Genomic DNA, 220,793 nt, shown 5'->3' on the forward strand with positions numbered 1-220,793 from the left:
TTCAACCCGAAGATGTACGGGCCGGACCTCTGGAACGCGTTCAAGGAGGTCAAGACGGCGTTCGACCCCGACTGGCTGATGCACCCGGGCAACGTCGTCTACCGGGACGGCTCCGACGACGTCGGCCCGGACTCCGAGCGTGGGGTCGGCGCGGACATGCGCGAGAACCTCCGGTACGGCGCGGACTACCAGTCCATCGAGCCCCAGACGACGATGGACTTCTCCGACGAGGGCGGGTTCTCCCACCTCGTCGAGCTCTGTAACGGCTGTGGCACCTGCCGGCAGACCCAGTCGGACGTGATGTGCCCCACGTACCGGGCGTCGAAGGAGGAGATACAGACGACCCGGGGCCGGGCGAACATGCTCCGGGCGGCGATCTCCGGGGAGCTACCGCCCGAGGAGATCCACTCCGAGCGGTTCCAGGACGAGGTGCTCGACCTCTGCGTGGGCTGCAAGGGCTGTATGAGCGACTGTCCCACCGGCGTCGACCTCGCCAAGCTGAAGGCGGAGGTGAAACACCAGCATCACGAGCGCGACGGGAGCGGCCTCCGCGAGAAGGTGTTCGCCGACATCGACCGGCTCTCCGCGCTCGGGTCGGCGCTCGCGCCCGTCTCGAACTGGGCGTCGAAGGTCCCCGGCGCGCGTGACCTGATGGAGGAGGTGCTCGGTATCGCCGCCGAGCGCGAGCTCCCGGAGTTCCGGCGCGAGTCCCTGGTCGACTGGTTCGAGGCCCGCGAGCCCGGCGTGAGCTTCACCGAGGCCGACCGGAAGGTGCTGCTGTTCCCCGACACCTACACCAACTACAACCTCCCGGATGCGGGCAAAGCGGCGGTGCGCGTGCTGGAGGCCGCGGGCGTCCACGTCGCCATCCCGGAGGGGACCGCCCCCAGCGGCCGACCGGCCTACTCGAAGGGCTTTCTCGACAAGGCGAAGACGCGTGCACGGCAGAACGTCGAGACGCTCGCCCCGCGGGTCGAGGAGGGGTGGGACGTCGTCTTCGTCGAGCCCTCCGACGCGGTGATGTTCCAGGACGAGTACCGCGACCTCCTCTCGGGGCCCGACGTCGAGGCGGTGAGCGACGCCGCCTACGGCGTCTGTGAGTACCTCGACGTCCACCGGATCGACGGCTCCATCGACTTCCGCGACCCCGGCGAGGCGCTCGCGTACCACGGCCACTGCAACCAGAAGGCGACGAACAAGGACCACCACGCGGTGGGGGTGCTCCGGCGGGCGGGCTACGAGGTGGACCCGCTCGACTCGACCTGCTGTGGGATGGCCGGGAGCTTCGGCTACGAGGCCGAACACTACGAGCTCTCGAAGTCGATCGGGCGCATCCTCTTCGGGAAGGTTGACGCGAGCCCCGCGGGGCAGGTGACCGCCCCCGGTGCCTCCTGTCGCTCCCAGCTGGGCGACCGGGACGAGCGCAGCGAGACCCCGCCGCACCCGATCGAGATGATCGCCGACGCGCTCGCCGACTGATAGGGATCATCGTAGTCGTTCATAGATTTCCCGCCGAGAATCACGCCCCACGATCCACGTCGAACGGTCGAATCCTCCGGCTGGCTACGATGATCCCTATGACAGTCCACCCGACGTCCAACCACCCTCGATGGGATCCCGGAGCGGGTTCGAGACGACTGTCAGCTACGGGCGGCTCTCGCGTGAAATACGCACGACTGCGGACTCCCGTGCCTCTCGGGACACTGTATATATAAGTTGATACTACTTCGCGTGCGCGTGCGGGGGGTTTAAGTACGATCCCGGCTTAATCCGGGTAGAATCAGATGTCTCAGGAGAGTGATTACAATGCTGGCTCTATCCGGACGCTGGAGGGGCTGGAGGCGGTCCGGAAGCGTCCGGCGATGTACATCGGGTCGACGGACGCCCGGGGTCTCCACCATCTCGTCTACGAGGTCGTCGACAACGCCATCGACGAGGCCCTCGCGGGCCACTGCGACACCATCGAGGTGACCATCCACGAGGACGACTCGGTGAGCGTCTCCGACGACGGCCGCGGCATCCCGGTCGACACCCACGAGAGCGGGAACCGGCCGGCCGTGGATGTCATCATGACCGTCCTCCACGCCGGCGGGAAGTTCGACAACAAATCCTACCAGGTGTCCGGGGGGCTCCACGGGGTGGGCGTGAGCGTTGTGAACGCACTGAGCCACTGGCTCGAGGTCGAGATCAAGCGCGACGGGGCGGTCTGGACCGAGCGGTTCGACCACGGCGAGCCGGAGGGGCTCGAACGGGTCCGCGAGATGGACCCCGACGAGGAGACGGGGACGACCATCCGTTTCTGGCCGAACACCGACATCTTCGAGACGGTCGACTTCGCCTACTCCACGCTCGAGTCGCGGCTGCGCGAGCTCGCATTCCTCAACCCGGGCGTCGCCATCCACGTCACCGACGAGCGGACCGGCGAGACCAACGAGTTCTCCTTCGACGGCGGCATCCGCGAGTTCGTCCGCTACCTCAACGAGACGAAGACGGCCCTCCACCCCGACGTGGTCTACTTCGACGACGAACAGCCCGTCGAGACCGAGGAGGGCGACGCCGGGATCGTCCAGGTCGAGGTGGCGATGCAGGCCACGCAGGGCGTCCAGGGCTCGATTCACGCGTTCGCCAACAACATCAACACCCGCGAGGGCGGCACCCACATGACCGGGTTCAAGACCGCCCTCACCCGGGTCGTCAACGACTACGCCACCTCCCACGGCCTGCTGCGCGACATCGACGGGACGCTCAAGGGCGAGGACATCCGCGAGGGGCTCACCGCGGTCCTCTCGATCAAGCACCCCGACCCGCAGTTCGAGGGCCAGACCAAGACGAAACTGGGCAACAGCGAGGTTCGCGGGATGGTCGAGTCCGCCGTCCACGAGCACCTCTCGACGTACCTGGAGGAGAACCCCTCGACGGCCGAGGCGCTGGTGTCGAAGGCCGTCGAGGCCGCCAAGGCGCGGATGGCCGCGAAGAAGGCCGAGGAGCTGACGCGCCGGAAGTCCGCGCTCGAATCGACGTCGCTCCCCGGGAAGCTCGCGGACTGTCAGACCCGCGACCCCTCCGAGGCCGAGCTGTTCATCGTCGAGGGCGACTCCGCCGGCGGGAGCGCGAAGCAGGCCCGCAATCCGGAGTTCCAGGCGATCCTCCCGCTGTTCGGGAAGGTCCTGAACGCGGAGAAACACCGGCTCGATCGGGTGCTCGAGAACGAGAAGATACGGAACCTCATCACCGCCGTCGGGACGGGCATCGGCGAGGAGTTCGACATCGAGAACGCGCGCTATCACAAGATCATCCTGATGACCGACGCCGACGTCGACGGCGCGCACATCCGGACGCTCTATCTTACCTTCCTCTACCGGCACATGCCCGAGCTGGTCGAGAACGGCTACGTCTACGCGGCCCAGCCGCCCCTCTACCGGATTCGATACAAGGGGGAGACGTACGACGCCATGACCGAGGCCGACCGCGAGCGCATCGTCGAGGAGGTCTGTGACGGCAATCCGGATCAGGTCCAGCGGTTCAAGGGGCTCGGCGAGATGAACCCCGAACAGCTCTGGGAGACGACGATGAACCCGGAGAACCGCATCCTCAAGCGCATGGGTATCGAGGACGCGGCGGCGGCCGACCGGATGTTCTCGGTGCTGATGGGCGACGCCGTCGGCCCGCGAAAGCAGTTCATCAAGGAGCACTCCGAGGACGCCGAGTGGGTGGACATCTGAGGATGGATCGAGCGACGACAGCCACGGCCGCGGGGCACGGAGCGACTCGACCAGGCGGAGAACGAGGGCGACAGCATGAGTTCTGACACGCCGGACGTCGGTAGGGAAACGGGGCGCATCGAGACCGTCCGCATCGAGGACGAGATGGAGCAGTCGTACATCGACTACGCGATGTCGGTCATCGTGGGTCGGGCCCTGCCGGACGCCCGTGACGGCCTGAAACCCGTCCAGCGCCGCCTGCTCTACGCGATGCACGACATGGGGGTCACCTCGAACGCGGGCCACCGGAAGTCCTCGAACATCGTCGGCGAGACGATGGGTAACTACCACCCCCACGGCGACAGCTCGATCTACGACGCGCTCGCCCGGATGGCCCAGGACTTCTCCCTGCGCTACCCGCTCGTCGACGGCCAGGGGAACTTCGGGAGTGTCGACGGCGACCCGCCCGCCGCCATGCGGTACACGGAGGCGCGGATGGCCCCCATCGCCGAGGAGCTGCTCGCGGACATAGGGAAGGACACCGTCGACTTCACGTCGAACTACGACGACCGGCTGACCGAACCCGACGTCCTGCCCGCGGCGGTCCCGAACCTCCTCCTCAACGGGGCGTCGGGCATCGCCGTCGGGATGTCGACGAACATCCCGCCGCACAACCTGAACGAGGTAATCGACGCGGCCATCCACGTCATCGACGAGCCCGGCTGCTCGGTCCGGGACCTCATCGACGGCCCGGACGGCGAGGGTCCCGTGAAGGGGCCGGACTTCCCGACCGGTGCGAAGATCGTCGGCCGCGAGGGGCTCTACGAGGCCTACACCTCCGGGCGGGGGAAGATGCGGGTGCGTGCGGACTTCGACGTCGAGGAGCGCGACTCGGGGAGCGACCGCATAATCGTCCACGAACTCCCCTACCAGGAGAACAAGGCCAGGCGGATCGAACGCATCGCCGACGACGTCAACGACGGGCGGATCGAGGGTATCTCGGACATCCGCGACGAGTCCGACCGCGACGGCGTCCGGGTCGTGATCGACCTCAAGCGCGGCGCGAACGCCGACGTCGTGCGCAACCAGCTGCTCGAACACCACCTCGAGACGACGTTCTCGGTCATCTCGCTCGCGCTGGTCGACGGCCAGCCGCAGGTGCTCGACCTCAAGGAGCTCGTAGAGGAGTACGTCGACCACCGACGAGAGGTCGTTCGCCGGCGCACGGAGTTCGACCTCGGCGAGGCCGAGGATCGCGCGCACATCCTCGAGGGTCGGCTGAAGGCCCTCGAGAACGTCGAGCGGGTGGTCGAACTCATCCGCGAGAGCGAGGACCGCGACGCGGCGAAGGCGGGTCTCGAAGCGGAGTTCGACCTCTCTACGACCCAGTCCGAGCACATCGTCAGGATGCAGCTCGGCTCGCTCACCTCGATGGAGGCCGCCGAGGTGGAGGCGGAGTACGAGGAGGTGGGCGAGGAGATCGAACGCCTCGAAGCGATCCTTGCGAGCGCCGAGCGGCTCGACGGCGTCATCAAGGAGGAACTCCGCGAGATCCGGGAGGAGTACAGCGACGACCGCCGGACGAGCATCGTCGAGGACCACGGCTCGGTCACCCGCGAGGACCTCATCCCCGAGGAGGACGTCGTCGTGGTCGTCACCGAGGACGACTACGTGAAGCGAATGCCGCTCTCGCAGTTCGAGGCCCAGCACCGCGGCGGGAAGGGGATCATCGGCGTCCGCCCGAAGGAGGGCGACCGGGTCTCGACGGCGTTCCAGGCGTCCACTCACGATTACCTGCTCTGTTTCACCGACGCCGGGCAGGTCTACCGACTGAAGGTCTACGAGATACCGGAGATGGGGAGAACTGCCAGGGGAACGTCGGCGGTGAACGTGCTCGACCTCGACGGGGGCGAGGAGATCACGGCGGTCGTCAACTGCGGCGAGATCGAGGGCGATCACTACCTCGCGATGGCCACGCGGAACGGCTACGTCAAGCGGACGGCGGTCGACGCCTTCGAGAACATCCACTCGGGCGGCATCCGGGCGGTGACGCTGGAGGAGGGCGACGCGCTCGTCGACGTCGAACTCACCGACGGGGGGACGGACATCGTCATCGGTACGCGCCGGGGGATGACCATCCGGTTCGACGAGTCGGAGGCCCGTGCGATGGGCCGAACCGCGAGGGGCGTCAACGGCATCAAACTCCAGGGTGACGACCAGGTGGCGGGACTCGTCGCCACCCGTCCCTCCGACGACCGCGATCTCCTCACCGTGACGCGTAACGGGTTCGGCAAGCGCACGCCGCTGGAGAAGTACCGCAAGCAGTCCCGGTATGGGAAGGGTCTGATCGACATCAAGACCGACGAGCGCAACGGCGAGGTGTGTGCCATCAACGCCGTCGACGAGGGCGACGGGCTCATCATCATGAGCGAGTCCGGCCAGATCATGCGCACGGACGTCTCGGAGGTCTCCGAGGTGGGTCGGAACACGAAGGGCGTGGTGATCATGCGGCTCGACGAGGACTGGGTGGCGAGCGTCGACGTCGTCCCGGCCGAGGCCAACGAGTCGTCGTAGGGCGTCGCCACAAGTGTTGGAAATAGTATAGTAATCGGGAAGCGTGCTGCATACAGGACGCGTCCCGGGCGCGACACGCACCCTGTCACGCTGAGGGAATACGAGTCGTACCCTCGGGGCGATCATCGCCACTGCATCGCGTAGCCGTCGATCAGTCCGGGTTTTCGCTGTCGTCTATCAGGGACGAGACGATGAGTCGCCTGATCCCACGCCGAAGGAGACCACTGGCCGCGGGCTGAGAGATATCCAGATCGGCGGCGACCTCACCGAGAGTCGCGTTCCGCGGTTCTTCGAAATACCCCCTCTCGAATGCGACGAGGAGTGCCTCCCGTTGACTATCGGTCAACCCCGCGTCCGTCTTCCCCAGACTGGCGTACTCGTTCACGCGCAGTAGATCGATATCGATGTCGTTCTGTCGTGCGTAGTCCCAGAGACGGACCAGATCCGTTCGCTCGGGGGCCCACACTGTCAGGATCCAGGCGCTCCCGTCGTTCTCCATGTCGAGGATGACACCGTTCGCGGCCGAGATCACCGGTGTGAGGATCTTCGCTTCGTCCGTGTACTCGAAGCTGTAGATCGCCTTCCCGTCTCCGGTCTCGACGACTCGTTCGAACTCGCCGATGGTACCGTCGTTCCGTAGTCCGTCCTCGAACCGGAGGAGGTCGGACGACTCCACGTGGTAGAAGAACTTCCCCGAAGTCGGGTCGGTCCCCGCCTCCGACACCGACTTGACTTTCGAACTCCGGTCGTACGTGACCGCCCCCGTGAGCACTATGTCGGGGTGCTCGACTCGGATCACCGCTTTGATATCGGTCATTGTCCTGCCAGGGTCCGCAGTTTCGGTGTATCGAACCTCACGACCGAGCGTCTTCGAGACACCCGATGAGGACTCGTATCGTGATGTTCGCTGAGTCGTAGCGGTGGCCGTGTAGTGACTTAATGGGGCCGGTTGATCGTGATTACCGGATACGAGGAAACTGTTCGATTTTCACGTCCCGTACGTGTCGGTCGGAGAGGGAGATCCGACCGAAGCGTAACACGATCCCCCCGAGACGACGGTTTCAACGCATCCGTCCGGAGCTATCCCGACGTCTCGACCTGATGCTTGAACAGCGCCGCCCAGACGCTCTCGAACCGGCTTGCGAGGAACGACGAGGGATTTCCGGCGGGGAGATAGAACTTCGATTCGGTAGCTCTGACTCGGTCGTCGGCCTGGTGTCGCTGTGCCATACGGACGAGTAGAGGGTCCGTATCCACATCGGTCTATAGCTTATTCGTATAACGCTCTTATATCGGGTCCGAAGATTCCACGCAGTCCTGATCCTCCTCCGCACGTCGTTCGGTGGGAGCGGTGAGAACGACGAGGGGGCGAGTAAAGAGACGACTATCGTAACAGGGGACCCTGCGAGATATCTCCGATGTGCGTCCATCCTCGTTCCGAGTCAGTGTACCGCTATCCCCGACTCTCGGTTCTCGTATGTATCCGCCCAACGGCCACCGTATCACTGGCCCACAGAGCGGCGATCGACTGCTGAACGCACCCGCTGTACGCAGCAAGCCGATCACATCGGTCTTCGAGCACCAAACGGGGCCAGTAGCACGGGTTCGGGTGTTCGGAGTCCGTCACTCGCACCGACGCGGGAGGCCGGGTCGCGGGGATCGCGCTGTCCTATCGCGCCTGACCGGGGTCGACCGGTCTCGGCTCGGCGGGCCGATCCGGCTCGTCGAGCCTGGAGGCGATGAACAGCACCGGGAGCAACAGGACCGCCCCGAGGAGGAACGGTGCTCGATAGCCGAACAGCGAGTAGAGTCCACCCATGACGACGGGACCGAACGTTCGGGCGAGGCTCCCCGCGCCCTGGGTGAGCCCGAAGGCGCTCCCCTGTCGGTCGCTCGCGGTGGTCGTCGAGACGAGCGCCGTCAGCGAGACGTTCAGGACGCCGTTGCCGACCGGGATGACGGCGAGGACGAGCAGGAGCGCGAGGAGGTTCCCGTCGAGGAACCCGACGACCCCGGTGAGGTCGGGGAGGCCCCCGGCGAGCAGCGGCGTCGCCGGCAGTCCGACCAGTCCGACCGTGAGGACGGCGGCACCGGCCGGCGCCAGCCGTCGGGAGCTGTATCGTGCGGTCAGCGGTCCGATGAACACCCCCTGGACGAGCACCGAGAGGACGCCGATGTAGGTGAGCAGCAGGGCGCTCTGGCTGGCGGTGTAGCCGAAGACGTCGGCGACGAAGGGGATGAACATGATCGTCACGCCCGAGAACGCGAAGGAGGTGACGAAGAAGGCCGTCAGCAGGGGCCGGAGCGCGGCCGAGCGGGCAGCCTCCAGCAGCAGCCCGACCTGCGAGGGGCGGTCGGTCCCCGCGGGTCCCGCCCCCTCGTCGGATGCGACCGGGCGGGACTCGGGCAGGAAGGCGAGGGCGACGACGGCTCCCACGAGGCTCATCGCGGCGGCGGCGAAGCTCGGGAGCGAGAACCGATCGACGGGCACCGGGGCGGGGAGGGCCGCGTCGACGGCGACGACCGTCGCGTCGAACGACAGTACGGCACCGATGCCCGGGCCGAAGATGAACCCCATCCCGAACGCCGCCCCGAGCAGTCCCAGTGCGCTCGCCCGCTCCTCCTCGGGCGTGATGTCCGCGACGTAGGCCTGCGCGGCCGAGAGGTTCCCGCCCATCGCGCCGGCGAGCGACCGGGCGAGAAACAGGGTCCACAGCGCGTCGGCCAGCCCGAACAGGGTCCACGCGACGACGCCACCGCCGAGGGAGAGGACGATGATCGGCCGGCGGCCGTAGCGGTCCGAGAGGGATCCGAGCAACGGTGCTGCGAGGAACTGCATTGCGGAGTAGGACGCCGCCAGCAGGCCGATGACGAACTCGTTCCCACCGGGGAACGACCGCGTGTAGAACGGGAGGATGGGGACGATGATGCCGAACCCCAGGAGGTCGAGGAAGACGACGCCGAAGACGATGGCGAGCGCGCGGCGTGAGCCCTCCATACGACCCCAGGGTGGGGGAAGCCTAACTCTCCATCGCTCCCGGTCGGGGCTGGGGGGTTCGCGGTGGGAGGAGGGGTCGACGGGGCAGGCGTTGCCGCTACATACTTGGTCATCCCCTCCGAGCGTGGGTTCACGATGGCAGACAGCGACCGGTCCGAGGGGCTGCCCTCGGGCGACGACGGGGACTTCGGCGGGTTCGGGGGCCGACACGTCCCCGAGCCGCTGCACGAACCACTGGAGGGGCTCGCCGAGGCGTTCGATACGATCGCGAGGACCGAGGAGTTCCGCGAGGAGTTCGAGTCGATACTGCGGGACTACGCCGGGCGGCCGACGCCGCTCTACCACGCCGAGAACCTCTCGGAGCGGTGGGGCTCGGAGATCTACCTCAAACGGGAGGACCTGCTCCACGGCGGGGCACACAAGATCAACAACTGCGTCGGGCAGGCGCTGCTGGCGAAGAAGGCCGGGAAGACGCGGCTCATCGCCGAGACCGGCGCGGGCCAGCACGGCACGGCGACGGCGATGGTCGGCGCGCTGTTCGACCTCGACACGGAGATCTACATGGGCGAGAAGGACGTCGCCCGCCAGAAGATGAACGTGTTCCGGATGCGACTGATGGGCGCGGAGGTGAACGAGGTCACCCGCGGCGGTGCCGGACTCGCGGACGCCGTCGACGCTGCGCTGGAGGACTTCGCCGAGAACGTCGATGACACCCACTACCTCGTCGGGTCGGTCGTCGGGCCCGACCCGTTCCCGCGGATGGTTCGGGAGTTCCACTCGGTCATCGGCCGGGAGGCCCGCGAGCAGTTCGAGGAGCGGACGGGCGGACTGCCGGACGCCGCCGTCGCCTGTGTAGGCGGCGGCTCGAACGCCATCGGCCTGTTCCACGCCTTCCGGGACGACCCCGTCGAGTTCTTCGGCGGGGAGGGCGGCGGCCACGGCGCGGACTCGAAGCAGCACGCCGCACCCCTCGCGAAGGGCAACGAGGAGGTCATCCACGGGATGAAGACCCGGGTGATCGACGACGACGTCGAGGTCCACAGCGTCTCCGCGGGGCTGGACTACCCCGGCGTCGGTCCGGAGCACGCGATGTTCCGCGAACTCGGCCGGGCCGAGTACCGCGACATCACCGACGACGAGGCGCTCTCGGCCTTCCGCGAACTCTCAGAGGCCGAGGGGATCATCCCGGCGCTCGAATCGGCCCACGGCGTCGCGCTCGCCAGGCAGCTGGCCGAGGAGGGCGAGCACGGGACGATACTCGTCAACCTCTCGGGACGGGGCGACAAGGACATGGAGACGGCGGCGGAGATGTTCGACCTCGGGTAGACGGAAGCCGGAGAGCCGAATCGAGTGACGGTCGTCGGCCCTAGCCGGATGGGTGTGAGTCGTTTCCGCGGCGACGTCAGGAGGTTCCACCGTTATCCCAGTCCCGGGTGCGCCGAAATCGAGATCCGAACTCGGACTGCGATTTATTGATATGACATAACCTTACAACGTATGGGGGAGCTCCGTAAGGAGGGCGTGACGGGAACAGTCACGAAATACGAAGAGGAACGCGGATACGGGTTCGTATCCACGTTAGACGTCAAGGATGCCAGCACTACCGACGTGTTCTTCCACATCTCCGACGTGGACGCGAGCAGCGTAGAGGTGGGATGGAGGTTCCAGTTCGACGTGTTCTCCAGCCGCAAGGGATTCCGGGCCGGGAACATCAACGTTCTCAGCGAGGGATCCGAGGAGGAGGCGTCCGAGGAGGTCGACGAGCGATTCTGGAGAGCCCGCAACTCGGAGTACGACGACTCGAAGAGTGGAGTGCGACCGGAACGCAAGAAACGGAAGGAAGGAGACGGGAAAGCAGAGCCCAGATCCCCTTTCAACGACAGTGTCGTAGGGAGCAGGAACGACCTGCTGTGACCGTAGCCGGGGACTAGCGGTTTCCGGCAACGTGCAGTCGTGACCTCGAAACGGGCGCGGTTTCCGACGCCGGCCACGAGTCGAACGGATCGACATCGGTTACTGCTCGACTGGATCGCACCTTTCGTCCCGCACGAGTCGTTTCGGGTAGGAGGATCCGGGATCGCTCCTCCGCGTACTCCGAGCCCTCCGATCTATCGCTCCGATCGGACGTAGAGCCATTGTGGGCTGCCGGTCGAAAGACGCGGTGCGCCCTTCGCTTGGATCCGGTGATTTGGAATGTATTCCATTACGTGTACGACGGTTCGCGCGGACCGCTCAGTCCTCGAACTCCCGCTCCGCGGGGTGGACGTACCGCCCCTCGCCCTCGCGCCGGCGGTCGAATTCCTCCTTCGAGAGGCCGAGCCCCTCCGCCAGTCGCGCCTCGACCTCCTCCGGGTCGTCGGCCTGCGAGCCGACCTCGCGTGCGAGGTAGAACAGCGGCGCGAGCACCACGAGGAGCGGGACGGCCATGACGGCGAGGACGAGCGTCCCGCTCGCGTCGCTGGCGAGGAGCCAGACGGCGACGACGAACAGCGCCGCCGCACCGGCGAGCGTCGCCGCGACGCCGACACGACCGACGGACAGGTCCCGCTCTCCCATGTCACCGTACAGGACCCGGACGGACAAAGGCACGTCGACCGTGCCGTCGAAATCGGCTTGTGTCGAGCGGTCACCCTCCGTGTATGGGACGGCTCCGACGGTGGTCAGATGACTGAACAAGGGGGATGGGAGGCGAACCGGGGCTCGGACGGCTGGAACGGCCGCCCACAGCTATCCCGCGTGTTACGGACCGTCGCGCTCGCCGGTCGGTACGGTCGCCTCCACCGGCTCGCGGTCGACCGGCTGTTCGCGGACGACGGCGACCGGGTTCTCGATCTGGGCTGTGGGTCAGGACTGAACACGAAGGCGCTCGCGGGAGCCGTCGGTCGCGAGGGTCGCGTCGTCGGCGTCGACCCCAGGGTGCGGGCGGTCCACGAGGCCCGCGAGGAGGCGGCGAGGGTCGGTGGGTCGTGTTCGGTGATCCGCGGTGCCTCCGGGCCGCTCCCCTTCCCCGACGGTGCTTTCGACCGTGCGTTCAGCACGCTGGGGGTACGTGCGGTCCCCGACGTCCGATCGGCCGTCACCGAGGTGGCGCGGGTGGTACGGCCCGGGGGACGGTTCGTCGTCCTCCACGCCCGTCCGTTCCCGACGCTCCCGCTCGCGTTCCTGGGTCCGCTCGTGAGCCCCGGCTCGGTGGAGTCGTCCGAGCGCGATCCCGCCCGCGACGTCCCGACGTTCCTGGAAAGGTGGTTCGACACCGTCCACGTCGAACGGGTGGGCGGGTCGGCGTTCGTCGCGACCGCCGAGCTGTCGGGGTAGTCGGATCAGGCGAGGATCCGCTTGCCGAGCGCGCTGGCGACGAGCTCGACCGCCAGCTCCGCGGTCCGGTTGTGCTGGTCGAGGATGGGGTTTACCTCGACGACCTCCATCGACCGTATCCGCTCTATGTGGTCGCCGACGCGCTCCATCGCGGCGTGGGCCTCCCGGTAGGTCGTCCCCCCACGGACGGGCGTTCCGACCCCTGGTGCCTCGTCGGGATCGAGGAAGTCCATGTCGAGGCTGACGTGGACGCCGTCGGTCCCGTCGGTGGCGACGTCGAACGCCGCCTCCGCGACCTCGGGGAGTCCCCGGTCGTCGATGTCGCTCATCGTGAACGCGGTCACGTCGGAGTCCAGCAAGGCGAGCCGCTCGTCGTCGTCGAGGCTCCGGAGGCCGACCACCGCCACGTTCGCGGGGTCGACGCGGGGGGCGACCGCCCACCCCTCGTCGGTGAACTCGCCCACGCCGAGCGTCGCGGCGAGGGACATCCCGTGGACGTTGCCCGAGGGGGTCGTCACGGGGGTGTTGTAGTCGCCGTGGGCGTCGAACCAGACGACGCCCAGGTCGGCGTCCGCGGCGGCTCCCCGTACCGTGCCGATGGCGATGGAGTGATCCCCGCCGAGGACCAGCGGGAACGCCCCGGACGAGACGGTCTCACCCACCTCGTCGGCGAGGCGGTTGCAGACGTCACGGGTCTCGGCGAGGTACTTCGCGTCGCCGTCGAAGTAGTCGGGCGAGATGGGCTCCACGGTCTCCGGCTGGGGGACGGTCAGGTCGCCCCCGTCGACGCAGTCGTGACCGATAGCCTCCACCTCCGACGCCAGGCCGGCGTACCGTATCGCGGAGGGGCCCATGTCGACGCCGCGTCGGTCAGCCCCGAGGTCCATCGGGACGCCGATGAGTCGGACGCGCATGGACCTCACTCGTCGGGCGGGCGGCTTAGTGGACACGGTCCGCGTTCCGTTCGAGGTCGGTACAGGACGGCAGCCCCAAGAGGGTGGATCCGAAACCCCCCGCCATGCGACTCGTCCGCCTCCTCGTCCCGTCGGACGGCCTCGATACGGTCACCGGTGTTCTCGACGAGGAGGGTGTCGACTACGTGGTGACCGAGGAACGAAGCCGCGAGGGGGCCGAGATCGTGGAGTTCCCGATCCCGGTCGGCGCGGTCGAGTCGATCCTCGACGCGCTCCGCGACGCGGGGGTCGACGACGGGACGTACACCGTCATCACGAGGGGCGAGACGGCGAACACCGAGGGTTTCGACGAACTCGAGGAGCGATACGTCGAGGGCGACGAGTCGGACGACAGCGTCGCCCACGAGGAGGTGCGTGCGAAGGCGCAGTCGCTACTCCCCGACCGGCGGAGCTACTACGTGATGACGGTCCTGAGCGCCATCGTCGCCACCGCGGGGCTGCTGCTCGACTCCCCGGCGGTCGTCATCGGGGCGATGGCCATCTCTCCCCAGGTCGGCGCGGCGATAACGGGATCGGTCGGGACGGTCGTCGACGACCGGGAGATGGTGGGAAGCGGTCTCCTGTCGCTGGTGCTCGGGCTCCTGGTCGCCGTCCTCACCGCGACGGCCATGGGGTGGCTGCTGCAGGCCGGCGGGTTCTTCCCGCCGGCGCTGGCCGTCCGGACCGTCGAACAGATCGGATCCCGGGTTTCGCCGGGCGTCCTCTCGTTGCTCCTCGGGCTGTGTGCGGGGTCGGCCGCCGGGTTCGGCGTGGCGACCGATCTCCCGCTCTCGCTGGTCGGTGTGGCCATCGCAGCGGCCGTCGTCCCCGCTGCGGCGGCCGTCGGTATCGGTATCGTCTGGGCGCTCCCGACCGTCGCGCTCGGTGCCGCGACGCTGCTCGTGGTCAACACCATCTCGATCGTCCTCTCCGCCACCGCGACCCTGTGGTATCTCGGGTATCGGCCGGACGACTGGACGCCGGGGGCACTCCGCGCCAACCTCGAACGTCGATCGACGACGATCATCGTGCTCACCGTCGTCGCGCTGCTCGTGTTCTTCGCGCTCCCGTCGGTCGCGATGGTCCAGCACGTCCGGCTCGAGAACTCGGCCAACGGAGCCGTCCAGGACACCCTCGAACAGGAGGAGTACGAGGAACTGATGCTCCGATCGGTCCAGGCGGAGTTCACCGGGCTGGGACTGCTGGGCGGTCCCCGTCAGATCGACGTCGTGGTGAGTCGCCCCGTCGACAGGGGCTACCCGGACCTGGCCGCGGACATCGGTCGGAGCCTGGAGGAACGGACCGGCACGGACGTGGCCGTCTCCGTCGAGTTCGCGGAACGGACCGAGTTCCCCTCCGGGTCGGGAACGGCGAGCTAGCGGTACTGCGCGCAGACCTGGTCGAGCCCCTCGTCGAAGGATATCTCGGGGTCCCAGCCAGTCGCCGCCCGCATCTTCGAGGGGTCGGCCATCGTGTCGTGGACGTAGTTCTTCATCGGGTTCTCGACGTACTCGGGCTCGATGTCGGTCCCGAGGCGGTCGTTCAGCTCCTCGACGAGTTCGTTCAGCGAGTAGGACTCGCCGGTCCCGAGGTTGTAGATGCCGTCGAGTTCGTGGTCGGCGGCGAGTTCGAGCCCGCGGACGATGTCGTCGACGTGGGTGAAGTCCCTGGTCTGTGTCCCGTCGCCGAAGATCACCGGTGCCTCCCCGTCGGCGAGTTCGTCGGCGAACTGCGCGATGAGGTTCGCGAACTCCCCCTTGTGTTCCTCGGCCCCGCCGTACCCCTGGTAGACCGAGAAGAAGCGCATCCCCGCCATCGACATGTCGTGGAAGTCGGAGTAGTACTCGCCGTACTGCTCGCGTGCGAGCTTCGACGCCTCGTACCCCGTCGCCGCGTGGACGGGCATGTCCTCCGGGCAGGGCTCGGTCTGCGACCCGTAGATCGAGGAGGTCGAGGCGTAGACGACGGTGTCACAGCCGTGTTCGCGGACCTGTTCGACCGTGTTGACGAACCCCTCGACGTTGACGCGGACGCCGCGCTGGGGGTTCTCCTCGTGCATGTTCCGCGAGGAGAGCGCCGCGATGTGGAACAGAACGTCCACGTCCGCGGGGAGGTCGTCGTCGAGGACGGATCCGTCGACGAACTCGACGTCGTCGTGCAGGTTCTCGGGGGTCCCCAGGTAGAGGTCGTCGAGTGCGACGACCTCGTTCTCGTCGGCGAGGTGGTTGGCGAGGTTCGAACCGATGAACCCCGCGCCACCCGTAACGAGTACGCGTTCGTTCTTCATACCGGGTAGACCCCCGGCGGCGGACAAAGACGTGTCGGTCCTTCGGCAGACGACACCGATATGGTCGGTTCTCGGTTCCCTCGACTCACCGGCGGCTTTATCAGAGTCACTATCCAACGGTTTCTCATGTCGTCGATCGAGCTCACACCCAGTCAGAGATCCATTCTGCAGGAGCTGGTAAACCTGTTCAGACAGTCCGAGTCGGCGGTGAAGGGCGAGGACATCGCCGAGCGGGTCGACCGGAACCCCGGGACCATCCGGAACCAGATGCAGTCCCTGAAGGCCCTCCAGCTGGTCGAGGGGGTACCCGGCCCGAAGGGGGGGTACAAACCGACCGCGGCGGCGTACGACGCCCTGGAGATCCAGGACATGGACCAGGCGGCGGACGTCCCGCTCGAACACGACGGCGAACCCATCGAGGGTGCGAACGTCCAGGAGATTCACCTGACCAGCGTCCACCACCCGGAGCTCTGCCGGGCGGAGATCCGCCTCCAGGGGTCGATCGCCGACTTCCACGAGGGCGACGAGATCACGGTCGGCCCGACGCCCCTCTCGAAGCTCGTCATCCGCGGGACCCTCGAGGGGAAGGACGACACGAACAACACGCTCATCCTCACCATCGACTCCATGCGCGCCCCCGCCGAGGGGGATACGCCCGAGAAGTAGGCACGAAGCGCTGACGCGGACGGCTACACGCTCGGCTACCCGAGCGGAGGTAGCGCACCTGGCACTACCTCCGGCTCGGCGTCGATGGACGGGCCCTTCCCGCGTCCCCTCCACGTGGGATGGTACCGAACGTTCGATACCGCGACGTTTGCCGGTTTCGCGCGGGCGATTCAACAGCTTTGTATCCGGTGACATCGCAGTTCCGGTCATGACTGAGGACGTCGTCGTACTCGGGTCCGGCTACGCCGGCACGGGGACGATACTGAGCCTCGAAGAGCGGCTCGATGGGGAGGCGGACCTGACGTGGGTGTCCGACGTCGACCACCACCTCGTCCTGCACGAGGCCCACCGAATCATCCGCGACCCGTCGATCCGCGACCGTATCCGGTTTCCCGTCTCCGAGATCAAGTCACCCGGAACCCGGTTCGTCCAGGGGTCCGTCGAGGACGTCGACGTCGAGGGACGGACCGTCCACCTCGCGGACGGCTCGACGGTCGAGTACGACTACCTGGTCGTCGGGTTCGGCTCGCGGACGGCGTTCTTCGGCATCGAGGGGCTCGAGGAGCACTCGCTGACGCTCAAGGGTCTCGACGACGCCATGGGGGTCCACGACGCGGTCAAGGACGCCGCCAAGGAGGCGACCCGGGACGACCCCGCACAGGTCGTCGTCGGCGGGGCGGGTCTCTCGGGCATCCAGTCGTCCGGCGAGATCGCCGCGTTCCGCGACCGCCACCGCGCCCCGATCGACATCCACCTCGTCGAGGGTCTCGACAACGTCTTCCCGAACAACGACCCCGTCGTCCAGGCCAAGCTCCGCAAGCTCCTCGAGGCCCGGGACGTGAACATCATGACCGGGGAGTTCATCGGCGAGGTCGACGAGGAGACGGTGTACATCGGCGAGGAGACCGAACTCGACTACGACGTGTTGCTCTGGACGGGGGGGATCACCGGCCAGGAGCCGGCGAGCAAGTTCGAGGTCGAGCAGGACGAGCGGAGTCACCGCATCGACAGCGCGAGTACGTTCCGGACGAGCGACGAGCGGGTGTTCGCACTCGGTGACGCCGCGCTCGTCGAGCAGGAGCAGGACGACGCCGTCGCCCCGCCGACCGCACAGGCCGCCTGGCAGGCCGCGGAGATCGCCGGTGAGAACGTCGCCCGGGCCATCCGGGGCCAGCCCATGAGGGAGTGGATCCACGAGGACAAGGGGACGCTCATCTCGGTCGGCGACGAGGCGGTCGCGCACGACGTCGTCGGGTTCCGGAACGTCATGGAGACGTTCGGGGGGCCGGTCGCGGAGGCGCTGAAGAAGGGTGTCGCCGCCCGCTGGATAAAGACCGTCGCCGGCCCCGTCGCCGCGGCCCGCGCGTACCCCGACATGTGAGTCCGTGGCACGATTCCGTCGACGCCCCGGCTTCCGGGCCGGATCGTGCGTCCGTTACTTATACACGATCGTCCACTATTACGGAGATCATCGAACTCTCCGCGTTCTTTTCCCGCATATCGGTTCCGTTCATGTGGTGGGGGAGTGGTTTGACGAACGAACGTGAACGATTCAGCCATCAGGTCTTTACGTCTCGACGGCCTATTCACGGACAATGAACGATATCGAGGAGTCCGGTTTCGCCGGGGGTGGTCGACGGAAGGCCGAGCTGGTGTGTCCGACGTGCGGGCGGACGGCCCCGCTCGGCGAATGGGCCGTCACCGAGCGCGATGCCGAGGACCGGAGCGAACTGGCGTACGAGTGCCCCGAGTGTTCGACGGTCGTCGTCACCCAGCCGAGGTTCGAGCGGTCCGAACGCGCCCATCCCGCCTGATACGGACTGTTGTACCGATTTATCGGGTGGCTCGGGGGGGTCGGACACCAGCGGTAAAGGACTACGACAGTTCGTACGAGACGGTACCGTCCTCCACGTCGTCTCAACGCGGACGATCGACGGGGACGACGAGTGGCGACGTTTCCCGATAACCGGCCGCCGGGTGGTTCACGGAGCCGCGGAGCGGTCGGTCCCCACGGACCCGGCGTGCGGATCAGTACGTGACGACGCCACGGTCGGTGACGACCTCGTCGATGAGGCGGGTCGGCGTGGCGTCGTAGGCGGGGTTGTAGACGTCGAACCCCTCCGCGGGTTCGCGCATCACCTCGGTCGGCGAGCGGAACTCGTTCTCGAACTGGAAGCCGCCCTCGTCGATGACCTTCGAGGACGCCCCGAGGACGGTGACGGGAACGTCTAGCTGGCTCGCCGTCGCACAGAGGGGGAACGTCCCGATGCGGTTGTAGTAGGCCTCGCCGACGATACAGCTCATGCCGAGGACGACCCGGTCGCACTCGCGCAGGTAGTGCCCGCAGGCGGCGTCGGTGAGCAGTCGTGTCTCGACGCCCTCGAACCCGGCGAGGCTCCGGGCCAGCTTCCGGCCGAGGTAGCGCGGCCGGGCCTCGGTCACGTACACCTCGAACTCCGCTCCGTCGTCGAGAGCGGCCTCCATCGCCCCCAGGACCGTCGAGGAGTAGTCGTGAGTCAGCACCGTCGCGCCGTCCTCGAAGACGTCGGCGGCGTTCTCGGCCGCGAGCCGCTTGCCGTTCTCGACCCGCTCGACGACCCGGTCGATGGCCGTGGCGAGACGGTCCTTGGCCTCGCCGACGGAGTTCACGTCCTCCTCGCGCACCGTCTCCACCAGCTCGGTCTGTGTCGTGAACAGCGTCGCGTGGGAGGGCTGTGCCCGGCGGAGGGCGCTCGAGTTGCGCTCCAGCGACAGGGTGAACTCCTCGACGGTGACGAACTCGCGGTCGAGCAGCTCGCGGAGCGCCTCGGCGGCCTTCACGGCGACGACGGAGGAGCTGTGTGTCTGTAGCTCTTTGATCTCCTCGACCGTCTCGTCTATCATGTCCGGGGATCCGACGGGCGTGGGCAAAGAGCTTCCCCCCTCTACGCGGGCGGACACCGGATGCCGCCACCGGGGTCGTTTAATCCGGCGGGCACCTACCGCGAACATGGTCACGGTCAGGTACATCTGTCCGCGGTGCGATGCGGTAGTCGAACTCGATCGGGACGCGTATCTCGCGGACAAGTCCGTCACGCCCGACCCTCTCGACGGCTGGGAGTACGCCCCCGCCTACGAGGTCTTCGAGGACGCCGACGGGGTCGAGCTGGTCTGTGGCGCGAGCGAGACGTGCGGAGAGGGCTGTGGCCGCCCCTTCTACCTCTCGTTCGTCCGGTTCGAGGGTGGGGAGGAGGTCAAACCCCACACCGGACTCGCCGAGCCGCCGCGGTTCGAGTTCCTCGACTGACGAGAACGAACGTCCGGGCGGGACCGGCGCGTTCGGGCGCGTTCGACCAGTCGTATCGGAACCGGAACCCAAGTTATAAGAGCGTCACTGCTTAGAGCCAAAGCGTGCCCCACTGTCAGAACTGTGAATCGTACGTGACCGAATCGTACGTCCGCGTCTTCGCGCCCGAAGGAATGGACACCGTCCGGGTCTGTCCCCACTGCGAGGACAAGCTCCGCGACGGTGCGGACGTCCGCGAGGCACGCGCACCCCGCCAGCAGTAGCGAACTCAGACCTACCCACCTCCTTCTACGATCCGGTCGATCCCTCGGCGGCTATCCGGGGGAACGGTTCCCGATTGGATCGGCCTCGGCCCAGGGCTTCACCCCTTGACGTTACAGACGGGGAAGGTCCGTGCGACCCTGTCCCCGATTCCAAGCGCGTCGCTCACCCTGACCACCTCGTCGACGTCCTTGTAGACGCCGGGGGCCTCCTCGGCGATGGTCGCCCCGGACTGGGCCTTCACGTACACTTTCTGGGTCTCGCGAAGGTCGTCCTGGACGTCCCCGCCCCAGAATTCCCGCTTCGCCTGCGTGCGGCTCATCAGCCGGCCGGCACCGTGGGCGGTCGAGCCGAACGTCTCCGCCATGGAGTGCTCGCCGCCGCGGAGCACGTACGACCCCGCGCCCATCGACCCGGGAATAATGATCGGCTGGCCGACGTCGCGGTACGCCTTCGGGACCTCGGGGTTCCCTGCCGGGAACGCCCGCGTCGCGCCCTTCCGGTGGACGAACAGTTCCCGTTCCTCGTCGCCGACGTCGTGGACCTCGCGCTTGGCGATATTGTGCGCGACGTCGTAGAGCAGCTCCATCCCCATGTCCCGCCAGTCGCGGTCGAACACGTCGGCGAACACCTCGCGGGTGCGGTGCATGACGAGCTGGCGGTTGACCCACGCGAAGTTGATGGCCGCACACATCGCCCCGTAGTACTCCTCGGCGAGGGGTGACCCGGCGGGCGCGGCCGCGAGTTCGCGGTCCGGGAGCTGTGAGAGCAGGCCCTTGTGGGTCTGCTCGATCTCGCGCAGGAAGTCGGTACACACCTGGTGGCCGAGCCCCCGCGAGCCACAGTGGACGAGGACGACGATCTGGTCCTCCTCCAGGCCGTACGCGTCGCCGACGTCGTCGAGGAAGACGTCGGTGACCCGCTGGACCTCGAGGAAGTGGTTGCCCGATCCCAGCGAGCCGATCTGGCTGCGACCGCGGTCCTTGGCCTTCTGGGACACTGCACCCGGATCGGCGTCCGGTCGGTACCCCTCGTCCTCGCAGTGGGCGAGGTCGTCCTCGGTCGCGTACCCCTCCTCGAGCGCCCAGTCCATCCCGCGTGCGAGGACCGACTCGACCGTGTCGCGGTCGCCCTCGACGACGCCACCGCCGCCGAGGCCCGAGGGAACCGCCTCGAACAGCGCGTCGACGAGCTCCTCCTCGTGGCCCTGGACGTCGTCGTAGGTGAGGTTCGTCCGCATCATCCGCACCCCACAGTTGATGTCGTAGCCGACCGCTCCCGGCGAGATACAGCCGTCCTCGGCGTCGATGCCAGCGACCCCGCCGACGGGGAACCCGTAGCCCTGGTGGCCGTCGGGCATGCAGAGGGCGTACTTCCGAATGCCGGGCATGTGCGTGGTGTTCCGCAGCTGCTGGAGCGTCCGGTCCTGTTTGATCTCCTCGAGCAGTCGCTCGCTGGCGAGCACCCGCGCCGGGACCCGCATCTCCCCCTCCTGTGGGATCTCCCAGACGTGCTCGCGTACCCGTTCGAGGGTCACGTCGCCGGCGTCGAACGTGTCGGTCATAGTTTGGAGTGACCGGTCGGCGGGGGAATAGCTTTCGACGCCGGGCGCGGACGGCAGTGTCCCGACTCGCCGGGCGATGCGCCCGCCGGCTGATCCCGAGGGTACGCCCGGCACCCCACGACTGAACCGACCGGTCGTACACAGCCCCGCGAGCCGCTTCTACCCCGATCCGTTCGCCGCGCCCGACACGGGCGGTTCGGTGGTGACGAGTTCCAGGCCGGTGACGGCTTCGAGCGCGAACAGGCCGCCGAAGGCGTAGCCGAACACCACGATCCCCGGGACGGCGACGACGAGCGCGGCCCGGGGGAGCGAGACGTCGTGGACGACGCTCATCCCCGCGACCAGGAGGACGAACCCGTAGGCCGCACAGGCCACCCGGACCCCCGGAACCGGGATACCGGCGAGCGCACACGGCGCGGTGGCGTAGGCCAGCACCTGGACCGTCTCGCTCACGCCCGCCCGATCCCGCACCGCGATCATCAGGAGTATCGTCTGGAGCGCGGCGGTGAGGTGGAGCGTCGCGGGCGCGACGATCAGCCCCGCGGCGGCGAGGACGAGGAGCGCGGAGACGTAGCGTCGGCCGCCGAACACGGGGGCCGAGGCGGGGTCGAGCGCGAACCGCGACCCGAGGTAGACGAGCGTGACGGCCACGGCGAAGACGAGACCGGGTGCCTGGTCGCCGGGGGCGACCCCGTTCTCGAAGAACCGCCGGGGACGGACGAGGACCTCGACCCACGCCCGGGCGAGACCGCGCGGCCCGCGATCGCGGCCCCCCGTCGGGTTCTCGACCCAGGTAGTCACTGCCGGGAGTAGGCTCCGTAGCGGTTTGACCGTTCCGGGACGGCGTGGGCCGCGCCGTGCAGCGCGGGTCGAGGAGCGAGTGTAGGGGAGCGAGAGATCAGTCCCGACGGACGGTGTGGCAGTGCCGACAGCGCGCCTCGTAGGACTCCTCGGCCCCGACCATGATCGTGGGGTCGTCGTAGTGTGCGGGGTCACCTTCGATGAGCCGCTGATTGCGGGTCGCGGGTTCGCCACAGAGGGTACAGATGGCCCGAAGTTTGTCGACGTACTCCGCGGTGGCGATGAGCGCGGGGAGGGGGTCGAACGGCTCGCCCCGGAACGTCTGGTCGGTTCCCGAGACGACCACCCGTCGACCGTCGTCCGCGAGTTCGTCACACGCCTCGCGGAGGGCCGCGGAGAAGAAGTTCGCCTCGTCGACGGCGACGACGCTCTCGCCGTTCAGCGCCTCGCGCATCCCCGGTAGCGGGTCCTCGGTGTCGACGACGCCGGCCTCGATGCGCCGGCCGACGTGGCTCCCGATGGCCGCCGTCCCGAACCTGTCGTCGACGTTCGGGGTGAACGCCGCGACCTCCTGGCCGGCGATCTCGGCCCGCCGGAGCCGCCTGAGTAGCTCCTCGGTCTTCCCGGAGAACATACACCCCGTGATCACCTCGACCCAGCCGCTGTTCGTGATGGCGTGCACGAGGGGGTCCGATTCGGGCACCGTTCTTGAATGCGAGCCACGGAGCGAAAGTGAAACGGCAGGAGGGAACGCCGGTCCCGGGACGGGCTCTCGGTTCCTCCGGTATCAGCAGTCGACCCGATCAGTCGTCCGCGCCCACGTTCTCGCAGGCCTCGACCGTCATCGGGTCGGGTTCGATCTTGCCGTACTGGACCAGGCGCACGCCCAGCGTGTCGACCCGTTCCGCCATCGTCTCGTCGACCAGTTCGCCCCCTTCGAACCGCGAGGAGACGTTCGGGAGCGCGGCCTGATGGGGGAGCACCCAGGCGTTGAGCGACCGGCAGACCGACCGGAGGTGTTCGAGCGCCGTGGTGGGGAACGACCCGCCGGCGACCGCGAGCAGACCGACGGTGGTGTGTTCGAACTCGTCGAAGCCGCAGTAGTCGAGCGCGTTCTTCAGCGGCGCGGAGTACGAGCCGTGATAGACGGGAGTGGCGAGCAGGACGGCGTCGGCCTCGCGTACCCGCCGGGCGAGTTCGTCGGCGTCGCCCGCCCCGCCGGCGTCACCGTCGTACACCGGCAGATCGAGACTCCGGAGGTCGATCAGATCGGTCGTCGCCCCCCGCGACTCGGCTGCGTCGAGTACCCGACGCGACGCCAGTCGCGTGTAACTCACCTCCCGGAGGCTCCCCGGGATGGCCACGACGTGGGTGTTCATACCCGCAGTAGAGCGTCCAGGGATAAAGACGGGGGAGTTTCGTTCGCGGCACGGCACCCGATGACAGGCCGACCCAACCGGGCCCGACGACCGGTCCCGACCGCGCTAATGGAACCGCCACGGTGGTCACGCCTCTCGCAGTCGCCTCGTCGGGACGGATCGTTACCGCTCCGTCCCCTCCCGTACCAAAATACTTACTACCGTCATATTCCCATCTGCTCTCGGATGCTAGAACGGCTCCGGAAGGGGTTCTCAGACCCGGTAGCGGCGTTTCACCTGCTGATCGAGAAAGCGGAGGACTACCGGATCGAACGGAGTCCGGACGTGATCGAGGGCTACGCCGGGGGCGGGGCGAGTCCGAGGGGACGGGCCCTCGTGTTCTACCTCACGGAGCCGTTCTACTACTTCGAGTTCTCCCCGAGGTTCCGCGTTCACCAGAACAGGTGGCAGGCCATCGAACTCGCCGACCGCGTGTCCGACCTGGGGTACACGGTCGATATCTTCCCCCTGGGGCACGACCCTCCGCCGCGCCTGGAGGAGTACGACCTGCTCTTCGGACGAGGTGACAACTACCACAGAGCCGCGGAGGACTGCGACTGCACCAGGATATACTACGGGACGGGCCAGTCGATGCCGACGCTGCGGGAGAAGGAGACGGAGCGACTGCGGAACCTCGAAGAGCGGCGCGGGATCAGGCTCCCGCCGGAGCGCTCGCGCGAACACCGCGGCACCCCCGGGTCCTACGAGAACGTCATCGTCGTCGGCGACGAGCGGACCGCACGGACCTACCACGACCTCGCGGGTGATACCTCCTCTATCCACCCGATTCGACTCTCCTACGACCCGAACTTCTCACCCGAGATACGGGGGAAGGACTTCGACGAGGCGCGACGGTCGTTCGTCTGGTTCGGCGGATCGGGGCTGGTCCTGAAGGGGCTCGACCTGGCGCTCGAAGCGTTCGAGGGGCTGGAGGGCGTCGACCTGTACGTCTGTGGCCCGGTGGCGAACAACGAGGAGTTCGCCGAACACTACCACGATCTACTGTACGAAACCGACAACATCCACACGATGGACTGGGTAGAGGTGGGTTCCCGGGAGTTCACCCGGATAACGTCCGAAGCGGGGTATCTGCTGTACCCGTCCGCGAGCGACGGCTTTCCCTCGGGGTCGATCGCGGCCTGTATGCACGCCGGGCTCGTCCCCGTCCTCTCCTCCGAGATCGTACACGATACCGGCGGGTGGGGGTTCATGCTCGACGACGTCAGCGTCCCGGGGATACGCTCGCAGGTGCGTCGCTGTGCCGAAACGGATCCCGGGCGGCTAGAGGAGATGACACGGGCGACCGTCGAGAAGGCCCGGTCGGACTTCACGAGGCGGGCCTACAGCGCCGACCTGGAGGATGCCCTGCGACGGATCGTGTGCGACTGAGCCCCCGACGAGCGTCCAGGGGCCGGCGGTGTCGCCCGTTGCCGGCTCGACGTCGCCACCGCCCGGCCGGGCAGCACGGCCTCCCGTTCACCGCCGGAGTCGGGCCACGCTGGTCCCGTCGGACTCCTCGAACTCGACGAGCCCGTCGTCAGAGAGATCGGAGAGGAGACCACGCAGCCAGCCCTCGCCGTGCTCGCCGCCGTAGTCCACCCGGACCCGGGGGCCCAGTTCCTCGAGGGGAAGTTCGTCGTACTCCCGAAGCACGGAGACGACGCGACCGCGCATCTGCCGGCGCGAGCCCTCGAACTTCGGCTGTGTCGGTACGTCCGGCGCGGTGAAGTCGCCCGTCTCGTAGGCACGACACCACGTCCGCCAGGGACACGGGGCCTCGTCACACCGGGGAGCGGTCCCGCAGACCACGCCACCGAGTTCCATCACCGCGTTGTTCCAGGTACGAGAAGCGCCCTCGGGCATCAGTTCGTTCGCGACCCGTTCGAACGCCGCGTCGTCGTCGGGGACGTCGAACGCGCGGTGGAGCACCCGCTTGACGTTCGTGTCGACTACCGCGTCGCCGGCGTCGAACGCGAACGAGGCGACGGCGTTCGCCGTGTACGGGCCGACCCCCATCAGATCCTGGAGCCCCTCGGGGGTCCGCGGGAACTCCCCGTCGTGTTCCGTGAGGACCTGTCCGGCGGCCTCGTGGAGGTACTTCGCGCGGTTGTTGTACCCGAGCGAGTGGTCGGTCCAGAACCCCACCACCTCCGAGCGGTCGGCCGCGGCCAGCGCCTCGACGGTCGGCCACCGGTCGAGGAACTCCCGCCAGGGCTCGACCACGCGGTCGAGCTGAGTCTGCTGGCTCATCACTTCCGAGACGAGTATCGGATAGGGGTCGGTCGTCTCGCGCCACGGGTAGTCCCGGTGGTCGGCCTCGTACCACGAGACGAGCGCCTCGCGGACCGCGGCCGGATCCACGGGGAGGTACTCGTCGTCGGCCGACTCGCCCCCGTCTGTCATCGCTCGCGGTTCGCCCGCCCGGGGTTTGGGTGTGGCGGTCCCGGTCGCCCCGACGGATCGAGCGAGCGCCCCGAGCTTCAGACGGCGAACTCGACGAGTTCCGTGCGGTACACCTCACCTTCGTAGTCGAGGAACCACGTGTGATAGTGAGGTGTCTCCGACTCAGGTATCGACTCCAGCCGGTCGACGACCGCCCGCTCGGCACCCTCGGGTTCACACAGCTGGATGCCGTCCTCGCCGGCGTCGATGGCGCGCGAGAACACCTCCCGCTCGGATTCGGGGACCTCGCCGAGATCGACGACGAACGCCTCCCGGACGTGGGCGAGGTACGCCTCGCGGTCGTCGGCGAGTTCCTCGGCGGTGTAGCGGTAGGTCACCCGTTCGACTCGTTCGGTTCCCTCGACGCGCACCTCGACGGCTCCGTCGTCGTAGCGGACCCAGGTCGATCCCCCGCTCAGGAGTACGGACTCCGACTCCGAAGCGTCGGGATAGACGACCGGGCGACCGCTGATGGTGAACGCCTCGGCCTCCGCGAGGCGTCGCTCGTCGTTCGGGAGGAGCGAACGGAGCGCCACCCGGTCGGGTTCGGGGAGGTCCTCGAAGGGAACGACGGTCGCCCCCGACGGCGGGTCCCGTTCCCGGTCGTACTCGGCGGAGAGGACGTGCGCCTCGACTTCCACCCGATCGGCCGTTCCGCGTGCGATCCGATAGTAGCCCCCCTCGTACTCGACCCGGTCGCCGTCCCGGACCGGCGCGGCGTGGACGGTCGTGTAGCGGGATTCGTCCCGCTCCACAGCGGCCGAGACGATCTCCCGCCAGGCGTCCGGGCGGTCCCGCGACGGGTCGGTGAGCGTCTCCTCGAGGAACTCCTCGTCCGTCGCGGGCGTCATCGCCAGTTCGAACCCGAAGCTACAGTCGCTGCTCCCCGCGCCGGCACAGCCGGCGAGGAGGGCACAGCCGGTCACGCCGCTCGCGAGTAGCGACCGTCTGGAGAGGGTGGAGGGCGCGTCGGTCACGGCGGACGATCGCACGACCGGGGACAAGTGTCTTCTGTGGACTGTACGGCAGGAAACGCGCGAACCGAGCGCGTTCGGGAGAACCCGTGGGGGTTTTCCGCCGGAGCGCCCTCCGGAACCGCATGAGCCTCGAGGACCTATCGGACGACGTACAGACCGCCTACGCCGATCTGGGCGAGGAACTCGACGTCCCGCTCGACGCCGAGACGCGGAACGAGCTCGCGATGCTCCACGCGGCGATGGGGACCGACGCGGACGAGCTCGTCCGCCGGGCGGTCCACGTCCTGTTCCGGTCGACGGTCGACAGCGCCGACCTCGACTTCCACCTCCGGTCGGGCTACGACGTCACCTACGACGAGTACCTCTCGGGGATGACCTACGACGAGATGACCGGTGGGGACGTCTCCGGCCCCGCGCGCGACGACAACGACCGCCGGTACAACTTCTGATACGGTCGGTCGTAACGATTTACCGGTGCTCGCCCGGGCGGGGTCGGTGATCCCCGGTAAGGGACTACAACCGACCGTATGAGAGCCCGACGGGGGCCGTGGTTCGTACTCACTTTCGCGTCCGGAACTCGACTTTTCGAACCGTCTCGCTCTCGCGGCCCTACTCGGTCGCCGCCCTGCTCCGATCGGGTGCCCGCGAGGCGGATTCGTCCCCACGGACGATCGCGTACCCGCCGGCGATGAACAGGAGGCCCCACACCAGGAACGCGACGTCCCAGAGGAGCACCGGACCGGGACCGGCCGGCCAGACGTGGTGGACGCCGAGGATCTGGTGATCGACGAGCCCCTCGACGAAGTTGAACAGCCCCCATCCGATGATCGTCGCCCCCACCAGCGCCCGCCGGGACTTCGGAACCGAGGGGTCGTCCCACGTGCCCCAGAGCAGGGCGATCCCGACGATCGTGAAGGCGTACGTCGCGACGTGGAAGAACCCGTCCGCCAGCACGTTCAGCTCCAGGCTGGCCACGGTGGTCGGCTCGACGTAGCCGGAGACCATGTGGTGCCACTGGAGGACCTGGTGCAGGACGATCCCGTCGAAGAACCCGCCGATCCCCAGGCCGAGGACGACTCCGGCCCTGACGAGCGGTTTGACCCGCCTCGGAAGCCCCAGCCACGTCGCCTCCGGTTCGTTCATACGATGACTACCGAGTAGAAAGAAAAAAGCGGCCTGCTTGCGCTGGCTCGTCGGGTGTTCGTCTTGCTCTGGGCGCGGGGGAAGGCCGGTCGCCGCATCGCGGGTCCCGTCGGGGAACCGGGGACGGTACGGGAACGCGCCAGCGGCCCGATCCGGCCGGCCGGCGACACGGGCCCTCGCTCTCGCCTCGTCCCGAGACCGCGCCGAGGGAGCGCCGTCTCAATCCAGCCGTTCGGCGTAAGCGAAGTCCGCGTCCGTCGCTTCCGGTCGCTCCCCGTCCAGCACGATCCGCCAGCCGTGGAGGGCTTCCGGATCGTTCAGCGCGTTCGTGAGCGTCGTCCGCACGTCGAGCACGTCGACGCCGTAGTAGTCACGGGGGACGCCGTGGAGGTACTGGAGGGCGGTCTCGAACAGCGAGCGCATCCCGACGTCGTCCTCGAAGTCGAAGTGCTTGTACGCGCCCGCGGCGACCTGCACCATCCCGTGGAGGAACTTGCTCTCCACGTTACCCCGACCGTAGTTGTACCACTCGTCCTCGAAGCAGTCGTGGGACTCGTGGTACTCCCCGGAATTGTATAGCCGTATGCCGTGGACCGTCGCCCGCCGGAGGGTGTCGTGCTCCCAGCGGCCCGCGTCGGGGAGCCACCCCGTCGGCTCGCCCCGCTCCGGTCCCGGGACCGACGGGTCGCTGGTGTGCTCGTCCATACGCGCCACAGGTCCTTCTCGGGGGAGAATCCATCGGTGCCGCCTTGGCGAACTCTACCGGTCGAGGTTCCGGGCGATGTCGCTCAGCTCACCCACCTTCCCGGCCCGGCCCTGGATATCCTCGGGATCGAGGTGGGTGGAGAGTCCCGTCTTCCGGACGTGTTCGCGGAGGGTCTCCAGGGCGCGGTCCTCGACCGTGACGCTCCGCAGGTAGTCGGCGAGCGCGCGGAGTTCGGCCTCGCTCGCCTCGCGGCCGCCGTCGGCACCGCCGACGTTCCAGGCGGTGTCGCGGGCGTCGTTGCCCTCCGGGAGCGTCGCGCCGCCGGCGAGCACGAGCGCCCGGGCGGTCACCCACGGCACGAGATCGGCGTTCCCGTACCCGAGGTCGCGCAGGAGGGTCTCCGCGCGATCCGAGAGGTCGAACCGACGGCGGGACCAGCCGACGGCGGCGTCGAGTTTCAGTTCGTCGCCGTCGAGCACGAGGTTCGGCGGAGTGGCCATGGCTATCGGTGGTTCCGAACGGCCGAGTCTCCTTCGATACGCGATCGAACCGGAGCGTTGAACCCGCTGCGGTGACCCACTCACGGGTGCGTGCGAGGGTAGCCAAGCCTGGAAACGGCGGCGGACTCAAGATCCGCTCCTGTAGAGGTCCAGGGGTTCAAATCCCCTCCCTCGCATGAGTGGGCGGCGTCTCACGCGTCGCCCGCGAATGCGCGAGGGGATTTCGGGCCAGGGAGCAGGTCGCCTGCGACCGTGGTTCAAATCCCCTCCCTCGCACTCGGGCACCGGCTCCGCCGGAGCCCGCGTGCCGGAAGACCCGCCCGGAGCGGTCTTCCCTCGCAAGACTCCTCGCCGACTACGCCCCGGCAGTCCCGACTCGCTCGACCGCGACGACCTCGCCGACGGTCTCCCAGCCCTCGTCGGTCTCCCGGCCGGCGACGAGCGGGTCGTCCGTGCCGTCGGAGACGAGCCGGTACGTCCACCCCTCCTCGTCGACGCCCTCGCCCTGGAACGCCTCCTGGAAGAACTCGGCCATCCGGACCTCGATCTCGACGGTCGCCCCGTCGTCGAACGTCAGCCGAACGGGGTCCGGCGCGATGTTGTGGATGCGCTTGGCCTCGGTGTTCACGCGGTCGGCGAGGGGACCGGGCGGGAAAAACCACTCGGCGGGAACCGGTGTCCATTTGCCGGCGGCCCCCGCGCTACGCCCATGAGCGAGGACGTCGACGAGCGAGCGGAGACCGTGCTCCGGGCCGCCCGTGCGGGCGCGTCGGTCGCCGAGTCGCGGTTCCGCGGGGACCTCGACGTCGAGCGGAAGGGCGGCAAGACGGACGTGGTCACCGCGGCCGACCGCGAGGCACAGCGGGCGGTCATCGACGTCGTCCGGGAGGCGTACCCGGCCGACGCGGTCGTCGGCGAGGAGGAGGACGCGCTGAAGGCGGTCCCGGACGAGGGGGCGACGTGGATCGTCGACCCCATCGACGGGACGAACAACTACGTTCGCGGGACGCGGATCTGGACGACCAGCGTCGCGGCGGTCCTCGACGGCGAGCCGGTGGCGGCGGCGAACGTCGCGCCGGCACTCGGGGACACGTACACCGCGGACGGTGAGGGCCCAAGACGGAACGACGAGCCGCTCTCGGTCTCGACGGGGGGCGATCCGGAGGCCTGCACCGTCTGCCCGACGTTCTGGTGGGCGTTCGACCGCCGCGACGAGTACGCCGCGGCGTGCCGGGAGGCCGTCGAGCGGTTCGGCGACATCCGGCGGATCGGCTCGGCACAGCTCTGCCTCTCGATGGTCGCGGCCGGCGAACTCGACGGGGCGTTCACGAACCTCCACACCAACCCCTGGGACACCGTCGCCGGCGTCCACATGGTCCGGGAGGCCGGCGGGGCGGTCACCGACCTCCACGGGGAGCGGTGGCGACACGACAGCGAGGGGATCGTCGCCTCGAACGGCCGCGTCCACGACGAACTCCTCGCCGCGACCCGGGGGATCGGCGGGGACTGAGTTCCAGTGAAGGCCGGACGAGACGTCCGCGAGTGAGGTGACGACCGACCGCCGGTGTCACATTCGGCAAGCCTAAACCGTCCGGGTCCCAAGGTCGCGTATGAGCACCGAGACGACGCCCGACGCCGTGGAGTCGGAGGACGCCGAGGCCGCCGCCCGCGCGACGGAGCTCGCCGCCGACCTCGGCGACGCCATCGCCGACCTCCCGTCCCACGAGCGGTTCGCGGAGGCGAAGGCGGCCGTCGAGTCCGACGAGGACGCCCAGGAGCGCATCCGCGAGTTCGAGGGGCTCCGCGAGGAGTTCATGCTCGCCCGGCAGACCGGCGACGCGACCAACGAGGACCTCCGGCGGCTCCAGGAGGCCCAGCAGGAGCTCCACGACATCCCCGTGATGGCCGAGTTCCTCCAGGCCCGCTCGGAGCTCGAACTCCAGCTCCAGGAGCTCAACGAGACCATCAGCGCCCCGCTCTCGGTCGACTTCGGCGAGAAGGCCGGCGGCTGCTGTCAGGACTGACGCGACCCGTTCTCGACCGCTCTCCGGACCGACGAGACGGGATTCTCTCGCCCCGAGAGGACGACTCCGAGCAGCAGCAGGTAGGTGAGGAGCCCCCAGCAGACCGCCGCCACCGCGCGTTCCTCGCGCTGTCGAGCCAGCGTACGCCCGACGGCGACCGTCCCGCCCAGACTCGCTACCCGAACCAGCGGTCGCTCCCAGAGGTCGCGGGTCCGCTCGGGATCACGGAGCATGAGCGCCTCGACCACGATCGCCCCGACGACACCCGGGAGCAATGCCGCAGGGTCGAGGAGCGTGTCGATCCGATCCCGGCGACGGAGCACGTCCAGCATCGCCGCGAGCGCCAGCAGCGCGAGCGAGCCATCTCGAAATAGCCCACGTGTCCGATCGTCCATGCCCTCGGTCCGTCCCGACGAACCGAGAAGCCACCGCCGTTCCGGCTTCGGGCGATTCGGAGGCGAGCCGAGAACGGCCCGAGAGTGTACGCCGGGACCGGTGGCGGGTCGAGGGATGGAAACGCTTAGCCCGCTCCCGCGAGCACGGGGGCACATGAGCGACCATGCGAGCGAACGCGGGGTACACTCGGACTGGGGGGACTGGCTCCCCCGGGCGGTGAGCGAGGCCGACCCCGAGGGCGTCGCGATCTGGTATCTCGGCTGTAACGGGTTCGTCCTGAAGGCCGACGACGGAACGACCGTGTTCGTCGACCCGTACCTCGGAACCGGCGACCCACCGCGGACGGTCCGGATGATTCCGGTGCCGTTCGACCCGGCGGACGTCGAGTCGTGCGACGCCGTCCTCGCGACCCACGAGCACACCGACCACGTCCACGGCCCCTCGCAGGCCCCGATCCTGGCGAACACCGGCGCGCCGTTCGTCGCCCCGGACGACTCCGTCGCGGTCGCGCGCGAGGAGGAGGCCTGGACCGACGAGTGGGACGTCGACGACGACCAGCTACAGGTGATTGCCGAGGGTGACACCATCGAGATTGGGTCGTTCACCGTCCACGTCGAGGGGGCGAACGACCCCGACGCGACGCACCCGGTTTCGTACGTGTTCGAGCACGAGGCGGGGACGTTCTTCCACGGCGGGGACTCCCGGCCCGGCGAGCCGTTCGAGGAGGTCGGCGAACGCTACGAGATCGACCTGGGCGTGCTCGCGTTCGGGAGCACGGGGATGCTCCCCGACAAGGGGACCGGTGAGCGGACGTTCACGCGGTGGTACTCCGGCGAGAACATGGTCGCCGAGGCGGCGAACCAGGTGAAGATGGACCGACTGCTCCCCTCCCACTGGGACATGTGGAAGGGGATGACGGCGAACCCCCACGCGGTACGCGATCACGTCCGGTCGTTCGACTACCCCGAGCGGGTCGAGGTCGTCGAGACCGGCGACCGTATCGACCTCTGAGCCGGCTACGAGGGCACAGACACAGGAATCCGGGCCATCGCATACATTTATACGCCGATAGCGGCATCGAGAGGATATGAGTAGCGCCGACCCCGAGGAGGTCAGCGTCGAGATACGGCGGGAGGGCGTCTCCGTGGAGAAGTCGTTCGAACCCGACGATTTCCCGGTGCCGGCCATCGCGTTCGTGATCAGGTCCGAGCGTGACGTCCCCGTCGACGTGGCGCTCGTCGACACCGTCCCCGACGACATCCAGGCCGAAGACATCGGCTTTCACCCGAAGTACGGCGCCGAGCACTGGCGCAACGAGGGCGAGGAGCTCATCTTCGAGCGCACGTTCGAGCCGGGCGAGGAGTACACGACCGTCTACGGCCTCCGTGCGCGGGACACCGAGGACATCGGGCGGTTCCTGGGCGAGCCCGAGGCCGAGGTCGACCCGCCGAAGGACTCCAGCGAGGTCGTCCGTGACGTCATCAACGAGGATTCCGGGGGATCCGACCCCGGTGCGTCCGCCGACGACCTCGAGGCGGCCATCGCCGCCGCCGACGTGAACGAACCGACGTCACCGTCGGAGCCCCGGCCGGAAGACCAGCCCGCGGAGCCGAGCGAACCGGCGTCCGTCCCCTCCGAATCGGTCGCCGCCGCGCTCGCCGAGAGCATCCGCTCGGGACGGGTGTCGGACGCCGACCTCGAGGTGCTCCGGGACGCCCTGGGCGGCGAGGTGGAGTCCTCGAACAGCGTCGAGGTGCGTATCGACCACCTGCAGAGCGAGATAGCCGACCTGAAGGCGTACTCCGACGCGCTCGAGGGGTTCATCGACGAGAACGGCGAGGCCCGGACGCTGGTACGGGAGCTCCAGGAGACGGTCGAAGGGGTCCGGGCCGACGTGGAGCGGGTCGAGACCGAGGTCGAATCCGTCTCCGGGGAGGTCTCGGCGGCGACCGAGCGGGTCGGCGAACTCGACGAGGACGTCTCGCGGATCGACGGGGAGGTCGGCGAGGTCCGGACCGACGTCGAGGACGTCGAGTCCTCGCTGGCCTCCGTCGAGGAGCGCGTCGAGGGGATCGACGAGGAGACCACCTCGCTCCGCGAGGAGATCGAGGACATCCACGGCGAGGTCGACGGTGTCAGGGACGAGATCCCCGAGGGCCGCATCGAGGAGCTCGACGACCGGATGGACGAACTCCAGGACGAACTCGAGGAACTCGCCGAGATGCGCAAGCGGATGGCCTCCGTCTTCGGCGGTATGGGCGGGGGGGAGCCGACCGCCGCCGAGGACCAGGAGGAGGACGAAGGGACCGACGACGCGGACGGGGAGTAACCACCGAAGGTCGACCGGAATCGGACGGGTTTTACCGCTCGTGGTCGATCACCGGGTAATGAGTACGGTATCGGTCGCCGTCCCGAGGAAGGGCCGACCGCTCGAAGCGGTCCTCGAGCGGGTCGCGTCCCGCGGTGGCGATCCGGACCTCGCCGACGAGATCATCTCGACGCTGCGGTACGAGAAGGCCGTGACGAAGGGGCGACAGCAGCCCGAGGGGTCGGTCTACGGTCGCCTCGAATCGTACAGCGACACCGACGGCGGTCCGGAGTACACCCTCCTCCGGGACGACCGCGAGGGGTTCCCCCGACGGATCGTCTTCGACGCCTGCACGTTCACTATCGAGGGACACGAGGTGCGGCTGGTCGGCCGGGAGGAGCCGTTCCGGGCGCTCCGGAAACACGAGTTCGCGCTCGGGTTCGACAGCGCCGACCTCGTCCTCGAGGAGGTGGTCGGGCTACGGCCCGATCCGCTGGGGTCGCTGGCCGACGTCAACGAGCGGATCGACCCGCGGGACACGGACGTACGGGTGGTCGGCGGCCTCGGCGACACCGTCCACCACACCCTCCTCGCGACCCCGGAGGTCGCCGACGGGTCGCTGGACCGGTCGTTCGTCGGGAGCTACGAGGGGCCGTTCTGCATCTCGCCTCGATACGAGCGGCTCGTCGAGGCGGTCCTCGGGACGGACGCGCTCGACGGGATCTCGTTCACCTACCCCCGATCCGACCACGCCGAGGAGGAGGCGGCCATCGCCGAGGCCGGGCTCGGGGCGTACCTGACGGTCACCGGGGGGACGGCCCGCGATCACGGGCTCGTCGTCGGCGAGCGGCTGTTCCCGAGCGAGACCGTCCTGCTGGAGAACGCGGGCGAGATGGACGACGACACCGGGACGATCGCGGACGTGCTGGTCGAGAGCGTCGAGACGGCCATCGCGCCGAGCGCGTAGGAACGGGCGGCAACCCCCCGTGGCCCACCGTGCCGTCGTGTACCGACCCGTGATTGGTCACCGCCGAGTCACGCTATCCGAGCGTTCGTGTCGTCGCGCAACGAGCCGTCGGCGACGGATATCGACCCGGTGAGACTCGACAGTACCGGAGCGGACCGCTCACGATCGAGGAGGGCGCTGGCCCGTCGGCGGAACAGGGATCGGACGACCGGATTAATAACTCGGCTGGGAAGTGATGGTAAAATAGGCTATAAGATACGGGCCGGTTAGTAGGGTAGTTTAACAATCCGCGGCCGCTAGCAGCCGGTAATGAGTTCACCTGATTCGGACCCCCGCGATCGGGACCCGGGATCCGCGGGCAGTGAGCGTGATCGGGAGCATCGCGCTCCCGACCGCCACGAGGGTCCCGACTCGGGGGGCGGCGACAGCGTCGCTCGCCTCTCCGTCCCCGGGATGGACTGTGCCTCCTGCGCGGGCAAGGTCGAGAACGCCCTGAGCGGGGTCGGGGGCCTTTCCGGCTACGAGACACACCCCACGACCGGGCGCGCGGTGGTGACCTACGACCCCGACGTCGCGACCCCGGCGGACATCGTCGACGCTATCGAGGGTGCCGGTTACGACGTGACCGGGGTCGAGACCGACGGCGAGGACCACGACGAAGGGAGTGGGCACGACCACGGGGGTACGAACGAGAGCATCTGGCGGAGTTCGCGGGCGATCGCGACGGCGATCGCCGGCGGCGTCCTCCTCGTCGGCCTGCTGTTCGAGTTCCTCCTGACCGGCGTGAATACACGGGTCGCGAGCCTCGTCGGCGAACCGCTGTTCGTCGCCGACGTGCTCTTTATCGTCGCCGTGGGCGTCGGCGGACGGGCCATCTTCCGGAACGGCTACTACTCGCTACGCAACCGCAGCCTCGACATCGACTTCCTGATGAGCGTCGCGATCGTGGGCGCGCTGCTCGCGAGCCTCGCGTTCGGCGAGGCGCTCTACTTCGAGGCCGCGACGCTCGCGGTCCTGTTCAGCGTGGCCGAGCTGCTCGAACGCGCCTCGATGGATCGTGCGCGGGACTCGCTCCGGGAGCTGATGGACCTCTCGCCCGACGAGGCGACCGTCAGACGCGACGGTAACGAGGAGACCGTCCCGGTCGACGAGGTCGAGGTCGGCGACGTCGTCGTGGTCAGACCGGGGGAGAAGATCCCGATGGACGGCGAGGTGGTGGACGGCGAGAGCGCGGTCAACCAGGCCCCGATCACCGGCGAGAGCGTCCCCGTGGACAAGACCGCCGGCGACGAGGTGTACGCCGGTACGATCAACGAGGGCGGCTACCTCGAACTGCAGGTCACCGCGGAGGCGTCGGACAACACCCTCTCACGGATCGTCGAGATGGTCGAGGACGCCCAGTCCAACCGGACGGAGCGAGAGCAGTTCGTCGAGCGCTTCGCCGCCTACTACACCCCCGTCGTCGTCGGCTTCGCGATCCTGGTCACCGTCGGCAGCCCCTACCTCCTCGACACGACGTGGGCCACGGCCGTCGTCTACGGGCTGACGCTGCTCGTGCTCGCGTGTCCGTGTGCGTTCGTCATCTCGACGCCCGTCTCGGTCGTCTCGGGGCTCACCAGCGCGGCCAGGAACGGCGTGCTGATCAAGGGCGGCAACCACCTCGAAGCGATGGGGACGGTCGACGTCGTCGCGTTCGACAAGACGGGCACGCTGACGAAGGGCGAACTCACCGTCACCGACGTCGTCCCCCTGAACGGCAACGACGAGGCGGACGTGCTTCGGTGCGCCAGCGGGCTCGAACGGCGCAGCGAGCATCCCATCGGCGAGGCGATCGTCGCGAGAGCCGACACCGCCGGCGTCGCCGAACGCGACGTCGACGAGTTCGAGAGCATCACGGGGAAGGGCGTCCGTGCCGACCTCGACGGAACCGAACACTTCGCGGGGAAGCCGGGGCTGTTCGAGGAGCTCGGGTTCGATCTCTCGCACGTCCACGCGACCACCGACGGCGGGGTCGTCACGCGGACCGCGAGCCGTCTCTGCGAGCGCAACAACTGCCTCGACCTCCTCGCGGACACGGTTCCGGAACTCCAGGCTGAGGGGAAGACCGTCGTACTCGTCGGCACCGACGAGGAACTCGAGGGGGTGATCGCCGTCGCCGACGAGGTGCGCCCCGACGCGAGACGCACGGTCGAACGCCTGAAATCGCTCGGCGTGAAGCGGACGGTGATGCTGACCGGCGACAACGAGCGGACGGCCGGCGCGATCGCCGAGGCGGTCGGCGTCGACGACTACCGGGCCGAGCTACTCCCCGATCAGAAGGTAGCGGCCATCGAGGAGCTGGTCGAGGAGTACGACGGAGTAGCGATGGTGGGTGACGGGATCAACGACGCCCCCGCGCTCGCGACATCGACGGTCGGCGTCGCGATGGGGGCCGCCGGGACGGACACGGCGCTCGAAACCGCCGACATCGCGCTGATGGGCGACGACCTCTCGCGGCTCCCCTACCTCTACGAACTCGCGGACGACGCCAACCGCGTCATCCGACAGAACATCGCGGCGAGCCTCGTCGTCAAGGCCGGCCTCGCGGTCGCGGTCCCCTTCGGATACGTCCCGATCTGGGCGGCGGTGCTCGTGGGTGACGCCGGGATGACCATCGGTGTCACCGGTAACGCGATGCGGCTCTCCCGGGTCACGCCCGAGTCGACCGACGCCGGCGACGCTTCCGAGGTGCGGGCCGAAGCGAGTGGCTGATCCGATCGACGGGAGAGAGGACGGCCCCGGCTGGATTCTTCGGAGCAGGAACGGTCGAGAACGAATCCCGTACGGCCGCTCGGCGGCTCGCCGGATGGATCGCCCGGACGTCGACTGTCTCGTTTTCGGGAGAGACGCACCGGGTTCTCCTCTTTCCGACACCGTGCGTCAGACGTGACGTCCGGGGACTGGCTGATCTACCGACGGGGCTCGAACGCTCCCAGGCAGCGGCGCGTGACAGCGTGCTCGGCTGGTACAGCGAGGGCGGGGAAACGCACCTCGCTCGTCCAGCCTTTGGCCTCGTCACAGGCGACGTCGAACTACGGTGCGGCGGAGCTGGCGGCCGAGTTGGGCAACAGCTACTACCGACTCAGCGACCCGTGCCGCGGTCTCGGAGGCCGAACGGACCGCATCCGGGGTCGTGCGGTTCCGGGATATCGAACGAAGCGCGGAGCAAACCGAGGCATCACGGCCCAGCGAGCTTCCCTCTCGGTGTTCTTGCGGACATCCCCTACCGATTCGAGTTCGCGCACGCGTCCACGTTCCCCCGCTGACGACTCAGAAGTTGAGACCGGCTCTCTCAATGCATACGGTCTGAGCGACACAGTAGTTACCTCAACTCACTATCATCTGTCAATATCGGGTGTTCTGCATGAACTGGAATGAATTTGTGCCTAACCTGTGGCCGATTTCGGCAATCGACTAAGTCAGTTCCCCGGTCAGTACGATCTGTATGTCATCGGGCATCTCTCGGAAAGCGTTTCTTCGCGCAAGTGGAGTCGCACTTGCTGCGACTATCGCAGGGTGCAATAGCATAACTGACAACAGCGGACCGAACACCGATACACAGACTTCTCCTGAGGCCTCTCCGCAATCCGAACAACAGAATGACGACTCTCCGACGTTCGGTAATTTCTACGTCGGCAACGCAGGCACAAGCAGTAGTACGGTCATCGACGGACGTGCTGAAGTCGTATATACACGGCCCGATACGGCCACCGACAAGTCACCCGTTGTAATGGTGCCCGGCCTTGGGTTGTCACCGTACATTTACCGGACGACACCTGACGGTCGACGCGGCTGGGTGGAGTACTTTGCCGAAGCTGGACATCCAGTGTATGTATTCAACCCGCCTCGAAACGTCGATTCAGGTGGCTTAGACACTGCTGCCCTCCAGAAATCTGACTCTGCGTCACTCTCTCGATGGTCTATTGATCGAGCATGGCCGACGTGGGGGTTCGGACCTGAAGTCGGTGACCCATACGAGGACGTTCGATACCCGGTCGAGTCGGTCGACCAACTCGTTGCGTCATTCCCCGCATACGTTAGCACTGGTGGCGGAGGTGGCGGTAGGCAAGGTGGAAGCCAGACCGGCAGAGGTGGCGGCAACCAGAACTCCACATCTGCGGATTCCACTGAGACAGCAGCTGGCACCCAGACTGGGTCGACTACCGGAGGTGGCGGTGGGACTCGGTTCGCATCACCTCAGGAAACTGCCGCTCTAGAGGCGCTTCTCAACCGTGTTGGTCCGGCAGTGCTGCTCGTTCACTCAGCGGGCGGTAGTTCCGGATTCACGGTTGCACAAACCGTGCCGGACCTCGTTGAACGGATCGTCGTAGTTGAGCCGGTCGGTGCGCCGACTGATCCGCAAACTGTGGCGGAGATGGGTGGTGATGCACCGTTTATGGGTGTGTATGGCGATTATGTCGACGAGCGTGGACAGACTGGTCGCAAGGAAGCGACCCAGACAACTGCAGAACTCGCAGGAGAGACGAGTCCCGCATCGACGCTGCTTAGCCTTCCGGACGAAGGGATATCCGGAAATACACATCTCATGATGCAAGACGACAATAACGGTGAAATCGCTGATCGAATAATCTCTTGGATTAGTGACTAATTCGAGGCCGTAGTATCGTTCGGACCGAGACAGAATGTATTTGCACCGACCAAATGAATACTCGATAGATGCGGCAGTTGCTCTGGTGGCTCATTGGTGGGTCTCGTGGAGGCCGCAATCGGCTTCGTATCCTCCGCGCAGTCAACGACCAGCCACGAAACACCAATCAATTGTCGAATGACCTAGATTTGAACTACAAAACAGTGCAACACCACCTCGAAGTCCTCGAAGAGAGCAATATCGTGACCACGGAGGGCGACAATTACGGGCAGATGTACTTCCTCACAGACCGAATGATGAACAACCTCGACATCATGGAAGACGTGGCGGAACAGGCCGGAGTTGATGATGATTCGTAACTGGATCAAGAGTCCACTTGGAACGACAGTAGCGAGTGCGACCGCTGCGAGTGGTATCGCACTCTTAGTCGCACTCTTCACATCAGTTCCGTCCCATGGCCCTCCGTCGAGGGCGCTGTCCTCCCAGGTTGAACTGCTCATTCGGATGGAGGTTTTCTTTACAACCCTGAACCTCGTATTACTGGTGGCACTCGCAGCCATCTACGTGCAGCTTTATCGCGATCTTCCGAACAAGTACACAGCAAGCCTGCTTGTGTTAAGCCTCGCGCTGCTCCTATACGCGGGTACGTCAAATCCAGTAGTACACAATGTCTTCGGCTTCCGCCCTCGCCCAAATATCGGCGCGTTCGTGTTTCTCCCGGACTTCTTCATCGGACTTGCCATCCTGGTTCTTCTCTATCAGAGCCAGACCTGAGTTCGCATCAATTTTTCAGATCTCTGAGAAGGAGTTCATAGACTGATTTCGTTCACCGATTAGACGGACTCTTTAGCCTCTCCAGCTATCTCCTGATGTGGGTGTGACGCGTGAGTCACGCCGGACTGTCTTCCGTCGAATTGCTCGCCAACCGACTATCGAGTGCCAGTCTATATTTCAAGCCCGCTGTATGACCGCGCTTCACTTGCCGGATTAGAGTCATATATTGGTGCCGTCGCAGGAGCCTGGTTCAATCACGTCCACCACGAGTCAGTTGAGAAGTTCGTTTGCTCACTCCCGCTAGCGTATTTTCAGTTCAACGTACACGACTGCTACGTGGGACCCGCTCGCTACGAGATTGACACACTATTTCGATTATTCGTCCTGAAGGAACTCCACGGGTGGGAGCACGAGACCGCACTCTGGGAGTACCTCGAAAGCCATCCCGAACTCTGTGAGTGTCTTGGGCTGGGTACCGTTCCCGACCAATCGACACTCTGGCGCAGTTGGCACACGCGCTTCACGAATACTCTTCGGGAGACGGTCCAGAAAGCGGCTCGAACGATTCTCATCAAAGCTCAGACGCCGACGTCACCGTCCCGCGCGAACCGGAGCAGATCCTCCCAGCTCGTGGCGATGACGTGGACGACTCGGCTCCAGACAACCGAGCCATTCTGGACAACGCCGATAGAGTCACCGAGCACGCCAGCCGTGTCGTCTTTCCCGCGTTCTCACTCGGTCGGGGTGAGGGCTGTGAGATACACGAGAATGCTTTCTGGGGATTACAGACGTATCTCGGACTGCGCGAGCGGCTGGCTGCGAACGAAGGTGCTCGCAGTTTCGTCCACGAGACGACACGGGAGTGGACACCACTCGGACACGCTCATCGCGACTACATTCGTGATCTTCCTATCGAGCAGATTCGAGCGATGTACCGACAGGCGATCCGACGACTCATTGATGAGGCCACAGAGACGGAGGAATTCTTCCGCGCAGGCATCGTCGCTATCGACATTACCGAGGCCGATCCCTTCACCGGCGACCGCACCGGCCACAAGGATGAGATCATCGGGAGGAAGGAGAAGACCGACGAGTACGCCTACCATTGGACGGCCGTCCAGTTAGTCGGCAATGCCGTTCCGCTCGTGCTTGATGCACGACCGGTTCGACGAGGAGAGTCACGCAAGGAAATCGTTGAAGACCTGTCGATTCGGCTGAAGAGCTCGTCCACGTCGATAATGTCCTGATGGATCGAGAGTTCGATAGCCAGCACGTCCTGGAGATGATCAGCCAGCGCGGACTCTCATACGTCGTCCCGAAACGGATGCAGACGAGTGAGAAAGCGCAGGTCAAGCGGTTACTCCAGCGGGACCAAGACCGGTATGAGACCGACCGGAAGCTCCACCTCGACAAGAACGAGTGGTAGGAGACGACGCTGATCTACCGGCGGAAAGAGGACTCCGAGCACGACGATCATCGGCAGTACTCGGTGTTCATGACGAATCGAGGGAGTGGCCACCTCACGGAGTACGGCTATCGCTGGGAGATCGAGAGTGGGTACAGGTCGATCAAACGGTTCATGGCTGCGACGACGTCGAAGGATTTCGGGCTTCGCTTCTTCTACTTCGCGTTCGCGTGTCTGCTGTACTCGATCTGGCGGGCTGTCGATCTCCTCGTGCAGGTCGAGTTGACCGGCGAGTATGAGCACTCACCGGTGATTACAGCGGACAACACGCTGACGCTGCTGAAGAAGGAAACTGGAATCGGGTAGGGAACTCTGTTCGGGTTAGCGTGCCGTCTGAGTGGCCACGCTGCTGGAAGTCTCGAAAAGTTGTCCATATAGTTGGGTGTGTGACAAGAATGGGCGCTTGGAGAGCCATCTGGGGCAGTTTCCGCTGACCGAATCGGTCAAATTCACGCATCACAATCCCGCTAAACCCGATGTAGTCTCAACTTCCAGACGACTGTTTCGATATAGCAGTATGTGGTTTACGAGTTCTGACAGCGACGGGTAGTGTGGACGATAATATTATAAAAATATCATTTAGTTACGGTTCTCGGAGGGAGTAGATGTTGGTCTCGTAGACTCGACGGACCCGGTCGCCCCAGTTGTGGGTGTAGGTGTCGATGACGTCGCTGGCGACGTCGCCGCGGAGGTACTTCACGATGCCGCGGTCGCCGGTCCGGTCCCGGAGGTGGGTGGTGAAGAAGTGCCGGAAGTAGTGGGGGGTGACGTTCTCCTCCGCGTCCCCTCCCGAGCGGTGCCAGCCCCGGCGCTCGGCGTGGTCGGCGACGACCGAGCGGACCATCTTCGGGGTGACACGCTCACCCCACCGGTCTCGCGTCGAGAGGAACAGCGGTTCCGCGGGCGAGCGAGTGTCCGGTCGGATAGCGAGCCAGCCCTTGAGCGTCTTGCGGAGCTCCTCGTCGACCGGGACGACCGTGTCGCGCTTTCGCTTGTTCGAGGCCGAGCGCTCCTCGCCGTTGTACGTCGTCCCGCGGGAGGGATCGCCGGAGACGAAGAGACTGTCGGGGCGACCGTCGAGGTGTGCACGCGGGGCGACGTCGTACGCGGCGTCGATCTCGTCGTCGTCGAGGTGGAGGTCCCGAAGGTCGAGGTTACAGAGCTCGCCGACGCGCATCCCGGTCTTGAGCAGCGTGACGACGAGCGCGCGGTCGAGTGGATGGCGGATCCCGGCGACGAACGTACGCATCGTCGGGACGTCGATGTCACGCCGGGCGGGGTCGGTGTCGATCGACTCGTCCATCTCCTCCATCACGAGCGTCATCGGGTTGGTGTCGAAGACGTCGACCTGGAGCATGTAGGCGTAGAATCTGTGGAGATAAGAGGCGTACGTGGCGACGGTACTCGGGGCGTGGTCACCTCTGAGGGAGTGGACCCACGCCATGCAGTCCCGTTGCCCGGCGTTCCGGAGCGCGACCCCGCGGCGATCACGGAGGAACCGCTCACACCGACGGAGCACGCGCTCGTAGGCGTCGCGCGTCCGCCGGGTCTTCCCGTGATAGGTGATGTCCTCGAGGAAGTATCTCACGGGGTCCTCGGGAGTCGCCACGTCGTCGACCCTGTCCTCAGTGGCCATCGTCCACCACGTAACCGCCGGTACGCCCGCTGTGTTTCAGCCGGTTCGCCGACTGCAGCTCGTCGAGCACGCTCTCGAGACGGTCCTCGAAGTCACCGACCAGCCCCTCGACGAGGTCGTCCCACTCCAGGGGCCCCTCCCGTTCGACGAGTTCGTAGACACGATCCTCGAGCGCCCCTTTCCCGGCCTCTCTCCCCGGGGTCACGTCCCGATCACCGCCCTCCAGAGGGTTACTCGATTCGACACCGGGTTCGCCTCCGAGGTCGAAACCCCGACGACCTGCCTGGACCATCGTCCTGACGAATTCGCTCTGGCTCATTCCCCTGTCCTCCGCCGCTTCGCGCCAGCGCTCGCGCTGCCACGCGGGGACGTACGTCCTGACGGTGACCCGTTCGTCGTCGGCCATACCCGGGACTCGACGGGCCGATACTTCAAACTGTGTCAGACAGGACGATAAAGGCCCTTATCGTCCCAGATGCGGATGCCATTCCGGGCCCGAAGGTGTGATTATCGTCATAAGTAGTCCTACAGATCGGGCTAGTACTCTATGTTGGACGATAATCATTGGGCCGGTTTGCTGTCGACCCGTGACGACGAGCGGGTTCCGTGTCCTCGGAATCGAGTGGCGAGACAGCTCGGGCGGCAGGCTTATCTTTCTACACCTGATTCCGAGATTAGGTGTCGCGATGTCACGAGAGTCCCTCGATTACGACGAGTTGGCCGGGGTCTACCGCACGCGCCACGACTTCGACGGCGACACGAATCTGAGCGAGACGGTCGCGTCGGCCGTCGCCGCGCTCGAACCAGACCTCTCGGACGCCCGACCGCTCTCTGACTGTGTCGACCCGGACGCCCTCGACGCGCTGCTCGTGCCACACGACGGCTGTCCTCGGGAGGGGGCGACCGTCACCTTCCAGCTGGCCGGATACCACGTCACCGTCGCCTGTGATGGCGAGGTCGTCGTCTACCCGCCGCTGGAAGAACCAGACGGCACGAACAGAGGCTGACGCGAGTTCCGAAGACGCCCGCAGCGACCGTCTGACACCGCCGGCGTATCGGCTACGGACAGCCGCATTCGACCGTGAGTCGACTCTCGATCGGTCCCCGGTGCGATTCACGATCCGGATGAGGGCGGCAGTCCGCGGGCCACTGGCGCTACCCCGGGACGAAGGCACACTCTGCTGTGAGTGTCCGTACGGGCCGTTGGGTGGGGTAGTGCGGAGGAACACGGGGCTCTATCGCGCGCGGAGGTGGCGTACACGCTCGATACCCAGGTTCGTGATGGAGATATACGGTGAGGGGCGGCCATCGAAACGGGGCGGGGACTCGGCCACACTGCCGACTGTCGAACCCGGATCGTCGGTGACTGATCGATCGGCAGGCCGACTGCGACCGTCCACGAGTAGACCACTCGTCGTCGAGCGGGAGCACGGTAGCATCGCGATCCGGGCACTCCTGGCCGTCTCTCGGACAGTCGTCGTCGTGTTCGACCCCGGAATCGTCGACCCGATGGAACCGCTCTCGCGATCGCTCGGCCTCGTGAGCAGGTAATGCTACGTCAGGGGCGGCCGGCTTCGCTCCGGGGCGGACGTCGCGGGGGTTCGACTCGGAGGCCCGGCTCCGCCTCCATCGCCCCCTCCTCGGCGAGCGTGTCCAGATACGAGGGCCGGGACGCGCATCCCCACCGTGGATCCGGTACGGGGATAGAGAACACAGGTCGCTCCGCAGGACTCCTGGCCCGTCTCCCGGAATATCGAACTACCGGTACCGACGGCGTACCGCGAACGGGCCGATAGAATGGACGCCCGACCTCTCGGGGGTGGCGTCGACACCTCTGGGGTGTCCCTCCACCCTCTCGAGGGACAGCCTGGACCAATAAATGACTGATTTTCTATATTTATTCCCCACAGGAGGTAGTCCTTTGGCGAACGCATAAACCGTATATTGCTATATCGATACTGGGGCCCGGGCGGGGGACCGAGGTGCCGTCGGCAGGGTCGAATCCCGGCCCGGGAGTCACAGATGGACAGGGATCCCATCACTCGCCGGGGAGGCTCGAACGTCAAGCTCCCACCCGTCGCTCACTAGACGAGTCGCTGTACGACCGGGCCGGATGGTCGGCCGGCTGTCGAGACGGTCGTCGCGAGTATCTCACTCTCTCCCGATCCACTCGCTGTCGACGCCGTCGCCCGGCTATCTCCTGATCGACCCGAGCACTGCCTCCGTGTAGACGCCTAGATCGGGCCCCGACGTCTCCCGGGTCACGACCTCGGCGAACGCGGATCGGTCGAGTTCGTCGATGTCCGGGTAGTCGATCTCCACGAGGTTCCCCGTCGGGTCGCGCAGGTACATCTGTGCGGTGCCGTTGAAGTCGAAGACCTGTGGCGGTGCCGACTCGACGCCGATGGCGGCGAAGGCCTCGCGGTCTTCGGCCCGCCGATACACGGCCTCGAAGTCGTCGACGTGGATGCCGAAGTGGGCGAACCGGATCGCCTCGACCTCGTGGGCGGGATCGTTCCACAGGTGGAGCTGGTGGTCGCCGACGCGCAGGATCTGGAAGCCGATGTTCGCCTCGGCGTCGAAGTCCCGCTGTCTCCCGAACTCGGGCGTCGGAACCCGTCGACAGCCGACGACGTCCTCGTAGAACGCGGTGGACTCCTCGACGTCGGCGGCGACGATACTCACGTGGGTGAGTCGGGGATCCCGATCGGGCTGGGTCGTCATGACACGCCCCGCTTCCGAACGGGGGGAGAAATAGGTTACCCGGCACGGGGAAATACTCATTGGAGACCGACCGGATAGCCCGCCCGAATGTCCGACTGGTTAGAGAACGAGGTGGCGGTAGTCACCGGTGGGTCGAGCGGGAACGGCCGGTCGATCGCGCTGACGCTGGCGGAGTACGGGGCGGACGTCGTGGTCGTCGACCTGCAGGCCGAGCCCCGGGAAGGAGGGACGCCCACACACGAGCGGATCCGGGCCGATCACGGGCGGGACGCGACGTTCGTCGAGTGTGACGTCTCGAGCGTCAGCGAGATACGCGAGGCGGTCGACGCGGCCGACGAGTTCGGCGGCGTGACCGTGATGGTCAACAACGCCGGGATCACCCACAGCGACGACTTCCTGGAGGCGACCGAGGCGGAGTACGACCGGCTGATGGACGTCAACGTCAAGGGGGTGTTCTTCGGCGCGCAGGCCGCCGCGCGGCGAATGGTCGAGGCGGAACGGTCCGGCTCGATCGTCAACGTCTCCAGTATCGCGGGGCTGGTCGCGCGAGGCGACGGGGTCCGCTACAGCGCGTCGAAGGGGGCCGTCCGACTGATGACCTACGCGCAGGCCGGGTCGCTCGGGCCACGAGGGATCAGGGTGAACGCGGTCCACCCCGGACTGGTGGAGACGAGCATGACCAGGGACGACCTCGAAGTGTTCCGATCCGACTCTGCCGAGCGGTTCAGACGTGAAACCCCGCTCCGACAGATCTGCCAGCCACAGGACGTCGCCAACGCGGTGCTCTACCTCGCCAGCCCGCTCGCCTCGTTCGTCAACGGCGAGTCGCTCACGGTCGACGGTGGCGTCACTAACACGATGGGCGGCTGGGAGGACGGGTAGCTCGACGGCTGTGGGTCGTGGACCGTCGGGAAGTCCCCGGGACGGCTCAGTCGACCATGGCTCGGGCTTCGTCCGCGATGTCCTCGACGCCCGGGTCCAGTTCCTCCTTCAGCGCGGGCGAGTACGGAACCGGGGTGTCGGGGACGGCCAGTCGGGCAGCCGCGTCGAGCGCCCCCGGGCGGCTCTCCGCCACCCGGGCGATCAGTTCGCCGGACACCCCGTAGGACCGGTAGTCCTCGTCCACGACGAGGAGCCGGTTCGTTCGCTCGACCGACTCGAACAGCCGGTCGGTGTCGAGGGGCACCAGCGAGCGCAGGTCGAGTACCTCCACGTCGATCCCCTCCTCGTCCAGGCGATCGGCCGCCTCGAGCGCCCTGTGGGCGTGGAGTCCGAGCGTCGCGATCGTCACGTCCTCGCCCTCGCGTCTGATCTCCGCCTCGCCGATCGGGACCTCGTACGCCTCGTCTGGAGCGGGCTCGGCGAGGCCGTCGGCGAAGTCGGTCATGCCGAGCATGAGCTGCTTGTGGGCCATGAAGACGACCGGGTCGTCGTCGCGGACGGCGCTGTGCATCAGCCCCCTGGCGTCGTGTGGCGAACTGGGAACGACCACCTTCAGGCCGGGGAAGTGCGCGAACGTCCCGTAGAGGGACTGGCCGTGCGTCGGGTCCTGGTAGGGCGTCATCCCGACGGCCGTCATCAGGACCAGGGGGACGTCGAACGCCCCGTCGCTCATGTAGGAGACCTTCGCCATCTCGTTGTAGATCTGGTCCATCGCCACGCCGGCGAAGTCGACGTACATCAGTTCGACGACCGGCCGGAAGCCGGCCATCGCGGCACCGACGCCGGCACCGATGAACCCAGTCTCGCTGATCGGCGTGTCCATCACCCGGTCGCTCCCGAACTCCTCGAACAGTCCCTCGGTGGTGTCGAACACGCCGCCGAACTCGCCGACGTCCTCGCCCATCACGAAGACGTCCTCCGACCGACGCATCTCGTCTCGGAGGGCCGCCACGACGGCCGGACTCATCCTCGCTTGGGGTTCGTCGGCCATCCTCACATCCCCTCGTCGACGCCCGCGGAGAAGACGTCGCGCGTCGCCAGTTCACGGTCGGGAAACGGCTGATCGAGGCCGTACTGGATCGCCTCGTCGACACGCTCCTCGACGGTGTCCCGTATCGCCTCGATCCGTTCCCCGGCGACCCCTCGTTCCCGGACCGCCTCCTCGATCTTGGGCATGCAGTCGTTCGCCCGCATCTCCTCCCGTTCGGTCTCCCGACGGTAGTTCTCGGGATCGGCGAAGAAGTGACCCATCATCCGGTAGGTCCGTATCTCGAGCAGCGTCGGCCCCTCCCCCGCGCGTGCCCTGCCGATCGCCTCCCCGGCCTCCCCGTGGATCGTGAGCACGTCGTTGTCCTCGATGCGTCTCCCGGGCATGTCCTGTCCGATCGCGCGCTTCGAGTTGTCCTCGACCGCCGTGACGCGTCGCTTGGGCGTGCTGATCCCCCACTCGTTGTCCTCGATGACGAACACGATCGGGAGGTCGTGGACGCTCGCGAAGTTCAGACACTCGTAGAACGCCCCCTGGTTCGCCGCGCCGTCGCCGAGGTAGCCGACGACGACGTTGTCGGTCCCGCGTTTCTTCTGGGCGAGTGCGACGCCGACCGCCGACGGCAGCTGCTGGGCGACGATCGCCCCCGAGACGAAGTTCGTCTCCTCGTCGAAGAGGTGCTGCTCGCCGGCCTTCCCGTTGCACGTCCCCCCCTCCTTGCCGAGCTGTTCGGCGACGAGCGCCTTCATGTCGACGCCCTTCGCGATCGCCACGTGCGCGCTGCGGTGATACGTGAACACCCAGTCCTCGTCCCGGAGGTGGTGACAGACCCCGACGGCGGGTGCCTCCTGGCCCATGCTCCCGTGGATCCCGTCCGGGATAGCGGCACCCTCCTCGTACCGCTCCTGTACCCGCTCGTTGTAGTAGCGGATCGCGTACATCCGCCGATAGACGTCCGTGATCGTCTCGTCCGCGGTCATCACGTCCGCCCGCAGGCGGAGGTGGGTGGTAAAACTATCCCCGGAGGTACTGTGTCCCTCGCTGGTGTTCGGGGATACGAACTGCGTCTCGGACGATCGCGAGCGGACGGCGTACAGTGGGCGTTTCCGTCCCGATTCGAGGCACTGGGTCAGGCCCCATCGCCCGACAGTTGGGACGGTGGAATCTCCCACGCACGCCTCGGACACCGGGAAGTCCCCCGCAGGTAGATATTTAGCCCTCCCCTCGCGAGGCTACGAGCGATGCCGCCAATAGATTCGGTCTCGATCGTCGGCGCGGGTGACATGGGCCACGGGTTCGCGGCGCAGTTCGCCCGCGAGGGAAAGGACGTGACGCTGATCGACCACCGCCAGTCGAACCTCGACGAGGCGGCCGCGAACATCATGGAGGTCGCCGAGTTCCTCAACGAGGAGGGGCTCGCCGACCTCGATCCGGACGGAGTCGTCGATGAGGTCGACTTCACGCTCGATCGGGACGCGGGAGTGGCCGACGCCGACCTCGTCCTGGAGACGGTGACCGAGGACCTCTCCGTGAAACACGAGGTGTTCTCGGGGGTCGCCGAGGCGGCTCCCGACGACGCCGTCCTCGCCTCGAACACCTCGGGCATCCCCATCACGGACATCGCCGAGGGCGTCCCCGAGGCCGAAGACCGCATCGCCGGCTGTCACTGGTGGTTCCCGCCGTACCTGCTCCCGACGGTCGAGGTCGTCCGCGGCGAGGCGACGAGTGACGAGACGTTCGAGCGCCTCGCCGCGTTCGTCGAGAGCGTCGATCGCGAGCCGATCCGCGTCGAGAAGGACGTTCCCGGGTTCGTCTGGAACCGTCTTCAACTGGCGGTGTTCCGCGAGGCGCTCCACCTCCTCGAACGCGAGGTCGCCTCGGCCGAGGACATCAACCGCGCCATCCGGGACGGGTGGGCGATCCGGTCGGCCGCCATCGGGCCGTTCGAGACCATGGACATCGCGGGACTCGATCTCGTCAGGACCGTCGCCGAGGAGCTCAACCCGCATCTCTGTAACGCCGACGAGCCGAACCCGCTCCTCGAGGAGAACCTCTCGGCGGGGCGGAGCGGGATCCACGACGGCGCTGGGATCTTCGAGTACGACGAGGAGCCGAGCGAGATCGTCCGACACCGCGATACGACCGTCGCCGCCATCCGGCGGGCGCTCGGCGAGTAGTCGGAGCTACAGCGTCTCCTCCTGCAGCCGGCGCAGGTGGTAGACGAACGAGTCGGCGTCGAGTTCGACGTCGTCGTAGGTTACCACCTCGTCGGTCGCGACCGAGCCGACCACCTCCGCCCCGTCGAGCAGTTCGAGCGGGACGTGGTTCTCGGCCTCCGCGTCGTCGGCCGACTCGATACGGCCGTAGACCGTGTAGCCGCCGCCCCCGTCGATCTCGTCGCCGGGTTCGAGGTCCCGCTTTGCGGCCCCGACCACCTCGGCGACGTGGCTGTCGGCCACGCCCGTCGGCTCGTTCCTGATCGCGGCGCTGGCGACGCTCACACCCGTCTCGATCCCCGGGAGGTGGTACGGCCGGTAGAAGACCTGGTACTTCCCGTCGCTCGCGGTGTAGAGGCCGCTCCCACTGTACTGCTCGAAGTACTCCTGCACCCGCTCGGTGGGCGTGCTCGTCACGACGAACACGCCGAAGCCGACGTCGAACCCGACCTCCGATCCGTCGCGATCGAGCGAACTCACGGTGTCGACGACGCCCGTGTTCCGGAGGATCCCCCCGTCGCTCTCCGGTCGGAGCACCTCGGGGATCTCGGGTATCTCAGCGGGAGGGAGGTGCATTCCGGGGACGTCCGGTTCGAGCCCGGTCGCGTTGGCGACCGCACACATCTCGACGGCCACCTTCGTTCCGTCGTAGAAGGAGTTGTACATCCGGGGGTTGAGCCCGTGCTCGGCGACGAACTCCTCGTCGAAGCCGATCCGATCCCAGACGTCGTCGGGCGTCCCGTGGGCGTTCTCCTCGAGGTACGGGTTCCCCTTGCCCGCGGCTACCACGTCGAGGCCCACCGTCTCCGCCCAGTCGTAGAGCTCGCAGATCACGGAGGGCTGGTCGCCGTAGGCCATCGAGTAGGTCACCCCGCGGTTCTCCGCGAGGTGGGCGAGGATCGGTCCCACCACCGTATCGGCCTCGACGGTGACCATCACGACGTGTTTCCCCTCCGTGATCGCGGTGTAGCCGTGGCGAGCGCCCGCCTCGGGGATGCCGGTCGCCTCGACGACCACCTCGACGTCGGCCCGACAGCACTCCATCCCGTCGGCCACGACCGCCCGTTCGCCGTCCTTCACGGTGTCGTCCGCGGCGTCCGGTCCGTCGACGACGCTGATCTCCTCGTCGGGGACGCCGGCCCCGCGAAGCGTGTTCACTGCTTTCCCCGTGTCGATGTCCGCGACGACGGCGGTCGTCATGCCGTCGACACGTTCAAGCTGGTCGATGAGGTTCGTCCCGAAGAGGCCCGAGCCGATGACGCCGACGCGAACGGGGTCGTCCCGTGACTGCAGTTGCGAGGGGATGTTGAGCATGGTGTCGCTCCGGACCAACCAGCGACCCCGACATAAATCTACGTGCGGCTGGTCACGTGTCCCTGGTCGCCCGGTGCGGGGGTCGTGACCACCTCCACTCCCTTGGGTGGCCCCCCGGATCGCGGATCACGTTCCCCGACCGGCCCTCCCGATAACAGATGTACGCCTGTTATCCATCTCCGCGACCGGTCCGGTCGCGCTCGCGAGTGTCCCCCACGGTGGCGCTATCGATCACCCGCCCCCTCCCCTCGACACTCACACCCGCCGCGTTCGAGGAGTTCGGTCACCGGGTACTGGGACCCACACGCCTGACACAGTATCCGGAGGTCGAGAACCACCTCGATCGGGCCGACGGCGATCCGTCCGGTGTCACGTAGCTTCCCGATGCGGTCCTCGACCACCGACCGCGTCCGTCCCAGCAGTCGCTGGATGCTCCGGCGGTCCTTCTCGACCTTCTCGGTGTCCGAGTGGCGCTCGTACTCGGCACCGCGCCACTCCCGCAGGTAGGTCCGGACCGCCTGGTAGGTGACGAAGTTCCGCTCCAGTTCCTCCACGTCGATCCCGGCCCGTTCGAGCCGGCTCCGCGTGTCCATCCGCACGCCCGTACTGACGCCGTCAGCGGTCAGGTTCTCGTAGGTCGTCCCGACGTCGCTCGGGGGAGCGCTCGCGCCGGCGTCGAACAGCGTGCGTTCGAGCAGCCGTTCGTTGAGGAGGTCGGCGAGCTCCCGGAGACTCATCCGATCGTCGTCGGCCGTCCAGCGGGCCTCCATCTCCGCACCGAACCCCTCCAGGTCGTACTCCTCGAGGAGCCGTGCGACCTTGCTGTCCGGTCGGTCCGCCGTCCGCTCTCCCATACACCGTCCCCCGTCGATCGGGTGATAAGCGTGACGTTCAGACGTCCGTCACCCGGTCGTACGTCGCGTCGAGCGCCCGGGCGTCCTCGGGGAGGAGCGCGACGACGAGGTAGTCGGCGTACCCGGCGAAGTAGTCGACGAGCGCCGCGATCCGGTCCGAGTCGATGGCTTCGAGCGAGTCGAGCAGCACGAACGGGACCGACTCGTGGAGGTCGTGGACGAGGTAGCCGGCGAGGGCGAAGACCAGCCCGGTCACCTCGCGTTCGGATTCGCTGAGGTGCTCGACGGTGTCCTCGTAGGCCGTGCCGCCCTCGGTCGTGCGGACGACGTGGAGCTCGAAGGCCGACCGCTCGACCGTCCCTCGTCCCTCCTCGACCTCCCGTTCGACGCGTTCGATCCAGACGCGCGCGAGGTTCCCGTAGTCGAGGACCTCGAGGACGGCGTCCATGTGCTCGTTGAACGCCTCGACCGCCTCCGCCTCCAGCCGCTCGATCCTCGTCCGTTCGTCGGCCAGCTCGTCGGCCACGTCCGCTCGCTCCTCGCGGAGCGCCTCGGTACGCTCGATCCGCTCCTCCACCGCCTCGATCTCGGTCGTCACCGTCCCGAGCTCGGATTCGAGACGGTCGATCTCGAACTCGAGCTGGTTGGCCTCCCGGTGGAGCGAGAGGACGTCCTCGGCCTCCTCCGCGTCCAGGTCGTCGACCGCGTCCTCCAGCCGTTCGACCGCGTCGGTCAGCTCGTCACGCCGGTCCTCTAGCGAGTCGATCCGTCCCTCGCGGCGGTCGATCTCGTCGTCTACCCCCTCGAGTTCGTCCTCGATCTCCTCGCGGCGCTCCCGCTTTCGCGTCGCCTCGCGCTGGTCGGCCTTCAGCTCGTCGAGCGCCGACTTGACCTCGTCGAGCTCGTCGAGTCTCCGGCGGCGGAGCTCGCCGAGCCGGTCGACGGTGTCCTCGATCTGCTCCCGACCGACCGCCGACCCGCAGGTCCAGCAGACGACCGACTCGGTGCCGCCCTCGATCAGCCGGTCCGTAACCGCGTCGTCGGGGCGTCCGAGCAGCTCGTGGCCGCCCTCCTCGAGCCGTTCCTCGTTGTACTGGACGAGGCTCTGCAGCTCCGATATCTCCCCGTTCAGCGACCGACGCCGTTCGCGGAGCCGGTCGAGCTCGCCCTCGCGGTGCCCCTCGTCCTCCGTCGGCGTCTCGGGGAGGTCGTCGAGCTCCGCCTCGTACTCGGTACGCTCGCGTTCGAGGGTGGCGACGGTCTCCCGCTGTCTCTCGATCTCCCGGCGCGTCGACTCCAGCTCCGACCGGGTCGAACGGAGTTCGTCGAGCCGCTCTTCGAGCTCGTCCCGCTCCGTCCGGCTCCGTTCGACGTCACGGCTGCTCGCGTCGATCTCGGCCTCCTTCGCGGCCAGCTTCTCCCGCTTCTCCTCGATCTCCCGCCGGAGGTCGCGCCGTCGTTCCTCGAGACCCGGGAGGTCGCGCTGTCGCGACTCGATGGCGTCGATCTCGTCGCCGATCTCGGCTTTCCGATCCTCCAGCCGCTCGATCTCGCGCTCGATCGCGTCCGTGTCGACCGGGCGCATGATGACCTCGTGGAGGTCACCGCCCAGGGCGACCGACCGGCGCGCCTCGTTCGACTCCAGGAGGAAACAGAAGAGATCGGCCCGCTCCGGGTCGTCGAGGTACCCCTCGCCGCTGGAACACACCGAGTCCCCGATCCGGACGAGTTCGCGCTCGTATGTCCGGTCACCCAGTTCCATCCGGACGGACCCCTCCTCGGCGTCGCCCTTGAGCGTGGCCCGGTCACTACCCATCGCCGCCATCGTCGCCTGGAGGAACGAGGTCCGGTTCGTCGCGTTCTCCCCCGTCAGGAGCGTCACGCCGGGGGAGACGGTGACCTCCGACTCGTCGATACCGCCGACGTTCCGCACCCGGAAGTGGGCGGGTTCGGGACACTGTCTCGGCGCGGCCATCGTATCGCGGAGTTCCCCCGATCGGTATTAAAGCGTGGTGACCGCCGCCGTCGGGCGGGATCGACCTACGGTCCGGGTATCACTCGACGGGTCCGCGAGGACGCGTTCGACACGCCTCGTCGCCGGGGAGGTGGCACGGTAAACGACTAACGTGCGGGCACGTTCGACGTTCCCTCGGTCGTCCGCTCCGCCCCCGAACTACTCCTCGGTCTCCCGTTCGGCCCGAACCGTGAGGACGGGGACGTCGGCGGTCCGCACGACTCGCTCGGTGACGCTCCCGAGCAGCCACCTGTTCAGTCCGCGCCGGCCGTGGGTCCCCATGACGATCATATCTGCCCCCTGGTCGTCGGCGTAGTCGATGATGGACCGGTGGATGGATCCGGATTCCCTGATCGCCCCGACGAACGGGATCCCGGCATCGTCCGCCCGCCCTTCGATCCGTTCGAGCGTCCGTTCGCCCTCCTCGCGCAGGGCGTCGAACAGCGGACCCGGATCGATAGCACTCCCGTCGAAGTCACCGTACGGGTAGGTGGTGTCGACGACGTAGAGGGCGTGGAGCGTCGCGTCGTAGCTGTCCGCGAGATCGAGTGCGTTGTCGAGCGCGTCGAACGACGGGTCGCTACCGTCCGTGGGGAAGAGGATCGTCTCGTACATGGTCCGAGATGTATCCCCGGTGGGTAATCAGTCTTCGTCCGCTGGGGGGTACGGATCGCACTTGGCCGGGTGGGCTCGTTCGACGAGAGCGACAGTACTCGGTACGACCCGCTCGTCCCGGGACGAGGGGGAGGTGTCGACGCCAGCAGCCGACCCGGTGCCGGGTTCGAGGGGGTTGGGCCGGTCGTCGGGCCAGTTCAGGTCGGTTCGGTTCAGTCGGCCACCGCGCCGGCGGCGTCGAGGCGTGGTCCGGCGTGTTCGACCGTCACCGGATCGAACTGGGTGAGCCACTCCTCGTCGCCGCGCTCGAACGCCGCGAGCGCGCTCTCGACCGTGTGGGTCCGGTCCCCGTCGGTGCACGGGAACACCGCCCGCAGGTCGTCGGCGTCGTAGAGCGCGAGCGCGACGACGGGGAAGACGACGACCTCCTCGACGTCGTCCATCCCGATGAAGCTCCGTGTGCGCTGCTGGAAGCCGGGTTCGAGCGAGAACTCGTTCGCCTCGGCCCACGCTTCGAACTCCTCGTAGGCCTCCATGGCCTCCGAGCGCCAGTCCTCGGTCCGGGTATGACAGCGGTGCCAGGTCCCGGCGACCATCGACTCGCCGAGGACGCCGTTGGCCTCCAGTCGGTTCGCCCGGCCCACCACCTCCCGAGCGCCGAGGCCGCGGTGTGTGTCCCCGCGGAGGTACAGTTCTGCGCGGAGGCCGGTGTCGGTCTCCGTCGAGCGGTCGGTGTGTGTCGCGTGATCGGGTTTCGCCGGTCGTTCGGTCATGGTGTCGTGTGGGGTGTCGGTCGTCGTTCGGGTGCCGGTTCTCGCGTCGGGGCTCAGTCCGCTCCCTGCGGGGGTACGAACCCGCACGGCTCGCAGCTGCTGTAGACGAACGAGAGTTCGCGACCGCATCCGGGGCAACTCCAACTCATTTCGATCGGTTCTGGACCGTCATCTACCATAAGTTCCCCCATTACAGAGAGAATATTGCACAATCGACCTTATACGGATATAATGTGGTGCAGCGGGTGGAGCACGGACGGGGGTCGTGACGATCATCCATCGGGGAGAACCCCGCGACGGACGGGTCCGACGGAGGTCGATGCGACCTCCCCTACTCCCGGAGGGTCTCGTCGAGGAACCGCAGCGTCTTCGACCAGGCATCGCGTGTCGCGTTCGGCCGGAAACTCTCGCCGCTCGGATTGGCGAAGGCGTGGGGAGCGCCCTCGTAGACGTACACCTCGCGCTCGATCCCGAGCTCCCCCAGGGTCCGGTCGAACTCGCGGACGGACTCGACGCCGACGACCTGGTCCTCCGAGCCGAAGATACCCAGTACCGGGGCGTCGATCGCCCGAAGGGTCTCCGCGTCGGTCGTGAGCGTCCCGTAGTAGATGATCGTCGCGTTCAGATCGGCGTCACTCAGGCTCAGCTGGAGGCTCTGCCCGCCGCCGAAGCACCACCCGAGGCTCGCAACCTGGTTCGTCGTGTAGGACATTGACCGGAGCCCCGAGACGGCCCGGCTCATCTTCGCTACGGCCTCCTCGGGGTTGGCCCGGACCTGCCCGGATAGCTCGGCCGCCCGCGAGGAGTTCGTCGCGACCGCCCCGCCGTAGAGGTCGACGGCGAAGACGACGTAGCCGTGCCCGGCGAGGATCTCGGCCATGTGCTCGATGTTCTCGTTGAGGCCCCACCACTCGTGGATCACGACCACGGCGGGGTAGGTCCCGTCGTCGGCCGGGCGTGCGAGATATCCCGGCGTGCCGTCGACGGTCGTCCGGTCGGCCGTGATCGCCGTGAGGTTCTCCGCGCCGAAGATCGCCGCGTTCCCCCCGGAGACCGCCACCTCGCAGGTGCCGTCCTTCTCTATCGCCCCGGGCTGACAGCCCGTGTGTGGCGTGCCCTCGTAGGAGCCGGCCGTACCGGGTTCGGGTGTCGGCGTCGTGGTCGGAGTCGGCGTCGCCGTCGTGGTAGAGGTCCCGGTCGGGGTCGACTGATCGCCCCCCGACGGCTGTGTCCCCGAGCATCCACCGAGAAGCACCAGTGTGGCGACGACGACCGTCGCGAGCGTTCTCCTCATTTCCCTCACGTGGCGGGTAGAATGAATAACCCTGTGGAAGCGGGCAAAGCAGGCATCGGTCGTACGGTGTCGAAGGAGTCACTCGTCGGGGGTTCGCTCGCCCGCGAACGGCAGCGACGGTGACCTTCCTGCGGGAGGGCGCGACGTCACCAGCGCCCGCCTCGTCGTCGAGTGGACGGGGTCCTCGACCGACCGAGCGCCGGCGCTCGGTGTGTCCCGTTCCGTGCGGTCCCCACGCCCGGATCTATTGGCGTCGTGGGAGGTTCCCATCGAGGGCCGCGACGACGGCTTCGAGGTCCTCGATGTCCGTCCGGTCGCACCGGTGGGACGGCCGCCACCGGGCGACGGACCGGACGACGAGCGTGTCGTCGGTGAGTTCGTACCCGTCGAACGCCGACCACGGACGGAACCGTCGCTGGAGCGGATGCTCGACCACGAGCCCGGCCTCCGTCGCCCGGAACCCCCGCGGGTTCAGCAGGTTCATGAGCGGCGCGCCGACGAGGAGGAAGTAGTACGCCCCCCAGCCCCACTCGTGGTCGAAGACGAAGATCGCGACGAGTCCGACTCCGATCAGCGCGAACGACGCGACGACCGCACCGCGAGCGACCCGCCGCCACCGCCGCGGCCACCGTGCCTCCCACTCGACCGTCTCGACGGTCCCCGCGACGGCGGCGGCGGCGTGTCGAGTCCGGCTCATCGCCACCAGAACGAGTCCACAGCACATTCCGCCGCCGGTCGCGATCACCGCCAGCGGAACCAGTATTCGGGGCGGTTCGAACCCCAGTGATCCAGCCCAGAACACGCCGATCAGCCAGCCGAAGGGAAGCGCGACGAGGAGCCACGCGGCGTCGTGTCGGCCGAGACCGACCGCGAGTCCGGGTGTGCGGAGGACGGCCCACCCGACGAGACCGGCCACGCCCGCCACGATCCCCAGAAAGCCGACGTAGAGCCCGGCGGCGTCCGCGACGGCGCGCGCGAGCGTGGCGACGGCCGCCGGGACTACCAGCGCCGCGACGTAGAGACCCGCTCCTCGCCAGCGTCGTCTCGCTCGGGATCTCGCTCCTGCTCATCGTCCTGGTGCCGTTCTTCCAGGGCGGGATCGTCGGCATGGCCGACGAGGCGCTGGAGGGGAAGACCTCGCTCGGTAGCTTCGTCCGGGAGGGTCGCTCGAACTACGTGTCGTTCCTGGTGGTGTACCTCGTGATCCTGGCCCTCAACTTCGCGGTCGGCATCTTCGGGTTCTTCGTGCTGGTCTTCGGCGGGCTGGCCCTGTTCGCCGGCGGGGCCGGCGGGACCGGTGGTGGTCCGGGGATCGCCGTCCTCGCCGTCGTCGGTCTGGTCGTCGGGCTCTTCGTGCTCGCGTACCTCGTGTTCGCCCTCTTCGTCCAGTTCTACGGGCAGGCGATCGTCGTCGACGACCTCGGGGCCGTCGAGGGGATCAAGCGGAGCGTCTCGGTCGTTCGCACCCACTTCGTGAGCACCCTCGGCTACTCGGTACTCGTGGGGGTGATCAGTCTCCTGGCCGGCGGCGTCTTCGCGCTCGCGACGGCCCTCGTCTCCACACAGTCCGCCACGTCGCCGGCACACGTCCCGATCCCCCACCTCTCGCCGGCCGCCGCCGTCGGCGTGGGCCTCGCCGTCCTCGCCCTCGGAACCCTGTTCGGCGGGTTCTTCGGGGTGTACTCGGTCGCGTTCTACCGCGAGATCGCTCCGCCGGTCGACGGCTCCGCGTAAGTTCCCGACCAGTCACCCGGGGCACCGCTCGGGATCACGATACGAGGTCGACCATCGAGCTCGGATCCTGGGACGCACTCACCGACTACTCCGACCGTCGCGATCGAGCCGGGTCGAGGAGGACACGATCAGATTTCGGGGTCGGTCCCGAGTTCGTCGGCGACGACCGTCAGGACGCGCTCGAACCGGTCGTGGACTTCGGTCGCGATCGAGTCGAGCGCCTCGTTGTCGGCAATGCCGACCAGCTCCCGCGGATCGACCGCGCTCACGACGACTTCCCCGTCGTCGGTCTCGTAGACGACGACGTTACACGGGAGGAGCGTGCCGAGCCCGGGCTCCTCGGTCAGCCCCTCGTGCGCCAGCGCCGGGTTACACGCGCCCAGGATGCGGTACTGGCGGAACTCGCGGTCGAGCTTCTCCTCGAACGTCGCCCGCACGTCGATATCACAGAGGACCCCGAACCCCTCGTCGCCGAGGGCGTCCACCGTCGTCTCGACGGCACGGTCGAACTCCGCGTCCACGGTTTCTTGCATAGTATATCCCATATTTCACACTACTACCTCGTCCGATATAACGATACAGGTTCGAAATCGGGGATTCCGACGGCGGAACAGGTCGCGAGATCCGGTGAGAGGGCGGGGATTAGCGCAGCCAACCGAGCAGCTCGTAGTCGTGGTCGGGGGTGTAGCGCCTGAACAGCAGGCTGTTGGTGAGGACCGACACGCTGGAGAACGCCATCGCGCCGGCCGCGAGCACGGGCTGGAGCAGCCCGAGGGAGGCGAGGGGGATCATCGCCGTGTTGTACCCTAGCGCCCAGACGAGATTCTGCTTGATCTTCTGGAGGGTCGCCTCCGAGATGCGGATGGCCTTCACCACGTCGAGCGGGTCGTCGCGCATCAGCGTCACGTCGGCGGCCTCGATGGCCACGTCGGTCCCCGAACCGATCGCACAGCCGACGTAGGCGACGGCGAGCGCGGGCGCGTCGTTGACCCCATCGCCGACCATCATCGCTCTGCGACCCTCGTCCTGGATGGCCTCGACCGCGTCGGACTTGTCCTCGGGGAGCACTCCCGCACGGACGTTCCCCGGGTCGATGCCGACCCGCTCGGCGACCGCGCGGGCGGTCCGCTCGTTGTCGCCGGTGATCATCATCACGTCGATGCCCCGCTCGCGTAGCTCCGCGACGGCCGCCTCCGCGCTCTCCTTGACCGTGTCGGCGTCGGCCACGACGCCGAGGAGTTCGCCCTCGCCGTCGGACCGCACGCGTGCGACGAGCATCGCCGTCTTGCCCTCGCGTTCGAGCCGCTCCATCTCCTCCTCAGCGGGCGACGGGTCGATGCCGCTCTCGCGCAGGAGCTTCCGGTTGCCGACCAGCACCGTCTCGCCGTCGACGGTCGCCCGGACGCCGTGTCCGGGGACGTTCTCGAAGTCGGTGGCGTCACCGGGATCGAGGCCGCGCGCCTCGGCACCCTCGACGATGGCCCGGGCGAGCGGGTGTTCGCTACCGCTCTCGGCTGCGGCCGCCAGCCGGAGCACCTCGTCCTCGTCGACGCGCTCGTGGGCGGCCATCCGCCCGCCGTCCGCGGCAGTCTCACCGCCGTCGACGGCCGCTCGCTTCTCGGCGTCGACCACGACCACGTCGGTCAGCTCCATCTCGCCCCTCGTGAGCGTCCCGGTCTTGTCGAAGACGACCGTGTCGACGTCCTTCGCGCGCTCGAGGACGTCACCGCCCTTGAACAGCACGCCGTTCTGCGCGCCGATCGTCGTCCCGACCATCGTGGCCGCGGGCGTCGCCAGCCCGAGCGCACAGGGACAGGCGATGAGCACCGCCGAGGCGAAGACGACGACGGCGAACTCGAAGATCGAGACGGTCCCGCCGGCGACCGCGGGACCGCCCGCGACGAGCCCCCACAGCGGGAGCCACTCGACGACCCCGGCGAGCGCCCCGGGGAAGAGGTACCAGACGACGCCCCAGAGCAGGGCGTTGGCGATGACCGCGGGGACGAAGTAGGCACTGATACGGTCGGCGAGGTTCTGGATGTCGGGCTGGCGCGACTGGGCCTCCTTCACCGTCCGGACGATCTGCTGGAGCGCCGTGTCGGAGCCGACCTTCGTCGCCTCGACCACGAGGACGCCGTTCTCGTTGATCGTCGAGCCCACTACCTCGTCGCCCTCGGCCTTCTCGACCGGCACCGACTCGCCGGTGACCATCGACTCGTCGACCGCACTCTGACCGTCGACCACCACGCCGTCGGTGGGGATCCGCTCGCCGGGCCGGACCTTCATCCGGTCGCCGACCTCGACGTCCTCGAGGGGGACCTCCTCCTCGTTCCCCTCATCGTCGAGGACCGTGGCCGTCTCGGCCTCCATCTCCAGTAGCTTCCTGAGGGCCTCGCCGGCCTGCCCCTTCGAGCGGGCCTCGAGGTAGTTCCCGAGCGTGATGAACACGAGGATGAGCGCCGCGGTGTCGAAGTAGACCCCACCGGCGATCAGCCCCGAGAGCACCGCCACCGAGTAGACGTACGCGGTGGTGGACCCCAGGGCGATCAGCACGTCCATGTTGGCCCGCCCGTTCTTCACGAGCGCCTTGTAGGAGTTCCTGTAGAACGGCCAGCCCAGTACCAGTTGGACGGGCGTCGCCAGCAGGAACTCGACCCAGCCGAACTCCACTCCCAGAACCGTCTCGGGGAGGACGCCGCCGCCGAGGAGGAGCTTCTCGACGAGGAAGAACAGCAGGGGTGCGGCGAGCGTCGCGCCGAACAGCGTCAGCCGGCGCTGGCGACGGATCTCGGCCTGCCGGGCGGCCTCGCGGGCGTCACCGCCCGGTCCCTCCTCCTCGTCGGCCTCCTCGCGGACGGGCGAGTAGCCGGCGCCCTCGATGGCGTCGTAGAGGTCGGAACGGCCCACCTCGCCCGGTGCGTAGGTGATCTGTGCCTCGTCGGTGGCGTAGTTCACGTCCGCCCGCACGACGCCCGGCACGTCTTCGAGCGCGCCCTGCACCGTCTCCGAGCAGTTGGCACACGTCATGTCGGTGATCCCGATGGTCACCGACTCCGTGACCGGCGTGTAGCCGGCGTCCTCGACGGCCTCGTAGATCCGGGCCAGCGACACCTCCCGAGGATCGTACTCGACGGTCCCCTCGTCGGTGGCGTAGTTCACGTTCACCTCCGAGACGCCGTCGAGGGAGCCGACGGCCTCGGAGATGGTCTGCGAGCAGTTCGCACAGCTCATCCCCTGGATGTCGATGTGGACGCGGTGCTGACTCATTACCAGTACGTACGTCCCCACCGTTCAACCCACTTGCTCTTTCGAACGTTCGCCACTATTGGGTGGATACTTTCGTATCGAAATCCACCTCGGGCCTGGAACCGGTACCGAAGGTGCCACCGCCTGTCCGAGCGGGCGGACCGTGACACGAGCCGAACGGGCGCGGAGAGCGGACGTGGGCGTTCGGGAATCGATCGGGGCCGCCGGCGAGATCCGGCGGCGAACGTCCCGTACCGACCGGTGTGAGGGCCGAGCCCGGCGTGTCCGCCTGGACGGTCTGCTGCCCCGGGCGAGGCCGACCCTCGGACGCCACCTTTCGGATCCGAACCGTCCGCGGGGCCTCACACCGGGTTCGAAGCGACAACCCCGAAAAGCGTGGCTGACGTAGGTGAACCGCATGACGACGACCACGATCAGTGTAGAGGGGATGAGCTGTGAACACTGCGAGCGGACCGTCGGCGAGGCGCTCCGGGGTGTCGACGGCGTCACCGACGCGAGCGTCGATCGGGAAGCCGGGCGGGCGAGCGTCGAGGGGGACGCCGAGCCCGACGAACTCGTCCGGGCCGTCGAGGACGCCGGCTACACGGCGCACGCCTGAGCGCGAGCGCGGTCGGGTCGTCCACTGGCCGACGGATCTCGGGATCGCGGGCGGCGGTACGGCGTCGTCGGGGGCTGACCTGACGGCTCGATTAGCAGAGAGGGAGACGACGACGCCAGGAGTGCCGACGGGACCACCGGGGAGCGTGAGCCGAACGCTACGCCAGGAACCCGGCGGTTCCCTGGAACGCCAGGTAGAGCGAGAAGACGGTGATGAGCGTCGCGATCACCATCTCCGCGTAGAGCACGACCCGACCCCACCGGTACCAGCCGTCCGGTTCCACGTCGGCCCCGTGCCCGTATCCGTCCGCCCCCATCAGTCGTCACCTCCGGCGGGGGTCGAGTCGGCACCGAGCCAGCCCTCCCGCGAGCCGATCCCGTGAGCGGCGAGGTCCTCCTCGTATCGCATCGCCCACAGGAAAAAGGCCGTCAGCGGGAGGAAGATCCCGATGGCGACGGCGGCGTACCCGAGGTGGATGTTCGGAAGCGAGCCGTAGATCAGCGGGTAGACGATCCCGCCGGCCGTCGGCCTGGTCGTAGACGCCGACGTGGTCGTGGGGACCACGTTCCGCGGGGCGGCCGGCGTTGTAGGTGTACTCGCCGCGGAAGTCCGTCCCGGCGGCGTGTAGCTCGAACTCCGTCCGCTCGTCGAGCGCCTCGCGGATCGCCTCCGTCCCGTGCTCGTCGACGAAGAACCGCGCCCGGTTCTTCGAGCGGTTCCCCCGGTCCCCCTCCGCGTGGTAGTGCTCGACGAACGCCCGGACGACGTCGACGGCGTGCTCCGGACGGACGAAGACGTCGAGGGGACGTGCCCGTCGCGGTTCGTGCCCCCCCAGACCGCCCCCGATGCGGACGTTGAACCCCTCGACGTGCTCCCCGTCGACGAGCCGGTGGGCCGGCTCCAGCCCGATGTCGTTGATGACGTCCTGGGCACAGCCCTGTCGACACCCGGAGACGGAGATGTTGAACTTCCGGGGCATGTTCGACAGGTCGTCGTCGCCCCGGATCGTCTCCCCGATCTCGTCGAGGATCGGACGGGACTCGGCGTACTCCTCGGCCTTCCCCGCGACCGGACAGCCCGAGATGTTCCGCATCGTGTCACCGCTTGACGAACGGGTCGAGACGCCCGCCGCCTCCAGCTTCTCCCAGACGGCGGGGACGTCCTCGAGCTTGATCCAGTGGAGCTGGATCGACTGCCGGGTCGTGAAGTCGACCCAGCCGTCCCCGAACTCGGGGTTCTCGACCGGTCCGGTGGCGTACTCCCGCGCCACCTCGCCGATGGCCCGTGGCTGTCCCGGCTCCAGGATGCCCCCACAGTTCGTGAGCCGCATCATGAAGTAGCTCTCCTGGCCGCTCCGCTGGTGGAAGACCCCCCAGAACTTGAAGCGGGTGAACCACTTCTCGCGCTCGTCCTCCGGGATGGACTCCCAGCCACGGTCGGCGAACTTCAGGAGCTTCTCCCGGACGTCGTCGCCGTACAGTTCCTCCTTGTACTCCTCCTTCTTGTGAGCCATGTGACCCGTATACCTCCGTACGATTCCGGCGAAAGCAGCCGAAACTCGGCCGGGACCGGAGATGTCTCGTATAAATACCTGATGGACAAACAACCTAAAATAATCTCTATAGCCGAACGACCTGTCTATGATAGTGGCCCGTATAGGTAATATAACTTCTTATACCGGGAAGAAAATAATATATTGAAATAGAGTGGGCGATTACTGGAGGAAATTCATCCTGCCGTCCCTCCGCGATGGCCTCGGTGACCGGACTCGTCGGCGACCGAAGGCTCGACAGACGTGAAAGCGGGCTCTGAACCCCTGAGTCGACCGAACTCGACTACTGGACGAACGCCCGTCGAAAGCGCGCAGAACCGAACGCCGGAGCCACCGACGTCCGGTGCGAGGACGGCCTTCGAACGCGGTGACGTCGTCCATCCGCGCACACGTCCCTCCGTTCCCGCAATCACGTGTATTCTTCCCCGTAGTCGGTGTGCTCCCGTGCAGTAATACGGAACCGTAGACGACACGCGTTCGGTGAATGGCTTATGTACCGGTGGCGAGGAGGCCCCCCATGGACGCATCCGATATCGACGTCGACGGTCGCAGGGTGAGCGCCGCCGAGCGGTTCGTCTCCGAGTGGGTGGGCGAACACCGGATACCGGGGGCGACGCTCGCCGTGTTCGACGCGGACCACGCGGCGGGGTTCGCGTTCGGCGCGCGTGACCTCCGGGAGAACACGCCCGCGACCCCGGACACACTCATAGGGATCGGCTCGTGTACCAAGTCGTTCACCGGCGTCGCGATCCTCCAGCTGGCGGAGGCGGGCGACCTCGCCGTGACCGACGACGTCTCGGCGTACGTCCCCCACCTCCGGGACGCCTCCGGTCCGCCGGTGACGATCCGCGAGCTGCTTACCCACAGTTCGGGGATGCCGAGCGACGGGATGGCGACGGCGCTGATCGGCCGAGCGATGGACGTCGACGACACGGAGGTCCCGCTGTCGAGCGACGAGGACTTCGCCCGCCACGTCGGAGGATCGGTGGACGAACGAGTGCTCGGCCTCGACGACCCGTTCTTCTACTACAACTCCGGGTTCACGCTCCTCGGGGAGGTCGTCGAGGCGGTCAGCGGGAGGGCGTACGCGGAGTACGTCCGGGAGGAGATCCAGGAGCCGCTCGGGATGGAGCGATCGACGTTCCGGCGCGAGCGGTTCGAGTCCGACGGGGACACCATGACGCCGTACTACAGGCGCGAGGGGTCGATCGAGGAGGGCCGATTCCCGTTCGACCGGCCGATCCACGCGCCGGGGGGGCTGCTGAGTTCGGTGATGGAGCTCTCGCGCTACGGGCGGATGCAGCTCAACGACGGCTCGTTCCGGGGCGAGCGGATCCTCCCCGCCGACCGCATCGAGGAGTCGCGGACGCCCGTCTCGACGCGCGAACGTCTCCTCGGCGGGACCGAACAGCGGTACGCCTACGGGTGGATGGTGCGCGAGTTCCTCGGCGATACGCTGGTCGGGCACGGCGGGGGGATCGGGGTGTACAACGCCTACCTCGGCTATCTGAAGAACCGGGGGCTCGGCGTCGCGCTCCTCTGTACGACGGGGCCCCGAACCCACCCGATGCACGCGGGACCGGCTGTGCTCGCGCTGCTCGCGGACGAGGATCCCATCGAGGCCGTTCCCCACTACGCGCTGGAGGAGCGGCTCCCGGTTCTCACCGGGACCTACGAGTCCTACCGGGGGGTACAGTCCCTGGAGGTGACCCGGCTCGGTGGCGGGCTCCGCGTCGTGGACGAGGACGACGGGCTCGGCGGGATGGAACTCGCGTTGGTCCCCGAGGACCTCGGTGCCGGGGTCTCGACGTTCAGGACCGTCGACGCGGGGGGTAACGACGTCACGGTCCGGTTCGAGGTCGGGGACGACTCGGTCGACATGTACCTCCAGCGCTGGCGACTCCACCGGCCACGTACCTGAGCTCGTCGGTGTGGGGGGTCGCGGGTGAGTTCAGGGAGCGCCCGTAGTCCAATCGAACGCGCTCACGGCCGTCACTGCGGGCACCAGAACGGTTAATCCGGCACCGTCTCTCACCCAGCTATGTCCGTCGACTACGCCGAGCTGGAGGCCCTGATCGAGGCGCGGGGCGCGCCAGGCAACGAGTACGCCGTCGTCGACGCCTTCGCGGACCTGATCGAGCCCCACGTCGACCGCGTCGAGTACGACGACCTGGGGAACGTCGTGGCGACGAGCGAGGGTTCGGACTTCGAGGTCATGCTCGCCGCACACACCGACGAACTGGGACTCCTGATCGACGGCGTCGACGAGGACGGCTTCCTCGAGTACACCATGCTCGGCGGTCACTACAGGGGGAACTTCCCCGGCCAGCGGGTGCGCGTGGGACCGGACGGCGTCCTCGGCGTCGTCGGGCCGCGCTGTCGTCACTACATGAGCGACGAGGAGAAGGAGTCCCTCGCGCGGGACCTCCGCATCGACGTGGGGGCCAGCAGTCGAGAGGGGGTGGCCGACCTGAACGTCGAACCGGGCGACTTCGCGACCTGGGACCGGGGAGTCGAACGGCTCGCCGGCGACCGGATCACTGGGCGGGCGCTCGACGACCGCCTCCTGCTCGCGGTGCTGCTGGCGGTCGCCCGCGAGGCCGACGTCGAGCCGACGGTCCACTACGTCGCCACGGTCCAGGAGGAGGTCGGCCTCCGGGGTGCCCGGGCGGCGGGCTACGCCGTCGACCCGGACGTCGGGATAGCCCTGGAGGTGTTCCCGGTTGACGACTACCCGGCCGGCCGGGAGGAGGGCGTCTCGGCGACGCTCGACGGCGGCCCGGTCGTCGAGTTCGGCGACGGCACCTCGGAGTACATGTTCGACGGGATCATCGTCGACCGGCAGACCCGCTCGTGGCTCGTCGGGGCGGCCGAGGACGCCGGCGTCTCCCTCCAGCACGACGTGATGCTCACGGGGTCGACCGACGCGACCGAGTTCCAGCAGGTGCGTGGTGGGCGTCACGCCGGGGCGATCGCCGTCCCGTGTCGGTACACCCACTCGCCGGTCGAGACGGCGTCGCTGGCCGACGCCGACGGAACGGTCGCGGTGCTACTGGCCGCCCTCGATCGGGAGGTCCCGACGCGCGAGGAGATACGCCGACCGCGATGAGCGGACTGCCGGGGATCGAGCGGCGACGGGAGCGACGTGGTCGCCCAGTTGGGGTCCCGATCGCTCCCCACTCAGGAGACGATCTCGCCGGGCCGGTTGCCGGTGTGCTCGCCGTCGCGGACGACCAGCTCGCCGTTGACGAGCACGCGCTCGATCCCGTCGGGGTAGTTCGTCGGGTCGAGGAAGTCGCCGACCTGCGCGACGGTCTCCGGATCGAAGACGGTCACGTCCGCCTTCGCGCCCGCCTTGAGCACGCCGCGGTCGTCGAGCCCCATCCGCGCGGCCGGTAGTCCCGTCATCTTGTGGACGGCCGACTCGACGGAAACGACCGACTCCTCGCGCGCGTAGTGGCCGAGCACGCGCGGGAACGTACCGTAGTTCCGCGGGTGGGGGACGCCCTCGCCGAGCGGCCCTTCCCGCTCCAGCGAGGAGCCGTCGCTTCCGACCATCGTGAGATCGTGGCGCATCACCGTCCGCACGTCGGCCTCGTCCATCCCGAAGTTGACGTGCATGGTGCGGTTCCGGTCCTCCAGCACGATGTCGAGGAGCACGTCCGCCGGATCACGCTCCTCGCCCTCCCGGGCGGCGAGTTCGGCGATCGTCCTCCCCTCCGTGCCCTTCAGGTCCGGGTTCCGGACGTTCGTGACGAGGACGCCGTCCCAGGAGCTGTTCCGGTCGGTCGCCAGCTCCCCGCGGATACGCTCTCTCGTCTCGTCGTCGCGGAGCCGGTCGAGCAGGGCGTCGTCGCCGCCGTCGTGCGCCCAGTTGGGCAGGAGCGCGCCGAGGCTGGTCGAGGAGGCGACGTAGGGGTACTGGTCGCACTGGACGTCGACCCCGTCGCGCTCGCGGGCCAGCTCCATCCGGCGGAGCGTGTAGCGGACCTTCCCCCAGTTGTCGGGGCCGATCGCCTTGTGGTGGGAGATCTGGACGGGGACGCCGGCCCGGCGGCCGATCTCGATGGTCTCATCGACGCTGTCGATGAGGCCGTCGCTCTCCGAACGCATGTGCGTGGCGTAGAAGCCGTCGTGGTCGGCGGCGATCCTCGCGAGCGCGACCACCTCGTCGGTTTCGGCGAACGACCCCGGCGGGTAGAACAGCCCCGTCGAGAGGCCGACGGCACCGTCCGCCATCGACTCGGCGACGAGGTCGCACATCTCGTCGAGTTCGTCTGCCGTGGGCGCGCGGTCGTCGTAGCCGACGACGGCCGCACGGACGTTGCCGTGACCGACGAGCGAGGCGACGTTGAGCGAGACGTCCCCGTCGAGGTGGTCGAGGTAGTCCCTCATACTCTCCCAGGCGGTCGGATCGACCGCCCCGCCGAGGCCGTTGCTCTCGAACCACTCCTCGACGCCGCGGGCGGCCGCGCCGTAGCGCGGGGCCGCGCTGGTGCCACAGTTGCCGACGACCTCTAACGTCACGCCCTGCCGGACCTTGCTGTGGGCGTCGCGGTTGGCCGGGAGCGTGAAGTCCGAGTGGGTGTGGATGTCGATGAACCCCGGAGCGATCGCACTCCCGTCGAGGGGGACCTCCTCGTCCGCGTCGGCGTCCGAACCGACGGCCCCGACCGCGGCGATGCGGCCGTCCTCGACCGCGAGGACCCCGCGAAACCAGGGGGAGCCGGTCCCGTCGACGATTCGCCCGTCCCGGAACAGCACGTCGTATCCCATGTGACGGCTTCAGCGGACCCCACCTAAAGTGTAGGACCTCACAAGGACGGGAGGGCGGGTACCGAGGAGGTGTTGGACCCCGGACGGACCCGACCAGCGTGCAGTTCGACCTCCGAACGCCGATCGGTCGTTCGGATGTCGGCCCGACGGGTCGGTCATGGATGCGCGTCGTCGGGCGAGTTCCGCCGGAACGTGCGGGTTTCGGCCGAACGTTGAAGACGCGGCCCCCCCGAGGACACCTCGTATATGAGTCGGGGTTTCGAGGAGATCGAGTCGATAACGGTGGTCGGGGGTGGGGACGCCGGGTTGCTCACCGCTCTCGCCCTCGACAGGGAGCTCGACGGGGTGGAGGTCGTCGTCGTCGACGACTCCGACGAGTCCGTCCCGGAGGTCGGAAAGAGCACGCTCTCGTACGTGGTGACCTTCCTGCAGGACTGCCTGGGTATCGACATCGGGCGGGTGATCGGGGAGGTGAAGCTGGCCTGGAAGGCGACCGTGTACTTCGAGGACTGGACGGGGCTCGACCCGTTCCACAGTCCGCTGGGTCAGGCGCTACCGATCACGAGCGACGACGACGACGCGGCCGGCCCCGAGATCAACAACCTGACCCCGCGCCACGAGGACGAGTTCCACGAGTTCTACCACCGCTACGAGCGGCGCGACTTCTCCACGCTGTACGAGCTGGTCGCGGAGACCCCGGGCGTGGCACCGATCGCCATCCACCGGGACGACGTCTCCACCATCGAGCAGCCGCTGCCGAGCGCGTCATACCACTTCAACTCCCGCAGCTTCAACGAGTTCCTGCGGAAGGTCTACCGCGAGCGCGGCGGCGATCTGATCGGCGACCGGATCACCCGCGTGGAGACCTCGGGCGACCGTATCGACCGGCTCGTGGGAGAGACGGACGACTACTCCGCGGACCTCTACGTCGACGCGTCGGGGTTCCAGCGGGTCCTCGCGGGCGAGCTCGACAACCCGCTCGTCGAGTTCGACCTCCCCGTGGACTCGGCGGTCGTCGCGACCCCGGAGATCCCTCACTCGGAGATCGTCTCCGCGACCGTCGTCACGTCCGGTGACGCCGGGTGGTTCTGGCAGATCGACACCGCCGACGAGACCTGCGGCGCACGCGACGTGGGCTACGTCTACTCCTCCGCGCACCTCTCCGAGGAGGGCGCCGAACGGGAGTTCCTCGAGACGCGGGACGAGGAGATCGACCCCGGGGAGATACGCCGGTACCGGTTCGACTCCGGCGTCCTGGAGACGCCCTGGCTCGGGAACTGCGTCGCCATCGGGAACGCGCTGGGGTTCGTCGAGCCGCTCCAGTCGACGGCGCTGACCACCTCGTGCAAGCTGGCCGCCCGGCTCGCCAGGCTGCTCGGCAAGCACGGCCGGATCAACCACGAGGGGATGCGACGGCTGTTCAACGAGTCCACCCGGGACACCTGGGAGGAGGTGTACGACTTCGTCAGCATCTACTACAAGTACAACTCCGGATCGACGCCGTTCTGGGAGGACGCCCGATCGATCAACCCGGGGGAGCTACCCCACTACCGGTCCTACCAGGACTCGGGGTTCTCCGCGTGGCGCGACCGGTACCGCCTCACCCGGACCGCGACGGACCTCAACGAGTACTACCTCTACTACCACGTCCTCCGGAACCTGGGCGTCGAGTCGGAGTTCTACGAGCGCCTCGACGTGGAGCCCGACCCCGAGGTGGCCGAACGGGTCGATGAGTACACCGCCGGGCTCCCGGACGAGATGGATCGGTTCCTCACCTACGAGGAGTTCTACCGGGGGATCCACCCCGGGTTCGGCTGATACGGATTGTTGTAGTCTTTTACCGGCGATCATGGACCCGGTTCGAGTGATCGCCGGTAAATCGTTACAACAATCCGTATGAGCGGTCGAACCCGTCGTACGGGCGAGGCTTCGAATCCGATCAGGGAAAAGGGGGGCGGGGAAGGAGATCGGTATCGTATCCGGTCCCCGATAGGCTCGACACCGCCACCGAGGTGACCCGGGGTTCGCCGCCTACCGTGTGAACTCGGCGTAGGTGTTCCGGACGATGTAGCTGACGAACGTCCCCACGAGCAGCAGCGTCATCGCCATCAGCGAGAACAGGAACGCCTCCCGGAGCCCCGAGAAGTAGAGCGACCGCCGGACGAGGGGGTCCGCGTACCAGCCGACCAGGGCCGGAAAGGCGTACCCGGCGAACCCGACGACGTAGGCGACGGCCGAGGCCCCGAAGACGGTCAGCAGCCGCGCGAGCATCGACTCGGCGAAGTAGTCGAGGTAGTACCCCAGCACCACCACCCCCGCGAGCGTGTACCGCGGGAGCGGTAGCGACGACACCGGGTAGACGAGCACGTACCCGACCCAGCAGCCGGCGACGACGCCCACCAGCAGCGTGATGAACGCGCTACCCGTTCGGCCGCTCGAGAGCCGGAGCGCGAGCGACGTGTCGGTCGCGGCGTCCGTCACGGTCGGGTCAGTCGGAGATCCCGGTCCCGGTCCCGCTATCGTGCTCGTCGGTCGCCCCGGTGATCCCCTCGTCCTCGTCTTCGAGTTCGACCCGGCGGTGGGGGTTTCGCTTTGCCTCCTCCGGGACGTCCTCCATCTCCCGAAGCTGCTGTTCGAACCGCTCGCGGTCCTCGGCCTCGTAGTAGGCGTGACACGCGATACGGCGACCGCCGTCCCCGTCGTCGATCGGGAGGAGCGGCGGATCGATGTGGTCACAGATCTCCTCCCGCTCGGGACAGCGGCCCTTGAACCGACAGCCCGAGGGGAGGTTGATGGGATCCGGGATGGAGCCCCTGATCTCGACGTGCTCGCGCTCGCGGAACGGGTCCGGCTCCGGCGCGGCACCGAGCAGCGCCTTCGCGTAGGGGTGGACCGGGTCCTGGATGACCGACTCGGTCTCCCCGAACTCGATGATCCGTCCGAGATACATGATGCCGATGCGGTCACAGACCTGCCGGAGCAGCGAGAGGTCGTGGCTGATGAACAGGATGGTCAGCCCGAGCTCCTCGTTGAGCCGCTGGAGGAGGTTCAGCACGCCCGCCCGGATGGAGACGTCGAGCATCGAGACGGGTTCGTCCGCCAGCAGGAAGTCCGGCTCGAGCACCAGCGCCCTCGCGATGGCGACGCGCTGTTTCTCCCCGCCCGAGAGCTGGTGGGGGTAACTCTCGAGATACGCCTCGGGGGGCGTCAGTTCGGATCGCTCCAGGGCTTCGATGACCCGTTCGTACCGCTCCTCGCCGGAGCCGATCCCGTGGATCTTCAGCGGCTCGACGACGGTGTCGTAGACGGTCTGTCGCGGGTTGAGGCTCTCGAAGGGGTCCTGGAAGATGATCTGGACGTCCCGGCGGAACTCCTGGAGCTCCGAGCCGGAGATCCCCGTCACGTCCTCGCCGCGGAACCGGATGGTCCCCTCGGTGGGATCGAGGAGGCGGATGAGCGTCTTCCCCGTGGTGGTCTTCCCGCAGCCGGACTCGCCGGCCAGCCCGACGATCTCCCCCTCCGAGATCCGCATGTCGATCCCGTCGACGGCGCGGACGTAGCTCTGCTCGCCGAACAGGCTCTGTAACAGCCCGCCCCCGGTGCTGAAGTACTGCTTCAGCCCCTCGCACTCCATGATGTACTCCTCGTCGGCCCCTGTCTCGGTCTCCGTCTTTTTTTCAGTCATCGGCGTCCTCCACTGCCGCGGTTCCCGCGGTCGCGTCGTCGCGGAGCCGCTCCCAGGTGCGTCGGCGCTGGGCATCGGTTCGCATCGACTCGATCCGCTCGTGGTGGTAACACGCCGAGTAGTGGTCCTCGGCGACCTCCTCGAGCGGTGGGTGGGCGGTGTCACACTCGGCGGTGGCGAACGGACAGCGCGCCCTGAACCGACAGCCCTCCGGGAGCGCCGCGATGTCCGGCGGGCTGCCGGGGATGCTGATGAGGTCGGACTGGTCGCCCCGGAGCGTGGGGAACGCGTTCTGGAGCCCCAGCGTGTACGGGTTGTACGGGTTCGCGAAGATGTCCCGCAGGTCGCCGTACTCCATCAGTTTCCCCGAGTACATCACGCCCAGACGGTTGCACGTCTCCGCGATGACGCTGATGTCGTGGGAGATGATGATGACCGAGATGCCGAGTTCGTCGCGCAGCTCCTTCAGCCGCTTCAGGATCTGGTCCTGGACGATGACGTCCAGCGCGGTCGTCGGCTCGTCGGCGATGATCAGATCGGGGTCGAGCGCCAGCGACATGGCGATGTACGCCCGCTGTTTCATCCCGCCGGAGAACTGGTGGGGGTAGTCGTCCATCCGCCCGGGGTCGAGCCCCACCATCTCGAACAGCTCGGCTGTCCGCTCCCTGGCCTCCTCGGTCGAGACGTCGCGGTGGGCCTGGATCGCCTCGACGATCTGGTTCGAGATCCGGAGCACCGGGTTGAGCGAGTTCATCGCCCCCTGGCTGATCAGCGAGACGTGCTCCCAGCGGAGCGTGTCGAGCTCGCGTTTCTCGAGATCCGTCAGGTCGACGCCGCGGAACTCGATCGAACCGGCGCTCACCTCGCCGTTGCTCGGCAGGAGCCCCAGCATCGCCTGTGCGACGGTGCTCTTTCCGCAGCCGGACTCGCCGACCAGGCCGAAGATCTCGTTCTCGTCGACGGTGAAGTCGATCCGATCGACGGCCACGAGGCCGCCCGAGCGCGTCCGGTAGGTCACTTCGAGGTCCGTCACCTCGAGTAGCGGTGCGTCGTCGTCGAATTCGAAGTCGGTGTTTGCCCGGTTCATTCCTTCTGTTGGAGCTGTGGGTTGACGACCTCCTCGTAGCCGCGGCCGACGAGATACGCCCCGGTCACGACGAGCGTGATCGAGATGCCCGGCGGGATCACCCACCACCAGGCGACCCCGAACGCCTGGGTGACGAACGCCCGCTGGAGCATCACACCCCACGAGGGGATGGTCGGATCGCCGAAGCCGAGGAAGGCGATGCTGGCCTGTGCGACGATGGAGTAGCCGACCGCGATCGCGGCGTACAGCGCCGACAGCGGGATGACGTTCGGGAGGATGTGGACACCCATGATGCGGAAGTCGCTCGCGCCGGCCGCGCGGGCCGCCTCCACGTACGGCCGTTCGCGCAGCGAGAGCACCTCCGAGCGTATCACCCGTGCCGTCGAGAGCCAGTACAGCAGCGCGATACCGAGGATGATGTTCCAGACGCTCGCCCCGAGGACCGTCACCAGGACGATGACGAAGGGGATGAACGGGAGCCCGTAGAGGATGTCCACGACCCGCATCACGACCTCGTCGACCCAGCCGCCGTAGTAGCCGGCGACGATGCCGAGCGTCGTCCCGATGACGGCGACCATGAACGCGCCGAGCAGCCCGACGAACACGGCGATGCGTGACCCCAGCAACAGCTGGGAGAGCACGTCGTGGGCGGCCTCGGTCGTCCCGAGCGGGTTCGCGGCCGACGGGGGCTGTAGCTTCGCCCAGCCGCCGTCGGCCATGTAGATGCGTTCGTACGGCTCGTACGGGGCGATGTACGGCGATATCAGGGCCATGACGATGTAGAACAGGATGATGAGCAGGCCGGCGACCGCCATCTTCGAACGCATGAAGATCCGCCCCTGCTCGATGGCGCTCCGCTTCAGGTTCTGGACGAACCGGCTCCACCCCTGTTTCGTCTCACGGTCCCGCTGTGTCACCGAGGTCGAGGTCTCCCCGCTCATGTCAGTTCCCCCCTTGCCGCACCCGTGGATCCAGGTACGAGTAGGTCAGGTCGGCGAAGAAGTTCATCGTGATGACGATCACCGACAGCAGCATGAACGCCCCCTGGGCGAGCGGGTAGTCGCTGCGGAGCGACGCCTGCACCATCTCGCGACCCAGCCCGGGCCAGGAGTACACCTGCTCGATGAGCACCTGTCCACCGACGGCGAAGCCGATCGCGATGGCGAACGCCGTCACGACGGGGAGGACCGCGTTCCGCGCCGCGTGTCGGAACAGGATACGCCGCTCGGCCAGCCCCTTCGCCCGCGCCGTCTTGATGTAGTCCTCCGAGAGCACCTCGAGCAGGTTGTTGCGCATGAGCAACAGCGGGAGCCCGGTGTAGAACGTACAGAGCGTGAACACGGGGAGCACCAGGTGATAGAGGAAGTCGAGGCTGAGGAACTTCTCCGCGTTCGTCGTGTAGCTCGCCTGCATACCCCGCATCCCGCCGAGCGGAAATATGTTGAGCTGGAACGCGAACACGTACAGGACGATCATCCCGGTCCAGAACACGGGGGTCGAGCGGATCAGGAGGACGACGAGCATCCCGGCCCGCTCCTTGCTCGTTCCCCGCAGCCACCCCAGATGGGCGCCGAGGTAGGTGCCGACCGAGTAGGAGATGACCAGCGCCGTCAGCATCAGGCTCATCGTGTTCAGGAACCGGTCGGCGATGAGCGAGTACACCGACTGCCCGTAGTAGAACGACTGCCCGAAGTCGAGGTGGAAGACGTTCCACATGTACAGCAGGTACTGCTTCCATAGCGGCTCGTCGAGGCCGTACTGTGCGATGACCGCCTGTCTCGCGGCCTCGTTCATCCGGGGGCTCACGATCGCGGACATCGGACCACCCGGAACCTGCCTGAACAGGAAGAACAGGACGGTGATGATCGTCAGTAGCGATGCGAACATCATCAGCAGACGTCGGAGGACGTATCGTTTGTTTACCATTTTTTGGCCGGAGGATATTGAGGTGTGTGCAGTACGGTGACGTGGACCGTTAGCCCTCGGTCTTGCCCTCCGGGTAGTAGATGTTGCCGTCGGGGTCCCAGACGTAGCCGGCGTCCTTCAGGATCTCGACGGCCGTGGCGGTCCCCTCGAAGACCGGCGTGTCCGGGTTGTGCCAGAACTGCATTGAGGTGTTGATCGGCGAGATCGCCCGCTCGCCGAACCCGTCGTACAGCTCCTCGATGATGGTCGGCTGGAGCGCGTAGGTGATCGCGTTCGAGGCCTGTCGCATCGCCACGTCGTCGTAGGGCGGCCGCTGGCAGTTGACCCATGTCGCCTGCCGACCGTCACCGAGCGACTCCACGTGGGTCAGGTGGTCCTGGTTGGAACAGGTGTCCTGGAGCCGCTGGAGGTCGCCGAACCAGTAGTCGAGCTGGTCGTAGTCGCCGCCGATCAGCGCCTCGCGCTCGGCGTCCCGGGTCGACAACGGGCGCTGGATCCGCATGTCGATGTTCGGCGCGGCGAACGGGTGGTCCTTGTGCGCCGGCATCTCGAACCGCGACCCCTGGTCCCAGGTGCCGTACTGGAAGGGACCGGAGCCGATGATCGGGTTGTCGTTGTCGATGTTGATCTGCCACGGGTTCACGTCGCTGCCCGCCTCCTCCATCATCTGGGTCCAGTAGTGTTCGGGGAGGATCGGCGTCGCCCCGGCCGTGACGAGGATGAAGGGGACGTACGGCCGCTGTAAGTTGAACGTCACCTCGAGGTCGCCGTTCGTCTCCACGCTGTCGACGACGTCGACGACGTTGTTGAGGTACACCGGCGGCTCCGTCTCCATGATCAGGTCGAACGTGAACTTCACGTCGCTGGCGGTGACGGGCTCGCCGTCGTGGAACGTCATCCCCTCCTCCAGCCCGAACGTGATCGTCGTGTCGTCCTCCCAGTTCCACTCCGTCGCCGCCCAGGGCGTGGCCTCGAGGTTCGGGTCCAGACGGACGAGGAAGTCGTGCATGAACCGCGTCGGCACCCAGTTCCGGCTCGGACCGACCCCGTTGGCGTGGAGCGGGTTGAGCTGGTCGGTGGGGTCCCAGTTGTTCGTGACGATCGTACTGCCCTCGTCGTTCAGCGGCTCGACCTGGGTGTAGTGGAAGATGTTCCGTATCCCCGTGACGGCGTTCACGATCGAGTCCTCCGCGAACCGCTCGGTGTTGATCGCGAACGTGTTCAGGTTGTAGAGGTACTGGCTCTCGGGCCGCTGTTCGCCGACGATCTGCTGAGCCTCGTGGACCAGCTCCTGGCGCGTCTCGCGGTCCTGCTCGACCCGCTGTTGCTCCGCGACCTCGTTCATCCGGTCGTTGGAGAATCCCCCGTAGTTGGTCGACCCGTCCTCGTGGAACCGCTGGTAGACGACGCTGTCGGGCTCGCCGTTGTTCGCGGTCCAGTTGTACGTGACCAGGTCGAAGTCCCCGCTGTTCTCGCGCTCGGTCACGACCGTGAACTCGAGCGGCTCGGTCTGCTGGGGGATCCCGAGCTCCTCGCGGTGTCGCTCGTCGACCAGCCGGTTGGCCTGGTAGCGAGCGGCGTAGTATCGCTCCGTGTTGCTCAGGTGGACGACCTCGCCCATCCGGCGCTCCTCGGGGAGCCCCTCCTCGACGACCTTCTCGCCCGTGTCGGGTGTGCTCCCCCCGTCGCCGCCGTCACCGCCGTCCCCCCCGTCGCCGCCGTCACCGCCATCGCCGCCGTCACCGCCATCGCCCCCCGTGCCGGAGCAACCCGCGATACTGATACCGCTGACCGTCGCTCCCATTACCCCCATCTTCCGTAGGAACTCGCGCCGATTATCGTTTGACATACGAACACAGCCTCAGGACATGAACACATAAAGCTACCGAGCAGGGTAGAGCTTGCGGAAGGAAATCCATGTATGACGGCCGATTCAGTTCTGAATCGGTCATTAGGACTTGGCCGAAATCGCCGTGCAATCCGGCGATTCTCCCCCCTTCCCGGGAGATCGGGAGCGACGGGCCGAACGACGCCAAAATTAGCCGACCAGTTGGTTGATTTATGCAATATATGGGTTCAACAACGGCGGACGGAGTGACGATGCGAAATCGGATGTCACACCCTCGTTCCCGCGACCGGATATCCGGACAGGTTACACGAAGGGTACCCTGGTACGGGAGATGTCAGCTCCGGGCCGTGGGTGGTGGCCGGACCCCCATCGCCCCCGACACCCCTGACGCAGAGCGACGACCGACCCGATCGGTTCGATCGCACCGGGCGAACGGCGGTCGCTCGTCCGTCGACTCCCCGACCGCGTGGCCGTCGGAACGGGACGGGTGGTGAGGCGGATCAGATGAGGTAGGCGTTCAGGATCATCATGTTGCTGTCGAGCCCCTCGACGGCCGTGTTGTGCGCTTCGAGCGCCTCGTGGGCGCGCTCGAACGCCGGGTCGGGGTCGGCCGACACCGCCTCCGGCCCCTCGCGTTCGAGGGCGTCGAGGTTGCGCTCGACGCGTTCGAGCGCCTCGTCCATCGCCTCGACGAACGCCCCGAGGTGGTCGTTGTGCGCCCGGAGCTTCCCGAGCGTCGCGTCGCGGTTGCGGACCGCCTGGTCGACGGTCAGGAACTCCGTCCGGTCGATCAGCTCCTCGATGCTCCCCTCCTCGCGGTCGAGTTCGGTGCGGAGCTCCGCGAGGGCGTCGCGCTCGGCCCCCAGCGCCGCCCGCGTCTCCTCGAAGACGTCGAGTTCGTCCGCCTCGTAGGCCTCGAACTCCCGGAGGAACACGTCCCGACGGCGTTCGTCACGGTTCCCCACCTCCTCCGCCACCTCGATGATCTCCTCGAGTCCCATGGCCGCGCTTCGCCGAGACCGGGCATGAAACTTGGCCCGGGGGCGGTCCCGTCCGCCGATCGCCGGATCCTCCCGGCCGGCCGGATCGCGTGGAAACTGTCGCCCGCATCCGGGCGATCGTCGACGGCGTGACCCCGTCGACCGCGGCGCTCCGGGGTGGGAAGGTTTTAGCCGACGAGTCACCACAGCCGAACCGTGCTATCCGGACGCCGCGATCCACGGGAGGCCGGTCGGAGCCGCTGGCGGCCGTGTGCCGCCCCGAGCGCCGGTCCCCTCCCGGTTCCGGGCACGGTGGCGACCGCCGCCGCCGCTCGAACGGCGACGGGACCGGAACGCCCCCCGGGTGAACGGCGATGCGGGGTGCGAGATTCCGGTCCGAACGATCGGAGGGGGCCGTCCGCCGTCCGGTGGAGGGTCGGTATCGGAGCGGCGAACGACGCGGCTCGGAGCGTCGGACCGTGACCCGCTCCCGGCGGCTCGTTCTCGCCTCCCTCGTGGCGCTCGCGCTGCTCTCCGTCGTCGTCGTCGCCGAGGCCGAGCGCAACTACGCGACCGTCACGACCCTCGATCGGTCGACGGCGTCGGTCGTCGACGCGACCCTCGAGGAGCGGGCCGTGGTCACGCTCCGGGTCCACAACTCGATGCGCCGGGCCGTGCGAGTCGAGTACGTCACGATCTCGCTGTCGGGCGATAACGCGAGCGGGCTGGCGAGCACGCCGTACAACGAGCATCGGAAGCTCCCGCCCGGAGAGGAGCGGATCACGGGCGTGGTGCCGCTCCGACAGGTGGACGGCGAGCTCGCCGAGGGCGATCGGGTCACGGTAGGCGGGAGCGTGGCCGTGCGCGTCTACAACGCGTACAGGTTCGAGATACCGATCGAGCCGACGGAGGTGACACTGTGAGCGACCACGACGAGACACGAGAACGTGAGGAGTACGCCGACTGGAATCGACCGGGTGCCGGCGGGGCCCCCGAGGACGACGGACCGCCGGCCGGTCGCGGGGGCGGACCGCCGCGGGACGGGGACGACGAGGACTGGGACGCGCCGTCGACGATCCGGGAGCCGTTACTGCGGGATCGGCTCCGGGAGCGGGTCGGGGTGAGCCCGCGCCAGTGGTACGCCATCGAATCGGTGCTCCTGGCCGCGCCGTACCTCCTCTTCGTCCTCCTGTACGTCACGTACGACATCCCCGAGATACCGTTCCTGGTCGTCACGCTCGTCTACTCCCTCGTCGCGATATACGTGGGCCTGCTCCCCTGACCCTCACGACCGGGAGTCGCCACCCAGGAGACGTACCTTTATCCCGGTCTCTATCGGAGGGCCGATATGAGCAAGGACGAGGTGTTCGCTCGAATCGACGACGACGAACCACGATTGGTCGAAATCGCGGAGGATCTCTGGGACAACCCGGAACTCGGACTCCACGAGGAGGAAAGCGCGGAGCGGCTCATCGAGGCACTCTCCGCCGAAGGGTTCGAGATCGAGCGGGGCGTCGGCGGGATGCCGACGGCGTTCGTCGCGACCTACGGGGACGAGGGGCCGACCATCGGCATCCTCGGGGAGTACGACGCGCTCCCGGGGCTCTCCCAGAGCGTGACGGCCGAGAAGGACCCGATAGAGGCGGGCGGGCCGGGGCACGGCTGTGGGCACAACCTCTTCGGGACGGCCGGCGTCGGCGCGGTCGTCGCGCTGAAGGAGTCGATCGACGCCGGGGAGATCGACGGGACGGTCGTCTTCTACGGCTGTCCGGCCGAGGAGACGCTCGTCGGCAAGACCTACATGGCCCGCGCGGGCGTCTTCGACGACCTGGACGCCGCCCTGACGTGGCACCCCGGGACCCTCAGCACGCCCCGGATGGGGGCGTCGAACGCCCTCAACTCGCTCATGTTCACGTTCGAGGGCGTCTCGGCCCACGCCGCCGGCGCGCCCGAGTCCGGCCGGAGCGCGCTCGACGGGGTCGAACTTCTGAACACCGGCGTCGAGTACATGCGCGAGCACATCACCGACGACGCCCGCATACACTACGCTATCACGAACGGTGGCCAGGCCCCGAACGTCGTCCCGAGCGAGGCGACGGTCTGGTACTTCGTTCGCGCACCCGAGCGGGAGGAGGTCGAGCGAAACACCGAGTGGCTCCGTGACATCGCCGGGGCCGCCGCCACGATGTCACAGACGGAGGTCTCCGAACGGTTCCTCACCGGCTGTTACGACTACCGCGCCAACGAGGTCGTCACGGACGCCATCTGGGAGAACATGCGGGAGATCGGCCCGATCGACTACGACGAGGCGGACCGGGAGTTCGCCGCGGACCTGAAGGCGACGGTGCCCGACGACCGGATCGACGCCCAGCTCTCGGACGTCCCCGACGAGCTGTACGAGGAGATCCGCGACGAGCCGCTCTACTCCGAGCCCGTCGAGGCCTTCGACGAGGGCCAGCAGAGCCACGGCTCGACGGAGGTCGGCGACGTGAGCTGGATCACGCCGACGGGCCAGTTCCGCGGCGCGACGTGGCCGGTCGGCGCGCCCGGGCACTCCTGGCAGGTCGTCGCCGCGAACGGCGACTTCGGCCTGAAGGGGATCACCTTCGCCGCGAAGGTCCTCGCGGGGGCGACCTACGACCTGCTGGCCGACCCGGAACGGCTCGCCGCAGCGCGGGCGGAGTTCGACGAGGAGATCGGCACCGACGCCTACGAGACGCCGCTCCCCCCCGAGGCCGAACCGCCCGTCGACGTGACCGCGATGGGCGACGACTGATCCGGAGCGGGCGAACGCGGTCCCCCTCGTGATCGGGGAGGGACAGTATCGAGCCGGAGCCGTTCCCCTCGGCGGTTCGCAGTGCTAGCACCGCTCGCGGGCCGCCCCGTCACCCGTAGCCGACGAGGCGATGGGAACAACGCCGATCGACGGAGCCCGTTCCCGGACGCGGGAGCCTCGTTCCGGGCGACCGGCAGCCGCGGGACGGTCGGACGGCCGCGACTACCAGTCGGGGTAGTCGTCGTCGGCCATCTCGTCGAGGGGGAACTGCGGGCGGCGGATCCGCGAGAACTCGAACTTCCGCGGGTCCATCGCGATCAGCCCCGGGCTGTTGATCGGGATGTTCGTCGAGCACATCGGCTCGTAGTCCGCCCGATAGTGGTTGGTGGACTTGACGACCATGACGTCGAGCCGCTCGGGCTGGACGCCCACGTGCCGCCAGATCTCGGCGTCGAGGGGCTGCATCCGGTTCTCGGTCAGGATGACGCGAACGCCGTCCCCGTGGCCGCACGTCACCAGTACCCCCCGGCCGAGGTGGTTCTCCGATCCGGTCCCCATCGGCCCGGTGTTGACGAACTCCCCGTCGGTGATGGTCTTCACGTAGAGCTCCAGGTCCTCGATCGGTTCGCCGTGGCGGTCGTCGGTCTTCCCGCCGAGGTCGACGGTGACGCGCTCGCCGACGCCCGCCGCGACGCACCGCTCGACCACCTCCGGGTCGCGGATGATGGCGAACCCCGCGTTCGTGAGCCCCTGGTCGATCATCTCCCGGAGGACCGTCGTGCCGTCGGTCGCGCCGCCGCCGCCGGGGTTGTCGCCGGTGTCGGCCAGCAGGACGAAGCCGTCGTCCTCCTCGAGGTCGGCCGCCAGGCGCTTTGCCTCCGCGACGGCCTCGGCGGGCCCGGGATAGTCGCCCACGAAGTCCTCGCGCCGGTCCCAGATGTACTCGGCGAGTTCGCGGGCGACCTCACGCGCCGCGTCGGGGTCGCCGTCGGCGACGACCGGCACCGAACAGCCCATGCTCGGGATGTCGGACTGGTGGAACCCGGGGAAGACGTTTACCTTCACGATATCGCCGCGGGCCTCGTACTCGCGGGCCTTCGCCATCACCTCCGACATCGGCCCCTCCAGCGTGTTCTGCTTCGGCCCCATCGCCAGCACCGGCGGGCGCTCTACGTGCATCACCGGGTCGATCTCGTCGCGCATCGTCCCGACGAGCGCGCGCATTCCGTTGCGCCCGGTGTCGCCGCTGTCGACGTGGGGGTAGGACTCGTAGGCGACGAGCGAGTCGGCCTCGGCGACCATCTCGTCGGTGACGTTGCCGTGGAGGTCGAGCGTGACCGAGATGGGGACGTCCTCGCCGACGACTTCGCGGACGCGTGCGATGAGCGGCCCCTCCCCGTCGTCCATCCCCTCGGGCACCATCGCGCCGTGGAGACAGAGCATCACGCCGTCGAGGTCGGCGGCGTGCTCCTCGACCCCCTCGACGATCTCCCCGGTGTAGAACTCGTATGCGTCGGCCGCGACGACGCCGCTCGGCGTGGCCGACGCCGAGACGGTGAAACGGAGGTCGACGCCCTCGGCTTCGGCGACGTCGATGACGCCGCCGATCTGTGTGTTCGTCCCCCGGAGCTTCTCCGGGATCTCCTCGCCGAAGTACTCCTCGCGCTCCTGGAAGAGCGCCCGATCGGTCGTGCCCGTGGCGTAGGTGTTCGTCTCGTGTGAGAACCCCCCGACGAGGACAGTTTCGTCCGTCATGTGGGCGGAATCTCCCGACACGGAGTTAAAGAGACCCCCTCTCATGTACAGGTCCGAGCGCCACCGGACGCCCGGCGGTGCGGCACCCGGGGGCCGGACGACGGTCGAGCGCCGGGAGTCCGGAGAGCGACCGGGAGACGCGTGTCACTTCGTGACCGCACGCCCGGGCAGGTCGCCGGTGGTCTCGCCGTCCCTGACGGCGAACTCGCCGTTGACGACGACGTGATCGATCCCCATCGGATGCCGACGGGGGTCCTCGAACGTCGCGCGGGACTCGACCACCTCCGGCCGGAGGACGACCAGGTCGGCGTCCATCCCCTCCCGCAGGACCCCCTTCGACCCCAGGCCCATCGCCCGTGCGGGGAGCGAGGTCATCTTGCGGATCGCCTCCTCCAGGGTGAGGAGGTTCTCCTCGCGGACGTACTTCTCGAGGATGCGCGGGAAGGTGCCGTACACCCGGGGGTGGGGCTTGCCGCCGAACAGGCCGTCCGAGCCGACGCAGACCCGCTCGGAGGAGAGGATGGCCCGGACGTCGGTCTCGGCGAGCTGGTGGAGGATCATGCTCACTCCGAGCTCCTCCTCGACGAGGAGGTCACAGGCGGCGTCGATCGGCCCGGTGCTGCGCTCGGCGGCGATCTCGGCCACGCTCATCCCCTCGTAGGCCTCGTTCTCCTCGCTCGGGACGTTGGCGATGACGACGCCGTCCCACCCGGTGAGCGCGCCGATGTTCTCCCAGCCCTCGATCTCCCAGCCCGTGATCTCCTCACGGATGCGTTCGCGGTCGGCCTCGTCACGGAGGTGTTCGAGCGTCCCCTCGGGCCCGTCGGCGTGGACCCACGGGGGAAGGATCGCCGAGAGCATCGTGCTCCCGGCCGTGTAGGGGTACTGCTCGGCCGTGAGGTCGACCCCGCGCTCGCGGGCGGTCTCGACGAGCCCGAGCGCCCGATCGGTCTTGCCCTGCTGCATCCGGCCGCCCACCTTGAAGTGCGAGAGGTGGAGCGGGATCCCCTCCTCGGCACCGATGTCGACGAACTCGTCGAGGGCGTCCCAGAGCCAGCGGCCCTCGCTCCGGACGTGCGCGACGAACGGCCGCCCGTAGGGGGCGAGTTCGGCGGCGAGCGCCTGCACCTCCTCGGTCCCCGCGTAGACGCAGGGCGTGTAGATGAGGCCGGTCGAGAAGCCGACAGCGCCCTCCTCCAGCGATTCGACCACGAGCTCCCGCATCTCCGCGAGCTCGCCGTCGTCCGGCGCGCGGTCGGCCATCCCCATGACGTTGAACCGGACGGTACCGTGGCCGACGAGCATCGCCAGGTTGATCGCGACGCCGTCCCCCTCGACGGCGTCGAGGTAGTCCGTCGTCGACCCCCAGGTCCACTCCCGATCCGAGCGGCCCGCGAGCGCGCCGAGCTGTTTCGCCCACTCCTCGGTACCCCCCTCGCGGTACATCGGTGCCATCGAGAAGCCGTCCTGACCGAGGATCTCGGTCGTGACGCCCTGCCTGAGCTTCGGCGAGAGCGTCGGGTCGGAGAACAGTTCGAGATCCGAGTGGCTGTGCGTGTCGACGAACCCCGGCGAGACGACCGCGTCGTCGAGGTCGAGTCGCTCGTCGGCGTCGAGCCCGTGGTCGGTCCCGCGGATCACGTGGGAGATCACGTCGTCGGTGACGCCGACCGCGCCGCGGAACCACGGTGCGCCCGTCCCGTCGACGATCCGTGCGTTCTCGAACAGGAGGTCTACGGCCATGGCGCGTGTTCACGAATCGGGGGGAAAAGCACGTACCCGACTATGTGAGGGGGCGACGGGCCGGGGGTGTCACTCGTCGGCCTTCTCCAGTACCGCCCCGAGGAGGACCTCCACCCCGCGGACGACGTCCTCCCACTCGGTGTACTCCTCCTCGACGTGACTGATCCCCCCGACGCTCGGGACGAATATCATACCGGTGGGACAGATCTCGTTGAGGTAGCTCGCGTCGTGACCCGCACCGCTGACGATGCGCGTGTAGTCGTCCTCGCCGACCACCGACCGGGCGGCCCGCTCGACCGCCTCGATGCACTCGTCGGCGAACGGGGCGGCGTCGATGCGCATGATCTCCTCGAACTCCCACTCGACGTCCTCGCGTTCGGCGGCCCACTCGACCTCGCGCCGCGCCCGGTCGACGGCGGCCTCGACCACGCCGTCGTCGTACGAGCGGAAGTCGAGCGTGAACTCGACGCGCTCGGGGATGACGTTGATCGAGTTGGGGTGGGCGTCGATCGACCCGACGGTGCCGACGAGGTCGGCTCCCCCGGTACCGGCGATCCGCCGGACGGACTGGACGACGTCGCTCGTCGCCACGAGCGCGTCGTGTCGCAGGTGCATCGGGGTCGGGCCGGCGTGGTCGGCCTGTCCCTCGAAGGCGACGTTCGCCCACGAGAACCCGTAGACGCCCTCGACGACGCCGATGCTCAGGTCCCCCTCGTCGAGGTACGGTCCCTGCTCGACGTGGAGTTCGAGGTAACAGTGGAGGTCGCGCGGTTCGCAGGGCGCGGTCCCCGCGTAGCCGATCCGCTCGAGTTCGTCGCCGAAGCGGTTCCCCTCCTTGTCCTCGCGGCCGTGGGCGTACTCGACGTCGAAGACCCCGGCGAAGACGCCGCTTCCGAGCATGTCCGGCTGAAACCGGACGCCCTCCTCGTTGCTCCAGGCGACGACCTCGACGGGTCGCTCGGTCCCGGTCCCCGCGTCGTTCAGCGCCTCGACGACCTCCAGGGCACCGAGGACGCCGAGGACCCCGTCGTAGCGCCCGCCGTTGTACTGGCTGTCGACGTGCGAGCCGAGGAGGACGGGCGCGAGCGAGTCGTCGCTTCCCGGCCGCCGTCCGAAGAGGTTACCCATCTCGTCGACGGTGACCGCGAGGTCGGCCGCCTCGAACCACTCGACCAGCCGGTCGCGGGCCTCCCGGTTCTCCGGGGAGAGCGAGGGCCGATCGACGCCGCCGCGTTCGGTCGCGCCGATCTCGTTGAACGCGTCGAACCGCTCGCGGAGTCGATCCGCGTCGATCGTGGCTCTCATGGTCCGGGATCAGCCCTGTCGCGTTTCACCTTATCGGTAGCGCGGAGGCCCCCTCCTCAAGGAGCGAGCGGAGCGAGCGAGTAGGTGGGGGAGGAGCGCGTCCGTATAGCTGGGAATTTGGACCGACCCACACGTCGAAAGGAGCCTACCGACCACCGGGATTGCCCGGCTACGGCCTGCCGACCCCGTGATGTACTTAAGCACGGGTCGTGGAATGTGAAGTGTGGCCGAACTCCGTCGTACCGTCATAACAAAGCTTGATCTACCCGAAGGGGCCGACGAGTCGCTTAGCGGCACCATCGATCAATTCAAGCATTGCACGAACACCGCATCCGAGTGGTGTTGGCACGGCGACGACGGATACCACGTTACCTCGAAGGCGAAGGCCGAACGTGCGTTGTACGCGGACCTGAAAGCCGATACAGACCTGACGGCGAACCTCGTCCAGAAGGGCATCCGCCGGGCCGTCGAAGCGGTCAAGTCCGGCGTTGAACGGCTCAAAGACGGCGAACGAACGTCCCGACCAACGTTCCGAAAACCGTCAGTCGTGTACGACAAGCGTTCTGCTACGTTCAACGAGCACCACGCAACCCTTTCGACGGTAGACGGTCGTATCCGCGTGGACTACGTTCTCCCCGGCGATCCAGAGGGTACGCCGCACGGACGCTACCTGTTGAACGACGACTACGAACCGCGCATGGCGACGTTACAGTACGACGCCGACGCGGACGAGTGGTTCCTGCACATCAGCCTTCGAAACTACGACGGCGACGGTGAACCCGAGTCTGATTCTTCGACCGAGCACACTACTGTCCTCGGCGTTGACCTCGGTATCGACACGATCGCCGCGACTTCGACCGGAAAGATGTGGTCCGGCGGCTACCTGAACCACCGCCGGGAACAGTACGAACAGGTCCGTGGATCGCTACAACAACGTGGTACGCAGTCCGCTCACCGCACGATAGAGTCCATCGGAAAACGCGAAACCCGGTGGGCCGACGACTACCTGCACTGTATCTCGAAAGCACTCGTCCAAGAGGCCGACGCCTACGACTGTGACGCTATCGCCTTCGAGGAGCTAACGCACATCCGCGACCGGATGCCCGGTGCAAAGAAATTCCACGCCTGGGCGTTCCGCCGCCTCTACGAGTACACCGAGTACAAGACAGAGGAGTACGGCATCGACGTAGTACAGATCAATCCGGCCTACACCTCTCAACGGTGCTCGAAGTGCGGAACGACGCTCGAAAAGAATCGTCCGAACGGCGACCACCGATTCGAGTGTCAGAAGTGTGGGTACGCGGTCCATGCGGACTACAACGCATCGAAAAATATCGCAATGAAGCACGTCCGTCGACGGCAGAAGTCCATCGGCGGACGGCCACGAGTCAACGTGGCCTTGAAGTCAGGGACATTGAACGCGAACGGACGTTATTCGTCCACCGTCGCATAGGCGCGACGGATAGAGCCGGAGTCCACTGACAAGCCCCTCCCTCAAACGAGGCCGACAGGCCGAGTTAGGGATGGGTAGTTGACTCTACCGCTTCCCGCGACGCTCACCGGGCACGGGGGCGCTTCGGTACTACTCAGTCCACCGCCGGGCGCGCTATTCGGCCTCGCCCGTCGGGGCACGGAGTTCCGCCTCGAATGCCGCCTCGATCCGTTCGAGGACCCGCTCCCAGACGCGTTGTTTCGAGAAGACGTGGCTCTCGTTGGGGTAGTACTCGAACTCGAAGTCGGCACCGAGCTCGAGGAGTTCCTCGACCACGACGTCGAGCTGTTCGACGTTGACGTAGCGGTCGGCGGTGCCGTGGAAGCTGTAGAGCGGCACCTCGTAGTCCTCCATGTGAGTTACCGGACTCACCGCTTCCCACGCCTCGGGTGACTCCCAGCGGGTGCCGCCGAGCGTCGACGGCAGGCTCGACTCGGCTGGTGGGTACTTCGTCTCGGTGGCCCACTCCTCGTAGACGAACCGGTCGGCGACCCCCGCGAGGTTGACGCCGAGGTCGAACGCGTCGGGTGTGGTTCCGAGCACCCGGAGGGCCGCGAACCCGCCGTAGGAGAGCCCCCAGATCGCCACCGCGTCCGGGTCGACGTGGTCGAGACCCTTCAGGTACTCCGCGGCGGCCACGACGTCGACGTCGACCTCGGCACCGGGGTCGGCGGCGATGCCCTGACGGAACGCCTTGCCGTAGCCGATGCCGCCGCGGTAGTTGACCAGGAGGCCGACGTAGCCCCGGTGGGCGAGGTACTGGTGGACGGTGTAGGCGAGGCCGTAGGCCCGGTCCGGATGCCAGCCGTGGCGCATCTGGCGCATCGGACCGCCGTGGACCCACACCACCGCCGGGAGGTCGGTCGCGTCGCCGTCGACGGCGTCGGTCCCGCGCGGGTCGACCACGAACGCCGGCACCTCGACCCCGTCGTCGGTCTCCAGCACCACTCGCTCGGGTTCGATCGGGTCGGCCGGCCACTCCCCGACGGCCGACTCGGTGACCCGCACCCCCGTCGAACCGGGGTCGGCCCCGAGGTCGCGGACGCGGAGCTCCGGCGAGCACTCGGTGTCGGCGTGGACGTACGCGAGGCGCTCGCCGTCCGGCGAGGGGGCGGGGTGGACGCTGGTGCCCGGCGTCTCGACGAGCGGGCGTACCTCCCCGGTGTCGAGGTCGAGACCGTAGACTCCGCGCTGTTCGGGCGCGAGGCGGTTCGAGGAGAAGACCAGCTCGCCGTCGCCGAGCCAGCGCGGCGTCGAGTCGGCCAGCCCCCTGTCCTCGAACTCGCCGCTCGTGACCTGTTCGGATCCGTCCTCGTCGACGACGTGGAGGTGGTCCCAGCCGTCGAGCGGCAGCGGGACGGCGAAGCGGTCGCCGGCGGGCGAGACGGCGGGTGCGCCGCGGGAGACGATCCCGAGTTCGGGCTCCTCCTCCCGGACGAGGACGGACTCGGTGCCCTCGTGGGGGTCGACGAGGACGAGTTCGCGACGGGTGGCGTGGTCGGCGAGGCGGTCGAGGACGAGCCGGTCCCCCGAGAGCCACGCCGGGGAACGATCGGACGCGGGCGTGTCGGTCCGATAGCACAGGTCGCCCGTCCCGACGTCGACCACGCCGACCTGTTTGGTGTCGTGATCGACGAATCGGTAGGCGAGTAGCGAGTCGTCGTCCGACCAGGCGAACATGCGTTCCTCGGCGAGGTACGGCCCGCGTTCCGGGACGTCGAACGCCCTCGCCGCGCCCGTCTCGACGTCGACCACCCACGGCACCCCATCGCGGTAGCACGCGATCCGATCGCCGTCGTTCGACCACGCGTGCCCGGCCTCCGCGGCCTCGACGAGCGTCCGGACGGTCTCCGCCGCGGGGCCGACCAGCAGGGTTCGATCGTCGTCGGTGGCGACCAGACACTCCCGCCCCCCGGGTCGCCAGGCGAACGCGCTCACGTGAGCCTCCTCCGGGCGGTACCGCCACAGGGGACTCCCGTCCGCGGCCGCGAACTGGAGCGCCCGGCCGTCGTCCTCGTACACCGTCGCCGCGAGGTAGTCGCCGTCGTCCGACCACGACGGTGGTCCCGGATACGTCACGTCGAGTACGTCACCGATCGAGAGCGCTGTCACGACACGCCGGTATGGAACCCCGCGCTATAACTCTGTGTTCACTGGTGACAGACGCCAGGGGAGGAAAACGTATACTCCGCCGGCCGGGCGAGGTGGACGCGTGAACACCGTTTTACTGGAAGAGCTGACGTGGACGGAGGTCGAGGCGGCCGTCGAGGACGGCGTTCGGACGGCCATCGTCCCCGTGGGATCGACCGAACAGCACGGCCCTCACCTGCCGCTGGGGACCGACGCGTACATCGGTGAGGCCATCGCCGAGCGGGTCGCCGAACGGCTGGGTGACGCGCTGGTCGCCCCCTGTATCCGCCCCGGCGTGTCGGGTCACCACATGGATTTCCCCGGAACCGTCTCCATCGATGCCGGCGTGCTCATGGATCTGCTCTCCGGCTACGCCGAGTCGCTGGAGCGACACGGCTTCGAGTACGTCGTCTTCCTCCCCTCCCACGGGGGGAACTTCGCCCCTGTCGAGACGGCAGCGCCGGAGATCGCCCGCGAGTGTGAGTCGATCGACGTAATCACGCTCGCGGATCTCGACCGGCTCATGGAGCTGATGAACGAGGGACTGGAGGCGGGCGGTATCGACTACGAGGAGCCGGTGGTCCACGCCGGTGCGAACGAGACCAGCATCATCCTCGCGGTCCGCGAGGCGCTCGTCAGGACGGAGGAGCGCGAACGCGGTTACGAGGGGAGCCTCCCGGTGCCGGCGCTGTTGAGCAAGGGATTCCGGTACTTCACCGAGAGTGGCGTGCTCGGCGACGCCCGTCAGTCGAGCGCGGAGGCGGGCGAAGCGATCCTCGAGAACGTGGCCGGGGCGTACGCGGACGAGGTGCGGGAGGCGCGGGCGACCTTAGAGTGATCCGAGCAGCTTCGCCTCCGCCTTCCGGAGGTGTTCGAGTACCGTGGTCTTCGAGAGGCCGAGGTCGGTCGCGAGATCGTCCGCGGAGACGTCCCGGGGCCAGGCGTAGTAGCCCTCGCGCTGGGCGAGTCTGAACACCTCGCGCTGTCGCTCCGAGAGTCGGGCCGTCGGCGTGGTGCGGTTCGTCCGCGCGTCGGGGGACTTCATCCCCTCGACCGAGATCTCGGCGCTCGTCTCCCTCCGGATCTCGTCCAGATGGTCCCGAATCGTCGACCGGTCCTCGGCGATGACGGTCGTCCAGTACTCCTCCCCACCGTGGATACGGATCGGCTCCTCGGGGACGAAGCCACGCTCCACGAAGGCGTCGTGGATGCTGTTGGCGGTCCGGTACTCGACGAGCAGTTCCTCGGTCGTGTTCCCGGCGGCGGTGTTCCTCCCGGCTCCCGGGCTGGCGTACTCGTGGAGCCGGTACACCGTGTCCGTCAGCGAGGTGTCCGTGATCGCCGCGATCAGGTCCTCGATGTCGGCCCTCGAGTCCGCGTAGGTGGTACACCTGGCCCTCGTGATCCCATCGGTGTGGTAGACCCCGCGCACGACGAGCCCGGCGTCGACTCGCGCCGTCGTCTCCAGTGTCCAGCAGTCCGGATGCCAGATACGTAGCGCCAGCTGTGAGGTCCGCGTCGGGGCCGACCCCCCGTCGATGGTCGACTGGGACATGAGGGGAAGTTCAGGAGTGGTGGATAAGTACGTACTGCTACCCCTCAATGTTGGTCGATCGTCGCTATCGGCAGAGGTTGTTCGAATCTCCCCCTTTCGAACTTCCGTTCTTCTCCCCTCCTCCCGTCGAATACGTCGAAACGACGTCGCGTCCGCTCTCCGGGTCGTCTTCCCGGACCACAGCGCCGGTAGAGCGGCGTCGGAACGTGGAGATACGGTGAGCGGGCGCGTCCGTCCCATTCGGTCGGTCGGGACGTACCGGAACCGGGTACGACCGACGCGAGCGACAGCCCCTTGAGTGCTCCCGCCGTCCGTGGCAGTATGGAACGACGCGGCCGCGGAGCCGGTGCGCCGGCGCTTCGGCGTCACGCCGACCGCGTCGTGTCCGAACTCCTCGCCGAGTACGGCCGCGCCGACTGCATCCGTCGCCGCTGGCCGTGCGAGCCGGACACCTACGACCGGCTCCGGGAGACGTACGGGTCGGTGGGGGTCGTCGGCGGGGCCGGTGCGCTAGTCACCGACGCGGACGGTCGCGTCCTCCTGATCCGATACGGCGGTGATGGGGAGTGGTCCGACCCGGGGACGGAGCGTCGACCCGGCGAGTCGCTGTCGTCGTGTGCCGCGAGGGCCGTCCGCGAGGACGCGGGCGTGACGTGCGTCGTCGAGGACCTCGCACAGATCCACCTCCTCTACGCGGACGACGGGACGGGTCGACCGCCCGTCCCGCGACCCTTCGCCCTGTTCACCGCCAGTCACGAATCCGGCGAGGCCCGACCCGTCGGTTCCGACGTCGAGGCGGTGCAGTGGTGGTCCACGTTCCCCGAGGACCTGCGGTACGAGGAGCTCCGCGAGCTGTAGTAGCGTCTGGAAGTCCCTCCTCACGGACGGGGAACGTCCGTCCGGAGTGCGTTATCGGTTCCGGACGCTACTATAGGACCGCCGTAGCGACCACACCGAAGGGGCCGGCGGTCGTCGCACATCGGCGAACCGAGGGTGACTGTGGACTCCTACTCGTCGAGGTCTGACGGGACCGCCCTCCGTGTGTCCACCCCCTCGACGTTCGGCGAGGGGCGGGGTCGCCGTCGCCACCCGCGCCGGGTTCCGGTTCGGCCGAGGGGAGGCGGAGGACGACGACGTTACCCCGCGGTTCGTTCGGCTCCCAGGCTACCTCGCCGCCCGACTCGGAGACGATCCAGTTGACCAGCCAGAGGCCCAACCCGCCGGCGTCCTCCAGCCGTGCGGCCTCGTCGCCGACGAGCACCCGTCTGTCGGGCTCGGGAATACGTGGGCCGTCGTCGGCGACCCGGACCGTCACGTACGACCGTTCGCCCTCGGTCTCCCGGCCGACGGACACCCCGACGTACGGGTCGTCGCTGTCGTTGTGTTCGACGGCGTTCTCCACCAGGTTGTCGACCACCGAGTGGACGAGGTCCATGGCGTAGACGTCCTCCGAGGTCGGGAGGTCGGTCTCGAACGTCACCGACGGGTGAGCGCGTCGCGCGCCGTCGACCTGTTCCTCGATCACGGGGACGAGGTCGACGCGGGAGAGGGGGACGGAGCCGGACTCGAGGGCCAGCTCCACGTCCCGTACCCGCCCGAGGAGGTCGGCCATCTCGGCGGCCCGTTCGGCGATCACCTCGGCGTACTCGCCGTTGCCGGGATTCGCGGCGAGCAGCTCCGCGTAGCCCTCGACGACCGCGATGTCGTTGTTCAGGTCGTGGCGGAGCACGCGGTTGAGGACGGCGATGTGATGCTCGCGGCGGCGGCGCTCGGTCACGTCGTGGAGGACGACCAGCCGTCCCACCGACCGGCCGTGGTTCCCCCGGAGCGTAGAGACGCGGACCTCGAAGTGACGCGGGGGGTCACCCGTCGTGAACTCCCGGTTCGGGCGATCGGTCTCGTCGACGATCGCGGCGAGTTCGGGTGCGGCCGAGTCGAGCGCCGTACCGACGACGTCCTCGTCGTCGTCGAAACGGAGGACCGCTCTCGCCCGGGGATTCACGTCGACGATCCGCCCCTCGCCGTTGAGGACCACGACCGACTCGGACATCCGCTCGACGAGTTCGCCGCGGGCGACCGCCCGGGCAGCCGGGTGGACGTCGAGCAGCCGGTACCGCCGGAACCCGGCACCCAGCGCGAGCGCCGAGACGACGAACCCGAGCGGCGTGGCGTCGAGTGTCGTCCCCCCGATCCGGAGGAGGTACGCCAGGTTGGACAGGAACGGGGCGGCGACGCCCACGACCAGGAGCGCGGTCTGTCGCCGGAAGAGGCGAGCGTCGAGCGGAACGGACCGGAGCAGCAGGACCGTCCCGACGCCGAGGAGTACGTAACTGTACGTCGACCAGAGCCAGAACGCGGGCCCGTACTCGACGGCCAGGAGGACGCCTGGACCGCCGTACGCGAGCGACGTCGACGCCCAGAAGAGGTCGCTCGCCCCGCTCGTCCAGGGCAGTGCCGCCGCGAGCACGGCGGGCGACGCCAGTGCCCCCACCGTCGACGGCCGAAGGTGGTGTCCGTGACCGGTGTACGCGAGCGCGAACGCGAACCAGGAGACCGGGACGACGACGATCCCCAGGTACGCGAGCCGGGCGAACAGGAGCGTTCCGGCGAGGGTCGTGCTCGACAGCTCGAGCCCGTAGAGCAGCGACCACCACGCCGCCCCCAGCGCGAGTGTCAGCAGGGCCACGGTCCCCGGCTGGCGCTCCGAGCGCCACATCGCCGCCGCGAACGTCACGGCGACGACGGCGGCCGCGAAGGTGAGCGCCGCGTACGGCGTCACCTGCCAGCCGGGGGCCGTCGCCCCGATCCCGGCGACCAGCGGCTCCGGGACCGACGCCGGGAGCCCCGCCGCGAGGACGTCGGAGAGGACTTCCGAGCGGTCGGCGGCAGGAGTCATTCCTCATACGACGTCCCGCTCGAATATCACCTTTTGCCGTGGCCGTGGCTGGTACGCGAGAAACAGCCCTACCGATGCTGGATGGGTCGTCAGGGTACGCGATCGTCGGAAACGAGAGACCGCTACGCGTGTGAAGGTCGGGTCGTCTCAGATCTCCGTCTCGAAGTCCTCGAGCGCGTAGCCGGGCTCGGCCCCGCGGGCGTCGAGGGTCTCGTTGGCGAGCAGCCAGTACACCACGGAGAGGGCCTTGCGACCCTTGTTGTTCGTCGGGACGACCAGGTCGACGTTCGACGTGGTGTTGTTCGAGTCACACATCGCGATGACCGGGATGCCCACGGTGATGGCCTCCTTGACGGCCTGGGAGTCGCCGATGGGGTCGGTGACGACCACCACGTCGGGCTCGATGTAGCCGTCGTACTTGGGGTTCGTCAGCGTCCCCGGGATGAACCGCCCAGTACGAGCACGGGCACCGACGGCGTCGGCGAACTTCTCCGCGGGGAACCGGCCGTACTGGCGCGAGGAGGCGATCAGTATCTGCTCGGGCGCGTAGTTCGCGAGGAACGACGCGGCAGTGCGGATACGCTCGTCGGTCTTCGAGACGTCGAGGACGTAGAGCCCGTCGGTCCGGACGCGGTGGATGAACCGCTCCATGTCCTTGGTCTTCTGCTGGGTCCCGATGTGGACCCCGGCGGCGAGGTAGTCCTCGACCGGGATGAGGAGGTCGACCTCCTCGTCGGGCATGACGTCCTCGTCGAGGACGGCCGGCTCCTCCTCGGGCTCTGCGGCCTCGGGCTCCGCGTCGGTCGCGGCGTCGGTTTCGGGTTCGGCCTCGGCCTTCTCGGCCTCGGCGGGCGGTTCGGTCTCTGTGGGTGCCTCTTCCTCGGCCGTCTCGGGCTCGTCCTCGGGGACGTCCTCGCGTTCGGCCGCGTCGAGACCCTCTTCGTTGTCGCTCATGCTGATTCCTCGATCCTGATGAGTTCGTTCAGTTTCGCGGTTCGCTCGCCGCCGACCGCGCCCGTCTTGACGAACGGCGCGGCGGTCGCCACGGCGAGGTGTGAGATGGTGTCGTCGGTCGTCTCCCCGCTCCGGTGGGAGATGACGGGCGCGTAGCCGTGCTCGGTCGCGAGCTCGACGGCGTCGAACGCCTCCGAGAGGGTACCGATCTGGTTGGGCTTGACCAGGATGCTGTTCGCGGCACCCCGGTCGATCCCCCGCTCGAGCCGCTCGACGTTCGTGACGAACAGGTCGTCGCCACAGATCAGCGTCCCCTCGCCCACGCGGTCGGTGAGCTCGGCGAAGCCGTCGAAGTCGTCCTCGTCCAGCGGGTCCTCCACGTAGACGAGGTCGTAGTCGTCGACGAGCCCCGCCACGTAGTCGATCTGTTCGGCGGGCGTCCGTTCGGTGTCCGAGTACTCGTAGACGGCGCGGTCGGGGTCGAACAGCTCCGCGGCGGCGACGTCGAGCCCGATACCGATCTCGAAGCCGACGTCGTCCTCGACCCGCTCGACCGCCTCCTCGACGACCTCGAACGCCTCCGCGTCGTCGATCGAGGGGGCCCACGCGCCCTCGTCGCCCTTGCCCGCCGCGATCCCGCGGTCGGCGAGGACGTCGCCCACCTCGCCGTGGACCTGCGCGTTGGCGAACACCGCCTCGGTCACCGAGGGCGCGCCGACGGGCGCGGCGAGGAACTCCTGGATGTCGGTCGCGTCGGCCGCGTGCTCGCCGCCACCGACGACGTTCCCCAGGGGCGTGGGGAACTCGTTGCCCCGGAACGCGCCCCCCAGATGCTGGTAGAGGGGCGCGCCGAGCACGTCCGCGCCGGCCCGGGCGGCGGCCATGCTGATGGCGACCGCGGAGTTCGCGCCGATCTCCGAGAAGTCCTCGGTGCCGTCGGCGGCACGGAGCGCCGCGTCGACGCCTCGCTGGTCGCCGGCGTACACCTGCCCCTCCAGACGAGGGACGGCGAGTTCGCGGGCCCTGGCGATGGCCTCGCCGGCCGGTCGTTCGATGGCCTCGTACTCACCAGTAGAAGCGCCCGAGGGGGCGGCCCCGCGTCCGAACCCGCCCGACTCGGTGCTGACCTCCGCCTCCACCGTGGGGTTCCCCCGGGAGTCGAGGATCCGCCGCAGGCGGACCTCGGTGACGAGCGTCACTCGCGCTCACCCCGTGAGCGCGAGGACGTCCGGTTCTTCCCCCGGCGGACGGTGAACGGCAGGACGCCGGCGTCGTACTCCTCGGCGGCGATGAGGATCGGCTCGGTCTGTCCGGTCTCGGTCAGCACCGGCGCGCCGTAGGACACCTGCAGCGCTCGCGCCCCGATGATGCGGGCCTTCTCGTACCGGTTGTGCTGCTGGTTCTGTTCGCCGCTCATTGGTAGGGGGAGACCACGTCGACGAGGTCCTCGTGTGAGATGAGCATCCGTCGACAGCAGTGCCGCTCGACGCCCAGCTCGTCCAGTACCTCGGCGGGGTCCTCCTCGCCCTCGCGGGCGCGGGTCTTGAACTCCTCCCAGTGGCCGCCGACCACGTTGCCGCACGTGAAACAGCGGACGGGTACCATCATGGCGCGATCACCGGTAGGACTTCTGGTAGCGCGCGCGGGCTCCGGGTCCGCCCCACTTCTTGGACTCGGTCTGCCGGACGTCGTTGACCAGCAGCGAGCGGTCGAAGCTCATGAACGCGTCCCGGAGCTCGGCGTCGTTGGTGTGTTCGACCAGCCCGCGGGCGATGGCCGTCCGGACGGCGTCGGCCTGCCCGGAGAACCCGCCGCCCTGCACCGTGACGTCGACGTCGACGGACTCGCGCAGCTCGTCGGGCGCGATGCGGAACGGCTCCATCATCTTCAGCCGCGCGAGTTCGGGCTCGACGAGCTCGACCGGACGGCCGTCTATGCGGACACGACCGCCGCCCTCGCGCACCGTGGCGCGGGCGACGGCCGTCTTCTTCTTGCCTGAGGTGTTGGTTACCATGTGACGTTCGCCCCGAGACCTTCGCTAACCTCGCCCAGGGTGAGGAACTTGATGTTCGAGAGCCGGTCCAGCGACGTCCCCTCGAGTACCTCGGCGTCGTCGTAGGGATTGCCGACGTAGCAGCGGACGTTCTCGAACGCCTCGCGCCCGCGTGGCTTCTTGTAGGGGAGCATCCCGCGGATCGACCGCTTGAAGATGCGGTCCGGTCGCTTGGGGTAGTACGGCCCACGGTCGGAGCCGACCTCCGTCCGCTTGCGGAACTTCGCCATGACGTCGTCCTCGTTGCCGGTGATGACGGCGCGCTCGGCGTTGACGACCGCGACGCGGTCGCCGGCGAGCGCGCGTTCGGCTACCTGCGAGGCGACGCGACCGAGGATGCAGTCGCGGGCGTCGACGACGAGGTCTGCCTCGAACTCGGCGACGCTCATCGGATCACCCGGACGCCCGAGCCCTCGCGGTTCTGTTCGAGTGCCTGTTCTAGCGTGATGGCCTCGCCGACGGCCTCGACCTTCTGCCGAGCCGTGCCGGAGAAGTCGACGGCCGCGACGGTGACGCCCTTGCGGAGCGCCCCGGAGCCGAGCACCTTGCCCGGCACCACGACCGTCTCGTCCTCGCGTGCGTACCGCTCGATACGGCCGAGGTTGACCTCCGCGTGGGTGCGCCGGGGCTTCTCGAGCCGTTCGGCGACGTCACCCCACACGGCACCGCCGCCGTTCCGACTCGCTGCCTTCAGATCGGCGACGAGATCGGCGAGACGTGGGTTCGTCTTGCTACTCATTGCTGTTGCTGTGTGTCGTTGTAGTTAGAGGATCGGAGTGCAGGGAGCAGGATTTGAACCGCCGAGGGACGCTCCGCGTCCCCCGAGGCTCGAACCTCTCCGTGCGCAGTTTCACAGCTCTCCCGTGCGGTCGAGCCGAGAAATGCAGGGAGCAGGATTTGAACCTGCGGACCCCTATGGGACGGCGCCCTGAACGCCGCGCCGTTGGCCTGACTTGGCTATCCCTGCGTGCACTCCGTCGTTCAGTTCGGCCCGTCTTACCCCTTTCGATCCGACACTCGCCGACACGGCGACGGGTGGCGTCGCTGGCGGCCGGGCGGGCGTCGGTCGGGAGGCCGGCGTCGGCCTCCGTTCGGGTGTGACGGGTGGTCATTGCGTCGGTAGTTCAGTCTACAGCTGGACGGCCCGCTCCAGTTCGTCGGCGCGGTCGTACAGCGTGTTCACGGCCCGGACGACGAGGTCGGAGACGTCCATCGACCCGTCGGTCTCGACGTGGAAGACGAACGCGTCGGGGACGTCGTGGACCTCGACCTCCTTGCCGGGGTAGCGCTTCGAGAGGTCGCTGTCGAACTCGTCGGTGGGTATCAGCTGGCCGTCCTCCTCGATGATCCCGCGGAGGATGTTCGGTTCGTCGGCCTCGTGTTCCGGCCGGTCACCGACGACCTCCACGCGCTGGAGGTGGCGGTAGCCGACGGCCACGCCACCCTGGTGTTTGGCGTGGTCCTTCCCGCGGCCCACCACGGCCTCGGCCTCGAGTTCGAGGCGCTGGCCGTCCTTCAGTTCGATAATGGGGATGTTCCCGTCGGCCGGCTCGACCATCGGCTCGGAGGTGACGATGTCGCCGGAGTAGGCCGTCTCCGGGCCCGTCACGTCGAGCGCGAGGGTGATCGACTCGCCCTCGCGGAGCTCGTCCTCGGGGGTCGTCAGCGGGACGAGGCCGAGGCGGTGGGCGATCTGCTCGTCGAACATCACCGAGGAGTTCTCGATCATCCGGACCGTGTCGATCGAGATCGTCGGGACGTCCGCGACGATCGCCCGGCGGACCCCGTTTGCGAACGCGGGGGTGACCCCGCGGACGAGGAACCGGGCCTTCCGGTCGGAGCGGTCGATGAACTCAACCTCGAACGCCTCGCTCATCTCAGAACCCCTTGTTCTTCGGCGCTCGGGTGCCGTCGTGCGGGATCGGCGTGACGTCCTCGATGCGGCCGATCTCCAGGCCGGCGCGGGCGAGCGCCCTGATCGTGGCCTGTGCGCCCGGCCCGGGGTTCTTCTGCTGGTTGCCGCCGGGGCCGCGCACGCGGACGTGCAGGCCCTCGATGCCGGCGGCCTTGACCTCCTCGGCGACCGTCTCGGCCATCTGCATGGCCGCGTACGGCGAGGCCTCGTCCCGGTTCTGCTTGACCACCGTCCCGCCGGAGGACTTCGCGATGGTCTCCGCGCCCGTGAGGTCCGTCACGGTGATGATCGTGTTGTTGAACGACGCGTGGACGTGTGCGACGCCCCAGCGGTCCTCGGGGGCGTTCCCCTCGGCGCTCATTGCTGACCCTCCGCGCGCTCGGGGTGGAGTTCGTCCGTGAGCGGGCTGTTCTCGTCGAACGCGAGGCTGTCCTCCTCGGCCACCTCGACCGTGTAGGAGGGACGGGTGACCCGCGCGCCGTCGACGGTCACGTGTCCGTGGACGATGAACTGGCGGGCCTGTGCGGTCGTGTTCGCGAGCCCCTTCCGGTAGGCCACCGTCTGGAGCCGCCGTTCGAGCACGTCCGTCACGTCCAGCCCCAGCACGTTGTCCAGGCCATCACCCTCGTCGAGGATGCCCAGCCGGATGAGCCGCGCGAGGAACTGCTCGGTCTCCTGTCGGACGAGTTCGTCCGTCGCGACCTGCCCGAGCAGTCGTCGCGCCTCGCGGCGGTAGTCGCGGAGCTCGGACTCCGCGCGCCAGAGCTCCTCCTTGTTCTTCAGCCCGTACCGCCCGACCAGATCACCCTCCGCGGCGATCCGTTCGCCCTGGAAGGGGTGGTTCGGGGTCTCGTAGAGCTTCGTGTTGCTTCCAAGTGGCATTACTCAGCCTCCGCCTCGTCCTCCTCGGCCTGTTCCTTGATCGCCTCGACGTTCACGCCGATGGTCCCCTCGGAGCGACCCGTGGACTTCGTCCGCTGACCGCGGACCTTCTGTCCGCGCTTGTGACGGACGCCCTTGTAGGAGTCGATCATCTGCATCCGGTTGATGTCCTGTCGGCGGGACATCTCGAGTTCGTTCCCGGTCTCGTGGGTCACCTCGCCGGTGAAGAAGTCGCTGCGGTGGTTGGTCATCCAGTCGGGTACGTCGTCCGCGTACCCCTCGACGCCCGCGACGATGTCGTCGATGGTGTCGTCGTCGAGCTTGCCGAAGACCGCACGGCGGTCCACGCCGGCCTTCTCGGCGATGAGACGGGCGGCCCGGTGGCCGATCCCGTTCATGTCGGTCAGCGCGCGCTCGACGCTCTTGGTGCCGTCGAGGTCGGTCTGACCGATACGGACGAAGTATCGGATGTCCTCCTCTTCCTCCTGTTCGTCTCCCTCTGGTTCTTCTGCACTCATGTCTCGTGTGTCAGCGTCGTGGCGGGGATTCGAACCCCGGAGGCTTGACGCCACTGAGTTAGCAACCCAGCGCCTTGGGCCAGGCTTGGCTACCACGACACGCGGTCTCGGTATCGTCGCCCTCTCGGACTCGGGACGCCGCGTCCCTGCATTCAACGCAGGCGCAACGAGTCCGGCGGCGCACTTAAGGACACCGGATACGCCCCGGCGTGCGAGCGTCTCGCTCACCTGCGCGGACGGTCGCTCGGATCCCCGAAGAGGGCACTCCTGCGACCGGTATCGGGGCGTGTCCTCGCGGCGCGAGCCGGGACGAACCGGGGCCCGAGCATTTGCAGGCCGCGTGGATAACCGGCTTCCGGGTCAAACGCAGACGCCATGTTTGGACTACTCTCGAACGGTGAGAGGTCGGGCGGTCGCTCGTTCGTCACCTCGCCGCTGTTCCGTCTGGGCCGCGCGCTGTTCGGCGGGGTCCTCGCGTTCACGGCGATCGACAACCTCCGGAGCCTCGACCAGCGGACCGAGTACGCCGAGGCGAAGGGGGCACCGGTCCCCGAACTGTCGGTCCCCGGCGCGAGCGCGGGGCTCCTGCTCGGGGGCCTCGGGGTGCTGCTCTGGCGCGTTCCCGCACTGGCCGCGGCGGCGGTCGCCGGCTTCCTCGCCGGCACCACGCCCGTGATGCACGACTTCTGGAACCTCGACGACGAGGAGCGAAAACAGCAGGAGACCACCCACTTCCTGAAGAACACCGCGCTGTTCGGTGCGGCGCTGGCGTTCCTCCGGTTCGGTCGGCGGGACGGGCGGTAACGCCGTCGAAACCCAGTCAGCCCCGGTCGCGCTCCAGGGTTCCCCGCTCCTTGATCCGCATGACGTTCCGCACGCTGACGTAGATGTCCTCGGGGGTCGTCTCCTCGTCGGGGTCGTAGAGGTCCGACACCCGGTAGAGGAACGCCGCGACGTGCTCGCTCTCCGAGCTCTCCCCCCGTACTTCGTCGGCGATCTCGCGGAGGAACGCCATCCGTTCGGGATCCGGGCTCGGCTCCGCGTCGTCCCCGCTCATCGCCGTCCGCCTCCCCCGTCGGACACCCGACGCCGGTGGACGATCCCCTGCATGTCCGCCGTCTCGCGGACGAACTCGCGGAACGCCTCGCCCGTCTCGCCCTCCTCCAGGACGATCGGCGCACCCGAGTCCCCGCCCTCCCTGACCCTGGGGTCGAGCGGGAGCTCACCCAAAAATGGCATCCGGTTCTCCTCGGCGAAATCGCGGCCGCCGCCCTTCCCGAACAGGTCGTGTTCCTCCCCGCAGTTCGGACACCGGAACCCGGACATGTTCTCGACGATCCCCAACACTGGGGTGTCGTGCTTGCCGAACATCCGGAGGCCCTTCCGGGCGTCGTCGACCGCGACCTCCTGGGGCGTCGTCACGACCACCGCACCGGAGATGGGGACCGACTGGAGCATCGTCAACTGGGTGTCGCCCGTCCCCGGGGGCAGGTCGACGACCATGTAGTCGAGCGCCCCCCACTCGACGTCCTCCCAGAGCTGCGTCAGGACCTTGTGGACCATCGGTCCACGCCAGATGACGGGGTCGTCCTCGCCCACCAGAAACGCCATGCTCATGAGTTTCATCCCGTGTTTGACCGGGGGCCGCATCCGCTCGTCCTCGGTGACGGTCGGTCCCTGATCGGCCGCGAGCATCCGGGGGACGTTCGGCCCGTAGATGTCGGCGTCGAACAGACCAACGCGCGCGCCCATCTGCGAGAGCCCGGCGGCGAGGTTCACCGCCACCGTCGACTTGCCGACGCCGCCCTTCCCCGACGCGACGGCGACGAGGTTCTTCACGTCCGGGAGGACGTCCTCCTCGGGTGGGAGACCGCGGTCGACGCTCGCGGTGAGTTCGACCTCCAGCCCCTCGTCGGCCAGGAGCGAACGGACCTCCTCGGCGATGTCCGTCTCGGTGGGGGAGTACGGCGCGCCGAGCGCGAGGTCGACGCGCACGGTTCCCCCCGAGACGTCCACGTCGTTCACCAGACCGAGCGAGACGATGTCTCCCTCCAGAGCCGGGTCCTCGACCGACGAGAGCAGGTCGACGACGTCGTTCTCGTCCATGCCCGCGGTAGCCCGAGCGACTCGAAAAGGGTTGTGACACCCGCCCGCTCGCCAGCACCCGCTCCCCGGCTAAAATATATTTTAGCTAACATATATTCGTCCGAGCGCCCTACCCGACGCCGATGAACGGACAGCACGACCCGCTCGCCGACGCGGCGGGCGGGGCACCGACGTACAGCACCGGTACGACGACGGTCGGCGTCGTCGCCGAGGAGGGAGTGATCCTCGCCACCGACCGGCGGGCGAGCCTGGGCGGCCGGTTCGTCTCGAACAAGCGCACCGTGAAGATCGAACGGGTCCACCCGACGGCCGCGATCACCCTCTCGGGGTCCGTCGGGGGCGCGCAGGCGTACGCCAGACAGTTGCGAGCGCAGACGCGGCTCTACGGGACCCGGCGGGGCGAGCCCATGGGGATGGACGCGCTGGCTACCGCCGCGGGGAACACCCTCCGCGGGCTCCCCGTGAGTCCGCTGCTCGGTGGCACGGACGAGGAGGGCCCGCGGCTGTTCCAGCTCGACGCCGCCGGCGGCGTCCTCGAGGACCGGTACGCCGCCACGGGCTCCGGGACGCAGGTCGCCATCGGGGCCGTCGAGGGTCGGTACGACCCGGAGATGGGGACCGACGCGGCCGCCGCGCTCGCCGCGGACGCCGTCGCCGCGGCCAGCGAGCGCGACACCGCCTCGGGCAACGGGATCGCGCTCGCCCGCATCACCGTCGAGGGGGTCGACCTCCGGGAATACGACGACGCCGACGCGGTCGCGGCGGAGGTGGCGTGATGCAGGGGAACCAGCAGCAGGCCTACGACCGCGGGAGTACCATCTTCTCGCCGGACGGGAGACTGTACCAGGTCGAGTACGCCCGCGAGGCCGTGAAGCGCGGCTCGCCGACCGTCGGCGTCCGAACCCCCGAGGGGATCGCGCTCGCCGCCGCCGGGCGGACCCGCTCGTCGCTCCAGGTCCCCGAGAGCGTCGAGAAGATACACGAGGCCGACGCGCACGTCGGCATCGCCACCGCGGGCCACGCCGCCGACGGCCGGCGACTGGTCGACGTCGCCCGGCGCGAGGCGCAGGTCGAGCGGCTCCGCTACGATCAGCCGGTCGGCGTCGAGACCCTCACCAAGACCGTCACCGATCACGTCCAGGAACGCACCCAGACCGGCGGCGCTCGGCCGTACGGCGCGGCGCTGCTCGTGGGCGGCGTCGACGGCGGCCCCGGTGGCACTCCTCGATTATTCGAGACCGACCCCTCGGGGACGCCGTACGAGTGGCGGGCGGTCGCCATCGGCGGCGACTCGGGCGAGATACGCGACTACCTCGAAGCCGAGTTCGACGCCGATCTCTCGCTCGACGAGGGCGTCGATCTCGCGCTCTCGGCGCTGGCCGAGTCGGGAGACGGGGGGCTCGATCCCCGGAGTACGAGCGCGGCGACGGTCCCCGTCGAGACCGGCGAGTACGAGCGGACGAGCGTCGGGACGATTCGCGAGCGGGTCGAGGCGCTTGGCCTCGACGCCGCGAGTTGAATCCTCGCTCGCTTCGCGCCCCTACGCGTTGGTGTAGACGACGATCCGGGTGAGGTGCTCCTCCTCGTCGTCGAACTCGAAGACGTCGCAGAACGCCGTGTCGATCGACTCGCCCTCGTGCTCGCCGGTCACCCGTCCCTCGGCGGCCGACCCGTTCGCGGCGTGCATCCGGGTCTCCACGTCGTGGACGGTTCCCCCGAACGGGCGTAGCTCCTCGAAGTACCGGCGGACGCCGTCGGGCCCGTGGAGCGGCTCTATCCCCACGGACTTGTACGTCACGCCCGGTGCGAGGTACGGCTCGACCAGCGAGAACTCCTCCTCGTCCAGCGCGCTGAAGTAGGCGTCTATCAGTTCGTCCCGTCGCTCGGTGTCCATACCACCCCTCTCCCGTCGACTCACATAAGGATACCCGGGCGGGGACGGGTCGCTGTCGACACCACCCCGCCGGCCTCAGGCCGTCGCCGATCCCGGCCCGGTCTCGGCGTCGCCGGTCGCCGTCTCCTCCCCCGTAGCCGTCTCGGGCTCGGCGTCCCGGCCGGCTTCCGCGTCGGCCATGGGTACCGTCTCGACCGTCCCGGACGCGTCGTCGTCACCGCCCGCGCGGTCCGTGTGGACGACCGAGAGGTCCCGTCCGAGGTAGAGCGCGAGCGTCTCGTCGTCGAGCGTGGCCGAGACGCGGACGGCGAGCGGGTCCGTCGAGACCACCCGCTCGCGCCACTCGGGACCCACGTTCCAGATCGGGCGCTCCCGGAGGTCGACCCCGTGGTCGTGGAAGAACGACACCACGGCCGGGTGTGAGAGCGCGGTGAGCGTCACGGGACAGCCGAGCGCGTACCCGCAGGACGAACAGTCGAGGCTCGCGAGCGCCCGGGGCGGTGCCCCCTGTGTGTCGCTGTCGTCCGTCCCGCCCTCGTCGTCCGCGCCGCCCTCCTCGCCCGTCAGGTCGACGCGACCCTCGACCCGTCCGCCGCACTCCGGGCAGTTCCCGTCGGCCATCAGCCCGATGCGGTGGCGGTGGTGCCGGTCGAACGCTTCCGGGAGGGCGTCGGCGTCGTGGCTCCTGAACCCACCGGGAGGAAACGGCAGCGCGAGCAGTTCGCGGTCGCAGGCCCCGCAGCCGACCGTCGCGACGTTGTCGGTCACGCGGAGCGAGAGATCCGTCCCCTCACAGAGCGGGCATGGCTCGTCCAGTTCCACGGGTTCGCGGTCCACGCTGTCGGTGTAGGTCCCGGCGGCGAGCCCGCGGCCGACCTGCAGGCCCGCGTAGGTGAGTTCGTACGTCTCGTCGTCGCGCTTGCGGAGGTACGGGCCGACGAGCTGTCGAAGGTGGTAGGCGAATCCCGCCGTCGTGGACTCCTCGGTGGCCTCGAACAGCGCCGAGAACGTCCGCGTCGTCGGCCGGAGGGTGCCCTCGTCGGTCTCGAACATCGCCCGGAGGACGGCGACCCGTGTCTCGTTGCCGAGCGGCTTGAACGCGTCACTGGCCGTCTCGGGTCCCACGTAACCGTCGCCGGCTTCGTTCACGGTCCCGCTAGCCGATGGGAGTGCATAAGCCTCCCGCCCCTAGCCCTCCTCAGCCGCGTCACGACGCTGACGTAACCGCTAGAAGTTACATCTCCCCCGCCGTCCCCCACGAGGTTAAGTCCCTTCGCGGGCTCCTTCCAGGTAATGCTGGAGGACGAGTTCGGTCGAGAGGTCACCGGGGTCCGTATCTCCCTGACCGACCGGTGTAACTTCGACTGCGTCTACTGTCACAACGAGGGGCTCGGGGACACGCGGGGGCCGATGGACCCCCGGGACAACGAGATGTCGACCGACGACGTCGTCCGGTTCCTGGAGGTCTGCGAGGAGTTCGGCGTCCGGAAGGCGAAGTTCACCGGCGGCGAGCCGATGCTCCGGGACGACCTGGAGGAGATCATCCGCCGTACGCCGGACTCCATCGAGACCTCGCTCACCACGAACGGGACATTCCTCCCCGGCCGGGCGGAGGCGCTCGTCGATGCCGGCCTCGAGCGCGTGAACGTCTCGCAGGACGCGCTCGATCCCGAGGCGTTCCGCGAGGTCACCAAGTCCGGAGCCTACGACGACGTGATCGAGGGCGTCCTCGCGGCGGTCGACGCCGGGCTCGACCCCGTGAAGCTCAACATGGTCGTCTTCGAGGCCACCGCGGGGTACGTCCCCGAGATGGTCGAGCACGTCGCCGAGAACGACGGCCTCCAGCTCCAGCTCATCGAGTACATGCCCGAACTCGCCGGCCGACCGGAGTGGGCCGTCGACATCGAGCGGGTCCACGGCTGGCTCTCCGATCAGGCCGACCGGATCGAGAACCGCGAGATGCACCACCGCACCCGGTACTGGGTGGACGGCGGGATGGTCGAGATCGTCGATCCCGTCGAGAACCCGGAGTTCTGCGCCAACTGTCACCGGGTGCGGGTGACCCACGAGGGCTACCTGAAGGGCTGTCTCAACCGGAACGACGACCTCAAGCCGATGGGCGAGATGACCAGGCCCGAGATCCGCGAGGCGTTCCGCGAGACCGTCGCCGACCGCGTCCCGTACTACGGCGAGTACATGGTGAAGAACGACGACGGCGAGTGGGTCGTCAACGAGGAGTACCTCTCGACACCCGCCCCCGCCGGCGACTGATTGCGCGTCCCGCCGCGCCTCGACCCTCCACTCTCACCCCCCGACCCTGCCTTCCACGACGTCGATGACCTACGGCTTCGGGAGCGGGTTCTCCATCCCCGTGGTCACGATCCGGTCCATCGCCCCCGTCCAGAGTTCGTCCGCCCGGTTGCTCTCGCCGCGCGCGGCCGCCGTCGCCGCCTCTATCTGCGTGGTGTACGCCTCCCGGAGCGGCCCGCAGCGCCGGCGGATGGGGAGCGCGTAGGCCTGGAACGCCTGTGCGCCGTCGGCCTTCGCCCGCGCCAGCCGCCGGTGGGCCTCTCCCACCCGCTCGGCGGCCGATCCGAACTGCTCTCTCGCTCTGTCGTGTTCGCCCGCGTCCATCTCGTCGATACCGGCCTCGTCGAGACGGACGGCCTCGGCGAACGCACCGAACCCCCTCGCGACGTCGGCCCAGGGGCCGGCGACGCCGGAGAGGACGGTCCCGTCGCGATACCACGCCCTCGGAACGAGCCGCGGGATCGAGACCTCGCCGGCGTCCCGGACCGGGACGGCCGCCTCTGCGACCGCCTCCCCGTGGTCCTCCCACGCGGCGATGGCCGCCGCCGCGCGGTCGGCCCGCTCGCTCGCGTCGGCCCACTCCGCTCCGTAGCCGTAACGCTCGAAGCGCCACTCCGCGCGGAAGGCCCGCCGGACCGATGCGTAGAGCGCTACCCCCTCGCGGGCGAGGTCGAGCGCCGCACGGAGCCCACGAGCCTCGGTGTCCTCCTCCGCCGTCCCGATCCGGTCGAGCGCGGTCGTCGCCGCGGACAGTTCCTCGCGGACGCGCTCGTGGTCCGACGCCCGAAACCGGTCCGCCGAGACGTGGATGTTCTCCGGGCCGACCGGCCGCATCTCCCGGAGTTCGTCGAACGCGACCGCGAGGTGCTCGCGCGCCGATTCGGTAGCCGTCCCGGTCGCGTCGCCCCCGGTATCCTCGACTCCCGCGGCCGCGCCGGTGGTAAGCGACGGGGAGGGGGTGTCGGTCGCCGCCATCGTTTCCGGCCGAGCGGTCGACGTGGGTGTCGCGCGATCATCGCTTCGGTCGCGTCCGTCGTGCCCGCGGGTGCTACACCCTCCGAGCGTCGCGACGGCCGCACCGACGAGCAGCTCCCTGCGTCTCATATGTGCCCGACGATGCGTCCGCCCTGCGGACTGTGCCGGGACCGCCCGTCGGCGTCCGATCCCCCGCTATCCCCTCCGGTCCCGCCCGAGCTATGCGTCCCGCCGCCGTCGTTGTCGTCGTCCCTGTCGTTCACGTCGCTCACCTCTCGGTCCGACCCCGACTCACTGCCGGAGTCGGTGTCACCGTCGTCGTGTCCCCCGCGATCCGTATCCGACGTCTCCGATCCGCCCGACTGCTCCGCCCCGCCACTATCCGAATCCCCCGCGCCGGATACGCGACGGGAGTACTCCGCGACCCTGTCGTGCCGGTTCTCCGCGTCGATCGACGTCCCGGCGAAGGCCCCTTCGACGGTCCGGGCGGTCGCCTCCGGTTTGGAGGCGAGTCCACCTCCACCTCCGTCGGGACGGCCGTCGCCGGGGATCGTGTGCTTGAACGCTTCGGCCGCGTCGGCGTGCGGATCGACGTTCACCGTGTCGCCCTCCGTGCGGTATCGCTGGTCCCAGTCGGCGGCGTTCACCGCACCGTCACCATTGAGGTCGTCCTCGACGGTCCGGCCGTTCAGCGTGAACGCCTCGACGTTGTCGACGCTCGCCCACCGGGCGGAGGTGTGGCTCCGGACGGGGTCGTCGCTGAACCCGTAGGTGTCGGCCTCGTCGTGTGGCGACTCCGCCGCGGTGCCGTAGTCGGTGCTCGTATCGTTCGCCCTGAGCCCCCGCAGGCGGGACTCGGTCGTCCGCCGCCAGTGGAGGTCGATCTTCTCGTTCCGCCTGAACTCCTCGATGTGCGAGGCCGCCACGTTCAGCGAGACCACCTCACCGTTCTCGCGGACACACCGGGGCGAGTAGGGGTGCCGTCCGTCGCGGTGTCGATCCTTCGTGAAGTAGCACGTCACGTCCGTGGTGTCGACGCCGACCTCCGTCCGGTTCCAGCCGATGCCGGTGAGGGTTATGGAGTCGGTGACCGACGCTCCGTCCTCGTCGGTGACGGTCACCCGGACGGTCCGACTGGAGCCGTCGGTCGGCACCGTCACCCGGCGGCCGGGCGACCACGAGGTCGAGACGACGCGACCGTCGGGGTCGTCGGCGTCGGCCGAGAGCGTCAGGCGCTGGCCCGGGGAGATCGATCCCGGATCGACGATCTCGACGTCCGGGCGCTCGTTGTCGACCGGTTCGACGATCACCTCGAGTTCGGCCCCGGCCGACCGGCCGCGGGCCCCTTCGACGGCGACCCGGGTGGTGTACGCCCCGCCGGTCTCGAACACGAGCGTGTGGCTCCGCCCCGTGTCGCCGCCCTCCCAGTCGTAGGTCCGCTCGCCCGTCAGCCCGCTGGTCCGTGCGGTGTAGGTGTAGCTCCGCTCGGCCTCCACGACCGTCGGCCCCTCGATACCGACCGCGGGTCCGGGGACTGCGGCGTCCTGGGGGGTCACACACCCACCGGACGAGCCGGCCGTATCCGAACAGGCGGCCAGGGACGTCCCCCCGCCAGTGTCCGTGCCGCCCCCACCGGAGGTCGATCCCGAGGGGCCCGAACCGCCCGTGTCCGGACCGGTCGTCCCGTCGCCTCCGTCGCCGGGTTCGACGACGACGTACATCGTATCGGTCCCGGTGTTCCCGTCGCCGTCGGTGACGGTCAGGGTGACCTCGTACCGGCCGACGGCCACCGCCCGGAACGAACTGCGCGCCGCGCGCGGATCGGACGGTGTGACCTCCCATCCGTCCGGCGTGCGTACCCGCCACTCGTGGGCGACGACCCGCCCGTCCGGGTCGTACGACCCCGCGGCGTCGAGCCTGACCGTCTCGCCCTCCAGTACCTGCTGGTCGAGTCCGGCCTCGGCCAGCGGCGCGCCCCCGCCGGCCCCGTGTACGGGACCGACCGCGAGCAGCGCCGACAGGACCGTCGCGCCGAGGAGGACCGCGATACCCCGCCACCGAACCCCCGTCGAGTGCCCCACCACTCGGGACGGGCTTTCTTCGTTCTCGTTGATAAATATACGGCCAGTTACGCGTCGCGTGAGTGGGTCACTGACGCGTCGCTCCGATCTCAGTCACCGGCGACGTCGAGTTCGCCGCCGAGGTCCTCCAGCGACCAGCGGACGAGGCGTGCCTCCACCAGGTCGCGCCGGGAGTGGAGCGAGTCGGCGTCGTCGAACTCCGCCTCGACCCGCTCGGCGGCCTCGTACATCTCGCGTTCGAGCGGCCGCTGGTCGGGCTCCTCGCGCGTGTCGTTGAGCAGCGCCTCGAAGTCCTCCCGGAGGACGAACGACGCGCGGGCGACGTTGCACCGTCCGAGCGGGTTCAGACCCTTCTCGGCGACCAGGTCCTCGACCAGCCCCCAGTCCGAGGCACAGAAGTGGATCGACACCTCCCCCTCGATGTCGCGCCAGGCGATGGGCCCGGAGTGTTTCATCAGCTGGACCGCTCGGGGCGGGAGGTCGATCCGGGTACTGGTCTCGGGGTCGCCGCAGAGACAGCACGGCTGCTCCGTCTGCCCGGTGTACATCGGTGGAACGGAGGGCCGCGAGAGGTATGGCTCCTGTGTCCCCGGCAGTCCGTTCGTCGGGACGCGGCGGCTACCAGGCGAACGAGCCATATCGGTTCCGTGGTCGTGATGCAGGCGCTCTCGAAGCGCTACGACTGGGTCAGGGGTGGACGAGTTCGATGCGATAACTATGGAACGTGGGCTGGCCGGCCTGGCTCGGTTCGAAGGGCGCGGATAGTGTCGCGGTGTCCGGACCGTCGCCCGTGTTCATGGGTGCCTGTTCGTGTACCTCGTAGAGTGTCTCCCCTTCCGCGTCCAGGAAGACGAAAAACACCCCGACGGGGCGGGGCGTGGCCGCCTCGGGGTTCTGGGCATCGATCTGCAGCCGCGCCGTGACGATCCACCGCCGGTCGTCCTCCGTCTCGATCAGGGTCGCATCGTGAGAGACGACCGACGCCTCCGTGATGTAGCTCTCGACCGATCCGGACCTCCCCGGCACCGGCGTCGGTGACGTCGGTGTTGGCGTTGGCGATCCCGGTGTGGGTGACGTCGACGACCTCTCGTCGGACTCCGCCGAGAGACACCCCGAGAGAGCCGTCCCGGCGGTCACGATACCTGCCACGAGCACGCGACGTCTGGAGGGCATAGTTCGGCGTCGGGTGGTGGCTCACGCCCGCTCGGTGGAATATTTTCCCCTCGAGTCCGACTGCCGAACACCGCCCCTACACTGCGCACGCCGATTCCGACGCGTCGCATCTACGATCCGCCGCATCCGTACGCCCGATGGCTCCCCCCTGCCCCTGTGAGAGGTCGCGACACCGTCCCGAACCATTTATCGCCGGCTGAGGGGAAAGGGGCGGTATGGACACCGCCGAGCGGACGCGTCTCGTCTCGCGGTTCACGCGGGAGGTCGTCACGGAGGAGGAGCTATCGGCGCTCTTCGAGGAGCGCGACTCGCCGACGGCCTACATCGGCTACGCCCCGACCGGCGAGATGCACATCGGCCACTTCACCACGATGCGGAAGCTCGCGGACTTCATCGAGGCCGGCCTCGACGTCACCGTGCTCGTCGCGGACCTCCACGCCCACCTCGACGACGAGAAGTCGCCGTTCGACCTGCTCGACGCCCGGACGGAGTACTACACGACGGCCATCGAGGCGATGATCGAGGCCGCCGGCGCGGACCCCGAGGGCGTGACGTTCGTCCGCGGACAGGACCTCGAACTCACGCCCGAGTACACGCTCGAACTCCTCCGGATGGCCGCCGAGACGACCCAGAACCGGGTCAAACGGGCCGGAAGCGAGGTCGTCCGCCAGTCCGAGGACCCGAAGGTCGGCGGGCTGATCTACCCGCTGATGCAGAGCCTCGACGTGAAGGCGCTCGACGCCGACATCGCCTACGGCGGGATCGACCAGCGCGGCATCTACATGCTCTCCCGGGAGATCCTCCCCGAACACGGCCACGACAAGCCCGTCTGTGTGTTCGCGCCACTCCTCTCGGGGCTCACCGGGGGGAAGATGTCCGCCTCCGAGGAGGGGTCGAAGATCGCGCTCACCGACGACGACGCGGCCATCGAGGAGAAGATCCAGGGGGCGTACTGCCCCGCCGGAGAGGTCGAGGACAACGGCGTCCTCGAGTACCTCCGCTACCTCGTCTTCCCGGTTCTCGGGGAACACGAGGAGCCGCTGGTGGTCGAGCGACCCGAGGAGTACGGCGGCGACCTGCGCTACACCGCGTACGACGACCTCGAAGCGGACTTCGTCTCGGGCGAGCTCCACCCCGCGGACCTCAAACCCGCGGCGGCCGGGGCCATCTCGACGGTAGTCGACCCGGTCCGCGAGCGCCTGCTCGCCGAACCCGAACTCCTGGCCGACGCCTACCCCGAGAAGTACGGTTCGAACTGACCCCGGGGGTCGGGGCTTCAGCGGCCAGCAGACCCGCCGAACCCGTTCTTTCACCCTCTCCTCGCCGCGCCCCGGGCGTCGTCGGTGAGGTAGCCCGTGGCCCCGCCGAAACCGGCTCCGATACCGGCCCCGGCCGGGCCGAACGGGTCGACCGCGGTGCGGGGGTCGGGAACCGCCTCAGAGCCAGTCGTCGGCCCAGCGTTCTATCTGGTCGAACACCGGGCAGAGCGACCGCCCTTTCTCCGTCAGCCGATAGTAAGTGGCGACGGGGGCGTCCTCCTCGAGCCGGCGGTGGACGAGCCCGCTCTCCTGGAGGTCGTCGAGGACCCGCGAGAGGGTGCGGGAGCTCGCCTCGGTCGATCGCTTGAGCTCGTTGAACCGCTTCTCGCCGTCCTGGAGGTCGTGGAGCACGACCAGCCGCCACTTCGAGCCGATCTGTTCCATCGACTCGACGACCGGACACGCGCTCTCGACCGGGTGGCTCTCCTCGACGCCCGTGGATGACTGGGGTGACATCGTCGCTATCTGGTACCACCGTTGTCCGGGAACCGATATATAGGTTCGGATCCGTACCAGGTAACGTAATGAAACCATCACTCGATCGGCGATCCGGGGACGGTACGGGGGCTCTCGCGGCGAGCGGGGTGGCCGCGTGAGCTACCTCGCGCTCCAGGCGGGGGTGTTCGCCGCTCCCGGTTCCGCGGAACTGTTCCTCCTCGCGCGCGTGCTGTTCGGCGGCGTGCTGGCGTTCATGGGGCTGAACCACTTCACGAACCTGGGCGACATGGCGGGGTACGCGGGGTCGAAGGGCGTTCCCGCCCCGAATCTGGCGGTGGCGTTCACGGGCGGACTGCTCGTCCTGGGCGGGCTCTCGGTGATCGTGGGCGCGTTCGTCGTCCTCGGGGCAGGTGCGCTCTCGGTGTTCCTCCTCGCCAGCGCCGTGGGGATGCACGACTTCTGGACCGTCGAGGACCCCCAGCAGCAACAGACGGAGATGACGCAGTTCCTCAAGAACGTTTCACTGGCTGGGGCCGCCGTCGGCCTCCTCGCGCTCGGCGGGGTCGCCTGGCCGTACTCGGTCGGCGTCGGTCTGTTCTGAGCCGAGATCACGGGACGGGGATCCGGTGACCGACCTTCGCGGATCCCACGAACGTCCAGGTTCGTCCGCCGGCCGATCCGTTCGCCCGGGCACGGATCCGGTCCGACCGGCCCGCTATCCGGGTATCGTCGGACGTCCGGCCGCCGTGTGTCGGCCGGAGAGCCGACGGTGTGCGTTGGTAGTATTTAGCACCCACGCATGGAATGCAATAACTGTATAAGGGATGCCTAAGAACCCCCTATTATGACGCACACGTGTAGAACCTGCAAGCGGACCTTCGGGTCCGAACTCCAGCTCGAGCTCCACAAGGACAAGTGCTCGGACGAGACGCTCGTCTGCAGCCAGTGTGGCGAGAAGTTCTCCGAGCGACGGGCCACACGGGACGGCTGGCACTATCGATGCCCGAACGAGGAGTGTGAGGGTGCCGGCCTCGGCGAGGACCTCAGGTCCGTAGGCGACTTCACCGTCGCACCGACCCGGTAACCAGGCACCGAGACGGCGACCGACCCGACGACGGCCAGGGCTGGCCGAGCGCGTGTGCGATCCCGCTCAGTCCCCGTTCTCTACGGCGAGTTCTGCGATCCGTCCCAGCGACCGCCGACAGACCGGCGCGTAGCCGGCGGCGAGCACCGGTAGTTCGAAGACCGCCAGCGCGCCGTTCGCCTGCGCTTCCACCCGGTGACCCGTGGCCGGGATCCCGGCGACGTCCCAGGTCCACCGGCGGTCGCGACAGGTCCGGACGGTGAACGGCAGCCAGAGCCCTCCCGGAACCCGGACCCGGCCGGTCGATCCCTCGCGGACGAACCGATCGGAACACTCGACGTCGGTCACCGAGGGCCCCCATCGCGGCCACAGTTCGGTGTCGGTCAGCACCGCCCAGACCCGGTCGGGGTCGGCCGCGACGCGCCGGGCGACCTCCAGCCGTCGCCCGTCGGGTGTCCGTGCGAGTCTCACGTCCCGGACCTGGGCGGGCGACGCCAAGAGCTACCGGATCGGGTGCCGGGCCGCCTTCGGTCGACTCCACGGCTGAACGGGTGTCAACGTTTAGGCGAGGGCTGTCCGTCTCGCCGACGAGCAGATGATCGAGGTCGAGGGGCTGCGCAAGGAGTACGGCGGGTTCGTCGCCGTCGAGGGGAGTTCCTTCGCCGTGGAGTTCGGCGAGGTGTTCGGCGTCGTCGGACCGAACGGCGCGGGCAAGACGACGACGCTGAAGATGCTCGCCGGGCTGGTCGAGCCCACCGCCGGAAGCGCCCGCGTGGCGGGGTACGACGCCGGCGACGACGAGATGCGCCGACACCTCGGCTTCCTCCCCGAGGAGTCCCCGCTGTACGAGGAGATGACGGCCCGCTCGTATCTGCGCTTCTTCGCGGACCTCTACGGCGTCGACCGGGCGACGGCCGACGAGCGGATCGAACGGACGCTCGACCGGCTCGACCTGGAGTACCGCGAGCGGGCACTCGGCGACGTCTCCAAGGGGATGAAGCGGAAGGTCGCCATCGCCCGCTCGCTCGTCAACGACCCCAACGTGCTCGTGTACGACGAACCCGCGTCGGGTCTCGACCCGCTCACCACCAACTACGTCGTCGAGTTCACCCGCGGGCTGGCCGACCGTGGCAAGACGGTCGTCTTCTCCGCGCACAACCTCTACCACGTCGAGTCGGTCTGTGACCGCATCGCCATCATGAACGGCGGCCGGATCGTCGCCCAGGGCCCGGTCGAGGCGCTCCAACGCGAACACGGCACCACCGAGTACCACGTCTACACCGACGTCGCCCTGGAGGGAGCCGAGCGCGAGAACGGGCACTACCGGCTGACCGTCGACTCGATGGAAGGGGTCGAGGGGGTTCGCGAGCGGCTGTCGAACGGCGAGGGACGGGTGGTCGACATCCGGACCAGCGAGTCCTCCCTAGAGGGGGTGTTCCTCGACCTCGCCTCGCGAGACGTCGGCCCGCGGTCGGCCGACGGGCAGGGGGCGGACCCCTGATGGCCCCCTGGCTCCGACCGCGTGTCGTCGCCCGGATCGCCCGCTGGGAGGTCTTTCGGGGTGCCGGGCGGCTCGACCGCCGGACGCTCGGCGTCTACCTGTTCGGGCTCGTCGTGCTGGTCGCCGCGCTCCCGCTCGCGGCGGGGTCGGGATTCGCCGTCGACGAGGGCATCTACCGGGTCGGCGTCCCCGGGGAGTCACCCTACCGCGACGTGGCCGAAGCGGACCCGACGTTCGTCGTCCGAGGGGACGGGGAGGCGGCCGCCGCGGACGGTCGGCTGACCGCGGACGAGGGCTACGAGCTCGTGTTCGTCGAGGGAGGTATCCTGCTGGCGACCGAGGGCGGCGAGCCGACGGCGAAGTCCCGGGCCGCGCTCGCGGCACTCCGGCGATCGGTCGGGACGTACAACGACCGCCTGATGGCCGACGAGCCGAACGCGACCGCGGCGTTTCCCGTGGACGTGACGCTCCGCTACGTCGAACGCGAGCGCGACCGCGCGACCGGGGCCGGAGGCGATCCGCGTGGCGGCGGGAGCGGTGACGGCGGCGGACCCGCGCCGAGGGGCAGCGGTGACGGGCAGTCGGGGAGTGCCGGCAACGGCGGCTCGGGGTCCTCCGGCGGTCCCTCCCCGCTCGGCGTCGACCTCTTCGGTACCGGTACCTCGACCGGCTCGCCCTCCGACATCGCGCCGCCGTTCCCCTTCCAGTCGCTCGTGCTCGCGTTCGCGTTCCTCCTCCCGCTCAACTTCGTCGTCCAGGCGTACTCCTCGTCGGTGCTCCGCGAGCGCATCAACCGCCGGGGCGAGCTGCTGCTGGTCGCGCCGGTCTCACCGCTCGAAATCGTCGCCGGGAAGACGCTCCCGTACCTCCTCGCAGCCGTCGGCCTCGCGGCGGCCGTCACCGCCTTCGTCGGCGGCAGTGCGCTGTCGGTGCTCGCGGTCGGCTCGCTATCGTTGCTGTTCCTCGGGGCCGCGTTCCTCGGTGGGATGTTCGCGCGGTCGTTCAAGGAGCTCACGTTCGTCGTCGTCACCGTCTCCGTGGGGCTGATGACGTTCGCGTTCGTCCCGGCCATCTTCACCGACGTCGACCCGCTCGCGCTCATCTCGCCGCTCACCCTCGTCGTCCGCGACCTCACGGGGACGGCGGTCGCACCGTCGGGGATCGCGTTCGCCACCCTCCCCTCGACGCTCGCCGCCGCGGTGCTGTTCGGGCTCGGCCTCGGCGTCTACCGCGAGGAGGACATGTTCACCCAGCGCCCGGTCCACCTGAAGGCGCTCGACACCCTCGGCGGCCGGATCCGCTCGCCGCGGAGTCTCGTGGCACTCACCGCGGTCCTCATCCCGTTCGTCTTCGTCGCCGAACTGCTCGCCGTGGCGATGCTGTTCGCGCTCCCCGGCGGGCTCTCGATACCGATCCTGCTGGTCGTCCTCGCCGTCGTCGAGGAGCTCGCCAAGTCGATCCCGGTCCTCGCGGGGTTCGTCGACGGCCGGTACCCGCGGACGAACCGGGCGGCCCTGCTCGCGGGGGCGGCGTCCGGACTGGGCTTCTTCCTCGGCGAGAAGCTCACGCTCCTCGCCCAGCTGGTCGGGCTCCCCGAACTCCGCGCGGGGAGCGCCGCGTTCGGGGTCGGTGCGGGCGTCGATAGCCCACTCCTCGTCGGCGCACTGCTTCTCGCCCCGCTCGCGCTCCACGTCGTCACGGCGAGCGTCTCCGCGCTCGGGGCCGCGAGGGGGACGAACGCGTGGCTCACCGCGACGGCGCTCGCCGTCCTCGTCCACGTCGGCTACAACCTGACGGTGGTGAGCGCCCTTGTCTAACCCCACCCGCGGACGGCTCGTCGTCGGTCGGCGCGAACTCGCCTCGCTCTCCCGGGAGAAGACCATCGTCCTCGCGCTGGTCATTCAGCTGTTCGTCGCGGGGTTCTCCTCGTTCCTCGTGGTGGGGCTCACCTCGCTCTACAGCCCGGCGTCGGTCTCCGCCGGCGGCGTGGAGGTCGCAGTGGTGGGCGATGCCGGCGAGGGGTTCGTCGAGGCGGCCGAGGCGACCGACGGGCTCCGCCCTCGGCGTTACGACGACCGGGCGACCGCGACCGAGGCGTTCGAGGCCGGCGTCGTCGACGCGCTCGTCGAGGCTCGAACACAGGAGGGGCGGGTCGACGTGACCGTGACCGCCCCCGAGTCGGGCCTGCAGAAGACGCTGGTCGTCGTGCGGGTGCGATCGGCGCTCGAAGCGCTCGAACGGGCGGAGCGAGTCGACCGCGCGAACTGGCTCGACGCCGAGGCCGTCCCGCTTCCGCCGCCGGTCGACGCCAGCCCCTACCTCGGATTCACGTACACCGTGCTGATCCCGATGCTACTCCTGCTGCCGGCGTTCATCGTCGGCTCGGTCGCCGTCGACGGGATCACCGAGGAGGTGGAACGGGGCACCCTGGAACTCCTGCGGGTGACCCCGCTGTCGCTCGCGGCCATCGTCGAGGGGAAGGCCCTCGCGCTGGCGGCGCTGGGACCGGCACAGGCGCTGCTGTGGATCGGCCTCCTCTCGCTCAACGGCATCCCGGTCGCCAACGTCGTTCTCCTGGGGGTGTTCGTCGCCGCACTCTCGGTCGCCACGGTCGCGCTCGGCGTCGGCACCACGCTCGTCGTCGCCGACAGACAGCGCGCACAGCTCCTCTACTCGTTCGCCGTCCTCGGACTGCTCACCGCCGCGACGGCGTTCCCCGAGGGACCGACGTCGACCGCGGCACTGCTCGCCATCGACAGCCCGGGGCCGCTCACCGACGCCGCCGTCCTCGGGTACGTACTGATCGCCGTCGCGCTCGCGCTCTCCGTGCGCTGGTACGTGGGTCGGGTCGACCCGGAGCGGCTGTAGGCTCCGGCTCCGGGGTGTTTCCCCCTGGTACGGAGAAGGGGGGTATCCCCGACGGTTCAGCCCCGGTCCCGAACCTCGTCGGCGACCCGCTCGATGGGCTCGGCCTCCTCCTCGCTGTACGCGACGAACCGGACGTCCCGGAGGTGTTCGGGCTCGAAGTCGTCGATGACCTCGGCGATGATCCGCGCCCCTTCCTCCAGGTCGAAGCCGGCGACGCCACAGCCGAGTGCGGGTATCACCAGCGACTCACAGCCCCGTTCGTCGGCCGCTTCGAGGGCGCTCCGAGCGGCGTTACGGATGCTCTCGGCCGTCGCCTGCCCGTCGCCGTAGTGTGGCATCGCCGCCGCGTGGATCACGTACTCGGCGTCGAGGTCGAACGCGTCGGTGACGGCCACCTCGCCGAGGTCGACCGGCCCCTCGGCCATCGCCGCCTCGTTCAGTCCCTCGCCGCCGCCCCGACGGAGCGCGCCGGCCACGCCCGACCCCATCCGCAGCGACGTCCCGGCGGCGTTCACGAGGGCGTCGGCCGCCTCCGCGGCGATATCGCCCCGTATCACGCTGAACTCCATACCGATCCGAGCGTCGCGACCCACTAAACGGTACGCGAAACGGCGGACAGAGATTTGTACGGGGAAGGGGAAGGAGGGGCAATGGCGGTGAGTAACCCGGAGTCGATCCATCCCGTCGACGCGACGGCGCTCCGAGAGGAGCTGTCCGACGCTGTCCAGGAACCGCTCCGGAGCCTCGTCGAGTTCGACGACGAGGATTTCAACGTCCTCTACGCCGACGACGTGACGCTCTCGTTCTACGACTCGGTCGAGCAGATGCACGAGCACTTCGAGCACATCCACGGGTTCGTCAACCTCGACCACATGGAGACCGACCTGTTCACCGAGGACCTGTTCCCGGTCTCCGAGGACGTCCACTACCTCGCAACCGGGCTCGACCTGTTCACGATGGTCCGGATCTACGTCGACGACTGCGCCTACTTCGTCTCGCTCGACCCCGACGGACCGGTCGTTCCGGCCGTCCGTGCGATCCGACGAGTCGTCACGGGTGGGTAGCCCTACACCTCCCGGGAGCTACCGACGCCGGTAGAGGATCGCCCCCAGCCCGACCAGCGGGAGTCCGAACACGAGCAGGTAGGGGGTCGCGTAGGCGATACCGACGACGAGCGTCCGCAGGGCCACGACCACGCCGTCGACGGAGTCGAGGAACGCGGCGAGGAGGCCCACCTCGTGGAACGCCGTCCGCTCGATCTCCAGCCGATCCGGACGGGGCTCGTGGAGTCGAACGGTGAGAGTCGACAGCGCGACGCGCTCCTCAAGCGAGCGGCGCTGGGCCTCCAGCCGTTCGATCTCGCCCTGGACCTCCGAGAGCTCGCGGCCCACTTCGAGCACGTCGTCGGTCTCGTTGGCCCGCTCGTAGAGCGTCCGGAGCCGGTCGCGCTCGGCCTCCAGGTTGTCGAGCCGGGCGTTCAGGTCCACCAGCCGATCGGTGACGTCCTGCGTGTCGGAGGTGGCCGACTCGACGGTCCCGATCTCCCGTGCCCCGTCGAACACCGCCGAGAAGTTCCCGCTCGGGACCCGGAGGACGAGCGTCCCCGACGTCCACGACCGGTTGCCCTCGCCGTGGACGGTCCGCTCGGTGCCGGCGACGAACCCACCCCGTTCGCGGACGAGCTCCCCCAGCGTCGACGTCGCGTTCTCGAACGACTCGACCTCCACCTCGACCGTTCCGGTCCGGATTATCGCCCGTCCCCGGGGCTGTGCGGCGATGCTCTCCCCGGCGGCGAACGACGCCTCCGCGGCCTGCTCGGCCGCATCCCCACCGTCGCCGCCACTGCCACCGTCACCGCCCCCTCCGCCGGCCTCGGCACCGGTCGAGAGGTCCGCCCCGTCCGCGGCGTTCCCACCGTCGCCACCACCACCGCCGTCGCCGCCCCCTGCCCCGCTACATCCGGCGAGGACGACCAGGACGACGAGCGCGACCGTCGCCAGCCGAGCGTGATTCCGTCGCATATCCCGTACACGGGAACCGGGAGGATACCCCTTGTGTAGGGCCAAAGAGCCGTTTGACTCACGATTGCAGGGACCGTCAGGCCGAAACCGGTTGGGCCCGTATCGATCGATATGGCACGCTCGGCGACCGGAGCGGACGGTCGGGATTCGGGAACGCGGCCGACGCCGACCCGTGGACTCCTCTCGATGACGTGGCGCGACCTCCTGTTCGCCCACTGGGCAGTGCCGGCCGAGACGGTCGCGGCCCGCCTGCCCGACCGGCTGTCAGTCGACACCTTCGAGGGGACCGCCTACCTCGGGATCGTCCCGTTCCGCATGGAGATCGGCCCCGCGGGGCTCCCGTTCCGGCTGACGTTCGACGAGCTCAACCTCCGGACCTACGTCCGCGGTCCCGACGGCGACCGTGGCGTCCACTTCTTCAACCTCGACGCCGACGACCGGCTTGGCGTCTCCGTCGCGCGCTCGCTGTTCCGGCTCCCCTACTACCGGGCCGAGACCGAGTTCCGCCGGGCCGGCGAGCGGGTCCACTTCAGGAGCCGCCGGACCCACCCCGACGCGCCGCCGGCGCGTTTCGCGGCGGAGTACGGCCCGGACGGGCCCGCCTTCACCCCGGAACCGGGCACCCTCGAGGCCTTCCTCGTCGAGAACTACCGCTTCTACACGATGGACGACGGGGGACGGCTCTACCACGGGGACATCGACCACGAGCCCTGGACGCTCCGGCCGGCGACGGCTGAGATCACCGGGAACACGCTGTTCGAGGCCAGCGGCTTCGATCACCCCGACGTCGATCCGATCCTCCACGTCGCCGATCCGATCCGGGTCACCGCCGGGCGGGTCCACCGGACGTGATCGGGAGCCGGTCGCCCCGGCTCGCGGCTCGGCGGAATCGGCCGGGGGCGATCGCCGCCCGTGGAACCCGCGGGGTTCTAAGTACGAGCGGGACCGAACGGGGACGATGAGCGACGGTGACGCCGAGCCGGACGAGGTGGGCGAGACCGATCCCGAGTCGGCGTCCGATCCCCCGGACCGATCGGTGCCGGGAGCCGACGGGGACGAACGGGCGTCGGAACCGGCGACCCGGGAGGGAGCCGCTCGAGGGGTGAGCGAGGGGGAGTCCAGGGAGCACAACGGTGCCGAGGAGGGTTCCACCACGGGGACCGAGCCCCTCTCCGCGAGCGACGGGACGGACGTCACCCCCGAGGAGATCGACGTCGACGAACTGACCGGACCGGTCCGCAAGCTCGACCCGCGGGTCAGGTACGTCTGGGTGCTCGGGTCGGTCGTCGGATCGCTGGTGCTCGCCGGTATCGCAGGGGTCGCGGGATTCCTCCTCCTCGATCGGCTGCTCGTCGGCCCGGCGATCTTCCTCGTCCTGCTGGCGCTGGGCGTGGTGATGGCGGTGCTCCGCTACCGGTCGTGGTCCTACGAGGTGCGCGAGGACTCGCTCTACCTCGAACGCGGCGTGCTGACCCACACCCGGACGGTCGTCCCCTACGTCCGCATCCAGCACGTCGACGCCTCACGCGGGCCGGTCGAGCGGACGCTCGGGCTCGCCACCGCGGTCGTCTACACCGCCGGCTCGCGGGGAGCCGACGTCTCGATCCCGGGGTTGACGACCGACCGCGCCGACGACCTCCAGGAGCGCCTGAAGCGCCTTGCCATCGCCGCCGAGGGCGAGGACGCCGTCTGATGGCCGCGAGTCGGCTCTCGCCGCTGTCGGTGTTCTACCGTGCCGGCGAGACGGTCATCCGGCTGGCGTGGGTGCTCGTCATCGCCACCGTCGGCTCGCGCTCGATGGGCGTCCCGACGGTCGCGGGGGTGGGCGTCGTCGCCGCCGGGTTCGTCCTCGCGCTGCTCTACCAGTTCGTCTACTGGCAGCGCTACGAGTACGAACTCACCGGTGACACGTTCGACATCCGGTCGGGGGTGTTCTCGCGGCGGACTCGCGAGATCCCCCTGGGACGGGTCCAGAACGTGGACTTACAGCGCAACGTCGTCCAGCGCGCCCTCGGGATCGCGGAGGTCCGCCTGGAGACGGCGGGCGGCTCCGACACCGAGGCACAGCTCCGGTTCGTCGGCGACGAGGAAGCGGGGCGGCTCCGGGACGCCATCTCGCGCCGGAAGCGCGGCACGGGGGAGGGCTCGGACGAACCGGAGCCCGAGCCCGACCTGCTGTTCGCCGTCACCCCCCGGGAACTGCTCATCCTGGGGCTGACGAGCGTCGACCTGCGGCTGCTCTCGCTGGCCTCGGTGTTCCTGCCCGTCGTCCTGCCCTCACTCACCGACGAGTTCGCCGACCCGCTGCTCTCCTTCGCCATGGCCGCCCCCCTGGGCGCGTTCGGACTCGTCCTCGCCGCCGCGGTGATCTCGGGGCTCTACTCGATCACCAACTACTACGGCTTCCGGCTCTCCCGGGCCGGGTCGGAGCTCCGATACGAACGCGGGCTCCTCCAGCAGTTCGCCGGGTCGATCCCCCTGGAGAAGGTCCAGACGCTCGCCGTCTCGGAGAACGTGCTCGCCCGGTGGCTGGGCTACGCCTCGCTGTCGGTCGAGACGGCAGGGTACGCGCCCGGGGACTCGAGCGGCTCGCAGTCGGCGGTCCCCATCGCCGAGCGCGACCGCGTGTTCGCGCTCGCCCGCTCGATCGACTCGTTCGGCGATCCCGACTGGCAGCGCCCGCCGAAGCGCGCCCGCACGCGGTACGTCGTCAGGTACACCGCGCTGGTGCTCGTCCTGACGGGGATCGCGTACGCGGTCGACCGCTTCACCGGGCTCTCCTACGCCTGGTACTACGTCCTCGTGGGGGTGCCGCTGGCACCCGTCGGCGCACACCTCAAGTGGCGCAACCTCGCCTACGCCGTCTGCGAGGACCACGTCCTCACCAGGGCGGGGTTCTGGTCGCGGGAGACCCGGGTGGTTCCCTACTACCGCGTCCAGACGGTCGTCCAGTCGGGGACGGTCTTCCAGCGCCGCCGCGACCTCGCGACGGTCCTGATCGACACCGCGGGCGGCGGCGGTATCACCGGGAACGACGCCCGCGCCATCGACATCGACGCGTCGGCCGCGACGGACCTCCGCGAGACGGTCAACGGCCGCCTGCAGGACTCGCTGACCGAGGCTCGCGCCGCCCGACGGCGACGGCGGCTCGAGTCGGTGATCTCCTCCGGCGGCCGAGGGTCGGGTGCGGGCGTCTCGCCGGGCGACTGACTCGTCCGGTCGACCCGGTGGCCGACCCGCTACTCGAACGACTGGATCTCGACGGTCCGTCCCTCCGGGTCCTCGGCGAAGAACTGGTAGATCGCGTAGGTCTCGTTGTGGCGCGGCCGATCGACCGCGCGGCCCTCGAGCCGCTCGAACGCCTCGTCGACCGCCTCACGCGAGGGGACGACGAACGTGAGCGTTCCGCCTACCTCGGGGTCCTCGCGGTCGCAGAAGCCGAACCGGAACCCCTCGTAGTCGAGTATCGTACAGTCGGGCTGGGAGAGCCAGACGCTCGCGTCGAGGCGCTCGGTGTAGAACTCGACCACCTCGTCGTGAGCCTCGCTCCGGAAGAAGACGATACCACCCGCGTCCATGTCGGCCGTCCCGGCTACGTCGACCATGTCACCCGTGCTCGTGGGCGACCGAAAGCCGTGTCGGTCCCGGGAGTCGGGAACCGGCGAACCGATCATACGTACCCGCCTCGTAGCCCCCTCCATGGAACGGATCGCGTACGTCGAGACGATCGGGATGACCGAGCACGAACTCGAGGACCACCTGCGCGGGGTCGAGACCGGCGTCCTCGCGCTCGCCGACGGCGGGGACGCCTACGCCGTTCCCGTCTCATTTCGCTACGACGACGGGCGGTTCCTGCTGCGGATGACCGACGACGGCGACAGCGAGAAGCTCGCGTTCCTGCGGGCGACCGAGAGCGCGACGTTCGTGGCGTTCGGCCAGGACGGGACGGACTCCTGGAGCGTGCTGGCCCGGGGTCCGATCGCCGAACTCGGGGACGAGGAGGCACGGGCGCTACGGGAGGATCCGGAGGCGTTCGGCGCGGTGCGGGTCTTCGACGAGGACCCCTCGGAGATCGACGTCCGCCTCTTCGAACTGGAGGCGGAGTCGCTCACCGGGCGACGGACGGCCGGCGTGGACGCGTGGCAGTCGCTCGTCGGGACGGAGGGTTCGACGGGGGAGGCCACCGACCCCGACACGGAGTGATCCGGACCCACCGGCGGTACCGTCCGGGGCACACAGTGGCGAGCCATCGTGGGACTCACGACAGGGACGGTCGAACTACGGCCGTGCTCCCCATCCCCGTGTCCCCGGGGACGGCGAGACGTCTTCCCCGGCACGTCGGCGAGCAGTCCCCCGGGCTCACTCATCAGAGCAGTCGGAGGATGCCGAGGTAGTCGAAGTCGAAGACGAACAGGTAGATCTGGGCGACGCCGGCGAGGGCGAGCAGCGAGCCCGCGAGCCGGGAGACGCGACCGGTGTTCCGCGAGAGCGTGCGGAGGAGCCCCGCCCGCCCGATCGCGGAGAGGAGCGTCACGGCGACCATCAGCGTCGCCATCCCGGCAGCGTAGGATCCGAGCACGACCGCGGCACCGAGGGGCCCGCTCCCGAGCGCGACCAGCGCGAGGCCGACGAATATCGGGGCCGTACAGCCGGCGGCGGCGACGGCGTAGACGACGCCGAAGAGGAAGAACCCGCCCGCGGAGCGCCGCCGTTCGGGGAGCCGGACGTGCAGCGTGGGGTCGAACCGGCCGCTCGCCATCGCCAGACCGAGGACGACGAGCAGGCCGCCGACGAGGAGTTCGAGGGTGGCGATGTCGGCGAGCGCACCGGCACCGAGCGAGGCGACCACGCCCGCGAGCACGCCGTAGACGACGAAGAACCCGAGCGAGGCGATCCCACCCACGCCGACCGCCCGCCCGAGCCGGGTCGGGAGGGGTGCCGTCTCGCCCCCGTCGCCCCGGCCGAGATAGTAGGCGACGTAGCCGGGGAGCAGCGGGAACGCGCAGGGCGCGAAGAACGTCGCCGCGCCGGCGGCGAACGCGAAGCCGATCCGCGACCCGTCGACGGCCATCAGGTCTCGGCCTCCTCCGCGCCGGCCTCGCGTAACTGCTCCGCCACGCTGTCGGCGGCCGCCAGTCCGACGTGTCGCCACAGATCGGTCCCCTCGGTGTCGAAGACGAGGAGGGTCGGTATCCGATCCACGCCGAACCGCTCGTTCGTCCGGAGTTCGGTGTCCGACGCGACGGGCCACGTACCCCGGTGCTCCCGCCAGAACTCCTCGATCGGGGCGTCCTCGCCCTCGTTCGTGATCGACAGCATGTGGATATCGGGGAACCGCTCGTGGATCTCGCGGAGCACCCCCATCTGTGGTTTGCAGGGCGCACACCACGTCGCCCACCAGTCCAGTAGGGCGACCCGACCGTCCGGAAGGACCGGGACCTGTCCTCCGGGCGACCCGGCGACGTCGTAGGTCCGGAGCGTCGCACTACCCTCCGATCGCCCGCTTGACCCGGCGATGGACGTACATCCCGCGAGGGTGACGACGCCGGCCCCGAGGCCCGCCCGCAGGAACGAGCGTCGCGTCGGGAGGGTCATACCCCCGGATGGGCGCCGTCGCCTCAAAGCGTCACGCCGGATGTGAGAAGGGGACACACAACCCCGGCGTGGATATGGGGTGCCCGTACCTGTGGAGTCGTATGAGACGTCGGCGCTACCTCGTCGGGGTCGGTACCGGCGGCCTGGCCGGCCTGGCCGGCTGTACCTCCTTCGGTAGCCCGGAGGGCGGATCCGGGGAAGGTTCGGGAGATCCGGGCGGGTCCCGGGGGACGCCGTCGGAGACGAACCCGACGGGCACACCCGGCGAAACCCGGAGGACGGTCAACGGCGTCGAGGTGCCGATCCCCCGGTCCGAACTCCGGCGGGGTGCGGGGAAGGACGCCATTCCCGCCATCGTCGACCCGGTGTTCGGCGAGGACTGGTCGGGGTTCGACACGGAGATCCGGTCGGACTACCCGGACTCCGGTACCTCGAAGCCACGACTCGCGGACGACGACGAGGTGATCGCCGTCGAGCGGGGCGGCGAGGCGCGGGCCTACCCGTTGAAGGTGCTCAACTGGCACGAGGTCGTCAACGACACCTTCGAGCCGCGCTCGGATGCCAGTGGGACCCAGTCCGACGACGGGTCCGGCGGTCCCCTGCTGGTCACGTACTGCCCGCTCTGTGCGAGCGGCGTCACGGCCGTACGAACCGTCGACGGGGAGGCGACGACCTTCGGCGTCTCGGGGCTCCTCTTCCGGAACGCGCTCGTGATGTACGACGAGGCGACGAGGAGCCTCTGGTCGCAGATCGCCGCCGCGGCCATCCGGGGCGAGAGGGTCGGTAGCGCGCTCGAACTCGTCCCGTCCGCGATCACCACCTGGGGCGAGTTCCGGGCCCAGTACCCCGAGGGGGTCGTCCTGCGGCCACCCCCCGAGTCGAACACGGTCACCGGTCGGGACTCGACGCGGGACTACGACCGCGACCCGTACGCGGGGTACGGATCGAGCGAGCAGATCGGCCTCGGGGGGTCGTACGACGACGACCGGCTCCACCCCAAGACGATGGTCGTCGGCATCGAACACGGCGGCGTCTCGCGCGCCTACCCGCTCGGGCCCGTCGAGGAGGCCGGCGTCGTCAACGACGAGGTCGGCGGGCTCCCCGTGGTGGTCGCCGCGACCGACTCGGGGACACTCGTCGCGTACGTCCGCGAGGTCGACGGCGAGACGCTCGCCTTCGAGCGGGAGAGCGAGGCGTTCCTCGCCGCCGGCGGATCGCGCTGGCGGGTCCTGAGCGGTCGGGCGGTCGACGGTCCTCACGAGGGGACGCGTCTCGGTCCGGCGAACACCGTCTCGGGGGAGTTCTTCTTCTCCTGGGTGAACTTCCACCCCGGGACCGAGGTCTGGTCGGCGGAGTAGTCTTAGCCTTCTACTCTCAGCCCAACCGTTCAGGACCCTTCCGAGTCACTCTCGTCCTCGCTGGAGGAGGCTCCAGCCGTTGCTCTCTGTTCGTCCCACTTCCCGAGGCTCCTATTCTCGATGTATAGGAACATCAACAAAAGAGCGAGTAGAGGAAGAATACCCGCCAGGCTTGCTGGAACAGCAACCCCGTCGAACATAGATAACCGACTCAGTGGAGCCAACAACTGGACGGTGAATCCTACACCGAGTAGACAGAACCCGACGAACCGCTGAACGTCTACCTGGATTTCCTCTCCGGTTTTCATGGCTCCTCTGTTCATCAGCGTCCCTATCGGTGCTCCTGTTGCCGAGATAGAACCCGCCGCCAGGAGCGAACTAACGAGTCCTCGCGTCTCGAACGTATCTCCGGTGACAGCGTACACGAGGTAGGAACCTATCAGAAATAGTATTGTCCCCGCGGCTGGGGTGAGCACCCCGCTTAGCAGGTGCCACATCTCGTCGGCACACTCCAAGTCTCGACCCTCTCGGTCGACGATAGAGAAGATACTCACGGAGACTCGTTCGATCACACCGTACTCGCTTTGGTCGATCGTAGCTCGATCTGGGGGCTCGGTGGACACGTCTATTTCCGGGTGCTTGTACGGGATTATAACCGTTTCTGAACCCTTGGCCTCTCTGCTGAAGAGACGTTGACCGGACCCTGGGACGCCACAGCCTCGGATGGGACGCCGAGTGAGTCCCGCAGCTCTCCTCTTGAATGTATGCCCGTCCGGGACGCTGCCGAGCGACTCTCGTCCCTCGGCGACTCATGTTGCCCCGCGAACGTCGGACGGATCACTCACCGACGAACGCGGCGAACCGGTTCATGTCGGCGTCGGTCCCCGCGACGACGAGGTCGTCCCCGTGCTGGATGCGGAAGTCCGGGCCGAGGTCCGTGATGACCTCCTCGTCCCGCTCGACGGCGAGGACCGTGATACCGGTCCGGGCGCGGACGTCCGCCTCGGCGAGCGTGCGCCCGACGAGCGCGCCGCAGTCGACGCGGACGATCTCGATCTGCTGGTCGAACGAGATGACCTCCTCGTCCAGTATCGTGGAGGCGAGCATCCGACCGGAGACGGTCGCCAGCGCGAGTACGTAGTCCGCGCCCGCCTGGTAGAGCTTCCGAACCGACTCGGTAGCGTCCGCCCGCGCGATGATCTCGACGTCGGGATTGAGTTCGCGGACCACGAGCGTCGCAAACACCGTCGTCGTGTCGTCGGAGACGGCGATGATGACCGTCGAGGCCTCGTCGATCCCGGCCTCCCGTAGCGTCTCCTCGTCGGTGACGTCGCCCACGACGTCGACGCCGGGGATGTCGCGTCGGTCGAGGACGACCGTCTCGACCGAGCCGTCGATCCGGTCGACCACCGTGGTCCCGACCTCGTCGAACCCGGCGACGATCACCGGGCCGCCGTCCCGGCGTCGGCGCTCGGAGAGGGTCAGCTCCTTCAGCCGCTCCAGCTGGCGCTCGCGCCCGGCGACGACGAGGATGGTCTGCTCGTCGATACGGGCGTCCGGCGGGGGTGGGGAGGCGAACTCCCCGCGGAACCACGCGCCGACGATGTTCGCCCCGGTGCGCTCGCGGATACCGGCGTCGGCGACGGTCCTGCCGACGATCTCCGAGCCGGACTGGACCGGCAGTTCGACGATGTCGAAGTCCTCGGCGATCTCGATGGCCCCGTCCAGTTCGGGCGTGACGCCCGCCGTGACCTTCTTGGCGAGCGACTCGCCGATGAGCTGGCGGGGACTGAACACGTCATCCGCGCCGGCGTAGCGGTGGTACGTCTCGCGTTCCGGCTCCTCGACCAGGGTGACGGTATGGCAGTCGGCGATACTCCGGGCGGCGAGGACCACGCTCGCGTTCACCTCGTCGTCGACGTCCGCGACGAGGGTGCGGGCCTCCGCGATACCGGCCGAACGGAGCGCCGCGGCCGTCTCCGGGTCCCCGTGGATGACGGTCCGGTCGGTCTCGGCGTCGAGTTCGTCGGCCAGTTCGCGGTCGGGTTCGACGAAGACGTGGTCGCGGTCACGGGCCGTCAGCTCGTCCACGAGCGCCACCCCGCGGGGGCTGTAGCCAGCGATTATCACGTGGTCAGAGAGCCCCTCGACGCTCGTCGGCGCGGTCCTCGACAGGCGGTCCTCGAACAGGGGGAACAGCAGTACCGGGAGCGCGAGGAAGATGATGAAGACGCCGGTCAGGTCCATCACGATGACGAGGAGGTTCATGACGTCGGACCGCCACGGCGAGTCCGAGCCGAACCCGGTCGTCGTGAACGTCTCGACGACGACCTGTACGGCGTGGAGGAAGGATATCCGCTCGGCCTCGAAGTAGATCATCCCGTAGTAGTAGAGCACGGAGTAGGCGGCCATGATCGCCGCGAGGGTCAACAGGTAGTAGCCGGTCCGGCGTTGCCGGTCGTCCATGTGTGAGCAACGCGACGGAACCGTCTAAGACGTTCCGTTCGTCCGCCCGCGAGACGCCGGTCCGTCAATCGTTTACGTCGGTCGACCCTGCGGCGAGTATGCGCGAGGTGACCCACGAGGCCGACGGGCCCTACATTCTGACCCCCGACGACATCGACGAGGAGAAGGGCGACGTGGCGGTCTGTCTGTGCGGGCTCTCGGCCGAGTTCCCGTTCTGTGATGGCTCCCACCGGGCGACCGAGGACGAGGAGCCGGGTGTCCGATACAAGTACGAGGACGACCGCCCGGGCGAGCGTCGGGTGATCGAGGGGTTCGACCTGGCCGAGGATACGACGGGGTGAACGCCGGCGAGCGACCGGTCGTAGGCGGTCGGCCAACGTCTCCCGTCGAGTAGCGTGTAGGTTCGGTGCGGGTACGAAGGCGATCGACTACCCCGAGGGGACCACGGACCGGTCGCCACTCACCGTCTCTAACTTCGACGTCGAACCGGCGACACGGATCGGAAGCTCGTGGTGGAGGGATGCCATCACTGGCGAGGATCCCGTGGAGTCGGTCCGGGGACCGGTCGGGAGATACGACTCACACCACTATCACGACCAGCACGGTCCGTCGAAGGCGGGCTGGGTGCAGCCACGCTCGCCCTCATCCGACCGAACGTCCCCGAGATCGCTCGCAGGATACTGCATGATTAATACATACATCTTTATCATCTCACGAGCCATTTAAATCAACCGAACATATGCCAGAACTGAGTGATCCGATAGACCAGCTTTCCCGAATCGACGAGGTCAACTACCCCGAATTCACCTCGAAACTCATCTCCGACACCTTCGACGCCATCGTCGCGTCGATGATCCGACAGCAGGAGGCGTACGCCGACCTCGTCGAGAAAGTCTCGATGACCCTCGGTGACTTCTCCGCCGAGGCCGTGACGGACACGGACGTCGAGACCTATCTGCGGACCTACTTCCCCGGCGACGAGGACAACGGCACGAGCGTCGGCACCCCGTCGGACCCCGGCGACCTCGATGATGCCGACGCAGCGCGACTCGCGAGCCTCCTCGGGCCCGAGGCCATCGAGACCGGCGTCGAGGGCGACCTGCCCGAGGAAGGTAGCCTCGACGCCGCGGACGTCGAACTGATCTTCCGTCTCGTGCGGAACATGCTGGCCCGTCCGCGTCTGTCGGCGCTGCGCGAACTCGTCTCACAGGGTGTCACCCGAATCGTGGTCGAGGACGGCACCATCGAGACGGAGCTGGAGTTCCGGACCTACGCCAACGTCAACGACGTCACGACGAGCTCGTCCTACCAGCGGAACACGCTGAACGGGGGCGGCGGGCTGAACTTCTCCAGCGGGCTGTTCGGCATCAACCTCGGCGGTAGCGGATCCCGACTCCGCGTGTCGACCGACCGTTCCGGTCGTACCTCCGAGGGTGGGGCCGAGGGCGAGATCAAGGGTCGCGTCGAGATCAACTTCCGCGGCGAGTCACAGCCGTTCGCCCTCCCCGAAGCGGAGGAGCCAGAGCCCGAGGTCGTGGTCACCCCGTGATTCGGGTGACCGGGTAGGGCAAGAGGGTCCCGAACGTGACACTCACCACCCTTATAACCGACCTCGTCGGCGAGACCGCCGACGGCGTCCGCGAGGCGAGCGTCGCCGCCGCGCGACGCCGGGCGTCGCTTCAGGATGGACTGAACGTCGAGCCGAGCGGGATCGAGGTCGAAGAGGCGCTCGCGTCGCTGTTCCCCCCGCTCGCCCGGCCGCCGGTCGACCTCCTCGCGCGGGTCCTCGACCGCGAGGAGCTCGACGAGTACGTCTCGGCGTGGCGTCCCGGCCGGACTTCCGTCCGTCCGGGCGAGGTGTACCTCCACCCCGACCTCGCCGACGTCGAGGAGACGAAACACCGCGTCGCCGAGTTCCCGCCGGTAGAGCGCGAGCTGGGCGTCTCGATCCTGCGTACCGTCGAGCGGGGTGAGGGCGTCGGTCGACTGACCGAGGCGTCGGTCGCGCTGGTGGAACGGACGGTCCGCGACCGTCTCGATGCCGAACGCCGGGTTGCGGCCGCGGCGTTCGCCGACGGCGTTCCGACTCCGGTCGTCGAGACGGCGACCGTCGAGGTGAAGGTGGCGTTCGGCGGCGGCGAGGAACACATCGAGGCCATCCTCCTCGACGGACGCGAGGGGACCGTAGACCCGGGCGTGATCGGAACGCTCACGACCGATCTCCGGTTCGTCTCCCTCCCGTACGGCGACGATCACGACGATAGCGGTAATGGCGACGATCGTGGCGACGACGGGGACCCCGACCCGGACAGGCGGGATCGAATCGAGCGACCCCGCCCCCGCCCGCGCGAACCGCTCGATCCCGGCCGACGGTCGGGCCGACCGCTCCCCGGCAGGCGGGCGGTGACCCGCGTCAGCGAGAGGGAGGGCCCGGAGCGGGACGGACCGGACGAGGACCGGCGATGAGCACGGACGTCAGCCTTGACCGGCTGGTCGAGACCGTCCAGCGCGACCTCCAGCGGGGGATCACGGCGGCCGACGAGCGGAGTGCGGAGCGCGGCGGGGACCAGTTCGTCGTCACGAGCGTCGAACTGGTCGTCCCGTTCGAAGCGACGGTGGAGGCCCCCGACGGCGAGACGAAGTTCCTGCTCGGCGTCGGCGACGGCGAGGGCAGACTCACGCTCCGCTACCGGCCGATCCCGGCCGAGGAACTGGTCCGGGTCGTCGCCGACGTGTCAGAGGCCTCGGACCCGCGGGCGAGTCGGCTCGCCGAACGGGTTCGGGCGCTCACCCCGGAGGCCGCGCGTCGGCTGGTCGACGCTGGACTGGTCGATGCCGACGCGGTCGGTGCCGCCTCGCCCGGGGAGCTGAAACGACTCCTCCGTGGGAGTTCGGTCGACCCCGCTCTGGTCGGAGGGGCGGCCAAACTCGTCGCCTGCGGTGCCGGCCCGGTGACCGCCGAACTCCTGACGAGGGCTGGCGTGACACCCGCATCGCTCGAAAGCGAGGGTCCGGGAGAGGCGTTCGATCGCCTGCGCGAGGCCGTCGAGGGACATCCCGAGAGGGTCCCGACCGACTACCGCGTGGACTACGCCGAACTCGACGACCTCGCGGCGGCGGCGAGCGAGCGCTGAAGGTACCGGAGCGTCAGCCGTCAAGGACGGCGTCGACGTCGGCCAGCGAGTCGATCACGAAGTCGGGTTCGACGTCGCTCTCGCCGAGAGTCCGGTCGTCGGTGACCCCCGTCCTCACGAGGACGGTCGTCATCCCGGCGCGCTCGCCGAACGCGAGGTCCGTGTTCAGCCGGTCGCCGACGACGAGACACTCCTCCAGGGGGACGCCCAGTGCCTCGCGGGCCATCTCGACTGTCTCGGGGGAGGGTTTGCCGAGCACGTGATCGGGTTCCCGTTCGAGGACGCCCGCACACGCGTTGACGATCGCGCCCGACCCGGGGACCATTCGGCCCTCCCCGGCGGGGATCACCACATCGGGGTCCGAGCCGACGAACGCGCCGCCGTCGCCGACCGCGCGGTAGGCGTCGGTCATGTCGTCGTAGTGGAACTCGTGGTCGTAGGAGGCGACGAGCGCGTCGGCTTCGGTGGGATCCTCGGTCACGGTGAGATCGGCCTCGTCGAACTGTTCGAGCAGGCCCGGCGAGCCGACGACGAACAGCACGTCCTCGGCGTGGTGCTCGGCGAGGTAGCGGGTGGTGACGGTGCCCGCGGAGAGCACCTCCCCCTCCTCGACCTCGATACCCATTCGATCGAGGCGCTCGACGTACGCCTCCCGGGACTTCGTGGGGTTGTTCGAGAGGAAGAGCAGCGACAGGCCGCGTTCGCGGAGTCGCTCGATCGCCGCCGGCGCGCCCGGGATGGGATCGCGCCCGCGGTAGACGGTTCCGTCGAGGTCGAGCACCGCACCACGGTACATGAGCGACACGAGGGGCGGCGGTGCGTTGAACCCATCGACGACGACACGGTTTTGTCCCCTCGGCCGACCCGTCGAAACGTGTTCGCCCTCCGGTCTCTTTCCTTCGCCCCGCCGGTGGCCGCGTTCCCGGTGCTGGTCGCCGGCGCCGCCGCCTACGAGTTCGTGGGGCTGTTCGCGGCAGGAGTGCTGATCGCGGCCTACACGCCACGCTGACCGGTGTCGAGCGTTCTGCGGCAGCGGTGGCCCCGAACGTCCCCGCTCGACTGGTGGCTCCCGTCCGTTCCGGGGCGGTCACGACGGGCCGACGGTCCACGACGGATTGGCTGACGACCGGGGCATCCCCGGCCGCGCTACCCGGAGTCTTCGTCGAGGAGGTTCGAGAGGAGCCGGTCGGCGAACGCGAGCGTCAGGAGCGCCCCCAGAACGTCGAAGATGAGGTCCTTGAGGGTGTCCTTCGGGCCGTAGGGGACCAGCAGTGGTTCGAGGCCGACGCGCCGAGAGACGCCGTGGATGGCGTACTCCATGAGCTCCCAGAGGACGCCGAGACAGAGGACGCCACCGATCACGCGCGGCCGGGGGTCCCGTCCGCCGCGCCGGGCGATCACGTGGATCAACCCACCCACGAGCGTCGAGGAGTGGGTGTGGGTGAGGTGGTCCCACCACCACGTGTCGTCGTAGGGGCCGAGCATCCCGACAGCGTGGGTGAGCATCCCGGCGTTGAGGTAGAGGCGCTGCCAGGGGCGGAATTCGACGCCGTAGCGCCACTCGACGACGCCGGGGAGGTAGGTCGCACAGAAGGAGACGACGGCGTTCACGACGGCGCTGGGGTCGCGTCGGCGGATCCCGGAGACCAGGACGCCGAGGATGGCGTACCTGACGGCGCGGCCGGCTTCACCCGAGACAGTCAGTGGCGACTCGCTCGACACGGTTCTCGGCCAGCGGTACGGCGGTGGATGGAAAAACCGTTCCCCTTGCGGCCGTCCCCACCCCGGGCGAACCCCGGGGCCGGAATCGTGCCGGTGCGAAACCCCCTTGCGCCCGGGCGTCGACCAACGCCCATGGAGGTGTTCGTGAACGCGGCGACGAGCGCCGACGGGAAGCTCTCGACCAGGGAGCGCCGGCAGGTCCGCATCAGCGGCGAGGCCGACTTCGCCCGCGTCGACCGGCTCCGGGCCAGCGCCAACGCCATCCTGGTGGGGGTCGGCACCGTCCTGGCCGACGATCCCTCGCTGGTTCGCCACGACCGCGAGTACCGGCGGGCGCTCCGCGAGCGGGGCGAGGTACGCGACGGGTCGCCCGTCCGGGTGGTCGCGGACTCCCGCGCACGCACGCCAACCGACGCCGCGATACTCGAGGGCGAGCCCGGGACCTGGGTGTTCGTGAGCGAGGCCGCCCCGGCCGATAGACGCGAGGCGCTCGCCGCGGCAGGTGCGACGGTCCGTGTCGCCGGGGCGGAGCGGGTCGATCTCGTCTCGCTCTGCGAGACGCTGGCCGACGACGGCACGAACCGGTTGATGGTCGAGGGCGGCGGCGAACTCATCTCCTCGCTGTTCGAGGCCGGGCTGGTCGACCGGCTCTCGGTCTTCGTCGGCCCGACGGTCATCGGGGGTCGAGACGCGCCGACGCTCGTCGACGGCGAGGGGTTCGTCGAGTCGTTCCCGGAGCTACGGCTCGACGGCGTCGAACGGCTGGACGGCGGCGTGCTCCTCGAGTGGACCGTGATCGGCTGAGTGGCCTGCGAGCGTGCCGCTCAGTGGTCGTGGCCGGTGAGTTCGCCGTAGGAGGCCCCGAACCGCTCCTCGAACAGCTCCATCGTGAGCTCCTCTAGGCGTTCGATCTGCGGGTCGACCTCGCCCTGGCCGTGGTGGACCGTCGCGTGGATGCGCTGGGCACAGCCCATCATCGCGAGGTCGCCGACCACCTCCGCGGGGGTCTCGTCGCCCTCCTTCAGCAGGTCGACGAGCTCCGCGGGGAGCGTCACCTCGTCGCTACCTTCCTCGGACTCGACGGTCAGCGTCACCGTGTCGGACGGGTCTGCCATGCGAGAACTCCTCCCCCCGGGGACATGGGTCTGTGGGTTCTGCTCCGGGGCCTGGGTCGGGTCGAGCGATCACCGCAAGAGACGAACGAAGAGGAGAGTGTACCGGAGAGACCTGTCCCGTGAGCGCCCGTGTGGAAGGCTGGGCGGGCCGGAACCGGCGTCTCAGTCGTCGTCGGCCGCCGCGGTGTCGGCCGCCGCGCTCGCGGCCCGCGCCCGGTCGAGGTCGTCGAGGTAGTCGTCGGCGTCGAGGGCGGCCTTGACGCCCATCCCGCCGGCAGTCGCGGCCTGCTGGTAGTGGAAGTCGACGACGTCGCCCGCGCCGAAGATCCCTTCGACGGCGGTCGCGGTCTGGCCCCCGCCGCGGCCGCCCGCGGTCATCAGATATCCCTCCTCGTCCATCTCGACGCCCGTGTCCTCGAGATAGCCGGTGTTGGGCGTGTGGCCGATGGCGAGGAACACCGCACCCACGTCCATGTCGTACGTCTCGGTCTCGGGGTCGTCGAGCTTCTCCGTCGGGTGGCCCGAGTCGTTGGCCGCGAGGGTGACGTGCGAGACCCCGTCCTCGGCGGAGCCGTGGATCTCCAGCAGTTCGGTGTTCCGCAGGATCTCGATCTCGCCCGCCTCGACCTTCTCCATCGTCCGGTCGATCCAGTAGTCCTCGGCGCGGAACTCCTCGCGCCGGTGGGCGACGTAGACCGTGTCGGCGAACTTCGTGAGGAAGTTCGCCTCCTCCATCGCCGCGTCGCCGCCGCCGACCACGAGCATGTCCTCGCCGCGGAAGAACGCGCCGTCGCAGGTCGCACACGTCGAGACGCCGTAGCCCATGAGCTGGTCCTCGCCGGGCACCCCGAGCGTCCGCGCCGAGGCACCCGAAGCGGCGACGAACGCGTCGGTCGTGTAGACCGTCCCGTCGCGGAGTTCGACGCGGAACCGCCGGTCGGGTCCGTCGCCCTCCGGTGTGACGTCGACGACGACGCCGTGGTCGATCTCGGCACCGAACTGCTCGGCCTGCTCCTTCATGTTGTTGATGAGGTCCGGCCCGGAGATGCCCTCGGGGAACCCGGGGTAGTTGGCGACGTCGGTCGTCAGCGTGAGCTGTCCGCCCGGTTCGACCCCTTCGAGAACCAGCGGCGCGTTGTTCGAGCGGCCGGCGTAGATGGCCGCACTCAGCCCGGCGATACCCGTCCCGGCGACGATCATCCGGCGGTGTTCGGCGTCCTCGGTCATACGAGGGAGTAGTCGGGGGCCGGACATTACGCTTGTGCTGTTCCCGCGAACGACTGCACGACCGGTTCGGTAGCACGGGTCACAGGACGTCGGGCAGACGGCGAAGGCGGTACGCTGATGCCGGGCGACTCCGAGGGGCGCGACATGGACGCTCACATCTCCCGTTCGACCGTCGGCGGTCGGACCCGGGCCCCGCCGTCGAAGAGCTACACCCACCGGGCGATACTCGCCGCCGGATACGCCGACGGGGCTCTCGTCCGCGACCCGCTCGACAGCGCCGACACCCGCGCGACGATACGTGCCGTCGAACTGTACGGCGGCGAGGTGACCGAACGCGACGGTGACTTCGAGGTCGAGGGTTTCGACGGCCGGCCCGAGGTCCCCGCGGACGTCCTCGACTGTGCGAACAGCGGGACGACGATGCGACTCACGACGGCGACGGCGGCGCTCGCCGACGGGTTGACCGTCCTCACCGGCGACGGCTCGCTCCGATCCCGGCCACAGGGGCCGCTCCTCGACGCCATCGAGCAGTTGGGCGGACGCGCGGACTCCACGCGGGGCAACGGCCAGGCACCGCTGGTCGTCGGCGGCCACGTCGATGGAGGCCGGGCGTCGATCCCCGGCGACGTCTCCTCGCAGTTCGTCACGGCGCTCCTGATGGCCGGTGCCGTTACCGAGGAGGGTATCACCGTCGAACTGGAGACCGAACTCAAGTCCGCACCGTACGTCCATATCACCGTCGAACTTCTGGAGGACTTCGGCGTCGACGCCCACGAGACCGACGGGGGCTACCGCGTCGACGGTGGGCAGTCCTACGGGCCGACGGACGGCGAGTACCGCGTCCCCGGTGACTTCTCGTCGATGTCGTACCTGTTCGCGGCGGGCGCGCTCGCCGCCGAGGACGAGCTCGTCGTCGACGGGGCGGTCCCGAGCGCCCAGGGAGACAGCGCTATCGTCGGTATCGTCGACGAGATGGGTGCCACCGTGGACTGGGACCAGGAGAACGGCGTCGCCACGGTCGGGAGGGGCGACCTCTCGGGGGTGACGGTGGGCGTCGCCGACACGCCCGACCTCCTCCCGACGATCGCGTCGCTCGGCGCGGCCGCCGACGGGACGACGCGGATCACCGACTGCGAGCACGTCCGGTACAAGGAGACCGATCGGGTGAGCGCGATGGCCGAGGAGCTCGGGGAGATGGGTGCCACCGTCGAGGAGTTCGAGGACGAACTCGTGATCCACGGCGGGGAGACGACGCTCACCGGGGCGGAGGTCGACGGGCGCGGCGATCACCGCATCGTGATGGCGCTCGCCGTCGCCGGACTCGTCGCCGAGGGGACGACCACGATCGAGGGTGGGGAGCACGTCGACGTCTCCTTCCCCGGGTTCTTCGACGTGCTCTCGGAGCTCGGAGCCGACGTGGCGACGTTCGAGTAGCCGCCGAGACCGGAGCGTACGACGTTCGCGGGCTGCTTCCGGAGTCGATCGCGGCTGTGGGACTCGCGTGAGGCGGGGCTGACACGGCGACACTCCGCGGGCGCGAGGAGGGCGTGTCGCGCTCGGGATCCCGCGTTCCCGTCCGGGTGCTGTCGCCCGCGGACCTCCTCGCGGCGGCGCTCAGGTCACGCCTCGGGGTGGTCCCGTCACCGCACTTGAACGCTCGGAGTGTGGCTATCCGGAGTCGAGACCGGCGGCCCGCGAACCTGCAACGTCTAAATGCCCGCCTCCCTCACGGAGTGGTAATGAACGGCAACGAGTTCGGCCGGCTCTTCCGGGTGACGACCTACGGGGAGAGCCACGGGCCGGCGATGGGCTGTACCGTCTCGGGAGTCCCGGCGGGCGTCGAACTGGACGAGGACGACGTGCAGGTCGAACTCGACAGACGGAAGCCCGGCCAGTCGATGATCACCACCTCTCGGGGAGAGCCCGACGAGGTCGTCATCAACTCGGGCGTCCAGGACGGCTACACGACCGGTACTCCAGTCGGGATGGTCATCCAGAACAAGGACGCCCGATCGGGCAAGTACGAACCGTTCGTCACTGCCCCTCGGCCCTCCCACGGTGACTACACCTACTCGGCGAAGTTCGGGACGCGAAACTGGGGCGGCGGTGGGCGCTCGTCGGCCCGCGAGACGGTCAACTGGGTGGCCGCGGGCGCGGTCGCCAAGCAGGTCCTCGACCAGTCCGAGTACGACGTGCAGGTGAAAGCGCACGTCAACCAGATCGGCGACATCGAGGCACCGGAGGTTAGCTTCGAGGAGATGCTCGAACACACCGAGGAGAACGAGGTCCGCTGTGCGCATCCCGAGACGGCGAAACGGATGCGCGAGCGCATCGACGAGTACCAGGAGGCGGGCGACTCGATCGGGGGCTCGATCTACTTCGAGGCTCGCGGCGTTCCGCGAGGACTGGGTGCCCCACGGTTCGACTCGTTCGCCTCGCGGCTGGGTGCGGGGCTGATGGCCATCCCCGCGACGACGGCGTTCGAGTACGGCCTCGGGCGCGAGGCCCGCGAGGTCGCGGGTATCGACCGCAACGAGGACTGGACGTTCGACGAGGGCGATCGCCCCGACGTGGCGAGCGAGGAGGGCGACCCGGTCCCCGTCGGCAACGACCACGGTGGCCTCCAGGGGGGGATCACGACCGGGGAGCCGATATACGGCGAGGTGACCTGGCACGCACCCACGTCCATCCCGAAGGAGCAGGAGACGGTCGACTGGGAAACGGGCGAACGAAAGCGAATCCAGGTCGTCGGGCGACACGACCCGGTCCTCCCCCCGAGGGCGGTGCCGGTGGTCGAGGCGATGCTCAACCTCACCGTTCTGGACTTCATGCTCCTCGGGGGTCGCATCAACCCCGACCGTCTCGACGGCCGACCCGGCGAGTACGACACCGACTACCACCCGAGTTCGCCGCGGAACGATCCCGATGACGCGGCGACCCGGGCGGAGCCGGCCGAGCCGGACGAGGAATAGACGTCGGGTCGCCTTCGCTGTCGCGGTCACCCGGCGGCACGGTATCGGGTGGCATCCTCTGTAGTCGCGATCGGGCGTCCTCGCTCACGGACGAGGGGAACGCCCTCGTCCGCCGTGTGCTATCGGTTCCGAACGCGACCCTATTCGCGGCGCTGCGCCACGACGGCGCAGAACGGGTCCCGGCCCGGTACCTCGCGGATCGTCTCTGGCGGATCGAACACACTCGTCGAGTCCAGGTACCGGCTCACCAGGTCGGCTCGGTCGTCCATCTCCCGATCGCGCCAGGCCCGCACCGCCTTCCCCGGGAACATCCGGTTCGAGAACGAGACCACACAGACGCCACCGGGCCGGAGCACGCGGGCTACCTCGGCGAACACTCGTCCCGGGTACTGGAGGTACTGGACCGACACCGCGCAGGTGACAGCGTCGAACGATTCGTCGGAGAAATCGAGTTCCGAGTCCACGTTGAGATCCTGGACGAACCACTCGTCGTATCGCTCGTTCGTCGCGAGCTCCTCGGCGTTCAGGCCGTGGCCGACCACGCGACCGAACTCGACGTCGGGGAGGTGAGAGATCCACGACCCCATCAGGTCGAGCACGTCGTCGCCCGGGCCGAGTCGGTCGGCGTAGAGCCGCGCGAGCCGGTCGCGGAACCCCTCGTCGACGTGGTGGACGAACCGCGGCTGGTCGTAGAACCGCGCGTCGTCGTCGGAGTCGAGTCGCTGACGCCCGGCGTCGGAGAGCACGTCCCTCATCGGACGTGCGTAGGAACCGGCCCCGGTTAGCTCGCTCGTCGGCGGGCCCGCTTGCCGAGAACGTGCGGATGCACGCTCGTCACCGAGCCTCGGGTCGACTCAGTCGTCCTGGCGGACCAGCTCGTAGACCGCCCCCCGTAGCGAGACCCGGAGGGTCCCCCTCGAGGGGAGAAGCTGGTCGGCGATGGCGTCCCGGGTGTGCAGTTCGACGATCTCGGTGGTCGGGCCGAACACCGAGATCGTGTTCCGGAGGATCGGGTCGTGCATGACCTGCTCGGCGACGACCGTCCGGTCGGCCGGTTCGCCGGTTCGCGTCGCCGTGACGACGGCGTCGAACAGGCCGCCGTCGGGATCGAGCCACCCGACCGGGCGGGCCGTGTCCTCCCCGTCCACCCGCAGCTCCGGCGAGGGCGAGAGTTCGAGTTCGGGGGCCTCGACGTCGACGAGCGCGGCGTGCCGTCGGGGGGTGTCAGATCGGTACATCCCGAACCGGAGCGCGTATCGACCGCCGCCGAGGTGACCCACTGGGATGACGTCGTCGGGGTCGGTCGGACCGTCGTGGCGGAGTACGAACCGCCTCTGGAGGGTCGCCCCCGGCGGAAGGTGTCCTCCGGGATCCGGGAGCTGGTCCGGGACGACCGGGTACCACGTTCCTTCGTGAAGCTTCAGGAGTTCGTACGCGAGAGGGTTGCCGACCAGCGTGGTCGACGAGTGGTTGAACAGCGCGGCGTCCAGGGTCTCCGCGCCATCCGAGAGCGACACCTGCTCGGTCGAGGGATGGAGATAGACGGCCGTGTTCCGGTCAGCGTGGTGGAACCACTCGGTCGCCCCGTCGCCCGGGAGTTCCGGAACGTCGGCCCCGGCGAACCGGGAGGCGTCCGCGGGGCCGGGAGCGTCGGTCCGCCAGACGCCCAGCGTGAACGTCCAGCCGAACCGCGTCTCGAACGCGTAGGTCCCGACCGGGAGGGCCGGACCCTCGGGACCGGCGACGAGGACGTACCCGAGCGACCCCAACTCGCCGGGGTCGATGGAGAGATCACGTTCGCGGCCCGTCCGGCGGCGGCCGCGCCAGTAGCCGTCGAACCAGAACCGGTCGCGCTCGTTACCGTCGCCGACCCCTCCGTCGGGCGGGCGGACCGGGAGGAGGAACGCCCGGGCGTCGCCGCGCGGCGTGACGATTCGTCCCGGAACGGGGACGTGAGGGATCGAGACGGTGCTCTCACCGGTGTTCGCCAGTTCGAGTACCAGTCGCGCCGGTCCGTCGGCCGTCCCCGGGCGGACGAACCGCCCGCCCCCGACGAGCGAAGAAACGTCCGTCGGCCGGGGGTGGAAGGCCACGGTCAGCCCGGTCGGCGAGAGCGTCGTCGTCGCCGTCCGCTCGTACCAGGGCGCGTCGAGCGACCGAGCGGCGGCCGAGTTCGAGCCGGCGACCCGCCGGTCGCGCGGCGTCGGCGTCGACTCCGGGAGCGGCGCGGCGGTGACCGTCGGCTCGCTCCCCGCGCGCTCGCCGTCGGAAGCCGAACAGCCGGCCAGTCCGACCGCTCCGAGGAGGCCGAGGTACCCCCGCCTGGTCACCCGGGACCCGGACCGTCCGTCCATCGTCCTGTCGAGGGGTTCCGAGCACTAATACTGTCGGGCGTAACGTCCCGCAGGTGGTCACCACCCCGGGGTAGCGAACTTGTCTCGCAGTTCCGTCCGATGGCGTGAACCTGTGGGTGGTCGGGGATCCCACCTCGTGGCGAGGGAGTCTGCATGCAGTAGCCCTTTCCGTCCTTCGCGGGTAGGCCAGGGCATGCCTGCCGACCCCAAGGAGGTGACGGACTCGGATGCCGGGGCGGTGTCCGACGACGAGGGGGAGGGCAGGCAGACCGACGAGGAGGACATCTTGCGGGTCCAGCTAGAGGAGGGGCTCTCGGAACTCAACCGGCCGAGCAGCGGCCTGTTCATATCGGCGCTGTCGGCCGGGCTCGACATCGGATTCGGCCCGCTTTTGATGGCCGTCGTACTCACCACGGCCGGGTTCTCGTTCTCCTCGCCCGTCGTGGGGGAGCTCCTGATGGCGAACGCGTACGCGCTGGGGTTCGTGTTCGTGGTCATGGGACGGTCCGAACTGTTCACCGAGCACACGACGCTCGCGGTGCTGCCGGTACTCGACCGCCAGGCATCGCTCGCACAGCTCGGCCGACTGTGGGGACTGGTCTACGCGGGCAACGTCGTCGGAAGCGCGATGTTCGCGGGGATCATCGTCCTGATCGCTCCGGCACTCGACATAGCCGAACCGCGGGCGTTCGTCGAGATCGCCGAGGGATTCACCGCGTATCGGTGGCCGGTCATCGTCGCCGCCGGCGTGCTGGCCGGGTGGCTGATGGGACTGCTCTCGTGGCTGGTCGCGGCCGCTCAGGAGTCCGTCTCACGGCTCCTGTTCGTCTGGTTGATCGCCACCGCGATCGGGTTCGCACACCTCCCGCACAGCATCGCCGGAACGGTCGAGGTGCTCGCCGGCGTGCTCGTCTCGCCGGAACTCACCTACGTGGACTTCCTCCGGTTCCTCGGCGCGGCCACCGTCGGAAACGCACTCGGGGGATCTGTCTTCGTTTCGCTGCTGAAGTACAGCCACGTCGTCCGGAGCGGCCCGCGTCCCGACTGACCACGAACGGCTCCGTACCGGTCGTCTTCGGGGGTCGTCCGCCCGGAGTCACCAGTAGGGGGTCGAGAGCCAACCGCCCGCCCGGGCCCCGCGCACGGCCCCGGCCGCGACCGCGGCGACGACCAGTATCAGCACCACCACCGACGCGACGGCGAACTCCCCGAGGAGCGGTCCGACGACGAGCGTCACGAGCGCGCCGAGTGCGGTGAGCACGACCAGCAGCGCCGCCAGCCAGCCCGCGACCGTCGAGATCATACTCGCTGGTCCCGCCGGGGGAATATAAAACTCAAGACGCTCGCCGACGGAGTGCCGGTATGACCACGGTCGCGGTCCTGTCCGATCCGCCCCGTCCCGGCCTCGTCCACGAGCGCCTCGTCGAGACGACCCCCCTCACGGCCGAGGAGGCGGCGGGCCTCTACGAGGCGGGATTCCGTGACGTCTGTCGAGCGGTGGCGACGAGCGGCGGCGATCTGCTGGTGAACTACCGACCCGACGACGCGCTCGACGGGGAGGGCGACAGCGAGGCCGAACTGCGCGAGTCCCTGGAAGCGGTCGCCGAGGTGGACGCCGAGGAGGTTCGTTTCGAGGTGCAGGTCGGGGAGACGTTCGCCGGCCGCGCGGGCAACACCGCGAGCCACCTCCTCTCCGAGGAGGGCGTCGCCAGCGTCGCCATCACCGAGCCGACGGCGGTCCTGCTGACACGCCAGGGGATCGACGAGACGGCGATGAAGCTCCGCCGGCGGGACGTCGTCCTGGGGCCCGCACCCGGTGGGCGGGTCTACTACGCCGGGTTCCGCGAGCCCATCGACTTCGAGAACGCGTACGTGCCGCCCGCGATGGAGACCCTGACACGACGGGGGGCCGACGCCGACCTCGACGTCGACTACGTCGGGATGGCACCCGTCCTGGAGACGGCGTCGGACCTCGCCGACCTGCTCGTCCTCGTGCGGGCCCGCCGTGCGGCCGGGCGGAACGTCCCGCTCCACACCGCCGACGCGCTCGCGGCGCTCGACCTCCGGGTGGCCCCCGAGGACGGTGTGCTCCGGGTCGATCGCGGCCGCTGAAGATCACTCGGTCACGGAGCCGGCACGTCACAGCGGCGAGCTACAGGAGCCGGGCTCCCTCGTTCGAGATCCTGGTACCCTCGGGGAACACGTCCTCGACGTCGACCGCGAACACCGTCTCGCCGAACAGGGCCATTCCGGCGGCCCCGCCCGCGTCCTCGACGCACTCGATCTCCCGCTCGACGAACGGCGTCGCGATACCGGTCTCCCGGAGGAACGACCGCGAGCGCTCGGCCAGCGACCGGAGCGACGGGTCGGCCGCGAAACGCTCTATCTCGTCGAAGCCGACCCGGTTCGCCGTCCGCACGAACTGCTCGTCGGCCAGCATCTCGCTCGTGGCGATCCCCCCGTCGGTGACGTACTCGACCCGCACGTCGAGTTCGAGCCGCTCCACCCCGCCGCCGGTGTTCCAGAGCAACCCTCCCAGGTTCTGGATGATCACGTCGCTGTACCCGGTTCCGGCGGCGATCTCGGCCTCCTGTGAGGCGTCGAGGAGCGCCTCGCGTTCCCACCCGAGGTCGAACTCGGCGTTCGCCGCGAGCGCGGCCGCGAGCGTCGCCGCGCCGCTCGCGCCGAACCCGTGACCCAGGGGTACCTCCGGGCGGACGTCGACCGCCGCCGTCACACCGAGCGCCGCGAGCACCCGCTCGACCGGCTCGAACGGTGCCGGCTCACCCTCGACAGTCACCCTGGTCTCCGGGGCCGGTACGACCTCGACGACTACCCCGTCCTCGGTAGCGAAGCTCGCTCCGCCCGAGGGGTCGCCCTCCTCGGCCGGCGGCGCGAACAGCCCGGTGACGCTCCCCGGTGCGTGAGCCCTCATCGATCCCTCCTGGGGGCGGAAGGACCTAAGTCCGACGGACGAGGGCGCGCCGACCGCAATCACTTTGCCCCGCCCGGGGGTAGGCTACGGCGTGGTGGGATGGCAGAGCGGCCCATTGCGCCGGTCTTGAAAACCGGTAGCCGAGAGGCTTCCTGGGTTCGAATCCCAGTCCCACCGCATTTCCCGTGAACTACGCGGCCAGCGTCGGCCGGCCGCACTACGTGAACGGGTGGATCGGACGACTGGATTCGAGCCCTGCCGGTCGCGCGCAGCGAACGAAGTGAGTGAGTACGTCCGGCTCCGGTTCGAATCCCAGCCCCACCGTACTCGGTTCGCGAACGACGCGGTCGGCCGGAGCCGACCGCACTACGCGAGCGAGCGATCCGGAACGGACTGGGTTCGAATCCTGCGAGTCGCAGCGGCCGAGCGAAGCGAGGTCGACCGTCTCGCTCCGGTTCGAATCCCAGTCCCACCGTTCTCCGAGGAACAGACGTGACGAGCGAACGGTAAACACTGGTGATTCGAGCCCTGTGTGGCGAGCATAGCGAGTCATACTCCGGTTCGAATCCCAGTCCCACCGTTCTGCGACGAGCGAGGCGATGACTCCCTTCGATCGGCTCGATGCCGAACGGTGAGCGAAGCGGTCGGTCGGCAGCGTGGAGAGCAGTACCCCACGGCGGAGCCACGGGACGTCGAGCGTCAGCTTTTTCGACGAACGGACCGACTGATCGGTCGTCCGTGCCCTCCGACAGCCCCCGTGAACGCCAGGTCCTCCTCGGCATCGTGGCCGTCGCCCTGGTCACCCTCCTCTACAGCGTCCTGATCGCCCAGCAGATACTCGCCTGGTTCGGTATCGCCATCCCACTCGTGTTCCTCTACCTCCTGTGGCGGCTCGTCCGGGCCCACGAGCGGGTCGCGGACGCGCTGGAGGAGTAAGTGCGACCGCTCAGAGCCGCCCGTGCGGCGATCGGGCTTCGGCCTCGTCCCGAACGTCCTGGTAGAGGTCACAGAGGACGTGAACGTAGAGGACGACCGCCGAGACGACGGCGAAGTACGGGAGGAAGGGGTAGAGGACGGCGACGAGGAGCCCGCCGAGGACGACGTGGCTGAGCAGTCGCTGGATCTTCGTCACGTCCTTGCCCTCCTCGAAGATGTCCTCCTGGTCGAGGAACGCCCGTCGGGGGTTCCGGATCACGCCGATCAGCGCGTCCCACCGCCCGGTGTTGAGCCGGGCGACGAGGAAGTGATCGAAGTCGACACCGACGCCCAGGACGGCGGCGTAGCCGACCGTCGCGACGGCCAGAGGGAGCGTCATTCCGGCGAGGACGGCGACGGCCACCCCCACCAGAACGGAGATGAGGAAGTGCTGCTTCGAGTACATCCGGTAGTCGGGTCGGCTTCTCGGTCGGGGGTGTTGGGCCTTCCGACCCGCTCGCCGCCCGTGCGGAGAGCGGAACGCCTTTGCTCGCGGGCTCCGACCCCGGGGTATGAGCGCGAGCGACTGGCCGCACGACCCCGACGGCGAGGAGGGCAGCGAGGGGATGCGCAAGTACGGACAGGCCGTGCTGGCGAAGAAGCTCGACGAGGAGGGGGACTTCCCGCTCTCGAAGGCCGACTTCCTCGACGCGCACGGCGACGAGCCGGTCCGGCTCGACCACGAGACCGTCGTGAGCGTCGCGGACGTGTTCGAGCACGTCCCGGAGGACGAGTTCGAGGACATCGAGGCGTTCCACCAGGCCGTCGGCCGGGGGATGCGCCGCGGGGACATGTGGTTCGTCGACCCCGAGACCTTCCCCGGGTAGCCGGGCGAGGGTTCGCGGATCCGCGTCTCCGCCTCCGAACGGTGGATACGGCTCCCCGGGAACACCCCGACTGAACGAACGTTTAAACCGCGTCGGCTCGATACCCCTGCGGTCCGGTCATGGAGGACGAGGTCACCCGGGTCGAGGCGGTCAGCTACCTCGAGGGGGCGTCCGGTCACGCCGTCTTCAGTACCCTGTTCCTCGTCGCCGCGGGGCTACTGCTGTATCTGGGGATCTGGGGTGGCGGGGTGGTGGCGGTCGTGATCGCGTTCGGCGTCGCGCTGAACGGGTTCTCGATATACGTCTGGGACCGGTTGCGCGACCTCCTCCGGCCGGTGGTCGAATCCGACGGCGATCGGAGGGATCGGACCCTCACGCCGTACCGACCCTCGCCGGAGATGCGGGTCGAACTGCTGTCGGGCCTGCTCATGGTCGGAGGGTTCGCCGTGGTCCTCGGCCTCGGGATCCTGTCGATCGATCTGTTCGGCCCGCGGACCGTGGTCTACCTGGGGGTCAGTGCGCTGGGTGTCGGCAACGTCGGTGCCCTGGGCTGGAAGTACTACACCTCGTCCTGTCGATAGATCGGGAGCGACAGTCGCACACCACCGTCGAGCGCTGCCGGGCCGACACCGCCGTCTCCGGCCGTCGCTGGACGGCTCCGGGAACCGACGGGACGGACGACGCTTTTTGTCCCCCCGCGTCGGGGCTCCGGTATGGCCGATCCGACGAACGAGGCCGACCTCGACTGGCGGGAGTACGACGAGGGTGACGCCCGGTTCAGGCGCAAGCAGCTCGCCGAGCCCGCGGACGGCGAGAAGCTCGGTGCGAGCCTCTACGAACTCCCGCCGGGTGAGCGCGCCTGGCCCTACCACTACCACACCGCCAACGAGGAGGCGATGTACGTCCTCGCGGGGGCCGGTCGCGTGCGAGGCCCCGACGGGGAGACGCCGATCTCGGCGGGGACGTACCTCGGCTTTCCCGCGAGCGAGGAGGGCGGTCACCGCGTAGTGAACGACGGGGACGCCCCGCTGCGGTATCTGATGATCTCGACGATGATCGAGCCGGACGTGACCGTCTACCCCGATTCGGGGAAGTTCGGCGTCTACGCGGGTGCACCTCCCGGGTCGTCGGACGAGCGAACGGTTTCGGGGTACTACCGGCTGGCTGACGACGTCGACTACTGGGAAGGAGGGGTCGGAGAGGACGGCCAGGAAGGGGACAGAGAGGAGTGAGAACGAGCGTGCGACGAGCGGCGAGCCGGACGGACGTTCACTCGGAGAACGGCTCGGGCGGGTCGCTCCCGACGACGCCCTCGATCCGATCCCGGAGGAGGTCGACGGCCGTCTCGTTCGCCCCTTCGGGGATGATGAGATCGGCTTCGGCCTTCGTGGGTCGGACGAACTGCTCGTGCATCGGCTTGACCGTCGAGAGGTACTGGTCGATGACCCCTTCGAGGTCCCGGCCGCGTTCGACGACGTCCCGGCGGATACGCCGGAGGATGCGGACGTCGGCGTCGGTCTCGACGTAGAGCCGGAGGTCGAACATCCCGCCGAGGCCGTCGTCGTGCAGCGCGAGTATCCCCTCGACGATGACGACCTCACCCGGTTCGACGCGGACGGTCTCCTCGGTGCGGTTGTGGACGGAAAAGTCGTACTGTGGCATCTCGACAGCCCGCCCCTCACAGAGCGCGGAGACCTGCTCGCGGACGAGCGGCCAGTCGAACGCGTCGGGGTGGTCGTAGTTCACCTCGCGGCGCTCCTCGAAGGGGGTGCCCGAACGCTCCCGGTAGTAGTTGTCGAGCGGGACGAGCGAGACGGAGTCGATCCCCTCGGTGATCCGCCGCGCGATGGTGGTCTTGCCCGCGCCGGTCCCGCCGCCGATGGCCACGACGAGCGAGGGGACGGTCATCACGCGTCCCATCCGGGCGAGGGTGTATGAACCACCCGGATTTCGGTCGGGACCGGCCGACGGGAGCGGCCGCCGCCCGGTCAGGCGTCCGCATCACGAATCCGTGAACGATAACGCGTATAACCAACCCCCCCGCACCCACGATTGTGACGAACACGCAGGTCACTCTGGTCCAGATCGACAACTACGGGCCCTGGACGGTCACCCCCGAGCCCCGGCGCGAGGTCGACCTCCAGACGCTCCAGTCACGACTCTACGCCGACCTCTCGCAGCTGGTCGGCAACCGCGAGGGGTACGTCTTCTTCTCGCGGTTCGACAACATGGTCGCGGTGACCAACGGTCTCGACGTCGACGCCCACTCGCTCATCCAGGAGTCGGTCGGCAACCGGTATCCGGTTTCGGTGTCGCTGTCCATCGCCGTCGACCCGTCCCCGGCAGTGGCGCTGGGCCGAGCGACCGACCGGCTCCAGGACGCCGGCAGCGCACAGGACGAGGGGCGCACGGAGATCCTCCGCGGCGATCCGCTCCCGGAGGCCGACCGAGGCGCCGAGGACGTCCAGATCGCGCACTTCGACGTGAACGACGCCACCGGCAAGTACACCGATCGGCTCAACGAGTTCGACACGTTCATCCAGATCGAACAGGGGTACGCCGAACTGATGCGGTACATGCGCCGGGCGCACGACTCGCTCGCGTTCTTCGTCGGCGGGGACAACGTCATCGCGGTCTGCTCGGACGTGACCGAGGACGAGTACGCCGACGCGTGCGAGCACGTCCACGACGCCGTCGGGGTCGACCTGAAGGTCGGCGTCGGCCGGGCCCGGACCGCCCAGTCGGCGGGCATCGGGGCGAAACACGCCCTCGAGACCTGTCGACACGAGGGAACGACGGTCGAGTTCCGGGACTGAGCGCGATCCGTGCCATTAGTTATCGTCACACATAAGATTGCCGGAGGTAGCTTTTAGCCGGTCAGCGGTCAACGCCGGGCTATGGACACCGAACTCACCGTCAGGGACGTGATGGACCGTGAGTTCGTCGGCGTGAGCGAGTCCGACGACGTGCGTTCCGTCGCCGAACTGCTGCTGGAGGAGGGTGCCGAGTGTGCGGTGGTGCTCCGCGGACAGGAGCCCGTCGGCCTGTTGACCGAGCGGGACGTCCTCGGCGTGGTCAGCGAAGGGCGGGACCCCGAGACGGTCCAGGTGGGCGACGTCGTGCGGAGTTCGGCCCCGACGGTCGACCCGGACGACGGCGTCGACATCGCCGTCGACGCCATGACCTCCCGGGGGAGCCGGCGACTGCTCGTGATTGAGGAGGGGCCCGTCGGGCTGGTGACCGAGCACGACCTGCTCTCGGCGACGACCATCGAGCGGTACAGGGAGCCACCGGGGGGCGATCCGGCGGTGAACGGGGACGCCCCCGGCGACGACCGCGCGGCGACGACGGACCGGGCCGTCTCCGACCAGAGCATCTGTCAGGGATGTGGGGCGCTCTCCCGTGATCTCCTCGAGACCGACGGTCAACCCCTCTGTCCGGACTGTCGGGACGTCTGACGCACGGCGTAAATCATCGAGTAACTTATAACCGTTCACAGTAAAAGAGCGGTTGGTATGACACCACAAAGAAACGTTTCGCGTCGGACGTGGCTCAAGACCGCCGGCGTGGCGGGTATCGCGGCGCTCGCCGGCTGTACCGGCGGCGACGGCGGTGACGGTGGCGACGGCGGCGATGGCGGCGACGGTGGGTCGGAGTCGACCCCCACCGAGACGATGGGCGGCAGTCCGGAGCCGACCGAGACGATGGGTGGCGAGACGGAGACCCCCGGGGAGACGACGGGCAGCGGTGGCGGGAGTGGCAGCCCCGACGTCCTCGTGGTCATCGGCTATCCGCAGGACGGCATCCAGCTGTTCCGCGACTACTACAGCCAGAGCGACGGCTCCGAGCAGATCCTCATCCCGGACGGGCTGCGGGACCCCGCGCTCCCGGGACAGGTCGGTAACGACATGGCGAACGTCACGGGGACGGCCCCGGCGGCCGGCGGTCCGAACCAGCAGGCGTTCGCCGACCAGTTCCAGGAGGAGTACGGCAACGCGCCCGGCGTGTTCACCTCCCAGTCGTACGACTCGGCCGCCATCGGCATCCTGGCGAACGCGGCCGCGGGCGAGAACAACGGATCCGCCGTCCGCGACCAGATGCGCCGGATTGCCAACCCCGGCGGGATGGAGGTCGGCCCGCAGAACCTCGTCGAGGGCGTCGAGGCGGCGGCCAACGGCGAGGACGTCAACTACCAGGGCGCGTCCTCGGCGACGAACTTCGACCAGAACGGCGACCCGGCCTCCGCGGCGTACGCCATCTGGGAGTTCCTCGGTGCCGACGAGCAGGGAACCGAGACCCAGGAGGTCCAGAACTTCGAGGGGCAGAACCCCGACGGTGAAGGTCCCTCCGCGGACAGCGGCCCCGGCGGGCTCGGGCGCACGGTCTCGGTCGGTATCCTCCTCCCGGAGACGGGCAACCTCGCCTCGACCGGCCAGCCGATGATCCAGGCCGCCCAGCTCCCGGCGACGCTCGTCAACGACTCCGACGTCGACCTGGAGGTCGACGCACAGACCGAGGACACGCAGACCGACCCGAGCGCCGGTGTCGCGGCCGCGAACTCGCTGGTCAACGCCGGCGTGCCGTTCGTCTGCGGGACCGCCTCCTCGGGCGTGAACGTCCCCGTCTCCCAGCAGGCGTTCATCCCGAACCAGGTCGTCGGCTGCTCGCCGTCCTCGACGGCGCTGTCGGTGACCAACCTCGAGGACGACGACTACATCTTCCGGACCGCACCCTCCGACCGCCTGCAGGGTCGCGTGATGGCCCAGGTCGCCTCCGAGCGTCTCGAGGGCTCGAGCGCCGCGACGCTGTACGTCAACAACGACTACGGCCAGCAGCTCTCCGAGCGCTTCGCGGGCGTCTTCCAGGACTCCTTCGACGGCGAGGTGTTCGCACAGATCGCCTACAACCAGAACGAGTCCTCCTACACGTCGGTCGTGCAGGAAGCGCTCTCGTCGGGTAACTGAGTCGGTTCGGAGTTCGGGTCGACCCCGACCCCGGTCGAAACTCGCCTTCTTTCGCGTCAGCCGCCGAGGAAGTCCTGTCTGACCTTCGGGTCGGCCAGCAGGACGTCGCCGTCGTCCTCGTAGCGATTCTGACCGTTCACGAGGACGTAGCCCCGGTCGCACCGGCGGAGCGCCTCCTTGGCGTTCTGTTCGACCATCAGGATAGCCGTGCCAGCGTCGTTGATCTCGTCGACCTTCTCGAACATCTCGTCGACGAGGTCCGGCGCGAGCCCCGCGGAGGGCTCGTCGAGCAGCAGCAGCGGCGGCGAGAGCATCAGTGCCCGGCCCATCGCCAGCATCTGCTGCTGGCCGCCCGAGAGCGTCCCCGCACGCTGGTCCTCCCGCTCCTCCAGGATGGGGAACCGGTCGAACACCATGTCGAGGGCGTCCTGTGGCACCTCGTCGAGGATGTACGCGCCCATCTCGAGGTTCTCGCGGACCGACATCGTCGGAAACACGTTGTCGTTCTGCGGGACGTACCCGAGGCCCTCGTGGATGATCTCCTCGGGGTTCCACCCCGTGATGTCCGTCCCGTCGAACGTGACGGTCCCGCCCATGTGCGAAGTGAGCCCGAAGACGGACTTCATCACCGTCGACTTGCCCGCGCCGTTCGGCCCGACGATGGTGACGTACTCCCCCTCACGGACGTCCATCGTGACGTCGGTGAGGATCTGGAGGTCGCCGTAACCCGCGTCGAGGTCACGCACCCGCAGGAGGCTGTCCGACCAGGTCGAGACCTCCGTGGCGGCCCCCGCGGTCCCGGTCCCCTCCGCGCCGTCGGCTTCTTCGGTTCCCTCGGCCCCGTCGGCCCCATCGACCGCCCCGCCGGGTTCGGGTTCGGTCCCGCTCATTCGACCTCACCCCCGAGATAGGCCTCGATGACCCGCTCGTCGGTCCGGACCTCCTCCGGAGCGCCCTCCATCAGCACCTTGCCCTGGTGCATCACGATGACGTGCTCGCAGTTCTCCATGATGAGGTCCATGTCGTGTTCGACGATGAGGAACGTGTAGCCCTGTTCGCGCAGTTCGTGGACGTGTTCGAGCAGACGTGCCTCGAGCGAGGGGTTCACGCCCGCGAACGGCTCGTCGAGCAGCAGCATCTCCGGCTCGGTGAGCAGCGCCCGCGCGAGTTCGAGCAGCTTCCGCTGTCCGCCCGAGAGGGTGCCGGCGTACTCGTGGGCGAGGTGGTCGATCTCGAAGAAGTCGAGCATCTCCCAGCACCGCTCCAGCACCTCCCCCTCCTGGTTGACGACCGAGTTACGGGTGAACGGGAGGACCGACCGCCAGAGCGACTCGCCGCGCTGGCCGCGCGGGGCGAGCATCATGTTCTCGAGGACGGTCATCTCCTCGAGTTCGCGGGCGATCTGGAACGTCCTGACGAGCCCCCGGTTGGCGACCGTGTGGGGTTCGAGTCCCGTGATCTCCTCGCCCCTGAAGTAGACCGCCCCGGCGGTCGGTTCGAGGACGCCCGTGATGCAGTTGAACGTCGTCGACTTGCCCGCGCCGTTCGGCCCGATGAGCCCGGTGAGTGTCCCCTCCTCGACCTGGAAGGAGGCCCCGTCGACGGCGGTGATGCCGCCGAACTCCTTGCGGAGGTCCTGGACGCGGAGCGGGATCCCGCGTGGGGTGTGCTTGGCGGCCTCCTCGGCCGCCGAGTCCTGGGCTTCGGCCTCGTCCACCTCCACGTCGGCGTCCTCGGGGACGTTGTTCCGTACGGCCGGGTCGTCGACCCCGCCCTCGCTCATCGGTCCTCACCCCCGGAATCGCCGGAACCGGAGCCGCCGTCGGTGGCGGCCGGCGGCGTGCCGCCGCCCTCGCGCTCGCCGGAGGCGCGACGCGGTCGTTCGAGCGGGACGCCCGATGCCGGCTCCTTCCGGTGACCGAGCAGCCCCTGCGGCCGGTTGTGCATCAGGTAGATGAGCACCAGCCCCATGATGACGAGCTGGAGCTGTCGGATGCTGTCGATCGTGTAGAACAGGAACGGGACTGGGTCGAGGTTCGAGATCAGGGGCGAGACCGCCGGGCCGAACCCCGAGGGAGCATCCACCTCGATGAGAGTCTCGATGACGTTCTTCAGGTAACGCGGCCCCTGGAACAGCACCGCGGCGAAGATGGCCCCGCCCATGACGCTCCCGGTGTTCGAGCCCGCGCCGCCGATGATGAGCGCGATCCAGACGAAGAACGTGAGCCGGGGGCGGTAGGTGTTCGGCGTGATCGCTCCCTGGGTCATGAACCAGAGGATGCCACCGAGCCCCATCAGCCCGCAGCCGACCATGAACGCCTTCGTCTTGAACGCGTCCGTGTTCTTCCCGAGCGAATTCGTCGCCTCCTCGTCCTCGCGGATGGCCTTGAGCACCCGACCGAACGGGGAGTTGCCGATCCGTCGCATGAGGACGTAGTAACCGACGACGACGAACAGCAGGAGGACGCCGTATACCAGGCCGTCGACGACCGGCTTGGGGTTGTTCGGGACGGCCACCTGGACGACGTCGACGAACCCGAGGTAGACGTCGTAGAGCCCGAACGCGGTGAAGAACGCCTGGACCGGCTGGGTGAAGTCGAGGATGAGCCCCGAGCCCCCGCCGAGCCCGACGACGTAGCCGCCGACGGTGAACTGCTCCAGGTCGCCCGAGAGGAAGGCGAACCGGAGGATCTCGCTCATGGCGATGGTGACGATGGCGAGGTAGTCCGCCCGGAGCCGCAGCGCCGGGAGCGCGACCACGAGCCCGAGCAGCGCGGCCACGACGGTCCCGGCGATGATGCCGACGATGATGGGCATACCGAACCCGCCCGAGCGACCGGTCTCGGCGGCGAACAGCGGCGCTTTCGAGACGATCGCCATCGTGTAGATGCCGATGGCCATGAACCCGACGATACCGATGTTGAACAGCCCGGTGTAGCCCCAGTGGAGGTTGAGCGCGAGCGCGAGCAGGGCGAACACCGCGATGTAGAAGGTCAGACTGGCGACGGAGTTGATCTGCCCGCGGACCTCGAACCCGAGGAATGCCCCGGTGAGGATGTACACCCCGTAGATGACCGCGAGCAGCGCCCCGATCTTCGTGACGTCCTTCTCCCAGAGCGCCGCGAGTGCCCCGGTGGAGTCCTCGGATTCGGTGTCGCTCGCGCTCATGCTGTCGTCCTCCCGGCGAACAGGCCCTGTGGTTTCACGAGCAGGATGACGATCATCACGAGGAACGCGGCGGCACGGGAGAAGTCGCTCGGGATCCAGACGACCGACACCGAGGCGGTGACGCCGATGATCAGCCCCCCGAGGATCGCCCCGTAGATCGACCCGATGCCGCCGAGGATGACGGCCGCGAAGATCAGCAGGAGGAGGAGCCAGCCGTCGAAGTAACCCATCGTCCCCTTCCAGAGGAAGAACATGTATCCGGCGACGCCGGTGAGGCCACCGCCGATGATCCACGTGTAGCGGACGACCTGCTCGGTCGGGATGCCCGTCACCCGGGCGAGGTCCTCGTTGTCGGCCATCGCGCGCATCGCTTTGCCGAGCTTCGTCCGCTGGAGGAGGAGGTGGACACCGAGCATCAGCGCGATGGCGACGACCGCGAGCGTGATGTCGTGTGCCCTGAGCTGGACGGTCCCGTCGATGAACGGGACGGTGATCGCCGGCTGCGTGGCGGTGAGCCCCCGTCGGCTCGGCCCGAAGACGAACTGGATGAGAAACCGGATGGCGAACGCGACCCCGATGCTCGTGATGAGCAGGGCGATACCTGAACGGTCACGGAGCGGCTTGAACGCGTACCGATCGACGAACAGCGCGAGCGCGATGGTGAACACCCCCGCGACGAGGAGCCCCCCGATCACGGCGAGCGGCGAGGAGACGATGCCGATGCCGAGCGCACCCCCGAACACCGACCCCCCGGCCCCGACGAGCAGGAGCGATCCGATGTCCGCCCGCGCACCGAACGCCCCGGCGACGGCGTAGGTCGTCGCCCACCCCGCGAACCCCCCGGCGGTGATGTAGTCGCCGTGTGCGAAGTTGGCGAAGTTGAGAATGCTGTACGTCATCGAGAGCCCGATCCCCGCTAACCCGATCACCAGCCCCCGCATCAGGCCGTCCTTGAGGAGGACGGCGAGACGGAAGAACTGCTGCTCGTCGACGAGTAGCTGCCGCCCCAGGTCGAGCAGCAGGACGACGACGATCCCCACGAGGACGACGCTGCCGGGGTTCGCTCCCAGCAGTCGCCGGCCCCGTGCGTACGTTTCGCTTATACCCATGCGATAGCCTGTAGTGTGGAGGCTCATAAATAACACTACGTACCGGCGTACTGTCGACCCCATGCCGTGTGTGGTCAGGGAGCGTCGGTGCCACAAACGCTTTCGTGACGGGCGAGGCAATCCCGGGTATGGTACGGACGCTGGACGACCTCGACCCCTCCGGCCTCGCGGTCGGGCTCCGGGTCGACGTCAACAGCCCGCTCGACGACAGGGGGGAACTCGCCGACGACGCCCGACTCGGAGCACACCTCGACACCATCGAGGAACTCGCCGCCAGGGACGCGCGGGTCGCCGTCCTCGCACACCAGGGCCGCCCGGGCGGATCGGACTTCTCGGATCTGGCCCCGCACGCCGACCGGTTCGACGAACTCCTCGACGCGCCGGTGGACTACTGTGACGGGACCTTCACGCGCGAGGCCCGCGAGGCCGTCGGCTCGCTCTCGCCCGGCGAGGTGGTCGTCCTCGAGAACACCCGGTTCTACAGCGAGGAGTACATGGAGTTCGATCCCGAGGCCGCCGCGGACACCTACCTCGTGCAGCGGCTCGTGCCCGTGCTCGACGCCTACGTCAACGACGCGTTCGCCGCCGCCCACCGATCCCAGCCCTCCCTCGTCGGCTTCCCACGCGAACTCCCGGCCTACGCCGGCCGGGTGATGGAGCGCGAGCTCGACGTCCTCGGCGGACTCGGGGACGCCCCCCGGCCCCGGTACTACGTCCTCGGCGGGGCGAAGGTCGAGGACTCGCTCGACGTCGCCCGCTCGGTGCTCGACCGCGACATCGCCGACGGCGTCCTGGCGACGGGCGTCGTCGGCAACGCCTTCCTGCTCGCCGACGGCGTCCAGCTCGGAGCCGCGAGCGCGAAGATCGTCAACGAGCGCTCGACCGAGGCCGTCCAGCGGGCCGGTGAGCTCCTCGACGAGTACGGCGGCCTGATACACCTCCCGCGGGACGTGGCCGTCGAGCGCGACGGCGAGCGGACCGAACTCGGTGTCGAGGACCTCCCGGCGGAGACGCCGGCGATGGACGTGGGTGCGAAGACGATCGCCGCCTTCGCCGAACTGCTCGACGATGCGGGGACGGCCATCCTGAACGGTCCGGCCGGGGTCTTCGAGGAGGAGGCGTTCGCGGTCGGCACCCGCGAGATCTTCGAGGCCGCCACGCGCGCCGAGCTCAGCGTCGTCGGCGGCGGGGACACGGCGGCCGCCCTCCGCCGACTGGGGATCGAGGGATTCAGCCACGTCTCGACCGGCGGCGGTGCCTGCCTGCGGATGCTCACCGACGGGGAGCTCCCGGCCGTCGAGGCTCTCGAGCGGTGACCGACGAGGGCGATCCCCCCTGGGAGATCGAGCGCCCACCCACGGAGGCGGCCGACGCCGTGACCGACCTCTGGGTCGACTTGGTCGCCGACCAGCGCCCGTACGGCTCGCACCTGCTCGCCGAGCCCAACCGCGAGCGAGTCCGCGAAGCCGCCCTCCGGGGGATCGTCACCGACTCGCTGCTCGTCGCCTCGTGGGACGGGGCCCTCGTCGGGTTCGTCACCTTCGCCGTCGAGTCCGGGGTCTACGAACAGGACGTCACTCGGGGGCTCGTCGAGAACGTCTACGTCGTCCCCGAACGCCGCGGGGAGGGCCTCGGATCGGCGCTGCTGGCCGCCGCCGAGGACCACCTGCGCGAGCGGGGCTGTGACGCGTTCTTCCTGGAGGTGCTGGCCGACAACGAGGGCGCGAGACGGTTCTATCGCGAGGCGGGGTACGACCCCCACCGACTCCAGTTCGAGCGGTCGGCCGACGGGGCCGAAAGACGGCACGGGAGCGAGGTCGACACCGAAAGCGATACGCACACAAGGGACGACTGACTATCACCCCCTGCGCCAAGGGAGCTTGGGTGGTTCAAGCACTCGACTTGTAATCGAGAATTCGTGGGTTCAAATCCCACCCTTGGCTCTGGCGTCCCGAACGAGCGACCCTGGCTCCCTGCGCGACGATCGTCGGACGCCGATGCGCGTCTTCTCGTTCTGAAGACGCTGATGGCGTGTTATTATCTCGGAAGCTGAAACCGATAAAATATGGGGCTGGGTGACCGGGTGGGTTCGGAGAGGGACACGGCACAGGCCTCGGTTCTGGGCTTCGTGCTGTTGGTCGGGATCGTTGTCGTCGGGACCGGAACGCTGGTCGTGATCGGCGGAACGCTGCTCTCGGAGCAGCAGCGAGCCGTGGACGCCTCGGTCGCCGAACTCGCGATGACCCAGGTGGACTCGCAGGCGAGCCAGGTCGCGCTCGGCAGCAGCCCGAGTCAGCGGGTCTCCCTCGCCGGCGGCGGGCGGACCTACGTCGACGAGTCCGCCGCGCCGATCACGATCGAGCTGATCGGCTGTGACACCTGTCCCACCACGCTCGAGAGTACGACGCTCGGTGCAGTCGTCTACGACGGGGGGGAGACGACCGTCGCGTACCAGGGCGGCGGGGTGTGGAAGCGCGACGGCTCGGGCGGGGTGCGGATGGTGTCGCCGCCCGAACTGCACTACAGCTTCGACGCCTCGATGAACGACGATCCCACGCTCACGCTCCCGCTCGTCGTCGTCCGCGGCGACGCCTCGACGACGGAGGCCCTCCAGATCCGGCGGGGGCCGTCGACGGCCGTCTTCCCCGATCCGGACGACCCGAGCGGTGACCTGACGAACCCGCTCAGCGCGGGAAGTCTCAGGATCACCATCCGGAGTTCCTACTACGAGGGCTGGTCGGAGTACTTCGAGGAGCGGACCGACGCCGACAGCGTGACCGTCGACCACGGTACGGGGACGGTCGAGGCCGTCCTCACCGTCCCCGACAGGAGCCGCGAGGTCGAGGAGTCGATCGCCTCGAACGCCCCGACGCTGAGCGTGCAGGGCGGTGCCGACGTGGACAGCTACAACTCCTCGCTCGGGACCTACGCGGCGACGCGCGGTTCGGCGGGGAGCGTCTACGTCGGTCACGACCTGAGCAACGCCGGGGACGGTACCATCTACGGTAACATGCGCGTCGACGGGGACTTCGACGGCGGGGGCGGCATCGAGATCAAGGGTGACCTCCTGACGGACGGCGACGTCACACTCGACGGCGGCGTCTCGGTGGACGGCGAAGTGATCGCCGACGGCGACTTCTCCATCAGCGGCGGCGGGACGGTCAACAGCCCGGTCACGGTCACGGGGAGCGTCACCGAGACCGGGGGCGGGGTGGACGTCGACGCCGACGTCACCGCCGGACGGGACTACGTGAGCAAGAGCGGGTCGATCGACGGCGGCGTCACGGTCCACGTCGGGCGTGACTTCTACGCGGCGAACGGACAGAACGTAGACGGCGAGATCGTCGCCGGTGGCGAGTACAGGGACGACGGCGTCTGGCCGAACGACGGGTCCGCGACCATAACCGAGAACGGGCCGGCCCCCGACCTGAGTGCCACCGAGCGCGCGGAGAGCCTCAGTCCGCCACACCTCGCCCCGATCGACGGGACGATCACCTCCCGTGTCGTCTCGTTCGAGTCCGTGAACGACAACGGGCCGGAGGCGGCCCGCGTCGTGGCCGGGAACTGCGGGGGCGGCGACCCCGCCTGTACACTCACCGCGGGGACGTACTACTTCGACGAACTCTCGCTGTCGGGGAGCGACAGGCTCGTGTTCGATACGACCGACGGGCCGATCTACGTCGCCGTCGACGGCGACGTCGGCACGACCGGCGGCTCGTCGGTCGAGGCGATCGGGCCGAACGAGGTCCACGTCTACTACACCGGGGACGCCACGCTCAGGACCGACTGGGAGAGCGTCGGCGACCGCGGCGACCAGATCTGGCTCTACGGCTCCAGTTCGTCCACGGTCCTGGTCCAGGGCGGTGCGGCCGTCTACGGGGTCCTCTACGCGCCGGGGAACCAGGACATCGAGGTGCGCGGCGGGTCGGAGGTGTACGGCGCGCTCGTCGGAAGCGTCAGTGACGTCCAGGGGGGGACCGCCATCCACTACGACGAGGCCCTCGGGAACCAGAAACCCGAGCTCACGGGGAGTGCGGGTGCTCCGGTCAACTACCTCCACATCTCGACCAACGAGATCGTCGTGGAGGACGGGGATACCCCGTAGGAACCCGGACCTGTTCGGATCCGGACCGGGGATACGTCGCGGTCGGTTAGACGTCCTCGTTCTCGACGGTCATCTCGGGGGGGATCGTTCCGACGGAGGACGAACCGCTCCTCGCCGTCCCGCTCGACCGTCGCCGCCAGACACCATCCCTCCTGACCCATCCGGTTGAGTTCCTCTTCGAGCTCCTCGGGCGGTTCGACGACGACATAGTCGTAGCGGTCCTCGGTGGGTCCCTCGGTGCTCACGACGAACGCTCAGCCCCACATCCTCGTAGCGCCACTGCCTGCAGATACTGGGCGACCCGCGCCCGATCGGGGCCGGCGTATGCGCCGAGGGGGACCGCCCCAAGAGCTAACCGCCCGCCTGCGCCACGACCGGTATGACGCGCACCCCCCGTGTCCTGCTGCTTCACGGGTTCCCGCCGGAGACGACCGGCGGTCCCGAGGACCTCCGGGATCACGTCGTCGAGGCGCTCCCGGACGTGGACCTGCGGCTGGCGACCGACCACGACGACGCCCGCGAGCGGATCCCCGACGCCGAGGTGGTGATCGAACACGGGATCACGGACGACCTGCTGGCACGGGCGGACTCGCTGGAGTGGCTCCAGTCGCTCAGCGCCGGCGTCGACGGGTACGACCTCGACGCGCTCGCCGAACGCGACGTCGTGGTGACGAACGTCTCCGGCGTCCACGCGAACCCCATCGCCGAGCACGTCCTCGCGCTCGCGCTCGCGTTCGAACGGCGGCTCCCACGCGCCATCGAACAGCAGCGGGACCACGAGTGGCGGCGGTTCCCCGCCGGGGAGCTCCGGGGGAGCACGCTCGGGATCGTCGGCGTGGGAGCGATCGGTGGTCGCGTGGCCGAACTGGCGAGCGCGGTCGGCATGGACGTCCTCGGCGTCAAGCGCGACACGAGCACGTACCACGACGCCGTCGACGAGATATTCTCCCCCGACTCGCTTCACACGGTGCTCGGCCGGTCGGACTACGTCGTGCTCGCGTGCCCGCTGACCGAGGAGACCGAGGGGATGATCGGCGCGCGCGAACTCGCCTCGATCGGCCCCGACGGCGTACTCGTCAACGTCGCCCGCGGCCGAATCGTCGACCGCGACGCCCTCGTCCGCCAGATACGGGAGGGGTACCTCGGCGGCGCGGCGCTGGACGTGACCGACCCCGAGCCCCTCCCCCCGGAGTCGCCGCTGTGGGACAGCTCCGACGTGATCGTGACACCGCACATGGCCGGCGGCTCGCCGGCGTTCCCGCGACGGTGTGCGGAACTGTTCGTCGAGAACTACCGCCGATACGTCGAGGGAGAGATGGACGAGATGACCAATCGGGTCGTCTGAGGCGGGGAGTAGGAGCGTCCGGGTCAGGGCCGGGCCGCCTCACAGAGCGCCCGCGGATCCGAGTCGGGGAGTCCGCGGGCCAGCTCCCACAGTTCCTCGGTCGACGCCTCACCGACGACGGGTGCGGCGAGCCCCTGGAACTTCTCCCGAAGCTCCGAAGTCGAGAGGGGGTTCCGCTCGTCGCCCTTGGGGTAGCGGATCTCCTCCGTGCGTTCGGTGCCGTCCTCGAACTCGACGATCACGCGCGTGCTCCGCGCCTCGGGGACCCGTTCGGCGAGGTCCTCGGCGGCGGTCACCGAGATCCGCTCGGCCAGCCCATAGGCCTCGTCGGTCAGCGCCCCCTCGGCGAACGACGCCTTCGAGGAGTCCCCGTTGCGTAGCCGGGTGGCGACCGCGAACGGGATGGAGAACTTGGCCTCCAGATCGTTCTCGGGGCGGGTTTCGGTCAGGCGGGCCGCGTCGGGGTAGGTCTCGACGCGCACCGACGCCACGGTATCGGGGTCGACCCTCCCCCGCGCCTCGATGGCGTCCAGCGCGTCGAGCGCGCCGTGTGTGTACCGGCAGGCGGCGTGGTTCTTGAAGTACCCACGAGTTATCTCCCAGCGCTCGCCGAGCGCGTCGGCGACGGCCGCCCGGTCGAACCCGTCCGCACAGAGACGATCCAGGTGGCGAGCGAGGCCGTCGTCGAGGCCGGTGAACCCCGCGGCGGCCTGATCCGCCGCCAGGATCCCGTTCATCGCGCTCATCCCCGCGTAGGTGTTCCTCACGGTTGCGCCCTCGGTCGCGGCGTCGAACCGGGTGTGGAGCGCGTGGTTCGCACCGATCCGCATCGCTGCCAGCGTCGTCCTCTCGTCGTACTCCCGGAACCGCGAGACGCCGGCCGCCGCGCCCACGGTTCCCCAGACGCCGTGCATGTGGTACTCGGGGGCCAGGGGCGTGCAGGCGATGCCGACGCGGGCGGCGACCTCGTAGCCGGCGACGAACGAGGTGAGGAGGCGGCGACCGGCGGTCCCGGTCCCGTTTCGGGCCCGGTCTTCGTCACCTCCCTCGGCCTCCGCGACGGCGAGCACCGCCGGCAGGACGTGCATCGCCGGGTGGCCAGCCGAGTACTTGTGCCCCTCGTCGAGTTCGAGCACCGTTCCCGCGCCGCCGTTGGCGAGCGCAGCACGGGTAGCGGACGCCGTCCGGTCGGTCCCGAGCACCGTCGCCGGCCCGCCGCTCGACCGCTCGGCGAACGCGGCCGCGTACGGCGCGGTCGACCCGCCGAGTATCGCGCCGATCGAGTCCGCGACCACCAGCGTCGCGCGGTCGAGCGCCTCCGCCGGGATCGCTCCAAGATCGAGCGAGGCGGCGAACGCGGCGGCCTCGCGCTCGGCGCTCGTCCCGCTCATCACTCGCTCCAGTCGGGCAGGTCGCGCTCGACGAACCGGCCCGTTCCGGGCTCGGCGACGATCTCGCCGCCGTCGACTACGAGCTGCCCGCGGACGAACGTCTGTTTTACTGCACCGGTGACCTCCCGGCCGTCGTACAGCGAGAACGTCGCGTTCGAGGCGTTCTCCGTCTCTTCGATCGTCCACGTCTCGTCGGGATCGAAGACGACGACGTCGGCGTCCGTGCCCGGTTCGAGCGTCCCCTTCTCCGGGAAGCCGAACGTCCGGGCCGGGTTCGTACACATCACGCGAACCAGGAACGGGTAGGAGAACCCCCGCTGGTTGACCGCCACCTCGTGGAACACGGGGAGGCTGTACTGGGCGCTGTTGGCCCCGAACGGGCTATCCCACCAGTTCTCGACCTCCTCCTTGTACTCGCGGTGGTAGACGGAGTGGTCCGTCGAGACCACGCTGAGTGTCCCGTCGCGGAGGTACTCGAACATCGCCTCGACGTCGTCGTCGGTCCGGAGCGGCGGCGCGATCAGGGGGAGGTTCCCCCGGGACTCGTGGATCTCGCGGGTCAGCGCGGTGTAGTGGGTGCAGGTCTCCGCCCGTATCCGCGAGCCGTCCCCCTGGAACCCCGAGAGCACCTCGGCGGACTGGCGACAGGAGGTGTGGATACCGTAGTACTTGACGCCGTGCTCGCGGGCCATCCGGGCGACGTCGTCGGCGGCCATCGCCTCGGCGTAGTCCGGGCGGGAGTCCGGGTAGTACTGCGGGTCACCCTTCCCCTCGCGCTTGAGTCGCTCGGCGAGGTGCTCACAGACCGAGGGGTCCTCGGTGTGCATCGTGGCGACGGCGTCCTCGGCGGCGATGCGCTCGAACGCGCTGTCGACGAACCCGTTCGATACGCCCACCGGGTAGGTCGACATGAACATCTTGAACGACGTGACCCCCTCCTCGACCGCTTCGGGGATCGCGTCGAGCGTCCCCTCGGTCTCCCGCGAGAGCACGCCGTGGAGGCTGTAGTCCACGTAGGACTCGTCCTCCTTGGCACGCTTGTGTGCGATACCGTCGAGCAGGCCGGCGTCCTCGTCGGTCCCCGCACGGTCCCGTCCCTGCCAGGCGAAGTCGACGAAGGTGGTCATCCCGCCGAGCGCCGCGGCCGCCGTCTCGGCCGGCATCGTCCCCGCGCGGTTCTCGGGCACCTCGTCGATGTGGACGTGCGGGTCGACCACGCCGGGCATGACCAGCCGGTCCGCCGCGTCGATCCGCCGGTCGGCCTCGGGCAGTGACGCCTCGTGGCCGACGGCCACGATGGTCCCGTCGTCGATCGCGACGCTCCCCTCGGAGACGCCGGTCGGCGTCACCAGCCGCCCGCCCGCGATCACCGTGTCGACTGTCATCGACCTACGAACCGGACCCTGGGGCTAATAGTTTGTCCCGGACGGCGGGGCAGTACCTGGAATCGACAGCGAACGGCGAAACGGTCGATTGGGCGCGATCCAGCCGGAGCCGCCCGGCCGCGAGGGCGAGCATTCATATCCGAAACCGGGACCACCGACCCCGTGACCTGACGGATCGCTCACGGGGCGACCGCGGGAGCCCGGCACGCCGTCCCGTGAGGGGCGAGGAGTCGTGCCGGCTGTTCGAGGAGTCCGTACGCGATCGGGGGTGATGCGGCTCGGCGGGGTTCAGTCCGCCGGAACCCGCGACCTGGCGTCGCCGGGCCGCGGGCGGAGCACCGCCGCCGCCCTGGCGGTGGGGTTTATCCTCGCTGGCCCGGCTGTCGGGGTATGGAGATCGAGGTAGATCGAGAGCGCCTCCGTGCGGATCTCGAGGCGAACGGGCACATCGGCGAGATCGAGGTCGAGGAGGGGTGGGGCCGGACCGTCCTGACGGGGACCGACGCCGACCGGCAGGCCCGGGACAGGTTCGTCGATCGGCTCGAGGACGCCGGGCTCGAAGTCCGGGTCGACCCGGTCGGCAACGTCGCCGGACGGTGGATGCCCGAAAGCGCTGACTCTGGGGCGTCGCCGGTCGCCGCCGGCAGCCACCTCGACTCGGTTCCGGAGGGGGGTATCTTCGACGGGCCGCTCGGCGCGTACGCCGCGCTGGAGGCCGTCAGAGCGATCCAGGAGTCGTCGGTCGAGCCCGTGCGGCCGCTGGAGGTCGTCTCCTGGACCGAGGAGGAGGGGGTCCGGTTCGGCACCGGCCTGCTCGGCTCGTCGGTCGCCAGCGGGATCCGCTCCCGCGAGGAGGCGCTCGCGCTGACCGACGAGGACGGGGAGTCGCTGGGCGAGGCCCTCGACGGTATCGGCTACCGCGGCGAGGCCACGGTCGACCCGGCGTCGTGGTCGGCGTGGCTCGAACTCCACGTCGAGCAGGGGTCGATCCTCGAATCGGCGGGTGTCCCCGTCGGCGTGGTCTCGGCCATCGCGGGGATCGCGAACTGCGCGGTGGCGTTCGAGGGGGAGGCTAACCACGCGGGCGCGACCCCGATGGACGAGCGCCGGGACGCGCTCGCCGCCGCGAGCGAGTTCGTCCTCGACGTCGAGCGAGCCGCCCGCGAAGCGGTGCAGGAGGGCCACGAGGCGGCGGTCGGGACCGTCGGTCGGCTCGGGGTCTCGCCGAACGCCAACAACGTCGTCCCGGGCCGGGTGGAGCTGACGACCGACCAGCGCGACGTCGACGACGCGGTGCTACGTGGACTGGTCGAGGCAGCGTCGGCGAGCGCCGACCGGATCGAATCGGAACGTCCGGTGAGCGCCGACTTCGACCACTACCGGCTGACGGAGCCGAGCCACATGAGCGACCGGTGTGTCGAGGCGGCGACTGGAGCGGCCGATCGCGCCGGTTTAGAGTGCTCGGGGATGCACTCGGCGGGACTGCACGACACGGCGAACGTGGCGAACGTCACCGACACCGTGCTGCTGTTCGCGCCCTCCGAGGACGGCGTCTCGCACAACCCCCGGGAGTGGACCGACTGGGCGGACTGTGCGAACGCGACGCGGGTGCTCGCGGGCGCGATGGCCGACCTGGCGACCTGAGCCGCTGCCCCTGTCGCGTCGCTCCGGTCGGTGGCCGAACCTCGGAGTCCGGCCGTCGGAGGAGGTGACCCGATCCGGACGGGCCCCCGCGAGCGGAACGTTTCTGTACCGCCCGTTCGTCGGCGTCGTACGGGGATGTCCCTCCTACGGAATCATCCGGACCTCTCGCGTCGGATCCGCCAGTCCCTCGGTCCTCACATCGACGCGGTCGCCCGGAAACTCGGTCGCGTCCAGTACCGGATCCGCCCCTCGGAGTACGTCGGCACCGTGACGCTCGACATCGCCGACTTCGAGGAGCGGCTGTCCGAGATCGGGTTCGAGTGGGACCCCGTGAGCCTCTACCACCGGACGCCGTCGGGGACCCATACGAACGGTAGCTGGGTGTACCGGTCGTCGCGGCTGGCCGACAGACAGCTCCACGTGATCCTCTTCGCCCAGGCCCGCGATCAGATCGACGTCTACGCCCACGAGGAGTTCAGCTGGATACGCCACCCGCTGAAGCACGCCCGACACGAGCGGATACGGCGCGAGGAGGGCGCGAGGGAGATGCACCGGGTGCTGGACCGGATGAGCGTGGACTACTACCACGAACCCTGGCCCATCCGGAAGGGCTCCCATCTGCTACAGCGCGTTCGCGGATGGGATCGAACGGGCGGGTGAGTGCTCCCTTCCGTCTCACGACTCCGGCGACCCCTCACCGCGGCGCATCGAGAGGAAGACGACGGCCCCTGCCGCGCTCACGACCGCGACGAGCGGGAACGCCGCTCCCATGCCGACCCGTTCGGCGAGCGCGCCGAACAGCAGCGGCCCGGCCGCCCCGCCGAGCGACCCCGCGGTGAGCATCACGCCGAACAGACTCCCGCTGAACCCACGCTCGGAGTACGCGGAGGTGATGGCGTTCATCGCCGGGAGGGCCGCCCACAGCACGACACCGGCGAGGAAGAACCAGACGACGAGCGCGAGCGCCACGGGTGGAACGAGCGCGGTCCCGGCCAGCGCGAGCGACGAGCCCACCATCGCCGCGACACCCAGGGTCCGACGGTCCATCGTGTCCGCGAGCGTCCCGGCACCGAGCGAGGCGATGCCCGCCCCGACGAGCATGGCGAAGAAGACGCCGTTTGCGAGCCCGGTGGTCGTCCCCGCGTGCTCGACGAGGTAGGAGGTGACGTACGTTCGAACCGCACCGAGCTCTGTCGAGATGGCGAGGTTCGCCAAGAACAGCACGAGGACCCAGCGCCTGAGCGGCACGGAGAAGAAGGTGTGCGGGACGAACCGCCGCCAGCCCGATCCCGTCCGAGCGGTCCCCGCCTCGGCGTCGGGGTCGGATCCCCCGTCGGGTTCGACCGTCGGCCCCGAGGACTCCGGGAGGTCGCGGAACAGTGCGAGGAAGACAGCCCCGTAGACGAGCCCGACGCCGGCGCTGACCGTGAGCGCGAACCGCCAGTCGAAGACGGCGGCGAGCCCGCCGACGAGCGCCGGGGCGAGCGCCGTCCCGACCACCCCACCCAACCCGTGGATTCCCATCGCCTTCCCCTCGGTCGTCGACCCTTCGAGGTCACTGATGAGCGACATCCCCGCGGGGTGGTACGTGCTCCCGCCGAGGCCCGCGAGCGCCTCGGCGAACACGAGCGTCTCGTAGTTCTGCGCGCCGGCCGCGACCAGGATCCCCGCCGCGAGTACGACCATCCCGACCGCGAGTATCCACCGCTGGCCGATGCGGTCGGCGAGCGCCCCCGCCGGCAGTTGAAACACCGAGTAGGTGACGTAGAAGACGGTGAGGAGCGCCCCCGCCTCGGCATAGGAGATGGCGAAGTCGTTCACCAGCAGGGGGAGGATGGGCGGGAGCGCGACGCTGTAGAACTCGTTGACGGCGTGGGCGGCGGTGACGAGCCACACCTCCCGGGGGTTCGAGACGGAGAACAGCCGCGAGCGGAGGGTGCCTGACACAGGCCCTCTCCCCGCGAGCGGGTCATGAGGATTGCGGTCCGTTCTGGCGGGACGGCGTGGAGTCCCGTGTCGATGGCCGGCCCGGACCGCGGTCGGACGTCCTACTCGCCGGTCAGCGACTCCAGTAGTTCGATCGCGAGCCCCTTGTCGAGCGGGTCGTTCGCGTTCCCGCAGTGGGGCGACTGCACGCAGGCCGGACAGCCGCCCTCGCAGGGACAGGAACGGAGCATCGAGAGCGTCGTCCCGAGCAACGCGTCGATATCCGCGTAGGCTTCCCTGGTGAGGCCCACACCGCCCGGATAGCCGTCGTAGACGAACACCGTGCTCCGTCCGGTGTGGGGATGCATCGGCGTCGAGACGCCGCCGATGTCACGCCGATCGCAGAGCACCTCGTTCGGGAGCATGGAGATGATCGCGTGCTCGGCGGCATGGATGCCGCCGTCGAACGGACCCGACGCCGCTCGCATCGACCGTTCCGCGTCCTCGGGGACGGTGAAGTAGAACGCGCGGGTCCGGAGGGAGGTCTCGGGCAGGTCCAGTTCCTCCTCGCCGATCGGCTGGCCGGTGTTCGCGTCGCGTCGCTGGAACCCCGTGATGCGCTTTCGCATCGTCACCTCGGCGAACCTGACGGGAACGTCCTCGCGTGCCGCGAGGCGCTTTCCGGTGACGTCGCGCTCGACGGTGATCGCCTTCTCGTGGAGCGTCTCGGTGTAGTAGTCGGCCCACGTCGGTTCGAGTTCGGCGACCCCGTGGTCGAGGTCGAGGTCGCGGACCTCGTACTTGCGGCCCTGGTGGTGATACACCGCGCCGCGGTGGGCGTCCCGCATCGCGTCCTCGAAGGGGAGCTTCGCGACGACCTCCCCCCGTCGTGTGTCCTTCAGCTGAACCCCCCGGTCGTCGATGGTCCGCAGGCTCATCGAGTGGTGCGGGCTCCCATCGATCGTCCAGCGCGTCCCGTCGGGGGTCTCGCGGCGGTCGAGGTCGCCCGTCGATTCGAGGTGAGCGAGGAGGTCGGGGAACCCCTCGCCGAACCACCGCTCGTCGTCGATCGAGAGCCAGTTCTCCCGGGCGGCACACCGCACGTGATCGGGGAGTAGCTCGTCGTTCTCGGGGTTCGAGACCGCCCGTTCGGGGTCGCCGTCGAAGAGCGCCCGCGGGTCGTGCATCAGGTACTGGTCGAGCTGGTCCTCGCCGGCCACGAGGACGACCAGCGCGGGGTCGGTGCCCCGGCCCGCGCGGCCCGCGCGCTGGAATGCCGACATCCTGGTCCCGGGGTAGCCGTCGAGCAGGACGACGTCGAGCCCGCCAACGTCGACGCCGAGTTCGAGCGCGCTCGTCGACCAGGTGCCACGGATCTCGCCCGAATCGAGGCCGGCTTCGACCTCGCGCCGCCGGTCGTCGGTGAGCGCGGCGTGGTAGGCGACGGTGCTCCGGGCGGCGTCGTGGGCCCCCCGCTTGCGGAGCTCCTTCGCCGACTCGCTCGCGTACCGCTCGGCGGTCTGTCTGGAGCCGGTGAAGACGAGCGTCTGGAACCCTCGCTCCACGAGGTCGACGAACAGCCGCCGGGTCTCGGTGTGCGAGGAACGCCGCCGACCGTCGCCCCAGCCCTCGCCGTCGCCGTACTCGGGGGGGTTCCAGAGCAGCCAGTGGGTTGGCCCCGTCGCGGACGTGTCCTCGGTCACGAGATCGAACGACCCCTCGGGCTGGCCGGTGACGGTCGCGGCGTGCTCGACGGGGTTGCCGATCGTGGCCGAACAGCAGACGTACTGCGGGTCGGCGTCGAACCGTTCGGCGACCCGGGCGAGCCGGCGGAGGACGAGCGACACCCCGGAACCGAACACGCCGCGGTACTCGTGGACCTCGTCCACGACCACGGTTTCGAGCCGCTCGACGAACCAGTCCCACAGCCGGTGGGCGTGCGGGAGGATCCCGTAGTGGAGCATGTCCGGGGTCGTCAGGAGGACGGTCGGCTGTCGCTCGCGGATGGCCGCCTTCTCGTCGCGGTCCTGCCGGCCGGTGTAGCGTGCGACGGTCACCCCGGAGGCGAACCCCAGGTCGTCGGCGAGCGACGAGAGACTCCCGGCCTGATCCTCGATGAGCGCGACCTGCGGGGCGACGTAGAGGGCGGTCGCGCGGCGGTCGAGCGCCCGCTCGAACGCGGGGACGGTGTACGCGAGGCTCTTCCCGGACGCCGTGGGCGTCGCGAGGACGACGTTGCGGCCGTCCCGAACGCCCTCGACGGCACGGACCTGGTGATCGAAGAGCCGCGGAATGCCGCGCTCGCGGAGCGCCGTTTCGAGACGCCCGTCGACCTCGCACTCGGCGAACGACGCCTCGCGGCCCTCGACGGTCTCGTGGGTCCGTATCTGCCCCTCGTAGTACGGTCGGTCGCGCAGCCAGCCGACGGTGTCCTCCACACCCGGGATAGTCGGAGGCCAGGCCTAACGCTTCCGGGTCGGGGGAGGGAGTTCCCGAACGGCCGGGGTTCAGCCGACCGGCCGCGGGCCGTGCGGAAGTGTCCCCATCCGCTCGGCGAGCGCCTCGGAGAGGGCGAACACGGCCGCCTCGTGCTCCGCCTTCCCGCGGTGGATCGACGCCGGGCTAACGCCCATCGCGTCGTACTCGGGAGTGGGTATCGGCTCGCCGGTCCGCTCCTCGTGGAAGTCGCGGAGACAGACCAGCAGGCCGTGGACGTAGACGAGTTCTCGCTTTCTCATTCGGTCCGTAACTACGCGCCGTAGGCGTAAATGAGTGTCTCCGGATGGGTGGGACGCCGGTCCAGTCGGCCAGTTCACACCCTCGCGTTCGTGACACTGACCGATACAGTCAGAAGGGTTTTGTCCGCAGTGTCCGGGTCGTGTTCATGCCTGGCGAGCCGGTCGACCGCGAGGGGGAGCGCAGCACCGAGCCCTCGCGGGCGTTCCTCCGGGAGTACTGGGACTGGGTCGCCGTCGCCCTGTTCCTCCTCGTGACGGTCGACATGCTGACGACGATGTTCGCCGCCGCGACACTCGGAGCCGAAGCCGAGGCGAACCCGCTGATGCGCTGGGCGCTGAGACGGGGGACCCCGACGCTCGTAGTGGTGAACGTGATCGTGGTCGTTCTCGCGACCGTGTTCTTCTACGGCCTGCGCGAGATGCTCGGCCGAACGCCCGACCGGTACCGCCGATCGTTCTCGCTGCTCGTCGAGGCGTGGCTCGGGCTGCTGGTGGTCGTCGGCCTGGGCGTGTTCGCGAACAACCTCTCGGTGGTCGTCCTCGGTGCCTCGTTCGTCTGAGGCCGGCCTCCGACGATCCGGATGGGACCGTCTCCGGCCGGAGGGCTTAGTACGCTCGAACGCCTAGCGTGTCATGGCGTGCCAGACGGATCCGTCGATCACCTTGGGTAGGGAGAGAGCGATCCTGTCACTCGCACGCCCTCTTCGCTACGCCTTTTCGCCGTCCCACCCGCTCCGACAGTCGTCGTCGCAGAAGTGGACGCTCCTCACCGTGTCGCCCTCGACCCACGTGAGGACCCGGTGACCGACCCCGTACAGCACCGGCTCCCCACAGGTCCCACACCGCGGCGCGTCCTCCTCCGTCACGTCCTCGCCGAGATCCGACGTCGGGTCCACCATCAGAGCCGACGTTCAGGGTCGAGCCACTTAGCCGCTCCCGTTCCGCGACCCGCCTGCCGTCCGCTACTCGCTACACGCCGGTCACTCCGAACGCTCGTAGCCGGAGCCGAACATCCCCGCCGACGTCGGTGCCGGGTCGCCGGGCGTCAGGTTGTAGTTCGAGAAGTCCTCGACGCCCGCCTCGCGGAGGAACTCCTCGTCGTAGAGGGCGTTGCCCGTGAACTCCGCGGGGTCACGGCGGAGTACTTCGAGGACGGTGTCGGAGACGATCTCGGGTGTACGCCAGTCGTCCTCGGTTCCGAGTCCGAAGTAGCGCGTCGCCCGGGTGTCGATGGCCGTCACCGGCCAGAAGGTGTTACAGCCCACGTCGTGTGACGCGAGTTCGCCGGCCAGCGAGAGGGTGACGAACGTCATCCCCATCTTCGACCAGGCGTACGGAGCCTGTCCTGGGCTCCGATCGGTCGCTATCGGGGGCGCGTTCGTGAGTATCCACGACTCCTCGACGCCCTTCAGGTGGTCGGCGAACGCCCGCGAGGTGAGGTACGTCCCGCGGACGTTCACGTCGGTCAGGAGGTCGAACCGGTTCGGCGGGAGGTCCTCGACGGTGGCCAGCTGGATGGCGCTGGCGTTGTTGATCACGATGTTCACCTCGCCGAAGCGGTCGATGGCCTCCTCGGCCGCGGCCCGGACGTTCTCCTCGTCGCGGACGTTCAGCCGGACGGCGAGGGCCTCGGCACCACGGTCCTCGACCTCCCAGGCCGTCTGCTCGATCGTCCCCTCGAGGTCGCGCTCCTCGCCGTAGTCGTCCTCCTCGGTGGTCTTGCCGGTCGAGACGACGTTACAGCCCTGCTCCGCGAGCGCCAGGGCGATGGCCTTCCCGATGCCGCGGGTCGTCCCGGTGACGAACGCGGTCTTCCCGGCGAGATCCGGCTTCTCGAGACTCATGGGTGCCGTTCGAGGGGCCGCGGTAAAGTTCCGTCCCCCTCCCAGACGCCGCGTCCCGGCTCGCTACCGGTCGCGGTCGACGCGCTCGCCGGGGAGCGTGGTCGCGCCCGCCGAGAGCACCACGCCGGGATCGAGGCTGGTGTTGACGCCGGTCTTCGCGTTCGGGCCGACGACGACCCCGTACTTCCGTCGGTTGGTCGAGACGCGCTCGCCCTTCACCGTCGTCCGGACCGGTTCGCCGTCGTGGCGGAGGTTCGCCACCTGCGTCCCGGCCCCGAGGTTCACGTCGGGACCGAGGAGGCTGTCGCCGACGTAGCTGAGGTGTGGGACCGTCGCTCCGGACATGAGGACGCTGTTCTTCACCTCGACGGCGTGTCCGACGTGGGCGTCCTCGCCGAGTAGCGTCGCTCCGCGGACGTACGAGTTCGGCCCGATATCCGCACCCTCCCGGACTAGCGCCGGACCCTCGACGACCACGCCGGCTTCGACGACGGCACCGTCCTCGACGACCACCGGACCGCGGATCTCGGCGCTCTCGTGGACCTCGCCCTCGATCCGGTGGTCGAGTTCGGAGAGCTTCCACTCGTTGGCCTCCAGCAGCTCCCAGGGCCGGCCGACGTCCATCCAGCGGTCGAGTTCGACGGCGGTCACGTCGAACGCCTCGACGGCGCGGGCGAGCACGTCCGTGATCTCGAACTCGCCCCGCTCGGACCGCTCGACGTCCAGCCACTCGACCGCCTCGGCGGGGAAGGCGTACGCCCCCGCGTTCGCCAGATCCGAGGGCGGGTCGTCGGGTTTCTCGACGACGGCCGTCACCCGTTCCCCGTCCGTCGAGAGGACGCCGTAGTTCGTCGGATACGCGACCCGATAACCCGCAACGGCCGGGGCCGACTCGAACAGCGACTCGACCCCCTCCGGGTCGTAGAGGTTGTCGCCGTTCAGGACCACGAAGGGGCCGTCGAGGTGATCCCCGGCGGCCCCGACCGCGTGGGCCGTCCCGAGCTGTTCCTCCTGGACCGCGTACGAGATGGGGACGTCGCGGTAGCTCTCGCCGAAGTACTCCCGCACCGCGTCGGCCTCGTAGCCGACGACGAGGATCAGCTCGGTAGCTCCGGCGTCGACCGCCGCGTCGGCGGTGTGGGTCGCGAGCGGCCGGTCTGCGACCGGGAGCATCGGCTTCGGGACCGTCTCGGTCAGCGGTCGCATCCGGGTTCCCTCCCCGGCTGCGAGGACTACCGTCTGCATACCCGGGGGACAGGCCAGCCGGTCAAAGGACTACCGGAGCAGGGTCGGCCGCGAGCGAACAGGCGACGGTCGACTCGGGGGTCGGGATGGATGTCCGCAGGGAGTCGTCGCGCTCGGAGTCGCGGCCCGCCCCGGTCGGCGCTCGCACGCCGCGCACTCCCCGCGGTCGACGGTCAGGTCACGCCGGTCGGTGGTCCCGCTATCGCACTTGGACCTCCGGTTGTTCCGGGGTGCTTTTCTCCGGCGCAGCCCCAACCGACCGGTATGAACGTTGGTCTCACCGTGCTGGCCTTCCTGACCGGGGCCCTCGCTGGAGGGCTGTTCGCCTTCCTGGAGATCCCCGTCCCCGCCCCGCCGACGCTCAGCGGTATCCTCGGTATCGTCGGGATCTACGTCGGGTTCAAGCTCGTCCAGTTCTCGGGGACGAGCTACGACCTCCTCTCCGCGCTCGGGCTCTCGTGATCGTCCGAAGTCCAGTCCGGAACCGATCCAGAGGACGGTGACTGGTAACACCGTCAGTCGTCCGGGGTATCGCCGTCGGCTCCCCCAGTACCTCGAACCCCGGCCGCTGGTTCACGGACGCTGACATCCCGGTCCGCCATCGATCGCACGTCCCGGGAGAGGACGTTCCCGGGTTCGGTGGCCGAGGACGGCCTGGAACTGGGGGTGCTCGACCACCGCCCCCCGACTAGCCACCCCAGCAGGACCAGCCCCTGCACCACGAACAGGTTCGTCACCAGGAAGAACAGCGCTTCCTCGATCGGGAGCCCGACGAGGGTGAGGCCGGTCGTGTACCGCTCCGAGATCACCCAGATCCCGAGTTCGATGGCCACACGGTCGGCCGTCCAGAGGTAGACGCTCGGGACGAGCACGCCGAGCGCGACCGGGCGACGGAGCGCCCACAGGACGGGCCAGCCGAACCCCCACTGGAGGGCGAGGACCGGCCCCGCCCAGGCGACGATCGCCCCGAGGTAGAACGTCGGTTCGCGAGCCAGCAGCGCCACCCCGACGGCAGTCACCGCCAGGCCGCCCGCGACCCCCAGCACGCGCTCACGCCGCGTGACGTCGGTCGGCGTCTCCCCGAGCGGAGTCGGCAGCAGCGCGAGCCACAGCGCCGCGACGACCGGCTGGAGCGCCATGAAGAGGTACTCCTCGACCGGGGCGTGCCAGACCGTCGCCACGACGCGCCCCTCTCCGTACCACCAGACCCCCCGCGTGATGAGGTAGTTGTCCCACGGGACGGTGTAGACCAGCGCGACGACGACGAGGACACCGGTCCCAGCCCACCGGGCCCCGGGGGTGAGCAGTGTCCGACGCCCGTACCGCCGGACGGCGATCCCCAGGAGGACGAGCACCGGGACGAGGAAAACGAGGTGGAACTGGAGGTAGGTGAGTGTCATGGGGCGGTGTGGGCCGGGGACCGGATCGGTTCGGGACGCCCCGGCCGGGGATCCCGATTCGGTCGTTCTGTCGTTCGATCGATTCGGTCGGATCGCTCGGGTCGGCCCGTGCCGTCCCGATCAGTCGGCCGAACTCCGCGGGGTGGCCTCGGCGGTCTCGGCGGTCCGCACCTGGGCCGCCGCCTCGTCGAGCACGGAGTGGCTCCGCAGCAGGACGATCCCGAACCCGACCTTCGCGGTCAGGTCGAGCACCATGAACGCGGCCGTCTCCCAGTACAGCGGGAGGATACCGATGGTCCCCTCGGTGCCGAGGATCCAGACGATGGGGTAGGCCACCCACAGCACGATCAGCATGTTCCGGAGGGTCTTGGTGAGGCTCCGGACCCGCTCGGACTGCTGGGTCGCGGCCTCCGAGAGGGCCTTCACGAGGAAGTACAGCAGGAACACCAGCGCGGCGCAGCTGATGCCCCACCAGACGATGCGGATCGCGGGGCTCGACGTCACGAGCGCGCCCACGAGGCCGGTCACGATCATGAACACGTCGAGACCGACCAGCGTGTAGATGGTGTTACGGCTCGCGCCCGCGAGCAGCGCGAGGTCGAGCAGCAGGAGCGGCGTCGTGAACAGCCAGTCGGCGTACCTCGCCCAGTAGATGTCCAGCGTCGCGTTGCCGAGTGTCACCTCCGTCAGTCCGAACCCCGTCGCCATCGCGAAGTACGCCGCGCTCGCGATCGCGGTGATGAAGATGGTGATGATGTAGAACCGCTGCTGTTCGGGGTCCTTCACCGACCACCCACGCGCGACGAACGCGAGCGTTCCGAGCGTCATCCCTATCGTCCCGATCCACAGCCAGATCGACTCCGGGCCTGGTTGTGCCATTGCGTCCTCGAATACGGACTGGGAGGGTATAACGAACAGACCCTACAGGTTGGGATCGAGAGGCAGATAATGAACGCACTACCGAACTAGTTGGGTGCGCTCTCGAACTCCGGGTCGAGGACCGCCCCGACGAGCTTTCGCTGTGCGGCCCTGAGGTGCTGGTGGAACGTCGAGCGCGACACGTCCATCGTCGCCGCGAGTTCGTCGCCCGAGACCGCGTGCGGCCACTCGAAGAACCCGGCGAGGTAGGCCGTCCGGAGCGCCGTCTCCTGGCGCTCGGTCAGCCGCTCCGTGAGCGAGTCGAGGAACCCCGCGCGCGTACTCGGGAGCCGTTCCCGCTCGCGTGAGCCGAGCAGCTCGACCGCCGAATAGGTCCCCTGCAGGGAGGTGAACAGCGACCGGGCGGCGGGTCGGTCCGCGACCTCGACGACGAGTTCGAGCGACTCGCCGTCGGCCTCCAGCCGGCGGATGCTCCCCCCGGCGTCGGCGACGTGCGTGAGGAGCGTCCCGCTCGGACAGCGGAGTTCGTAGAGCCCCGTCCCCTCGTGGACGGCGATCCGGTCGATTCGGTGGATATCGGCGAGCTCCGCGGCGGCGGGTTCGATCCCCTCGCCGTCGGGATCGACCGTCACGAAGGCGATGACCGACCCGTCGTCGCGGTAGATCGACCCCTCGTATCCGACCCTGCAGTCGGCCTCGGCCGCGAGGCCGAGGAGCCCGATCGAGGGGTCCTCGATGCCGATCTCGAGTTCGACGATCCCGCTCCCGAGGAGGACGCGCCGGCTCTCGAACGCGCTGACCGCGGCCCCGACGGCCCGCCCCACGAGCGAGAGCACGGCCTCCTCGGTCTCGTCGAGGGCGTCGGCGTCCTCCGCGTAGACGTTCAACACGCCGTAGAGCGTCTCGCGGTGGGCGATGGGGATGGCGGCCATCGCCCGGAAGGACTCGGCGAGGCCGCTCGATCCGGGGTGGAGGTCGGCGGCCGTCTCCCCGCGGGCGATCTGGACCCGCCGGGTGCTCGCGGCACGGGCGGTCGGGTCGGCGGCCTCCGGGTCGTCGGCGTCGATGGTGAGCGACGAGAACGCGTCGGCCTTCGCGCCGGCCCGGACCCGCGGGACGATGACGCTGCTCGCGATGGTGCTGTCGCCGATCCAGGCGGCGGCGTAGGGGGTGGCCTCGACCAGCCGCTCGCAGACCCCGGTCTCGATCTCCTCTCGCGTCTCCGCGCCGACGAGCACCGACGTGACGTCCTGCAGGAGGACCTCGGTACGGTCGATGAGGCGTTCGAGCCGCTCGCTCTCGCGGGAGGCGGCGGTGGCGTACCGCCGGGCGGCGGCCTCGGCGCGCTTGCGGGCCGTGATGTCGGTCTGGAACCCGACGAAGTGGCTGACCTCGCCCGTCTCGTCGTGGATCGGCGCGATGTCGACCCGGTTCCAGAACGAACTCCCGTCCTTCCGGTAGTTGACGAGTTCGACCGACACCGGCTCCTCGGCGGCGATGGCCTCGCGCATCGCGGCGACGGTCTCCGGGTCACTCCCCGTTCCCTGGAGGAACCGACAGTTGCGCCCGAGCGCCTCCGAGCGGTCGTAGCCGGTCATCTCCGTGTAGGACTCGTTCACGTAGACCATCGGGTTGTCCGGGAGGTCCGGGTCGGAGATGGTGATGCCGACGGGTGCCTCGTCGATGGCCCGCTGTTTGAGCTCCTCGTCGATGGCCGCCCGGGAACGATCGCCGGGCTCCTCGCGCCACGCGACGACGCTCCGTAGCCGCGCCGGGAGCCGGTCGTACCGTTCGCCGTCCGCGACGAGCGGGACGCAGTCGGAGGCTCCCGCCGCGAACGCCTCGCCGACGCGGGCGTCCTCGGTCAGCACCACCACCGGAATATCCTCGTCGAACGTGCGGATCTCCCGGAGCAGCGAGAGGTCGTCGCCGTCGTCGGACGAGAGGCTACAGATCACGGCGTCGAACGGCCGCTCGCTCAGCGTCGAGAGCGCCTCCGTCGTACTCCCGGCGGGCTGTACGCGCAGGCCGTCGCCCTCGAGCACCTCGACCACTTCCTCGCGTCGCCCCGCCTCAAGAACGGCGAGGACGCGGACGGTGCCCTCCTGCGTGACGCTCATGCGTTTCAACCGTGCGGAACGATAATTAATGGCACGTCCGGCGACCCCGGGTTCGCGAAGAGCGGGCGGCGAGCGTTCGACCCTCCGCCGAGGCCACCCTGGTCGTGCTACACCCGGGATCGGTGGCATCCGTCGGTCGCCCGTCGGACTCCATCGTACGCTCGCGGTCCACGGAGCTTCCCGCCGCGCGCGTGCGCGGCGCTCGATCCCCGTTTCGACTACGCGAGAAGGTCCCACGTGTGCTGCGTGGGTCGGCCGTTCCCCCTCGAAGACGGGGAGAACAGTCGGTCGATACTCAGTCGTCGGCGGGTGCTTCGGTCCCGGCGAACCCGACCTCCACCTCGCCGGCGTCGAGTTCGGCCTCGACCTCGCGGGCGGCCGCGACCATGTTCTCCATCTTCCGGTAGGCGGCCTTCCGCGGGAGGAGCTTCACGCCGCAGTCCGGCGAGACGGTGAGCCGCTCGGGCGGGACGATCTCGAACCCCTTCTTGATGTTTCGCTTTATTTCCTCGACGGTCTCGACCTCGGCGGAGTGGACGTCGACGACGCCGAGCGCGAGGTCCTTGGTGAACTCCGGCTCGGTGAACACCGGGAGCTGATCGAAGTCGCCGTTGGTCAGTTCGAGGTCGTACTCGTCGACCGGGAAGTCGAGCATCTCCGGGTAGATCCGCGAGTAGTCGCCGTAACAGACGTGCAGGCCCAGGCGGACGTCCTCGGGGATGCCGTCGGCGATCCGTTCGAGCGTCTCGCCGACGATGGCGTGGTCGTCCGGGGTGGTGGCGAGCGCCGGCTCGTCGATCTGGACGTAGCGCGCGCCGGCCTCGACGAGCTTCTCGACCTCGAGGTTCACGAGTTCGGCGAGGTCGTAGGCCAGCTCCTCCTGTGTGTCGTAGGCCTCGTTGAACGACCAGTTCGCAAGCGTGTACGGCCCCGTGATCGGTACCTTCACCGGATGTGAAGCGACCGAGGAGGTGAACTCGAACTCGTCGACCAGCCACGGCTCGTCGTACGCGACCCCGTCGACGACCGAGGGCTTGTCGAAGTAGTTGTGGCCCCAGACCTTGACGGGACCGTTGAACTCGTAGCCCGCGATCCGGTGGGCGAAGTACTCGACCATCTCGTTGCGCCGCATCTCCCCGTCCACGACGACGTCGAGCCCCGACCGCTCGTGTTCCTCGGTGATGAGCCGTGCGGCGTCGTCCTTGGCCTCCCGCCAGTCGTCCTCGTCGAAGTTCTCGCCCTCCTCGTGGCGGTCACGGGCGCGGTTCAGCCAGGTCGGCTTGGGGTAGGAGCCGACGACGGTGGTCAGCAGGAAGTGCTCGTTCGGGTGGTCCGCCGGTCGGAACTGCTCGCGGGTGTCGGTGTTCGTGTTCGGGCTCATGCTTCCACCTCCTCGAGTTCGGCGGCCTCGGCCAGCGCGTCGAGCTTCGCCCCGGCCCTGTTCGTCGGCAGGTAGAACAGCTCGGTGTTGGCGGTCGCGTAAACCGTCTCGAAGCTCTGTGCGGGCACCTGCTCCTGGACCCACTCGATCCGCTCCCGGATCGTCGAGGGTTCCTCGACGAGCGTGTTCTGCCCGTCGACGACTCCCAGCGCGATCGCGTCCTTGGTGCCGTACTCCTGGATGTTGTAGAGGTTCCGCTCGTGGTCGGCGACGAAGTCGAAGCCGACGGCGTCGACGTCGGCGTCCATCAGGTGGGCGTACGGCTTCTCGGGTATCGCCCCCCAGTAGCTGTGGACGACGACCTCCGCGTCGGTCGCGGCGGCCACGGTGTCGACGGCCTCGCTCGCGAGCTCGTCGAGATCCTCGCCCGGCGGCGTCTCGACGAGCGACGGCTCACAGAGGAACAGCGTCTCGTGGTCGGGGAGCGCCTCGACCTCGCCGGCGAGGAACTCCGCGAGCCCGGCGAGGAACTCGGCCTCGTCGCCGTAGTGTTCGTCGGTCGCGAGATCGAACAGCGAGTACGGTCCCGGGAGGGTGGCCTGGAGCGGCGCGTCGGTCAGCGCCGCGGCGGCCTCCAGGTCGGCGGCGGTGTCGCCGTCGAAGCCGAGTTCGCCGGTGACGACCGGCTCGCGGTAGAAGTTGTTATTGTCGTAGTAGCGGACGATACCCCGCGTCTCGACGGCGTCGTGGACGGCCAGCGGGTGGGCGAGCATGTCGTCCCAGCGGGCCTGGCCCTCGACGACGCGGTCGAGGCCGGCCTCGACCTGCCGGGAGACGAGTTCCTCGCGAGTCCGGTCGTACGCGTCGAGGATCTCCTCGTTCTCCTCGCCCGAGACCAGGTCGGACTTCTGGTGGCCCTTCAGGTCCGAGAGCTCGTCCTTGGCCCAGTCGGGCAGGGGGAACAGCCCCGGCGTCGTGGACAGGATGTCGGTCATCGTCCGCGCTACGCCATGACGCCCTTTAATAATTGCTACATCAATTTATGATCAATAGTAATCACGCGTGCTCGCCGCAGAACGGGATGGGGGCCACCGTTTCCGCGTCAGCCCGACGTCGGCCGGAGCGAGAGGACGACCAGCCGCTCGAAGGGGAACGACTCCTCCTCGACCACTCGCGTGGTCAACCCGTTGTTCCGCGCGCGGTCGCGCACGGCGTCGATGCCGGTCAGCGACGAGACCAGCAGCAGCACCCGACCGTCGGGGACGAGCACGCGACGGACGGTGTCCAGAAAGGGCTCGATCACCTCGCGACCGGACTCACCGCCCGAGAGCGCCCGCTCCATCCAGTCGTCGCGCCCGTCCTCCTCGGGGGTCGGGAGGTACGGCGGGTTGAACGTCACCAGGTCGAAGCTCGAATCCCGGAAGGGCGTGACGAGGTCCGCCCGGACGGCCTCTATCCCGACCTCCTGCGCCCGGCGGCAGGCGTGGGGGTTGAGGTCCGAGCCGATCACCCGGGCACCGGTCGTCTCCGCGACGGTGGCCGCGACGTAGCCCGAACCGGTCCCCACGTCGAGGACCAGGTCGTCCCGCTCGGCGCGCATCACCGCCGCCCGGGCGAGGAGGTGTGAGTCCTCGGCGGCCCCGTACACCTCGGTCTCGACCCCGCGGCGCTCGGCGAGGTCCGTCACGTCCCCCCCTCGTTCCCGTCGGATTCGGCCGCCGCCTCGTGGTCGTCGTCGTCCCACCCGCCCCCATCGCCGTCCCCCTGTCCGTCCTCGTTCCCCTGTCCATCCCCGTCTCGCTCGCCCCCCCTTCGGTCGTCAGCACTCGACTCGGCGTCCTCGGCGGGTTGCCCCTCCTCGTCCCCGGCCTCGGGGTCGGGGTCGGTCCCGGAATCGCCCGATGCCTCACGGTGAGCGAGGGGGATTCCCGAGTCCTCGCGGCTCGAAACCGTCCGCTGGGGGAACGGGATCCGGATCCCCTCGCGCTCGAAGGCGGCCTTGACCGCCTCGACCATCGCGTTCTGGGCCTCCCACTTCCGCGAGATCGAGGGCTCGTAGATCCAGAACCGGCAGGTCAGCACGACCGACGAGGAGGCGAACTCCGAGATGACGACGTCGGGGGCCGGATCGTCGAGCAGTTCCTCACAGTCGGCCATCGCCTCCCGGGCGACCTCGGCCGCCTCCCCCGGGTCGGCGTCGTAGTCGACGCCGACGTCGACCTGGACGCGGAGACGGGTGTTGCGCGATCGGTTGATGATCTCGGTCGCGGTCACCTGGTCGTTCGGGACCAGCACGTGCTCGTTGTCGAATGTCCGTATCGCGGTGTTGAACACGGAGACGTCGGTGACGGTCCCCTCCTCCTCGTCGATGACGACCCAGTCGCCGATCTCGAACGGCCGGGCGAACAGGAGGACGAACCCCGCGAGCATCGCGCCGAGCGTCTGCCGGGCGGCGAGACCGACGACCACACCGATCGCCCCGGCACCGATGAGGAAGCTCCCCGGTCGAGCGCCCCAGAGCGCCATCACGAACAGGACCGCCGGGACGAACACGAGTATCTGGACGACGTGGTGGGCGACCTGTCGCTGGTGGGCCGAGATCGCGTCGTGCTGGGCCCGGTGCTGGATGAACCGCTTGGTGATGCGGGTCAGCGTGTACGCGACACCGAAGACGACGAACGAGACGAGCACGAGCGCGGCGTCCTCGCCGTCGACCGCGACGACCGCCAGCGCCGTCCGAAGGTCGCTCTGGAGCCCCCAGACGAGGACGAGCACCCCGGCGGCGACGATACCGACGGCGGTCACGAACAGCGACTGGAGCGCCTCGGCGATGTCGTCGTCGAGACGGCTCCGCAGCCACCCCCCGAGCAGGTAGGCGACACCCATCGAGGCCAGGAACAGCGCGGCGACGGTGACCGAGATGAACACCTGTCCGATCCAGCTCAGGCCCTCGAACGTCGGGACCAGCTGGGCGTTCACGCCCCACCCACCTCCGCGGCGAGCCGGGCGAGCCGGGCGAACTCCGCGGGGCTGACGTCCCCCGCCCGCTTTCCCATCAGCTCCTCGCCCGCGGCCTCGACGACCGCGTCCGGGTCGGAGAGACCGGAGATGTGCGTGGTGTTCCGCACCGCGTTCCGCATCGTCTTGCGCCGCTGGGTGAAACACGCCCGCACGAGGTCCATGAACGCGGCCTCGTCCGGGATCTCGTAGTCGGGGTCTCTCGGCACGCACCGTACCACGGCGCTCTCGACGGCCGGCGGTGGCTCGAACGCCGTCGGCGGGACCGGCTCGACCACCTCGACGTCGGCGTAGTGGCCCGCCGTCACCGACAGCCGGCCGTACTCGGGGGTGCCGGGTGCCGCGGCCATCCGCTCGGCGAACTCGCGCTGGAGCATCAGCACCAGCGGTCGCCGCCGGGGGAGGAGTCGAAAGCAGATCTCCGAGGAGACGCCGTACGGGAGGTTCGAGACGCTCGCGGTGAACCCCGGGAGGTCGACATCGAGGGCGTCGCCCTCGATCACGTCCAGCCGCCCCGCCGAAACCGCCTCGGCGAACTCCTCGCCGAGGAACCCCGCCAGATCCGGGTCGCGCTCGACGACAGTCACCCGGTCGGCGACCGCCAGCAGGCGATCGGTCAGCGCGCCCGTCCCGCCGCCGACCTCCAGGACGTGCGCGAGGTCCGTCCCCTCGGGGAGGTAGCCGGGGAGCCGGTCGAGCACCCGGTCGTCGACGAGGAAGTGCTGGTCCCGGTCGGGGTCGCCCCGCACGCCGGCCCGCCGGAGGAGCGCGGCGGGGTCACGTCGGGCCGTTCGTTCGTCCCTCATTCGCTCCCCGAGCGTATCCGGGCCGCCCGTAAGAAGTTCCCGCTCCGTCCCGACCGTCTCGTACGGACGGTTGTAACGATTTACCGGTGGTCCGCCCGGTCGGATCGGCGATCACCGGTAGAGGACTACAACCGTCCGTATCACTCCGACCGGCGGGCGAAGATGCGGTACTTGAGGTCCTCCTCCCTGATCTCCTCCATGATGCGTTCGACGAGCACCTCCCGTGGGCGGTGGAGGCCGGAGACCCGCTCACCGAGCTCCTCGAACGACTCGAACGGGCCGCGCTTCCGCTCGTCGAGGACGTTGTTCCGGAGCTTCTTCCCGATACCGGGGAGGAGGTTCAGCGCGTGGAGACGGGTCGTGATCGCCTGGGCGTCGTTGTAGAAGTCGACGAACCGGCGTTCGTTCCGGTCGATGATGTCGTCGACGGCGTACTCCAGTTCCGAACGCGCCGCGCTCGTCAGCCCCTCCATCCCCACCGAGCGTACCGACTGGACGTGCTCGTCAGGGGGGTCGACGTCCACGGTGTCGCCGATACCGATGCCGGACTCGTCTTCGAGCGTCAGCTCGTAGAGCCCGAACTCCGCCTCGCCGAGGGCGTACGCGACCGGGGACTTCTTGTAGGCCGGCCTGTCGTCGTCCGGTCGGCCGTTGGGCAGCAGGTCCAGGACGACGGCGGTGACCGACGCTTCGGGTTCCGTCTCACCGTCGCCGTCACCGGTCTCGTCGCGCCGCGACCCGTGTTCGCTCATGTCACGACGGTAGGACTACGGCGTATTAAAACGACTCGTCCACGGGCGGCGGACTCCCGTCGGTCACGTGGACCCGCCGACCCCGCCCTCAGACGTACTTCGCGACCGTGTTGAGTATCTCGTCGAGCTCCTCGCCGTCCAGGGAGTACCGCTGCTGGGCGTACACCGACCGGAGCTCGTCGCGGTCCCGGGGGAGCAGGTCGGCGATCTTGTGGGCGGTCGCCTCGTCGACCTTCTCGAACTCGCGGAGCTCCTCGACGAGCGCGCGGGCCTCCTCGCCCGAGAGCTCGGCGAACCGGTTGACGTGCTCGATGGCCCGCGCCAGCTCGTAGCGCATCTCGCGGTCCTCGTCCAGCGCGCGCTCGGCCTCGATACCCGCGAGGACCTCCTTGGCCTCGGCCGTGGTGAGGTACTCCTGGTCGACGATCTGCTTGAATATCGTCATTCCTCTTGCCGGCGGAGGTGGGCGGGGGCCGCGATGAGCGTCTTCGGCTTGCCGCCGTCCGTGATACGGATCTTGAACGAGCGGCCCTGCTTGCCGATGACCTCGCCGGTGTGGCCGTTGAACCGCGGGTGGAACCGCCCCTTCGGGACGCTCGGGTCGATCCTGAGGTGGACCCGTTCGCCCTCCTCGTACTCCTGGATGGCCCGCTGGGGCGGGGAGGTCCCCCGCTCGCGAGGATCGTTCTTCAGCTTGTTCCGCGTTCCCTGGAGAGGTCCGTTCGAACTCGGCATGGTCTTGAGACTCCTTGTCCGCAGCGCACTATAAAAGGTGCGAAAGGCACCTCGCCACCCACCCAGCCCGTCGACAGCGACCGGGACACGTGGTAGCTCGTTTCATGACAATAGCAAACGATATTTACACCTGCGTCCTTCGGGTCGGCATGACCGTATCGGGTACTGACGAGGAGGTGGGAAACGTATCAGAGCACGGTTACGAGGGAGTCCACGAGCGGCTCATCGAGAACGCTACCGCCACGCGGTGTTCATGCTCTCGCACGACGGGCGGATCGGGACGTGGCCCGCGATGGCCGAGCGGCTCTACGGCTACCGCGAGGAGACGGTCGCGGGCAGGGAGCTCTCGTTCCTCTTCGCCGATCAGAAGGGGGCCGCAACGGCGCTCGCGGGCCTGCTCGACGAGGTGGCCGACGCCGGCGTGGAGACACAGCACTGGCACGAGCGGGCCGACGGGACGGTCTTCTGGGCCACGATCACGATCTCGCCGATCCGGAACGCCACCGGGGGATACACGGTCGTCAGCAAGGACACGACCTCGCAGAAACAGTACGAGCGGATGCTCGAACGCCAGAACGACCGGCTCAAGGAGTTCACGGACATCCTCTCACACGACCTCAGGAGCCCGCTCGCGGTCGTCTCCGGTCGGCTCGATCTCTATCTGGAGACGGGTGATCGGGCCCACATCGACGCCATCGGGACGACCGTCGACCGGATGAGCCGACTCATCGACGACCTGCTCCGGATCGCCCGACAGGGTGCCGTCGTCGAACGGCCCAAACGGACCGACCTCGGGGAGGTCGTCGAGATCGCCTGGGAGGATCCGAGCAACCCCTCCGCCACGTTCGAGTACGAACCGGTCCCGGCGCTCACGGCCGACGCCGACCGCCTGTGCGAGATGTTCGAGAACCTGTTCCGGAACAGCGTGGAACACGGCCGGAGCGACGACGGGACGGTGACCGTCCGCGTCGGCCCGCTCGAGGACGGGTTCTACGTCGAGGACGACGGCCCGGGGGTGCGCGAGGAGCATCTCGGCGAGGTGTTCGACCACGGCTTCACGACGGCCGCCGACGGCTCCGGGTTCGGGCTCTCGGTCGTCCGGACCATCGTGGGGGCCCACGGGTGGGACGTAGACGTGGCCGAGTCGGACTCCGGCGGCGCTCGGTTCGAGGTCACCGGGGTCGAGTTCGTCGGCTGTCAGAAGTGAGACGGCGTCGCGCCTCGAGCCGAAACGGAGCGACCGCTACAGGGAGTGGACTCGAAAGGGGTGGCCGTCCGGCGCGGTCAGATACGGCCGACCTGGTCGACCTTGACGCTCTCGACACCCTCGACCTGCGAGAAGGCCTCCTCGACGGCGTCCGCCCCGCCGGCGTCGTCCGGGATGATCACCGTCGGGAGCAGCGCGACGAGGCCGAACGCCACGTCGTCGCGGTCCACGCGGGAGATCTTCGCGCCCTCGGGGAGGGAGTTCTCGAGTCGGTCCTGAAGCGCGTCCAGGTCGATCTCGGGGCTCTGCGGCATCACCTTGAGTCGTGCAGCTACCTTACCCATACTGTCTCACCTCAGGGCCCCGTGAATCCGCACTCGGGGCACTCGTAGAGGTTGCTCTGCTTGCGGCAGGTCGAACACCGGAAGATCAGGTGCCCGCAGTCGGGGCACTTGAAGCGAGCGGCGTTCGTGCCGGAGATGTTGATGCCGCACGACACGCACTTGCGGGTGCCGCGCTGCTGGCTCTCGCTCATATCCCACGTGAGTCCCGGCCGGCATTTAACCCTTCTCAAACGCCGTCCGAGCAGGAGTTGCGGAACGTTTACGGTCCCGCTCCGAGCGCCGTCCGAATCCGGAGGGAATCGGATGGCGGAGGCGACCGCGTCCGTCCTGGATCGAGCTCCGCGCCCTCGTCGAACGACGCCGTGGTTCTCCGGACTGGTCGAGCGATCAGAACCACTCCGGAAACGGAGCGGAGTTCGCGAGGCGGACGAGGAAACCGAACGCGACCCCGAAGGAGAGCACCGTGACCGCCAGCACCACGGCCCAGTAGGGAAACAGCCCGAGCAGGTCCAGCACCGGTTCGGGGAGGGCGGGAGCCCAGAGAACGAACATCACCGGCGCGTACAGCGTTAGCGCGAGGAAGGCGACGACGGCCACGAGTTCGACGACGACCGTCACGAGTCCCCTGAGCCAGTCGGGGATCATGTTGACGGGGATGCTATCACCCGGTAAGTGCTTTCTGCGGCGAGCGAGAGGACTACGGTCCATCACGCCGACGTGGAATGGCTGGCGCTCTACGATGTCGAGTACTACGTGATGTCGGAGGGTACTGCGAGTCAAGCCCGGCACCGTGATACGGTAGCCCCATCACCCTCGCGTCCCGATCCGGTTCGGATGCGGTGTCTACGATCCCGGAAGGATGTCCCCGAGCGCCGACCCGATCGCCATCGGGAAGAACGCGACCGTGACGTCACAGACGGATACCCAGGGGTCTACGGCCCAGTCGACCCGTCCCCAGGCGGTCATCATCACGATCGCGGTGAACGCCGCGACGACGACCACCCCGAGCAGTTTGCGGGGGATCAGCCCGAACAGGGGGTTCCGAACCCTGACGTCCTGGATGTCGGCCACATAGAGGATACCGACGACGGTCGACAGCGCGAACCCGAGCGTCACCAGGAAGTAGAGCGGGTGCGTGGCGACGTACGCCCCTACCTCGCCGGTTCCGCCCTCGACGAACATCGGGATGCCGAACAGGAGGCTCCCGAGCAGCGCCTCGGCGGCATCCGCCCGGTCGAACCCGCTGACGACCCGGCCGAACGGCCCCCGCTGGGCGGTCAGCACCAGCCGCTTGGTCTCCCGGACCCGCCTGAGCTCCTCGGGGTCGTCGACGACCGCCTCGAGCGCCTCGAGTTCGTCGAAGACGTCGCCCATGTCCGGGGGGTTCGGCCCGGACGCCCGTTCGGGGCCTCCGTTCGTATCCGAGGAGTCCGGAGTCATGCACTCGGGGTCGGGCCCCTTCGATATAAGCCCGGGCGGGTCGCCACGCTCGACGGCCGTCCGCCCCCCGTTTACCCGGACGCCGATGCCGAGGAGGACTGGTCGTCCAGCCACTCCCGGTAGGCGCTCCCGTTCCTGACGTCGACCGTCCCGTCCATCCGGGCGTGACCGGCCCCGCAGAGTTCGGCACAGTAGAGGTCGTACTCGCCGGTCTCGGTCGCGTGTGTCCGAGCGACGGTCTCGTGGCCCGGGAAGACGTCCTGTTTGATGCCGAGTTCGGGGACGTAGAACGAGTGGATCACGTCGGCCGAGGAGAGGGCGAACCGGACGTCCCTGTCGACGGGGAGGACGACCCGCGAGCGCGACGTGACGTTCGCCCCGGGGTAGCGGAACTCCCAGCCCCACTGGTAGGCGAGCACCTCGACCTCGATCTCGTCGGTCGCGTTCCCGGCCCCGGGGTCGGCCGCGCCCGCGGCGGCCGGCGTGAGGTACGGGTTCGACAGCACGAAGAACGCCGAGACGCCGACGAACAGGAGGATGACCCCCGTCGCGGCGGTCCAGGTTATCTCCAGGGCCGGGTCGTCGACCGTCGGCTTCGGGTCGTCGTTGTCCCGGAACCGGTAGACGGCGTAGACGAGCGTGACCTCGACGAACAGCGTGAGCGGGAGGGCGACGTACAGCAGCTGTTCGTTGAGGTCGTCGATGACGGCCCGGTTTATCGACTGGGCGGCGGCGGGGGCGGCGAGCGCCGCGAACAGTCCAACGCCGAGCGCGACCAGCGACAGGCGGGCGAGCCAGCGGGCGGGGCGCATCACCGGCCCTTCCCGACCCGTCGTCATATAGGTTGGCAGGTCGCACCCACCGGCCCACTCCCCGGCCGCTCCCGGTCGCCGCCGAACGCGGGCCGGGATCCAACCGCTCGGTCCAGTGGGTCCCGTGGGTGGCCGGCGTCGGGTGGTCGTCGCGTGAGTTTTATGGGCGTCGGCGGAGCAGTCCGGTTCGATGGGTCCCCGCGTCGTCTGGTTCGTGACCACCGTCCGTTCCGGAGCGCCGCCATGATGAACCGGGCCGTCGTCGAGGGGACCGCCCTCGGCGCGCTTGCGCTCGGCTGTCTCCTGCTGTGGTTCCGCTCCCGCCGGGCCGCCCGTGCGGAGAGCGACGGCGGCTACACGACCCGCGAGGGGCTGTTGCTCGAACTGGGGCGGCTCCGGGCCGAACTCCTCCGGTGGCTGACAACCACGAACCACCGGGAGATCGGCATCCTCTACATCGTCTTCGGAACCGTCGCGGGGCTGTGGGGCGGTGTCGACGCGATGATGCTCCGCACCGAACTGCTCACCCCGCCGGCGGACATCTGGAACCCCGAGACGTACAACGCCCTGTTCACGACCCACGGGCTGACGATGCTGATCTTCTTCGTCCTCCCCGTCTTCTTCGGGATCGGCAACTACGTCCTGCCGCTCCTGATCGGCGCGGACGACATGGCGTTCCCGCGGGTGAACGCCATCGGGTTCTGGCTGCTGCCGCCGGCGCTGCTGCTGGCCCGTCTGGGTCTGCTGGTCCAGGTCGGCGGGCAGGTACTGAGCCTCTTCCTCCCCGAGGACGCCATCCGCTTCTTCCTCACGATCCGGGAGGTGAGCGTCGGCTGGACGCTGTACGCGCCGCTGTCGGTCCAGCAGCCGAACCCGCAGATCGACCTCCTGCTCCTGGGGCTCCACCTCAGCGGCATCGCTACGACGGTCGGCGCGATCAACTTCATCGCCACGGTCGTCTACGAGCGGGCCGACGACGTCACCTGGGCGAACCTGGACATCTTCTCGTGGAACATGCTGGTCACGAGCATGCTCGCGCTGTTCGCGTTCCCCCTGCTCGGGAGCGCGATCGTGATGCTCCTGCTTGATCGCAACTTCGGGACGACGTTCTTCGCCGTCGAGGGCGGCGGCCCGATCCTCTGGCAGCACCTGTTCTGGTTCTGGGGCCACCCGGAGGTGTACATCCTCTTCCTGCCGGCTTCGGGCCTGCTGAGCACGATCCTCCCGAAGTTCGTCGGCCGCAAGCTGTTCGGTTACCGGTTCGTCGTCTACTCGACGCTCGGGATGGGTGTCCTCTCCTTCGGGGTCTGGGCACACCACATGTTCACCACGGGCGTCGACCCGCGCATCCGGGCGTCGTTCATGGCCGTCTCCATCGCCATCGCCGTCCCCAGCGCGATCAAGGTGTTCAACTGGATCGCCACCATGTGGGACGGCGACGTCCGGACGACCGCGCCGTTCCTCCTCTGTATCGGGTCCATCGGGACGTTCATCATCGGAGGCGTCACGGGGGTGTTCCTCGCGGTCATCCCCATCGACATCCTCTACCACGGGACCTACTACGTCGTCGGGCACTTCCACCTCATCGTAGTTGGAATAATCCCGTTCATGATGGTCGCGGCGAGCTACTACTGGTTCCCCCTCATCACCGGCCGGTGGTACGACCGGCGTCTCGCGCGGTTCCAGGCCGTCCTGATGGCCGTCGGATCGAGCGTGACGTTCACGACGCTCCTCGTCATCGGGGGGCAGGGGCTCCCCCGCCGACAGGCGCTCTACCCCCCCGAGTACCAGTTGGCCCAGCAGATCGCCACGGTCGGCGGGTACATCGTGGGGCTGAGCGCGCTCCTCTGGCTCTACAACCTGCTGCGCTCGTACTGGCAGGGCGAGCGGGTCCGGACGACCGACCCGTGGAACCTGAAGGCGACCGAGCAGTTCACCCGCGAGTGGCAGTGGTTCGAGGACCGGATGGTCGCACAGTACGACCTCGCGCCCGCGGAACCGGAGGCGACCCGGCCGTCGTACGCTCCGGAGGGTGACCCCGAGGGACTCACTGGGGGCGTCGGCACCTTCGCGGAGATCGTCTCGCGGAACGCCGGGATGGCCGCCGTCGGCGGGTTCGTCGGGACCGTCCTGATGGTCGGCGGGCTCGGGACCGCGGTGTTCGTCGGGGTGTTCGATCCCGCCTCGTTCGCCGAGATCGCCGAACTCGTCGGGCTGCCGGCGACCCCGCTCGTCGGCGTCGCGCTGTTCCTCGTCGGCGGGACGGTCACCTGGCCGCTGCTGTTCCTCGCGTTCTTCGACTTCCTCCCCGGTCGCCTGCTGTTCGAGACCGGGCTGGTGTTCGCCACGCTCATCTCGACCGGCTTCGCCATCGCGTTCTACACCGGACAGACCGGGCTAGCGCTCGTGGGCTACGTCGGGTTCGTCCTCGTGGCCCACTGGGCGTACGGACTCGGGCTCTCCGTGACGTTCCAGTTCCTCCGGGCCCGCCGCCGGAAGCGCCTCGACGACAACCCCACATGAGCGAGAACGAACGCACCCCCGCTTCGATCCTGTTCACCTACGTCGCCCCCCTTCTCGGGGTCCTGCTGGTCGCCGTCGGCATCGGGGCGGCGGTCCCGGGCGGCTACGCGATCGTCCAGGAGGACATCTCGACCTGTGGCCAACCGACCATCGCCGTGGAGGGTCCCGAGGAGACCGATAGACGCTTCGCCGACCGGACCCCCTCGATCGACCGGCTCCCGTTCGAGGAGCTCTCGACCGCCGAACGGGAGGCGTTCGTCGAGGCCCTCTCCGACCCCGTCGGCGAGGCCCACGTCCGGGGACCGTTTCCGAACCATCGGGCGTTCACGAACGGCACGCTGATCACCTACGAGGGGGAACGCTACTTCTCGACGGTCGTCTCGGAGAACCCCTGTTACGAGGTCGCCCCCCTGCAGTTCCCGCTCGGCGTGTTCGCCATCGGGCTCGGAACGGTCGGGATACTCACCCCCCCGCTGTACCGCCGTCTCGTCCGGCTCGAGGAGGAAGCCGGGTAGCCGAACCTCGGACGACCGACGCGCCTGTGGCGCTGCCGCGTGCGCGGGCGAACCACCGGGACCCGTCGAGGGTACATCCCCGCGATCTGACTCTCCCCAGGCCTACTCGCAGTCGATCTCCGCTCGAGTCGTTCCCATCCGCGTGTTCGAACTGCGATCGAAGGCGGCGAGGACGGCCGTACCGTGCTCGACGCCGTCCCTGGTGTAGGACTCGCCGGGGTCGAGCATCGGCCGGCCGACGACCGCGTTGACGCCCTCGTTATCGATGTCCCGGAGCTGGACTCGCCGATCGGAGACGTTCGTGATCGTGACCCGCGCGCGGTTCGAGACGTCACAGTCGACCGCCACCCGGAACGGCCCGCCGCCGGATCCGTCGTCGTCACACTCGACGATGAACCCGCCGGCCGCCTCAAGGATCTCGTCCATCGACTTGGGTTCGTCGAACGCGGCCGGGAACGGGTCGTCGCCGTTGAGGAAGTTCAGGTACGAGGCGTGTCGGGCCTCCACCGTCGCGATGGTCGCGCCGGCGGTCAGCAGGTCCGCGTTCTCGATCAGGCTGATCGCCCCGTCGTACGCGGAGACGCCCGTGTTCTCCAGAACGGCCGCGATCGCGAGGAACTCGCTCGGGCTCCCGTAGCCGAACTCGTAGCAGGCCTCCCCGACCGGGTCGCCGCCCAGGTCCTCGATGACGCTCGCGAGCGTGTCGACGTGGGTCTTCTCGTGGTCGCGGACGTCGGCGAGGTTGCCCCGGACGTCCCGCCGGACGTGGGCGCTGAACCCCTCCAGGATGTCGGCGCTGACGAACGCCCCCTGATCGAAGCGCCGCAGGCCATCGCGGTAGAAGGCGTACTCGAGGTGTTCGAGCGTGAGCGCGAAGTTCAGCACGTCGACGTCGCTCGTGTCGTCGTCGCCAGCCTCGTGGGCCAGGACCCGGTTCGACCCGCCGATGGCCGCAACGAGCGACCCGCCGCCGACCGCCGCCGCCCCCTTCAGGACGGCCCGACGCGAGGGGAGCGACCCGTCGCGGAGGTAGTCTGCGAGCTTTCCGGCACCGTTCTCCGTCTCACCGTCATGTGTGTTAGACATGCAAACGAGGCAAGGACGTGTCACCACATGATGATTTTCCGAACTTCGACCCCGCCACCGCCGACGTGTCACCGACTCAATACCAAATTCACACCGAATTTCGATCCCTCCCTGCGCGGGCCGGGCGGGTCGAACCGGCCGTACCCGATCCGCGGCCGCGTTCGGTCCCCGGCACAGTCCCTTCGGTCGCTCAGCGTGGCGAGGGGTGTTCACACCACGAACGCGGGTCCTCTCCCGGGGAGCACACGACCCTCTCCGTACCGTCGCCGAGCGTCTACCCGATCGTCGCGCCGACGTAGAGGACTGCCACGAGGAACACCCAGACGGCGTCCACGAAGTGCCAGTAGAGCGAGACCGTCCGGACGGAGGTGTCCCGTTCCGCCGAGTAGTCCCCGCGGAGCGCCCGGCCGAGGACGATACCCAGGAGGAGGACGCCGAGGCTCACGTGCAGGCCGTGCAGGCCCGTGAGCCCGTAGAACGCGCTGGCGAAGACGCCGCTGGAGAGGGTGAACCCCTCCCCGACGACGAACTCGTAGTACTCGTAGACCTGACCGGCGAGGAAGACGACGCCGAGGGTGAACGTCGCGCCGAGCAGCCCCACGAACCGACGGCGGTTCCCTCCCTCTAAGGCCGCGTGACCGTAGTGGAGGGTGAGGCTGCTGGCGAGCAGCAGGAGCGTGTTCACGACGACGAGCGATCCCAGGAGCGAGGGGAGGTGCTCGGGAGGCCACGTCCCCACGCGAACGAACCCGTAGTAGACGAACCCCGCGGCGAAGGTGGCGACGTCGGAGACGAGGAACAGGACCATCCCGCCGGAGTAGAGCCCGGAGGGGTCCCCGGAGCCCGGCGAGTGGTCGGCGAGGAACGCCTCGTAGGCCCACCCCGCGAGGCCCACCAGGAGCCCCGACCCGCCGGCGACGCCCAGAACGAGCGGAATGAACCACGGGACCAGCCCGGGCCCGACGAGCGAGAGCCCGACGCCGGCGTAGAGTACGCCCGCCCCGAGCGCCGCGACGAGCGGCCAGCGGCTCGTGTGGTGTCCGTCGGCGGAAGCGTCCGCCACCTCGGTCGTTCCGGCCATGGTCGCCACTGTCCCCCGGGCGTGAAAAAACCGACCGGACGGGACGCGCCGGTCGCCCCGGGAACCACACTCCTCCCCCCTGTGGGTCGGTCCCCGTGTTCTCTCCGGTAGAGGTCTCGCTCGCCTTCCGGAGACGCTCGCGTTCGCTCGCGTCTCCCTACTCCTCACGGCTCGCCCCGCTCGCGGGCCACTCCGTTCCCCGCTCGCGGTTCGGGACGCGACCGAAGGGAGCGTCCCGCTCTCGCCGTTCGGATGTCCGCGGCCTCCCCCTGGTCGGCCGCGCTACTCCTCACGGGTCGCTACGCTCCCCGCTCGGCAAGATGTCTCGCTCGCCTTCGCTCGCTGCGACCTCTCACTCCCCCCCGGGATCGTAGAGGTGCCCGAAGAACGAGGACTGCGCGCGGCGGAGCCGTTCGAGGAACGCGGACTTCGAGACGCCGATCGCCTCCGCCACCTCGCTCGCGGTCACCTCCCGCGGGACCGAGAAGTAGCCCATCTGGTAGGCCGTCTCGACGGCCTCCTCCTGTGGGGGGGTGAGGTCCCACCGCCGGGCGACGGCGTCGTCACCGTCGTCGCCGAGCCGCGAGATACGTTCGACGGAGACGCCGACGGTCCCGCCGGCCGCCGCGAGCACTCCGCCGAGGACGTCGTTCCCGACGACGGCACCGACGTACCGCTCGGTGCCGGCGCGGTGGTGGACGGAGTCGACGAGGAAGCCCGCGTCGACCAGCCGGTGGACGGCACAGGGTGCCTCCGAGAGACAGCGATAGCTGTGCCGTCCGTCCGCGCCCACGCCGTGGAGATACCGGATCCGGTCGTCGGCGTCGAGGCGCTCGCCGACCGCGGGGTCGGAGGCCGTGAGGTGCAGCAGGGCGTGGCCGTCGGAGCGCAACAGCGGTGGGTTCGCGTCGACGCTCGCGCCCGTCTCGCGCGCGGCCGTCGCGACCGGGCAGTCGTCGTCGGTGACGCGGAACTCGACGACGAGGCACTCCGCGATCATACCCCGAGCACGGCGGCTCGCGACTTAATACCGCCGCGTGAGGGCGAGGAGGCTTCGAGGCGATGATTCAGAGGCCCGTTTGACCCTCCTCAAGGCACTTACCTCCGGAGTGACCACCGGCGGATATGGATCGCCGTCGAGTCCTCCTGACAGCCCTCCTCGCCGCATCGTCGGTGTTCGCGGGATGTACCACGACGCTCGGAGGGGGTGGGACGCCTACCCCGACCCACGCGAGCACCCCGGGGACACCCGCGGAGACACCGACATCGACGCCCGGCGGGACGCCAACCGCGACACCGTCCGCGACTCCTGGGGAGTGTGACGCCGTCGAACAGCATCCGGTCGACCCGTTCCGCGAGGACGTCGAGCCGAGCGAACTCCCCGAACCGCCCGAGGAGTGGAACCGATCGTCGGTCGAGGAGTACGTCGTCGCGTTCGAGAGGGCCTGGTCCCGAAACGCGGCGCTTCGAACCACCTCCACGAACGTCGAGGTGATCGTCGGTGAGGTCGCCGTGGAGGGCTCCGGTGACGCCTGGGTGGTCGAACTCACCTCGCGGACGAACACCTGGGCGCAGGGTCGGGCGACCGGGACGGCCACCGCGACCGTCGTCCACGGCGACGGCGCGAACGTCCCCGTCACCTACCGGCTGACCGACCGCGCGCTCTACCGGGAGGAGCGGCGCATCGGCGGGACCCCCTCGTCGAGCGTGACGAGTACTCCCGAACGGTTCGCCGAACGTCCGGTGGTCTGTTTCGGGGCGAACTGATCCCGGGCCACCCGAGCGGTGGGAAGGCCCAGCAGCACCCGTGACCTCCGGGACGTGATGCCGAGTTTCTTCGACCCCGGCCACGGGTTCCTGTCGTCCATCGACGAGGTGGTGGTCGCGGCCCTCGCCGTTCTCCCGTTCGTGCTGATCGGTGCGGTCGCGGAGTACGTCGGGGACGCGAAGGGGTGGACCGTCCTGGGCGCGCTCGTCGGGTACGTCGTCGCGCTGTTCGTGTTGGCACCCCCGTCTTCGCCGGGGAGTGGCACTACACGGTCGTCGCCGCGGTCCCGATCGTCCTGCTCGTCTACCTGTACCGCGGTCGGCGCGATCGGTCGTGATCCGGCTCGCCGATCCGAAACCCGGTATTAATTCCCCCCTCCGTGGTAGGAGAGTGCATGAGTGAGCGGACCGCCGCGGACGGGGGCTGGTTCGAGGGGCTAGAGCGGGGTGATCTCGACGGGGCCCGCGAGGCCATCGAGGACGGGAGCGTCGACGCCCCGGACGACTGGCCCGCGCTCGCCGTCGAGTCGGGGTTCGCCGGGAGCGAGGAGGCGTACTACGAGGCGCTCCGCCAGGCGACGATCGATGCCACGCGCCGGGCGGTTCACGAGCGCGAACGCGCTGGCGACCGGCAGCTGATCCATCAGATCCGGGCGATGGACGACTGTGACCGCGTGGCGAACGAACTCGCCGAGCGGGTCACGGAGTGGGCGGGGAGTCTGCTCGACGACGCGGGCGAGGGCGTCGCGGGTGCACGCGAGCTGGCCGAGCGCGAGGACACGCCGGAGTCGCTCCGATCGCTCGCCGCCCGCGTTCGCGACCTCGACGAGGAGGCCGGGAGGCTCCGGGCCTCGGTCGAGCGGGTCGCGCCAGGGGTCGCACCGAACCTCTCGGCGATGGCCGGGCCGGTGCTCGCCGCGCGCCTGATCGCGCTCGCCGGCGGGCTGGAGTCGCTGGCGAAGAAGCCCAGCGGGACGCTCCAGGTGCTCGGCGCGGAGGAGGCCCTGTTCGCCCACCTCCGGGGTCACGCGCCGTCGCCGAAACACGGCGTCATCTACACCCACGAGGCGGTACGGGGGACCCACCCCGACGACCGGGGGTCGGCGGCCCGGGCGCTCGCGGGGAAGCTCACCATCGCCGCTCGCGTCGATCACTACTCCGGCGACCGAAAACCGGAGCTCGACGAACAGCTGCGCGAGCGGATCGAGGCGATTCGGGCGCGGAAGGCGGCGGAGTCGAACGGGGGTGGGGACGGGTCGTGACCGTGCTCCCCGACGGCGTGGCTCGCCACGCGTTCGACGGCCGTGAGCGGCTCGCCACCCGCGGGCCGCCGGCCTACGGCGAGCCGACCGACGGAGAGTGGCGGGCGTGGGACCCGGGCCGTTCGAAGCTCGGCGCGATGATCGAGCGGGGGATGGACCTCGGCATAGACGGGGGAGAGACGGTCCTCTACCTGGGGGCGGCGAGCGGGACGACCGTCTCGCACGTCGCGGACTTCTCGGGACCTACCTACGCGGTGGAGTTCGCCGCCCGGCCCGCCCGTGACCTGCTCGACGTCTGTGAGGCTCGCGAGAACCTCTTCCCGCTACTGAAGGACGCGCGCCGCCCGGAGACGTACGCGCACGTGGTCGAACCCGTCGACCTGCTCGTCCAGGACGTCGCCACGCGGGGACAGGCGGCCGTGGCGCTGTCGAACCGGCGGTTCCTGGATCCGGACGGTCGGCTCCTCCTCGCCGTCAAGGCCCGAAGCGAGGACGTGACCGCCGAGCCCGCGAGCGTCTTCGAGCGCACGCTCGACCGCCTCCGCGAGGGCTACGAGGTGCTCGCGACCGAACGGCTCGACGGGTTCCACGACGACCACCTTGGCGTGGTCGCGCGGCCACAGTAGGGGAACGTTCCTTCCGATCACGTTCCGGAGCGGCGAGCGGTGACCGGAGGGGAATCGCGAGCGATAGCGGGGCGATAGGGCGAGCCGACCGCCCGAGGGGAACGTTTTAGCGGGCGGGAGTCACAGGTCGCAGGCATGGAGGAACTCGGGTCGGTCGGGGCGTTCGACCAGATGGGGACCGTGGGCGTCGAGGAGGAGTTCTTCGTGGTCGACGCCGACGGACGACCCGTCTCCGGGACCGACACGCTCGTCTACGGGACCGACCCGCCGGAGATACTCGACGGCCGGCTCGATCACGAACTGTTCAAGTGCGTCATCGAGACGCAGATCCCCACGGCGGGGTCGGTCGCGGAAGCCGAGGAGGGGGTTCGAGCGGTCCGCGAGGCGCTGGTCGAACACGCGGCCGCCCACGGATTCGGCGTCGCCGCCGCGGGTCTCCACCCGTCGGCGGACTGGCGCGAACTCGAACACGCCGAGAAGCCACGCTACCGCTCGCAACTCGAGCGCATCCAGTACCCGCAGCACCGCAACACGACCGCGGGCGTCCACGTCCACGTCGGCGTCGACGACGCCGACAAGGCGACCTGGATCGCGAACGCCGTTCGCTGGCACTGTCCGGTGTTGCTCGCGCTGTCGGCGAACTCTCCCTACTGGTGTCGCTTCGACACGGGGCTCGAATCGGCGAGGGCGAAGATCTTCGAGGGGCTCCCGAACACCGGGATGCCCACCGCGTTCGACTCGTTCGAGGCGTACGCGGAACTCGAACGCCGGCTCGTCGAGTACGGCTCGATCGAGGACCGCGGCGAACTCTGGTACGACGTCCGTCCACACTCCGGCCACGGGACGGTCGAGGTCCGCGCCCCGGACGCGCAGGCCGACCCCGAGGTGACCCTGGCGTTCGTGGAGTACGTCCACGCGCTCGTGTGTGACCTCGCCGAGCGGTACGAGGACGGCGAGACGGTCCCACAGCCCCGTCGGGAGGTCCTCGACGAGAACAAGTGGCGGGCGATCAGACACGGCCGGGACGCCTCGTTCATCCGCCGGGACAGTCAGGGTACGGTCACCCTCGACCGGGCCGTCGAGCGGGCGGCCGACCGGCTCGGCGTCGACGGCGTCCTCGACGTCCTCGACCGTGAGGACGGCGCATCCCACCAGCGTCGACTACGGGAGGAGTCCGGAATAGACGCGCTCCGTGAGTCGCTACTGATCCCCGGATCGAGCTAGTCCGGCGCTGATCCGGTGATCCGGTGGTGACCGCGCGGTCGGTGTCGCCCGGCCGCGAGCGGCGACGGCGAGACGACGGACGCCGAATGGGGTCCTCGTCGGCGGGTGCGTCGGCCACCGAGCCGAAGCGACTAAGCGATACCACTCCGTGGCCCGGGTCATGCAGGTGGTGCTGGGCGGGACGTTCGACCCGGTGCACGACGGCCACCGCGCGCTGTTCGAACGGGCGTTCGAACTGGGCGACGTGACCGTCGGCCTCACCAGCGACGAACTCGCTCCGAAGACCAGGAACGTCGACCGGCTCGTCCGGAGCTACGAGGACCGGTGCCGAGCGCTCGAGGACGAACTCGAGCGGTTCGCGGCCGAGTACGACCGCTCGTTCGAGATCAGGGAGCTCCACGAGCCGACCGGCGTCGCCACCGAGCCGGGGTTCGACGTCCTCGTCGTCTCGCCCGAGACCGAGCGGGGCGCTCGTATGGTCAACGACGAGCGCCGCGAGAACGGCCTCGAACCGCTCGAGGTGGAGGTGGTCGGGCACGTCCACGCCGACGACGGCGAGATCATCTCCTCGACGCGCATCGTCAACGGCGAGATCGACGAGCACGGGAACCTCACGCCGGGTCGCGAGGGCCGCCGTCCCGCCGACCACTGACCACCTGGTCGATCACGTCACCGGACGACCGCCGGGCGCTCGCGGGTCCTCGGCGCCCCGGGTCACCACGAGGGGGGTTCGAGGCCGGCCTCCTCCATCAGGTCCTTCCAGCGGCTCTGGACGGTGATCCGCGAGACCTCGGCGGCCTCGGCGACATCCCCCTGGGAACGGCGCTCGCCGGCGACCAGACAGCCGACGTAGAGCGCCGCCGCCATCGTCGCCCGCTTCGAGCGGTCGGCCTCGGGCAGCGTCGAGAGGAACAGGTCCGCGGCCCGCGACCGGGCGTCGCTCCCGAGTTCGAGCCGATCGGCCGCCCGGTCGAGCCGGGCCAGCCAGGCCTCGTGCTCCACCTCGTCGCTCGCGCGGTACACGCCCCGCGATAGTTCGCCCACCTACTTAACTCCGCACGCGCCCGACGCCCGCGCCACCGGCCGAGTCCGCGCTCCCGGACCGAAGTACGGAGCTTTTTGTAGCAAGCCGACCGACCCGCGAGTAATGAGTAGCGTCATGACGATGGCCTCGATGTCTACCTACGCCATTCTCGGTTGCGGGAGCGTCGGGCACGCGGTGGCCGAGGAACTCGAAGACGAGGGCAAGGACGTCCTCATCCTCGACCGCGACGAGGGCCGCGTCGAGGCGCTCCGCGACCAGGACCTCGACGCCCGGACCGCCGACATCTCCGAGGAGGGCGTCGCCGACATGGTCTCCGAGCGGGACGTCCTCCTCGTGCTCTCCTCGGACGTCGAGGCGAACAAGGCCGCCGTGCGGAACATACGTCAGCGCGGTGGCGACCAGTTCATCATCGTCCGTGCCTCGGATCCCGTCACGGCGGACGAACTCACCGAGCTCGGGGTCGACGTCGTCATCAACCCCTCCGCCGTGATCGCCGACTCGGCGCTCCGCGCCCTCGAGACGGGCGAGCTCGAGTACAAGGCCAAACAGCTCCGCGAGATCCTCACCGCGGGAGAGACCCTCGCGATCCTCGCCCACCGCTCGCCCGATCCCGACTCCATCGCCTCGGCGGTCGCGCTCCAGGCCATCGCCGAGTCGCTCGACGTCCACACCCACATCCTCTACGAGGGCGAGATCGGCCACCAGGAGAACCGGGCGTTCGTCAACCTGCTGGGGATCGAGCTCTCGCCGCTCGACGAGGAGGAGCTCGCCGCCTACGACACCCTCGCGCTCGTCGACTACGCCAAGGCCTCCGACTACACCCTGGACCGAGACCCTGACGTCTTCATCGACCACTTCGAACCCGACCTGGAGTTCGACGCCGGGTTCATGGACGTCCGTCCGAACGTCTCCTCGACCTCGACGATCCTCACCAAGTACATCCAGGAGTTCGACCTCAACCTCTCCGAGGAGGTCGCCACCGCGCTGCTCTACGGTATCCGCGCCGAGACACTGGATTTCAAGCGCGACACCACGCCCGCCGATCTGACCGCCGCGGCCTACCTCTACCCGTTCGCCGACCACGACACGCTCGAACAGGTCGAGTCCCCCTCGCTCTCGCCCGAGACGCTCGACGTGCTCGCCGAGGCCATCCAGAACCGCGACGTCAAAGGCTCGCACCTCGTCTCGAACGCCGGATTCATCCGCGACCGCGACGCCCTCTCGCAGGCCGCGAAACAGCTACTGAACCTCGAGGGCATCACGACCACCGCGGTCTTCGCCATCGCCGACAACACGATCCACCTCGTCGCCCGCTCGAAGGACATCCGGATGAACATCGGGAACGTCCTCCAGGACGCGTTCGGGGAGATGGGCGAGGTCGTCGGGCACTCCACCGAGGCGACCGCGGAGATCCCGCTCGGCATCTTCACGGGTCTCGAGACCAGCGACGACCGGCGCGAGACGCTGCTCGATCTGACCGAGAACGCGGTCCGGACGAAGCTGTTCGCGGCCATGGGCGTCGAGGGCGGCGAGTCCGCCAACGGCGGCTAGGAGCGGGGGGAAAGGGCCCACTCTCGCTCGTGGACTGGCGGGCCGAGCGAGCCAATCCGTCGAACGGGGCGACGACCGCCGCGGACACGACGGCGTGAGGTCGGGGCGCACGGTCGGGTAACACTCAAACTGACGGCCGACCCACTGCAGGGGTATGACCGACCGGGACGCGGACGAGGGGCGTGAGGCCGGCGACTACCGGCCGGGACTGGAGGGCGTGATCGCGGCCGAGACACGGCTCTCGCGCATCGACGGCGAGGCGGGCGAACTCGTGATCGGCGGCTTTCCCGTCCCGGAACTCGCCGCAAACGCGACGTTCGAGGAGACGCTCTACCTCCTCTGGAACGACCGCCTCCCCACGGGACCGGAACTCGACTCGCTCCGCGAGCGCCTCCGGCGGAACCGGCGGCTCCCGGCGGAGACGCTCGCGGTGGTCCGCGAGGTGGCCGACCGGGGCGACCCGGCGATGGACGCCCTGCGCGCGGCGGTCGCCAGCGCGAACGTCGGCCGGGAGGGCGGCGAGGACCCCGAGCGCGACGCGATACGGGCAACGGCGATCGTCCCGACCGCCGCGGCAGCCTACTGGCGCTACCGGCGGGGCGAGACGCCGGTCGCCCCCCGCGAGGACCTCGGCCACGCCGCGAACTACCTCTACGCGCTGACCGGCGAGGAGCCCACCGATGCCGCGGTGCGGGGGCTCGAAACGTACCTGAACTGCGTGGTCGACCACGGGCTGAACGCCTCGACGTTCGTCGCCCGGTCGGTGGTCTCCACGGAATCGGACCTGCTCTCCGCGGTGACCGCCGGCGTCGGGGCGCTGAAGGGTCCGCTCCACGGCGGCGCGCCGGGCCCGGTGCTCGACATGCTCCGGGTGGTCCACGACTCGGGTGACCCGGAGACGTGGGTCCGTGACCGCCTCGACTCGGGCGAGCGGCTGATGGGGTTCGGCCACCGCGTCTACCGGGTGCGGGATCCCCGAGCCTCGGTGCTCTCGGCGGCCGCGGAACGGTTCTACGAGGGCGAGGAGGACCGCGGGTTCTTCGAGACGGCCGTGGCGTTCGAGGACGTCGCGCGCGAACTGCTCGCCGAGCACCGGCCCGACCACCGGCTCGACACGAACGTCGAGTTCTACACCGCCGTCCTGCTCGCGGGTGTCGGCGTGCCCCGCGACCTGTTCACGGCGACGTTCGCAGTCGGCCGGGTCGGCGGGTGGACGGCCCACTGCATGGAACAGCTCGAGAACAACCGTATCGTCCGGCCGCGGGCGCGGTACGTCGGGAGCGAGGGACGGACGTGGACCCCGCTCGGGGAGCGCTGAATCGCCGGATCAGGCGGCTTCTTCCTCGTCCTCGCGACCCCGCATCCGCTCGACGATGTCGTTGACGAGCACGATGTCGCCGACCGACCGGACCCACCGGTAGGGGACGATGACCCCGCGGGCCCCCGCGGCCCGGTCCTCGAAGAGGTCGCGGTTGAGCTCCGTCATCGCCAGCCCGGTGACGATCTCCTGTTCGACGTCGAGCCGGAGGTCTTCGACCTCGCCGACGAAGACGCCGTTGTTCGAGTAGACCTCCCGGCCGACGAGCGACGTGATCTCCTGGGGTTCGCTCCGGTCCATGCGCGACGTATCGGAGGGGGAGGTTTAAAAGGTGGCGTCAGACTACTCGGCCCAGAGCCTCGCCGAACGCGGCCAGCGACGCCTCGGCGCGCTCGGGTGGCTCCCCGAGGCTCACCCGGACTCCCTCGGGTACACCGAAGAAGCGACCGGGGACCACGAGCACGTCGTCCTCCCAGGCGGCTACGGCGACGGCGTCACCGTCGGCCTCCTCGTGGGTCAGGAGGGCGTACGGACACCCCTCGAAGACGTGGCCGTCGAGGTCGGAACGGTCGGCCACGAACGAGCGGAGCAGGTCGTGGTTGGCCAGACACCGCTCGCGCTGGTCGGCCACGATGTCCGAGCGGGCCGCGAGCGCCCGCCGGGCGAGTGTCCGCGACGGCCCGGCCACCGCCATGAAGTGGAACGCGACCTCGCGTGCCCGCTCGACGAACGACGGGTCGGCGACGAGCCACCCCACGCGGAGCGGGCCGAACCCCCAGAACTTCGTGAGCGATCCCGTGACCACGGCGTTCGGGACGCCGGCGGCGGTCGGGCCGCCGAAGGCTCCGTCCCCCTCGCCGGCCGCACCGTAGGGCGCGTACACCTCGTCGACGAGCAGTCGGGCGTCGGCGGACGCGGCCGCTTCGGCCGCCTCGGCGAGGGTCTCGCGGCCGGCGCGCGCACCCGTGGGGTTGTGGCGGTTCGAGGCGACGACCAGGGTGGTCTCGTCCATCGCCGCCGCCTCGATCCTGTCGGGGTCGAGCTCCCAGGCCTCCCCGCGCCGGTAGCGGTCGACGGTCGCGCCGAGCCCCCGCGGCGTGGCGACGTGTGGCTCGTAGCCCGGCTTCTCGACCAGCACCCGGCCCGGGGAGGCAGCCGACTCGTCCGACGCGTCGGCCGACGCACCCAGGGCGACGGCGGTCGCCAGGAGGTTGGCCGACGACGCGCCGGGGGTCACCAGCACCCGCTCGGCGTCGACGCCGTAGGCATCGGCGACGAGCTCCCGGAGGCTCGCGCCGGGTGTCGGCAGGTCGGCCAGCCGCGGGGGGACGACCTCGCCGTCCCCGCCCGCTTCCGGTCGGAGGTCGCTCGATCCGAGGTCGTGGACCGCCGCCTCGATCCGCGGGAGGATCCAGTGGACGTACTCGATCGGGGGGAACACGGAGGGGTGTCGTCGGTCTCGGGGTTCAACCTTCCGACCCGACGCCGGCGATCCGCTCCACTCCCTGTCGGCGTCCCCTGGGTCGGGTGTGAGCCCGATGCCGGGGAGCCGGGTTTCGGCGACGAGAGTGTACTCGTCGGACCGAAACGCCGTGCGATTAAAACCCCGTGGGCCGAACGGGTAGTCATGAGTGACGCAGACACGGAGCCCGAAACGAGCGAACCCGTCCACGTCGAGGGACGGGATCACCTCCAGCGGCTGATCGAGGGGAACGGCGTCGTCCTCGTGGACTTCCACGCCGAGTGGTGCGGCCCGTGCAAGATGCTCGAACCGACCGTCGAGGCCATCGCGGCCGAAACCGACGCCGCGGTCGCCAAGGTCGACATCGACGACCACCAGGAGATCGCCAGGGAGTTCCAGGTCCAGGGCGTCCCGACGCTCTACCTCTTCGCCGGCGGGGAGCCGAGCCAGCGCTGGGTCGGCGTGCAGGACCAGGGGACGCTCGTCGAGGCCATCGAGGCTGCGGCGTAGGCGGACTCCCTGGTGCGGGCGTGAAAGGGTTCAGGGCCGGAACTGCGGTGCGAGCGACGGCCGCGTATCAGGTACCGTTCCCGCCGCCCCCATCGCTCCCACGTTCCCACGTTCCGTCGCCGCTTTGAACCACCGGCGTAAACCGCCGTCTCGATGAACACGGTAGAGATCGCGGTCCGTCTCGTCGCCGGCCTGCTGCTCATCCTCAGCAACGGCTTCTTCGTCGCGATCGAGTTCGCGCTGACGCGGGCCCGGCAGTTCACCGAGGACGAGTTCGTCGACGGCGACTCCAAGCTCGAGCGCGCCTGGGAGATGACCCAGGACCTCGAGCTCTACCTGACGACCTGCCAGGTCGGGATCACGGCGTCGAGTATCGCGGTCGGGATCGTCGCCGAACCCGCGCTGGCGGCGCTGTTCGAGCCGCTGTTCGCCGGTTCGACACTCGCGACGATCGGGGCCGGCGCGCTCATCGCGTACTTCATCATCAACCTCGTCCACCTCACTCACGGGGAACAGGCACCGACCTACCTGGGGGTCGAGCGCTCGCGGCTGGTCTGCCGGTACGGCGCGGCTCCCCTCCACTGGTTCTACGTGATCATCTCGCCGGTCATCAAGCTCGGGGACTGGGTGGCCAAGTGGACGCTCCGGCTGTTCGGCATCGAGATGACCGGCGCGTGGCTCGAAACCGAGGAGGACGTCATCGAGTCGCGGGCGGACCTCCGGAACCGTCTCGGCTCGGTCCTGAACCGGGGGGACCTGCCCGAGGACCGCCGCGAGGAGGTCATGGCCGCGGTGGACATCGACTCGATGGAGGCACGGGACGTGATGGTCGACGCGGATTCGGTAGTGACGCTGTCGGTGGCCGAGCCGCTGGCGGTGAACTTAGAACGGATGCGCGAGAACCCCCACAGCCGCTTTCCGCTGGTCGGCGAGTCGCTCGAGGACTTCCGGGGGATCGTCTACACACCCGCGGTCCTCCGGGACCAGCCCGCCCTCGAGAGCGGCGACGCGACCCTGTCGGACGTGGCGACCGACCCGATGTGGGTCGAGGCCTCGCTGTCGGTCTCGGAGCTCATCGACCGCTTCCAGGAGGCGGGTCAGGAGCTCGCGCTCGTCACGGAGGAGGACGCGGTCGTGGGGCTGGTGACCGTGACCGACGCCGTCGAGGCCATCACGGGCGAGGTGACCGACCCGCTGGACGCCGAGAAACAGGGGGACGACCCCCCGAACTAACCGCGCGGCAGGAAGGCGTCGAGCGTCCCGACGAACCGGTCGGGGGCCTCGCGCGGGGGCCAGTGGGCGACGCCCTCGAACGTCTCGATTTCGGCACCGGGGACCGAGGCGGCGGCGGCACGGGCCCACTCGACCGGGAACAGCCCGTCCTCCTCCCCGTGGACGAACAGCGTCGGCGCGTCGATCCGATCGAGCCGGTCGGTGTAGTCCGTACGGTAGCCGTCGCTGCTCACCTCCGCCCGCCGCCAGTGCCGGAACGCCTTGCCGGCCTCCGGGCGGCCGACCCGCTCGTGGAGTTCGGCGACGACCTCGTCGGGGATCGAGTCCGGGTCGACGACGATGCCGCCGAGCGAGGCGCGGGTGAGGCGTTCGCTCCGGGCGAGCAGCGCCAGCGAGACCCGGTTCAGCTGTGGGACACGGGAGAGGGCCCACGACAGTTTCCCGTTCGGGAGGTCGCGTCCGAGCCCGTAGCTGTCGACGGGGACGAGGTGGTCGACCCGTCCGGGCGAGCGCAGTGCGAGCCCGATGGCGATGCCGCCGCCGAGCGAGAGCCCCACGATCGAGGGCGAGTCGAGACCCAGACCGTCGAGGAACGACTCGACGACGCCGACGTGCCAGGCGGTCGAGTAACTCACGTCGGGGCGGTCGGACTCGCCGTAGCCGGCGAGGTCGGGCGCGATCACCCGCCGGTCCTCGGCGAGTCGGTCAACGACGCCACCCCACGAGAGCGAGGCGCAGTCGATCACGCCCCCGTGGAGGAGGACGACGGTCGGATCGGCCGGATCGCCCGCCGCGAGGTAGTGCATGGAGACGCCGTCGGCGTCACACCAGCCGTGTTCCATACCCGCGCTACTCGCCGGACCCACTTGTAGCGGACGTTCCGTGGCGGCGATCACGGCGAACCGAAACGAGGCGACAGGAACGTGACAGCGAAGGTCCGCGGGGGTGTGTGCCCCGCGCGTGACACTACGGAGCCGAACGGCTCCGAGAAACAGTACGGAGCTCTGAAATATAAGTCCCCGGCCCCCTCCGCCGTGACCTCACCCCCTGACGGGCGCTCCCGAGGGATCCGCCAGTACCGAGCGAACGGGGGCACACGGACGCCGTCTCGACTGCGATTCCGGGGCCCGGTCGATCCGCCGCGGTCGGGTATAAGTCCCCCCGTCCCGTCGTGCGTGTCATGTACCGACGGATCGTGGTCCCGACCGACGGTAGCGAGGCGTCGATGCGGGCGGCGCGGGAGGCGTTCGACATCGCCGCCGAGAGCGGGGGTACCGTCCACGTCCTGGCCGTCGTCGACGAGTCGCCGAGTTCGCTGCTGTTGAGCGGCGAGTCGATGGGGCCGCTGATGGGCCGGCTCAACGAGGAGGCCGAGGAGCACGTCGAGGCCGTCGCGGCCGAGGCACCCTCCGACGTGACGGTCGAGACCGACGTGATCCGCGGAACGGCCGTCTTCCGCGCCATCGTCGGCTACGCCGAGGAGGTGGGAGCGGACCTCCTGGTCATGGGGTCGACCGGTCGGGGCGGTATCGGCGGTCTCCTGGGCAGCACGACACAGCGAGTGACCGAGAACACGGCCGTTCCGGTGCTCGTCATCTCCGGTCCGGAGGCGGTGTCGGACGATACCGCCGGACAGAACGGTCGATAGTCTCGACGGGGGCGCTACCGGCCGAATCTATCAGAGCCACCATCCGCCGGTAGAGGAGTGACCGGTCCGTAGCCGACACCGCATCCGTCCCGCGCTCCGGAGCGCGTCGGGGACGAGCCGCTTGCCACCTCGCCACGGTTTATACGGTTCGCGGTCCTCGGAACGGCCATGCCGATGAAATCCTCCGGCGGAGGGTCCGTCAACGAGATCGACCGCTGGGAGGGCGGGGCGGGATGGATCGCTCACCCCGAGGAGGGGATGCAGCGCGCCAGCCACGCGTTCGTCGGTGAGGACGGCGTGTGGGTGGTCGACCCGGTCGACGTGCCGGGGCTCGACGGGTTCCTCGCGGACCTGGGTGAGGTCGCCGGTACCGTCGTGACCCTCGACCGTCACCGCCGCGACGCGGCGTCGATCGCACGACGACACGACGCCGCGGTCCACATCCCGTCCTGGATGTCGGGTGTGGAGTCGAAGGTCGACGCCCCGGTCGAGCGACTCGACGGCCGGCTTGGAGAGACTGCGTTCGAGGTCAGACGCGTCGTCGACAACCCCTTCTGGCAGGAGGCGGCGCTGTACGACCCCGATCGGGAGGTGCTGTTCACGCCCGAGGCCCTCGGGACGGTCGAGTACTACCGTGCGCCGGGCGAGCGAGTCGGCGTCCACCCGATGCTCCGGCCGCTTCCCCCGCGCGAACTCGGCCGGCTCGGGATCGACCGACTGCTCTGTGGACACGGCGAGGGCGTCCCGTCGGGAGCGGACACGGCGGTGTCGGCCGCGCTCTCGGGTGCGCGGCGGAACGCCCCGGGGCTCTACCTGAAGACGCTCAGGAACGCGCTCGGCGGGTGATTGCGAGCCCCACACGGCCGACAGGTTTTTTCAGTACGACGCGCGAATGTATCCGAAGACGGAGGTTCGGAGCGTACGGTGTCGAGACGGGGAGCGACCACGGCCGAATGAATGACAGTCGAAGTAATAGCCGGCGAGGACGGGGGTGTCAGCGTTCACGATCACATCGAGCGCCGCCGGTGTCAGCTCCTGACGGACGGCCCGGTCACGCCGCGTAGCGTCGATACGGACGGATTCAGTTTCCCCGTCGACACCGCCGTCACGTTCGAGACCGGGGAGATCCGCCTCCCCTACGAGGTCAACACGCTCGTCAGGAGCGTCGACGGCGAGATACTGGCGGACCTCCACATACTCGACCAGCACGAGTTCGATGACGGGACCTTCTTCGTCGAGATCTCGGCCGCGGTCAAGCTGTACATCCAGGTCACGGGGCCGGTGCTCGTGCGGGCCGAACCCACGGAGACGGTCGTCGAGCTCGACGAGGTCCGCGAGGTACGGATCGGCGTCCGCTCCTACCACGAGCGACCGGCGACGACCATCACGACGACCGAGGACCCCGTCGACCTGATGCGCGCCGTCTCCCACCTGAGCAGCGCCCTCAAGACCACGACCCCCGACCGCTCGTATCCGACCCTCCGCGGTCACCCTCCGGAACTGGAGCTCGGCGAACGGTTCGATCTGCCGGGGTTCATCGAGACTCCGGACACGGGCGTCCGGATCGAGGTTCCCCCGGCGATCGAGTCGGTGTTCCCCGTCGCGTCCCTCGCGTACTACCTCGGCGCGGAGGTGGTCCCGGGAGTCGAACCCCGGATCGTGGCGGACGGGTTCGAACAGCCGCTCGAATCGGCGGGGATCGGATTCGAGCGGACGGTCTCCCGCGTGCTGAAACAGACGTTCTTCCTCGACTGTCTGACGCGGACGGAGGGCAATCGCGGACCGCCGCTCCACGAGCGAGCGGCCCTCGAGGACGTCGTGTCCGTCCCGCTCGGGGACCTCTACGACGCGCCACCGGGCGAGCGGCTGTCGGCGTACTTCGATATCCCGTACGAGACGGTCGAGCCTCTCCTCCCCCGGTGGAAGCTCACCGCACACGTTCAGGCCGAAGCGCCGCACGTCTCCATACTTCCCTTCCTCGTCGACGACCTCGCCGTGATCCGGACGCCGGAGCCGAACCGTACGGCCGCCGCCGACGTCGAGACGGCCGCCGTCGACGCGTACCTGCGCAGTGACGGCGGTGTTCGCGCCGGCTCCCGGAGCGAGGAGCGTGCGCCGTCGGTGGTCGAGTTCGGCGACTCCGACTCGATCGAGCAGGCCTGGGTGGGTGAGGAGGCCCCCCTCGGGGCGAGCAAGGCCATGATCGAGGCGTACCGGAACCGGATCGCCAGGACGCCCCGTGCTGGGGACATCGACGTAGTCCTCGTGTGCAACGACGAGGAGATGAGCGACGAACTCGACGGCGCGAACAGGGTGTACGGCTCCCGCGAGGAGGTGCCGTTCGACGTCACCACCTACCGTGGGCTCACCCCCGACCGCCTCGCGCTGGTCCTCGAATCGGACATCGACTTCCTCCACTACGTGGGCCACATCGACGAGTCCGGGTTCCAGTGTGAGGGTGGGACGCTCGACGCCGCCAGCCTCTCGACGGTCGGCGTCGACTCGTTCTTCCTGAACGCCTGTGCCTCCTACGATCAGGGGATCGAACTCATCCGGAAGGGTGCCATCGGCGGCGCGGTCACCCTGAACGACGTCATCAACAGCGGTGCGCTCCGCGTCGGCCGGACCATGGCGGGGCTCCTCAACTGCGGGTTCCCGCTGCGACCGGCGCTGAACATCGCCAGCGACCGCTCGATCGTGGGCAGCCAGTACCTCGTCGTCGGGGACGGGAACGTCGACATCGCACACGCCGAGGGACTCGTCCCGGAACTCATCGACGTCCACCGGGGCGCGGACGGGGGGAACTACGAGGTCACCATCTCCACCTACCCGACGGACCACGTCGGCGTCGGTAGCATCTACCGCCCGGACGTCGGTGAACTCGAGGAGTACTTCCTCGTCGGGAGCAGGGAGATGAACTTCGAGGTGTCCGAAGCGCAGTTACGGCAGTTCCTCGGGCTCGCCGTGTCGCCGACCAGGGTCGACGGCGAGTTCACGTGGAGCGATCAGGTGACCCTCGACGGGTGACAGTGACGATTCCGCAGGAACAGTAACGGTCCGCTCGTCGGCCGCGAATTACGGCCCGGGGTAGCCCTGACCGTGACCGGCCATCACGCTACCAGCCTGGCTCAGCAGCAGCAGCGTCGTGAACAGGACGCCGGCCATCTTCGGGTGCTCCGCGACGAACGCCGCGAGGGTATCGTCGGACATTGCAATCTACGCTATGCGCGACTGATATATAAAATTTTTGTCATATATGCAGAACTAGAGATAGGGGTTCGATACGGTCGACATACTTGCTCAAATTTATATATAACCTCGGAGAATCTGTTTTTTGCTTGATTTTTTAATTGGTAAAATGGCATCGGACGTTGACAGTCCACCACTGGCGCGACGGGTTGATGTACCTCCCAGACGTGTGAGAGTATGTGGTCTATCTGACGCGCGGACTGCTCGATGCGCTGCTGGAACTCGCGCGCGACGGCGAGCCCGGCGGGGTGACGGTATCGATAACCACGACTCCGGCCGAGGAGCTCGCGGGGGACGCCGACCTCGATCCGGGGACACCCGTGTTCACCGACCTCTACCTCCCCGATACCGGCCGATCCGTCTCCGCGGTGTTCGGGATGGACCTCGGAACCCCGCGTTCTGGCGGGCGGTTCCTCTCACACCCCGACGGCTACCTCGGGGTCAGACAGACCGACGACCTCCACGAGGTCGTCGTCGTCGCGGTCCCCCCGTACGACCGCGAGTCCGTGGCGGCGTTCGATCGTCGAGGGAGGGGGCTGACGCTAAACGTCCTCGACGTCGAGCCGCCACAGGAGACGTTCCAGCCCTGATCCCGCTCGGGGCCTCGCGACCGCCGAGGTCACTCGTCCGCGGTCGCGCAGACCTGTTCCCACTTCCCGCGTTCCTCCAGATGTCGCTGTAGTTCCTTCGCGTACGCGTCCGCGAGGTCCTCCGCCGCCCGAACGCGGTCCTCGTCCGTACCGGCCGAGCCGCCGAGTCCGAGCGCGTCCCGCAGCGATCCGAGGATGCCTCCGCCGTTCCCGGCACCCCCACTACCACCACCGCCGCCCATCCCCTGCTGCTGTTCGGCGATGCGCTCCATCTCGGGCATCACCGCCGGGAGGTTGTCCGTGTTCGCGACGAGCCGGGCCCGGTCGGTCCCGGGCTCCTCGATCTCGAACTCGACGGCGGTCATGATGAGCCCCCACTCCTGCCGCGAGAACTCCGACGCCTCTACCTCCGAGTTGAACTCGTTGTCGACGGCCATCCGGTCGCCGACGATCATGTCCGTCCAGTTCCCGCTCATGACCCGACGTTACCGCCGGGGAACCAAATACTGTCGGACGGCGCTCGGTGGGCTCGCACGACGGGCCTCGCGTTCCCGGGCGATCGTCCGATCGTCCGGGATTCGGGGACGGCCCGCGAGTGCTCCCGGTCGCTCGGCGCTCCCGATCGGATCCCCCTCGCTCGATTCCCTACCGGGGAACGGACGCGAGGCGATGGGCGTCCAGACCGACCACCCGTCGCGTCATAGGGACGGTCGTAGTCCTCTACCGGCGAACACCGACCCCGACTGCTGTTCGCCGGAAAACCGTTGCAACCGTCCCTATCAATCCTCGGAGGTGGCGGTCCCCTCGAACGCCGACGGGATCGCGTCCTCGATGCCGTACTCCACCGCGAGATCACAGAGCATCGTCACGTCCGCCTCCGCCAGCGGGACGCCGTGTTCCCGACAGGTGCTCTCGCGCAGGTGCTCGGGTTCCCCGGGGAGGAGCGCGCGGTCGCCGTAGGCCACCGGCCCCGTCGGGATGCCGCTGTAGTCGGTCTCCTCGATGTACTCCCGGAGGGCGAGTACGCGCTCCTCGATCACGTCCTGCGTGGTGACGATCGTCGGGTCCACGGCGACGAACATGGCGGCACACCCGCGGTTGGACGTCGCCTCGCCGTGGACGGGCGCATCGGCGGTGATCCCGCCGAGCAGTTCGGCGATCATGGCGAGCCCGAACCCCTTGTACCCGGAGACGAGCCCACCAAGCGGGAGGAGCGCCCCCTCGCCGCCGCGGAACGCCCTGGCGTCGGTGACCGAGCCGCCGTCCTCCGTGATGGTCCACGACTCGGGGAGCGGGTCGCCCCGGCCCGCGAACTCGCCGGTCTTCCCGTTGGCGACCTGGCTCGTGGCGATGTCGAGCACGACCGGGAAGTCGAGGGCGTTGAACGTCGGGATGCCGTAGGAGACGGGGTTGGTGCTGTAGCGGCGCTGGGCGCTCCCCGGCGGGGCGACCACGCGGCCGTGGTTGTAGACGTACGCCGTGAACAGCATCCCCTGCTCGGCGGCGCGCTCGCTCCACTCGCCGATCCGCCCGAGGTGCGTCGCGTCCCTGACGCTGACCATGGCGACCCCGTTCTCGCGGGCCTTCTCGACCGCGAGACCGACGGCCCGGTGGCCGGCCAGGTGGCCGAACCCGTCCTGTCCGTCGACGAGCGCGTGCGTCGGCCCTTCCGACTCGACCGTCGGCCGGGCCTCGGGGTCGATCCCGTAGCCGTCGTCGCGCCCGACCAGCGAGTCCTCCACGTAGGAGGGGATCCGCCGGGTCCCGTGGGAGTTGTGTCCCCGCATGTCCGAGAGCACGAGCGACTCGGCGACCAGCGTCGCGATGTCCTCGGGAGCCCCCGAGGCCCCCAGGAGCCGCGACGAGAACGCCTCGAATTCGGCTACGTCGATACCACCGTCGTCGGAGGAGTCTGCTAGCACGGCAACCGCTGTCAGCCGAGGGGACGTAAGCGTGTGGGTCGCTGTCGGTCCACAGCGACGCGAACGGACCCCCGCATCGAACGTCCGGCGGCGCTGCGCTACGGTGGAGGACGGTCGGACGGACCCGCCGGGATCTCGGCCGCGATCGGACGATCGAGCGGACGCGCGAACTCCGCGGAGGACCCGGGGGTTAGAGGACCGTCGCAGCGAACCAGCCGACGATCGAGAGCCCGCCGAGGGAGAGACAGACCCCCCAGAAGGGGATCGTCCTGACGAGCCGCATCAGCACGCCGATGGAGGCGTACCCGACCACCGCCGCCGTCGTCAGCGCGACCAGCGCGGCGACGGGCGAGAGCGACGGGAGGCCGCCCGCGTCGAGCACCGCGACGAGGCCGCCCCCGACCGCGGCCGGGATCGAGAGCAGGAAGGAGAGTCGGAACGAGTCCGGGCCGTCGTGTCCCCGGAGCAGCAGCACGCTGGTCGTGGTCCCCGAACGCGAGACGCCGGGCAGTATGGCGAGACCCTGGGCCCCCCCGACGAGTAGCGCATCGAGGAGCGTCGGGTTCTCCCGCTCCGCGCCGCCGAGCCCGTCCGCGTACCACTCGATCGCGCCGGTGAGGACGAGCAGGACGCCCACGAGTCCGACCAGCGCCGTGCCGGTCAGTTCCGAGACGACACCTTCGAGGAGGAGGTACGCGCACGCGCCGACGAGCATGGAGACGAGCGTGGCCACCGCCAGGAACGTGACCGTCGCCATCCCGCCCTCGAACGCCCGTCGCCGTCGCCACTCGGGGACCAGCCCGAGGACGTCCCGGAGTTCGTCGCGGTAGTAGACCGTCGCCGAGAGCGCGGTTCCGAGGTGGAGGAACAGTGCGAGCCCGATCGCGGTCCGCGGGTCCGAACCGAAAGCGGTCAGCACGATCGCCAGGTTCCCCTCGCTGGAGACGGGGAGCCACTCCAGCAGCCCCTGGAGGACGCCGGCGATCGCGGCGACCCGCGCGCCGTCTTCCATACCCCGCCCACGACCGCCCCGGGTGATACCCGTTTCGACGCTTTCACGGACCGGTTCCCCCGCCGATCGGCACTCCGGGCGCGTCCCTCTCGCTCAGGCGTCCAGCGCACACCGGAACCCGCAGTTGCCCGTGGTGCTCGTCGGGTCGGTCGACGTCCGCGCGGCGACCCGGTACCGGTTGCAGTACGAGTCGTGACAGAGGTACGACCCCCCGCGGATGACCTTCTCATCACCCTCGGCGGGGCCGGTCGGGTTCTCCAGGGGACCCCCGGGGTGGTCGGCCGTGAACCAGTCGCTACACCACTCCCAGACGTTCCCGGCGACGTTGTACATCCCGAACTCGTTCTGCCGGAACGCGTCGACCGGGGCAGTCCCCCGGTAGCCGTCCTCGGCGGTGTTCTCCTCGGGGAAGCTCCCCTGCCAGATGTTACACCGGTGCTCGCCGTCGGGTCGTAGCTCGTCGCCCCACGGGAACCGCTTCCCGACGAGCCCCCCGCGCGCGGCGCGCTCCCACTCCGCCTCGGTCGGGAGGCGCTTGCCCTTCCACGCCGCGTACTCGACGGCGTCGCGCCAGGAGACGTGGACGACGGGGTGTTTCAGCCGGTCCTCGATGGACGACCCCGGACCCTCGGGGTGGAACCAGTTGGCCCCCGCAACGCCGAGCCACCACGAACTCCCGGCGGCCCCGTCGATGACGTGTTCTCGCTGCTTGGGGCCGACGAAGTCCTGGAAGACGAACGACCACCCGAACCGCTCGGCATCGGTAGTGTAACCCGTCTCCCGGGCGAACTCGTAGAACTCGGCGTTCGTCACCTGGTGGCGGTCGATGTAGTAGGCATCGAGGTCGACCGTCCGGCGCGGCCCCTCGCCGTCCTGCGGGAACCCGACGTCGTCGTCGGTCCCCATCTCGAAGCTCCCGGCCGGTATCTCCGCCATCCGCTCCGTCCCCGTCCCCGCGGGCGACGTGTCGCCGTAGGGGTTGGTCGGCAGGTCGTCCGGCTCGTCACCGCTATCCCCACCGGCGACACAGCACTCGGGACGACCGTGATCGGCGTCGTGCATGGGACCTGAACGGGCCACCGGACGCCCCGGCCGGGGATAAATCCACGGCGCGACGCCGAGCTCCCCGACGGTCCGCACCGTACACTTTTGTACCCCCGTCGGGTCGGGCAATCCATGCCGGACGACCGCCCGAACGTCCTGTTCCTGATGAACGACGAACACCGACCGGACCTCGCCGGGTTCGCCGGGAACGACGTCGTCAGGACGCCCACGCTCGACTGGCTCGCCGAGACGGGGACGGTGTTCACGAACGCCTACACGCCGTCGCCGATCTGCGTCCCCGGACGCCACGCCATCCGTACGGGCAAGCTCCCCCGGACCTACGAGGACGAGGGGCTCGACGAGTTCGACGACGGCTACCCCTACATGGCCCGGAAGTTCACCGACCACGCCTACATGACCGCCCAGGCCGGCAAGGAGCACTACCCCGGGTGGTCACAGATGGTCGGGTTCCGCAAGCGGCTCGGCCCGACGCCGATGAAACGCGAGGTCGGCGACACCGCCGTCGACACCGAGAACCCGGGCGCGATCGAGTACGAACGCGAGGTCGACTACGGCGACTACGGTGGGTGGGACGACTGGAAGTGGGGGTGGCAGAAGGAGGTCCAGCAGGCGGGGATCTCGGACTCCCGGGTGCAGGTCCAGGACCGCCGGCTCGTCGAGGGGACCGAGCAGTTCCTCCGGCAGTTCTTCGTCTCGCCGTACTACGACCGCGCACAGCCCGACCGCCCGCTGTTCGTGAAGACGAGCGTCATCCAGCCCCACTACCCGTTCTTCACCGAGGACGAGGACCTGTTCACCTACTACATGAACCGGGTGGACCCGCACGTCGAGGAGCCGGGCGACCATCCCGCCGCACGGAGCGATCGGTGGGCGGAGTGCGGCGAGCTCACTCCCGGCCAGGACGTCACCGCCAGGGAGATCAGGCGGGCGACCGCCGCGTACTACGCCATGGTCGAGCGGATGGACTCGCTGTTCGGCCGGGTCATCGAGCGGCTCAGGCTCTGCGGGGAGGACCCCGACGAGTGGGTGATCGTGTTCACGAGCGACCACGGGGAGATGCTCGGCGAGCGCGGGCTCTGGGGGAAGATCAACTTCTACGAGCCGACCGTCAACGTCCCGCTCATCATCAGGTGGCCCGAGCGGTTCGATCCCGGCACCGTCGATCAGAACGTGAGCCTCTGTGACCTCTACGCCACGCTGTGTGATCTCGCGGACATCCCCGTTCCCGACGACGTCGACTCCCGGAGCCTCGTCCCGCTCCTCGAGGGCGACACCGACGACTGGGACGACGAGGCCATCTCGCAGGGCGCGGACAACACGGCGGTCCACGGCGGTCTCGGCCCGGAGGAGCTGATGATCAAGCGCGGCGACCTGAAGTACTGCTGGTACGGCGAGGGGGAGGGCGAGATCCTCTTCGACCTCGAACGCGACCCCGGCGAGAACACGAACTACGTCGACGACCCGGACTACGCCGACGAGGTCGAGGCGTTCCGCGAGCGCCGCGGCGAACTCGGCTACGGGCCGAACGCCGACCCCGACTACGTGAACGCGGGATACCGGTAGCTCGCCGGAGCGGGGTGGAACGCGAACGATCCCGACCCGAATACGGTACGGCTCCGATCGAAGGTTCCCGACGAGGTGGCACCGAGCGGAGAGGATTCATACCTACGCCGGGCGTCGGAACGCCATGGACGGGACCTCGGAGACGAACTCGCTGGAGGTCCGCTGGTTCGGAACGGGGGCACCTCCGGGAGAACTCGACGAGTGGATCGCCGCGCTCGGGTCGGTGGACACCTCGACGCGGACCGACTCCTACCTCTCGCCGTTCGGCCCCTCGCTCAACGTCAAGCGCCGGGGCGGCGAGTCCATCGAAGTGAAGCGCCGGCTCGGCGAGCTCGGGCGGCACGACCTCGCCCCCGGCGTCGCGGGGAACGTCGAGCAGTGGTACAAGTGGAGCTTCCCGCTCGATCGCGCACCGGATCCCACCTCGGCAGATCGGACCGGGCTGTGGCTCCCGATCGAGAAGACGCGGACGCTCTACGCGCTCGACGGTGCCGAGATCGGGTCGCTCGCCGGGAACGTGTCGGGACCCACGACGGCGGAGGTCGAGGTGACGGAGGGGAGGACGGTGTCCGAGACGGCCTGGACCTGCTGTCTGGAGGTAGCGGGGCGTCCGGACGATCTCGAGAGCGTCTTCGACGCCGTAGCTGCCGAACTGTTCGGCGCGGACTTCCCGGTCGAACTCGAACCGGACGAATCGTTCGGCTACCCCGAGTGGCTACGCCGAGTGACGGCAAACACGGGACCCAGCCCGGAGATCCTCGTCCCTTCGAATCAGTGATCCGGGAGGTCAGCCTCGCCGGTCGGCGAAGCCGGTGACGAGCCGGGAGAACGCCGCCGGGTGCTCCCGGTAGGGCAGGTGGCCACAGTCGTTGAAGAGGTGGAGTCGGACGTCCGGGTTCTCCTGACCGAGCAGGTCGAACGCTCCGACGCCGGCCATCCCCCGCGCCCGGTCGACCATCTCGGTCATGGTCGTCAGCCCCACGTCCGGGAAGCCGTGGACGGAGGTCGAAACCGAGGAGCCGCTCATATAGACCACCTCCCCGCCGGCCTGCTCGACGAGACGTGCGGACAGGGCGTCGTACCCGCCCATCGCGGGGAGTATCGCGGGCCGTTCGATCAGTTCGCGCAACCGGCTCGTGCCGACATTCGCGACCGTGGAGGGCCGACTGGCATCAATCTGTGTGATCGGGGGAGGGGAGAGGAGATCACTCGTCGTCCTCGACCGGGAGCCCGCCGTGAGACCCCCGACCGACGGGGTGAGCGTCTGCCACCGAATGACCACCGCCGGGCCACGGCGATACCCCGTATCCGTCGCTTGCCCCCGACTTCCGGCGGCGGCCGCCGGTCCTCGGTTCGACGGTCCGGCGACCGATCGAGGCCCGGGACCGACCGGGGGACGTCGACCCAAGAGTGAAGGTGTCGAGCGCGGAGCGTCGGTCATGGCACGGACCACCGACGCGGCGCCCGCAGTCGTCGGGACGAGAGCGAGAACCGTCCGCACCACCGCACCGACGGGAGGGTTCCGATGACGCTCGCTGACGTCGACGCGCTCCTGTTCGATGTCTTCGGGACGGTCGTGGACTGGCGAAGCGGCGTCGTCCGCGACGGCGAACGGCTCGGGGAGGAGAAGGGCCTCGACGTGGACTGGGCGGCGTTCGCCGACGCCTGGCGCGAGGAGTACCAGCCCTCGATGGAGCGCGTGCGTCAGGGGGAGATACCCTGGCGGAACCTCGACGCGCTCCACCGCGAGTCGCTGGAGGGGCTCCTCGATCGGTTCGGCGTGGAGGGCCTGACCGAGGAGGAGGTCGACCACCTCAATCGTACCTGGCATCGTCTCGACCCCTGGCCGGACGCCATCCCCGGACTGAGACGGCTCCGCTCGGAGTACATGGTGGCGACGCTCTCGAACGGCCACGTCCGCCTCCTCGCCGATATGGCCAAGCGCGCCGGCATTCCGTGGGACCTGATCCTCTCGGCGGAGCTCTCCGGGCACTACAAGCCCGACGAGGAGGCCTACCTGACGGCGGTCGACCTCCTCGACGTCGCGCCCGGAAAGGTTGCGATGGTCGCCGCCCACGAGCGGGACCTCGAGGCCAGCCGCGAGGCGGGGCTCCGTACCGCCTACGTCCACCGCCCCGACGAGTGGGGGACGGGAGAGAATCCAGATCGACCGGCCGACTCCGCGTACGACGTCGTCGCCGACGACTTCGTGGACCTCGCGGAGCGGCTCGGTACCTGACGACGGGGCCTCACGTCCGATCGGGCCTCCACCCGGGTCTCGCCCACGGGGAGGGGCGGCCCCGGCGATGGTGTAAAGTGAGAGAACGTGGATCCCGTACCATGACCACACGAGGCACGGTCCCCGTGCCGGGTGCCGGGGACCCCGTTACAGTCGGGGTGTTGAGCTTCCACAACAGCAAGGAGTCGAAGGCCATCCTCAACGCAGTGGAGGCGCTCGGTCACGGGACGGAGTGGCTCCGCGAGGAGAACGTCGTCTTCCGCGTCGACGATGGCGGCGCGAGCCTAGAGCCGGACGTGGACGTCATCGCCAACCGGCTCCTGCTGTCGAACACCGACCAGCCCACCGAGGAACTGGGCATCGCGCGGACGCTGGCCGCGCTCAGGCCGATGCTGAACCCGCCGGACGCGACGGCACGGGCGGCCCACAAGACGGCGGCAGCCGCCACGATGGCGACGGCGGGCGAGGTCCCGCTCCCGCGGACGCTGCTGGCACTGAGTGCCGACCGGCTCAACCTCCTTCGCGACGAGTTCGGCCCCGAGGCGGTCTACAAGACGGCCATCGGCACCCACGGGGGCGGCGCGTGGAAGGTCGACACGAGCGAGACGCTGACCACCAAGGTCGGCAGGAGGCGGGCGTTCCTGCAGGAACTGATCGGTCGCGGCGACGAACGACCGCGAGATCTCCGGGTGTACGTCGTCGACGGGGAGGTGGTCGGCGCGATGTACCGTGTCGCCGCCGAGGGCGACTGGCGGACGAACGTCGCGCGAGGCGGGGAGGTCCGGGACGCCACCGGGGACCTCCCCGAGGAGGCCGACCGACTGGCGCGGCGGTCGGCCGAGCTGATCGGTCTCGACTACGCCGGGGTCGACCTCATCGAGGGTGAAGACGGCTGGTACGTCCTCGAGGTGAACCCGACCGCCGGGTTCAAGGGTCTCTACCGAGCCACGGGCCGCTCGCCGGCACCGGAGATCGCCCGACTCGCCATCGAACGTGCCGGCGGGACCGTCGACGAGGAGCGAGTCCGCGAGCTCGCGGCCACGCTCGACGATTCGACGCCGACCTGCACGCCGACGCCGGAGTCCGAGGCGTTCGAGGAACCGGTCGTCCTCGGGTTCACCG

224 protein-coding genes, 5 tRNA genes and 3 pseudogenes (2 of these 232 cut by a window edge) are annotated in these 220,793 nt (G+C 68.9%); 103 read left to right on the top strand and 129 right to left on the bottom strand.

Annotated features, from left to right (window positions below):
• The 3 genes from WDJ58_RS14505 to gyrA form a co-directional block, all read left to right on the top strand.
• Positions 1-1,479 carry the 3' end of an FAD-binding and (Fe-S)-binding domain-containing protein gene (locus WDJ58_RS14505; protein WP_338913980.1) on the top strand. Its footprint begins 1,545 nt before the window's first position, so only the last 1,479 of its 3,024 coding nucleotides appear in the window; the start codon falls outside the window, past its left edge; the stop codon is at positions 1,477-1,479.
• Between the two features lie 305 nt (positions 1,480-1,784).
• Positions 1,785-3,722 (top strand): DNA topoisomerase (ATP-hydrolyzing) subunit B, encoded by a 1,938-nt coding sequence (gene gyrB / locus WDJ58_RS14510; protein ID WP_338913981.1) that lies wholly within the window; start codon positions 1,785-1,787, stop codon positions 3,720-3,722.
• A 75-nt stretch (positions 3,723-3,797) separates the two neighbouring features.
• Positions 3,798-6,275 (top strand): DNA gyrase subunit A, encoded by a 2,478-nt coding sequence (gyrA, locus tag WDJ58_RS14515; protein WP_338913982.1) that lies wholly within the window; start codon positions 3,798-3,800, stop codon positions 6,273-6,275.
• A gap of 151 nt (positions 6,276-6,426) precedes the next feature.
• Here the strand turns inward: gyrA and WDJ58_RS14520 are convergent, their stop codons facing one another.
• From WDJ58_RS14520 to WDJ58_RS14530, 3 genes are all read right to left on the bottom strand, one after another.
• Positions 6,427-7,092, bottom strand: coding sequence for a helix-turn-helix domain-containing protein (locus tag WDJ58_RS14520; RefSeq protein WP_338913983.1), 666 nt, complete (start codon positions 7,090-7,092; stop codon positions 6,427-6,429).
• A 263-nt stretch (positions 7,093-7,355) separates the two neighbouring features.
• Complete coding sequence (locus WDJ58_RS14525; RefSeq protein WP_338913984.1) at positions 7,356-7,505, bottom strand: hypothetical protein; 150 nt, start codon at positions 7,503-7,505, stop codon at positions 7,356-7,358.
• 439 nt (positions 7,506-7,944) lie between these two features.
• Entirely contained in the window at positions 7,945-9,273 is a 1,329-nt protein-coding gene (locus WDJ58_RS14530; RefSeq protein WP_338913985.1) for an MFS transporter, read from the bottom strand.
• A gap of 135 nt (positions 9,274-9,408) precedes the next feature.
• Here WDJ58_RS14530 and trpB point away from each other — a divergent pair, with 135 nt between their 5' ends.
• Both trpB and WDJ58_RS14540 read left to right on the top strand, forming a co-directional pair.
• Complete coding sequence (trpB, locus tag WDJ58_RS14535; protein WP_338913986.1) at positions 9,409-10,599, top strand: tryptophan synthase subunit beta; 1,191 nt, start codon at positions 9,409-9,411, stop codon at positions 10,597-10,599.
• Positions 10,600-10,770: 171 nt separating this feature from the next.
• On the top strand, positions 10,771-11,187 hold the full coding sequence (locus WDJ58_RS14540) for a cold shock domain-containing protein (RefSeq protein ID WP_338913987.1): 417 nt from the start codon (positions 10,771-10,773) through the stop codon (positions 11,185-11,187).
• A gap of 318 nt (positions 11,188-11,505) precedes the next feature.
• On the opposite strand, the gene WDJ58_RS14545 is transcribed toward WDJ58_RS14540, so the two are convergent.
• A complete protein-coding gene (locus tag WDJ58_RS14545; protein ID WP_338913988.1) occupies positions 11,506-11,829 on the bottom strand; it encodes a hypothetical protein in 324 nt (107 codons plus the stop codon).
• 108 nt (positions 11,830-11,937) lie between these two features.
• On the opposite strand from WDJ58_RS14545, the gene WDJ58_RS14550 reads away from it, so the two are divergent.
• Entirely contained in the window at positions 11,938-12,588 is a 651-nt protein-coding gene (locus tag WDJ58_RS14550; protein WP_338913989.1) for a class I SAM-dependent methyltransferase, read from the top strand.
• Positions 12,589-12,593: 5 nt separating this feature from the next.
• On the opposite strand, the gene rocF is transcribed toward WDJ58_RS14550, so the two are convergent.
• Positions 12,594-13,502: an arginase gene (gene rocF / locus WDJ58_RS14555; RefSeq protein ID WP_338913990.1), complete on the bottom strand. Its 909-nt coding sequence runs from the start codon at positions 13,500-13,502 to the stop codon at positions 12,594-12,596.
• A 104-nt stretch (positions 13,503-13,606) separates the two neighbouring features.
• Between rocF and WDJ58_RS14560 the strand changes: the two genes are divergently transcribed.
• Complete coding sequence (locus WDJ58_RS14560; RefSeq protein ID WP_338913991.1) at positions 13,607-14,920, top strand: TIGR00341 family protein; 1,314 nt, start codon at positions 13,607-13,609, stop codon at positions 14,918-14,920.
• Here WDJ58_RS14560 and WDJ58_RS14565 read toward each other — a convergent pair.
• A complete protein-coding gene (locus WDJ58_RS14565) occupies positions 14,917-15,828 on the bottom strand; it encodes an NAD-dependent epimerase/dehydratase family protein (RefSeq protein ID WP_338913992.1) in 912 nt (303 codons plus the stop codon). The genes WDJ58_RS14560 and WDJ58_RS14565 overlap by 4 nt on opposite strands.
• Positions 15,829-15,954: 126 nt before the next feature.
• On the opposite strand from WDJ58_RS14565, the gene WDJ58_RS14570 reads away from it, so the two are divergent.
• The 3 genes from WDJ58_RS14570 to WDJ58_RS14580 all read left to right on the top strand — a co-directional run bounded on the left by WDJ58_RS14570 (position 15,955) and on the right by WDJ58_RS14580 (position 18,308).
• A complete protein-coding gene (locus tag WDJ58_RS14570) occupies positions 15,955-16,494 on the top strand; it encodes an Rrf2 family transcriptional regulator (RefSeq protein ID WP_338913993.1) in 540 nt (179 codons plus the stop codon).
• A 208-nt stretch (positions 16,495-16,702) separates the two neighbouring features.
• Positions 16,703-17,875: an NAD(P)/FAD-dependent oxidoreductase gene (locus WDJ58_RS14575; RefSeq protein ID WP_338913994.1), complete on the top strand. Its 1,173-nt coding sequence runs from the start codon at positions 16,703-16,705 to the stop codon at positions 17,873-17,875.
• Between the two features lie 214 nt (positions 17,876-18,089).
• Positions 18,090-18,308 (top strand): hypothetical protein, encoded by a 219-nt coding sequence (locus WDJ58_RS14580; RefSeq protein ID WP_338913995.1) that lies wholly within the window; start codon positions 18,090-18,092, stop codon positions 18,306-18,308.
• 214 nt (positions 18,309-18,522) lie between these two features.
• On the opposite strand, the gene WDJ58_RS14585 is transcribed toward WDJ58_RS14580, so the two are convergent.
• Positions 18,523-19,377 carry a translation initiation factor eIF-2B gene (locus WDJ58_RS14585; RefSeq protein WP_338913996.1) on the bottom strand — a complete coding sequence of 285 codons (855 nt, stop codon included), beginning with the start codon at positions 19,375-19,377 and terminating at the stop codon, positions 18,523-18,525.
• A gap of 106 nt (positions 19,378-19,483) precedes the next feature.
• Here WDJ58_RS14585 and WDJ58_RS14590 point away from each other — a divergent pair, with 106 nt between their 5' ends.
• Positions 19,484-19,780: a hypothetical protein gene (locus WDJ58_RS14590; protein ID WP_338913997.1), complete on the top strand. Its 297-nt coding sequence runs from the start codon at positions 19,484-19,486 to the stop codon at positions 19,778-19,780.
• A gap of 104 nt (positions 19,781-19,884) precedes the next feature.
• Positions 19,885-20,043: a DUF7563 family protein gene (locus WDJ58_RS14595; protein ID WP_338913998.1), complete on the top strand. Its 159-nt coding sequence runs from the start codon at positions 19,885-19,887 to the stop codon at positions 20,041-20,043.
• Between the two features lie 98 nt (positions 20,044-20,141).
• Here WDJ58_RS14595 and WDJ58_RS14600 read toward each other — a convergent pair whose 3' ends face one another.
• From WDJ58_RS14600 to WDJ58_RS14615, 4 genes are all read right to left on the bottom strand, one after another.
• Entirely contained in the window at positions 20,142-21,605 is a 1,464-nt protein-coding gene (locus tag WDJ58_RS14600; RefSeq protein ID WP_338913999.1) for an RtcB family protein, read from the bottom strand.
• Between the two features lie 159 nt (positions 21,606-21,764).
• Positions 21,765-22,406 carry a YIP1 family protein gene (locus tag WDJ58_RS14605; protein ID WP_338914000.1) on the bottom strand — a complete coding sequence of 214 codons (642 nt, stop codon included), beginning with the start codon at positions 22,404-22,406 and terminating at the stop codon, positions 21,765-21,767.
• 97 nt (positions 22,407-22,503) lie between these two features.
• Positions 22,504-23,088 carry a thymidine kinase gene (locus WDJ58_RS14610; RefSeq protein ID WP_338914001.1) on the bottom strand — a complete coding sequence of 195 codons (585 nt, stop codon included), beginning with the start codon at positions 23,086-23,088 and terminating at the stop codon, positions 22,504-22,506.
• 121 nt (positions 23,089-23,209) lie between these two features.
• Positions 23,210-23,785 (bottom strand): NADPH-dependent FMN reductase, encoded by a 576-nt coding sequence (locus WDJ58_RS14615; RefSeq protein ID WP_338914002.1) that lies wholly within the window; start codon positions 23,783-23,785, stop codon positions 23,210-23,212.
• A 225-nt stretch (positions 23,786-24,010) separates the two neighbouring features.
• Here WDJ58_RS14615 and WDJ58_RS14620 point away from each other — a divergent pair, with 225 nt between their 5' ends.
• The gene (locus WDJ58_RS14620) at positions 24,011-25,213 is read left to right on the top strand and encodes a hypothetical protein (protein ID WP_338914003.1); all 1,203 of its coding nucleotides are present in this window, start codon (positions 24,011-24,013) and stop codon (positions 25,211-25,213) included.
• A gap of 87 nt (positions 25,214-25,300) precedes the next feature.
• Here the strand turns inward: WDJ58_RS14620 and WDJ58_RS14625 are convergent, their stop codons facing one another.
• Entirely contained in the window at positions 25,301-26,227 is a 927-nt protein-coding gene (locus WDJ58_RS14625) for an A/G-specific adenine glycosylase (protein WP_338914004.1), read from the bottom strand.
• Positions 26,228-26,304: 77 nt separating this feature from the next.
• A complete protein-coding gene (locus WDJ58_RS14630; RefSeq protein ID WP_338914005.1) occupies positions 26,305-27,243 on the bottom strand; it encodes a hypothetical protein in 939 nt (312 codons plus the stop codon).
• A gap of 122 nt (positions 27,244-27,365) precedes the next feature.
• Here WDJ58_RS14630 and WDJ58_RS14635 point away from each other — a divergent pair, with 122 nt between their 5' ends.
• Positions 27,366-27,692 carry a hypothetical protein gene (locus WDJ58_RS14635; protein ID WP_338914006.1) on the top strand — a complete coding sequence of 109 codons (327 nt, stop codon included), beginning with the start codon at positions 27,366-27,368 and terminating at the stop codon, positions 27,690-27,692.
• A gap of 160 nt (positions 27,693-27,852) precedes the next feature.
• Here the strand turns inward: WDJ58_RS14635 and WDJ58_RS14640 are convergent, their stop codons facing one another.
• The 3 genes from WDJ58_RS14640 to WDJ58_RS14650 all read right to left on the bottom strand — a co-directional run bounded on the left by WDJ58_RS14640 (position 27,853) and on the right by WDJ58_RS14650 (position 29,592).
• Positions 27,853-28,386 carry a DUF2243 domain-containing protein gene (locus WDJ58_RS14640; RefSeq protein ID WP_338914007.1) on the bottom strand — a complete coding sequence of 178 codons (534 nt, stop codon included), beginning with the start codon at positions 28,384-28,386 and terminating at the stop codon, positions 27,853-27,855.
• Positions 28,387-28,605: 219 nt separating this feature from the next.
• Entirely contained in the window at positions 28,606-29,091 is a 486-nt protein-coding gene (locus WDJ58_RS14645) for a DUF309 domain-containing protein (protein WP_338914008.1), read from the bottom strand.
• 54 nt (positions 29,092-29,145) lie between these two features.
• Positions 29,146-29,592 (bottom strand): hypothetical protein, encoded by a 447-nt coding sequence (locus WDJ58_RS14650; RefSeq protein ID WP_338914009.1) that lies wholly within the window; start codon positions 29,590-29,592, stop codon positions 29,146-29,148.
• Positions 29,593-29,684: 92 nt separating this feature from the next.
• Here WDJ58_RS14650 and WDJ58_RS14655 point away from each other — a divergent pair.
• Positions 29,685-29,768, top strand: a tRNA-Leu gene (locus WDJ58_RS14655).
• 179 nt (positions 29,769-29,947) lie between these two features.
• Here WDJ58_RS14655 and WDJ58_RS14660 read toward each other — a convergent pair.
• Positions 29,948-30,220 (bottom strand): hypothetical protein, encoded by a 273-nt coding sequence (locus WDJ58_RS14660; RefSeq protein ID WP_338914010.1) that lies wholly within the window; start codon positions 30,218-30,220, stop codon positions 29,948-29,950.
• 81 nt (positions 30,221-30,301) lie between these two features.
• Here WDJ58_RS14660 and WDJ58_RS14665 point away from each other — a divergent pair, with 81 nt between their 5' ends.
• Positions 30,302-31,102 (top strand): inositol monophosphatase family protein, encoded by an 801-nt coding sequence (locus tag WDJ58_RS14665; protein ID WP_338914011.1) that lies wholly within the window; start codon positions 30,302-30,304, stop codon positions 31,100-31,102.
• Between the two features lie 100 nt (positions 31,103-31,202).
• Positions 31,203-31,616 carry a YlbF family regulator gene (locus WDJ58_RS14670; protein ID WP_338914012.1) on the top strand — a complete coding sequence of 138 codons (414 nt, stop codon included), beginning with the start codon at positions 31,203-31,205 and terminating at the stop codon, positions 31,614-31,616.
• Here WDJ58_RS14670 and WDJ58_RS14675 read toward each other — a convergent pair.
• Positions 31,607-32,011, bottom strand: a complete 405-nt coding sequence (locus WDJ58_RS14675) for a hypothetical protein (RefSeq protein WP_338914013.1) — start codon at positions 32,009-32,011, stop codon at positions 31,607-31,609. The genes WDJ58_RS14670 and WDJ58_RS14675 overlap by 10 nt on opposite strands.
• A gap of 154 nt (positions 32,012-32,165) precedes the next feature.
• On the opposite strand from WDJ58_RS14675, the gene WDJ58_RS14680 reads away from it, so the two are divergent.
• From WDJ58_RS14680 to WDJ58_RS14715, 8 genes and pseudogenes are all read left to right on the top strand, one after another.
• Positions 32,166-33,023 carry an MBL fold metallo-hydrolase gene (locus WDJ58_RS14680; RefSeq protein ID WP_338914014.1) on the top strand — a complete coding sequence of 286 codons (858 nt, stop codon included), beginning with the start codon at positions 32,166-32,168 and terminating at the stop codon, positions 33,021-33,023.
• A gap of 76 nt (positions 33,024-33,099) precedes the next feature.
• Positions 33,100-34,341 (top strand): hypothetical protein, encoded by a 1,242-nt coding sequence (locus WDJ58_RS14685; protein ID WP_338914015.1) that lies wholly within the window; start codon positions 33,100-33,102, stop codon positions 34,339-34,341.
• 58 nt (positions 34,342-34,399) lie between these two features.
• Positions 34,400-35,287, top strand: coding sequence for a hypothetical protein (locus WDJ58_RS14690; protein ID WP_338914016.1), 888 nt, complete (start codon positions 34,400-34,402; stop codon positions 35,285-35,287).
• A gap of 309 nt (positions 35,288-35,596) precedes the next feature.
• Complete coding sequence (locus WDJ58_RS14695) at positions 35,597-38,038, top strand: heavy metal translocating P-type ATPase (protein ID WP_338914017.1); 2,442 nt, start codon at positions 35,597-35,599, stop codon at positions 38,036-38,038.
• Between the two features lie 1,534 nt (positions 38,039-39,572).
• A complete protein-coding gene (locus tag WDJ58_RS14700) occupies positions 39,573-39,935 on the top strand; it encodes a hypothetical protein (RefSeq protein WP_338914018.1) in 363 nt (120 codons plus the stop codon).
• Positions 39,936-40,003: 68 nt separating this feature from the next.
• Positions 40,004-40,294: an ArsR/SmtB family transcription factor gene (locus WDJ58_RS14705; RefSeq protein ID WP_338914019.1), complete on the top strand. Its 291-nt coding sequence runs from the start codon at positions 40,004-40,006 to the stop codon at positions 40,292-40,294.
• A 184-nt stretch (positions 40,295-40,478) separates the two neighbouring features.
• Positions 40,479-40,709, top strand: coding sequence for a hypothetical protein (locus WDJ58_RS14710; protein ID WP_245800647.1), 231 nt, complete (start codon positions 40,479-40,481; stop codon positions 40,707-40,709).
• Positions 40,710-41,066: 357 nt separating this feature from the next.
• Positions 41,067-42,480 (top strand): annotated as a pseudogene (locus WDJ58_RS14715) (transposase).
• 277 nt (positions 42,481-42,757) lie between these two features.
• On the opposite strand, the gene WDJ58_RS14720 reads toward WDJ58_RS14715, so the two are convergent.
• Together WDJ58_RS14720 and WDJ58_RS14725 are read right to left on the bottom strand one after the other, a co-directional pair.
• Complete coding sequence (locus WDJ58_RS14720) at positions 42,758-43,810, bottom strand: tyrosine-type recombinase/integrase (protein WP_338914020.1); 1,053 nt, start codon at positions 43,808-43,810, stop codon at positions 42,758-42,760.
• Complete coding sequence (locus WDJ58_RS14725) at positions 43,800-44,216, bottom strand: DUF5805 domain-containing protein (RefSeq protein ID WP_338914021.1); 417 nt, start codon at positions 44,214-44,216, stop codon at positions 43,800-43,802. Before WDJ58_RS14725 ends, WDJ58_RS14720 begins: the two co-directional genes overlap by 11 nt.
• Before the next feature lie 280 nt (positions 44,217-44,496).
• Here WDJ58_RS14725 and WDJ58_RS14730 point away from each other — a divergent pair, with 280 nt between their 5' ends.
• A complete protein-coding gene (locus WDJ58_RS14730; protein ID WP_338914022.1) occupies positions 44,497-44,817 on the top strand; it encodes a HalOD1 output domain-containing protein in 321 nt (106 codons plus the stop codon).
• 1,186 nt (positions 44,818-46,003) lie between these two features.
• Here the strand turns inward: WDJ58_RS14730 and WDJ58_RS14735 are convergent.
• A complete protein-coding gene (locus WDJ58_RS14735) occupies positions 46,004-46,534 on the bottom strand; it encodes a VOC family protein (protein WP_338914023.1) in 531 nt (176 codons plus the stop codon).
• 87 nt (positions 46,535-46,621) lie between these two features.
• Here WDJ58_RS14735 and WDJ58_RS14740 point away from each other — a divergent pair, with 87 nt between their 5' ends.
• A complete protein-coding gene (locus WDJ58_RS14740) occupies positions 46,622-47,416 on the top strand; it encodes an SDR family oxidoreductase (RefSeq protein ID WP_338914025.1) in 795 nt (264 codons plus the stop codon).
• A 46-nt stretch (positions 47,417-47,462) separates the two neighbouring features.
• On the opposite strand, the gene WDJ58_RS14745 is transcribed toward WDJ58_RS14740, so the two are convergent.
• Both WDJ58_RS14745 and WDJ58_RS14750 read right to left on the bottom strand, forming a co-directional pair.
• Positions 47,463-48,443, bottom strand: coding sequence for an alpha-ketoacid dehydrogenase subunit beta (locus WDJ58_RS14745; protein WP_338914026.1), 981 nt, complete (start codon positions 48,441-48,443; stop codon positions 47,463-47,465).
• A gap of 26 nt (positions 48,444-48,469) precedes the next feature.
• Positions 48,470-49,444 (bottom strand): thiamine pyrophosphate-dependent dehydrogenase E1 component subunit alpha, encoded by a 975-nt coding sequence (locus WDJ58_RS14750; RefSeq protein WP_338914027.1) that lies wholly within the window; start codon positions 49,442-49,444, stop codon positions 48,470-48,472.
• 261 nt (positions 49,445-49,705) lie between these two features.
• Between WDJ58_RS14750 and WDJ58_RS14755 the strand changes: the two genes are divergently transcribed.
• Positions 49,706-50,641: a 3-hydroxyacyl-CoA dehydrogenase family protein gene (locus tag WDJ58_RS14755; RefSeq protein ID WP_338914028.1), complete on the top strand. Its 936-nt coding sequence runs from the start codon at positions 49,706-49,708 to the stop codon at positions 50,639-50,641.
• A 6-nt stretch (positions 50,642-50,647) separates the two neighbouring features.
• Here WDJ58_RS14755 and WDJ58_RS14760 read toward each other — a convergent pair whose 3' ends face one another.
• The 7 genes from WDJ58_RS14760 to WDJ58_RS14790 form a co-directional block, all read right to left on the bottom strand.
• Entirely contained in the window at positions 50,648-51,994 is a 1,347-nt protein-coding gene (locus WDJ58_RS14760; RefSeq protein WP_338914029.1) for an NAD(P)H-dependent oxidoreductase, read from the bottom strand.
• A 224-nt stretch (positions 51,995-52,218) separates the two neighbouring features.
• Complete coding sequence (rdfA, locus tag WDJ58_RS14765; RefSeq protein ID WP_338914030.1) at positions 52,219-52,848, bottom strand: rod-determining factor RdfA; 630 nt, start codon at positions 52,846-52,848, stop codon at positions 52,219-52,221.
• Between the two features lie 37 nt (positions 52,849-52,885).
• Positions 52,886-54,823, bottom strand: a complete 1,938-nt coding sequence (locus tag WDJ58_RS14770) for an archaea-specific SMC-related protein (protein WP_338914031.1) — start codon at positions 54,821-54,823, stop codon at positions 52,886-52,888.
• 198 nt (positions 54,824-55,021) lie between these two features.
• Positions 55,022-55,477, bottom strand: a complete 456-nt coding sequence (locus tag WDJ58_RS14775; protein WP_338914032.1) for a universal stress protein — start codon at positions 55,475-55,477, stop codon at positions 55,022-55,024.
• Positions 55,478-55,689: 212 nt separating this feature from the next.
• Positions 55,690-56,250: an HTH domain-containing protein gene (locus WDJ58_RS14780; RefSeq protein WP_338914033.1), complete on the bottom strand. Its 561-nt coding sequence runs from the start codon at positions 56,248-56,250 to the stop codon at positions 55,690-55,692.
• A gap of 331 nt (positions 56,251-56,581) precedes the next feature.
• The gene (locus WDJ58_RS14785; RefSeq protein ID WP_338914034.1) at positions 56,582-57,544 is read right to left on the bottom strand and encodes a dienelactone hydrolase family protein; all 963 of its coding nucleotides are present in this window, start codon (positions 57,542-57,544) and stop codon (positions 56,582-56,584) included.
• Positions 57,545-57,788: 244 nt separating this feature from the next.
• The gene (locus tag WDJ58_RS14790) at positions 57,789-58,460 is read right to left on the bottom strand and encodes a hypothetical protein (protein WP_338914035.1); all 672 of its coding nucleotides are present in this window, start codon (positions 58,458-58,460) and stop codon (positions 57,789-57,791) included.
• 161 nt (positions 58,461-58,621) lie between these two features.
• On the opposite strand from WDJ58_RS14790, the gene WDJ58_RS14795 reads away from it, so the two are divergent.
• Positions 58,622-59,278, top strand: coding sequence for a hypothetical protein (locus tag WDJ58_RS14795; RefSeq protein WP_338914036.1), 657 nt, complete (start codon positions 58,622-58,624; stop codon positions 59,276-59,278).
• A gap of 128 nt (positions 59,279-59,406) precedes the next feature.
• On the opposite strand, the gene WDJ58_RS14800 is transcribed toward WDJ58_RS14795, so the two are convergent.
• Both WDJ58_RS14800 and WDJ58_RS14805 read right to left on the bottom strand, forming a co-directional pair.
• A complete protein-coding gene (locus WDJ58_RS14800; RefSeq protein WP_338914037.1) occupies positions 59,407-59,823 on the bottom strand; it encodes a DUF302 domain-containing protein in 417 nt (138 codons plus the stop codon).
• 97 nt (positions 59,824-59,920) lie between these two features.
• Positions 59,921-62,545, bottom strand: a complete 2,625-nt coding sequence (locus WDJ58_RS14805) for a heavy metal translocating P-type ATPase (RefSeq protein WP_338914038.1) — start codon at positions 62,543-62,545, stop codon at positions 59,921-59,923.
• A 397-nt stretch (positions 62,546-62,942) separates the two neighbouring features.
• Between WDJ58_RS14805 and WDJ58_RS14810 the strand changes: the two genes are divergently transcribed.
• Positions 62,943-63,143, top strand: a complete 201-nt coding sequence (locus WDJ58_RS14810; protein WP_338914039.1) for a CopZ family metallochaperone — start codon at positions 62,943-62,945, stop codon at positions 63,141-63,143.
• A gap of 157 nt (positions 63,144-63,300) precedes the next feature.
• On the opposite strand, the gene WDJ58_RS14815 is transcribed toward WDJ58_RS14810, so the two are convergent.
• Positions 63,301-63,459, bottom strand: coding sequence for a hypothetical protein (locus WDJ58_RS14815; protein ID WP_338914040.1), 159 nt, complete (start codon positions 63,457-63,459; stop codon positions 63,301-63,303).
• A gap of 201 nt (positions 63,460-63,660) precedes the next feature.
• Positions 63,661-64,656 (bottom strand): annotated as a pseudogene (locus tag WDJ58_RS14820) (ferredoxin--nitrite reductase); the annotation flags it as partial.
• A gap of 556 nt (positions 64,657-65,212) precedes the next feature.
• Here WDJ58_RS14820 and WDJ58_RS14825 point away from each other — a divergent pair.
• Positions 65,213-66,616 (top strand): serine hydrolase, encoded by a 1,404-nt coding sequence (locus tag WDJ58_RS14825; protein ID WP_338914041.1) that lies wholly within the window; start codon positions 65,213-65,215, stop codon positions 66,614-66,616.
• Between the two features lie 120 nt (positions 66,617-66,736).
• Positions 66,737-67,804, top strand: coding sequence for a M42 family metallopeptidase (locus tag WDJ58_RS14830; RefSeq protein ID WP_338914042.1), 1,068 nt, complete (start codon positions 66,737-66,739; stop codon positions 67,802-67,804).
• Between the two features lie 71 nt (positions 67,805-67,875).
• Here WDJ58_RS14830 and WDJ58_RS14835 read toward each other — a convergent pair whose 3' ends face one another.
• On the bottom strand, positions 67,876-69,471 hold the full coding sequence (locus WDJ58_RS14835) for an N-acyl-D-amino-acid deacylase family protein (RefSeq protein WP_338914043.1): 1,596 nt from the start codon (positions 69,469-69,471) through the stop codon (positions 67,876-67,878).
• A gap of 246 nt (positions 69,472-69,717) precedes the next feature.
• Between WDJ58_RS14835 and WDJ58_RS14840 the strand changes: the two genes are divergently transcribed.
• Complete coding sequence (locus WDJ58_RS14840) at positions 69,718-71,289, top strand: tryptophan 7-halogenase (protein WP_338914044.1); 1,572 nt, start codon at positions 69,718-69,720, stop codon at positions 71,287-71,289.
• Positions 71,290-71,502: 213 nt separating this feature from the next.
• Here the strand turns inward: WDJ58_RS14840 and WDJ58_RS14845 are convergent, their stop codons facing one another.
• The 7 genes from WDJ58_RS14845 to WDJ58_RS14875 all read right to left on the bottom strand — a co-directional run bounded on the left by WDJ58_RS14845 (position 71,503) and on the right by WDJ58_RS14875 (position 79,019).
• Positions 71,503-71,952, bottom strand: a complete 450-nt coding sequence (locus tag WDJ58_RS14845; protein WP_338914045.1) for a hypothetical protein — start codon at positions 71,950-71,952, stop codon at positions 71,503-71,505.
• 7 nt (positions 71,953-71,959) lie between these two features.
• A complete protein-coding gene (locus WDJ58_RS14850) occupies positions 71,960-73,156 on the bottom strand; it encodes an ABC transporter ATP-binding protein (RefSeq protein WP_338914046.1) in 1,197 nt (398 codons plus the stop codon).
• On the bottom strand, positions 73,149-74,243 hold the full coding sequence (locus WDJ58_RS14855) for an oligopeptide/dipeptide ABC transporter ATP-binding protein (protein ID WP_338914047.1): 1,095 nt from the start codon (positions 74,241-74,243) through the stop codon (positions 73,149-73,151). Before WDJ58_RS14855 ends, WDJ58_RS14850 begins: the two co-directional genes overlap by 8 nt.
• Complete coding sequence (locus tag WDJ58_RS14860; protein ID WP_338914048.1) at positions 74,240-75,184, bottom strand: ABC transporter permease; 945 nt, start codon at positions 75,182-75,184, stop codon at positions 74,240-74,242. The genes WDJ58_RS14855 and WDJ58_RS14860 overlap by 4 nt, the downstream gene beginning before the upstream one ends.
• Before the next feature lies 1 nt (position 75,185).
• On the bottom strand, positions 75,186-76,169 hold the full coding sequence (locus WDJ58_RS14865; protein ID WP_338914049.1) for an ABC transporter permease: 984 nt from the start codon (positions 76,167-76,169) through the stop codon (positions 75,186-75,188).
• A gap of 49 nt (positions 76,170-76,218) precedes the next feature.
• Positions 76,219-78,018: an ABC transporter substrate-binding protein gene (locus WDJ58_RS14870; protein WP_338914050.1), complete on the bottom strand. Its 1,800-nt coding sequence runs from the start codon at positions 78,016-78,018 to the stop codon at positions 76,219-76,221.
• Between the two features lie 500 nt (positions 78,019-78,518).
• Entirely contained in the window at positions 78,519-79,019 is a 501-nt protein-coding gene (locus WDJ58_RS14875) for a hypothetical protein (protein ID WP_338914051.1), read from the bottom strand.
• Positions 79,020-79,477: 458 nt separating this feature from the next.
• Here WDJ58_RS14875 and WDJ58_RS14880 point away from each other — a divergent pair, with 458 nt between their 5' ends.
• From WDJ58_RS14880 to WDJ58_RS14890, 3 genes are all read left to right on the top strand, one after another.
• Positions 79,478-79,921 carry a hypothetical protein gene (locus tag WDJ58_RS14880; RefSeq protein WP_338914052.1) on the top strand — a complete coding sequence of 148 codons (444 nt, stop codon included), beginning with the start codon at positions 79,478-79,480 and terminating at the stop codon, positions 79,919-79,921.
• A complete protein-coding gene (locus WDJ58_RS14885) occupies positions 79,918-80,280 on the top strand; it encodes a hypothetical protein (protein WP_338914053.1) in 363 nt (120 codons plus the stop codon). Before WDJ58_RS14880 ends, WDJ58_RS14885 begins: the two co-directional genes overlap by 4 nt.
• Positions 80,281-80,346: 66 nt before the next feature.
• Complete coding sequence (locus tag WDJ58_RS14890; RefSeq protein WP_338914054.1) at positions 80,347-81,774, top strand: amidohydrolase; 1,428 nt, start codon at positions 80,347-80,349, stop codon at positions 81,772-81,774.
• Positions 81,775-81,996: 222 nt separating this feature from the next.
• Here the strand turns inward: WDJ58_RS14890 and WDJ58_RS14895 are convergent, their stop codons facing one another.
• The 3 genes from WDJ58_RS14895 to WDJ58_RS14905 all read right to left on the bottom strand — a co-directional run bounded on the left by WDJ58_RS14895 (position 81,997) and on the right by WDJ58_RS14905 (position 86,577).
• On the bottom strand, positions 81,997-83,529 hold the full coding sequence (locus tag WDJ58_RS14895; protein WP_338914055.1) for a M81 family metallopeptidase: 1,533 nt from the start codon (positions 83,527-83,529) through the stop codon (positions 81,997-81,999).
• A 144-nt stretch (positions 83,530-83,673) separates the two neighbouring features.
• Entirely contained in the window at positions 83,674-85,272 is a 1,599-nt protein-coding gene (locus WDJ58_RS14900; protein WP_338914056.1) for an N-acyl-D-amino-acid deacylase family protein, read from the bottom strand.
• Between the two features lie 69 nt (positions 85,273-85,341).
• Positions 85,342-86,577, bottom strand: a complete 1,236-nt coding sequence (locus tag WDJ58_RS14905) for a Zn-dependent hydrolase (RefSeq protein WP_338914057.1) — start codon at positions 86,575-86,577, stop codon at positions 85,342-85,344.
• Between the two features lie 223 nt (positions 86,578-86,800).
• On the opposite strand from WDJ58_RS14905, the gene WDJ58_RS14910 reads away from it, so the two are divergent.
• Positions 86,801-88,030: an RNA-guided endonuclease InsQ/TnpB family protein gene (locus WDJ58_RS14910; protein ID WP_338914058.1), complete on the top strand. Its 1,230-nt coding sequence runs from the start codon at positions 86,801-86,803 to the stop codon at positions 88,028-88,030.
• Positions 88,031-88,183: 153 nt separating this feature from the next.
• Here WDJ58_RS14910 and WDJ58_RS14915 read toward each other — a convergent pair whose 3' ends face one another.
• The gene (locus WDJ58_RS14915; protein ID WP_338914059.1) at positions 88,184-90,181 is read right to left on the bottom strand and encodes a prolyl oligopeptidase family serine peptidase; all 1,998 of its coding nucleotides are present in this window, start codon (positions 90,179-90,181) and stop codon (positions 88,184-88,186) included.
• 100 nt (positions 90,182-90,281) lie between these two features.
• Between WDJ58_RS14915 and WDJ58_RS14920 the strand changes: the two genes are divergently transcribed.
• Positions 90,282-91,037 (top strand): creatininase family protein, encoded by a 756-nt coding sequence (locus WDJ58_RS14920; RefSeq protein ID WP_338914060.1) that lies wholly within the window; start codon positions 90,282-90,284, stop codon positions 91,035-91,037.
• On the opposite strand, the gene WDJ58_RS14925 is transcribed toward WDJ58_RS14920, so the two are convergent.
• On the bottom strand, positions 91,029-91,754 hold the full coding sequence (locus WDJ58_RS14925) for a helix-turn-helix domain-containing protein (RefSeq protein WP_338914061.1): 726 nt from the start codon (positions 91,752-91,754) through the stop codon (positions 91,029-91,031). The two genes, WDJ58_RS14920 and WDJ58_RS14925, sit on opposite strands and share 9 nt — an antisense overlap.
• Before the next feature lie 321 nt (positions 91,755-92,075).
• Between WDJ58_RS14925 and WDJ58_RS14930 the strand changes: the two genes are divergently transcribed.
• On the top strand, positions 92,076-92,612 hold the full coding sequence (locus WDJ58_RS14930; RefSeq protein WP_338914062.1) for an NUDIX domain-containing protein: 537 nt from the start codon (positions 92,076-92,078) through the stop codon (positions 92,610-92,612).
• Positions 92,613-92,682: 70 nt separating this feature from the next.
• Here WDJ58_RS14930 and WDJ58_RS14935 read toward each other — a convergent pair whose 3' ends face one another.
• The 14 genes from WDJ58_RS14935 to WDJ58_RS15000 all read right to left on the bottom strand — a co-directional run bounded on the left by WDJ58_RS14935 (position 92,683) and on the right by WDJ58_RS15000 (position 101,071).
• Positions 92,683-94,650, bottom strand: coding sequence for a histidine kinase N-terminal 7TM domain-containing protein (locus WDJ58_RS14935; RefSeq protein WP_338914063.1), 1,968 nt, complete (start codon positions 94,648-94,650; stop codon positions 92,683-92,685).
• A gap of 147 nt (positions 94,651-94,797) precedes the next feature.
• Positions 94,798-95,604 (bottom strand): 30S ribosomal protein S2, encoded by an 807-nt coding sequence (rpsB, locus tag WDJ58_RS14940; RefSeq protein WP_338914064.1) that lies wholly within the window; start codon positions 95,602-95,604, stop codon positions 94,798-94,800.
• The gene (eno, locus tag WDJ58_RS14945; protein ID WP_338914065.1) at positions 95,601-96,803 is read right to left on the bottom strand and encodes a phosphopyruvate hydratase; all 1,203 of its coding nucleotides are present in this window, start codon (positions 96,801-96,803) and stop codon (positions 95,601-95,603) included. The genes rpsB and eno overlap by 4 nt, the downstream gene beginning before the upstream one ends.
• Complete coding sequence (locus tag WDJ58_RS14950; protein ID WP_338914066.1) at positions 96,800-97,021, bottom strand: DNA-directed RNA polymerase subunit K; 222 nt, start codon at positions 97,019-97,021, stop codon at positions 96,800-96,802. Before WDJ58_RS14950 ends, eno begins: the two co-directional genes overlap by 4 nt.
• Positions 97,018-97,212 (bottom strand): DNA-directed RNA polymerase subunit N, encoded by a 195-nt coding sequence (locus WDJ58_RS14955; protein ID WP_338914067.1) that lies wholly within the window; start codon positions 97,210-97,212, stop codon positions 97,018-97,020. Before WDJ58_RS14955 ends, WDJ58_RS14950 begins: the two co-directional genes overlap by 4 nt.
• Before the next feature lie 7 nt (positions 97,213-97,219).
• The gene (locus WDJ58_RS14960; protein ID WP_338914068.1) at positions 97,220-97,618 is read right to left on the bottom strand and encodes a 30S ribosomal protein S9; all 399 of its coding nucleotides are present in this window, start codon (positions 97,616-97,618) and stop codon (positions 97,220-97,222) included.
• On the bottom strand, positions 97,612-98,046 hold the full coding sequence (locus WDJ58_RS14965; RefSeq protein WP_338914069.1) for a 50S ribosomal protein L13: 435 nt from the start codon (positions 98,044-98,046) through the stop codon (positions 97,612-97,614). The genes WDJ58_RS14960 and WDJ58_RS14965 overlap by 7 nt, the downstream gene beginning before the upstream one ends.
• Positions 98,043-98,396, bottom strand: coding sequence for a 50S ribosomal protein L18e (locus WDJ58_RS14970; protein WP_338914070.1), 354 nt, complete (start codon positions 98,394-98,396; stop codon positions 98,043-98,045). The genes WDJ58_RS14965 and WDJ58_RS14970 overlap by 4 nt, the downstream gene beginning before the upstream one ends.
• A gap of 143 nt (positions 98,397-98,539) precedes the next feature.
• A tRNA-Leu gene (locus tag WDJ58_RS14975) sits at positions 98,540-98,624 on the bottom strand.
• 162 nt (positions 98,625-98,786) lie between these two features.
• The gene (locus WDJ58_RS14980) at positions 98,787-99,533 is read right to left on the bottom strand and encodes a DNA-directed RNA polymerase subunit D (RefSeq protein WP_338914072.1); all 747 of its coding nucleotides are present in this window, start codon (positions 99,531-99,533) and stop codon (positions 98,787-98,789) included.
• 1 nt (position 99,534) lies between these two features.
• Complete coding sequence (locus tag WDJ58_RS14985) at positions 99,535-99,933, bottom strand: 30S ribosomal protein S11 (RefSeq protein WP_338914073.1); 399 nt, start codon at positions 99,931-99,933, stop codon at positions 99,535-99,537.
• The gene (locus WDJ58_RS14990; protein ID WP_338914074.1) at positions 99,930-100,454 is read right to left on the bottom strand and encodes a 30S ribosomal protein S4; all 525 of its coding nucleotides are present in this window, start codon (positions 100,452-100,454) and stop codon (positions 99,930-99,932) included. Before WDJ58_RS14990 ends, WDJ58_RS14985 begins: the two co-directional genes overlap by 4 nt.
• Positions 100,454-100,972 carry a 30S ribosomal protein S13 gene (locus WDJ58_RS14995; RefSeq protein ID WP_338914075.1) on the bottom strand — a complete coding sequence of 173 codons (519 nt, stop codon included), beginning with the start codon at positions 100,970-100,972 and terminating at the stop codon, positions 100,454-100,456. Before WDJ58_RS14995 ends, WDJ58_RS14990 begins: the two co-directional genes overlap by 1 nt.
• A gap of 14 nt (positions 100,973-100,986) precedes the next feature.
• Positions 100,987-101,071: transfer RNA gene (locus WDJ58_RS15000), tRNA-Ser, on the bottom strand.
• 276 nt (positions 101,072-101,347) lie between these two features.
• On the opposite strand from WDJ58_RS15000, the gene WDJ58_RS15005 reads away from it, so the two are divergent.
• Positions 101,348-101,776: a DoxX family membrane protein gene (locus WDJ58_RS15005; protein ID WP_338914076.1), complete on the top strand. Its 429-nt coding sequence runs from the start codon at positions 101,348-101,350 to the stop codon at positions 101,774-101,776.
• A 16-nt stretch (positions 101,777-101,792) separates the two neighbouring features.
• Here WDJ58_RS15005 and WDJ58_RS15010 read toward each other — a convergent pair.
• Positions 101,793-102,017: pseudogene (locus WDJ58_RS15010) on the bottom strand (hypothetical protein); the annotation flags it as partial.
• Positions 102,018-102,025: 8 nt separating this feature from the next.
• Entirely contained in the window at positions 102,026-103,078 is a 1,053-nt protein-coding gene (locus tag WDJ58_RS15015) for an Mrp/NBP35 family ATP-binding protein (RefSeq protein WP_338914078.1), read from the bottom strand.
• A gap of 122 nt (positions 103,079-103,200) precedes the next feature.
• Between WDJ58_RS15015 and WDJ58_RS15020 the strand changes: the two genes are divergently transcribed.
• Both WDJ58_RS15020 and WDJ58_RS15025 read left to right on the top strand, forming a co-directional pair.
• On the top strand, positions 103,201-103,854 hold the full coding sequence (locus WDJ58_RS15020) for a proteasome subunit beta (protein ID WP_338914079.1): 654 nt from the start codon (positions 103,201-103,203) through the stop codon (positions 103,852-103,854).
• On the top strand, positions 103,854-104,597 hold the full coding sequence (locus WDJ58_RS15025) for an archaeal proteasome endopeptidase complex subunit alpha (RefSeq protein WP_338914080.1): 744 nt from the start codon (positions 103,854-103,856) through the stop codon (positions 104,595-104,597). Before WDJ58_RS15020 ends, WDJ58_RS15025 begins: the two co-directional genes overlap by 1 nt.
• Positions 104,598-104,618: 21 nt before the next feature.
• Here WDJ58_RS15025 and WDJ58_RS15030 read toward each other — a convergent pair whose 3' ends face one another.
• Together WDJ58_RS15030 and WDJ58_RS15035 are read right to left on the bottom strand one after the other, a co-directional pair.
• Positions 104,619-104,972 (bottom strand): nuclear transport factor 2 family protein, encoded by a 354-nt coding sequence (locus tag WDJ58_RS15030; protein ID WP_338914081.1) that lies wholly within the window; start codon positions 104,970-104,972, stop codon positions 104,619-104,621.
• A 75-nt stretch (positions 104,973-105,047) separates the two neighbouring features.
• Positions 105,048-106,121 (bottom strand): DUF7351 domain-containing protein, encoded by a 1,074-nt coding sequence (locus tag WDJ58_RS15035; protein ID WP_338914082.1) that lies wholly within the window; start codon positions 106,119-106,121, stop codon positions 105,048-105,050.
• A 144-nt stretch (positions 106,122-106,265) separates the two neighbouring features.
• On the opposite strand from WDJ58_RS15035, the gene moaA reads away from it, so the two are divergent.
• Positions 106,266-107,243 carry a GTP 3',8-cyclase MoaA gene (gene moaA / locus WDJ58_RS15040; RefSeq protein ID WP_338914083.1) on the top strand — a complete coding sequence of 326 codons (978 nt, stop codon included), beginning with the start codon at positions 106,266-106,268 and terminating at the stop codon, positions 107,241-107,243.
• A 69-nt stretch (positions 107,244-107,312) separates the two neighbouring features.
• On the opposite strand, the gene WDJ58_RS15045 is transcribed toward moaA, so the two are convergent.
• The 4 genes from WDJ58_RS15045 to WDJ58_RS15060 form a co-directional block, all read right to left on the bottom strand.
• The gene (locus WDJ58_RS15045; RefSeq protein ID WP_338914084.1) at positions 107,313-108,386 is read right to left on the bottom strand and encodes a hypothetical protein; all 1,074 of its coding nucleotides are present in this window, start codon (positions 108,384-108,386) and stop codon (positions 107,313-107,315) included.
• Complete coding sequence (locus tag WDJ58_RS15050) at positions 108,383-110,341, bottom strand: PKD domain-containing protein (protein WP_338914085.1); 1,959 nt, start codon at positions 110,339-110,341, stop codon at positions 108,383-108,385. The genes WDJ58_RS15045 and WDJ58_RS15050 overlap by 4 nt, the downstream gene beginning before the upstream one ends.
• An 86-nt stretch (positions 110,342-110,427) precedes the next feature.
• Positions 110,428-110,886, bottom strand: a complete 459-nt coding sequence (locus WDJ58_RS15055) for a hypothetical protein (RefSeq protein ID WP_338914086.1) — start codon at positions 110,884-110,886, stop codon at positions 110,428-110,430.
• Positions 110,887-111,025: 139 nt separating this feature from the next.
• A complete protein-coding gene (locus WDJ58_RS15060) occupies positions 111,026-111,364 on the bottom strand; it encodes a hypothetical protein (RefSeq protein WP_338914087.1) in 339 nt (112 codons plus the stop codon).
• A 362-nt stretch (positions 111,365-111,726) separates the two neighbouring features.
• On the opposite strand from WDJ58_RS15060, the gene WDJ58_RS15065 reads away from it, so the two are divergent.
• Positions 111,727-112,770, top strand: a complete 1,044-nt coding sequence (locus WDJ58_RS15065) for a tyrosine--tRNA ligase (RefSeq protein WP_338914088.1) — start codon at positions 111,727-111,729, stop codon at positions 112,768-112,770.
• A 177-nt stretch (positions 112,771-112,947) separates the two neighbouring features.
• Here WDJ58_RS15065 and WDJ58_RS15070 read toward each other — a convergent pair whose 3' ends face one another.
• A complete protein-coding gene (locus tag WDJ58_RS15070) occupies positions 112,948-113,214 on the bottom strand; it encodes a winged helix-turn-helix transcriptional regulator (protein ID WP_380661619.1) in 267 nt (88 codons plus the stop codon).
• A gap of 208 nt (positions 113,215-113,422) precedes the next feature.
• Here WDJ58_RS15070 and WDJ58_RS15075 point away from each other — a divergent pair, with 208 nt between their 5' ends.
• Positions 113,423-113,869, top strand: coding sequence for a DoxX family protein (locus tag WDJ58_RS15075; protein ID WP_338914092.1), 447 nt, complete (start codon positions 113,423-113,425; stop codon positions 113,867-113,869).
• Between the two features lie 243 nt (positions 113,870-114,112).
• Positions 114,113-114,352 (top strand): HVO_2901 family zinc finger protein, encoded by a 240-nt coding sequence (locus tag WDJ58_RS15080; protein ID WP_338914093.1) that lies wholly within the window; start codon positions 114,113-114,115, stop codon positions 114,350-114,352.
• 66 nt (positions 114,353-114,418) lie between these two features.
• On the opposite strand, the gene WDJ58_RS15085 is transcribed toward WDJ58_RS15080, so the two are convergent.
• Entirely contained in the window at positions 114,419-114,823 is a 405-nt protein-coding gene (locus WDJ58_RS15085) for an SRPBCC family protein (protein ID WP_338914094.1), read from the bottom strand.
• Between the two features lie 124 nt (positions 114,824-114,947).
• Between WDJ58_RS15085 and WDJ58_RS15090 the strand changes: the two genes are divergently transcribed.
• Genes WDJ58_RS15090 through WDJ58_RS15100 form a run of 3 tightly spaced genes read left to right on the top strand, consistent with a single transcriptional unit; the run spans position 114,948 to position 118,721 of the window.
• Positions 114,948-115,853, top strand: coding sequence for an ABC transporter ATP-binding protein (locus tag WDJ58_RS15090; protein WP_338914095.1), 906 nt, complete (start codon positions 114,948-114,950; stop codon positions 115,851-115,853).
• Positions 115,853-117,670, top strand: coding sequence for a PrsW family intramembrane metalloprotease (locus WDJ58_RS15095; RefSeq protein ID WP_338914096.1), 1,818 nt, complete (start codon positions 115,853-115,855; stop codon positions 117,668-117,670). Before WDJ58_RS15090 ends, WDJ58_RS15095 begins: the two co-directional genes overlap by 1 nt.
• Positions 117,663-118,721: an ABC transporter permease gene (locus WDJ58_RS15100; RefSeq protein WP_338914097.1), complete on the top strand. Its 1,059-nt coding sequence runs from the start codon at positions 117,663-117,665 to the stop codon at positions 118,719-118,721. Before WDJ58_RS15095 ends, WDJ58_RS15100 begins: the two co-directional genes overlap by 8 nt.
• Before the next feature lie 56 nt (positions 118,722-118,777).
• On the opposite strand, the gene WDJ58_RS15105 is transcribed toward WDJ58_RS15100, so the two are convergent.
• A complete protein-coding gene (locus WDJ58_RS15105) occupies positions 118,778-119,290 on the bottom strand; it encodes a macro domain-containing protein (RefSeq protein WP_338914098.1) in 513 nt (170 codons plus the stop codon).
• Between the two features lie 81 nt (positions 119,291-119,371).
• Here WDJ58_RS15105 and WDJ58_RS15110 point away from each other — a divergent pair, with 81 nt between their 5' ends.
• Positions 119,372-119,785, top strand: a complete 414-nt coding sequence (locus WDJ58_RS15110; protein WP_338914099.1) for a hypothetical protein — start codon at positions 119,372-119,374, stop codon at positions 119,783-119,785.
• An 18-nt stretch (positions 119,786-119,803) separates the two neighbouring features.
• On the opposite strand, the gene WDJ58_RS15115 is transcribed toward WDJ58_RS15110, so the two are convergent.
• Entirely contained in the window at positions 119,804-120,742 is a 939-nt protein-coding gene (locus tag WDJ58_RS15115; RefSeq protein ID WP_338914100.1) for a DUF4349 domain-containing protein, read from the bottom strand.
• 186 nt (positions 120,743-120,928) lie between these two features.
• On the opposite strand from WDJ58_RS15115, the gene WDJ58_RS15120 reads away from it, so the two are divergent.
• The 3 genes from WDJ58_RS15120 to WDJ58_RS15130 all read left to right on the top strand — a co-directional run bounded on the left by WDJ58_RS15120 (position 120,929) and on the right by WDJ58_RS15130 (position 123,952).
• Positions 120,929-121,594, top strand: coding sequence for a DUF2071 domain-containing protein (locus WDJ58_RS15120; RefSeq protein ID WP_338914101.1), 666 nt, complete (start codon positions 120,929-120,931; stop codon positions 121,592-121,594).
• A 355-nt stretch (positions 121,595-121,949) separates the two neighbouring features.
• Positions 121,950-122,435, top strand: coding sequence for a PH domain-containing protein (locus tag WDJ58_RS15125; RefSeq protein WP_380661621.1), 486 nt, complete (start codon positions 121,950-121,952; stop codon positions 122,433-122,435).
• Positions 122,435-123,952, top strand: a complete 1,518-nt coding sequence (locus WDJ58_RS15130) for a PH domain-containing protein (RefSeq protein ID WP_338914103.1) — start codon at positions 122,435-122,437, stop codon at positions 123,950-123,952. The genes WDJ58_RS15125 and WDJ58_RS15130 overlap by 1 nt, the downstream gene beginning before the upstream one ends.
• Positions 123,953-123,981: 29 nt before the next feature.
• On the opposite strand, the gene WDJ58_RS15135 is transcribed toward WDJ58_RS15130, so the two are convergent.
• Complete coding sequence (locus WDJ58_RS15135) at positions 123,982-124,347, bottom strand: VOC family protein (RefSeq protein WP_338914104.1); 366 nt, start codon at positions 124,345-124,347, stop codon at positions 123,982-123,984.
• 94 nt (positions 124,348-124,441) lie between these two features.
• Between WDJ58_RS15135 and WDJ58_RS15140 the strand changes: the two genes are divergently transcribed.
• A complete protein-coding gene (locus tag WDJ58_RS15140) occupies positions 124,442-124,945 on the top strand; it encodes a pyridoxamine 5'-phosphate oxidase family protein (protein ID WP_338914105.1) in 504 nt (167 codons plus the stop codon).
• Between the two features lie 163 nt (positions 124,946-125,108).
• Here the strand turns inward: WDJ58_RS15140 and WDJ58_RS15145 are convergent, their stop codons facing one another.
• Positions 125,109-125,813 carry a cytochrome c biogenesis CcdA family protein gene (locus WDJ58_RS15145; protein WP_338914106.1) on the bottom strand — a complete coding sequence of 235 codons (705 nt, stop codon included), beginning with the start codon at positions 125,811-125,813 and terminating at the stop codon, positions 125,109-125,111.
• The gene (locus WDJ58_RS15150; protein ID WP_338914107.1) at positions 125,813-126,337 is read right to left on the bottom strand and encodes a TlpA family protein disulfide reductase; all 525 of its coding nucleotides are present in this window, start codon (positions 126,335-126,337) and stop codon (positions 125,813-125,815) included. Before WDJ58_RS15150 ends, WDJ58_RS15145 begins: the two co-directional genes overlap by 1 nt.
• Before the next feature lie 101 nt (positions 126,338-126,438).
• Between WDJ58_RS15150 and WDJ58_RS15155 the strand changes: the two genes are divergently transcribed.
• A complete protein-coding gene (locus WDJ58_RS15155) occupies positions 126,439-127,695 on the top strand; it encodes a DUF3179 domain-containing protein (RefSeq protein ID WP_338914108.1) in 1,257 nt (418 codons plus the stop codon).
• Between the two features lie 29 nt (positions 127,696-127,724).
• Here the strand turns inward: WDJ58_RS15155 and WDJ58_RS15160 are convergent, their stop codons facing one another.
• Positions 127,725-128,318, bottom strand: a complete 594-nt coding sequence (locus WDJ58_RS15160; protein WP_338914109.1) for a hypothetical protein — start codon at positions 128,316-128,318, stop codon at positions 127,725-127,727.
• Positions 128,319-128,532: 214 nt separating this feature from the next.
• Complete coding sequence (locus WDJ58_RS15165) at positions 128,533-130,161, bottom strand: potassium channel family protein (protein WP_338914110.1); 1,629 nt, start codon at positions 130,159-130,161, stop codon at positions 128,533-128,535.
• Between the two features lie 98 nt (positions 130,162-130,259).
• Here WDJ58_RS15165 and WDJ58_RS15170 point away from each other — a divergent pair, with 98 nt between their 5' ends.
• The 4 genes from WDJ58_RS15170 to WDJ58_RS15185 all read left to right on the top strand — a co-directional run bounded on the left by WDJ58_RS15170 (position 130,260) and on the right by WDJ58_RS15185 (position 133,295).
• Positions 130,260-130,502, top strand: a complete 243-nt coding sequence (locus WDJ58_RS15170) for a CDGSH iron-sulfur domain-containing protein (RefSeq protein WP_338914111.1) — start codon at positions 130,260-130,262, stop codon at positions 130,500-130,502.
• A gap of 398 nt (positions 130,503-130,900) precedes the next feature.
• Positions 130,901-131,710, top strand: coding sequence for a hypothetical protein (locus WDJ58_RS15175; RefSeq protein WP_338914112.1), 810 nt, complete (start codon positions 130,901-130,903; stop codon positions 131,708-131,710).
• 35 nt (positions 131,711-131,745) lie between these two features.
• Positions 131,746-132,627 carry a hypothetical protein gene (locus WDJ58_RS15180; RefSeq protein WP_338914113.1) on the top strand — a complete coding sequence of 294 codons (882 nt, stop codon included), beginning with the start codon at positions 131,746-131,748 and terminating at the stop codon, positions 132,625-132,627.
• Entirely contained in the window at positions 132,624-133,295 is a 672-nt protein-coding gene (locus tag WDJ58_RS15185) for a hypothetical protein (RefSeq protein ID WP_338914114.1), read from the top strand. The genes WDJ58_RS15180 and WDJ58_RS15185 overlap by 4 nt, the downstream gene beginning before the upstream one ends.
• A 13-nt stretch (positions 133,296-133,308) precedes the next feature.
• Here the strand turns inward: WDJ58_RS15185 and WDJ58_RS15190 are convergent, their stop codons facing one another.
• Complete coding sequence (locus WDJ58_RS15190; RefSeq protein ID WP_338914115.1) at positions 133,309-134,091, bottom strand: HAD-IIA family hydrolase; 783 nt, start codon at positions 134,089-134,091, stop codon at positions 133,309-133,311.
• A gap of 78 nt (positions 134,092-134,169) precedes the next feature.
• Here WDJ58_RS15190 and WDJ58_RS15195 point away from each other — a divergent pair, with 78 nt between their 5' ends.
• Complete coding sequence (locus WDJ58_RS15195) at positions 134,170-134,304, top strand: hypothetical protein (RefSeq protein ID WP_338914116.1); 135 nt, start codon at positions 134,170-134,172, stop codon at positions 134,302-134,304.
• Positions 134,305-134,441: 137 nt separating this feature from the next.
• On the opposite strand, the gene WDJ58_RS15200 is transcribed toward WDJ58_RS15195, so the two are convergent.
• The gene (locus tag WDJ58_RS15200) at positions 134,442-135,017 is read right to left on the bottom strand and encodes a hypothetical protein (protein ID WP_338914117.1); all 576 of its coding nucleotides are present in this window, start codon (positions 135,015-135,017) and stop codon (positions 134,442-134,444) included.
• Positions 135,018-135,149: 132 nt separating this feature from the next.
• On the opposite strand from WDJ58_RS15200, the gene WDJ58_RS15205 reads away from it, so the two are divergent.
• On the top strand, positions 135,150-135,821 hold the full coding sequence (locus tag WDJ58_RS15205; RefSeq protein WP_338914118.1) for a 2,5-diamino-6-(ribosylamino)-4(3H)-pyrimidinone 5'-phosphate reductase: 672 nt from the start codon (positions 135,150-135,152) through the stop codon (positions 135,819-135,821).
• A gap of 20 nt (positions 135,822-135,841) precedes the next feature.
• Here the strand turns inward: WDJ58_RS15205 and WDJ58_RS15210 are convergent, their stop codons facing one another.
• Together WDJ58_RS15210 and WDJ58_RS15215 are read right to left on the bottom strand one after the other, a co-directional pair.
• Positions 135,842-136,132 (bottom strand): DUF7545 family protein, encoded by a 291-nt coding sequence (locus WDJ58_RS15210; RefSeq protein WP_338914120.1) that lies wholly within the window; start codon positions 136,130-136,132, stop codon positions 135,842-135,844.
• Between the two features lie 162 nt (positions 136,133-136,294).
• Entirely contained in the window at positions 136,295-137,359 is a 1,065-nt protein-coding gene (locus tag WDJ58_RS15215; protein WP_338914121.1) for an NAD(P)/FAD-dependent oxidoreductase, read from the bottom strand.
• Between the two features lie 144 nt (positions 137,360-137,503).
• Here WDJ58_RS15215 and aroA point away from each other — a divergent pair, with 144 nt between their 5' ends.
• Entirely contained in the window at positions 137,504-138,793 is a 1,290-nt protein-coding gene (gene aroA / locus WDJ58_RS15220; protein WP_338917864.1) for a 3-phosphoshikimate 1-carboxyvinyltransferase, read from the top strand.
• 305 nt (positions 138,794-139,098) lie between these two features.
• Positions 139,099-140,331 (top strand): chorismate synthase, encoded by a 1,233-nt coding sequence (aroC, locus tag WDJ58_RS15225; RefSeq protein WP_338914122.1) that lies wholly within the window; start codon positions 139,099-139,101, stop codon positions 140,329-140,331.
• Positions 140,332-140,471: 140 nt separating this feature from the next.
• Here aroC and WDJ58_RS15230 read toward each other — a convergent pair whose 3' ends face one another.
• Entirely contained in the window at positions 140,472-141,086 is a 615-nt protein-coding gene (locus WDJ58_RS15230) for a class I SAM-dependent methyltransferase (RefSeq protein WP_338914123.1), read from the bottom strand.
• Between the two features lie 99 nt (positions 141,087-141,185).
• On the bottom strand, positions 141,186-142,685 hold the full coding sequence (locus tag WDJ58_RS15235) for a hypothetical protein (RefSeq protein ID WP_338914124.1): 1,500 nt from the start codon (positions 142,683-142,685) through the stop codon (positions 141,186-141,188).
• 193 nt (positions 142,686-142,878) lie between these two features.
• Here WDJ58_RS15235 and WDJ58_RS15240 point away from each other — a divergent pair, with 193 nt between their 5' ends.
• Positions 142,879-143,733, top strand: a complete 855-nt coding sequence (locus WDJ58_RS15240; protein WP_338914125.1) for a formate/nitrite transporter family protein — start codon at positions 142,879-142,881, stop codon at positions 143,731-143,733.
• 48 nt (positions 143,734-143,781) lie between these two features.
• Here the strand turns inward: WDJ58_RS15240 and WDJ58_RS15245 are convergent, their stop codons facing one another.
• On the bottom strand, positions 143,782-143,988 hold the full coding sequence (locus tag WDJ58_RS15245; protein ID WP_338914126.1) for a hypothetical protein: 207 nt from the start codon (positions 143,986-143,988) through the stop codon (positions 143,782-143,784).
• Between the two features lie 59 nt (positions 143,989-144,047).
• On the opposite strand from WDJ58_RS15245, the gene WDJ58_RS15250 reads away from it, so the two are divergent.
• A complete protein-coding gene (locus tag WDJ58_RS15250; protein ID WP_338914128.1) occupies positions 144,048-144,797 on the top strand; it encodes a hypothetical protein in 750 nt (249 codons plus the stop codon).
• A 40-nt stretch (positions 144,798-144,837) separates the two neighbouring features.
• Here the strand turns inward: WDJ58_RS15250 and WDJ58_RS15255 are convergent, their stop codons facing one another.
• The gene (locus WDJ58_RS15255) at positions 144,838-145,620 is read right to left on the bottom strand and encodes a GHMP kinase (protein ID WP_338914129.1); all 783 of its coding nucleotides are present in this window, start codon (positions 145,618-145,620) and stop codon (positions 144,838-144,840) included.
• Between the two features lie 93 nt (positions 145,621-145,713).
• On the opposite strand from WDJ58_RS15255, the gene WDJ58_RS15260 reads away from it, so the two are divergent.
• Positions 145,714-145,797, top strand: a tRNA-Ser gene (locus WDJ58_RS15260).
• Between the two features lie 561 nt (positions 145,798-146,358).
• Positions 146,359-146,556 (top strand): hypothetical protein, encoded by a 198-nt coding sequence (locus tag WDJ58_RS15265; RefSeq protein ID WP_338914130.1) that lies wholly within the window; start codon positions 146,359-146,361, stop codon positions 146,554-146,556.
• Positions 146,557-146,566: 10 nt separating this feature from the next.
• Here WDJ58_RS15265 and WDJ58_RS15270 read toward each other — a convergent pair whose 3' ends face one another.
• Entirely contained in the window at positions 146,567-147,001 is a 435-nt protein-coding gene (locus WDJ58_RS15270; RefSeq protein ID WP_338914131.1) for a hypothetical protein, read from the bottom strand.
• Between the two features lie 106 nt (positions 147,002-147,107).
• Between WDJ58_RS15270 and WDJ58_RS15275 the strand changes: the two genes are divergently transcribed.
• The 3 genes from WDJ58_RS15275 to WDJ58_RS15285 all read left to right on the top strand — a co-directional run bounded on the left by WDJ58_RS15275 (position 147,108) and on the right by WDJ58_RS15285 (position 148,654).
• The gene (locus WDJ58_RS15275) at positions 147,108-147,422 is read left to right on the top strand and encodes a DUF5785 family protein (protein WP_338914132.1); all 315 of its coding nucleotides are present in this window, start codon (positions 147,108-147,110) and stop codon (positions 147,420-147,422) included.
• A 119-nt stretch (positions 147,423-147,541) separates the two neighbouring features.
• Complete coding sequence (locus WDJ58_RS15280) at positions 147,542-148,003, top strand: hypothetical protein (protein WP_338914133.1); 462 nt, start codon at positions 147,542-147,544, stop codon at positions 148,001-148,003.
• A 132-nt stretch (positions 148,004-148,135) separates the two neighbouring features.
• Positions 148,136-148,654 (top strand): cupin domain-containing protein, encoded by a 519-nt coding sequence (locus WDJ58_RS15285; protein WP_338914134.1) that lies wholly within the window; start codon positions 148,136-148,138, stop codon positions 148,652-148,654.
• A 37-nt stretch (positions 148,655-148,691) separates the two neighbouring features.
• On the opposite strand, the gene udk is transcribed toward WDJ58_RS15285, so the two are convergent.
• Positions 148,692-149,330, bottom strand: a complete 639-nt coding sequence (gene udk, locus WDJ58_RS15290) for a uridine kinase (protein WP_338914135.1) — start codon at positions 149,328-149,330, stop codon at positions 148,692-148,694.
• Between the two features lie 146 nt (positions 149,331-149,476).
• Here udk and WDJ58_RS15295 point away from each other — a divergent pair, with 146 nt between their 5' ends.
• The 3 genes from WDJ58_RS15295 (at position 149,477) to WDJ58_RS15305 (ending at position 152,386) form a co-directional block, all read left to right on the top strand.
• Positions 149,477-150,238 carry a GTP cyclohydrolase III gene (locus tag WDJ58_RS15295; protein ID WP_338914136.1) on the top strand — a complete coding sequence of 254 codons (762 nt, stop codon included), beginning with the start codon at positions 149,477-149,479 and terminating at the stop codon, positions 150,236-150,238.
• A gap of 81 nt (positions 150,239-150,319) precedes the next feature.
• Positions 150,320-150,880 carry a cyclic nucleotide-binding/CBS domain-containing protein gene (locus WDJ58_RS15300; RefSeq protein ID WP_338914137.1) on the top strand — a complete coding sequence of 187 codons (561 nt, stop codon included), beginning with the start codon at positions 150,320-150,322 and terminating at the stop codon, positions 150,878-150,880.
• 246 nt (positions 150,881-151,126) lie between these two features.
• On the top strand, positions 151,127-152,386 hold the full coding sequence (locus WDJ58_RS15305; protein WP_380661623.1) for an ABC transporter substrate-binding protein: 1,260 nt from the start codon (positions 151,127-151,129) through the stop codon (positions 152,384-152,386).
• Positions 152,387-152,442: 56 nt separating this feature from the next.
• Here WDJ58_RS15305 and WDJ58_RS15310 read toward each other — a convergent pair whose 3' ends face one another.
• From WDJ58_RS15310 to WDJ58_RS15325, 4 genes are read right to left on the bottom strand one after another with little or no spacing between them, the layout of a single operon-like run.
• Positions 152,443-153,276, bottom strand: coding sequence for an ABC transporter ATP-binding protein (locus WDJ58_RS15310; RefSeq protein ID WP_338914139.1), 834 nt, complete (start codon positions 153,274-153,276; stop codon positions 152,443-152,445).
• Positions 153,273-154,169, bottom strand: coding sequence for an ABC transporter ATP-binding protein (locus WDJ58_RS15315; RefSeq protein ID WP_338914140.1), 897 nt, complete (start codon positions 154,167-154,169; stop codon positions 153,273-153,275). Before WDJ58_RS15315 ends, WDJ58_RS15310 begins: the two co-directional genes overlap by 4 nt.
• Entirely contained in the window at positions 154,166-155,554 is a 1,389-nt protein-coding gene (locus tag WDJ58_RS15320; protein WP_338914141.1) for a branched-chain amino acid ABC transporter permease, read from the bottom strand. The genes WDJ58_RS15315 and WDJ58_RS15320 overlap by 4 nt, the downstream gene beginning before the upstream one ends.
• A complete protein-coding gene (locus WDJ58_RS15325) occupies positions 155,551-156,495 on the bottom strand; it encodes a branched-chain amino acid ABC transporter permease (RefSeq protein WP_380661625.1) in 945 nt (314 codons plus the stop codon). The genes WDJ58_RS15320 and WDJ58_RS15325 overlap by 4 nt, the downstream gene beginning before the upstream one ends.
• Before the next feature lie 296 nt (positions 156,496-156,791).
• On the opposite strand from WDJ58_RS15325, the gene WDJ58_RS15330 reads away from it, so the two are divergent.
• The 5 genes from WDJ58_RS15330 (at position 156,792) to WDJ58_RS15350 (ending at position 162,113) form a co-directional block, all read left to right on the top strand.
• The gene (locus tag WDJ58_RS15330) at positions 156,792-157,979 is read left to right on the top strand and encodes a phosphoglycerate kinase (protein ID WP_338914143.1); all 1,188 of its coding nucleotides are present in this window, start codon (positions 156,792-156,794) and stop codon (positions 157,977-157,979) included.
• Positions 157,976-158,518, top strand: a complete 543-nt coding sequence (locus WDJ58_RS15335; protein ID WP_338914144.1) for a GNAT family N-acetyltransferase — start codon at positions 157,976-157,978, stop codon at positions 158,516-158,518. The genes WDJ58_RS15330 and WDJ58_RS15335 overlap by 4 nt, the downstream gene beginning before the upstream one ends.
• Positions 158,519-158,532: 14 nt before the next feature.
• Positions 158,533-158,606 (top strand) — tRNA-Thr (locus WDJ58_RS15340).
• Positions 158,607-158,728: 122 nt separating this feature from the next.
• A complete protein-coding gene (locus WDJ58_RS15345; RefSeq protein ID WP_338914145.1) occupies positions 158,729-160,768 on the top strand; it encodes a DUF7289 family protein in 2,040 nt (679 codons plus the stop codon).
• 379 nt (positions 160,769-161,147) lie between these two features.
• Positions 161,148-162,113 (top strand): D-2-hydroxyacid dehydrogenase, encoded by a 966-nt coding sequence (locus WDJ58_RS15350; protein WP_338914146.1) that lies wholly within the window; start codon positions 161,148-161,150, stop codon positions 162,111-162,113.
• Positions 162,114-162,136: 23 nt separating this feature from the next.
• Here the strand turns inward: WDJ58_RS15350 and WDJ58_RS15355 are convergent, their stop codons facing one another.
• Both WDJ58_RS15355 and WDJ58_RS15360 read right to left on the bottom strand, forming a co-directional pair.
• Entirely contained in the window at positions 162,137-163,504 is a 1,368-nt protein-coding gene (locus WDJ58_RS15355) for an MmgE/PrpD family protein (RefSeq protein WP_338914147.1), read from the bottom strand.
• Positions 163,504-164,889: a dihydroorotase gene (locus tag WDJ58_RS15360; RefSeq protein ID WP_338914148.1), complete on the bottom strand. Its 1,386-nt coding sequence runs from the start codon at positions 164,887-164,889 to the stop codon at positions 163,504-163,506. The genes WDJ58_RS15355 and WDJ58_RS15360 overlap by 1 nt, the downstream gene beginning before the upstream one ends.
• 396 nt (positions 164,890-165,285) lie before the next feature.
• On the opposite strand from WDJ58_RS15360, the gene WDJ58_RS15365 reads away from it, so the two are divergent.
• Complete coding sequence (locus tag WDJ58_RS15365; RefSeq protein WP_338917866.1) at positions 165,286-166,533, top strand: M20 family metallo-hydrolase; 1,248 nt, start codon at positions 165,286-165,288, stop codon at positions 166,531-166,533.
• Positions 166,534-166,668: 135 nt separating this feature from the next.
• Positions 166,669-167,193 carry a hypothetical protein gene (locus WDJ58_RS15370; protein WP_338914149.1) on the top strand — a complete coding sequence of 175 codons (525 nt, stop codon included), beginning with the start codon at positions 166,669-166,671 and terminating at the stop codon, positions 167,191-167,193.
• Positions 167,194-167,208: 15 nt separating this feature from the next.
• On the opposite strand, the gene WDJ58_RS15375 is transcribed toward WDJ58_RS15370, so the two are convergent.
• The 3 genes from WDJ58_RS15375 to WDJ58_RS15385 form a co-directional block, all read right to left on the bottom strand.
• Complete coding sequence (locus WDJ58_RS15375; protein ID WP_338914150.1) at positions 167,209-168,480, bottom strand: MFS transporter; 1,272 nt, start codon at positions 168,478-168,480, stop codon at positions 167,209-167,211.
• A 101-nt stretch (positions 168,481-168,581) separates the two neighbouring features.
• On the bottom strand, positions 168,582-170,897 hold the full coding sequence (locus tag WDJ58_RS15380) for a DEAD/DEAH box helicase (RefSeq protein WP_338914151.1): 2,316 nt from the start codon (positions 170,895-170,897) through the stop codon (positions 168,582-168,584).
• 69 nt (positions 170,898-170,966) lie between these two features.
• Positions 170,967-171,197, bottom strand: a complete 231-nt coding sequence (locus WDJ58_RS15385) for a UPF0058 family protein (RefSeq protein ID WP_338914152.1) — start codon at positions 171,195-171,197, stop codon at positions 170,967-170,969.
• 146 nt (positions 171,198-171,343) lie between these two features.
• On the opposite strand from WDJ58_RS15385, the gene WDJ58_RS15390 reads away from it, so the two are divergent.
• Entirely contained in the window at positions 171,344-171,757 is a 414-nt protein-coding gene (locus tag WDJ58_RS15390) for a DUF5658 family protein (protein ID WP_338914153.1), read from the top strand.
• A 147-nt stretch (positions 171,758-171,904) separates the two neighbouring features.
• Here the strand turns inward: WDJ58_RS15390 and WDJ58_RS15395 are convergent, their stop codons facing one another.
• The 3 genes from WDJ58_RS15395 to glmU form a co-directional block, all read right to left on the bottom strand.
• The gene (locus tag WDJ58_RS15395) at positions 171,905-172,096 is read right to left on the bottom strand and encodes a DUF7576 family protein (protein WP_338914154.1); all 192 of its coding nucleotides are present in this window, start codon (positions 172,094-172,096) and stop codon (positions 171,905-171,907) included.
• Between the two features lie 81 nt (positions 172,097-172,177).
• Positions 172,178-173,041 (bottom strand): SDR family oxidoreductase, encoded by an 864-nt coding sequence (locus tag WDJ58_RS15400; protein ID WP_338914155.1) that lies wholly within the window; start codon positions 173,039-173,041, stop codon positions 172,178-172,180.
• A gap of 63 nt (positions 173,042-173,104) precedes the next feature.
• The gene (gene glmU / locus WDJ58_RS15405; RefSeq protein WP_338914156.1) at positions 173,105-174,286 is read right to left on the bottom strand and encodes a bifunctional sugar-1-phosphate nucleotidylyltransferase/acetyltransferase; all 1,182 of its coding nucleotides are present in this window, start codon (positions 174,284-174,286) and stop codon (positions 173,105-173,107) included.
• Positions 174,287-174,550: 264 nt separating this feature from the next.
• On the opposite strand from glmU, the gene WDJ58_RS15410 reads away from it, so the two are divergent.
• Complete coding sequence (locus WDJ58_RS15410) at positions 174,551-174,748, top strand: XapX domain-containing protein (protein ID WP_338914157.1); 198 nt, start codon at positions 174,551-174,553, stop codon at positions 174,746-174,748.
• Between the two features lie 53 nt (positions 174,749-174,801).
• Here WDJ58_RS15410 and WDJ58_RS15415 read toward each other — a convergent pair whose 3' ends face one another.
• The 11 genes from WDJ58_RS15415 to WDJ58_RS15465 form a co-directional block, all read right to left on the bottom strand.
• Positions 174,802-175,686, bottom strand: a complete 885-nt coding sequence (locus tag WDJ58_RS15415; protein WP_338914158.1) for a lycopene cyclase domain-containing protein — start codon at positions 175,684-175,686, stop codon at positions 174,802-174,804.
• Between the two features lie 120 nt (positions 175,687-175,806).
• Positions 175,807-176,565: a bacteriorhodopsin gene (locus WDJ58_RS15420; protein ID WP_338914159.1), complete on the bottom strand. Its 759-nt coding sequence runs from the start codon at positions 176,563-176,565 to the stop codon at positions 175,807-175,809.
• An 86-nt stretch (positions 176,566-176,651) separates the two neighbouring features.
• A complete protein-coding gene (locus tag WDJ58_RS15425; RefSeq protein WP_338914160.1) occupies positions 176,652-178,685 on the bottom strand; it encodes a bacterio-opsin activator domain-containing protein in 2,034 nt (677 codons plus the stop codon).
• A 295-nt stretch (positions 178,686-178,980) separates the two neighbouring features.
• Positions 178,981-180,066, bottom strand: a complete 1,086-nt coding sequence (locus WDJ58_RS15430; protein WP_338914161.1) for a methionine synthase — start codon at positions 180,064-180,066, stop codon at positions 178,981-178,983.
• On the bottom strand, positions 180,063-181,061 hold the full coding sequence (locus WDJ58_RS15435) for a 5-methyltetrahydropteroyltriglutamate--homocysteine methyltransferase (protein ID WP_338914162.1): 999 nt from the start codon (positions 181,059-181,061) through the stop codon (positions 180,063-180,065). The genes WDJ58_RS15430 and WDJ58_RS15435 overlap by 4 nt, the downstream gene beginning before the upstream one ends.
• 107 nt (positions 181,062-181,168) lie before the next feature.
• Positions 181,169-181,753 (bottom strand): HemK2/MTQ2 family protein methyltransferase, encoded by a 585-nt coding sequence (locus tag WDJ58_RS15440; RefSeq protein ID WP_338914163.1) that lies wholly within the window; start codon positions 181,751-181,753, stop codon positions 181,169-181,171.
• A complete protein-coding gene (locus tag WDJ58_RS15445) occupies positions 181,750-183,045 on the bottom strand; it encodes a mechanosensitive ion channel family protein (RefSeq protein ID WP_338914164.1) in 1,296 nt (431 codons plus the stop codon). The genes WDJ58_RS15440 and WDJ58_RS15445 overlap by 4 nt, the downstream gene beginning before the upstream one ends.
• Complete coding sequence (locus WDJ58_RS15450; RefSeq protein ID WP_338914166.1) at positions 183,042-183,890, bottom strand: 16S ribosomal RNA methyltransferase A; 849 nt, start codon at positions 183,888-183,890, stop codon at positions 183,042-183,044. The genes WDJ58_RS15445 and WDJ58_RS15450 overlap by 4 nt, the downstream gene beginning before the upstream one ends.
• Positions 183,891-184,030: 140 nt before the next feature.
• Positions 184,031-184,642, bottom strand: coding sequence for a DUF655 domain-containing protein (locus WDJ58_RS15455; RefSeq protein WP_338914167.1), 612 nt, complete (start codon positions 184,640-184,642; stop codon positions 184,031-184,033).
• A gap of 88 nt (positions 184,643-184,730) precedes the next feature.
• Positions 184,731-185,087, bottom strand: coding sequence for an RNA polymerase Rpb4 family protein (locus WDJ58_RS15460; RefSeq protein WP_338914168.1), 357 nt, complete (start codon positions 185,085-185,087; stop codon positions 184,731-184,733).
• The gene (locus WDJ58_RS15465; RefSeq protein ID WP_338914169.1) at positions 185,084-185,377 is read right to left on the bottom strand and encodes a 50S ribosomal protein L21e; all 294 of its coding nucleotides are present in this window, start codon (positions 185,375-185,377) and stop codon (positions 185,084-185,086) included. The genes WDJ58_RS15460 and WDJ58_RS15465 overlap by 4 nt, the downstream gene beginning before the upstream one ends.
• A gap of 253 nt (positions 185,378-185,630) precedes the next feature.
• Between WDJ58_RS15465 and WDJ58_RS15470 the strand changes: the two genes are divergently transcribed.
• Positions 185,631-186,584 (top strand): two-component system sensor histidine kinase NtrB, encoded by a 954-nt coding sequence (locus WDJ58_RS15470; protein ID WP_338914170.1) that lies wholly within the window; start codon positions 185,631-185,633, stop codon positions 186,582-186,584.
• 77 nt (positions 186,585-186,661) lie between these two features.
• On the opposite strand, the gene WDJ58_RS15475 is transcribed toward WDJ58_RS15470, so the two are convergent.
• From WDJ58_RS15475 to coxB, 5 genes are all read right to left on the bottom strand, one after another.
• Positions 186,662-186,928 carry an elongation factor 1-beta gene (locus tag WDJ58_RS15475; RefSeq protein ID WP_338914171.1) on the bottom strand — a complete coding sequence of 89 codons (267 nt, stop codon included), beginning with the start codon at positions 186,926-186,928 and terminating at the stop codon, positions 186,662-186,664.
• An 11-nt stretch (positions 186,929-186,939) separates the two neighbouring features.
• Positions 186,940-187,119 (bottom strand): HVO_2753 family zinc finger protein, encoded by a 180-nt coding sequence (locus WDJ58_RS15480; protein ID WP_338914172.1) that lies wholly within the window; start codon positions 187,117-187,119, stop codon positions 186,940-186,942.
• Positions 187,120-187,315: 196 nt separating this feature from the next.
• The gene (locus tag WDJ58_RS15485) at positions 187,316-187,573 is read right to left on the bottom strand and encodes a hypothetical protein (RefSeq protein ID WP_338914173.1); all 258 of its coding nucleotides are present in this window, start codon (positions 187,571-187,573) and stop codon (positions 187,316-187,318) included.
• Between the two features lie 198 nt (positions 187,574-187,771).
• Positions 187,772-188,368 carry a DUF2391 domain-containing protein gene (locus WDJ58_RS15490; RefSeq protein ID WP_380661000.1) on the bottom strand — a complete coding sequence of 199 codons (597 nt, stop codon included), beginning with the start codon at positions 188,366-188,368 and terminating at the stop codon, positions 187,772-187,774.
• 71 nt (positions 188,369-188,439) lie between these two features.
• The gene (coxB, locus tag WDJ58_RS15495; RefSeq protein WP_338914174.1) at positions 188,440-189,180 is read right to left on the bottom strand and encodes a cytochrome c oxidase subunit II; all 741 of its coding nucleotides are present in this window, start codon (positions 189,178-189,180) and stop codon (positions 188,440-188,442) included.
• Between the two features lie 243 nt (positions 189,181-189,423).
• Here coxB and WDJ58_RS15500 point away from each other — a divergent pair, with 243 nt between their 5' ends.
• Together WDJ58_RS15500 and WDJ58_RS15505 are read left to right on the top strand one after the other, a co-directional pair.
• Positions 189,424-191,703 (top strand): DUF6789 family protein, encoded by a 2,280-nt coding sequence (locus WDJ58_RS15500; protein ID WP_338914175.1) that lies wholly within the window; start codon positions 189,424-189,426, stop codon positions 191,701-191,703.
• Positions 191,700-192,218: a hypothetical protein gene (locus WDJ58_RS15505; RefSeq protein WP_338914176.1), complete on the top strand. Its 519-nt coding sequence runs from the start codon at positions 191,700-191,702 to the stop codon at positions 192,216-192,218. Before WDJ58_RS15500 ends, WDJ58_RS15505 begins: the two co-directional genes overlap by 4 nt.
• A 102-nt stretch (positions 192,219-192,320) precedes the next feature.
• On the opposite strand, the gene WDJ58_RS15510 is transcribed toward WDJ58_RS15505, so the two are convergent.
• The 3 genes from WDJ58_RS15510 to WDJ58_RS15520 all read right to left on the bottom strand — a co-directional run bounded on the left by WDJ58_RS15510 (position 192,321) and on the right by WDJ58_RS15520 (position 195,385).
• Positions 192,321-193,304 carry a ferritin-like domain-containing protein gene (locus tag WDJ58_RS15510; protein ID WP_338914177.1) on the bottom strand — a complete coding sequence of 328 codons (984 nt, stop codon included), beginning with the start codon at positions 193,302-193,304 and terminating at the stop codon, positions 192,321-192,323.
• A gap of 274 nt (positions 193,305-193,578) precedes the next feature.
• Positions 193,579-194,385 carry a cytochrome c oxidase subunit 3 gene (locus WDJ58_RS15515; RefSeq protein WP_338914178.1) on the bottom strand — a complete coding sequence of 269 codons (807 nt, stop codon included), beginning with the start codon at positions 194,383-194,385 and terminating at the stop codon, positions 193,579-193,581.
• Between the two features lie 352 nt (positions 194,386-194,737).
• Positions 194,738-195,385, bottom strand: coding sequence for a helix-turn-helix domain-containing protein (locus WDJ58_RS15520; protein ID WP_338914179.1), 648 nt, complete (start codon positions 195,383-195,385; stop codon positions 194,738-194,740).
• Between the two features lie 125 nt (positions 195,386-195,510).
• Here WDJ58_RS15520 and WDJ58_RS15525 point away from each other — a divergent pair, with 125 nt between their 5' ends.
• The 6 genes from WDJ58_RS15525 (at position 195,511) to WDJ58_RS15550 (ending at position 199,916) form a co-directional block, all read left to right on the top strand.
• Complete coding sequence (locus tag WDJ58_RS15525) at positions 195,511-196,152, top strand: hypothetical protein (protein ID WP_338914180.1); 642 nt, start codon at positions 195,511-195,513, stop codon at positions 196,150-196,152.
• A 57-nt stretch (positions 196,153-196,209) separates the two neighbouring features.
• Positions 196,210-196,521, top strand: a complete 312-nt coding sequence (locus WDJ58_RS15530) for a hypothetical protein (protein WP_338914181.1) — start codon at positions 196,210-196,212, stop codon at positions 196,519-196,521.
• A 26-nt stretch (positions 196,522-196,547) separates the two neighbouring features.
• A complete protein-coding gene (locus WDJ58_RS15535; protein WP_338914182.1) occupies positions 196,548-197,414 on the top strand; it encodes an NOP5/NOP56 family protein in 867 nt (288 codons plus the stop codon).
• Positions 197,411-198,040, top strand: coding sequence for a fibrillarin-like rRNA/tRNA 2'-O-methyltransferase (locus WDJ58_RS15540; protein WP_338914183.1), 630 nt, complete (start codon positions 197,411-197,413; stop codon positions 198,038-198,040). Before WDJ58_RS15535 ends, WDJ58_RS15540 begins: the two co-directional genes overlap by 4 nt.
• A gap of 135 nt (positions 198,041-198,175) precedes the next feature.
• Positions 198,176-199,264, top strand: a complete 1,089-nt coding sequence (locus WDJ58_RS15545) for a glutamate--cysteine ligase (RefSeq protein ID WP_338914184.1) — start codon at positions 198,176-198,178, stop codon at positions 199,262-199,264.
• Positions 199,265-199,424: 160 nt separating this feature from the next.
• On the top strand, positions 199,425-199,916 hold the full coding sequence (locus tag WDJ58_RS15550; protein ID WP_338914185.1) for a phosphopantetheine adenylyltransferase: 492 nt from the start codon (positions 199,425-199,427) through the stop codon (positions 199,914-199,916).
• Between the two features lie 62 nt (positions 199,917-199,978).
• Here the strand turns inward: WDJ58_RS15550 and WDJ58_RS15555 are convergent, their stop codons facing one another.
• Positions 199,979-200,287, bottom strand: a complete 309-nt coding sequence (locus WDJ58_RS15555; protein WP_338914186.1) for a transcription initiation factor IIB family protein — start codon at positions 200,285-200,287, stop codon at positions 199,979-199,981.
• A 124-nt stretch (positions 200,288-200,411) separates the two neighbouring features.
• Between WDJ58_RS15555 and WDJ58_RS15560 the strand changes: the two genes are divergently transcribed.
• Complete coding sequence (locus tag WDJ58_RS15560) at positions 200,412-201,860, top strand: DHH family phosphoesterase (RefSeq protein WP_338914187.1); 1,449 nt, start codon at positions 200,412-200,414, stop codon at positions 201,858-201,860.
• Positions 201,861-202,014: 154 nt separating this feature from the next.
• Positions 202,015-203,178: a citrate synthase gene (locus tag WDJ58_RS15565; RefSeq protein ID WP_338914189.1), complete on the top strand. Its 1,164-nt coding sequence runs from the start codon at positions 202,015-202,017 to the stop codon at positions 203,176-203,178.
• A 9-nt stretch (positions 203,179-203,187) separates the two neighbouring features.
• Here the strand turns inward: WDJ58_RS15565 and WDJ58_RS15570 are convergent, their stop codons facing one another.
• Both WDJ58_RS15570 and WDJ58_RS15575 read right to left on the bottom strand, forming a co-directional pair.
• Positions 203,188-203,478: a PRC-barrel domain-containing protein gene (locus tag WDJ58_RS15570; protein WP_338914190.1), complete on the bottom strand. Its 291-nt coding sequence runs from the start codon at positions 203,476-203,478 to the stop codon at positions 203,188-203,190.
• Between the two features lie 37 nt (positions 203,479-203,515).
• Complete coding sequence (locus tag WDJ58_RS15575) at positions 203,516-204,619, bottom strand: pyridoxal phosphate-dependent aminotransferase (RefSeq protein ID WP_338914191.1); 1,104 nt, start codon at positions 204,617-204,619, stop codon at positions 203,516-203,518.
• Positions 204,620-204,805: 186 nt separating this feature from the next.
• Here WDJ58_RS15575 and trxA point away from each other — a divergent pair, with 186 nt between their 5' ends.
• Both trxA and WDJ58_RS15585 read left to right on the top strand, forming a co-directional pair.
• Complete coding sequence (trxA, locus tag WDJ58_RS15580; protein ID WP_338914192.1) at positions 204,806-205,150, top strand: thioredoxin; 345 nt, start codon at positions 204,806-204,808, stop codon at positions 205,148-205,150.
• 153 nt (positions 205,151-205,303) lie between these two features.
• Positions 205,304-206,383, top strand: coding sequence for a hemolysin family protein (locus tag WDJ58_RS15585; protein WP_338914194.1), 1,080 nt, complete (start codon positions 205,304-205,306; stop codon positions 206,381-206,383).
• Here WDJ58_RS15585 and WDJ58_RS15590 read toward each other — a convergent pair.
• Positions 206,380-207,225, bottom strand: coding sequence for an alpha/beta fold hydrolase (locus WDJ58_RS15590; RefSeq protein WP_338914195.1), 846 nt, complete (start codon positions 207,223-207,225; stop codon positions 206,380-206,382). The two genes, WDJ58_RS15585 and WDJ58_RS15590, sit on opposite strands and share 4 nt — an antisense overlap.
• A 338-nt stretch (positions 207,226-207,563) precedes the next feature.
• Here WDJ58_RS15590 and WDJ58_RS15595 point away from each other — a divergent pair, with 338 nt between their 5' ends.
• The 3 genes from WDJ58_RS15595 to WDJ58_RS15605 all read left to right on the top strand — a co-directional run bounded on the left by WDJ58_RS15595 (position 207,564) and on the right by WDJ58_RS15605 (position 211,058).
• On the top strand, positions 207,564-208,031 hold the full coding sequence (locus WDJ58_RS15595; RefSeq protein ID WP_338914196.1) for a universal stress protein: 468 nt from the start codon (positions 207,564-207,566) through the stop codon (positions 208,029-208,031).
• A 168-nt stretch (positions 208,032-208,199) separates the two neighbouring features.
• Positions 208,200-208,877 carry a hypothetical protein gene (locus tag WDJ58_RS15600; protein ID WP_338914198.1) on the top strand — a complete coding sequence of 226 codons (678 nt, stop codon included), beginning with the start codon at positions 208,200-208,202 and terminating at the stop codon, positions 208,875-208,877.
• A gap of 111 nt (positions 208,878-208,988) precedes the next feature.
• Positions 208,989-211,058, top strand: coding sequence for a hypothetical protein (locus tag WDJ58_RS15605; RefSeq protein ID WP_338914199.1), 2,070 nt, complete (start codon positions 208,989-208,991; stop codon positions 211,056-211,058).
• Positions 211,059-211,106: 48 nt separating this feature from the next.
• Here WDJ58_RS15605 and WDJ58_RS15610 read toward each other — a convergent pair whose 3' ends face one another.
• Positions 211,107-211,241: a DUF7503 family protein gene (locus WDJ58_RS15610; protein WP_338914200.1), complete on the bottom strand. Its 135-nt coding sequence runs from the start codon at positions 211,239-211,241 to the stop codon at positions 211,107-211,109.
• 218 nt (positions 211,242-211,459) lie between these two features.
• Between WDJ58_RS15610 and WDJ58_RS15615 the strand changes: the two genes are divergently transcribed.
• A complete protein-coding gene (locus WDJ58_RS15615) occupies positions 211,460-211,870 on the top strand; it encodes a hypothetical protein (protein WP_338914201.1) in 411 nt (136 codons plus the stop codon).
• A gap of 29 nt (positions 211,871-211,899) precedes the next feature.
• Here WDJ58_RS15615 and WDJ58_RS15620 read toward each other — a convergent pair whose 3' ends face one another.
• The 4 genes from WDJ58_RS15620 to WDJ58_RS15635 form a co-directional block, all read right to left on the bottom strand.
• Positions 211,900-212,346 (bottom strand): DUF5799 family protein, encoded by a 447-nt coding sequence (locus WDJ58_RS15620; RefSeq protein ID WP_338914202.1) that lies wholly within the window; start codon positions 212,344-212,346, stop codon positions 211,900-211,902.
• Positions 212,347-212,649: 303 nt separating this feature from the next.
• Positions 212,650-213,792 carry an Ldh family oxidoreductase gene (locus tag WDJ58_RS15625; protein ID WP_338914203.1) on the bottom strand — a complete coding sequence of 381 codons (1,143 nt, stop codon included), beginning with the start codon at positions 213,790-213,792 and terminating at the stop codon, positions 212,650-212,652.
• 190 nt (positions 213,793-213,982) lie between these two features.
• Entirely contained in the window at positions 213,983-214,804 is an 822-nt protein-coding gene (locus tag WDJ58_RS15630) for an undecaprenyl-diphosphate phosphatase (protein ID WP_338914204.1), read from the bottom strand.
• 93 nt (positions 214,805-214,897) lie between these two features.
• Positions 214,898-215,866: an SUMF1/EgtB/PvdO family nonheme iron enzyme gene (locus tag WDJ58_RS15635; protein WP_338914205.1), complete on the bottom strand. Its 969-nt coding sequence runs from the start codon at positions 215,864-215,866 to the stop codon at positions 214,898-214,900.
• 114 nt (positions 215,867-215,980) lie between these two features.
• On the opposite strand from WDJ58_RS15635, the gene WDJ58_RS15640 reads away from it, so the two are divergent.
• A complete protein-coding gene (locus WDJ58_RS15640) occupies positions 215,981-217,432 on the top strand; it encodes a sulfatase-like hydrolase/transferase (protein ID WP_338914206.1) in 1,452 nt (483 codons plus the stop codon).
• A gap of 124 nt (positions 217,433-217,556) precedes the next feature.
• Entirely contained in the window at positions 217,557-218,210 is a 654-nt protein-coding gene (locus tag WDJ58_RS15645) for a hypothetical protein (protein ID WP_338914207.1), read from the top strand.
• A gap of 9 nt (positions 218,211-218,219) precedes the next feature.
• On the opposite strand, the gene WDJ58_RS15650 is transcribed toward WDJ58_RS15645, so the two are convergent.
• The gene (locus WDJ58_RS15650; protein WP_338914208.1) at positions 218,220-218,561 is read right to left on the bottom strand and encodes a hypothetical protein; all 342 of its coding nucleotides are present in this window, start codon (positions 218,559-218,561) and stop codon (positions 218,220-218,222) included.
• A 396-nt stretch (positions 218,562-218,957) separates the two neighbouring features.
• Here WDJ58_RS15650 and WDJ58_RS15655 point away from each other — a divergent pair, with 396 nt between their 5' ends.
• Positions 218,958-219,671, top strand: a complete 714-nt coding sequence (locus WDJ58_RS15655) for a haloacid dehalogenase type II (protein ID WP_338914209.1) — start codon at positions 218,958-218,960, stop codon at positions 219,669-219,671.
• Positions 219,672-219,772: 101 nt separating this feature from the next.
• Positions 219,773-220,793, top strand: the 5' portion of a protein-coding gene (locus WDJ58_RS15660) for a RimK family alpha-L-glutamate ligase (protein ID WP_338914210.1). The gene runs 359 nt beyond the window's last position; 1,021 of the gene's 1,380 nt are visible here — the first part of the coding sequence; its start codon is at positions 219,773-219,775; the stop codon falls past the right edge of the window.

Origin of the sequence: Salinirubellus litoreus, from assembly GCF_037335815.1 — an archaeon.
Taxonomy (GTDB): Archaea; Halobacteriota; Halobacteria; order Halobacteriales; family Haloarculaceae; genus Salinirubellus; species Salinirubellus litoreus.

Excerpts from the sequence above, each read along its gene's own strand:
- gyrB (WP_338913981.1), top strand. The coding sequence starts at position 1,785 with ATGTCTCAGGAGAGTGATTACAATGCTGGCTCTATCCGGACGCTGGAG.
- gyrA (WP_338913982.1), top strand. The coding sequence starts at position 3,798 with ATGAGTTCTGACACGCCGGACGTCGGTAGGGAAACGGGGCGCATCGAG.
- WDJ58_RS14520 (WP_338913983.1), bottom strand. The coding sequence starts at position 7,092 with ATGACCGATATCAAAGCGGTGATCCGAGTCGAGCACCCCGACATAGTG.
- WDJ58_RS14525 (WP_338913984.1), bottom strand. The coding sequence starts at position 7,505 with ATGGCACAGCGACACCAGGCCGACGACCGAGTCAGAGCTACCGAATCG.
- WDJ58_RS14530 (WP_338913985.1), bottom strand. The coding sequence starts at position 9,273 with ATGGAGGGCTCACGCCGCGCGCTCGCCATCGTCTTCGGCGTCGTCTTC.
- trpB (WP_338913986.1), top strand. The coding sequence starts at position 9,409 with ATGGCAGACAGCGACCGGTCCGAGGGGCTGCCCTCGGGCGACGACGGG.
- WDJ58_RS14540 (WP_338913987.1), top strand. The coding sequence starts at position 10,771 with ATGGGGGAGCTCCGTAAGGAGGGCGTGACGGGAACAGTCACGAAATAC.
- WDJ58_RS14545 (WP_338913988.1), bottom strand. The coding sequence starts at position 11,829 with ATGGGAGAGCGGGACCTGTCCGTCGGTCGTGTCGGCGTCGCGGCGACG.
- WDJ58_RS14550 (WP_338913989.1), top strand. The coding sequence starts at position 11,938 with ATGACTGAACAAGGGGGATGGGAGGCGAACCGGGGCTCGGACGGCTGG.
- rocF (WP_338913990.1), bottom strand. The coding sequence starts at position 13,502 with ATGCGCGTCCGACTCATCGGCGTCCCGATGGACCTCGGGGCTGACCGA.
- WDJ58_RS14560 (WP_338913991.1), top strand. The coding sequence starts at position 13,607 with ATGCGACTCGTCCGCCTCCTCGTCCCGTCGGACGGCCTCGATACGGTC.
- WDJ58_RS14565 (WP_338913992.1), bottom strand. The coding sequence starts at position 15,828 with ATGAAGAACGAACGCGTACTCGTTACGGGTGGCGCGGGGTTCATCGGT.
- WDJ58_RS14570 (WP_338913993.1), top strand. The coding sequence starts at position 15,955 with ATGTCGTCGATCGAGCTCACACCCAGTCAGAGATCCATTCTGCAGGAG.
- WDJ58_RS14575 (WP_338913994.1), top strand. The coding sequence starts at position 16,703 with ATGACTGAGGACGTCGTCGTACTCGGGTCCGGCTACGCCGGCACGGGG.
- WDJ58_RS14580 (WP_338913995.1), top strand. The coding sequence starts at position 18,090 with ATGAACGATATCGAGGAGTCCGGTTTCGCCGGGGGTGGTCGACGGAAG.
- WDJ58_RS14585 (WP_338913996.1), bottom strand. The coding sequence starts at position 19,377 with ATGATAGACGAGACGGTCGAGGAGATCAAAGAGCTACAGACACACAGC.
- WDJ58_RS14590 (WP_338913997.1), top strand. The coding sequence starts at position 19,484 with ATGGTCACGGTCAGGTACATCTGTCCGCGGTGCGATGCGGTAGTCGAA.
- WDJ58_RS14600 (WP_338913999.1), bottom strand. The coding sequence starts at position 21,605 with ATGACCGACACGTTCGACGCCGGCGACGTGACCCTCGAACGGGTACGC.
- WDJ58_RS14615 (WP_338914002.1), bottom strand. The coding sequence starts at position 23,785 with ATGAACACCCACGTCGTGGCCATCCCGGGGAGCCTCCGGGAGGTGAGT.
- WDJ58_RS14620 (WP_338914003.1), top strand. The coding sequence starts at position 24,011 with ATGCTAGAACGGCTCCGGAAGGGGTTCTCAGACCCGGTAGCGGCGTTT.
- WDJ58_RS14625 (WP_338914004.1), bottom strand. The coding sequence starts at position 26,227 with ATGACAGACGGGGGCGAGTCGGCCGACGACGAGTACCTCCCCGTGGAT.
- WDJ58_RS14635 (WP_338914006.1), top strand. The coding sequence starts at position 27,366 with ATGAGCCTCGAGGACCTATCGGACGACGTACAGACCGCCTACGCCGAT.
- WDJ58_RS14640 (WP_338914007.1), bottom strand. The coding sequence starts at position 28,386 with ATGAACGAACCGGAGGCGACGTGGCTGGGGCTTCCGAGGCGGGTCAAA.
- WDJ58_RS14645 (WP_338914008.1), bottom strand. The coding sequence starts at position 29,091 with ATGGACGAGCACACCAGCGACCCGTCGGTCCCGGGACCGGAGCGGGGC.
- WDJ58_RS14650 (WP_338914009.1), bottom strand. The coding sequence starts at position 29,592 with ATGGCCACTCCGCCGAACCTCGTGCTCGACGGCGACGAACTGAAACTC.
- WDJ58_RS14665 (WP_338914011.1), top strand. The coding sequence starts at position 30,302 with ATGAGCGAGGACGTCGACGAGCGAGCGGAGACCGTGCTCCGGGCCGCC.
- WDJ58_RS14670 (WP_338914012.1), top strand. The coding sequence starts at position 31,203 with ATGAGCACCGAGACGACGCCCGACGCCGTGGAGTCGGAGGACGCCGAG.
- WDJ58_RS14675 (WP_338914013.1), bottom strand. The coding sequence starts at position 32,011 with ATGGACGATCGGACACGTGGGCTATTTCGAGATGGCTCGCTCGCGCTG.
- WDJ58_RS14680 (WP_338914014.1), top strand. The coding sequence starts at position 32,166 with ATGAGCGACCATGCGAGCGAACGCGGGGTACACTCGGACTGGGGGGAC.
- WDJ58_RS14685 (WP_338914015.1), top strand. The coding sequence starts at position 33,100 with ATGAGTAGCGCCGACCCCGAGGAGGTCAGCGTCGAGATACGGCGGGAG.
- WDJ58_RS14690 (WP_338914016.1), top strand. The coding sequence starts at position 34,400 with ATGAGTACGGTATCGGTCGCCGTCCCGAGGAAGGGCCGACCGCTCGAA.
- WDJ58_RS14695 (WP_338914017.1), top strand. The coding sequence starts at position 35,597 with ATGAGTTCACCTGATTCGGACCCCCGCGATCGGGACCCGGGATCCGCG.
- WDJ58_RS14705 (WP_338914019.1), top strand. The coding sequence starts at position 40,004 with ATGCGGCAGTTGCTCTGGTGGCTCATTGGTGGGTCTCGTGGAGGCCGC.
- WDJ58_RS14720 (WP_338914020.1), bottom strand. The coding sequence starts at position 43,810 with ATGGCCACTGAGGACAGGGTCGACGACGTGGCGACTCCCGAGGACCCC.
- WDJ58_RS14725 (WP_338914021.1), bottom strand. The coding sequence starts at position 44,216 with ATGGCCGACGACGAACGGGTCACCGTCAGGACGTACGTCCCCGCGTGG.
- WDJ58_RS14730 (WP_338914022.1), top strand. The coding sequence starts at position 44,497 with ATGTCACGAGAGTCCCTCGATTACGACGAGTTGGCCGGGGTCTACCGC.
- WDJ58_RS14735 (WP_338914023.1), bottom strand. The coding sequence starts at position 46,534 with ATGACGACCCAGCCCGATCGGGATCCCCGACTCACCCACGTGAGTATC.
- WDJ58_RS14740 (WP_338914025.1), top strand. The coding sequence starts at position 46,622 with ATGTCCGACTGGTTAGAGAACGAGGTGGCGGTAGTCACCGGTGGGTCG.
- WDJ58_RS14745 (WP_338914026.1), bottom strand. The coding sequence starts at position 48,443 with ATGAGTCCGGCCGTCGTGGCGGCCCTCCGAGACGAGATGCGTCGGTCG.
- WDJ58_RS14750 (WP_338914027.1), bottom strand. The coding sequence starts at position 49,444 with ATGACCGCGGACGAGACGATCACGGACGTCTATCGGCGGATGTACGCG.
- WDJ58_RS14755 (WP_338914028.1), top strand. The coding sequence starts at position 49,706 with ATGCCGCCAATAGATTCGGTCTCGATCGTCGGCGCGGGTGACATGGGC.
- WDJ58_RS14760 (WP_338914029.1), bottom strand. The coding sequence starts at position 51,994 with ATGCTCAACATCCCCTCGCAACTGCAGTCACGGGACGACCCCGTTCGC.
- rdfA (WP_338914030.1), bottom strand. The coding sequence starts at position 52,848 with ATGGGAGAGCGGACGGCGGACCGACCGGACAGCAAGGTCGCACGGCTC.
- WDJ58_RS14770 (WP_338914031.1), bottom strand. The coding sequence starts at position 54,823 with ATGGCCGCGCCGAGACAGTGTCCCGAACCCGCCCACTTCCGGGTGCGG.
- WDJ58_RS14775 (WP_338914032.1), bottom strand. The coding sequence starts at position 55,477 with ATGTACGAGACGATCCTCTTCCCCACGGACGGTAGCGACCCGTCGTTC.
- WDJ58_RS14780 (WP_338914033.1), bottom strand. The coding sequence starts at position 56,250 with ATGACCGAACGACCGGCGAAACCCGATCACGCGACACACACCGACCGC.
- WDJ58_RS14785 (WP_338914034.1), bottom strand. The coding sequence starts at position 57,544 with ATGAGGAGAACGCTCGCGACGGTCGTCGTCGCCACACTGGTGCTTCTC.
- WDJ58_RS14800 (WP_338914037.1), bottom strand. The coding sequence starts at position 59,823 with ATGGGATATACTATGCAAGAAACCGTGGACGCGGAGTTCGACCGTGCC.
- WDJ58_RS14805 (WP_338914038.1), bottom strand. The coding sequence starts at position 62,545 with ATGAGTCAGCACCGCGTCCACATCGACATCCAGGGGATGAGCTGTGCG.
- WDJ58_RS14810 (WP_338914039.1), top strand. The coding sequence starts at position 62,943 with ATGACGACGACCACGATCAGTGTAGAGGGGATGAGCTGTGAACACTGC.
- WDJ58_RS14815 (WP_338914040.1), bottom strand. The coding sequence starts at position 63,459 with ATGGGGGCGGACGGATACGGGCACGGGGCCGACGTGGAACCGGACGGC.
- WDJ58_RS14825 (WP_338914041.1), top strand. The coding sequence starts at position 65,213 with ATGGACGCATCCGATATCGACGTCGACGGTCGCAGGGTGAGCGCCGCC.
- WDJ58_RS14830 (WP_338914042.1), top strand. The coding sequence starts at position 66,737 with ATGTCCGTCGACTACGCCGAGCTGGAGGCCCTGATCGAGGCGCGGGGC.
- WDJ58_RS14835 (WP_338914043.1), bottom strand. The coding sequence starts at position 69,471 with ATGGGATACGACGTGCTGTTCCGGGACGGGCGAATCGTCGACGGGACC.
- WDJ58_RS14840 (WP_338914044.1), top strand. The coding sequence starts at position 69,718 with ATGAGTCGGGGTTTCGAGGAGATCGAGTCGATAACGGTGGTCGGGGGT.
- WDJ58_RS14850 (WP_338914046.1), bottom strand. The coding sequence starts at position 73,156 with ATGACTGAAAAAAAGACGGAGACCGAGACAGGGGCCGACGAGGAGTAC.
- WDJ58_RS14855 (WP_338914047.1), bottom strand. The coding sequence starts at position 74,243 with ATGAACCGGGCAAACACCGACTTCGAATTCGACGACGACGCACCGCTA.
- WDJ58_RS14860 (WP_338914048.1), bottom strand. The coding sequence starts at position 75,184 with ATGAGCGGGGAGACCTCGACCTCGGTGACACAGCGGGACCGTGAGACG.
- WDJ58_RS14865 (WP_338914049.1), bottom strand. The coding sequence starts at position 76,169 with ATGGTAAACAAACGATACGTCCTCCGACGTCTGCTGATGATGTTCGCA.
- WDJ58_RS14870 (WP_338914050.1), bottom strand. The coding sequence starts at position 78,018 with ATGTCAAACGATAATCGGCGCGAGTTCCTACGGAAGATGGGGGTAATG.
- WDJ58_RS14875 (WP_338914051.1), bottom strand. The coding sequence starts at position 79,019 with ATGGGACTCGAGGAGATCATCGAGGTGGCGGAGGAGGTGGGGAACCGT.
- WDJ58_RS14890 (WP_338914054.1), top strand. The coding sequence starts at position 80,347 with ATGAGCAAGGACGAGGTGTTCGCTCGAATCGACGACGACGAACCACGA.
- WDJ58_RS14895 (WP_338914055.1), bottom strand. The coding sequence starts at position 83,529 with ATGACGGACGAAACTGTCCTCGTCGGGGGGTTCTCACACGAGACGAAC.
- WDJ58_RS14900 (WP_338914056.1), bottom strand. The coding sequence starts at position 85,272 with ATGGCCGTAGACCTCCTGTTCGAGAACGCACGGATCGTCGACGGGACG.
- WDJ58_RS14905 (WP_338914057.1), bottom strand. The coding sequence starts at position 86,577 with ATGAGAGCCACGATCGACGCGGATCGACTCCGCGAGCGGTTCGACGCG.
- WDJ58_RS14925 (WP_338914061.1), bottom strand. The coding sequence starts at position 91,754 with ATGTCCCAGTCGACCATCGACGGGGGGTCGGCCCCGACGCGGACCTCA.
- WDJ58_RS14930 (WP_338914062.1), top strand. The coding sequence starts at position 92,076 with ATGGAACGACGCGGCCGCGGAGCCGGTGCGCCGGCGCTTCGGCGTCAC.
- WDJ58_RS14935 (WP_338914063.1), bottom strand. The coding sequence starts at position 94,650 with ATGACTCCTGCCGCCGACCGCTCGGAAGTCCTCTCCGACGTCCTCGCG.
- rpsB (WP_338914064.1), bottom strand. The coding sequence starts at position 95,604 with ATGAGCGACAACGAAGAGGGTCTCGACGCGGCCGAACGCGAGGACGTC.
- WDJ58_RS14950 (WP_338914066.1), bottom strand. The coding sequence starts at position 97,021 with ATGAGCGGCGAACAGAACCAGCAGCACAACCGGTACGAGAAGGCCCGC.
- WDJ58_RS14955 (WP_338914067.1), bottom strand. The coding sequence starts at position 97,212 with ATGATGGTACCCGTCCGCTGTTTCACGTGCGGCAACGTGGTCGGCGGC.
- WDJ58_RS14960 (WP_338914068.1), bottom strand. The coding sequence starts at position 97,618 with ATGGTAACCAACACCTCAGGCAAGAAGAAGACGGCCGTCGCCCGCGCC.
- WDJ58_RS14965 (WP_338914069.1), bottom strand. The coding sequence starts at position 98,046 with ATGAGCGTCGCCGAGTTCGAGGCAGACCTCGTCGTCGACGCCCGCGAC.
- WDJ58_RS14970 (WP_338914070.1), bottom strand. The coding sequence starts at position 98,396 with ATGAGTAGCAAGACGAACCCACGTCTCGCCGATCTCGTCGCCGATCTG.
- WDJ58_RS14980 (WP_338914072.1), bottom strand. The coding sequence starts at position 99,533 with ATGAGCGAGGCGTTCGAGGTTGAGTTCATCGACCGCTCCGACCGGAAG.
- WDJ58_RS14985 (WP_338914073.1), bottom strand. The coding sequence starts at position 99,933 with ATGAGCGCCGAGGGGAACGCCCCCGAGGACCGCTGGGGCGTCGCACAC.
- WDJ58_RS14990 (WP_338914074.1), bottom strand. The coding sequence starts at position 100,454 with ATGCCACTTGGAAGCAACACGAAGCTCTACGAGACCCCGAACCACCCC.
- WDJ58_RS14995 (WP_338914075.1), bottom strand. The coding sequence starts at position 100,972 with ATGAGTGCAGAAGAACCAGAGGGAGACGAACAGGAGGAAGAGGAGGAC.
- WDJ58_RS15005 (WP_338914076.1), top strand. The coding sequence starts at position 101,348 with ATGTTTGGACTACTCTCGAACGGTGAGAGGTCGGGCGGTCGCTCGTTC.
- WDJ58_RS15015 (WP_338914078.1), bottom strand. The coding sequence starts at position 103,078 with ATGGACGAGAACGACGTCGTCGACCTGCTCTCGTCGGTCGAGGACCCG.
- WDJ58_RS15020 (WP_338914079.1), top strand. The coding sequence starts at position 103,201 with ATGAACGGACAGCACGACCCGCTCGCCGACGCGGCGGGCGGGGCACCG.
- WDJ58_RS15025 (WP_338914080.1), top strand. The coding sequence starts at position 103,854 with ATGCAGGGGAACCAGCAGCAGGCCTACGACCGCGGGAGTACCATCTTC.
- WDJ58_RS15030 (WP_338914081.1), bottom strand. The coding sequence starts at position 104,972 with ATGGACACCGAGCGACGGGACGAACTGATAGACGCCTACTTCAGCGCG.
- moaA (WP_338914083.1), top strand. The coding sequence starts at position 106,266 with ATGCTGGAGGACGAGTTCGGTCGAGAGGTCACCGGGGTCCGTATCTCC.
- WDJ58_RS15045 (WP_338914084.1), bottom strand. The coding sequence starts at position 108,386 with ATGAGACGCAGGGAGCTGCTCGTCGGTGCGGCCGTCGCGACGCTCGGA.
- WDJ58_RS15055 (WP_338914086.1), bottom strand. The coding sequence starts at position 110,886 with ATGTACACCGGGCAGACGGAGCAGCCGTGCTGTCTCTGCGGCGACCCC.
- WDJ58_RS15065 (WP_338914088.1), top strand. The coding sequence starts at position 111,727 with ATGGACACCGCCGAGCGGACGCGTCTCGTCTCGCGGTTCACGCGGGAG.
- WDJ58_RS15070 (WP_380661619.1), bottom strand. The coding sequence starts at position 113,214 with ATGGAACAGATCGGCTCGAAGTGGCGGCTGGTCGTGCTCCACGACCTC.
- WDJ58_RS15080 (WP_338914093.1), top strand. The coding sequence starts at position 114,113 with ATGACGCACACGTGTAGAACCTGCAAGCGGACCTTCGGGTCCGAACTC.
- WDJ58_RS15090 (WP_338914095.1), top strand. The coding sequence starts at position 114,948 with ATGATCGAGGTCGAGGGGCTGCGCAAGGAGTACGGCGGGTTCGTCGCC.
- WDJ58_RS15095 (WP_338914096.1), top strand. The coding sequence starts at position 115,853 with ATGGCCCCCTGGCTCCGACCGCGTGTCGTCGCCCGGATCGCCCGCTGG.
- WDJ58_RS15105 (WP_338914098.1), bottom strand. The coding sequence starts at position 119,290 with ATGGAGTTCAGCGTGATACGGGGCGATATCGCCGCGGAGGCGGCCGAC.
- WDJ58_RS15110 (WP_338914099.1), top strand. The coding sequence starts at position 119,372 with ATGGCGGTGAGTAACCCGGAGTCGATCCATCCCGTCGACGCGACGGCG.
- WDJ58_RS15115 (WP_338914100.1), bottom strand. The coding sequence starts at position 120,742 with ATGCGACGGAATCACGCTCGGCTGGCGACGGTCGCGCTCGTCGTCCTG.
- WDJ58_RS15120 (WP_338914101.1), top strand. The coding sequence starts at position 120,929 with ATGACGTGGCGCGACCTCCTGTTCGCCCACTGGGCAGTGCCGGCCGAG.
- WDJ58_RS15130 (WP_338914103.1), top strand. The coding sequence starts at position 122,435 with ATGGCCGCGAGTCGGCTCTCGCCGCTGTCGGTGTTCTACCGTGCCGGC.
- WDJ58_RS15135 (WP_338914104.1), bottom strand. The coding sequence starts at position 124,347 with ATGGTCGACGTAGCCGGGACGGCCGACATGGACGCGGGTGGTATCGTC.
- WDJ58_RS15140 (WP_338914105.1), top strand. The coding sequence starts at position 124,442 with ATGGAACGGATCGCGTACGTCGAGACGATCGGGATGACCGAGCACGAA.
- WDJ58_RS15145 (WP_338914106.1), bottom strand. The coding sequence starts at position 125,813 with ATGGCCGTCGACGGGTCGCGGATCGGCTTCGCGTTCGCCGCCGGCGCG.
- WDJ58_RS15150 (WP_338914107.1), bottom strand. The coding sequence starts at position 126,337 with ATGACCCTCCCGACGCGACGCTCGTTCCTGCGGGCGGGCCTCGGGGCC.
- WDJ58_RS15155 (WP_338914108.1), top strand. The coding sequence starts at position 126,439 with ATGAGACGTCGGCGCTACCTCGTCGGGGTCGGTACCGGCGGCCTGGCC.
- WDJ58_RS15165 (WP_338914110.1), bottom strand. The coding sequence starts at position 130,161 with ATGGACGACCGGCAACGCCGGACCGGCTACTACCTGTTGACCCTCGCG.
- WDJ58_RS15170 (WP_338914111.1), top strand. The coding sequence starts at position 130,260 with ATGCGCGAGGTGACCCACGAGGCCGACGGGCCCTACATTCTGACCCCC.
- WDJ58_RS15175 (WP_338914112.1), top strand. The coding sequence starts at position 130,901 with ATGCCAGAACTGAGTGATCCGATAGACCAGCTTTCCCGAATCGACGAG.
- WDJ58_RS15185 (WP_338914114.1), top strand. The coding sequence starts at position 132,624 with ATGAGCACGGACGTCAGCCTTGACCGGCTGGTCGAGACCGTCCAGCGC.
- WDJ58_RS15190 (WP_338914115.1), bottom strand. The coding sequence starts at position 134,091 with ATGTACCGTGGTGCGGTGCTCGACCTCGACGGAACCGTCTACCGCGGG.
- WDJ58_RS15205 (WP_338914118.1), top strand. The coding sequence starts at position 135,150 with ATGGAGGTGTTCGTGAACGCGGCGACGAGCGCCGACGGGAAGCTCTCG.
- WDJ58_RS15210 (WP_338914120.1), bottom strand. The coding sequence starts at position 136,132 with ATGGCAGACCCGTCCGACACGGTGACGCTGACCGTCGAGTCCGAGGAA.
- WDJ58_RS15215 (WP_338914121.1), bottom strand. The coding sequence starts at position 137,359 with ATGACCGAGGACGCCGAACACCGCCGGATGATCGTCGCCGGGACGGGT.
- aroA (WP_338917864.1), top strand. The coding sequence starts at position 137,504 with ATGGACGCTCACATCTCCCGTTCGACCGTCGGCGGTCGGACCCGGGCC.
- aroC (WP_338914122.1), top strand. The coding sequence starts at position 139,099 with ATGAACGGCAACGAGTTCGGCCGGCTCTTCCGGGTGACGACCTACGGG.
- WDJ58_RS15230 (WP_338914123.1), bottom strand. The coding sequence starts at position 141,086 with ATGAGGGACGTGCTCTCCGACGCCGGGCGTCAGCGACTCGACTCCGAC.
- WDJ58_RS15235 (WP_338914124.1), bottom strand. The coding sequence starts at position 142,685 with ATGGACGGACGGTCCGGGTCCCGGGTGACCAGGCGGGGGTACCTCGGC.
- WDJ58_RS15240 (WP_338914125.1), top strand. The coding sequence starts at position 142,879 with ATGCCTGCCGACCCCAAGGAGGTGACGGACTCGGATGCCGGGGCGGTG.
- WDJ58_RS15245 (WP_338914126.1), bottom strand. The coding sequence starts at position 143,988 with ATGATCTCGACGGTCGCGGGCTGGCTGGCGGCGCTGCTGGTCGTGCTC.
- WDJ58_RS15250 (WP_338914128.1), top strand. The coding sequence starts at position 144,048 with ATGACCACGGTCGCGGTCCTGTCCGATCCGCCCCGTCCCGGCCTCGTC.
- WDJ58_RS15255 (WP_338914129.1), bottom strand. The coding sequence starts at position 145,620 with ATGAGGGCTCACGCACCGGGGAGCGTCACCGGGCTGTTCGCGCCGCCG.
- WDJ58_RS15270 (WP_338914131.1), bottom strand. The coding sequence starts at position 147,001 with ATGTACTCGAAGCAGCACTTCCTCATCTCCGTTCTGGTGGGGGTGGCC.
- WDJ58_RS15275 (WP_338914132.1), top strand. The coding sequence starts at position 147,108 with ATGAGCGCGAGCGACTGGCCGCACGACCCCGACGGCGAGGAGGGCAGC.
- WDJ58_RS15280 (WP_338914133.1), top strand. The coding sequence starts at position 147,542 with ATGGAGGACGAGGTCACCCGGGTCGAGGCGGTCAGCTACCTCGAGGGG.
- WDJ58_RS15285 (WP_338914134.1), top strand. The coding sequence starts at position 148,136 with ATGGCCGATCCGACGAACGAGGCCGACCTCGACTGGCGGGAGTACGAC.
- udk (WP_338914135.1), bottom strand. The coding sequence starts at position 149,330 with ATGACCGTCCCCTCGCTCGTCGTGGCCATCGGCGGCGGGACCGGCGCG.
- WDJ58_RS15300 (WP_338914137.1), top strand. The coding sequence starts at position 150,320 with ATGGACACCGAACTCACCGTCAGGGACGTGATGGACCGTGAGTTCGTC.
- WDJ58_RS15305 (WP_380661623.1), top strand. The coding sequence starts at position 151,127 with ATGGGTGGCGAGACGGAGACCCCCGGGGAGACGACGGGCAGCGGTGGC.
- WDJ58_RS15310 (WP_338914139.1), bottom strand. The coding sequence starts at position 153,276 with ATGAGCGGGACCGAACCCGAACCCGGCGGGGCGGTCGATGGGGCCGAC.
- WDJ58_RS15315 (WP_338914140.1), bottom strand. The coding sequence starts at position 154,169 with ATGAGCGAGGGCGGGGTCGACGACCCGGCCGTACGGAACAACGTCCCC.
- WDJ58_RS15320 (WP_338914141.1), bottom strand. The coding sequence starts at position 155,554 with ATGAGCGCGAGCGACACCGAATCCGAGGACTCCACCGGGGCACTCGCG.
- WDJ58_RS15325 (WP_380661625.1), bottom strand. The coding sequence starts at position 156,495 with ATGCGGGGGCTGGTGATCGGGTTAGCGGGGATCGGGCTCTCGATGACG.
- WDJ58_RS15330 (WP_338914143.1), top strand. The coding sequence starts at position 156,792 with ATGGTACGGACGCTGGACGACCTCGACCCCTCCGGCCTCGCGGTCGGG.
- WDJ58_RS15345 (WP_338914145.1), top strand. The coding sequence starts at position 158,729 with ATGGGGCTGGGTGACCGGGTGGGTTCGGAGAGGGACACGGCACAGGCC.
- WDJ58_RS15350 (WP_338914146.1), top strand. The coding sequence starts at position 161,148 with ATGACGCGCACCCCCCGTGTCCTGCTGCTTCACGGGTTCCCGCCGGAG.
- WDJ58_RS15355 (WP_338914147.1), bottom strand. The coding sequence starts at position 163,504 with ATGAGCGGGACGAGCGCCGAGCGCGAGGCCGCCGCGTTCGCCGCCTCG.
- WDJ58_RS15360 (WP_338914148.1), bottom strand. The coding sequence starts at position 164,889 with ATGACAGTCGACACGGTGATCGCGGGCGGGCGGCTGGTGACGCCGACC.
- WDJ58_RS15370 (WP_338914149.1), top strand. The coding sequence starts at position 166,669 with ATGTCCCTCCTACGGAATCATCCGGACCTCTCGCGTCGGATCCGCCAG.
- WDJ58_RS15385 (WP_338914152.1), bottom strand. The coding sequence starts at position 171,197 with ATGAGAAAGCGAGAACTCGTCTACGTCCACGGCCTGCTGGTCTGTCTC.
- WDJ58_RS15390 (WP_338914153.1), top strand. The coding sequence starts at position 171,344 with ATGCCTGGCGAGCCGGTCGACCGCGAGGGGGAGCGCAGCACCGAGCCC.
- WDJ58_RS15395 (WP_338914154.1), bottom strand. The coding sequence starts at position 172,096 with ATGGTGGACCCGACGTCGGATCTCGGCGAGGACGTGACGGAGGAGGAC.
- WDJ58_RS15400 (WP_338914155.1), bottom strand. The coding sequence starts at position 173,041 with ATGAGTCTCGAGAAGCCGGATCTCGCCGGGAAGACCGCGTTCGTCACC.
- glmU (WP_338914156.1), bottom strand. The coding sequence starts at position 174,286 with ATGCAGACGGTAGTCCTCGCAGCCGGGGAGGGAACCCGGATGCGACCG.
- WDJ58_RS15410 (WP_338914157.1), top strand. The coding sequence starts at position 174,551 with ATGAACGTTGGTCTCACCGTGCTGGCCTTCCTGACCGGGGCCCTCGCT.
- WDJ58_RS15415 (WP_338914158.1), bottom strand. The coding sequence starts at position 175,686 with ATGACACTCACCTACCTCCAGTTCCACCTCGTTTTCCTCGTCCCGGTG.
- WDJ58_RS15420 (WP_338914159.1), bottom strand. The coding sequence starts at position 176,565 with ATGGCACAACCAGGCCCGGAGTCGATCTGGCTGTGGATCGGGACGATA.
- WDJ58_RS15425 (WP_338914160.1), bottom strand. The coding sequence starts at position 178,685 with ATGAGCGTCACGCAGGAGGGCACCGTCCGCGTCCTCGCCGTTCTTGAG.
- WDJ58_RS15430 (WP_338914161.1), bottom strand. The coding sequence starts at position 180,066 with ATGAGCCCGAACACGAACACCGACACCCGCGAGCAGTTCCGACCGGCG.
- WDJ58_RS15435 (WP_338914162.1), bottom strand. The coding sequence starts at position 181,061 with ATGACCGACATCCTGTCCACGACGCCGGGGCTGTTCCCCCTGCCCGAC.
- WDJ58_RS15450 (WP_338914166.1), bottom strand. The coding sequence starts at position 183,890 with ATGAGGGACGAACGAACGGCCCGACGTGACCCCGCCGCGCTCCTCCGG.
- WDJ58_RS15455 (WP_338914167.1), bottom strand. The coding sequence starts at position 184,642 with ATGAGCGAACACGGGTCGCGGCGCGACGAGACCGGTGACGGCGACGGT.
- WDJ58_RS15460 (WP_338914168.1), bottom strand. The coding sequence starts at position 185,087 with ATGACGATATTCAAGCAGATCGTCGACCAGGAGTACCTCACCACGGCC.
- WDJ58_RS15465 (WP_338914169.1), bottom strand. The coding sequence starts at position 185,377 with ATGCCGAGTTCGAACGGACCTCTCCAGGGAACGCGGAACAAGCTGAAG.
- WDJ58_RS15470 (WP_338914170.1), top strand. The coding sequence starts at position 185,631 with ATGCTCTCGCACGACGGGCGGATCGGGACGTGGCCCGCGATGGCCGAG.
- WDJ58_RS15475 (WP_338914171.1), bottom strand. The coding sequence starts at position 186,928 with ATGGGTAAGGTAGCTGCACGACTCAAGGTGATGCCGCAGAGCCCCGAG.
- WDJ58_RS15480 (WP_338914172.1), bottom strand. The coding sequence starts at position 187,119 with ATGAGCGAGAGCCAGCAGCGCGGCACCCGCAAGTGCGTGTCGTGCGGC.
- WDJ58_RS15485 (WP_338914173.1), bottom strand. The coding sequence starts at position 187,573 with ATGATCCCCGACTGGCTCAGGGGACTCGTGACGGTCGTCGTCGAACTC.
- WDJ58_RS15490 (WP_380661000.1), bottom strand. The coding sequence starts at position 188,368 with ATGACTCCGGACTCCTCGGATACGAACGGAGGCCCCGAACGGGCGTCC.
- coxB (WP_338914174.1), bottom strand. The coding sequence starts at position 189,180 with ATGCGCCCCGCCCGCTGGCTCGCCCGCCTGTCGCTGGTCGCGCTCGGC.
- WDJ58_RS15500 (WP_338914175.1), top strand. The coding sequence starts at position 189,424 with ATGATGAACCGGGCCGTCGTCGAGGGGACCGCCCTCGGCGCGCTTGCG.
- WDJ58_RS15505 (WP_338914176.1), top strand. The coding sequence starts at position 191,700 with ATGAGCGAGAACGAACGCACCCCCGCTTCGATCCTGTTCACCTACGTC.
- WDJ58_RS15510 (WP_338914177.1), bottom strand. The coding sequence starts at position 193,304 with ATGTCTAACACACATGACGGTGAGACGGAGAACGGTGCCGGAAAGCTC.
- WDJ58_RS15515 (WP_338914178.1), bottom strand. The coding sequence starts at position 194,385 with ATGGCCGGAACGACCGAGGTGGCGGACGCTTCCGCCGACGGACACCAC.
- WDJ58_RS15520 (WP_338914179.1), bottom strand. The coding sequence starts at position 195,385 with ATGATCGCGGAGTGCCTCGTCGTCGAGTTCCGCGTCACCGACGACGAC.
- WDJ58_RS15525 (WP_338914180.1), top strand. The coding sequence starts at position 195,511 with ATGGATCGCCGTCGAGTCCTCCTGACAGCCCTCCTCGCCGCATCGTCG.
- WDJ58_RS15530 (WP_338914181.1), top strand. The coding sequence starts at position 196,210 with ATGCCGAGTTTCTTCGACCCCGGCCACGGGTTCCTGTCGTCCATCGAC.
- WDJ58_RS15535 (WP_338914182.1), top strand. The coding sequence starts at position 196,548 with ATGAGTGAGCGGACCGCCGCGGACGGGGGCTGGTTCGAGGGGCTAGAG.
- WDJ58_RS15545 (WP_338914184.1), top strand. The coding sequence starts at position 198,176 with ATGGAGGAACTCGGGTCGGTCGGGGCGTTCGACCAGATGGGGACCGTG.
- WDJ58_RS15550 (WP_338914185.1), top strand. The coding sequence starts at position 199,425 with ATGCAGGTGGTGCTGGGCGGGACGTTCGACCCGGTGCACGACGGCCAC.
- WDJ58_RS15560 (WP_338914187.1), top strand. The coding sequence starts at position 200,412 with ATGAGTAGCGTCATGACGATGGCCTCGATGTCTACCTACGCCATTCTC.
- WDJ58_RS15565 (WP_338914189.1), top strand. The coding sequence starts at position 202,015 with ATGACCGACCGGGACGCGGACGAGGGGCGTGAGGCCGGCGACTACCGG.
- WDJ58_RS15570 (WP_338914190.1), bottom strand. The coding sequence starts at position 203,478 with ATGGACCGGAGCGAACCCCAGGAGATCACGTCGCTCGTCGGCCGGGAG.
- trxA (WP_338914192.1), top strand. The coding sequence starts at position 204,806 with ATGAGTGACGCAGACACGGAGCCCGAAACGAGCGAACCCGTCCACGTC.
- WDJ58_RS15585 (WP_338914194.1), top strand. The coding sequence starts at position 205,304 with ATGAACACGGTAGAGATCGCGGTCCGTCTCGTCGCCGGCCTGCTGCTC.
- WDJ58_RS15590 (WP_338914195.1), bottom strand. The coding sequence starts at position 207,225 with ATGGAACACGGCTGGTGTGACGCCGACGGCGTCTCCATGCACTACCTC.
- WDJ58_RS15595 (WP_338914196.1), top strand. The coding sequence starts at position 207,564 with ATGTACCGACGGATCGTGGTCCCGACCGACGGTAGCGAGGCGTCGATG.
- WDJ58_RS15600 (WP_338914198.1), top strand. The coding sequence starts at position 208,200 with ATGCCGATGAAATCCTCCGGCGGAGGGTCCGTCAACGAGATCGACCGC.
- WDJ58_RS15605 (WP_338914199.1), top strand. The coding sequence starts at position 208,989 with ATGACAGTCGAAGTAATAGCCGGCGAGGACGGGGGTGTCAGCGTTCAC.
- WDJ58_RS15610 (WP_338914200.1), bottom strand. The coding sequence starts at position 211,241 with ATGTCCGACGATACCCTCGCGGCGTTCGTCGCGGAGCACCCGAAGATG.
- WDJ58_RS15620 (WP_338914202.1), bottom strand. The coding sequence starts at position 212,346 with ATGAGCGGGAACTGGACGGACATGATCGTCGGCGACCGGATGGCCGTC.
- WDJ58_RS15630 (WP_338914204.1), bottom strand. The coding sequence starts at position 214,804 with ATGGAAGACGGCGCGCGGGTCGCCGCGATCGCCGGCGTCCTCCAGGGG.
- WDJ58_RS15635 (WP_338914205.1), bottom strand. The coding sequence starts at position 215,866 with ATGCACGACGCCGATCACGGTCGTCCCGAGTGCTGTGTCGCCGGTGGG.
- WDJ58_RS15640 (WP_338914206.1), top strand. The coding sequence starts at position 215,981 with ATGCCGGACGACCGCCCGAACGTCCTGTTCCTGATGAACGACGAACAC.
- WDJ58_RS15645 (WP_338914207.1), top strand. The coding sequence starts at position 217,557 with ATGGACGGGACCTCGGAGACGAACTCGCTGGAGGTCCGCTGGTTCGGA.
- WDJ58_RS15655 (WP_338914209.1), top strand. The coding sequence starts at position 218,958 with ATGACGCTCGCTGACGTCGACGCGCTCCTGTTCGATGTCTTCGGGACG.